Origin of the sequence: Dickeya sp. Secpp 1600 (assembly GCF_003049805.1) — a bacterium.
GTDB lineage: Bacteria > Pseudomonadota > Gammaproteobacteria > Enterobacterales > Enterobacteriaceae > Dickeya > Dickeya fangzhongdai.
This window is the reverse complement of sequence record NZ_CP023484.1, coordinates 3,285,021-3,515,706: the sequence shown is the minus strand read 5'-3', so window position 1 is coordinate 3,515,706 and position 230,686 is coordinate 3,285,021. Positions and strand designations below refer to the sequence as shown.

Annotated in this window: 191 protein-coding genes, 6 tRNA genes and 3 pseudogenes; 130 read left to right on the top strand and 70 right to left on the bottom strand. The window is 55.5% G+C overall.

Annotated features, from left to right (window positions below; translation table 11 throughout):
• Nucleotides 1-96: 96 nt before the first annotated feature.
• Entirely contained in the window at nucleotides 97-8,640 is an 8,544-nt protein-coding gene (locus tag CPA59_RS15530) for a non-ribosomal peptide synthetase (protein ID WP_107760866.1), read from the top strand.
• Between the two features lie 380 nt (nucleotides 8,641-9,020).
• Here CPA59_RS15530 and CPA59_RS15525 read toward each other — a convergent pair whose 3' ends face one another.
• From CPA59_RS15525 to fepD, 3 genes are read right to left on the bottom strand one after another with little or no spacing between them, the layout of a single operon-like run.
• Nucleotides 9,021-9,818, bottom strand: a complete 798-nt coding sequence (locus CPA59_RS15525) for an ABC transporter ATP-binding protein (RefSeq protein WP_107759964.1) — start codon at nucleotides 9,816-9,818, stop codon at nucleotides 9,021-9,023.
• 36 nt (nucleotides 9,819-9,854) lie between these two features.
• Nucleotides 9,855-10,889 (bottom strand): iron-enterobactin ABC transporter permease, encoded by a 1,035-nt coding sequence (fepG, locus tag CPA59_RS15520; protein ID WP_038919696.1) that lies wholly within the window; start codon nucleotides 10,887-10,889, stop codon nucleotides 9,855-9,857.
• A 12-nt stretch (nucleotides 10,890-10,901) separates the two neighbouring features.
• Nucleotides 10,902-11,978 (bottom strand): Fe(3+)-siderophore ABC transporter permease, encoded by a 1,077-nt coding sequence (gene fepD / locus CPA59_RS15515; RefSeq protein WP_107759962.1) that lies wholly within the window; start codon nucleotides 11,976-11,978, stop codon nucleotides 10,902-10,904.
• Nucleotides 11,979-12,154: 176 nt separating this feature from the next.
• On the opposite strand from fepD, the gene entS reads away from it, so the two are divergent.
• The gene (entS, locus tag CPA59_RS15510; protein WP_038919693.1) at nucleotides 12,155-13,435 is read left to right on the top strand and encodes an enterobactin transporter EntS; all 1,281 of its coding nucleotides are present in this window, start codon (nucleotides 12,155-12,157) and stop codon (nucleotides 13,433-13,435) included.
• A gap of 34 nt (nucleotides 13,436-13,469) precedes the next feature.
• Here entS and fepB read toward each other — a convergent pair whose 3' ends face one another.
• Nucleotides 13,470-14,534 carry a Fe2+-enterobactin ABC transporter substrate-binding protein gene (gene fepB, locus CPA59_RS15505; RefSeq protein ID WP_049854800.1) on the bottom strand — a complete coding sequence of 355 codons (1,065 nt, stop codon included), beginning with the start codon at nucleotides 14,532-14,534 and terminating at the stop codon, nucleotides 13,470-13,472.
• A gap of 419 nt (nucleotides 14,535-14,953) precedes the next feature.
• On the opposite strand from fepB, the gene CPA59_RS15500 reads away from it, so the two are divergent.
• Entirely contained in the window at nucleotides 14,954-16,813 is a 1,860-nt protein-coding gene (locus tag CPA59_RS15500; protein ID WP_107759960.1) for an Svx/AvrXca family virulence/avirulence protein, read from the top strand.
• 143 nt (nucleotides 16,814-16,956) lie between these two features.
• Complete coding sequence (locus tag CPA59_RS15495; RefSeq protein WP_107760864.1) at nucleotides 16,957-18,846, top strand: Svx/AvrXca family virulence/avirulence protein; 1,890 nt, start codon at nucleotides 16,957-16,959, stop codon at nucleotides 18,844-18,846.
• Nucleotides 18,847-18,987: 141 nt separating this feature from the next.
• Here the strand turns inward: CPA59_RS15495 and CPA59_RS15490 are convergent, their stop codons facing one another.
• Entirely contained in the window at nucleotides 18,988-19,797 is an 810-nt protein-coding gene (locus tag CPA59_RS15490) for a 5'-nucleotidase, lipoprotein e(P4) family (protein ID WP_038919689.1), read from the bottom strand.
• Nucleotides 19,798-20,828: 1,031 nt separating this feature from the next.
• Between CPA59_RS15490 and CPA59_RS15485 the strand changes: the two genes are divergently transcribed.
• The 12 genes and pseudogenes from CPA59_RS15485 (at nucleotide 20,829) to CPA59_RS15425 (ending at nucleotide 31,927) form a co-directional block, all read left to right on the top strand.
• On the top strand, nucleotides 20,829-21,620 hold the full coding sequence (locus CPA59_RS15485; protein ID WP_038919688.1) for an NPP1 family protein: 792 nt from the start codon (nucleotides 20,829-20,831) through the stop codon (nucleotides 21,618-21,620).
• A gap of 704 nt (nucleotides 21,621-22,324) precedes the next feature.
• Nucleotides 22,325-22,543 carry an AlpA family transcriptional regulator gene (locus CPA59_RS15480; RefSeq protein ID WP_019844053.1) on the top strand — a complete coding sequence of 73 codons (219 nt, stop codon included), beginning with the start codon at nucleotides 22,325-22,327 and terminating at the stop codon, nucleotides 22,541-22,543.
• Nucleotides 22,540-23,397 carry a hypothetical protein gene (locus CPA59_RS15475; protein ID WP_255412234.1) on the top strand — a complete coding sequence of 286 codons (858 nt, stop codon included), beginning with the start codon at nucleotides 22,540-22,542 and terminating at the stop codon, nucleotides 23,395-23,397. Before CPA59_RS15480 ends, CPA59_RS15475 begins: the two co-directional genes overlap by 4 nt.
• 35 nt (nucleotides 23,398-23,432) lie before the next feature.
• On the top strand, nucleotides 23,433-24,431 hold the full coding sequence (locus CPA59_RS15470) for a P2 family phage major capsid protein (protein ID WP_107759956.1): 999 nt from the start codon (nucleotides 23,433-23,435) through the stop codon (nucleotides 24,429-24,431).
• A gap of 7 nt (nucleotides 24,432-24,438) precedes the next feature.
• Complete coding sequence (locus CPA59_RS15465; RefSeq protein ID WP_107759954.1) at nucleotides 24,439-24,948, top strand: GPO family capsid scaffolding protein; 510 nt, start codon at nucleotides 24,439-24,441, stop codon at nucleotides 24,946-24,948.
• A gap of 70 nt (nucleotides 24,949-25,018) precedes the next feature.
• Nucleotides 25,019-25,279, top strand: a pseudogene (locus CPA59_RS23325) (ash family protein); the annotation flags it as partial.
• Between the two features lie 113 nt (nucleotides 25,280-25,392).
• Nucleotides 25,393-25,590 carry a host cell division inhibitor Icd-like protein gene (locus CPA59_RS23320; protein ID WP_107760861.1) on the top strand — a complete coding sequence of 66 codons (198 nt, stop codon included), beginning with the start codon at nucleotides 25,393-25,395 and terminating at the stop codon, nucleotides 25,588-25,590.
• 176 nt (nucleotides 25,591-25,766) lie between these two features.
• Nucleotides 25,767-26,018: a hypothetical protein gene (locus tag CPA59_RS15445; RefSeq protein WP_050569887.1), complete on the top strand. Its 252-nt coding sequence runs from the start codon at nucleotides 25,767-25,769 to the stop codon at nucleotides 26,016-26,018.
• Entirely contained in the window at nucleotides 26,008-28,695 is a 2,688-nt protein-coding gene (locus CPA59_RS15440) for a DUF927 domain-containing protein (protein WP_255412233.1), read from the top strand. Before CPA59_RS15445 ends, CPA59_RS15440 begins: the two co-directional genes overlap by 11 nt.
• A 304-nt stretch (nucleotides 28,696-28,999) precedes the next feature.
• Nucleotides 29,000-29,326, top strand: coding sequence for an ogr/Delta-like zinc finger family protein (locus CPA59_RS15435; RefSeq protein ID WP_107759950.1), 327 nt, complete (start codon nucleotides 29,000-29,002; stop codon nucleotides 29,324-29,326).
• 679 nt (nucleotides 29,327-30,005) lie between these two features.
• Nucleotides 30,006-30,998 carry a retron St85 family effector protein gene (locus CPA59_RS15430; RefSeq protein WP_255412232.1) on the top strand — a complete coding sequence of 331 codons (993 nt, stop codon included), beginning with the start codon at nucleotides 30,006-30,008 and terminating at the stop codon, nucleotides 30,996-30,998.
• The gene (locus CPA59_RS15425) at nucleotides 30,995-31,927 is read left to right on the top strand and encodes a retron St85 family RNA-directed DNA polymerase (protein ID WP_107759946.1); all 933 of its coding nucleotides are present in this window, start codon (nucleotides 30,995-30,997) and stop codon (nucleotides 31,925-31,927) included. The genes CPA59_RS15430 and CPA59_RS15425 overlap by 4 nt, the downstream gene beginning before the upstream one ends.
• A gap of 3 nt (nucleotides 31,928-31,930) precedes the next feature.
• On the opposite strand, the gene CPA59_RS15420 is transcribed toward CPA59_RS15425, so the two are convergent.
• Nucleotides 31,931-33,097, bottom strand: a complete 1,167-nt coding sequence (locus CPA59_RS15420; protein ID WP_107759944.1) for a tyrosine-type recombinase/integrase — start codon at nucleotides 33,095-33,097, stop codon at nucleotides 31,931-31,933.
• Nucleotides 33,098-33,259: 162 nt separating this feature from the next.
• Nucleotides 33,260-33,334 (bottom strand) — tRNA-Arg (locus CPA59_RS15415).
• Nucleotides 33,335-33,833: 499 nt separating this feature from the next.
• Here CPA59_RS15415 and mlaA point away from each other — a divergent pair.
• Together mlaA and mqo are read left to right on the top strand one after the other, a co-directional pair.
• Nucleotides 33,834-34,595: a phospholipid-binding lipoprotein MlaA gene (gene mlaA / locus CPA59_RS15410; RefSeq protein WP_038919687.1), complete on the top strand. Its 762-nt coding sequence runs from the start codon at nucleotides 33,834-33,836 to the stop codon at nucleotides 34,593-34,595.
• Nucleotides 34,596-35,011: 416 nt separating this feature from the next.
• Nucleotides 35,012-36,583, top strand: coding sequence for a malate dehydrogenase (quinone) (gene mqo / locus CPA59_RS15405; RefSeq protein ID WP_038919686.1), 1,572 nt, complete (start codon nucleotides 35,012-35,014; stop codon nucleotides 36,581-36,583).
• Nucleotides 36,584-36,664: 81 nt separating this feature from the next.
• Here the strand turns inward: mqo and fadL are convergent, their stop codons facing one another.
• Nucleotides 36,665-37,930, bottom strand: coding sequence for a long-chain fatty acid transporter FadL (fadL, locus tag CPA59_RS15400; protein WP_100849833.1), 1,266 nt, complete (start codon nucleotides 37,928-37,930; stop codon nucleotides 36,665-36,667).
• 381 nt (nucleotides 37,931-38,311) lie between these two features.
• On the opposite strand from fadL, the gene CPA59_RS15390 reads away from it, so the two are divergent.
• The 4 genes from CPA59_RS15390 to sixA all read left to right on the top strand — a co-directional run bounded on the left by CPA59_RS15390 (nucleotide 38,312) and on the right by sixA (nucleotide 43,768).
• Nucleotides 38,312-38,608: a YfcZ/YiiS family protein gene (locus CPA59_RS15390; protein WP_072093503.1), complete on the top strand. Its 297-nt coding sequence runs from the start codon at nucleotides 38,312-38,314 to the stop codon at nucleotides 38,606-38,608.
• 286 nt (nucleotides 38,609-38,894) lie between these two features.
• On the top strand, nucleotides 38,895-40,214 hold the full coding sequence (gene fadI / locus CPA59_RS15385; RefSeq protein WP_369831405.1) for an acetyl-CoA C-acyltransferase FadI: 1,320 nt from the start codon (nucleotides 38,895-38,897) through the stop codon (nucleotides 40,212-40,214).
• On the top strand, nucleotides 40,211-42,403 hold the full coding sequence (fadJ, locus tag CPA59_RS15380; protein ID WP_107759938.1) for a fatty acid oxidation complex subunit alpha FadJ: 2,193 nt from the start codon (nucleotides 40,211-40,213) through the stop codon (nucleotides 42,401-42,403). The genes fadI and fadJ overlap by 4 nt, the downstream gene beginning before the upstream one ends.
• Nucleotides 42,404-43,282: 879 nt before the next feature.
• A complete protein-coding gene (sixA, locus tag CPA59_RS15375; protein ID WP_038919681.1) occupies nucleotides 43,283-43,768 on the top strand; it encodes a phosphohistidine phosphatase SixA in 486 nt (161 codons plus the stop codon).
• 102 nt (nucleotides 43,769-43,870) lie between these two features.
• Here sixA and smrB read toward each other — a convergent pair whose 3' ends face one another.
• Nucleotides 43,871-44,413 (bottom strand): endonuclease SmrB, encoded by a 543-nt coding sequence (smrB, locus tag CPA59_RS15370; RefSeq protein WP_038667348.1) that lies wholly within the window; start codon nucleotides 44,411-44,413, stop codon nucleotides 43,871-43,873.
• A 274-nt stretch (nucleotides 44,414-44,687) separates the two neighbouring features.
• Here smrB and prmB point away from each other — a divergent pair, with 274 nt between their 5' ends.
• From prmB to CPA59_RS15340, 6 genes are all read left to right on the top strand, one after another.
• On the top strand, nucleotides 44,688-45,620 hold the full coding sequence (prmB, locus tag CPA59_RS15365; RefSeq protein ID WP_038919678.1) for a 50S ribosomal protein L3 N(5)-glutamine methyltransferase: 933 nt from the start codon (nucleotides 44,688-44,690) through the stop codon (nucleotides 45,618-45,620).
• 72 nt (nucleotides 45,621-45,692) lie between these two features.
• A complete protein-coding gene (aroC, locus tag CPA59_RS15360) occupies nucleotides 45,693-46,778 on the top strand; it encodes a chorismate synthase (RefSeq protein ID WP_049853717.1) in 1,086 nt (361 codons plus the stop codon).
• 46 nt (nucleotides 46,779-46,824) lie between these two features.
• On the top strand, nucleotides 46,825-47,655 hold the full coding sequence (gene mepA, locus CPA59_RS15355) for a penicillin-insensitive murein endopeptidase (protein ID WP_100849830.1): 831 nt from the start codon (nucleotides 46,825-46,827) through the stop codon (nucleotides 47,653-47,655).
• A 3-nt stretch (nucleotides 47,656-47,658) separates the two neighbouring features.
• Nucleotides 47,659-48,459, top strand: coding sequence for a sulfite exporter TauE/SafE family protein (locus CPA59_RS15350; protein ID WP_038667361.1), 801 nt, complete (start codon nucleotides 47,659-47,661; stop codon nucleotides 48,457-48,459).
• Nucleotides 48,459-49,022: an elongation factor P hydroxylase gene (locus tag CPA59_RS15345; RefSeq protein ID WP_107759936.1), complete on the top strand. Its 564-nt coding sequence runs from the start codon at nucleotides 48,459-48,461 to the stop codon at nucleotides 49,020-49,022. Before CPA59_RS15350 ends, CPA59_RS15345 begins: the two co-directional genes overlap by 1 nt.
• A gap of 35 nt (nucleotides 49,023-49,057) precedes the next feature.
• Nucleotides 49,058-49,336 carry a YfcL family protein gene (locus CPA59_RS15340; RefSeq protein WP_038919675.1) on the top strand — a complete coding sequence of 93 codons (279 nt, stop codon included), beginning with the start codon at nucleotides 49,058-49,060 and terminating at the stop codon, nucleotides 49,334-49,336.
• 164 nt (nucleotides 49,337-49,500) lie between these two features.
• Here the strand turns inward: CPA59_RS15340 and CPA59_RS15335 are convergent, their stop codons facing one another.
• Nucleotides 49,501-50,397: a LysR family transcriptional regulator gene (locus CPA59_RS15335; RefSeq protein ID WP_107759934.1), complete on the bottom strand. Its 897-nt coding sequence runs from the start codon at nucleotides 50,395-50,397 to the stop codon at nucleotides 49,501-49,503.
• A 307-nt stretch (nucleotides 50,398-50,704) separates the two neighbouring features.
• On the opposite strand from CPA59_RS15335, the gene CPA59_RS15330 reads away from it, so the two are divergent.
• From CPA59_RS15330 to CPA59_RS15315, 4 genes are read left to right on the top strand one after another with little or no spacing between them, the layout of a single operon-like run.
• Nucleotides 50,705-52,123: a coniferyl aldehyde dehydrogenase gene (locus CPA59_RS15330; protein WP_107759932.1), complete on the top strand. Its 1,419-nt coding sequence runs from the start codon at nucleotides 50,705-50,707 to the stop codon at nucleotides 52,121-52,123.
• A 41-nt stretch (nucleotides 52,124-52,164) separates the two neighbouring features.
• A complete protein-coding gene (locus tag CPA59_RS15325) occupies nucleotides 52,165-52,842 on the top strand; it encodes a type 1 glutamine amidotransferase domain-containing protein (RefSeq protein ID WP_038919672.1) in 678 nt (225 codons plus the stop codon).
• A gap of 25 nt (nucleotides 52,843-52,867) precedes the next feature.
• Nucleotides 52,868-53,497 (top strand): glutathione S-transferase family protein, encoded by a 630-nt coding sequence (locus tag CPA59_RS15320; RefSeq protein WP_038919671.1) that lies wholly within the window; start codon nucleotides 52,868-52,870, stop codon nucleotides 53,495-53,497.
• A 53-nt stretch (nucleotides 53,498-53,550) separates the two neighbouring features.
• Nucleotides 53,551-53,976, top strand: coding sequence for an organic hydroperoxide resistance protein (locus tag CPA59_RS15315; protein ID WP_038667380.1), 426 nt, complete (start codon nucleotides 53,551-53,553; stop codon nucleotides 53,974-53,976).
• An 88-nt stretch (nucleotides 53,977-54,064) separates the two neighbouring features.
• Here the strand turns inward: CPA59_RS15315 and CPA59_RS15310 are convergent, their stop codons facing one another.
• From CPA59_RS15310 to mnmC, 4 genes are all read right to left on the bottom strand, one after another.
• Complete coding sequence (locus CPA59_RS15310; RefSeq protein ID WP_049853714.1) at nucleotides 54,065-54,379, bottom strand: AzlD domain-containing protein; 315 nt, start codon at nucleotides 54,377-54,379, stop codon at nucleotides 54,065-54,067.
• Entirely contained in the window at nucleotides 54,376-55,020 is a 645-nt protein-coding gene (locus CPA59_RS15305) for an AzlC family ABC transporter permease (protein ID WP_049853713.1), read from the bottom strand. Before CPA59_RS15305 ends, CPA59_RS15310 begins: the two co-directional genes overlap by 4 nt.
• A gap of 170 nt (nucleotides 55,021-55,190) precedes the next feature.
• Nucleotides 55,191-56,024 (bottom strand): AraC family transcriptional regulator, encoded by an 834-nt coding sequence (locus CPA59_RS15300; protein ID WP_049853712.1) that lies wholly within the window; start codon nucleotides 56,022-56,024, stop codon nucleotides 55,191-55,193.
• A gap of 65 nt (nucleotides 56,025-56,089) precedes the next feature.
• On the bottom strand, nucleotides 56,090-58,108 hold the full coding sequence (mnmC, locus tag CPA59_RS15295) for a bifunctional tRNA (5-methylaminomethyl-2-thiouridine)(34)-methyltransferase MnmD/FAD-dependent 5-carboxymethylaminomethyl-2-thiouridine(34) oxidoreductase MnmC (RefSeq protein WP_100849827.1): 2,019 nt from the start codon (nucleotides 58,106-58,108) through the stop codon (nucleotides 56,090-56,092).
• Between the two features lie 158 nt (nucleotides 58,109-58,266).
• Here mnmC and fabB point away from each other — a divergent pair, with 158 nt between their 5' ends.
• Nucleotides 58,267-59,487 (top strand): beta-ketoacyl-ACP synthase I, encoded by a 1,221-nt coding sequence (gene fabB, locus CPA59_RS15290; protein WP_038667395.1) that lies wholly within the window; start codon nucleotides 58,267-58,269, stop codon nucleotides 59,485-59,487.
• Nucleotides 59,488-59,612: 125 nt separating this feature from the next.
• On the opposite strand, the gene flk is transcribed toward fabB, so the two are convergent.
• Nucleotides 59,613-60,827, bottom strand: a complete 1,215-nt coding sequence (gene flk, locus CPA59_RS15285; RefSeq protein ID WP_107759930.1) for a flagella biosynthesis regulator Flk — start codon at nucleotides 60,825-60,827, stop codon at nucleotides 59,613-59,615.
• 512 nt (nucleotides 60,828-61,339) lie between these two features.
• Here flk and pdxB point away from each other — a divergent pair.
• The 14 genes from pdxB (at nucleotide 61,340) to hisP (ending at nucleotide 75,136) form a co-directional block, all read left to right on the top strand.
• Nucleotides 61,340-62,473, top strand: coding sequence for a 4-phosphoerythronate dehydrogenase PdxB (gene pdxB / locus CPA59_RS15280; RefSeq protein ID WP_107759929.1), 1,134 nt, complete (start codon nucleotides 61,340-61,342; stop codon nucleotides 62,471-62,473).
• Between the two features lie 85 nt (nucleotides 62,474-62,558).
• Nucleotides 62,559-63,569: an aspartate-semialdehyde dehydrogenase gene (locus CPA59_RS15275; RefSeq protein WP_049853708.1), complete on the top strand. Its 1,011-nt coding sequence runs from the start codon at nucleotides 62,559-62,561 to the stop codon at nucleotides 63,567-63,569.
• Nucleotides 63,569-64,399: a tRNA pseudouridine(38-40) synthase TruA gene (truA, locus tag CPA59_RS15270; protein ID WP_038919662.1), complete on the top strand. Its 831-nt coding sequence runs from the start codon at nucleotides 63,569-63,571 to the stop codon at nucleotides 64,397-64,399. The genes CPA59_RS15275 and truA overlap by 1 nt, the downstream gene beginning before the upstream one ends.
• A gap of 63 nt (nucleotides 64,400-64,462) precedes the next feature.
• Nucleotides 64,463-65,128 carry a DedA family protein gene (locus tag CPA59_RS15265; protein ID WP_369831404.1) on the top strand — a complete coding sequence of 222 codons (666 nt, stop codon included), beginning with the start codon at nucleotides 64,463-64,465 and terminating at the stop codon, nucleotides 65,126-65,128.
• Nucleotides 65,129-65,358: 230 nt separating this feature from the next.
• Nucleotides 65,359-66,270, top strand: coding sequence for an acetyl-CoA carboxylase, carboxyltransferase subunit beta (gene accD, locus CPA59_RS15255; protein ID WP_038919661.1), 912 nt, complete (start codon nucleotides 65,359-65,361; stop codon nucleotides 66,268-66,270).
• A 79-nt stretch (nucleotides 66,271-66,349) separates the two neighbouring features.
• Nucleotides 66,350-67,618, top strand: a complete 1,269-nt coding sequence (gene folC, locus CPA59_RS15250) for a bifunctional tetrahydrofolate synthase/dihydrofolate synthase (protein ID WP_107759927.1) — start codon at nucleotides 66,350-66,352, stop codon at nucleotides 67,616-67,618.
• A complete protein-coding gene (gene dedD, locus CPA59_RS15245) occupies nucleotides 67,608-68,459 on the top strand; it encodes a cell division protein DedD (RefSeq protein ID WP_107759924.1) in 852 nt (283 codons plus the stop codon). The genes folC and dedD overlap by 11 nt, the downstream gene beginning before the upstream one ends.
• Before the next feature lie 481 nt (nucleotides 68,460-68,940).
• A complete protein-coding gene (gene cvpA, locus CPA59_RS15240; protein ID WP_024106620.1) occupies nucleotides 68,941-69,432 on the top strand; it encodes a colicin V production protein in 492 nt (163 codons plus the stop codon).
• A 30-nt stretch (nucleotides 69,433-69,462) separates the two neighbouring features.
• Nucleotides 69,463-70,980 (top strand): amidophosphoribosyltransferase, encoded by a 1,518-nt coding sequence (purF, locus tag CPA59_RS15235; RefSeq protein WP_038919657.1) that lies wholly within the window; start codon nucleotides 69,463-69,465, stop codon nucleotides 70,978-70,980.
• 140 nt (nucleotides 70,981-71,120) lie between these two features.
• A complete protein-coding gene (locus CPA59_RS15230; protein WP_038919656.1) occupies nucleotides 71,121-71,690 on the top strand; it encodes a UbiX family flavin prenyltransferase in 570 nt (189 codons plus the stop codon).
• Nucleotides 71,691-72,077: 387 nt separating this feature from the next.
• On the top strand, nucleotides 72,078-72,857 hold the full coding sequence (locus CPA59_RS15225; protein ID WP_038919654.1) for a lysine/arginine/ornithine ABC transporter substrate-binding protein: 780 nt from the start codon (nucleotides 72,078-72,080) through the stop codon (nucleotides 72,855-72,857).
• A 68-nt stretch (nucleotides 72,858-72,925) separates the two neighbouring features.
• Complete coding sequence (locus CPA59_RS15220; protein ID WP_038919653.1) at nucleotides 72,926-73,615, top strand: histidine ABC transporter permease HisQ; 690 nt, start codon at nucleotides 72,926-72,928, stop codon at nucleotides 73,613-73,615.
• Complete coding sequence (locus tag CPA59_RS15215) at nucleotides 73,608-74,324, top strand: ABC transporter permease (RefSeq protein ID WP_038667446.1); 717 nt, start codon at nucleotides 73,608-73,610, stop codon at nucleotides 74,322-74,324. The genes CPA59_RS15220 and CPA59_RS15215 overlap by 8 nt, the downstream gene beginning before the upstream one ends.
• A gap of 38 nt (nucleotides 74,325-74,362) precedes the next feature.
• Nucleotides 74,363-75,136, top strand: a complete 774-nt coding sequence (hisP, locus tag CPA59_RS15210; protein ID WP_038919652.1) for a histidine ABC transporter ATP-binding protein HisP — start codon at nucleotides 74,363-74,365, stop codon at nucleotides 75,134-75,136.
• A 41-nt stretch (nucleotides 75,137-75,177) separates the two neighbouring features.
• On the opposite strand, the gene CPA59_RS15205 is transcribed toward hisP, so the two are convergent.
• On the bottom strand, nucleotides 75,178-76,086 hold the full coding sequence (locus tag CPA59_RS15205; RefSeq protein ID WP_100849824.1) for a TIGR01777 family oxidoreductase: 909 nt from the start codon (nucleotides 76,084-76,086) through the stop codon (nucleotides 75,178-75,180).
• A gap of 272 nt (nucleotides 76,087-76,358) precedes the next feature.
• Nucleotides 76,359-76,988, bottom strand: coding sequence for a GSH-dependent disulfide bond oxidoreductase (yfcG, locus tag CPA59_RS15200; RefSeq protein ID WP_107759922.1), 630 nt, complete (start codon nucleotides 76,986-76,988; stop codon nucleotides 76,359-76,361).
• Nucleotides 76,989-77,237: 249 nt separating this feature from the next.
• On the opposite strand from yfcG, the gene yfcE reads away from it, so the two are divergent.
• Both yfcE and yfcD read left to right on the top strand, forming a co-directional pair.
• On the top strand, nucleotides 77,238-77,789 hold the full coding sequence (yfcE, locus tag CPA59_RS15195) for a phosphodiesterase (protein ID WP_038667458.1): 552 nt from the start codon (nucleotides 77,238-77,240) through the stop codon (nucleotides 77,787-77,789).
• 90 nt (nucleotides 77,790-77,879) lie between these two features.
• Nucleotides 77,880-78,491, top strand: a complete 612-nt coding sequence (gene yfcD / locus CPA59_RS15190; RefSeq protein ID WP_049853705.1) for an NUDIX hydrolase YfcD — start codon at nucleotides 77,880-77,882, stop codon at nucleotides 78,489-78,491.
• A gap of 104 nt (nucleotides 78,492-78,595) precedes the next feature.
• Here yfcD and pta read toward each other — a convergent pair whose 3' ends face one another.
• Together pta and ackA are read right to left on the bottom strand one after the other, a co-directional pair.
• The gene (gene pta, locus CPA59_RS15185; RefSeq protein ID WP_038919648.1) at nucleotides 78,596-80,737 is read right to left on the bottom strand and encodes a phosphate acetyltransferase; all 2,142 of its coding nucleotides are present in this window, start codon (nucleotides 80,735-80,737) and stop codon (nucleotides 78,596-78,598) included.
• 91 nt (nucleotides 80,738-80,828) lie between these two features.
• Entirely contained in the window at nucleotides 80,829-82,031 is a 1,203-nt protein-coding gene (gene ackA, locus CPA59_RS15180; RefSeq protein WP_038919647.1) for an acetate kinase, read from the bottom strand.
• A 464-nt stretch (nucleotides 82,032-82,495) separates the two neighbouring features.
• On the opposite strand from ackA, the gene yfbV reads away from it, so the two are divergent.
• The 4 genes from yfbV to CPA59_RS15155 all read left to right on the top strand — a co-directional run bounded on the left by yfbV (nucleotide 82,496) and on the right by CPA59_RS15155 (nucleotide 86,257).
• Nucleotides 82,496-82,951 (top strand): terminus macrodomain insulation protein YfbV, encoded by a 456-nt coding sequence (gene yfbV, locus CPA59_RS15170; protein ID WP_038919645.1) that lies wholly within the window; start codon nucleotides 82,496-82,498, stop codon nucleotides 82,949-82,951.
• Nucleotides 82,952-83,087: 136 nt separating this feature from the next.
• Nucleotides 83,088-83,582 carry a YfbU family protein gene (locus tag CPA59_RS15165; protein WP_038667469.1) on the top strand — a complete coding sequence of 165 codons (495 nt, stop codon included), beginning with the start codon at nucleotides 83,088-83,090 and terminating at the stop codon, nucleotides 83,580-83,582.
• 36 nt (nucleotides 83,583-83,618) lie between these two features.
• Complete coding sequence (locus tag CPA59_RS15160) at nucleotides 83,619-84,275, top strand: sugar phosphatase (RefSeq protein ID WP_038919643.1); 657 nt, start codon at nucleotides 83,619-83,621, stop codon at nucleotides 84,273-84,275.
• Nucleotides 84,276-84,421: 146 nt separating this feature from the next.
• A complete protein-coding gene (locus CPA59_RS15155; RefSeq protein ID WP_174213748.1) occupies nucleotides 84,422-86,257 on the top strand; it encodes an SLC13 family permease in 1,836 nt (611 codons plus the stop codon).
• Between the two features lie 68 nt (nucleotides 86,258-86,325).
• On the opposite strand, the gene yfbR is transcribed toward CPA59_RS15155, so the two are convergent.
• Together yfbR and CPA59_RS15145 are read right to left on the bottom strand one after the other, a co-directional pair.
• Nucleotides 86,326-86,925, bottom strand: coding sequence for a 5'-deoxynucleotidase (gene yfbR / locus CPA59_RS15150; protein WP_038667475.1), 600 nt, complete (start codon nucleotides 86,923-86,925; stop codon nucleotides 86,326-86,328).
• A gap of 146 nt (nucleotides 86,926-87,071) precedes the next feature.
• Nucleotides 87,072-88,286, bottom strand: coding sequence for a pyridoxal phosphate-dependent aminotransferase (locus CPA59_RS15145; RefSeq protein ID WP_038667479.1), 1,215 nt, complete (start codon nucleotides 88,284-88,286; stop codon nucleotides 87,072-87,074).
• Between the two features lie 1,332 nt (nucleotides 88,287-89,618).
• Here CPA59_RS15145 and lrhA point away from each other — a divergent pair.
• From lrhA to CPA59_RS15070, 15 genes are all read left to right on the top strand, one after another.
• Nucleotides 89,619-90,569 (top strand): transcriptional regulator LrhA, encoded by a 951-nt coding sequence (gene lrhA / locus CPA59_RS15140; protein WP_038919642.1) that lies wholly within the window; start codon nucleotides 89,619-89,621, stop codon nucleotides 90,567-90,569.
• Nucleotides 90,570-91,206: 637 nt separating this feature from the next.
• Entirely contained in the window at nucleotides 91,207-91,650 is a 444-nt protein-coding gene (locus CPA59_RS15135) for an NADH-quinone oxidoreductase subunit A (RefSeq protein ID WP_038667485.1), read from the top strand.
• A gap of 18 nt (nucleotides 91,651-91,668) precedes the next feature.
• Nucleotides 91,669-92,343, top strand: coding sequence for an NADH-quinone oxidoreductase subunit B family protein (locus tag CPA59_RS15130; RefSeq protein WP_012885398.1), 675 nt, complete (start codon nucleotides 91,669-91,671; stop codon nucleotides 92,341-92,343).
• 116 nt (nucleotides 92,344-92,459) lie between these two features.
• The gene (gene nuoC / locus CPA59_RS15125) at nucleotides 92,460-94,259 is read left to right on the top strand and encodes an NADH-quinone oxidoreductase subunit C/D (protein WP_038667488.1); all 1,800 of its coding nucleotides are present in this window, start codon (nucleotides 92,460-92,462) and stop codon (nucleotides 94,257-94,259) included.
• A 2-nt stretch (nucleotides 94,260-94,261) separates the two neighbouring features.
• Nucleotides 94,262-94,792, top strand: a complete 531-nt coding sequence (nuoE, locus tag CPA59_RS15120; RefSeq protein WP_038667491.1) for an NADH-quinone oxidoreductase subunit NuoE — start codon at nucleotides 94,262-94,264, stop codon at nucleotides 94,790-94,792.
• Nucleotides 94,789-96,138, top strand: coding sequence for an NADH-quinone oxidoreductase subunit NuoF (gene nuoF / locus CPA59_RS15115; RefSeq protein ID WP_013318705.1), 1,350 nt, complete (start codon nucleotides 94,789-94,791; stop codon nucleotides 96,136-96,138). Before nuoE ends, nuoF begins: the two co-directional genes overlap by 4 nt.
• 113 nt (nucleotides 96,139-96,251) lie before the next feature.
• Nucleotides 96,252-98,978: an NADH-quinone oxidoreductase subunit NuoG gene (gene nuoG, locus CPA59_RS15110; RefSeq protein ID WP_107760859.1), complete on the top strand. Its 2,727-nt coding sequence runs from the start codon at nucleotides 96,252-96,254 to the stop codon at nucleotides 98,976-98,978.
• A complete protein-coding gene (gene nuoH / locus CPA59_RS15105) occupies nucleotides 98,975-99,949 on the top strand; it encodes an NADH-quinone oxidoreductase subunit NuoH (RefSeq protein WP_038667494.1) in 975 nt (324 codons plus the stop codon). Before nuoG ends, nuoH begins: the two co-directional genes overlap by 4 nt.
• Before the next feature lie 16 nt (nucleotides 99,950-99,965).
• Nucleotides 99,966-100,508, top strand: coding sequence for an NADH-quinone oxidoreductase subunit NuoI (gene nuoI / locus CPA59_RS15100; protein WP_013318702.1), 543 nt, complete (start codon nucleotides 99,966-99,968; stop codon nucleotides 100,506-100,508).
• A gap of 10 nt (nucleotides 100,509-100,518) precedes the next feature.
• Nucleotides 100,519-101,070, top strand: a complete 552-nt coding sequence (gene nuoJ / locus CPA59_RS15095; protein WP_038667497.1) for an NADH-quinone oxidoreductase subunit J — start codon at nucleotides 100,519-100,521, stop codon at nucleotides 101,068-101,070.
• Entirely contained in the window at nucleotides 101,067-101,369 is a 303-nt protein-coding gene (nuoK, locus tag CPA59_RS15090; protein WP_012769142.1) for an NADH-quinone oxidoreductase subunit NuoK, read from the top strand. Before nuoJ ends, nuoK begins: the two co-directional genes overlap by 4 nt.
• Complete coding sequence (nuoL, locus tag CPA59_RS15085; protein ID WP_107759918.1) at nucleotides 101,366-103,216, top strand: NADH-quinone oxidoreductase subunit L; 1,851 nt, start codon at nucleotides 101,366-101,368, stop codon at nucleotides 103,214-103,216. Before nuoK ends, nuoL begins: the two co-directional genes overlap by 4 nt.
• 96 nt (nucleotides 103,217-103,312) lie before the next feature.
• The gene (nuoM, locus tag CPA59_RS15080; protein WP_038919639.1) at nucleotides 103,313-104,848 is read left to right on the top strand and encodes an NADH-quinone oxidoreductase subunit M; all 1,536 of its coding nucleotides are present in this window, start codon (nucleotides 103,313-103,315) and stop codon (nucleotides 104,846-104,848) included.
• 6 nt (nucleotides 104,849-104,854) lie between these two features.
• Nucleotides 104,855-106,312: an NADH-quinone oxidoreductase subunit NuoN gene (nuoN, locus tag CPA59_RS15075; protein ID WP_038919638.1), complete on the top strand. Its 1,458-nt coding sequence runs from the start codon at nucleotides 104,855-104,857 to the stop codon at nucleotides 106,310-106,312.
• Nucleotides 106,313-106,718: 406 nt separating this feature from the next.
• The gene (locus CPA59_RS15070; protein WP_107759916.1) at nucleotides 106,719-108,899 is read left to right on the top strand and encodes a multicopper oxidase family protein; all 2,181 of its coding nucleotides are present in this window, start codon (nucleotides 106,719-106,721) and stop codon (nucleotides 108,897-108,899) included.
• A gap of 393 nt (nucleotides 108,900-109,292) precedes the next feature.
• Here CPA59_RS15070 and CPA59_RS15065 read toward each other — a convergent pair whose 3' ends face one another.
• Nucleotides 109,293-110,174 (bottom strand): PhzF family phenazine biosynthesis protein, encoded by an 882-nt coding sequence (locus tag CPA59_RS15065; RefSeq protein ID WP_107759914.1) that lies wholly within the window; start codon nucleotides 110,172-110,174, stop codon nucleotides 109,293-109,295.
• A gap of 212 nt (nucleotides 110,175-110,386) precedes the next feature.
• Between CPA59_RS15065 and CPA59_RS15060 the strand changes: the two genes are divergently transcribed.
• The 19 genes from CPA59_RS15060 (at nucleotide 110,387) to fdoI (ending at nucleotide 133,486) form a co-directional block, all read left to right on the top strand.
• Nucleotides 110,387-111,979, top strand: coding sequence for an ABC-F family ATPase (locus CPA59_RS15060; RefSeq protein WP_038919636.1), 1,593 nt, complete (start codon nucleotides 110,387-110,389; stop codon nucleotides 111,977-111,979).
• A 592-nt stretch (nucleotides 111,980-112,571) separates the two neighbouring features.
• A complete protein-coding gene (gene hybO, locus CPA59_RS15055; RefSeq protein ID WP_071603970.1) occupies nucleotides 112,572-113,699 on the top strand; it encodes a hydrogenase 2 small subunit in 1,128 nt (375 codons plus the stop codon).
• A gap of 3 nt (nucleotides 113,700-113,702) precedes the next feature.
• Nucleotides 113,703-114,719 (top strand): hydrogenase 2 operon protein HybA, encoded by a 1,017-nt coding sequence (gene hybA / locus CPA59_RS15050; RefSeq protein ID WP_100849820.1) that lies wholly within the window; start codon nucleotides 113,703-113,705, stop codon nucleotides 114,717-114,719.
• Nucleotides 114,706-115,905, top strand: a complete 1,200-nt coding sequence (gene hybB, locus CPA59_RS15045) for a Ni/Fe-hydrogenase cytochrome b subunit (protein WP_038919635.1) — start codon at nucleotides 114,706-114,708, stop codon at nucleotides 115,903-115,905. Before hybA ends, hybB begins: the two co-directional genes overlap by 14 nt.
• The gene (hybC, locus tag CPA59_RS15040; RefSeq protein ID WP_038667520.1) at nucleotides 115,883-117,589 is read left to right on the top strand and encodes a hydrogenase 2 large subunit; all 1,707 of its coding nucleotides are present in this window, start codon (nucleotides 115,883-115,885) and stop codon (nucleotides 117,587-117,589) included. The genes hybB and hybC overlap by 23 nt, the downstream gene beginning before the upstream one ends.
• Nucleotides 117,589-118,089 (top strand): HyaD/HybD family hydrogenase maturation endopeptidase, encoded by a 501-nt coding sequence (locus CPA59_RS15035; RefSeq protein ID WP_038919633.1) that lies wholly within the window; start codon nucleotides 117,589-117,591, stop codon nucleotides 118,087-118,089. Before hybC ends, CPA59_RS15035 begins: the two co-directional genes overlap by 1 nt.
• Nucleotides 118,090-118,135: 46 nt before the next feature.
• A complete protein-coding gene (hybE, locus tag CPA59_RS15030; protein WP_174213775.1) occupies nucleotides 118,136-118,633 on the top strand; it encodes a hydrogenase-2 assembly chaperone in 498 nt (165 codons plus the stop codon).
• Nucleotides 118,634-118,637: 4 nt separating this feature from the next.
• A complete protein-coding gene (gene hypA / locus CPA59_RS15025) occupies nucleotides 118,638-118,979 on the top strand; it encodes a hydrogenase maturation nickel metallochaperone HypA (protein WP_038667526.1) in 342 nt (113 codons plus the stop codon).
• A gap of 66 nt (nucleotides 118,980-119,045) precedes the next feature.
• Nucleotides 119,046-120,194 (top strand): hydrogenase nickel incorporation protein HypB, encoded by a 1,149-nt coding sequence (gene hypB, locus CPA59_RS15020; protein WP_107759910.1) that lies wholly within the window; start codon nucleotides 119,046-119,048, stop codon nucleotides 120,192-120,194.
• 2 nt (nucleotides 120,195-120,196) lie between these two features.
• A complete protein-coding gene (gene hybG / locus CPA59_RS15015) occupies nucleotides 120,197-120,484 on the top strand; it encodes a hydrogenase maturation factor HybG (RefSeq protein WP_038667529.1) in 288 nt (95 codons plus the stop codon).
• Nucleotides 120,471-121,586 carry a hydrogenase formation protein HypD gene (hypD, locus tag CPA59_RS15010; protein ID WP_038919630.1) on the top strand — a complete coding sequence of 372 codons (1,116 nt, stop codon included), beginning with the start codon at nucleotides 120,471-120,473 and terminating at the stop codon, nucleotides 121,584-121,586. Before hybG ends, hypD begins: the two co-directional genes overlap by 14 nt.
• Entirely contained in the window at nucleotides 121,586-122,614 is a 1,029-nt protein-coding gene (gene hypE, locus CPA59_RS15005; protein ID WP_038919629.1) for a hydrogenase expression/formation protein HypE, read from the top strand. The genes hypD and hypE overlap by 1 nt, the downstream gene beginning before the upstream one ends.
• Nucleotides 122,615-122,982: 368 nt before the next feature.
• On the top strand, nucleotides 122,983-125,277 hold the full coding sequence (gene hypF / locus CPA59_RS14995; RefSeq protein ID WP_107759908.1) for a carbamoyltransferase HypF: 2,295 nt from the start codon (nucleotides 122,983-122,985) through the stop codon (nucleotides 125,275-125,277).
• A 100-nt stretch (nucleotides 125,278-125,377) separates the two neighbouring features.
• Entirely contained in the window at nucleotides 125,378-125,863 is a 486-nt protein-coding gene (locus tag CPA59_RS14990; RefSeq protein ID WP_038919625.1) for a YlaC family protein, read from the top strand.
• A gap of 126 nt (nucleotides 125,864-125,989) precedes the next feature.
• On the top strand, nucleotides 125,990-126,733 hold the full coding sequence (locus CPA59_RS14985) for a glutamine amidotransferase (protein ID WP_107759906.1): 744 nt from the start codon (nucleotides 125,990-125,992) through the stop codon (nucleotides 126,731-126,733).
• 11 nt (nucleotides 126,734-126,744) lie between these two features.
• A complete protein-coding gene (locus tag CPA59_RS14980; protein ID WP_107760857.1) occupies nucleotides 126,745-128,166 on the top strand; it encodes a PLP-dependent aminotransferase family protein in 1,422 nt (473 codons plus the stop codon).
• Between the two features lie 732 nt (nucleotides 128,167-128,898).
• Entirely contained in the window at nucleotides 128,899-131,949 is a 3,051-nt protein-coding gene (fdnG, locus tag CPA59_RS14970; protein ID WP_107759905.1) for a formate dehydrogenase-N subunit alpha, read from the top strand.
• 15 nt (nucleotides 131,950-131,964) lie between these two features.
• A complete protein-coding gene (gene fdxH, locus CPA59_RS14965) occupies nucleotides 131,965-132,867 on the top strand; it encodes a formate dehydrogenase subunit beta (protein ID WP_049842387.1) in 903 nt (300 codons plus the stop codon).
• Complete coding sequence (gene fdoI, locus CPA59_RS14960) at nucleotides 132,854-133,486, top strand: formate dehydrogenase cytochrome b556 subunit (protein ID WP_107759903.1); 633 nt, start codon at nucleotides 132,854-132,856, stop codon at nucleotides 133,484-133,486. Before fdxH ends, fdoI begins: the two co-directional genes overlap by 14 nt.
• Nucleotides 133,487-133,843: 357 nt before the next feature.
• Here fdoI and CPA59_RS14950 read toward each other — a convergent pair whose 3' ends face one another.
• A complete protein-coding gene (locus CPA59_RS14950) occupies nucleotides 133,844-135,148 on the bottom strand; it encodes an MFS transporter (protein WP_100850479.1) in 1,305 nt (434 codons plus the stop codon).
• A 382-nt stretch (nucleotides 135,149-135,530) separates the two neighbouring features.
• Between CPA59_RS14950 and fdhE the strand changes: the two genes are divergently transcribed.
• Both fdhE and CPA59_RS14940 read left to right on the top strand, forming a co-directional pair.
• The gene (fdhE, locus tag CPA59_RS14945; protein WP_107759901.1) at nucleotides 135,531-136,484 is read left to right on the top strand and encodes a formate dehydrogenase accessory protein FdhE; all 954 of its coding nucleotides are present in this window, start codon (nucleotides 135,531-135,533) and stop codon (nucleotides 136,482-136,484) included.
• 399 nt (nucleotides 136,485-136,883) lie between these two features.
• Nucleotides 136,884-137,867: an alpha/beta hydrolase gene (locus CPA59_RS14940; protein WP_107759899.1), complete on the top strand. Its 984-nt coding sequence runs from the start codon at nucleotides 136,884-136,886 to the stop codon at nucleotides 137,865-137,867.
• Nucleotides 137,868-137,969: 102 nt separating this feature from the next.
• Here CPA59_RS14940 and CPA59_RS14935 read toward each other — a convergent pair whose 3' ends face one another.
• Together CPA59_RS14935 and CPA59_RS14930 are read right to left on the bottom strand one after the other, a co-directional pair.
• Nucleotides 137,970-139,187, bottom strand: coding sequence for a multidrug effflux MFS transporter (locus tag CPA59_RS14935; RefSeq protein ID WP_107759896.1), 1,218 nt, complete (start codon nucleotides 139,185-139,187; stop codon nucleotides 137,970-137,972).
• Entirely contained in the window at nucleotides 139,184-139,780 is a 597-nt protein-coding gene (locus CPA59_RS14930; protein ID WP_038919618.1) for a TetR/AcrR family transcriptional regulator, read from the bottom strand. The genes CPA59_RS14935 and CPA59_RS14930 overlap by 4 nt, the downstream gene beginning before the upstream one ends.
• Nucleotides 139,781-139,902: 122 nt before the next feature.
• Here CPA59_RS14930 and CPA59_RS14925 point away from each other — a divergent pair, with 122 nt between their 5' ends.
• From CPA59_RS14925 to cobA, 11 genes are all read left to right on the top strand, one after another.
• Nucleotides 139,903-141,048 carry an efflux RND transporter periplasmic adaptor subunit gene (locus CPA59_RS14925; RefSeq protein ID WP_038919617.1) on the top strand — a complete coding sequence of 382 codons (1,146 nt, stop codon included), beginning with the start codon at nucleotides 139,903-139,905 and terminating at the stop codon, nucleotides 141,046-141,048.
• A 2-nt stretch (nucleotides 141,049-141,050) separates the two neighbouring features.
• Complete coding sequence (locus CPA59_RS14920) at nucleotides 141,051-144,218, top strand: efflux RND transporter permease subunit (protein WP_038919616.1); 3,168 nt, start codon at nucleotides 141,051-141,053, stop codon at nucleotides 144,216-144,218.
• A complete protein-coding gene (locus CPA59_RS14915) occupies nucleotides 144,218-145,615 on the top strand; it encodes an efflux transporter outer membrane subunit (protein ID WP_107759894.1) in 1,398 nt (465 codons plus the stop codon). Before CPA59_RS14920 ends, CPA59_RS14915 begins: the two co-directional genes overlap by 1 nt.
• Nucleotides 145,616-145,732: 117 nt before the next feature.
• Nucleotides 145,733-146,023: a hypothetical protein gene (locus CPA59_RS14910; protein ID WP_107759892.1), complete on the top strand. Its 291-nt coding sequence runs from the start codon at nucleotides 145,733-145,735 to the stop codon at nucleotides 146,021-146,023.
• Nucleotides 146,024-146,164: 141 nt separating this feature from the next.
• Nucleotides 146,165-147,451, top strand: a complete 1,287-nt coding sequence (locus tag CPA59_RS14905; RefSeq protein WP_039692266.1) for a nitrate regulatory protein — start codon at nucleotides 146,165-146,167, stop codon at nucleotides 147,449-147,451.
• A gap of 469 nt (nucleotides 147,452-147,920) precedes the next feature.
• Nucleotides 147,921-149,198: a CmpA/NrtA family ABC transporter substrate-binding protein gene (locus tag CPA59_RS14900; RefSeq protein WP_107760855.1), complete on the top strand. Its 1,278-nt coding sequence runs from the start codon at nucleotides 147,921-147,923 to the stop codon at nucleotides 149,196-149,198.
• A gap of 12 nt (nucleotides 149,199-149,210) precedes the next feature.
• Nucleotides 149,211-150,146 (top strand): nitrate ABC transporter permease, encoded by a 936-nt coding sequence (gene ntrB / locus CPA59_RS14895; RefSeq protein ID WP_107759891.1) that lies wholly within the window; start codon nucleotides 149,211-149,213, stop codon nucleotides 150,144-150,146.
• Between the two features lie 10 nt (nucleotides 150,147-150,156).
• Nucleotides 150,157-150,951 carry an ABC transporter ATP-binding protein gene (locus tag CPA59_RS14890; protein ID WP_038919612.1) on the top strand — a complete coding sequence of 265 codons (795 nt, stop codon included), beginning with the start codon at nucleotides 150,157-150,159 and terminating at the stop codon, nucleotides 150,949-150,951.
• Between the two features lie 15 nt (nucleotides 150,952-150,966).
• A complete protein-coding gene (gene nirB / locus CPA59_RS14885) occupies nucleotides 150,967-155,139 on the top strand; it encodes a nitrite reductase large subunit NirB (RefSeq protein ID WP_107759888.1) in 4,173 nt (1,390 codons plus the stop codon).
• The gene (locus CPA59_RS14880; RefSeq protein ID WP_100849802.1) at nucleotides 155,136-157,784 is read left to right on the top strand and encodes a nitrate reductase; all 2,649 of its coding nucleotides are present in this window, start codon (nucleotides 155,136-155,138) and stop codon (nucleotides 157,782-157,784) included. The genes nirB and CPA59_RS14880 overlap by 4 nt, the downstream gene beginning before the upstream one ends.
• A gap of 27 nt (nucleotides 157,785-157,811) precedes the next feature.
• Nucleotides 157,812-158,642, top strand: a complete 831-nt coding sequence (gene cobA / locus CPA59_RS14875) for a uroporphyrinogen-III C-methyltransferase (protein WP_049855356.1) — start codon at nucleotides 157,812-157,814, stop codon at nucleotides 158,640-158,642.
• Between the two features lie 42 nt (nucleotides 158,643-158,684).
• Here the strand turns inward: cobA and CPA59_RS14870 are convergent, their stop codons facing one another.
• Nucleotides 158,685-159,230, bottom strand: a complete 546-nt coding sequence (locus CPA59_RS14870) for an NADPH-dependent FMN reductase (RefSeq protein WP_038921042.1) — start codon at nucleotides 159,228-159,230, stop codon at nucleotides 158,685-158,687.
• 268 nt (nucleotides 159,231-159,498) lie between these two features.
• Between CPA59_RS14870 and CPA59_RS23175 the strand changes: the two genes are divergently transcribed.
• The 3 genes from CPA59_RS23175 (at nucleotide 159,499) to CPA59_RS14860 (ending at nucleotide 161,851) form a co-directional block, all read left to right on the top strand.
• The gene (locus CPA59_RS23175) at nucleotides 159,499-159,660 is read left to right on the top strand and encodes a hypothetical protein (protein ID WP_255412231.1); all 162 of its coding nucleotides are present in this window, start codon (nucleotides 159,499-159,501) and stop codon (nucleotides 159,658-159,660) included.
• Entirely contained in the window at nucleotides 159,644-160,609 is a 966-nt protein-coding gene (locus CPA59_RS14865) for a hypothetical protein (RefSeq protein ID WP_255412230.1), read from the top strand. The genes CPA59_RS23175 and CPA59_RS14865 overlap by 17 nt, the downstream gene beginning before the upstream one ends.
• 72 nt (nucleotides 160,610-160,681) lie before the next feature.
• On the top strand, nucleotides 160,682-161,851 hold the full coding sequence (locus CPA59_RS14860; RefSeq protein ID WP_107759886.1) for a hypothetical protein: 1,170 nt from the start codon (nucleotides 160,682-160,684) through the stop codon (nucleotides 161,849-161,851).
• A gap of 115 nt (nucleotides 161,852-161,966) precedes the next feature.
• On the opposite strand, the gene CPA59_RS14855 is transcribed toward CPA59_RS14860, so the two are convergent.
• Nucleotides 161,967-162,743, bottom strand: a complete 777-nt coding sequence (locus tag CPA59_RS14855) for an ABC transporter substrate-binding protein (RefSeq protein ID WP_038919607.1) — start codon at nucleotides 162,741-162,743, stop codon at nucleotides 161,967-161,969.
• Between the two features lie 97 nt (nucleotides 162,744-162,840).
• Entirely contained in the window at nucleotides 162,841-164,013 is a 1,173-nt protein-coding gene (locus CPA59_RS14850; protein WP_107759883.1) for a pyridoxal phosphate-dependent aminotransferase, read from the bottom strand.
• Between the two features lie 352 nt (nucleotides 164,014-164,365).
• Here CPA59_RS14850 and CPA59_RS14845 point away from each other — a divergent pair, with 352 nt between their 5' ends.
• On the top strand, nucleotides 164,366-165,268 hold the full coding sequence (locus CPA59_RS14845; protein ID WP_038919605.1) for a LysR substrate-binding domain-containing protein: 903 nt from the start codon (nucleotides 164,366-164,368) through the stop codon (nucleotides 165,266-165,268).
• Here CPA59_RS14845 and CPA59_RS14840 read toward each other — a convergent pair.
• On the bottom strand, nucleotides 165,259-166,275 hold the full coding sequence (locus CPA59_RS14840; RefSeq protein WP_107759881.1) for a S66 peptidase family protein: 1,017 nt from the start codon (nucleotides 166,273-166,275) through the stop codon (nucleotides 165,259-165,261). The genes CPA59_RS14845 and CPA59_RS14840 overlap by 10 nt on opposite strands.
• 358 nt (nucleotides 166,276-166,633) lie before the next feature.
• Here CPA59_RS14840 and CPA59_RS14835 point away from each other — a divergent pair, with 358 nt between their 5' ends.
• The gene (locus CPA59_RS14835) at nucleotides 166,634-168,235 is read left to right on the top strand and encodes a methyl-accepting chemotaxis protein (RefSeq protein WP_107759879.1); all 1,602 of its coding nucleotides are present in this window, start codon (nucleotides 166,634-166,636) and stop codon (nucleotides 168,233-168,235) included.
• A gap of 132 nt (nucleotides 168,236-168,367) precedes the next feature.
• Here the strand turns inward: CPA59_RS14835 and ggt are convergent, their stop codons facing one another.
• The gene (gene ggt / locus CPA59_RS14830; protein ID WP_107759876.1) at nucleotides 168,368-170,131 is read right to left on the bottom strand and encodes a gamma-glutamyltransferase; all 1,764 of its coding nucleotides are present in this window, start codon (nucleotides 170,129-170,131) and stop codon (nucleotides 168,368-168,370) included.
• 336 nt (nucleotides 170,132-170,467) lie between these two features.
• Here ggt and cysI point away from each other — a divergent pair, with 336 nt between their 5' ends.
• Complete coding sequence (cysI, locus tag CPA59_RS14825) at nucleotides 170,468-172,186, top strand: assimilatory sulfite reductase (NADPH) hemoprotein subunit (protein WP_255412306.1); 1,719 nt, start codon at nucleotides 170,468-170,470, stop codon at nucleotides 172,184-172,186.
• Nucleotides 172,187-172,320: 134 nt separating this feature from the next.
• Here cysI and CPA59_RS14820 read toward each other — a convergent pair whose 3' ends face one another.
• Nucleotides 172,321-173,568 carry a glycosyltransferase gene (locus CPA59_RS14820; protein WP_107759874.1) on the bottom strand — a complete coding sequence of 416 codons (1,248 nt, stop codon included), beginning with the start codon at nucleotides 173,566-173,568 and terminating at the stop codon, nucleotides 172,321-172,323.
• A gap of 525 nt (nucleotides 173,569-174,093) precedes the next feature.
• Complete coding sequence (locus CPA59_RS23170) at nucleotides 174,094-174,285, bottom strand: hypothetical protein (protein WP_107759872.1); 192 nt, start codon at nucleotides 174,283-174,285, stop codon at nucleotides 174,094-174,096.
• A gap of 773 nt (nucleotides 174,286-175,058) precedes the next feature.
• Here CPA59_RS23170 and CPA59_RS22915 point away from each other — a divergent pair.
• Genes CPA59_RS22915 through CPA59_RS14805 form a run of 3 tightly spaced genes read left to right on the top strand, consistent with a single transcriptional unit; the run spans nucleotide 175,059 to nucleotide 177,194 of the window.
• Nucleotides 175,059-175,364 carry a hypothetical protein gene (locus CPA59_RS22915; RefSeq protein ID WP_159077951.1) on the top strand — a complete coding sequence of 102 codons (306 nt, stop codon included), beginning with the start codon at nucleotides 175,059-175,061 and terminating at the stop codon, nucleotides 175,362-175,364.
• A gap of 7 nt (nucleotides 175,365-175,371) precedes the next feature.
• Nucleotides 175,372-176,601 (top strand): PfkB family carbohydrate kinase, encoded by a 1,230-nt coding sequence (locus CPA59_RS14810; protein WP_159077950.1) that lies wholly within the window; start codon nucleotides 175,372-175,374, stop codon nucleotides 176,599-176,601.
• On the top strand, nucleotides 176,598-177,194 hold the full coding sequence (locus CPA59_RS14805; RefSeq protein ID WP_107759868.1) for a 7-cyano-7-deazaguanine synthase: 597 nt from the start codon (nucleotides 176,598-176,600) through the stop codon (nucleotides 177,192-177,194). The genes CPA59_RS14810 and CPA59_RS14805 overlap by 4 nt, the downstream gene beginning before the upstream one ends.
• Before the next feature lie 201 nt (nucleotides 177,195-177,395).
• Here CPA59_RS14805 and CPA59_RS23165 read toward each other — a convergent pair.
• Nucleotides 177,396-177,521 (bottom strand): annotated as a pseudogene (locus tag CPA59_RS23165) (IS30 family transposase); the annotation flags it as partial.
• A 148-nt stretch (nucleotides 177,522-177,669) separates the two neighbouring features.
• Between CPA59_RS23165 and CPA59_RS14800 the strand changes: the two are divergent.
• Together CPA59_RS14800 and CPA59_RS14795 are read left to right on the top strand one after the other, a co-directional pair.
• Complete coding sequence (locus CPA59_RS14800; protein WP_107759866.1) at nucleotides 177,670-178,908, top strand: deoxyguanosinetriphosphate triphosphohydrolase family protein; 1,239 nt, start codon at nucleotides 177,670-177,672, stop codon at nucleotides 178,906-178,908.
• A gap of 699 nt (nucleotides 178,909-179,607) precedes the next feature.
• Nucleotides 179,608-180,552 (top strand): ArdC family protein, encoded by a 945-nt coding sequence (locus CPA59_RS14795; RefSeq protein WP_107759864.1) that lies wholly within the window; start codon nucleotides 179,608-179,610, stop codon nucleotides 180,550-180,552.
• Nucleotides 180,553-180,966: 414 nt separating this feature from the next.
• Here CPA59_RS14795 and CPA59_RS14790 read toward each other — a convergent pair whose 3' ends face one another.
• From CPA59_RS14790 to CPA59_RS14775, 4 genes are read right to left on the bottom strand one after another with little or no spacing between them, the layout of a single operon-like run.
• Nucleotides 180,967-182,034 (bottom strand): SAVED domain-containing protein, encoded by a 1,068-nt coding sequence (locus CPA59_RS14790; RefSeq protein WP_107759862.1) that lies wholly within the window; start codon nucleotides 182,032-182,034, stop codon nucleotides 180,967-180,969.
• A gap of 9 nt (nucleotides 182,035-182,043) precedes the next feature.
• Complete coding sequence (locus tag CPA59_RS14785) at nucleotides 182,044-182,514, bottom strand: Mov34/MPN/PAD-1 family protein (RefSeq protein ID WP_107759861.1); 471 nt, start codon at nucleotides 182,512-182,514, stop codon at nucleotides 182,044-182,046.
• Nucleotides 182,507-184,240 (bottom strand): ThiF family adenylyltransferase, encoded by a 1,734-nt coding sequence (locus CPA59_RS14780; protein WP_107759859.1) that lies wholly within the window; start codon nucleotides 184,238-184,240, stop codon nucleotides 182,507-182,509. The genes CPA59_RS14785 and CPA59_RS14780 overlap by 8 nt, the downstream gene beginning before the upstream one ends.
• Nucleotides 184,237-185,280 (bottom strand): nucleotidyltransferase, encoded by a 1,044-nt coding sequence (locus CPA59_RS14775; protein WP_107759856.1) that lies wholly within the window; start codon nucleotides 185,278-185,280, stop codon nucleotides 184,237-184,239. The genes CPA59_RS14780 and CPA59_RS14775 overlap by 4 nt, the downstream gene beginning before the upstream one ends.
• A gap of 365 nt (nucleotides 185,281-185,645) precedes the next feature.
• On the opposite strand from CPA59_RS14775, the gene CPA59_RS14770 reads away from it, so the two are divergent.
• Together CPA59_RS14770 and CPA59_RS14765 are read left to right on the top strand one after the other, a co-directional pair.
• Entirely contained in the window at nucleotides 185,646-186,185 is a 540-nt protein-coding gene (locus CPA59_RS14770) for a hypothetical protein (protein ID WP_107759854.1), read from the top strand.
• Between the two features lie 344 nt (nucleotides 186,186-186,529).
• Nucleotides 186,530-187,531 carry a hypothetical protein gene (locus CPA59_RS14765; protein ID WP_107759852.1) on the top strand — a complete coding sequence of 334 codons (1,002 nt, stop codon included), beginning with the start codon at nucleotides 186,530-186,532 and terminating at the stop codon, nucleotides 187,529-187,531.
• 199 nt (nucleotides 187,532-187,730) lie between these two features.
• Here CPA59_RS14765 and CPA59_RS14760 read toward each other — a convergent pair whose 3' ends face one another.
• The 15 genes from CPA59_RS14760 to CPA59_RS14685 all read right to left on the bottom strand — a co-directional run bounded on the left by CPA59_RS14760 (nucleotide 187,731) and on the right by CPA59_RS14685 (nucleotide 202,516).
• Nucleotides 187,731-188,780, bottom strand: coding sequence for a site-specific DNA-methyltransferase (locus tag CPA59_RS14760; protein ID WP_107760853.1), 1,050 nt, complete (start codon nucleotides 188,778-188,780; stop codon nucleotides 187,731-187,733).
• Nucleotides 188,773-189,576, bottom strand: a complete 804-nt coding sequence (mobC, locus tag CPA59_RS14755; RefSeq protein WP_107759850.1) for a MobC family replication-relaxation protein — start codon at nucleotides 189,574-189,576, stop codon at nucleotides 188,773-188,775. Before mobC ends, CPA59_RS14760 begins: the two co-directional genes overlap by 8 nt.
• An 8-nt stretch (nucleotides 189,577-189,584) precedes the next feature.
• Entirely contained in the window at nucleotides 189,585-191,321 is a 1,737-nt protein-coding gene (locus CPA59_RS14750; RefSeq protein ID WP_107759848.1) for a type IV secretory system conjugative DNA transfer family protein, read from the bottom strand.
• Between the two features lie 791 nt (nucleotides 191,322-192,112).
• Entirely contained in the window at nucleotides 192,113-192,415 is a 303-nt protein-coding gene (locus CPA59_RS14740; protein WP_107759844.1) for a conjugal transfer protein, read from the bottom strand.
• Between the two features lie 43 nt (nucleotides 192,416-192,458).
• A complete protein-coding gene (gene virB11 / locus CPA59_RS14735; RefSeq protein ID WP_107759842.1) occupies nucleotides 192,459-193,475 on the bottom strand; it encodes a P-type DNA transfer ATPase VirB11 in 1,017 nt (338 codons plus the stop codon).
• Nucleotides 193,465-194,697 (bottom strand): VirB10/TraB/TrbI family type IV secretion system protein, encoded by a 1,233-nt coding sequence (gene virB10, locus CPA59_RS14730; RefSeq protein WP_107759840.1) that lies wholly within the window; start codon nucleotides 194,695-194,697, stop codon nucleotides 193,465-193,467. The genes virB11 and virB10 overlap by 11 nt, the downstream gene beginning before the upstream one ends.
• Nucleotides 194,694-195,587, bottom strand: a complete 894-nt coding sequence (virB9, locus tag CPA59_RS14725) for a P-type conjugative transfer protein VirB9 (RefSeq protein WP_107759839.1) — start codon at nucleotides 195,585-195,587, stop codon at nucleotides 194,694-194,696. Before virB9 ends, virB10 begins: the two co-directional genes overlap by 4 nt.
• Nucleotides 195,584-196,267, bottom strand: a complete 684-nt coding sequence (locus CPA59_RS14720; protein ID WP_107759837.1) for a virB8 family protein — start codon at nucleotides 196,265-196,267, stop codon at nucleotides 195,584-195,586. The genes virB9 and CPA59_RS14720 overlap by 4 nt, the downstream gene beginning before the upstream one ends.
• A gap of 220 nt (nucleotides 196,268-196,487) precedes the next feature.
• Nucleotides 196,488-197,528, bottom strand: a complete 1,041-nt coding sequence (locus tag CPA59_RS14715; RefSeq protein WP_107759834.1) for a type IV secretion system protein — start codon at nucleotides 197,526-197,528, stop codon at nucleotides 196,488-196,490.
• A gap of 11 nt (nucleotides 197,529-197,539) precedes the next feature.
• Entirely contained in the window at nucleotides 197,540-197,764 is a 225-nt protein-coding gene (locus tag CPA59_RS14710) for an EexN family lipoprotein (protein WP_107759832.1), read from the bottom strand.
• A gap of 10 nt (nucleotides 197,765-197,774) precedes the next feature.
• Nucleotides 197,775-198,491, bottom strand: a complete 717-nt coding sequence (locus tag CPA59_RS14705; RefSeq protein ID WP_107759830.1) for a type IV secretion system protein — start codon at nucleotides 198,489-198,491, stop codon at nucleotides 197,775-197,777.
• Nucleotides 198,492-198,514: 23 nt separating this feature from the next.
• A complete protein-coding gene (locus CPA59_RS14700) occupies nucleotides 198,515-201,262 on the bottom strand; it encodes a VirB3 family type IV secretion system protein (protein WP_107759828.1) in 2,748 nt (915 codons plus the stop codon).
• Between the two features lie 9 nt (nucleotides 201,263-201,271).
• On the bottom strand, nucleotides 201,272-201,553 hold the full coding sequence (locus CPA59_RS14695) for a TrbC/VirB2 family protein (protein WP_107759826.1): 282 nt from the start codon (nucleotides 201,551-201,553) through the stop codon (nucleotides 201,272-201,274).
• Complete coding sequence (locus tag CPA59_RS14690) at nucleotides 201,550-202,215, bottom strand: lytic transglycosylase domain-containing protein (protein ID WP_107759824.1); 666 nt, start codon at nucleotides 202,213-202,215, stop codon at nucleotides 201,550-201,552. The genes CPA59_RS14695 and CPA59_RS14690 overlap by 4 nt, the downstream gene beginning before the upstream one ends.
• 79 nt (nucleotides 202,216-202,294) lie before the next feature.
• Nucleotides 202,295-202,516 (bottom strand): hypothetical protein, encoded by a 222-nt coding sequence (locus CPA59_RS14685; RefSeq protein WP_107759823.1) that lies wholly within the window; start codon nucleotides 202,514-202,516, stop codon nucleotides 202,295-202,297.
• Between the two features lie 777 nt (nucleotides 202,517-203,293).
• Here CPA59_RS14685 and CPA59_RS14680 point away from each other — a divergent pair.
• Both CPA59_RS14680 and CPA59_RS14675 read left to right on the top strand, forming a co-directional pair.
• Entirely contained in the window at nucleotides 203,294-203,791 is a 498-nt protein-coding gene (locus tag CPA59_RS14680) for a hypothetical protein (protein ID WP_159077949.1), read from the top strand.
• A gap of 264 nt (nucleotides 203,792-204,055) precedes the next feature.
• Nucleotides 204,056-204,661, top strand: a complete 606-nt coding sequence (locus CPA59_RS14675) for a hypothetical protein (protein ID WP_255412229.1) — start codon at nucleotides 204,056-204,058, stop codon at nucleotides 204,659-204,661.
• 290 nt (nucleotides 204,662-204,951) lie between these two features.
• On the opposite strand, the gene CPA59_RS14670 is transcribed toward CPA59_RS14675, so the two are convergent.
• The 5 genes from CPA59_RS14670 to CPA59_RS14650 all read right to left on the bottom strand — a co-directional run bounded on the left by CPA59_RS14670 (nucleotide 204,952) and on the right by CPA59_RS14650 (nucleotide 207,702).
• On the bottom strand, nucleotides 204,952-205,161 hold the full coding sequence (locus CPA59_RS14670) for a TraR/DksA family transcriptional regulator (RefSeq protein ID WP_107759817.1): 210 nt from the start codon (nucleotides 205,159-205,161) through the stop codon (nucleotides 204,952-204,954).
• Nucleotides 205,151-205,735, bottom strand: a complete 585-nt coding sequence (locus CPA59_RS14665) for a DUF2857 domain-containing protein (protein ID WP_107759815.1) — start codon at nucleotides 205,733-205,735, stop codon at nucleotides 205,151-205,153. The genes CPA59_RS14670 and CPA59_RS14665 overlap by 11 nt, the downstream gene beginning before the upstream one ends.
• A 16-nt stretch (nucleotides 205,736-205,751) precedes the next feature.
• Complete coding sequence (locus tag CPA59_RS14660; protein WP_039508997.1) at nucleotides 205,752-205,946, bottom strand: AlpA family transcriptional regulator; 195 nt, start codon at nucleotides 205,944-205,946, stop codon at nucleotides 205,752-205,754.
• A 153-nt stretch (nucleotides 205,947-206,099) separates the two neighbouring features.
• Entirely contained in the window at nucleotides 206,100-207,014 is a 915-nt protein-coding gene (locus CPA59_RS14655; protein WP_107759813.1) for a hypothetical protein, read from the bottom strand.
• Nucleotides 207,015-207,429: 415 nt separating this feature from the next.
• Nucleotides 207,430-207,702, bottom strand: a complete 273-nt coding sequence (locus tag CPA59_RS14650; protein WP_014699383.1) for a helix-turn-helix transcriptional regulator — start codon at nucleotides 207,700-207,702, stop codon at nucleotides 207,430-207,432.
• Nucleotides 207,703-207,848: 146 nt separating this feature from the next.
• Here CPA59_RS14650 and CPA59_RS14645 point away from each other — a divergent pair, with 146 nt between their 5' ends.
• Nucleotides 207,849-208,163 carry a helix-turn-helix domain-containing protein gene (locus CPA59_RS14645; protein ID WP_107759811.1) on the top strand — a complete coding sequence of 105 codons (315 nt, stop codon included), beginning with the start codon at nucleotides 207,849-207,851 and terminating at the stop codon, nucleotides 208,161-208,163.
• A gap of 184 nt (nucleotides 208,164-208,347) precedes the next feature.
• A complete protein-coding gene (locus CPA59_RS14640; protein ID WP_043135037.1) occupies nucleotides 208,348-208,662 on the top strand; it encodes a helix-turn-helix domain-containing protein in 315 nt (104 codons plus the stop codon).
• A gap of 133 nt (nucleotides 208,663-208,795) precedes the next feature.
• On the opposite strand, the gene CPA59_RS14635 is transcribed toward CPA59_RS14640, so the two are convergent.
• Nucleotides 208,796-210,067 (bottom strand): integrase arm-type DNA-binding domain-containing protein, encoded by a 1,272-nt coding sequence (locus CPA59_RS14635; RefSeq protein ID WP_107759809.1) that lies wholly within the window; start codon nucleotides 210,065-210,067, stop codon nucleotides 208,796-208,798.
• 161 nt (nucleotides 210,068-210,228) lie between these two features.
• Nucleotides 210,229-210,304 (bottom strand) — tRNA-Asn (locus CPA59_RS14630).
• A gap of 384 nt (nucleotides 210,305-210,688) precedes the next feature.
• Here CPA59_RS14630 and CPA59_RS14625 point away from each other — a divergent pair.
• A pseudogene (locus CPA59_RS14625) lies at nucleotides 210,689-210,955 on the top strand (LysR family transcriptional regulator); the annotation flags it as partial.
• A gap of 74 nt (nucleotides 210,956-211,029) precedes the next feature.
• On the opposite strand, the gene cycA reads toward CPA59_RS14625, so the two are convergent.
• Nucleotides 211,030-212,433, bottom strand: a complete 1,404-nt coding sequence (gene cycA, locus CPA59_RS14620) for a D-serine/D-alanine/glycine transporter (RefSeq protein WP_049855036.1) — start codon at nucleotides 212,431-212,433, stop codon at nucleotides 211,030-211,032.
• A gap of 327 nt (nucleotides 212,434-212,760) precedes the next feature.
• Here cycA and CPA59_RS14615 point away from each other — a divergent pair.
• Nucleotides 212,761-212,836, top strand: a tRNA-Lys gene (locus CPA59_RS14615).
• 302 nt (nucleotides 212,837-213,138) lie between these two features.
• Here CPA59_RS14615 and CPA59_RS14610 read toward each other — a convergent pair.
• Complete coding sequence (locus tag CPA59_RS14610) at nucleotides 213,139-213,363, bottom strand: DUF2594 family protein (RefSeq protein ID WP_022634132.1); 225 nt, start codon at nucleotides 213,361-213,363, stop codon at nucleotides 213,139-213,141.
• Between the two features lie 646 nt (nucleotides 213,364-214,009).
• Here CPA59_RS14610 and uvrY point away from each other — a divergent pair.
• From uvrY to CPA59_RS14575, 7 genes are all read left to right on the top strand, one after another.
• On the top strand, nucleotides 214,010-214,666 hold the full coding sequence (gene uvrY / locus CPA59_RS14605; RefSeq protein ID WP_022634131.1) for a UvrY/SirA/GacA family response regulator transcription factor: 657 nt from the start codon (nucleotides 214,010-214,012) through the stop codon (nucleotides 214,664-214,666).
• Nucleotides 214,659-216,491, top strand: coding sequence for an excinuclease ABC subunit UvrC (uvrC, locus tag CPA59_RS14600; RefSeq protein ID WP_038919596.1), 1,833 nt, complete (start codon nucleotides 214,659-214,661; stop codon nucleotides 216,489-216,491). Before uvrY ends, uvrC begins: the two co-directional genes overlap by 8 nt.
• Before the next feature lie 57 nt (nucleotides 216,492-216,548).
• Nucleotides 216,549-217,097, top strand: a complete 549-nt coding sequence (pgsA, locus tag CPA59_RS14595) for a CDP-diacylglycerol--glycerol-3-phosphate 3-phosphatidyltransferase (protein WP_022634129.1) — start codon at nucleotides 216,549-216,551, stop codon at nucleotides 217,095-217,097.
• A 141-nt stretch (nucleotides 217,098-217,238) separates the two neighbouring features.
• Nucleotides 217,239-217,314 (top strand) — tRNA-Gly (locus tag CPA59_RS14590).
• A 28-nt stretch (nucleotides 217,315-217,342) separates the two neighbouring features.
• Nucleotides 217,343-217,416, top strand: a tRNA-Cys gene (locus CPA59_RS14585).
• 8 nt (nucleotides 217,417-217,424) lie between these two features.
• Nucleotides 217,425-217,511, top strand: a tRNA-Leu gene (locus tag CPA59_RS14580).
• A gap of 462 nt (nucleotides 217,512-217,973) precedes the next feature.
• A complete protein-coding gene (locus CPA59_RS14575; RefSeq protein ID WP_038919595.1) occupies nucleotides 217,974-218,171 on the top strand; it encodes a hypothetical protein in 198 nt (65 codons plus the stop codon).
• A 265-nt stretch (nucleotides 218,172-218,436) separates the two neighbouring features.
• Here the strand turns inward: CPA59_RS14575 and lysC are convergent, their stop codons facing one another.
• The 4 genes from lysC to CPA59_RS14560 are packed head-to-tail and all read right to left on the bottom strand — an operon-like array spanning nucleotide 218,437 to nucleotide 219,826.
• Nucleotides 218,437-218,715, bottom strand: coding sequence for an Rz1-like lysis system protein LysC (lysC, locus tag CPA59_RS23160; RefSeq protein ID WP_239789191.1), 279 nt, complete (start codon nucleotides 218,713-218,715; stop codon nucleotides 218,437-218,439).
• Nucleotides 218,600-219,040, bottom strand: coding sequence for an Rz-like lysis system protein LysB (lysB, locus tag CPA59_RS14570; RefSeq protein ID WP_107759806.1), 441 nt, complete (start codon nucleotides 219,038-219,040; stop codon nucleotides 218,600-218,602). The genes lysC and lysB overlap by 116 nt, the downstream gene beginning before the upstream one ends.
• On the bottom strand, nucleotides 219,037-219,525 hold the full coding sequence (locus CPA59_RS14565) for a glycoside hydrolase family protein (RefSeq protein ID WP_038919593.1): 489 nt from the start codon (nucleotides 219,523-219,525) through the stop codon (nucleotides 219,037-219,039). The genes lysB and CPA59_RS14565 overlap by 4 nt, the downstream gene beginning before the upstream one ends.
• Nucleotides 219,515-219,826: a phage holin family protein gene (locus CPA59_RS14560; protein ID WP_038667845.1), complete on the bottom strand. Its 312-nt coding sequence runs from the start codon at nucleotides 219,824-219,826 to the stop codon at nucleotides 219,515-219,517. Before CPA59_RS14560 ends, CPA59_RS14565 begins: the two co-directional genes overlap by 11 nt.
• A 698-nt stretch (nucleotides 219,827-220,524) precedes the next feature.
• On the opposite strand from CPA59_RS14560, the gene pelL reads away from it, so the two are divergent.
• Nucleotides 220,525-221,802, top strand: a complete 1,278-nt coding sequence (gene pelL / locus CPA59_RS14555) for a pectate lyase PelL (protein ID WP_038919592.1) — start codon at nucleotides 220,525-220,527, stop codon at nucleotides 221,800-221,802.
• A 68-nt stretch (nucleotides 221,803-221,870) separates the two neighbouring features.
• Here pelL and CPA59_RS14550 read toward each other — a convergent pair whose 3' ends face one another.
• The 3 genes from CPA59_RS14550 to CPA59_RS14540 form a co-directional block, all read right to left on the bottom strand.
• The gene (locus tag CPA59_RS14550; RefSeq protein ID WP_049855039.1) at nucleotides 221,871-223,151 is read right to left on the bottom strand and encodes a cellulase family glycosylhydrolase; all 1,281 of its coding nucleotides are present in this window, start codon (nucleotides 223,149-223,151) and stop codon (nucleotides 221,871-221,873) included.
• A 404-nt stretch (nucleotides 223,152-223,555) separates the two neighbouring features.
• Nucleotides 223,556-223,933 carry a cytochrome b562 gene (locus CPA59_RS14545; RefSeq protein WP_038919590.1) on the bottom strand — a complete coding sequence of 126 codons (378 nt, stop codon included), beginning with the start codon at nucleotides 223,931-223,933 and terminating at the stop codon, nucleotides 223,556-223,558.
• Nucleotides 223,934-224,172: 239 nt separating this feature from the next.
• Entirely contained in the window at nucleotides 224,173-225,609 is a 1,437-nt protein-coding gene (locus CPA59_RS14540) for an EmmdR/YeeO family multidrug/toxin efflux MATE transporter (protein ID WP_038919589.1), read from the bottom strand.
• Between the two features lie 419 nt (nucleotides 225,610-226,028).
• On the opposite strand from CPA59_RS14540, the gene CPA59_RS14535 reads away from it, so the two are divergent.
• The 3 genes from CPA59_RS14535 to dsrB are packed head-to-tail and all read left to right on the top strand — an operon-like array spanning nucleotide 226,029 to nucleotide 227,231.
• Nucleotides 226,029-226,508: an anti-virulence regulator CigR family protein gene (locus CPA59_RS14535; RefSeq protein WP_100850478.1), complete on the top strand. Its 480-nt coding sequence runs from the start codon at nucleotides 226,029-226,031 to the stop codon at nucleotides 226,506-226,508.
• A gap of 47 nt (nucleotides 226,509-226,555) precedes the next feature.
• Complete coding sequence (locus CPA59_RS14530) at nucleotides 226,556-226,975, top strand: VOC family protein (RefSeq protein ID WP_107759804.1); 420 nt, start codon at nucleotides 226,556-226,558, stop codon at nucleotides 226,973-226,975.
• Between the two features lie 55 nt (nucleotides 226,976-227,030).
• Nucleotides 227,031-227,231 (top strand): protein DsrB, encoded by a 201-nt coding sequence (dsrB, locus tag CPA59_RS14525; protein WP_107759802.1) that lies wholly within the window; start codon nucleotides 227,031-227,033, stop codon nucleotides 227,229-227,231.
• Nucleotides 227,232-227,268: 37 nt separating this feature from the next.
• Here the strand turns inward: dsrB and CPA59_RS14520 are convergent, their stop codons facing one another.
• Together CPA59_RS14520 and CPA59_RS14515 are read right to left on the bottom strand one after the other, a co-directional pair.
• A complete protein-coding gene (locus CPA59_RS14520; protein ID WP_038919584.1) occupies nucleotides 227,269-228,996 on the bottom strand; it encodes a methyl-accepting chemotaxis protein in 1,728 nt (575 codons plus the stop codon).
• A gap of 338 nt (nucleotides 228,997-229,334) precedes the next feature.
• Nucleotides 229,335-230,486: an iron-containing alcohol dehydrogenase gene (locus CPA59_RS14515; RefSeq protein WP_107759800.1), complete on the bottom strand. Its 1,152-nt coding sequence runs from the start codon at nucleotides 230,484-230,486 to the stop codon at nucleotides 229,335-229,337.
• Between the last annotated feature and the right edge of the window lie 200 nt (nucleotides 230,487-230,686).

Here is a 230,686-nt window from a genome sequence, read left to right as displayed (position 1 = left end):
TTCACCAGTCAGGAATGTTTCCGTTGACGGAGTAAGGAAAACAACGTGTCAGAGCTATTCAACGAAGCTGAATCATCCAGCGAATCAGAGCTATCCATCGCATCAGAACGACCCAACGAGTTAACGCCGGCGCATCAGGCGGATTCTCTGGAACTGCCGCTGGTAGCGGCCCAACCCGGTATCTGGATGGCCGATCAAATCGCCAGCCAGCCGAATGCCTTTGCCGTGGCGCATGCGCTGGAGCTGTGCGGCCCGGTCGATCCGGTTCGCCTGTCGGCGGCCATCCGTCAGGGATTGGCGGAGGCGGATACGGTACAGGCTCGTTTTGGCCTGAACGATCTCGGCGAGCCGGTGCAGTGGCTGCCGTCCGCACCGGATGCCGCAGGCATCCGCGAACCGGAATCGCTGGATTTCAGCGATCCGGCGCAAGGCGAACAGGCGGCCTGGGCGCTGATGCGTGCGGATCTGGCAGCGCCGCTGCCGGCCGATGGCGGGCAACCGCTGTATCGTCAGGCGATAATGCGGGTGTCGGCGCAGCCGGAGCGGTGGTTCTGGTATCAGCGTTTTCATCACCTGATGCTGGACGGTTTCAGTTTTGACGCCCTGACCCGACGGATTGTGGAGATTTATAACGCCCTCAGCGCCGGTGAAACGCCGGCGAATTCGCCGTTTACGTCGTTTGCCGACGTGGTGACGGAATATCAGGCGTGGGAGCGTTCGCCCGCCTGCCGGCAGGCGGCGGCATTCTGGCGCGAGCATGCCAGCGATTTGCCGGCGCCGGTGTCGCTGGCGGCGGACGTTTGCGCCCCGGCGCCGGCGGAAACCCGTACCCTGCATCAGCGGGTGACGTTGCCGGCGGCGCCCTTTGTCGCGCTGGCGGAGCAACAGTTCGGCGCTAAGGTGCAACCGGCCGAGATCGCTATGGCGGCGCTGGCGGTCTACCTCTACCGCATGAGCGGCGAGTCGCGCCTGTCCGTCGGTTTTCCGTTTATGCGGCGGATGGGGTCGGCGGCGCTGTGCGCCTGCGGGCCGGTGGTCAATGTGTTGCCGTTGCAACTGACGCTACAGCCGGATATGACGTTGATCGACGCCACTCAGACGCTGCTGGCGGAAATCAGGGCGGTGCGGCGTCATCAGCGTTACGAAGCGGAGCAGTTACGACGGGATCTCGGTCTGGTCGGCGGCAGCGAAGGGCTGTACGGGCCGGTGATGAACTTCAAGGTCTACAACGCCGGGTTGACGCTGGGAAACACGCCGGTAACGACGCACGTACTGGCGATGGGTCCGGTAGACGATTTGGAATTTACCCTCGGCGTGCAGGATGGCGAGCTGCAACTGGAACTGGTCGCCAACCCGGCGCGTTACGACGGCCCGTCGCTGCAGGGGCACGCGCAGCGTTTACAGCACCTGTTGGCGCAACTGGTGCAGCAGCCGGATCGGGCTATCGGCGCGCTGTCCCTGCTCAGCGACAGCGAATGGCGGCATATCGACGGATGGGGCAGCGGCCCGCATCTGACCATACCGGCGACGCTGCGTTCGGTGCTGGATTGTCTGCAACAGCAGGTGCAACAGCAGCCTGATGCGCTGGCCGTTGCCTGCGGCCGCGACCATCTCAGCTACCGCGAGCTGTCGGCGCGGGTGATGCAACTGGCGCGCAAGCTGAGGGCGCAAGGGATCGGCGCGGGGGATGTGGTGGCGATCGGCGTGCCGCGCTCGGTGTCGTCGGTCGTGGCGATTTTCGGGGTGCTGACCAGCGGCGCCGCCTACATGCCGCTGGATCTGGATTATCCGCGTGAACGTCTGGCGCTGATGTGCGACGACGCGCGTCCGGCTTTGTTGCTGACCCACAGCGCCGTGCGCGCGCAGATGCCGGAACTGCCGCAGGTGCTGTGTCTGGACGACGCCGCCTTGCGGGCCGAGTGCGCCCGGTTGCCCGCACACCTGGTGACGGACGCGGAGCGGTGCGAGCCGCTGTGCGGCGAACATCTGGCCTACATGATTTATACCTCCGGCTCCACCGGAAAGCCGAAAGGGGTGATGAGCACCCACGCCGGCTTGCTCAACCTGATGATGTCCCATTCGAGCTTCCTGTTCGGCCCGGCGATAGCGCGTTTCTCACAGCAGCACGGCCGCCGCCTGCGCGCCGGACACACCGCGTCATTCTCCTTTGACTCCTCGTGGGAACCGCTGTTTTGCATGATGATGGGCAGCGAACTGCACATTTTCGACGAGGAACTGCGTAAAGACGCCTGGGCGCTGGTGCAGCATCTTAATCAGACGCCTATCGACCTGATGGACATCACGCCGTCGTTCTTCACCCAGATGATCGACAGCGGCCTGCTGGAGGCGGATAACCACCAGCCCGCATTCATCATGATCGGCGGCGAAGCGGCCACGCCGCGGCTGTGGCAACTGATGCGTCAGCATCCGCAGATGGAAATTCATAACTACTACGGGCCGTCGGAATACACCATCGATACCCTGGGCGCGCGGGTCACGGTGGCGGATCAGCCGGTTATCGGTCAGCCGGTCGCCAACACCCGGGTGTGGCTGCTGGACAACCAACTGCGCCCGGTGCCGGTAGGCGTGCCCGGTGAACTGTACATCGCCGGGCCGGGGCTGGCGCGCGGCTATCTGCGCCGTCCGGATCTCACCGCCACGCGCTTTGTCGCCTGTCCGTTTATACCGGGCGCGGTGATGTACCGCTCTGGCGATCTGATGCGCTGGCGTCATGACGGTCAGCTGGCGTTTATCGGCCGTGTTGACCACCAGATCAAGGTACGCGGCTTCCGCGTGGAGCTGGGTGAAGTGGAAAACGCGCTGGTGGCGCTGGCCGACGTCAGCACCGCGGTGGTGATCGCCGAACCGCTTGGCGCGACGTACCGGTTGATTGGCTATTGCTCGGTGCCGGACGACGCCATCCGCGAACAACCGGATGTTGCCGCTCGCCTGTTGGCGCAGTTGGCGGAGCAACTGCCGGATTACATGATCCCGGCGGTACTGATGGTGATGGCGGAGTTGCCGCTGACCGTCAACGGCAAGATTGACCGTCAGGCGTTGCCGAAGCCGCAGCAGGCCGCCGCGGTGGCCGGGCGCGAACCGGCCACCGAACAGGAACGGCTGATTTGCCAGTCCATCGCCAGCCTGCTGAAGCTGGACAGCGTTAGCGCGGAGGCGGATTTCTTCGCGTTGGGCGGCGACAGCATTTCCGCTATGGGATTGGGCACGCTGTTGCGTCGCGCCGGCTGGCAACTGCGGCCGAAGGTGATTTTTGCCGAACGCACGCCGGCGCGTATGGCGCAGGCGATGCAGCCGCTGGCGGCCGTTTCTGCGCCGGCGCGCACGGTACGGCATGGGGTGGTGGACGGCCTGCCGATCGTGCACAGCTTCGCCCGACTGGCGGGTATCGAGCGTCAGTTTGCTCACGGCGTGTTCCTGTCGGTGCCCGACGCGCTGCAACCGGCGCACCTGACACAGGCGCTGATTGCGCTGGCGCAAGCGCATCCGGCGCTGAGCGCGCTGACCCGCGACGGGCAACTGGTGATTGACGCGTCTTCGCCGGCGGCCGTGTCGGTACGCAGCGAAACGCTGACGGCGCAGGAGCCGGTTGACGCGGCGGCCGAACGGGCGTTTGAAACGGCGGTGGCGCGTCTCGACCCGGCGGCGGGCCGGATGATGCAGGCGGTACTGCTGCAACGCGGCGACCGCGCCTGCGGGCTGGTGCTGGTTGTCCACCACTTGGTGGTGGACGGCGTATCGTGGCGCGTACTGCTGCCGGAATTGCGTCAGGCGGCCGAGGCGGCGATGGGTGGTCAACCGGCCGTGCTGCCTGCCGAAGAGTGCTCGTTGGTCGACTGGTCCGCCAGCCTGAAAGCGCAGGCGACGGCGCGGCGCGCCGAATTGCCGTTCTGGCAATCCGCGCTGACGGCGTCGCTGCCGCGGTTGGGGCAGCGACGTCTCGATCCGTCGCGCGATCAGGAACAGAGCCGACAGCTGGCGCGCCGGGTACTGGACGCCGGGTTGACCCATGCGGTGCTGACGACCCTGCCGGAACGCTATCAGGCGCGGGTGGACGAGATCCTGCTGGGCGCGCTGATGCTGGCCTGCCATCGTCATTTCGGCGTGCAGCCGCTGCGGCTGGCGCTGGAATCCCACGGACGTATCGATACCACGGATGGTCTGGATCTCGGACGTACGGTTGGCTGGCTGACCGCCGAGTACCCGGTGTGTATTGACGCGCCGGCGGAGCAGGCCGCCACGCCCTGGGCTATCCTGCGGTCGGTGAAGGGCGCGCTGCGGGCGGTGCCGGATCGCGGCGTCGGTTATGGCGTGCTGCGTTATCTGGATGAGCAAAGCGCCGGGGAACTGGCGACGCTGGAAGACAACGCGCCGGAGATCCTGTTCAACTATCTGGGACGGTTTGAGGCGGGCGAAGGACCCTGGTCGCCGCGCCGCAGCGACCGCTATTTCCGCGATGCCTTTGCCGTGGCGCAGGCGCCGGAGATGCCGCTCAGCCATCCGCTGGACATCAATATTTTCGTCGATGAAGGTGAACAGCCGCAATTGGCCATCCACTGGGGATGGGCGCAAGGGGTGTTCGAGGCGGATGATATCGAGGCGCTGCATCAGGGCATGACGCAGGCGATCGATGAGTGGCGGGAACTGGCGGGCTATCCGCCGTTGTCGGATACGCTGGTGTCCGCCGAAGTGGCGCAGGCCAGCGTAAACGACGCGGCGCTGGAACGTTTGCGTCAGCACTACGGGCCGCTGGCGGCGGTGCTGCCGGTGCTGCCGTTGCAGCAAGGGCTGCTGTTTCACGCTCAACTGGCGGACGCCGCCGGCAGTTATAACTCGCTGACCCGATTGTCGCTGCGCGGCCCGCTGTCGGTCGCGCAATTGAGTCAGGCGCTGGAGGCGGTGGTGCGTCATCATCCGCAGCTGGCGGCGCGCTTCGATACCGAACAGGCGTCAGCGCCGTTGCAGGTGTTGCCGATACTGCGTGACGACCATTGTTACTGGCCGCTGGATCACCAGACTTTGCCCGCGATGCCGGCAGACGAGGAAGCCGATGCATTGCTGGCGCTGGAAAAAGCTGAACTGGCGCGCGATTTGTTCCACCAGCCTTCGTCAATGCTGCACGCCTTGCTGGTCAGCCACGCGGACGGGGAACGGCACACGCTGTTTCTTAACGCCCATCACCTGGTGGTGGATGGCTGGTCGACCCCGGTGTGTCTGCGCGATCTGTTCACCGCGCTGTATCAGGGCAGTAGCGCGTTGACGCCGCACGCGGTGCCGTATGCGGACATTATCCGCCAGTTGGCGGCCCGCGACGCACAGGCATCGCGTCAACGCTGGCGCTCCGTGCTGGCAGGGGCGCGCCCGACGCTGCTGTTTGGCGACGGTCCGCATCACGGCGACGTCCGCGAGCTGGAACTGCTGCCGGAGCCGCAACTGGAACAGGGGCTGCTGTCGCTGTGCAAACAGCATGGTCTGACGCTCAACAGCGTGATGCAGGGCATCTGGGGGATGCTGCTCAGCACCGGCAGCGGCGCGGACGATGTGCTGTTCGGCTCGCCGGTGTCCGGTCGGTTCGGTCAGATTGACGGCATCAACCAGCAGGTCGGGCTGTTCAGCAATACGCTGCCGGTACGGGTGCGGCTGGATGCGTCGCGGGCGCTGTTGCCGCAGCTGGCCGAACTACAGGCGCAGCAAATCCAGCTGATTGAGCACGACGATGTGGGGCTGGGGGAAATCCAGCAACTGGCCGGCACCGGTACGCTATTCGACACCCTGCTGGTGGTGGAGAACTACCCGGATGGCGATGAGCTGAGTCAGGCGGGGCAAGCGTTGCGCTGCGAGTCGGTCAACAATCGGGGTTACACCCACTATCCGCTGACGCTGCTGGTGCTGCCCGGCAAACGGCTGCGGTTGCTGATGGAATACCGCGACAGCGTGGCGCAGCCGCAGCGGCTGGCGCAGCGCCTGTTGCTGCTGCTGGAACAGCTGGTGGCCGTGCCGGAGCGCCCATTGTCGGCCTGGAACCTGCAACTGCCCGAGGAACAGGCGCTGCTGGCGGCGGTCAACCGCACCGAACAGCCGGTGCCGCCGGGCACATTACATCAGGCGCTGGCGGCGCAGGCGCAACGCACGCCGGATTGCATCGCGCTGGTGGATTGCCAGCATCAGTTGACTTACCGTCAGGTACAACGGCAGACCCGCTTGCTGGCCGACAGGCTGATCGACGCCGGCGTGCGGCCCGGCGACATCGTGGCGGTGGCGCTGCCGCGCTCGGTGCGCCTCAGCCTGGCGCTGTACGCCATTCTGGAAACCGGCGCCGCCTGGTTGCCGCTGGATACCGGCTACCCGGATGAACGACTGGCGCTGATGGTGGAGGACGCGCAACCCCGGTTGATGATCACCGAAAGCAGCCTGCAGCCGCGCTTCGCCGAGCTGGCCGAGTTATTGCTGCTGGATACGCTGGCGGATGAACGCCAGTCGCCGCGTCACCCGTCGCCGCAGGTTGCGGAACAGCAGGCGGCTTACGTGATTTACACCTCCGGCTCCACCGGTCGCCCGAAAGGGGTGGTGGTCGGCCATCAGGCCATCGTCAATCGCTTGTGGTGGATGCAGCATCAGTACCCGTTACAGGCGGATGACGTGGTGCTGCAGAAAACGCCGTGCAGTTTCGATGTCTCGGTGTGGGAGTTCTTCTGGCCGTTGATGGTCGGTGCCCGGCTGGTGATGGCGCCGCCGGATGCGCACCGCGACCCGGATGCGCTGGTGCAGTTGATCAACGACTATGCGGTGACCACCATGCACTTCGTACCTTCCATGCTGGCAGCCTGGGTGAGCGCGCTGGAGACGCGCCCGCGTGCGGAGATCGGCTGCGGCAGCCTGCGGCGGGTATTCTGCAGCGGCGAGGCGTTGTCGCGCGAATTGGCGCTGAATTATCAGTCGCTCATCGCGGCATCGCTGCATAACCTGTACGGCCCGACCGAAGCGGCGGTGGACGTCACCTGGCAACCGGCGTCCGGCGAGGCGCTGGACCGCTGTCAGTTGCCGGGTATTCCTATCGGTCTGCCGGTGTGGAACACCCAACTGCGCATTCTGGACGGCGCGCTGCGACCGGTGCCGGTTGGCGTACCGGGCGATCTGTATCTGTGCGGCATTCAACTGGCGCAGGGATATCTGCGTCGGCCGGATCTGACCGCCAGCCGCTTTGTGGCGGACCCGTTCGCCACCGGCGAGCGGATGTACCGCACCGGCGACATCGCGCGCTGGCTGGAAGACGGCACGGTGGACTATCTCGGCCGCAGCGACGATCAGTTGAAAATCCGCGGGCAGCGCATCGAGCTGGGCGAAATCGAGCAGGTGCTGCTGGCGCAGCCCGGCGTGGCGCAGGCGGTGGTCGGCGCGCGCGAGCTGGGCGGAAAACAGACCCGCCTGCACGGCGCCGATGCCCGGCAACTGGTGGCCTGGCTGGTGCCGCAGGCGGGGACAACGCTGGATATCGCCTCATTACAACAGGCGCTATCGCAGCAACTGCCCGCGCACATGGTGCCGGTGAGTTACGTGCTGATGACGTCATTCCCGCTCAGCGCCAACGGCAAGCTGGATCGCAAGGCGCTGCCGGCGCCTGCCGGGCAGCAGGCCGCCGGGCGCGCGCCGCAGACGGACGTCGAACGGGCGATCGCCGCGTTGTTTATCGAATTGCTGGCGTGCGAGACGGTATCGGCACAGGACGATTTCTTCGCGCTGGGCGGTCATTCGTTGCTGGCGATGCGGCTGGCGGCCGAGATTCGCCGTCAGTTGCAGCGTTCGCTGACGGTCGGGCAGATCATGGCGGCGCGCAGCGTAGCCAGCATCGCCGCGCTGGTGGAGGGCGACACCGACAGCAGTCAGGACGGCAACGGCGAAACCCTGCCGCTGCGTTCCGGTCGCGGACCGGCGTTGTTCTGTCTGCATCCGGCGTCGGGCTTTGCCTGGCAGTACGCGGGACTGCTGCGTTATCTGGACGGGGATTACCCGATCGTCGGGCTGCAATCGCCGCGGCCTGACGGGGTGATCGCCCGTTGCGAATCGGTCGACGAGATGTGCGATCGCCATCTGGCGGCCATCCGGCGCCTTCAGCCGCAGGGGCCGTATTTCCTGCTGGGCTATTCGCTGGGCGGTACGCTGGCGCATGGTATCGCGGCGCGATTGCAACAGGCGGGCGAAACGGTGTCGTTCCTCGGTCTGCTGGATACCTATCCGCCGGAAGGGCAGGACTGGGCCGCGCCGGACGAGGCCGATGCCCGCGAGGAAGTGGCGCGCGAACAGGCCGGTTTTATGGCCGACACGCAGTCTGAGGACGATCCGCAACTGCGGGCGGAGCGGGCGGCGATGTTCGGCAACATTGTCGCCAACTATCAGGATGCGGTGCGGCTGTTGTCATCGGCCAGGTCATCCCGTTACGCAGGCGACGCTACGTTGTTTGTGGCGACCCGCACGCTGCCGGCTGACATGGATGTTGATGCCACCTGGGCGCCGTATGTGAGCACGCTGACGCAGTATCCTCAGCTTTGCGAGCACGCGGACATCCTGTCGCCGGCGTCGCTGGAAAACCTGGGGCCGTTGCTGAATAGGCTGCTGCGCAGGTAATCGGGATATTGGCCGACAATAGTCGGCTATGGAGGCTGTAGACAACCATCTTAATCGTCAGCAATGGGTTTTTCTGGCGTAAAAAACTGTGCCGAGGTGTTCGTCTTCGCCGGGTGAGCCGCATGGACGCGGCGAAAGCCCGTGCCGCGTCTGGAACGCGTCACGGGCGGCCCGAACAGCGAAGGCGAACGCCGAGGGGACCGCGCCAGCGGTACAGTTTAGCCATCAGCCAGAGGTCAAGGAGAGGCGGCGTTGAGCCTCTCCTTGTCGTGCGTGCGATGATGTTGCAAAGGGATAACGGATGTCATCAAGCACGAAACCTCTCGCAACTCCAACATAAATCACCAATAACAAAACAACAGCGCTGTTTGTCAACAGCGTCAAGGCGCCGGGTGATGGCGGCCGCAGGGGACGATCAGCGGGGTGTGGGAGACTGGATCGTCGATGATGACGCAGGCCATACCGAACACCGCCTGCACCAGTTCGGCGGTGATGATATCGGCGGGCGTGCCCTGGGCCATCACGGCGCCGGCGCGCATCACGATCAGGTGGTCGGCGTAGCGGCAGGCCTGATTGAGGTCGTGCAGCACCGCCACCAGCGTGCGGTCATGCCGCTGATTCAGTTCACGGAACAGGTCCAGCAGGTCGATTTGATGGGCGATATCCAGCCAGGTAGTGGGCTCGTCCAGCAACAACAACGGCGTTTGCTGCGCCAGCACCATGGCGATCCAGACCCGCTGGCGCTGCCCGCCGGAGAGCTCGTCTACGCTGCGCTCCGCCAGTTCGCTAACGTTGGTGGCCGCCATCGCCTGTTCCACCGCCGTCTGGTCCGCGTCGCTCCACTGGCGCAGCAGCGTCTGGTGCGGGTAGCGTCCGCGCGCCACCAGATCCATCACCGTGATGTTGTCCGGCACGATGGCGTGCTGCGGCAATAGCCCCAGTTGCCGGGCCAGCGTTTTGGTGGGAATGCGGTGGATACTGGTGCCGTCCAGCAATACATCGCCCGCCATCGGTTTCAGCAGGCGGCACAGCGCGCGCAGCAGGGTGGATTTGCCGCAGGCGTTGGGGCCGATGATCACGCTGAATTTACCGGCCGGGATCGCCACGCTCAGATCCCGGGCGATGATTTTGTTGTCGTAGCCCAGCGTCAACTGCTCGGCGCGCAAAAGGTGTGTCATCAGAATCACTCTTTACAGACAAATTAACGTTGCTGATTACCGGCGTGATTCGCGGATCAGCAGCCAGATCAGATACAACCCGCCGATGCTGACCGTCACCGAACCCACCGGCAACTGTCGGCCGGTAAACAGATGCTGGGCGACGATATCGGCCGTCAGCAACAGCAGGCCGCCCACCAGCGCGGCGGCGCATAACGGCACCGTGCTGGCGCGGGTCAGACGGCGCGCAATCTGCGGCGCCGCCAGCGCGATAAAGGAAATCGGTCCGGCGCTGGCGGTCACCACCGCAATCAGCACGATGCCGCACAGCATCAGCCACAACCGGCTGGCTTCCGCGTTGACGCCCAACGCCCGGGCGCTGTCGTCGCCCATTTCCAACAGTTGCAGACGCCGGGCCAGCAGCAGCGTCGCCAGCAGCGTCAGCGGAATCAGCAGCAGCGCGGGCGCGGCTTTACTCCAGGTCATGCCGTTCAGTGAACCGGCGCCCCACAGCGCGGCGGTCATCACCGTTTCCAGCGCGCCGGTGATCATCAGCCAGGTGTTGAACGCCGACAGTATCGCGCTGACCGCGATGCCGACGATGATCAGCCGAAATCCGCTGATTCCCCGTCGCCATGCCAGCAAATAGACCGCCAGCGCCGTCGCCAGGCCGCCCAATACCGCGCCGCCGGCAATCTGGTAGTAGCTGCCGTGCAACAGGATGATGGTGACCAGCGCCCCGGTATGGGCGCCGGTGTTGAAACCGACGACGTCCGGGCTGCCCAGCGGGTTACGGGTCAGCGACTGAAAAATGGCGCCGCTGACGCCCAGCCCGGCGCCGAGCAGCAGCGCCATCACCGCGCGCGGGGCGCGCCACTGAGTCACGACGGTGACGGTGCTGGCCTCGCCGTGGCCGGCCAGCGCCTGCCATACGGTGGGCGCCGACAGCGGCAGGGTGCCGAGGCTGACGGCCAGCGTCAGCAGCGCCGCGCCGCCCAGCAGCAGCGACAGATTGATCCACAGCGCGCGCAGCGGCAGCCGGCCGCTAATCAAGCCGGCAGGCGCGCGCAGAAACAGGGTTCGGGTAGACATGGCGTGGCCTTCCTAGGACTTGCGCTGACGCACCAGCCAGATCAGGACCGGCGCGCCGATAAAGGCGGTGACGATGGACACCCGCAATTCGCCCGGCACCAGCAGACGGCCGACAATGTCGGCGCCCAGCAGCAGTATCGGCGCGAACAGCAGCGAATAGATCAGAATCCAGCGTTGATCCGGCCCGGCCCAGCCGCGTGCGATATGGGGGATCATCAGGCCGACGAACCCGATGGGGCCGGCCAGCGCGGTGGCGGAACCGCACAGCAGCATCACCGATAACATCGCGATCACGCGGATTAACGCTACGCGGGTGCCGAGCGCGGTGGCGAGATCTTCACCCATGCTGAGCGTATTCAGCGAGCGGGCAGCGAAAAAAGCCAGCGCGCAGCCCAACAGTATGGTGGGCGTCACCCAGGCGATATTGCCCAGCGATCGGATGTCCAGCGTTCCGGCTTCCCATAAGCGCAGCTGATCAAACGCCAGCGGATTGAGCAGCGACAGCGACGAGGTGAAACCGGACAGCACGGCGCTCAGCGCCACGCCCGCCAGCGTCAGACGTATCGGGTTGACCCGTCCGCCGCTCAGGGTGCCGATGATCCACACCATCAGGCTGGCCGCCAGTACGCCAAGCCAGGCGAAGCCGAGCCACGAGGCCATACCGGTGATGCCAAAGAAGCTGATGCCCAGCACGATGGCGAAGCTGGCGCCGGCGTTGACGCCGAGGATGCCGGGGTCGGCCAGCGGGTTGCGGGTCAGCGCCTGCATCACCGCGCCGGCCGCGCCCAGCGCCATTCCCACCAGAATGCCGGCCAGGGTGCGCGGCAGCCGCGCCTGCAAAATGATGGTGCTGTCCGGGCCTTGCAGGTTGCCGGTCAGACTGTGCCAGACCACTTCCGGCGCGATGGCGCGAGCGCCCAGCATCAGGCTGGCGAGACAGATCAATGCCAGCAGCAGCAGACAGGGAATCACACCGGCAATCCGCCGGCCAGTTAACGATGATAGCGCGCGCGGCAAGGTAGCTGGCGCGGCGGTCTGGGCGGAAAGGGGTGACCTCACTGATAAGAATCGCTTTATTAAAAAATGCATATGATTATTATTATCATTAATGTTGTGGCGTAGCTAGGATAGCATACGGGCTTCGGCAAAGACATTGACCTGAAGCCGGATTGGCGCCATTTACCGCACTGCCCGGGCCGCGAATGATAGCGGCGCGATTCTGATAGAAAGCATTTTGATTAAGAACAGGAATTCAACAAACGCTCATGGCTAAATCTTCTTTTTTTCTCGACTTCAGTTTGCTGAAGCAGAATGCGCATTTTCGCGCCATTTTTGTGGCTCGCATGTTGTCGGTGTTTGCGCTCGGCATGCTGACGGTGGGGGTGCCGGTACAGATTCAGGCGATGACCGGCTCTACGTTGCAGGTCGGGATGGCGGTGGCGCTGGACGGCATCGGCATGTTTATCGGGCTGATGCTGGGCGGGGTGCTGGCGGACCGCTTCGATCGCCGCAAACTGATCCTGTTTGCCCGCGGCACCTGCGGGCTGGGATTCGTGGCGCTGAGTCTGAATGCGTTTTCCGGCTCGCCGTCATTACTGGCGCTCTATGTGCTGGCCGCCTGGGACGGTTTCTTCGGCGCGCTGGGTATGACGGCGCTGATGGCGGTGATTCCGTTGCTGGTCGGGCGGGAAAATCTGCCGGCCGCCGGCGCGCTGACCATGCTGACGGTGCGGTTAGGCGCGATTCTGTCGCCGGCGCTGGGCGGGGTGATCATTGTCGCGGGCGGCGTGGGCTGGAACTTCGCCGTCGCCGCAGCCGGAACGCTGGCGACGCTGATCCCATTGGTGCGGCTGCCGTCGATGAAACCGGCGCCGGGCAAACCGGAGCATCCGCTGCAGGCGCTGGCCGGTGGGGTGCGCTTCGTTTGCTCCCATCCGGTGGTGGGCTGCGTGGTGCTGCTGGGCATGCTGGTGAGCGTGGTCGGGGCGATGCGGGTGCTGTTTCCGGCGCTGGCGGGCGATGCTTACCACGCCGGGCCGTCGGCGGTGGGATTGATGTATTCCGCGGTGCCGCTGGGCGCCATGATAGGCGCGTTCACCAGTGGCTGGGTATCGGGGACGCAACGACCGGGAAAGATTCTGCTGGGTTGCGCGACGGGCGCCTTTCTGGCGGTGGCGTCGCTGGGGCTGTTCAGCCATTTGCTGCCTGCGCTGCTGGCGCTGGTGTGCTACGGCTACTTTAACGCGATCACCTCATTGCTGCAGTTCACCCTAATCCAGAGCCATACGCCGGATCACCTGCTGGGGCGGGTCAATAGCCTGGGGACGGCGCAGGATGTCACCGGCGATTCGGTGGGCGCGCTGATTCTGGGGTTGATGGGCAAACTGCTGGCGCCGGCGACCAGTATTCTGGCTTTTGGCGCCGCCGCCGCATTGCTGGGCGGCGTGATCGCGCTGTTGGTGCGTCCGCTGCGCCAGTGCCGCTTCGGCGAACCGGCGGCGTCGCCGGATGAAGAAGAAACCGGCGACGCGGTACACGAGGGCTAGGCGGCGTATTACAGCGCCGGCATACCCCAGTCCGTCAGCGGGATGCCGGCTGGCGGAAGTACTGTTCGATCTTGCTTAGCATATTGCTGGCGCTGTAGTAATCGAGCCGGAAGGTGTCCGGTCCCATCGCCCAGATGCGGTGCTGTACGACCGGCTCCAGGTGGCTGAGGAACGGGTTGGCGATGACCCGATTAACGGTATCGTCGTCGTTGGCGAACAGCAGCAGCGATTGGCCGTTGAGGCTGCCCGCCATGTTCTCGCCGGAGATTTGCAGAATATCCTGTCGTTTACCCATCCGGGTTTCGGTAGGCAGGTTGTCCGGCAGCGACGCCAGCTGGAACCCCAGTTCCGACAGCAATTGTCCCTGCGCGGACGCGTGCGTCCACAAGTTGACCCCGCGGCCGTCTTCATAATACACCAGCGCCGACACCGGCTGAGGCGGCAGTTGAATCGTCTGCTTCACGGTCTGCACCCGTTGCTCGAAACGTTCAATCACCTGTCGGGCATCGGTTTCGTGACCGATGGCTTCGCCCAGATACCCGGCCAGTTGCTGCCAGCTTTTATCGCCGTAATCCACCACCAGCGTCGGCGCGATGGCGGAAAGCTGCTCATACAATTTCAGGGCGGAGTCGCCGCCGGTCGCCGCAATAATGATCATGTCCGGCGCGGCGGCGGCGATGGCTTCCGCATTGGGTTCGGTGATGTAGAGCGGTTTGACGCCGCGGGCTTTCGCCTCGGCGCTCCACTGGCGAAAGAACCCCTGATCGTCGGCCACGATGGTATTGGGGCTGGTGGCGCCGGAGCCGATCAGCGGCGCATTGATCGCCAGCAGCGTGCCGCTGATGGTTACGCTGGTAGACACGATGCGCTGAGGCGCGTGGTCGAGCGTCACGGGGCCTTTCAGCGTTGGTACCGTGCGGGGCCAGCCCGTTGACGTTGCCGCCGAGGCGCTGTGATCGGGCGAGGCGGCGTTATCGCAACCGGCGAGCAGCAGCATCGCCATCAATCCCCATATCCACATAATGCCGCGGTTGTTTCTATTTCCGGATACACCTGTTCCGGATAGCACGCCTGCCGCGCGCCGGTCTGATCCCACCATACGATTACCTGTTACCTGTCGAGCATGAAAAAGAGTGCTGCAAGGTTATCGATAATGCGTCTCATAAACAACGTTATCAGCCGAATCATGAATTTATATTAATAATTCTTTGAGTCGAAAATTATCAGTCATACATGCTGGTTTTTTTATATTGGGTAATTTCATCGGTTTTTTAAGGTAAAAAGCGCGATCTGATATGTGAAGTTTTGTCAGTGATTACTCAAATCTCTGTATCACGATATTAAAAAGTGTAATAACATTAATGTGTCTATCCATTAGGAGAGACAGCAATATTCGTACAAAACAGGTCACGAAGACCTTAAGGCTGCCTTTGACGTCCGGTGTCAGGAGGCTTGCTTTCCTTTTCATTGGATCGTGAGAAGGCGTACCCATCATTATCATGCTCGGAAAACGGACTTATGTCGCAGATAAGAAAGCATATTTCTCTGGGGCGCTGCCTGCTTGCCGCGGGCAGTTTATTGGCGGCGAATGCCGCTTATGCGGATGAAACCTGTGTGGCGGGGAACTGGCAGGTCAGTAACGTCAGTGACATGCCGGCAGCACAGTATCAAACCGAACATTTTGCCTTTCGTTGGAATAATAGCAGTCAGGTTAACCGCAATGACGTGGTTGCCGCGGGCAAACAGCTGGAGCTGATTTGGGATAAATTCATCAACCAGATCAAATTCCCGCAGCCGTATTGCAACGCGACCGTCAAGTACAAAGCGAATATTCATATCGACCCGTCCTTCGGCCTGAACGGCGGGATTGCCGATGGCGGCACCATGGGAATGTGGATCGGTCCCGGCGCGCTGCTTGACCACTGGGGTTTAGCCCATGAGTTTACCCACGCGTTGCAGGGGCAGACCGGCAGCTTCCAGTCTTACGGCAATCAAAACTTCGTTGGCTGGATTTGGGAATCTCACGCCAACTGGATGGCGCATCAACTGGACGAATACCGCGGCACTTCCGCGCATTGTTCCGACATGCTGGTGAACTATCCGCATCTCTATCTGGGTTCGACCCGCGATCGTTACTGTAACTGGCAGTTCATGGAGCATCTGAAGAACCGCTACGGTTACAGCGCCGTCAATGACATGTGGGCCAAAGCGCCAAAAATCGGCAGCGCCGAGCAGAACACCACCGATCCGATCAGCGTGCTGAAGAGCAACATGGGCTGGAGCCAGTCCGAGTTGAACGACTTCTTCGGCGACTGGGCGATGCGCAACGTCAACTGGGATTACACCGACCCTGATGGTTACGATCGCGGTAGCTTCTACCGTCGTACTTACGGCGGTTACGGTGCGGTGACGCCGTCGCAGGGCAACGCCGATAAACTGCTGCGCACCACGGCGCTGGACCCGGTCAGCGCCTCTGGCGTGAGACGCTTCGCCGTGCCGTTCGATCAGGCGCCGCAACGTTGGGGCTACAACATTGTGCGCCTGATTCCGGATAGCGGCGCCACCAAGGTGACCGTGTCGTTCCAGGGCATAGTGCAGAGCGCGCCGGCGGTTAATAGCCTGCCGGGCCTGAAGAACGATCCGGTTTCCCTTACCCAGCCGGATTCCGACTGGCGCTGGGGGTTGGTGGCGATCGACTCCGCCGGCAAGAGCCGTTACAGCGCGCTGCAACGCGGCGCATCGGCCAAAATCAGCAACTTCGCCGTGAAATCGACCGACAAAGGGTTGTATCTGGTGGTGATGGGCTCGCCGTCGCAAATGCACCAGATTACCTGGGATCAGGCCTACTACTCGCTGTACCGCTACCCGTGGACGGTGGATCTGACCAACGCCTGGGCGGAAGGTTCGCAGCCGAACGCGCCGACGCCGACCGTCAATGGTCGCCGTCACAGCAACGGCGGCGGCTGGGTGGCTAATGGCGCGGAAGTGGCGTCGACCGCTTATGTCGGGCCGTACGCTCGCGTTATCGGCGGCAAGGTGCTGGATTATGCCCGCATCGAAGATCACGCCACCGTACTGAGCGGCACCGTATCCGGCAACGCCCGGGTCAGCGGCCTGACGGTGGTGCAGGGCGACACGGTGATCAAGGACAACGCGCAGGTTAACACGGTGTTCAAAGGACCGGGCGCTTTCGAGCGCGGCGTGGTGGTATCCGGCACGGCGCAACTGCGCGGCGATGCTGAGATTCGCGGCGTTTCCACCTCCAGAGGCGTGTTCTACGGCTTCATTGACGAGAATGAAGTGAAGGACAGCCGGGCCGGCGCCAACCTGACCGACGCGGTACCGGAAGTTACCGAACGTCCGGCCTACGCCAGATGATAACCGGCTGAATAAGCCATCAGCATGAAAAGGGAACGGGGCGACCCGGTTCCCTTTCTATCAGGGACATCATGCGCGGCGGCGTGAAACGGAACCATGCGCCGTCAGCCATGATACGCAAAGGAAAAGTAAAGGATGAAGCTATGACACACATAAGGACCGTGGCCCGGATGGTCAAAGGCGCGCTGATTATCGGCGGCCTGTTTACGTTCGCCCCGGCGTTTGCCGACGAAACCTGCGTGGCGGGCAACTGGCAGGCGGACGCTTCCACCGACATGCCGGCGGTGAAGTACCAGAGCGCGCATTTTGTCTTTCGCTGGAAAGACAGCGATGCCGGCAAACTGAACATAAAGGATGTTGAAGTCGCGGCGAAGCGCCTGGAGCTGGCCTGGGACAAGTACATCAACCAGATCAAATTCCCCGAACCCTACTGCAACAGCAAAGTGAAACTCAAGGCGAATGTCCACCTTGATCCTTCGTTTGCGCTGACCGGCGGCCTGGCGCCTAACGGCAGCATGGGAATGTGGATTGGCACGGAAGAGCTGAAAAACGACTGGTCGATCAATTGGGCGATGCCGCATGAACTGGCGCATGCGCTGCAGGGGCAAACCGGTGGTTTCCAGGCGACCGCGCCGGACAGCATCAACTATATGGGCTGGTTCTGGGAAGCGCATGCCGACTGGATGACCCATCAAATGGACAACATCCACCACAACCTGACCGGCAGCGCGGAAGAGGCGATCAATAACCCGCATCTGTATCTGGGCACCACGCGCACCCGCTATGGCGGCTGGCTGTTCCTGGAGAATCTGAAAAACCGCTATGGCTATAAGGCGGTGAACGATCTGTGGGCCAACGCGCCGAAAGCGGGCGAGCCGGGACAAGGGACCGCGGATCCGTTCTCCGTGCTGAAAAGCAACATGGGCTGGAGCCAGTCCGAGCTGAATGATTTCTTCGGCGACTGGGCGCTGCGCAATGTCGGCTGGGATTACACCGATCCGGATGGCTACAACCAGGGAGCGGTCTATCGTCGCATTCTGGGCGGTTACGAGGCGCAGGCTCTCGACAGCAGCCTGTCATACCGTCTGCTGCGTACCGCAACCCTGGATCCTGTCAGCAACACCGCCGGCGCACGGCGTTTTGGCGTACTGTTCGAACAGGCGCCGCAACGCTGGGGCTACAACGTGGTGCGGTTGATCCCGGATAACGGCGCCAGCCGTATCAGCGTGAAATTCAACGGCGCGGTGCAGAACGTGGCGGCGGTGAATCGTTTCCCCGGACTGAAAAACGACCCGGCCACGCTGCAATCGCCGGATTCCGACTGGCGTTGGGGCGTGGTGGCGGTGAATGCGTCCGGCAAAGCGCGCTACAGTGCGTTGCAGCGCGGCGCCAGCGCTTCCGTCAATAACTTCTCCGTCAAAAAAGGTGAAAACCTGTATCTGGTGGTGATGGGTACCCCGACGGAAATGCATAAAATTAAGTGGGATCAGGCCTACTACTCGCTGTACCGCTACCCGTGGACGGTGGATCTGACTAACGCCTGGGCCGATGGCAGCCAGCCGAATGCGCCGACGCCGACCGCCAACGGTCATCGCCATCGTAACGGCGGCGGCTGGGTAGCCGACGGCGCGCAGGTGGATGAAAGCGCTTATGTCGGGCCGTACGCCAGAGTGCTGGGCGGCACGGTGTCGGGCAACGCGCGCATTGAAGATCATGCGATCGTGCTGAACGGTACGGTGTCGGATAACGCCCGCGTCAGCGGTCTGACGATCATTCAGAATAATACGGTGATTAAGGACAACGCGCAGGTTAATACGGCGTTCTGGGCGCTGGGCCTGACCGTTCCGGGGCTGGCGGTATCAGGCGATGCCCAATTGCGTGGGGATATCGATGCGCAAGAGGCGAATATGTCGGTATCGCGCGGCGTCTTCTATGGTTATCTGACCGGCGCGGAGATTCGCGACGGACAATCCGGCGCTAACCTGACCGGGGCAGTGCCGGAAATTACCGAGCGCCCGGCTTACGCTAAGTAAGTGCTGGATAGATAACGGCATTCACGCTGATGTCAGAATGAAATAACGGGGCGAAAGCCCCGTTTTTCAATCCTTTCGAGCCACCCGCGCGGCGGCGATCTTCACACGTCTCGCGTGATAAACGGCGGGTAACGCAGCGGGTTACTGACCGTTCCAGGCACGGATTTGCCGATCGCGCACCTGCAGTTTCTGTTCCGGCGTCAGCTTGTTGTAGTCGCTGCTGAGGCCGCTTTCCCAATCGCCGTACAACGGGTTGGGCAGTACGATGAATTGCGTACCGAATTTCGCCTGATTATTGCTGACGAATGCCCGACGTGCGGCATTGTCCTTGTGGTAGGTCGCCTCACCGAAGTCGTTCAGGTTATCCCCCACGTACAGCACAATGTCATTGCCCTGAGCGGCGATATCATCAAAGCGCGCCTGCTTGTTGCTGTTGCCCTTGCTTAGCCACAGCGTCTGGTCGTTCACGTTCGGAAAACCGAGTTTGACCAGGTTGTCACGCGTATCGCTGGCTTCGATAATCAGCCGGTTGGACACATAAAAAACCTGGCCGCCATGACTGTTGACATAACGGGCGAACTCCACCGCGCCCGGCACGGCCAGCGCCTGACGGGCCTGGGACCAGCGGTTCCAACTGAGCGGGCTGAATGATTTATGTTCTTTGGCCTGCCAGCCGCTGTAGGCGCTGTTGTCCAGCATGGTTTCGTCGATATCGACCACTACCGTCTTTTTCTTGCCCGGCTTGGCCGGCGCCGCGTCGAACGCCATCCGCGCGGTATTGAACGCCTGATAGCATAACGCCTGATATTCACCCGATTGCTGGAACCAGTTCAGGGCCAGCACCGACTGGTTGGCGAGCGTTGTCTGCGCATCCTGAGTTGCGGGCGTGGTGCAGCCGGTTAACGCCAGCACTGCCATCAGGGCGCTGGCGCTGAAAGTCAGCTTTTTCATGGTTTTTCCTTTGTTTTTGGCGAGCAAGGCGAGAACGCCGAGCTGGAATAGGAATAGTGTGGTAGTGGTATCGAAGCAGGAATATATCGGGGAGTAAATATGCTGGTTTTATTTGTACGCACTTTTTTAAGAACTGTCACGAATCGGCTCACAGGGGAAATCGGTGGGAATCGTAATGAAAACGATCCCACGACAACGAACTTAGCCTGTTGAAATGGTAAATACTATGCCGGAGAGTCAATAAAAAAAAGGAAACTCATAATGAGGGCAGATAATTGTAATGCGAATGATATGAACGTCATGGAATAAATTATCTTTTTATTAAACGGAAAATACTTCGTTTTTTTAATGCGTTTTATTTATTGTCGATATATCTTGCTGCGCGTTCTGTCGAGTCTTATTTATAACGGCGATTTATGGCGGTTTTATATCATCGGGATGACAAAAATATTTTTTCTTCATCAGCGCTTTTAATAGAAAATGGCTGGGAGATTTTCAGGCTGGTGATAGAAAACGCGATAAAACTGTTGGGGAAACGCTGCAGCAATACCCGACGCAGACAACAAAGCCGGGAATCATGATTTTTGGGAGTTATTTGGAAATTTTAAAGGCGTAGTGATGGCGTTGGGTGCGAATCCTCCTTTGCTGGAAAGGCTGTTGGTTTCCTGAAAAAAGCCTTTTATAGTATGAAAAAAAGTGGGGATAAAAATGGATGACAAAGCATATTGCTTCTGACAGGTGATAATTTTATATCGCTATCATTCATTGGTTTTGTTTTTTGAAACGAATAACGACTATGATATTTATATTTAGGATAATAAGAATCCGCTCTGGCTAAAGATTGAATCCTGACTAAAAAAGCAGTTATGATGGCTTCCGACCAGCCAGATGTTCGAGCTGGTATTTATTCACAGTTGTAACATGGGTGTTGTCATTGTGGTAATTAATATGAGCCACCCATCTTTCTTTTGCTTTTTAAAAGCACTTACAGGCATGACGCCTAATTAAGTAAAACAGAAACAGGAGATGATATGTTTTTTAAGAAGACAGCTGTTCTGGCAACACTCCCCCTTTGGATTGCGTTTGCGGCTCACGCCGATGATTTTGACAAGCTGGATCAGGCGCTGCCTTCCGGCGTTAACGCCGCGTCGATTGCGCCGGTATTCGATTTCGATACGGACGGTTGTCTGCCCAGCGCCGGGATCAGCCGCAGCGGCAAACAGAATGGCGGCCTTAACCCGACCGGCAGCCTGACAGGCGGTTGCCGCTGGTCCACGTTTCTGGACAAATCCAACACGTTGCATCGTTACGCCTGCGTCAATAACGGCGGCAACCGCTACTGCGGCCACTTTTACGCGCTCTACTTCCTGAAAGATCAGATTGTGGCCGGCATCAAGAGCGGTCATCGCCACGACTGGGAATATGCGGCGGTCTGGACCAAAAACGGCGCCGTGACGCACGGCAGCTACAGCGCGCACGGTAAGCTGACGACGGCGGCCGCATCCAGCCTCGATAAGCAAAATGGTCACCTGAAGTTTGTGTACCATAAAGACGGCGGGCTGACCCACGCTTTCCGTTTTGCCAAATCAGGCGAGCAGGCGGAAAACCCCTACAACACTTTCGTTACGCCGGATATTGTCAGCTGGTACTCGGTGCATGGCGATGGCGTCAGCAATCAGGACATGCGCAACAAGATGAATACCTTCAACTACGAATCGGCTGATATCCCGATGAAGGACGGCAACTTCCTGTCTAATCTGAACAACGGCAAACCGGGTGATTACCCGAACTTCACGCAGGCCAGCGTGGACAGCTCCCGCTAATGCCTCCGGCCGGGCTGGATGGCCCGGCTATCTGTAATTCCCTCCATCTTTTGTAATCATCCTTGCGGCATGCATTACATGCTATTTCTTCGCGTTTTCCCTATTTACGGTTTACGGCGCACACCGTTGCTGGCGTAAACCGTGTGCGACGAATGCCGGTATCAGGGGGACGGATTGATTTATGGTTGCAGACACGATGCCAGGCCGTAGACGGTGGAATGTGCTGAGTGACGGGGCGATATAAAGATGAATGATAGGCTTATATAGGGGGTTTTGAATTGACTGGCGTCCCCAGCAGGAATCGAATTTAATAAATAAAATATTGAATTTTAAGTATTTTATTTGTTTTGGTTTTTTGTTTTATACGTGTAGTTATACGCATTTATGATAAATTTTATTCTGCCTTACTGAATTAGGACATGGCTGCACTCTGTCTATTTCTCTTGTTATTTTCATTTCTTTACAAAAGATTATTTCGTGAGCTTCAAATTGTTGAATATAGGTGAATAATGGTGAATACAGGTGAGGAGTGGTAAGAACAAAAATAATAAGATCTGTTATTCTATTTTACACGCCTTTGTTACAAATCCTGCATATTTACATGGTGGCGTTAAGATGTAACTCTATATCCATCCAACCGGTTCTTACCTAATCTGAGATTTTCTCACATGGTCTAATTGTATTTATTTTGAGGAAGGGAATGTATGAGTTTATCTATTAATGAAAATAATGACGTGCGCCTAATCCGTCTGAAGGATGTGATATCAAAAACAGGGTTGCCGCGTTCAACACTTTACCGCCGAATGAAAGAAGGATTGTTTCCACTGAATGTGTCTATTGGAGAAAACTCTGTGGCATGGGTGGAGCATGAGGTTAATGATTGGATTAATGATAGTTTGAAGAATAGAAAGAGCATGAAATGAAAAAAATTCCTTTTTGTAAGCATAGCCCATCAATGAATATTATTGCGGCGTATGTTTCGATCCCTTTTGAAACTGATCACGGTGATGGTGGTTTTGCTATTCGGGTGATTGAGATTTATCGTTTATTTAAAATGGAACGATTGTTAGCTGAGTTTGAAATGCTGACCGGCTATGGTGCGCCCTGGTATCGGTGCGACGCTGAAGAAATTAACGCATTGGTTGAGCGCGGTACGGCTATCTGCGACGCGGCACGCCAAGCCAGCCAGGAAGCCGAACGTGAAAAAGTACAGTGTGAGAGCCTGCTCACCAATCTTAGTCAGGGGGCTTTTGATGCAGCTAAATGGCATATGTCACTTAAAGAAGCATTAAGGCAAACACAGGATAAGGCATTACGGGCGAAAGATAACGCTGAACGAGCCAGGTTAGTATTAAATGCACGACTGGGATTATTAGGGCTGTTGCGTCCGGTGGTTGAGGATATGTTGAGTAAGCGTATCAAGGGGCTGAGAAATAAGGTAATGGAACAGCTACCGATTATCGAGTTGCCCGCTTATACCTATCAGGTTTCATTACACCCCAGTGGGTTGGAAGAAAAATCACATATTAGTGCCTGGAAAACAATGGATGCATTACAGTCGGCTATTCAGAAAGTAGTAAACCATTGCCGTACTCCTACGGATAAATATGAGTTAAATCACCACGGTGTTGAAAAAGCAGAATTATGCCGGTGTTATTACAGTGCTGACGGTGAGCTATTTCGTCAATTAATGCCGGTTGCCGATTATGTAGATTCCATGTTGCCTGGGAAAGTTGCTTTTTCTAAAAAGCAAAGGTTAATGAAAAGCGATATCTAACCAAGTTTATCACTCCATTTAAAAAGGAAATAACCATGATTCACGTTAATGCTCCGGCATTGGCGGGGGAGTTTCATCGAAATTTTACCCGTGGTGTGCAATTTATTAATAAAGAAAAAGGCAGCTTTACTATTTCGACTGGTGCTGAGAAACAGTTGCGTATCGCGCTGATGGAATCGGGCTGGATGATGCAGGGCATTACCTTGCTTGATGTGGATGACGGGGCCGGGCAGGCGATTACGCTCGGTGATAATAGCCTGCATACCGGGCGCAGTCTTAACGGGCGTTTTAACAAACCGCTGGCAGTGAATGGCACCCCTTATGTTTTGGTTGAAACAGATACGTGCGCGTCGCTCAGTTATCACCAGATGTCTGCCATTGCCAATTTGGGAGGCATTGAACACTTTACCCGTGTGGTATCTGATTTCTTCGATCGTGTGATGGCATTGGATATCCTGCGCATCGGCTTTAATGGTGCCTTCATTTCACCGGAAACCCGCCCCGAAAAATATCCCAGAGGTCAGGATGTCAACCTGGGCTGGCACGCGCTGGCCAAGCAGTTCAACGGCGGCTCTCAGGTTCTGACGGATGCCTTTACGTTGGGGCCGGGAGGGCATTTCCCCCATCTGGATGCACTGGCAAACCATTTAATCACTGAAAAAATTCCAGAAGGTTTTCGGGATGATCCGCGCCTGGTGGTGTTGGTCGGGGCAGAACTGGCGGCAATGGAACGGTTACGACTGTTCATGATGGCAGACAAACCTGCTGATACGGCTGCTGCACAGATGGCGACCAGCTCTGTAGCCGGGCGCTTTGCCTTTGTACCGCCGTTTATGCCGGGAAAACGCCTGGCTGTCACCACACTGGACAACTTGCACGTCTACACGCAGATGAATACCCGTTATTTCCGAGCGGCCTTTATCGATGACCGCAAGGTTTATGAGCATAGCTATTTGCGTAATGAAGGTTATGCGCTGGGGGATGGGTACTTATATGCCGCTGCTGATGAAAACGCCGTGACGTTAGTGCAGTGAGGACGGGATGAACGATTCACAGTTAAGTACGGGGTGGTTTTGTGTTGCCACGCAAGGGGCAACGATTGACGGGCGTTACATTGAGCCGGAATGGCTTATCGATATGGCACAAACCTACGATCCCAAGCTCTATACCGCGTTGATTTGGGAAGAGCACCGGCGTGATGCGGATAACCTGGGGGAAGTGCTGGCGGCCCGGCATGAAATCCATCAGGGGGAGATGCGTTTATATGTGCGTATCCGGCCAACGGCCAGATTGGTGCGCTACAACGAGAACGGGCAAAAACTGTTTTGCTCGATTGAAGTCGCTGAGGATTTTCCGTCAGAAGGGCGTTTTTATCTCAGTGGGTTGGCTGTTACTGACAGCCCAGCTAGTGGAGGAACATCCCGGCTGAGTTTTAGTCGTAATCGAGCGTATTTCTCGCGTCGGGGGAAACCGATCCACTGTAGTCGGCCTGTTCCTTGTCATTTTTCGTTGTCGCCATCTGGCTGGTTTGCCGCCATTTCCGGGGGCTGAGGCGGGGCCAAAAAATACCCGGTGCGGTGGTTGCACCGGGTATCTCTGACGTATCAGGAGTGTCTCATCCATGAGAACAGGAAGGACTATGTACGCGATAACGTTTCCCGTCAATCATGGGAATTCGGATAAAAACCGCTTGCTGTCGCCAGAAAACGCGGGGTATAGTTTTCGCGTTGCCGCAAAATCGGCAACCGGGCGTAGGAACCCGAAACGTTTACAGGCGACACCAGACGCGCCATGCGTCTTTTTTATTGTCGATGCTTTTGCACACCTAGCAGAAATGGCTTTTTGCCATGCAGAATCAATGGTGGGCTGGGCGGGGCAGCCTTCGGGCTGGCCGGTTTCCTGTAACGCCGGTATTCCTACCCCCGCTCAGTCCACCACCCGCAGTGTAGGAACTCAGGTGGTGGGTATTTTACCCAGTTACAGGAGGCTACCTTTATGGTTGCGACCCCTACCCAAACTCACCCTGAATTTGTCTTTCTATTCCTGGCTGTACGCCGTTCAGATATTAATGCCGTACCACACCGTGAAAGCGTGGTGGCTCCCAATGAACAGTGTGCCCGCCGTTTACTGGCGCGTGATTATGTTCTTGCCTTTGCAGGGCGTTTGCCGGTTATCGGAGGCCGCCATGTTTAACGATACCCCGCTGGAACTGGATGAAGCGCTTGATCAATGTCGTGCGCTGGCCTATGCCCTGATTGAACTGGATCAGCCGGAAGTGCGAGAGATCCTGATATTTATTCTGGCTGAACGCCTGAACCTGCTATATCGCCTTAATGAATCCCCGGAGCCTGATAACCCGGAGGATGCCTATGAATAACGCTCATTTCCCATGTGCCTACACCCAGCGTGGTGATGAAAAAATTCAACGGGCGATGCTGGTTGCCGGATTAATGGCGGATCTACTGCGTGATCGTGACGGTATGGTGGCGCAACCCCTCAATGTAGAAAGCGTGGCAGCGGTCTTTGAATGTGTGCATGAACAGCTCAATGATGCTGTTAGCAATAATGCGTTTATGTCAGAAGCGCTATCGCCGGATGAAGGGGGCGCGTGTGACGCATAAACATCAATTGTCATCGACAGTAAAGGCGGCCAATGGCCGCTGGGTGCAGATTTTACCGGCATTAGGGATAAGCGTACCGGGAAATGGCAGGCATGGAGCCTGCCCAACATGCGGCGGGTCTGATCGTTTTCGGTTTGATGATAAACAGGGGCGTGGCACCTGGTTCTGTAATCAGTGCGGGCATGGTGACGGCTTAGATCTGGTGCAACGGGTCAATGGTTATGACGCGAAAACCGCGGCTGATGCTGTGGCCGCTGTGCTGTCGTTACCGGCGGTGCAACAGCCTGCCGATACGCCCGCCAGAAAGGATGCTGATGATGCCGAAAAGCGCCGTCTGTTCCAGGCGACTTATCGGCAGTTGCGGGCGCAGAGTACACCCGGCGACAGTGTATATCTCACCAGTAAAGGGTTAACGGGGCAGTCTTTGCCCCTGATTAGCAACGAGCAACGTAGCGGCGGTGTGGCCTTTCCTACCGGTTCGCTGCTGTTGCCGGTGAGCGATATCCACGGGCAGATTATCGGCGCTCAACTGATTAGCCCTTCGGGGGATAAGCGTCTGTTGCCAAATTCGGTACTGAGCGGGGGATTTATTGCTGTTCAGTCGGTGCCGGAAGCCATGCCGGAGCAGGTGACAATCACCGAAGGCTACGCCACGGCGTTAACCGTGGCCGCAATGACGGAGGGGATCACCGTGGCGGCGGTGGCCGCCAGTAATCTGCTGAATGTGGCGCAGGCGTTCCGGTTGCGCTGGCCGGAGGTTCGGCTGGTGATTGCCGGTGACAATGACCTGATTGATGGTAAAGAAAACACCGGCAGGCAGTGGGCGGAGAAGGCTGCGAAAGCGGTCGATGGCTGGGTGACACTTCCCCCTACGCGCCATAAAGCTGATTGGGATGACTTTCGACAGGAGCATGGCCCGGAACGGGCCAAAGAAGCCTTTCGGGAGGAAATGGTGCTTTATGGCAAAGGTAAAACCCGTCTGCCGCAGGGGTTCCGGCTTACCCAGGAATATCTGTGGTTTGACAAGCAGGTGAACAAGTCCGATGGCGATGTGGAAATTCGTAATATCAAGATATGCAGCCCGCTGCGGGTAACGGCCATTACCTGTGACATTGACGGCAGCAACTACGGCCGCTTGTTGGAGTGGGAAGATACCAACGGCATCCAGAGAAAATGGGCGATGCCGATGGAAATGCTGGGCGGCAGCGGGGAAGAGTTACGCCGGGTGCTGCTGGTTAATGGGCTGTCGTACATCAACACTAACGGCCAGGCGCGGGCGCACCTGATGGAATATATCTCGTTGTGCAAGCCTGACCGCAAAGTGACCTGTGTAGACAAAACTGGCTGGCATGGTGCGGTATACGTGTTGCAGGACGAAGTGATCGGCGATGAGGCGGATACGGTGATCCTACAAACGGCCTGTGTTCAGGGGCGTGATTTTCGTACTGCCGGATCACTGGCGGACTGGCGTGAACAGGTCGCACGGTATTGCGTGGGTAATGCCCGTGTTGCATTTGCAGTTAGCCTGGCTTTTGCTGCACCACTGCTGAAACTGGCCGGTGTCGGCGGCGGTGGTTATCACCTGAAAGGGGAATCAACGGACGGCAAAACCACCACCATGAAGGTAGCAGCGTCAGTCTGTGGCGGCGCGGATTACTGGCATACCTGGCGAGCGACGGGCAACGCGCTGGAAGGCACCGCCAGCCGCCGTAATGATGCCGCCCTGATGCTGGATGAAATCCGCGAAGTGGACGGGCGCGAAGCCGGAAATATCGCCTATATGCTGGCGAACGGCCAGGGCAAAGCGCGGGCCAGAACGGACGGCAGTGTCAGGGAAACCAGCCGTTGGTGTCTGCTGTTTTTGTCTACCGGAGAATTATCGCTGGTGGAACATGCCGCCAATGCCGGGGAGCGAACCTATGCCGGGGTTGAAGTGCGGATGGTACAAATCCCCAGTGATTCCGGTAAATACGGCGTATTTGAAACATTGCACGGTTTTGCCGGAGGCAAGGCGCTGGCCGAGCATTTAGAGCAGGCGGTCACGCAATACCACGGCACGGCGTTTCGTGCCTGGCTGCATCACCTGACGGCGGATTTGCCCGGTATGACGGCCAAAGCCAAAAGCCTGTTAAAGACCTACACCCGCGAGATGACGCCGCAGGATGCCGGTAATCAGGTGGGCAGGGCGGTCACGCGCTTTGCGCTGGTGGCAATGGCCGGAGAGCTGGCAACCCAAGCCGGTATAACCGGTTGGCCTGCCGGGGAAGCATTGCAGGCGGCCAAAAGCTGCCTGGCGGCGTGGATGGCTGATCGTGGTCATGCAGCCAATCAGGAAGAAGCGGCCGCACTGGAGCAGGTGAAAACCTTTATGACGCGCAACCAGTTTAGCCGTTTTGCTGACTGGCATAACGAGCAAAGTCGCCCGTCCAATATGGTGGGGTTTCGTCAGGTGGTGAAAGGTGTCCACAGCGAAGAAGCCGTCACGCTTTTCTATGTGCTGCCATCTGGCTGGAAAGAAATCTGTCAGGGGTTTGATGCCAAAAAGGTGGCGCAGTTGTGTGCCAGGGCGGGGTATCTGGACTTACCGGATGATGCCAGCCGGACACAGAAAAACATCCGCCTGCCAGAAATAGGCGTCAAGCGGGTGTACCAGTTTAACAGCAGCGTTTTAGGGTAATTCTCGCGCGTATCTTATTTTTCTGAGGTAACAGAGGTAACACTGGTAACAGACAGGCAGGACAAGGGGGAAACCTGTTACCAGTAAGGCATAGTCACTGGTAACAGTGGTAACACTTACAAGTTTGTTACCAGCGTTACCAGCAGGAATAAGACAGAGGTAACAGATAAAAGCCATATATATCAAGGCTGTTACCAGTGTTACCGCTGTTACCACGCGCAGAGAAGAGACAGACAATTAGGAATGACCGTTCGCAAAGGCTTTTTCCCTGGCGGGCGGTGGGTGAAGAAAAGGTGAGGAACTGATGAGAGTAATGCGCGTGTATTGTCCTGAATGTAGTTCGCTGGCGGTGGTGCGAAAGACCAATCGCAAACATCCACAGATTGCCGATATCTACTGCGCCTGTAGCAATATGGAATGCGGTCACACATTTGTGATGAACATGACCTTTTCACATACCTTAAGCCCCAGTGCGTTGACACATGGCCGACTGATGAAAAACATGATTGATGCCATCGCACCAGACAAACGCCAGGAAATGATCGACCTGTTAAGCCAGGCACAGGATGACGACCAAAAGGTGAGTAAAACGCAAGGGCAGGTGAGCGCCTCGGCGCAAAGTCGGCGCTGATAGGCTCCTTGTCGCTGTGTTCTCACCGTTCACGTTTTTCAGTGAGCTGAATATTGCCATTCGCGTATAAGCCGCATCCGGCAAGGGATTGCCGGAGCATTGGCTGGTTGTATCGTGCTCCCTTCGTTGTCGAAAAATACACGTAAAATAAAAAATATCCTTTTCAGTCATACAGATAATCTCAATTTGTATGGTATTTCCCTTCCCCCAAAAAGCCTGAAAACTGAAAAGTGCTGAAATGTGTTTCAATCATTTCAGTTGGGCTGTGTACGCTGATAGCCCAGGCACCGCGCGGGCTGGCGCTATGGTTTGTAGAAAAGGAAAACTGAAAAATTTCATGACTACGAAAACCGCAGGCGGGTGCGGTGTAGTGCCGATTTTGTCATGCCGATGGTTATTATGAATTTAGCGTGGAACATTGACTGCTATGTATTCTTTGGTATTCTCTAATAGCCTTTACGCGTGGGATAATCTTTTTATCCTAGTCGGGCGTTTCGCCAGACTCTAACTTATTGTGGATATTTAGGGTTGCGCTTCAGCACTTTCAGCAAGATCCTTCATTCCACTGCGTTTCATTCAGGAGCTTACTGAAAGTCTGAAGCGCATCCTTTAGGTAAAGGGTTCAAAAGGTGGCCTTGAGCCACCTTTTCTTTTAAAGGTAACAGGGAGCAATTCAAAGTTGAGTGATTCAGCTTATATGAACGCCTTGCATGAACAGTTCGGGGATTTGAAACCATCCAATTTCACCGTCCAGTTTATGCCTCCTGTTATTTTCGTATGCGGCGGACCGATGAACGTAACTCCACCGAGTGTCAGAGATCATATTTTTACTTACGTTGCTGGACACCATCCAGAACTCTCTGACTCATTGGTATTAGCTGAGAATTTTACTGATTATTTTAAAGATGGTGCATATGCGGACTTGATGACGTTTGAAGAAGATATAGCTAATATATCAACTCTAGTCGTCATTTGTTTAGAGAGTGCAGGTTCTTTAGTGGAACTAGGTCTTTTTGTTAATAGGAAGACACTGGCTCAGAAATTACATATTATAGCACCTTTAGAAGAAATCGAAGGGAATGTAGAAAGGAATATACCGCCTAAATCTTCATTCATATATTTAGGGCCTTTGGAGTATCTCAAAAAATTTGATCAAAGCTACGTTTCGGTTTACCCATGGCCTAATAAAGAACGTATGCGGTATGACGAGGTTGAATTAATATTTCATGATATACATACCCGACTTCGTAATGTCAAAAAAACAGAGAAATATAGTTTTGATAATACTGGGCATCTAGCAATTCTAATCTACGAATTAATTTTATTATCTGAGCCGATAAAAAAGACCGAAATTGAGTGGGCGTTGTATTGCATGGGAATAGATGTCTCGCAGAAGACTATATCACGCTTGCTTTATCTTTTAAGTAAAATGAAACTCATATCTTCAATTACCTATAGCGGTCCAGATTATTTCTTTGCAGTGGGGCGCAGGGAGAGTAAATTAAAATTTGGTTTGAGTGTTAATGGTAAAATAAAAGACTCCATGAGTATTAAAATAGCCATAAGACAGTCATATCTTGATGTTGATGATAAAGCCATGGATGAAACTGCGAAGAAAAGAAAATATGCTTTAGTGCAGATTAATAAAGTTAGGGAGGCACGGAATCCATGAGTTTATTAAAATACATCGCCGATGGTTTATTTTTAACCGAGGAGGAAACTAAGAGGTTCATAATTACAGTTCCTCGTCGATATAAAAGATTTACTATCGCTAAGCGTAAAGGTTTGGAAAGGCGGTTAATTGCTCAGCCAGCGCGGCAGGTCAAATCTATCCAGCGTGCGGTGTTAAAGTATATTCGTGACGAAATAAAGGTGCATGAATGCGCTTTTGCTTATGAAATAGATCGAGATATAAAGAAGAATGCTTTTCTTCATAAAGACAATAGTTATTTATTAAAGATGGATTTTAAGAATTTCTTTTTAAGTATAAAGCCGATTAATTTATTAAATGTTATTAAAAGGCATGGTATTGAGCTAGAGGGTAACGATATCTTTGTTTTGGAGAATTTGTTTTTCTGGAAGTTAAGACGAAACAGTCCGTTGCGTTTAAGCATTGGAGCGCCATCTTCGCCTTTTATTTCAAATGCAGTGATGTTCTTTTTTGATAAGATGCTATCGGAAAAATGTGAACAGATGGGAGTTGTTTATACCCGTTATGCTGATGATTTGACCTTTAGTACTAATCGTAAAAATATTTTGTTTGGAATGCCACGGTTAGTAAGGGAAGTGCTCAACGAAACAAATCTCCGAAATATTAAGATTAATCATGAAAAAACTGTATTTTCCTCCAAAAGATTTAATCGCCATGTTACAGGATTGACTTTGGCAAATAATGGTGTTTTATCGCTGGGGCGGGAGAGAAAAAGATTGCTCAGGAGTAAGGTTGATCATTATAAAAAAGGTTTGCTATCTCCTAAAGAAATTTTGATTCTTAAAGGTGAACTTGGTTATGCCAAATTTATTGAGCCTGTATTTATTGAAAGAGTTAAACAAAAATATGGAAGAGATGTTGTGCATCAAATTCAGAAATATAACATTTGATGTTTATCTATTAATATGTTTAGAATAATACTGGAGCATATTTCTCCTTTGTTCGAGATATTGCGCATGGTTATAAGTTCCACGGATGGAATTCTTATCAACATGCGCAAGCTGCATTTCAATCCATGTACTATCAAATCCGTGTTCATGCAAAATCGTACTCATGGTGTGGCGAAAACCATGACCGGTTAAACGCCCATGATAACCCAGGTTTTTTATCACTTTGTTGATAGCGGCATCGCTTATCGGTTTTCTGGTGTCGTTTCTTCCTGGGAAAACGAATTCATAGTAACCGGTTAGTGTCTTTAGCTCTTTCAGGATGGCGATTGCCTGTGTAGACAGCGGCACCAAATGAGGACGTCGTTTTTTCATGCGCTCTTTCGGGATTTCCCACAACGCCCCCTCCAAATCGAACTCAGCCCATTTAGCTGCGCGTAATTCAATGGTTCTTACGCCGGTCAGCATTAAAAGCTGTGTGGCGTATTTAGTTATCTTACTGCCAGTGTAATTGTTTAGCGCAGCGACAAACTCCGGTAACTCACTTTCCGTCAGGAACGGGAAATGCTGGCTCTGAGGCTTATTCATGGCGCTGGCCAGATCAGGGGCCGGGTTATACCTGGCACGTCCGGTCACCACCGCATAGCGGAAGACTTCACCACACCGGCGGCGGATCTTGCTGGCTTGCTCTAATGCCCCGCGTTTTTCGATCTTTTGCAGAACGGCCAAGAGTTCAAGTGGCGTGATTTGGTCTATCGGGCGTTTACCCAGGAACGGAAAAATTTCCTTTTCCAAATAGCGTATCACTTCTTTGGCATACCCTTCTGACCAGGTTGATAGTTTTGAGGCGTGCCATTCTCTTGCTACGGCCTCGAAGGTGTTTTCTGTAGAGAACTGAAGCGACAATTTTTCCGCCCTGCGGGCATCGCTGGGGTTGATGCCGTTGGCTAACATTGCTTTAGCTTCATCTCGCTTCTTCCGCGCTTCAGCAAGGGATACGTTGTCATAGGTGCCAAATGAAATGAGCTTTGGCTTTCCGGCAAACCGGTAGCGGAAACGCCAGCCTTTCGTACCGGTGCTGTCGATCAGCAAAGACAGCCCATTGCCGTCATTGAGGGTATAGGGTTTATCCTGGGCTTTGGCCTTTTTGATTTTGATGTCAGTCAGCAGCATAGGTGTATAGAAAAAAGATCGAACCTGTCATATACACAATTTTATACACATAATTGCCGGGCTTCTATAGGCTTTCGTTGGATGGGGTAAGACTGGTCTTTCTTCTTTTTGTTTGTTTTTAAAAGATTTTTAGACTTACTGAGAAGGTGTGAGAAGTGTGACTGGCGTCCCCAGCAGGGATCGAACCTGCAACTAGCCCTTAGGAGGGGCTTGTTATATCCATTTAACTATGGGGACTGCGTTGGCACCGCATTATAACCGATTTGGCTGTCGCCATAAGCACTTGCCGGTGCGTTTGCTCAATCCGCCACCAGTTTTGGCCTGAATAGCGGCCTTAATCGTGGTATCTTTCGCTACGCTGGCCGTCAGACAAATGGGTGACGGACTACGCAAATCACTGAATTAGGGTGCGATCGCACAATTGGTGCTGGAATTATACCGGTGCCTGAAGCAGGATCCGCATCCTCCAATGTTGACCGTCGCGTCAGTCGATGCGACGGCGGTTGTTTCCCGAGCAAGGGTGTCCGGCATGAACCGGACAATTCTGAAGCGCTGACGGGAGGGGCGTCACTTCTGGCGCCGTTATTAAACGATCGCCATTTTTCCAACAGACCGCCGCTGGCGGCACGGGCAAACCAAAGCCCGGTGTATTAAGATGATAACATGTGGCCTTGTGCGCTGGCGGCCCGATGGCAGGTCGTGCGGACTGCATGAAAGTTCAGCAGGGAGATACGTTATGAATTTTCGTCTGGGTGGTGTGGTACTGGCGAGCGCATTGCTTGCCGGCTGTGCCAGCTCTAAAACCTCAGCGCCTGAGCAGCGTTCGGATCCGCTGGAAGGATTCAACCGCACCATGTTCGGCTTCAACTACAACGTGCTGGATCCGTATGTGGTGCGCCCGGCAGCGGTGGTCTGGCGCGATTATATGCCGCAACCGGCGCGCAATGGTCTGACCAATTTCTTCGTCAACCTGTCTGAACCCGCCACCATGGTGAACTATTTCGCCGAGGGTAAACCCTATCAGGCGATGATTCACTTTAACCGCTTCTTCCTTAACACCTTGCTGGGGATGGGCGGCCTGATCGACGTCGCGGCAATGGCGAATCCGAAACTGGCGAAAGAAGAGCCGCACCGTTTCGGCAGTACGCTGGGGCATTACGATGTAGGCTACGGGCCTTATCTGGTGCTGCCGGGTTATGGCAGCGCCACGCTGCGTGAAGACGGCGGCGGGGTAGTGGATACGCTTTATCCGCCGTTGAGTTATCTCACTTTCTGGATGTCCGCCGGCAAGTGGGCGGTGGAAGGGCTGGAAACCCGCGCCCGCCTGCTGGATTCCGACGGGCTGCTGCGTAATTCGTCCGACCCTTATCTGATGGTGCGCGACGCCTATTTCCAGCGGCACGATTTCCTGGCTAACGACGGTAAATCCGCCCCGGTGGCAAACCCGAACGCTAAAGCGATTGAAGGCAGTCTGGACGAAATCGATTCAGATAAATAAGCATTTTTTTAGTATTGATAGGCGCCTGCGGGCGCCTTTTGTCACAACTCCTCTTACCTGCCCGCCTGAAACCCGCCAAACTGATTGTTTGTGAAACGTTATATTGTTGTTGAGCGTTTATTTAATTACATAAATTTATTTCCACCGTCTATGTAACAATAATAACAGCCGGTTAGAGAGGGTAACGATTCAGCAGCCCTGAGCAGCAATCCGCGTATGGCGTAACGCGCTCTTATCTCCGCCTGCCGTCAGCCATTTTTGCTCTATGCTGAAATAGACGAAGGCGTTGTCGCGCACCTGCTACGGGTTGCCGCCGTGTTTCTCATGGCTCATCGCTCCTGCATCGTTATCTCGCTAATCTGGAATCACCCTTGTTCACCTGCAGGGATGACACATTGACATAACGGGACATAAACATGAAAAAACTATTGGTTACCACCTTGTGTCTGGGCGCCATAGGGCTGGCACAGCCTGTCATGGCGGAAGAAAGTAAGGCAGTGGATGTGGTGCTGATCGGCGGCGGCGTCATGAGCGCCACGCTGGGCACCTATCTGCAGGCGCTGGAGCCGAACTGGACCATCAGCATGGTCGAGCGTCTGGATAATGTGGCGGAGGAAAGCTCCAACGGCTGGAATAACGCCGGTACCGGCCACTCCGCTTTTATGGAACTGAACTACACGCCGGAAAAAGCCGACGGCTCGATTGACATCAGCAAGGCGGTCGAAATCAGCGAAGCGTTCGAAGTTTCCCGTCAGTTCTGGTCTTATCAAATTTCTCACAATGTGATGAAAGACCCGTCGTCGTTTATCAATAGCGTGCCGCACATGAGCTTCGTGTGGGGCGACGACAACGTTAATTACCTGCACAAACGTTATCAGGCGCTGCAGCACAGCACCCTGTTCCGCGGCATGGAGTTCTCCGACAACGCGGATCAGATCAAGCAGTGGATCCCGCTGGTGATGGAAGGGCGCGATCCGCAACAGAAGATTGCCGCCACCCGAATGCCGATCGGCACCGACGTCAACTACGGCGAAGTCACCCGCCAACTGGTGGATGGGTTGAAACAGCATACGACTTTCAACCTGAAACTGAGCAACGAAGTGCGCGACATCAAGCGCAACCCGGATAAAACCTGGGACGTAGTGGTTGCCGACCTGAAAAACGGCGGTAAAGAAAGCGCGATCAAGGCCAGGTTCGTGTTCATCGGCGCCGGCGGCGCGGCGCTGCAACTGCTGCAGAAATCCGGCATTCCTGAAGCGGGCAACTATGGTGGTTTCCCGGTCGGCGGCGAGTTTCTGGTCACCGATAATCAGGACATCGTAAAACGCCATCTCGCCAAGGTATACGGTAAAGCCTCGGTTGGCGCGCCGCCGATGTCCGTACCGCATCTGGATACCCGTATCTTCAACGGCAAGCAGGTGTTGCTGTTCGGGCCGTTCGCTACCTTCTCCAGCAAATTCCTGAAAAACGGTTCGCTGTGGGATTTGTTCTCGTCCATGAACACCTCCAACTTTATGCCGATGGTAAATGTGGGGATCGATAACTTCGATCTGGTGAAATACCTGATCGGTCAGTTAATGATGAGCGACGATGACCGTTTTGCCGCGCTGAAAGAGTACTTCCCGCAGGCCAAACAGTCTGACTGGCGTCTGGCGGTAGCGGGTCAACGCGTACAGGTCATCAAGAAAGACAAAGATCTGGGCGGCGTACTGAAGCTGGGCACCGAGATTGTCAGCGACAAAGACGGCTCCATCGCCGCGCTGCTGGGCGCGTCGCCGGGTGCGTCCACTGCTGCGCCGATCATGCTGAGCCTGATGCAGACCGTATTCAAGGATAAGGTTGCGACGCCGGAATGGCAGGCCAAACTGAAGGAAATCATTCCGTCTTACGGCCAGAAACTGGAAGGCAATATCGACCTGACCAACAAGATCCGCGGTTACACCAGCAGCACGCTGAAACTGAACTATATGGAAGTGAAGCCGGAATAATACCGCCGGCATAGCCGACTTCCCATACAACAAAAGGCCGCGATAGCGGCCTTTTTTACGAATACGGATTAGGTACCCGGGTTAGAAACTGTAGTTGAAGTTCACGCCGTACAACCACGCCCGGCCTTTAGAGGTAAAGGTGTAAGAGGGCAGGTTGGCCGCGACGCCGGCTTCGTGAATCGTCACTTTCTGACCGTGCATGTAAGACACGCCCACATCCACTGAAGCATCTTTGTTGAAGGCGTAGGTGGTGCCGGCGCTCAGCCAGAGACGATCCTGATCCGGGATGGAGATGGTGCGTTTGTCGGCCGGTACCGGGCTGTCGTCAAACGCGATACCGGTGCGGAAAGTCCAGTTGTCGTCGTAGTAGTACGTGGTGCCCAGCGCGATGCGGTAGGCATCGTGGAAGCGTTCGTCTTTCTGGAACAGTTGCTGGCCGTTGCTGCCGGTGGCGCGCAATTCCTGGAAGGAACTCCAACTGGTGTAGGCCAGACTGTAGTGAACCGCCCATTGCGGGGCGACGCGGTGGTAAGCGGAAAGCTCCCACATTTCCGGCAGGTTGAGCGTCAGCTTGCCGGGGATGGTGGCGCCGCTGGTGCCGCGCGGCGCCGCCAGGTCGCTTCGGAAGGAACCATCAAAGTCGATGTCGACTTTGGAGCGGTAACTCAGGCCGAAGCGGTTGTTTTTATCCAGTTCATACAGGATGCCGGCGTTCCAGCCATAGCCCCATTCTTTACCATCCAGATGAGTGATCTCGGACGTTGAGCGTACGCCCAGCGCCGGACCGACTTCGCCGGCGTTACGCACAATCTTGGCATCGGCGTACACGGCGTTGACGCCCAGACCAAAGCTGAAATGCTGGTTGAGGCGATAGGCCGCGCTCAGATTCAGGTTGGAGGTTTTCAGGTCGGTTTTGCCCGCGATGGAACCGGCGCTGAAATTGTCGCTGAATTCAGTCGCCAGACCGAAGTTGGTGGTGGCGGATGCGCCTACCGCCCACTGCTCGTTCAGCGGCATGATGAAATGCAGGTTGGGCACCCAGGCGTGCGGCGCAATATTGTCTGCGCTGGCGTCACGGCCGGTGCTGCTGGAGCCGCGCAGGTCGATGTCCGGGTTAATGTAGGTCACGCCGCCGGAAAAGGCCGGACGATCAAACATCGTCATGGTCGCCGGGTTGCGGCTGCCGGAGGTCGCATTGTCTGCAATGGCGCTTTCACCCGAAAAGGCGCGCCCCAGGCCGGATGAGGAGAACTCATTCAACTGGAAACCTGCAGCGGTTGCATTGGATGCCATTAGCGCCAGCGCCACAGCAAGTGATGTTTTCTTTAACAGGACTTTCTGGCTCATGACCGAAACCTCACTGAACGTTTGTAATTTTTGTTAAGCGTGTAACAAGGGACGCGCATTGTAGGGGGGGTTAATGGGCTGACAAATCAGACCAGTTGCGAAAAGTATAAAAGTAAAACGATGAAATGTTTTCTTTCAGTTCCACAAATGTTGCAAAAATGATTCAGAAATTAGATCCAGTTAACAAATGTCGTGATTATGTTTAGATGATTTAGCCTATTTCATTGAAAAATAACGTTAAGATGTGATTCACATCACGTAATACCCCTTTAATCGGTAAGTGCTAGTGATAGACGGCTGTGGTGAGTAAAATGGGGGCAGAATAGATGGATAGCGTGCTTCCGATTGTGGAGGCGCCTGTCGCCGCAGAGGAGTTTTGCCATGACAAACGCGATTAACAAATGTAGCGCAGAAGAAACCGCCGCCTGTTGCTGTGTGGATGTGGGAACCGTAATGGATAACACCGATTGCACCGCATCTTACAGCCGTGTATTTCCCCACCGCAGCGACGCGGAACAGACGCAGAAGCAACTGACGGAAAAAGCCCGTTCGGTTGAATCCGAACCTTGCGTGATTGACGCCCGTCTGTCCGAGGCGGAAGGCGGATTCAAACTGGATATGGATTTCACGTTTAGCTGCCAGGCTGAAACCCTGATCTTCCAGTTGGGCCTGCGCTAACCGGCCATCCTGAGCTAGCCCGCGATCACGTTAACCGCGATCAATAGCGGCGTGCTTGCCTTCGCTTTGCGGCTGACTCGCTGAGATCAGCCGCATTCCCCGAGTCTTCCCGCCTCATTATTCTTTCTGTTTCATTATCTTTGCCGCCTTATTCCCGTTGCGTATGACCGCCCGGAAGCGTGGCGCGGCTCGCTGTTTGGTATCTGCTTGTTTGCATAATGTAATCTTCAGGTTAACAATGAGTTCAGACCCCATCGGTCTCTGAAAAGGGATGAACGGAATGGTTATGCGCGAACGCGAAGTAGTGCCGCTGGTCACCCGGCGTGGCGACCGCATTGCGATTGTCAGTGGGCTGAGAACCCCATTTGCCCGGCAGGCGACGGTTTATCATGGTATTCCGGCGCTGGAGCTGGGCAAGCTGGTGGTCAATGAGCTGTTGCTTCGCAGCGGCGTCGAACCGGAGCTGGTGCAGCAACTGGTGTTCGGGCAGGTGATTCAGATGCCGGAGGCGCCCAATATCGCCCGCGAAATCGTGCTGGGCAGCGGCATGAGCGTGCATACCGATGCTTATAGCGTCTCCCGCGCCTGCGCCACCAGCTTTCAGGCGGTCGCCAACGTGGCGGAAAGCATTCTGGCCGGCGCTATCGACATCGGCATCGCCGGCGGCGCTGATTCGGCTTCCGTGTTGCCTATCGGCGTCAGCAAGGCGCTGGCGCGCACGCTGGTCGATCTTTCGCGCGCCAGAACCTTCCGCCAGCGGCTGGCGTTATTCGCTCGCCTGCGGCCACGGGATTTACTGCCGGTGGCGCCCGCCGTGGCGGAGTACTCTACCGGGCTGCGCATGGGCGATACCGCCGAGCAGATGGCGAAAGACTACCGTATCAGCCGCGATGCGCAGGACACGTTCGCTCATCTCTCCCATCAACGCGCCGCGCAGGCCTGGGCCGACGGCGTACTGCGTGACGAGGTGATGACCGCCTGGGTGCCGCCGTATAAGCAGGCGATTAATGAAGACAACACGATTCGTCGCGACAGCGCGCCGGAACAGTATTCCCGCCTGAAACCAGCCTTTGACCGTCGCTACGGCAGCGTGACCGCCGGCAACAGTTCGCCGTTAACCGACGGCGCCGCCGCCGTGTTGCTGATGAGCGAATCCCGCGCCAGCGAACTGAAACTGACGCCGCTTGGCTACCTGCGCAGCTATGCGTTCAGCGCTATTCCGGTACAGCAGGACATGCTGGCGGGGCCGGCGTACGCCACCCCGCTGGCGCTCGATCGGGCGGGTATCCGGCTCGATGATCTGGCGCTGATCGACATGCATGAAGCCTTCGCCGCTCAAACACTGGCTAATCTGCACCTGTTCACCAGCGCTGAATTCGCCCGCGATAAACTCGGGCGCAGCGCGCCGGTGGGGGAGGTGGACCGGGAGCGCTTTAATGTGCGGGGCGGCTCGATCGCCTATGGGCATCCGTTTGCCGCGACCGGCGCGCGCATGATCACCCAGACGTTGCATGAACTGCGCCGGCGAGGCGGCGGATTGGGGCTGGTTACCGCCTGCGCGGCAGGCGGCTTGGGGGCAGCCATGGTGTTGGAGGTAACGCAATGACCGAGCTGAATTCGATGCATCAGGCGCACGAACATGAGGCGCACGCCGCTTTCCAACTGACGCTACGCCCCGATCATATCGGGGTGATTACCGTGGATGTCCCCGGCGAGAAAGTGAATAACCTGAAAGCGGAATTCGCGGAACAGATGCGCGCGGTGCTGACGCAGGCCCGACAGCACAGTGGCCTGCAAGGGCTGGTTATCCTCTCCGGCAAGCCGGAATCGTTTATCGCCGGGGCGGATATCGGCATGCTGGATGCCTGTGCCGACGCGGCGGCGGCGCAGGCGCTGGCTGAAACCGGGCAGGAAACGCTGGAGGCGATCGCCCATCTGCCGTTCCCGGTGGTGGCGGCCATTCACGGCGCCTGTCTGGGCGGCGGGCTGGAACTGGCGCTGGCTTGCGATTATCGCCTCTGTACGCCGGACGACAGTACCCGTCTCGGGTTGCCGGAAGTGCAATTGGGGCTATTGCCGGGCGCAGGCGGCACCCAGCGGCTGCCGCGTCTGATTGGCGTGGACCGCGCGCTGGAGTTGATCCTGACCGGGCGGCAGTTGCGGGCGGCTCAGGCGCGGCGGCTCGGGTTGGTGGATGAGGTGGTGCCGCACGCGGTCTTGCTGGAGGCGGCGCTGGGCTTTATCCGCCGGGGTAAACGCCAACCGTCTTCGCCCGGCTGGCGGCATCGGTTACTGATGCTGCCTTACGTACGCCGCTGGCTGTTTGAGCGGGTGCGGCGGCAGACGCAGGCGAAAACCCAGGGCAATTACCCGGCGACGGCGCGTATCCTGGCGGTGGTGCGGCGTGGTCTGGAGCAGGGCCGTCAGGCTGGCTATCAGGCGGAGGCTCGCGCTTTCGGCCGACTGGTGGCGTCGCCGGAGTCCGTGGCGTTGCGGCGACTGTTTTTTACCGCCACGGCCTTGAAAAAAGATCGGGGCGCGCCGGTCGAACCCGGCCCACTGCGCCGGGTCGGGGTGCTGGGCGGTGGTTTGATGGGCGGCGGCATCGCCGGCGTCACCGCGCTGAACGGCCGATTGCCGGTAAGGATTAAAGATATTCATGAGCAAGGCATCACCCTCGCGCTGCGCAACAGCTGGCAACGGTTGAGCAAACAGGTCGAGCGCCGCCGCATCACGCCCGCAGAGCAGCGGCGGCAAATGAGCCTGATTTCCGGCGGGACCGATTACCGGGGATTTGAGCGCGTCGATGTGGTAGTGGAAGCGGTATTCGAAGATTTGGCGCTCAAACAGCAGATGGTGCGGGAAACCGAAGCGGTGACGCCGCCGCATGCGGTGTTTGCCACCAATACGTCGTCGCTGCCGATTCATCAGATCGCCGCCGGCGCCAGCCGGCCCGAGCAGGTGATTGGCCTGCACTATTTCAGCCCGGTGGACAAGATGCCGCTGGTTGAGGTTATTCCGCATGCCGGAACCAGCGAGCAGACGTTGTCCACCACGGTGGCGCTGGCGAAGAAGCAGGGCAAGACCGCGATCGTGGTAGCGGATAAAGCCGGGTTTTATGTTAACCGTATTCTGGCGCCTTACCTGAATGAGGCAGCTCGCTGCCTGCTGGAAGGCGAACCGGTCGAATCGGTTGATCAGGCATTGGTGCGTTTCGGTTTTCCTGTCGGCCCCTTTACCTTGCTGGATGAGGTGGGGATTGATGTGGCGATGAAGATTGTACCGGTGCTGGTGGCGGAGCTGGGCGAGCGGTTTTGCGCGCCGCCGGCGCTGGAAGCCATTGCCCGCGACAATCGTAAAGGCCGCAAGAACGGCCGCGGCTTTTATCGCTACGATCAGTCGCGTTATGAACGGTTATGCGGTTTGTGGCGGCGTCGGGGCAAAGTGTCCGACGGCAGCCTCTATCCATTGCTGGATGTGACGCCCAAAGCGCATCTGGATCCGGCGCTGATTGCGCAGCGCTGCGTCATGATGATGCTGAATGAGGCGGTGCGCTGTCTGGATGAAGGAGTGATCCGTCGTCCGGGCGACGGCGACATCGGCGCGGTGATGGGAATCGGATTTCCGCCGTTTCTGGGCGGCCCGTTCCACTACATGAATCAATTAGGGATAGAAACGGTGGTGGGAACCCTGCTGTCGTTGCAGGCGCAGTACGGCGATCGGTTTGCGCCGGCGGAAGGGCTGCTCCGGCGACAGTCGCAGCTGGTTGGCTTTGCTGATGAAACGGAGCGCTGAGCGGGTGAAGGAGAAACCTAAACCCGTTATCCACCCTCGTTTTTTATTCTTGTCGGATGAGTAAATAATAAATTAAAAAGCCGAAAGGCAGATTTTTTGAATGAAATAACCCAATCTTGTTTAAAAAATTATTTTATTGGCTGACGAAAAACTTTATTTATCGGATTCACTTTTAGGTGAAAAAATTAATTGATAAAAATGCTGAATGCAATGATGCATTAGCGGAGTGATAATTGTATTTTATTGAAAATGCTTGTTTTTTATTTAAACGGTCCATCGTTTTTACCACCCAGTGCAACAATTCCCTGAATGCTGGGCATAATACCGCGCTGAATTATTTAAACGTACTGTATTCGGCACCGGTGTTTTCTCTGTTCACTATAGTGAGGCGGGGTATTTTTTCCAGTGTTTCCCGCGGTTATAAGATGAAAAAGTGTAAAAGTGTCAGAAAAATAAAACCGGTGCCGGTTTATTCTGTATTGTGGGGATTGATAATTTTTTTATCTGAATGAAAATTATTTTTTAGTCTAAACTGCTGTTAAATGAAATCTAAAAGCGAGCCGACAGCATATTATGATGACGTGATGTCGGCTTTACCCTGAAAAAATTAAGGTTAATTGCCTGAAAAAACGGGAGGTTGCCGACTACGGCGTGATGGCGGGGCCGTGGCGCAGCGTGGCGCATGATGCGGTTGGTTGCGATTCGCCGGCAATTGGGGTAAAAAAATGCGCTTTGCGCTGGTCAAAACGCCATCAGTATGATGTGGCGATGCCCGATACCAGGCTGTGACCTGCCGCAAAACGGCTCCGTGCCGATTCAGCTAATCTGAAGCTATCCCCAGGGTTTTATTGCCCTTTTTCATCAATATAGCGGTGTAATATGCAAGTTTTGATCATGCGTCATGGTGATGCCGTACCTGACGCCGCCAGTGATGCGCTCCGGCCTTTAAGCAGCCGGGGAGATGAAGAATCTCGTCAGATGGCAGCCTGGCTCAACGATCAGTCGATTGATATTGATCGGGTACTGGTGAGCCCTTACGTGCGGGCTCAGCAGACGTTGCAGGTCGTGGCGGAGGTGTTGCCGCTGCCGGAAAGTGAATGTCTGCCGGAGCTGACGCCGGGAGGCAACGCCGAACTGGTGTGCGACTATCTGCTGGCGCTGGCGAAAGAAGGCACCAGCGCGGTGTTGGTGATTTCCCACCTGCCGCTGGTGGGATATCTGGTCGCCGGGCTGTGCCCGTCTGAGACCGCGCCCATGTTCGCCACGTCGGCCATTGCCAGCGTCGAGCTGGATGATGTCTCCGGTGCGGGCGTATACCACTGGCAGGTCACGCCGTCCCAACTGACGGCCAAAGTTAAACCTTGATCGTCCGACAACAGGCGCCGTTAGCGGCTCCTGTTCGGTTTTCATACGGTTTCCCGCCGCAGGCGATTTTCCAGAACGGCGAAGAAGGTGAGGCGGGGAAGGTTATTCCTCGTCGGCGCTTTCCTGCGCCACCAGCACCAGTAAGGCCGCATTGCCGCCGAATTCCTTCGGCGCCTGATGAAACGCCAGCACGTCCGGGTGTTGGGCCAGCCACAACGGCGTTTGCTGTTTAAGAATGTGTTTGCCGTGGCCGTGCATCACGCAGGCGCAGTAGACATGTTCGCGCCGACAGGCGGCCAGCAGCGCCCCCAGTTCCTGCTTGGCTTCCAACTGCGTCAGTCCGTGCAAATCCAAAAACAGTTCCGGCGAATAGTCGCCGCGACGCAGTTTCTTCAGCTCGTAATGACTGGCGCCCGGCCGGACATAGCGCGTCGGCCCGTCATTCTCCAGTTGCGGCTGGAATTCGTCCGAGAAATAGAAACTGGCGTCCACCTGTTCCTGAATCATCCGTCGTGGCGGCAATGCGCCGGGTTTGGTACGGGCCGGACGGTGAACATAGGTGTCCTGACGTAACCGGGTGGCGCCCGCCACCGACGTGCGGAAAAGCGCCTGCTCCTCGTCATCAAGCATGAATTTTTTTTTCATTTTGCGTCACTCTGTCATCGTCGCGGTTCTGTTGCAGAACCTCAATACGGTATCCGCATAGTTTCGGTGTCCGCATAGTTTTGATATTCGCATAGTTTTGATATTCGCATAGTTTACCTGTTCCGTGCCGGTCGCTAAACAAAACCTTATCGTTGCATCCCCCGCTCCGCGCCGTCCGGCGGTGATATCTGCTGATTTGTCGCCGTCTTCATGGCAAACTATTGCCATCACAGAAACATGCGATTACAGAGACAGTAGTCTGTGGAGGACAAACTTGGACAAAATTTTCGTCGATGAGGCGGTCAACGATCTGCATACCATTCAGGATATGCTGCGCTGGACAGTGAGCCGGTTTAACGCCGCCAACGTCTACTATGGACACGGCACCGATAATCCGTGGGATGAGGCGCTGCAACTGGTGCTGCCCAGTCTGTTTTTGCCGATCGATATTCCGGAAGACATGTACCTCGCCCGGCTGACGTCCAGCGAGCGTCATCGCATCGTCGAGCGGGTGATTCGCCGCGTCAACGAGCGTATTCCGGTGGCTTATCTGACGAACAAGGCCTGGTTTTGCGGACTGGAGTTTTATGTCGATGAGCGGGTGCTGGTGCCCCGTTCGCCGATTGGCGAGTTGATCAACAATCGCTTTGCGTCGCTGTTGCCCAACGCGCCGCATCATATTCTTGATTTGTGCACCGGCAGCGGTTGCATCGCCATCGCCTGCGCTCAGGCGTTCCCCGAAGCGGAAGTGGATGCAGTAGATATTTCCGACGAGGCGCTGGCGGTGACCGAACAGAATATCCAGCAGCACGGCATGGAATACAACGTGACGCCGATCCGTTCCGACCTGTTCCGTGACCTGCCGGCGATTCAGTATGACCTGATCGTCACCAATCCGCCGTACGTGGATGAGGAAGACATGGCCGACCTGCCGCAGGAATACCGCTTCGAACCGGAGCTGGGACTGGCGGCGGGCAGCGACGGCCTGAAACTGGTGCGCCGGATTCTGGCATGCGCGCCGGACTTTCTTACCGAAGAGGGCGTGCTGATTTGTGAAGTCGGCAACAGCATGGTGCACCTGATGGAGCAGTATCCGGATATTCCGTTTACCTGGCTGGAGTTCGACAACGGCGGCGACGGCGTCTTCATGTTGACCCGTTCCCAACTGCTGGACTGTCAGGCGCATTTCAGCCTTTACCGGGATTAATCCCTCCGCAGGGCGGCGGGCGGTAAATATCCGTCTGGCGCCCTGATGTTTTTTCAATGCTAAGGAGCCGTGATGGCAGGAAACAGTATTGGTCAGTTTTTCCGTGTCACCACCTTTGGTGAATCTCATGGCATCGCTCTGGGATGCGTGGTGGATGGCGTACCGCCGGGTATTCCGCTGACCGAGGCCGATTTGCAGCACGACCTGGACCGTCGTCGTCCGGGGACTTCTCGTTACACCACCCAGCGCCGCGAGCCGGATCAGGTGCGTATTCTGTCCGGGGTGTTTGAAGGCGTGACTACCGGCACCAGTATCGGTCTGTTAATTGAAAATACCGATCAGCGCTCGCAGGACTACAGCGCTATCAAGGATCTGTTCCGCCCCGGTCACGCCGATTACACCTATGAGCAGAAATACGGCATCCGCGATTACCGCGGCGGCGGTCGCTCTTCCGCCCGTGAAACCGCTATGCGCGTGGCCGCCGGCGCCATTGCCAAAAAATACCTGCAACAGCTGCACGGTGTGGTGATCCGCGGCTATCTGGCGCAGATGGGCGATGTGGTGTGCGAACTGAAAGAGTGGGCGCAGGTGGAGCAAAACCCGTTTTTCTGCCCGGACGCGGACAAGCTCGACGCGCTGGATGAACTGATGCGCGCCCTGAAAAAAGAGGGCGATTCCATCGGCGCGAAAATCACGGTGGTGGCTGAGTCGGTGCCGCCGGGGTTAGGCGAGCCGGTGTTTGATCGTCTTGACGCCGATCTGGCCCACGCGCTGATGAGCATCAACGCCGTCAAAGGCGTGGAAATCGGCGACGGCTTCGCGGTAGTGAACCGTCGCGGCAGCGAAAACCGTGATGAAATCACCCCGGAAGGCTTTCAGAGCAACCATGCGGGCGGCATTCTGGGCGGCATCAGCAGCGGTCAGGCGATCACCGCCCATCTGGCGCTGAAACCGACTTCCAGCATCACCGTGCCGGGGCGCACCATCACCCGCGACGGCGACGCAACGGAAATGATCACCCGCGGTCGCCATGACCCGTGCGTGGGAATCCGCGCGGTGCCGATTGCCGAAGCGATGATGGCGATTGTCCTGATGGATCATCTGCTGCGCCAGCGCGCACAGTGCGCGGACGTGACGAGCCAGGTTCCCCGTTGGTAACACTATAAAAACACGGTAATACACCGAACACGAATACCATAAAACAATGAAAACAAACTGGATTGGGATGGTGGCGCTGCTGTTTTGCAGCGCCGCGCTGGCGAAGACACCGTGGCAGGAGATAACCCACCCGGTGGCAGGCCAGCCTCAGGCCATCGGCGCGTTTGCCAATGGTTGTATCATCGGCGCACAGCCGCTGTCGCTGCAGTCGTCTGATTATCAGGTGATGCGCGTCGACCAGCGGCGTTACTTCGGTCATCCGGACCTGCTGGCGTTCATCCATCGTCTCAGCGCCGGCGTGCATCGCGCCACCGGCGGCACCGTGCTGATCGGCGACATGGGCATGCCGGCCGGCGGACGGTTCAACAGCGGTCACGCCAGCCATCAGTCGGGGCTGGATGTGGATATCTGGCTGCAACTGCCGCGTCAGCGCTGGAGTCAGCAGCAGTTGCTGCAGCCGCAACCGCTGGATCTGGTGCTGGCGGACGGTAAAAACGTCAATCCGCGCGCATGGTCGCCGGATGTGCTGAAGCTGGTGAAGACGGCAGCGCAGGATAATGACGTAACGCGCATTTTCGTCAATCCGGCCATCAAAAAGCAACTGTGCCTGGAAGCCGGCGGCGATCGCAACTGGCTGCACAAGGTCCGGCCGTGGTTCGCCCATCGCGCGCACATGCATGTGCGGCTGCGTTGTCCGGCGGATAGTCTGGAATGTCAGGATCAGGATGCGCCGCCAGCGGGCGACGGATGCGGCGCTGAACTGAACAGCTGGTTCCAGCCGCGCAAACCGGGCGCCGAACCGCCGGCCAAAACGACGCCTCCCCCGTTGCCGCCTTCCTGTCAGGCGTTGCTTGATCGCCATCTGATTGCGGAATAATTCATGGAATGGTTCGTTGTTGGGCCGGATATTCTGGCCCTGTTGTTTCTGGCTAGCGTGATCGCCGGATTTGTGGATTCGATCGCCGGCGGCGGCGGGTTGCTGTCCATTCCGGTGTTGCTGGCGGCGGGGCTGTCGCCCGCTCAGGTGCTGGCGACCAACAAATTGCAGGCGGTGGGCGGTTCGTTTTCCGCCAGCCTGTATTTCATCCGCCGCAAAGCGGTGGACATGCGAATACTGAAGCTGGCGGTGCCGCTGACCTTGCTGGGCGCGATGTTCGGCGCCTGGCTGATTCAGCAGATTCACGCCGATTTCCTGCGTAAGTTGCTGCCGGTGCTGGTGATCGGTATCGGCCTCTATTTTCTGCTGATGCCGAAAGTGGGGGATGAGGATCGGCATGCGCGCCTGTCGCTGTTGCCGTTTTCCCTGCTGGGCGGCGCCTGCGTCGGGTTTTACGACGGCTTCTTCGGGCCGGGTGCCGGGTCGTTTTATGCGCTGGCCTACGTCACCCTGCTGGGTTTCAATCTGGCGAAAGCCACCGCGCACGCCAAAGTGCTCAATTTCACCTCCAATTTCGGCGGCCTGGTGTTTTTCATGCTGGGCGGTCAGGTGGTATGGGGCGTGGGTTTGGTCATGCTGGTCGGGCAGATTATCGGCGCCCGGCTGGGGGCCAGAATGGTGCTGACCAAGGGGCAGAAACTGATTCGCCCGATGCTGGTGATCATGTCCGCCCTGATGAGCATCAAATTGATTCATGACAACCACGGCAGCGAGATTGCCCGCTGGCTGGGACAGCTATTCTGATGACGATGTTGACTGAAACTGCACACACTCACCATTACGACCAGTTGATCGCCGTATTCAACCGGTGTTTTAGCGAGGAATACAATACCCGGCTGGTGAAGGGCGACGATGAGCCCATTTATCTGCCGGCCGACGATCAGGCGCCGTATCACCGCATTGTGTTCGCACATGGGTTTTATGCCAGCGGCATGCACGAGATTTCCCACTGGTGCATCGCCGGTGAAGAGCGGCGCAAATTGGTGGATTTCGGCTATTGGTACTGTCCGGACGGACGCGACGCCGCGACCCAGAGCCAGTTTGAATCGGTGGAAATCAAACCGCAGGCGCTGGAGTGGATGTTCTGCGTGGCCGCCGGCTTCCCGTTTAATGTCAGCTGCGACAATCTGGATGGCGATGTCGATCCGGATCGCATCGCTTTCCAGCGCCGGGTGCACGCGCAGGTCATGATTTATCTGCAACAGGGCGTGCCCGGCCGACCTGCGCGCTTTATTCAGGCGCTGCAGGACTTTTACCACACTGCGCCGCAAACCGCGGCGGACTTTCCTTATCCGGCCGATTTGTGATGATCGGCGGGCAACACGATAACTGAGGACCATTAATGATCGCAGAATTCGAGGCGCGCATCCTGACGCTGATTGACAATATGGTGGAGCACGCCAGCGATGATGAACTGTTTGCCAGCGGTTACCTGCGCGGCCACCTGACGCTGGCGGTGGCGGAAGCCGAAGCGCATGGCGAACAGACGGCGCAGGCGCTGCATGCCCGGGTACAGGACAGCCTGAACAAGGCGATTAATAACGGCGAGCTGTCGCCGCCGGATCAGGCGCTGGTCGCCCAGGTTTGGGAATCGTTGTATCAGCAGGCGCAATTGCAGTAACACGCGCGAGGGTCGGAATGGGCGCCCGCCTGTGTCGACCCGTGATGGGGTCTTAACCCTTCGCTGAACCTGATTTCGTGACCGGCAGGCGTGCGGTCACGGAATCTGAACGGGCGTATCTTCTGGCCCGGACATCATCCGGCTGCCTCAACGGCGTGACAAATCTACAGCCCGTGTTTTTGTCTTAACCGAAACAGTAACGCCTGTCTGGCATGGGCGACGCGCGGCTGGCGCAGCGCGCTGGGTTGCCAGAGTAAATAGTAACTTCGGCTGGCACGCGCTACGGGGGCGGGAATTTCACTCAGCTCTCCTCGTTCGATATAGGGCGTGCATAAATACGCAGGCAGGGCGCTCCAGCCAAATCCCTGGCACAACAGGCTGCATAAGGCGCGTAAGTCTTGCCCGACCATGGCGGGAAGGATGGCCGGTGCCTGCACACGGTTCGCCGTAAACCAGTTATCGATAAGCGGGAGCGTCAGGCTATAGGCCAGCACCGGTTCGGTTTGCATCGCCGCCAGGGTATCCGGCGTGTTCATCAGCCGGGCGACGACCTGGGGCGACGCGACCGCCATCACTTCGTCGGTCAGCATCAGCTCGCTTTTCAACCGGGTGTCATGCGAGGGCGCCGCCGAGATCCCCAGATCACAGTAGCCCTCAATCAGGCTTTGGGTAATCGCGTCATAATCCCCGGTTTGCATCCGGACGCGCACCCCCACCTCCAGCAGCGGCAACAATTGTTTGGCTACGACTTCGGCCAGAAAATCCGCATGACCAATGATTTGTAATGCGCCAGCCAATTCCAGTGAACGCGCTTTCACCGAGGCCAGTGCGTTTTCCGCCTCATCCAGCCGATCGCCAATATCCGCCGCCAGTTCATCGGCCACCGACGTGGGGACGACGCCCCGCGTTTGCCGCTCAAACAGTGGTCGCCCAATCGACATTTCCAAACCGGCGACATGCTGTGATACCGCAGGCTGCGTCAGGTTAAGCGTGCGTGCGGCGCCGCTGATAGAGCGTTGTCGATACACCTCAATAAAGGTTCTCAGCCGAACAAGAGACATGTATCACCCATAAAATTTTTTATATCCATACCTAAATATGCTAGTTGGTCACAACTGATTAACGTCGCTAAAGTGCGCTCTATCAAAACATAACTGCCTTTTATTCGGAAGGCGGTTTGCAGGAAGTAAAGGAAAATTTATATCAAAGCCGGACGGCAAGCGAAGGGATCGCACTCCAGCGTTACGGTTTGAGCGGATTCGTCCGCCTGCTGCGATCCAAATAACGGTGAGCCGAATGGATACGCGCTTTTTGTTTTCCCGCCTGTCGGGAAGAAAGAAACCACACGATTGTTAAGGATTCACCATCATGCCTTTAGCGCAAACGACCAACGATTTAAAAGCGATATTGCAGACCATGAAGAATGCCCACATCGCCACTGGCCCGGCCGACGCCGCGCTGCGCCGCGACAGGCTGTTACGCAGCGCCCGGCTTATCCGGGAAAATTATTCGTTGCTCAGTAAAGCGATGGATGCGGATTTTGGTCATCGCAGCGTGTATCAGTCGCTGGTGGCGGATATGGCGACGACGGTGAAAACGCTTGAGCATTCCGCGGAGTACGTAGCGCAATGGATGAAACCGGAATTCGTCGACAACCCCGTGTCGGGCATGCAGGCCTGGATACAGCATCAACCGCTGGGCGTGGTCGGGGTGATCAGTCCGTGGAATTTCCCCATCAATCTGGCATTTGGGCCGCTGGCCGGCGTATTTGCCGCAGGCAATACCGCGATGCTGAAGCCTTCGGAGCTGACGCCCGCCACCTCGGAACTGCTGGCGGAGCTGATCGCGCGTTACTTTGACCCGCTGGAGCTGGAAGTGGTGTTGGGCGACGCGGCGATTGGCGCTGCGTTCAGCAGCCTGCCTTTTGATCATTTGGTCTTTACCGGCAGTTCTGCCGTTGGTCGCCATGTGATGCGTGCCGCAGCCGATAATCTGGTGCCCGTTACACTGGAACTGGGGGGGAAATCGCCGGTGGTCATCGACCGTGATGCGGATGTCGGCCTGGCGGCGCAGCGTACCCTGACCGTGAAGACCTTTAATGCCGGTCAGATCTGCCTCTCCCCTGACTACGTCATGTTGCCGGGCGATCAGGTTGATGCCTTTGTTCAGGCCGGCAAGGCGTTTATGGCTCAGGCATTCCCGACGCTTCAGAACAACCCTGACTATACGTCGATCATTACGCCGCGACACTATGAGCGTCTGGTTGGTCTGTTAAAGGATGCTGAAAAACAGGGCGCGACGCTGGTGAGCCTGGCACCTCAGAGCGAGCCGGATTTTGATGCGGTTTCCCGCAAGATCGCGCCGCATCTGGTGCTGAATGTCACCGATGAGATGCAGATTATGCAGGAGGAGATCTTCGGGCCATTGTTGCCGGTACGCACCTGTCATTCGCAGGAAGAGGCGATTGCGTATATCAACGCGCATCCGCGCCCGCTGGCTGCGTATTACTTTGGTCAGCAATCGGCGCGGCAAACCGCGTTCGCTGAACGGACCACGTCAGGGGCGCTGGTCATCAATGATGTGATGACGCATGCCAGTAACGACGCACTGCCTTTTGGCGGGGTGGGGGCTTCCGGCATGGGCGCTTACCACGGCATTCATGGTTTCCGCCGTTTTAGCCACGCCAAAGCGGTTGTGGTTCAGGATGAAGAGGGCGCATCCAACCTGCGTTTGCGGGCGCCCTATAGCGACAAAGTGTCTCAGCTTGAAGCGTTTTTGAAAGGCTGATGCGAACGACCTACTGAATTAGTGAGTTAAGGAGAATGACGATGAAGGTACTGATGGTATTGACGTCCCACGACGCGCTGGGAAACACAGGCAAGAAAACCGGGTTCTGGCTTGAGGAATTCGCCGCCCCTTATTACACCTTCAAAGATGCCGGCGCTGATGTGGTGCTGGCGTCGCCGGCAGGCGGACAGCCGCCGCTGGACCCGAAAAGCGATTTGCCGGAATTCCAGACCGAACTGACCCATCGCTTCAAGGCCGACCCGGCAGCACAGCAAGCGCTGGCTTCCACGGTGAAACTGGACAGCGTGCGTATGGAAGATTTCGACACGGTGTTTTATCCGGGCGGTCATGGTCCGCTGTGGGATTTGGCGGAATCACCGGTTTCCATTGCGCTGATCGAAGCATTTGAACGGGCCGGAAAACCCATCGGTTTCGTGTGCCATGCTCCCGGCGTCTTGCGCCATGTCAAGGCCGCCAATGGCGAGCCGCTGATCAAAGGTCGCCGGGTCACCGGGTTTACCAACACGGAAGAAGCGGCAGTGGAATTGACGGATGTGGTGCCGTTTTTGATTGAAGACGAGTTTCAGAAACTGGGCGGGTTGTATTCCAAAGGCCCTGACTGGCACCCTTACCTCGTCGAGGACGGTAAGCTTGTCACCGGCCAGAATCCGGCCAGTTCGGAAGCGGTCGCCAAGGCGTTGTTAAAACAACTGGCTTAATCGGCTGACAAAGGAAACAGGCAGAATGACCATAAGATTGCATCATCTGAATGCTTCGCGTTCCATGCGTATTCTCTGGTTGCTTGAAGAGGCGCAGCTTCCCTATGAGCTGATCCGCTACCAGCGCAATCCGCAGACGCAACTGGCGCCGGAAGCGCTCAAGGCTATCCATCCGCTGGGTAAATCGCCGGTGGTGGAGATTGACGGCAAGGTGATTGCCGAGTCCGGTGCCATCGTTGAGTACATTATCAGTAAATACGCGCCGCAGCTGGCGCCCGATGAGCAGGATGCGGGTTATGCCGACTATCTGCAATGGATTCATTTTGCGGAAAGCTCGGCCATGCTGCCGGTATTACTGAAAGTCTTTAATCAGTTTGAGAAAAATACCGGTCAGACGCTGAAGTTTCTGGATGATTATGCCGAGGTGGAGTTCAAAAAAGTGTTTTCCTATTTGAACGACTACCTGGCTTCACGCGAGTTTATTGTTGGGCAGCGCCTGACCGGGGCGGACTTTATGTTGGGGTTCGTGGTGAAGCTGGTCACGGAGCGCTTTAATCTGGGACAGCAGTACCCCCATATTCTCCGTTATTCGCAACGCATTGCGGATATCCCGAGCTGGCAGCAGGCGCAGCGTCTGGAATCAACTCAGGCCTGACGGCTTTTACTGATTTTAGAACGGTTATCTTGTCTTAAAAGGGAGTTACAACTATGGCTGTTGAGAAAGTACTTTATCGCGCCCAGGCTTCGGTGACCGGCGGACGGGATGGACATGCGGTTTCCGATGATAATCACCTCGATCTGAAACTGACCACACCGCGCGAGCTGGGCGGCCTTGGCGGTTCCGGCACCAACCCCGAGCAACTGTTTGCCGCCGGTTACGCGGCCTGTTTTACCGGCGCGCTGAAACTGGTGGCCTCCAAAGAGAAGGTGTTGGTTCCCTCCGCCACGGTGATTGAAGGTCTTGTCGGCATTGGTCCATCCGGCGGCGGTTTTGGTATCGAAGTTGAACTGCGCATTACCATTCCCGGCATGGACAAGGCGCAGGCTCAGGCGTTGGTGGAAAAAGCGCATCAGGTTTGCCCCTATTCCAACGCTACGCGCGGCAATATCGATGTGACATTGACCGTGTTGTAATTGTTTTTCGGATAAGTGTTGTAACTGTTTGTCGGATAAAGGGATGGCGCTCACACGGTCATCCCTGTCTCCTATTTTTCAACGTGGGCTATTGCAGCCAGAAACAGAGCGCATAAAACACGCCCAGACTCGCCATCACCGCCAGCATGGTGTGGCGAACCAGCAAGGCGATCGCCACGCTGCCCACCGCGCCCCATAAGTAGGGGTTGTCCGGAAAGGGACGCAGCGCTTCCTGATGCAGCAGGATCACCGGCCCGCAAATGGCCGTCAGCAAACAAGGTGCGGAGTAGTTGAGCGCTTGCCGGAACAGCGCGGGTAGCCTGACGGGAACGCCGGGTTCCAGAAACATGTAGCGGTAAGCAAATACGACCAGCGCCAGTAACAGTAATAATCCCCAACTCATGATGTTTCTCCGTTAAGCCGCGCCATCAGAACCGAAACGGCCATGCCGCCGAGACCTGCTATCATGATCGCCCCTTCGATGCGCCAGTAAGCCAGCAGCATCGACATCAACAGTGAAAACAGCGTCCCCGCCAGTACCGGCAGGCGTGTGACCATCGGTACCACCAGCGTGATAAAGGTGGCGACGATGGAAAAATCCAGATGGTAGCGATCGAGATGGGGAATCGCATTCGCCATCATCACGCCCGCCAGACTGCATACCACCCAGCACAGATAAAACGTCAGCCCGGCGCCGAGTAGATAGGCGGTGGTCAGCCGTGTCTTTGCGGCTATCGCCAGCGCGAATAACTCGTCGGTCAACAGAAAACCGAGCAACAGGCGATAACGGGCTTTCAGCGGCGCGATGGTAGGGCGCAGCGTTAGACCATAAATCAGGTGCTGGGCGGTAATCACCATGACGGTCAGCAAGATAGTCATGACGCTGCTCCCCGACATCAACAGGCTCAGCGTCACCAACTGCGCCGCGCCGGCGAAGATAACCGCCGACATCCCCACCGCTTGCCAGAATGTCAGCCCGGCCTGTACCGCCATTGAACCCGCCAGAATGCCCCAGGGAATAACCGCCACGCACAGTGGCAACATAGCGACTGCGCCGCTAAGGAATTGGTTGGATGCCGAGTCCGACGGATATCGTCGTGATAAGGCGGTGAAAGGTGAAAATGACATAACCACGATTCTCTTCTTCAACGAATAAGCCGGAAGAATAGACAGGAGAGCGGCGGCGGTATTGAAAGAAATTGCCTGATGTCTGCTTACTTCAGAGTACGGACAAACTCACCCGGCGTGATGCCCATTGCGCGTTTGAAATGGCGATTGAAGTGGCTCTGATCGGAGAAGCCGCACTGGGATGCGGTGTCAGACAGGCTGACGCCCTTTATCAGCAGCGAGCGCGCCTGACGCAGGCGAGCCTGAACCAGATAAGCATGGGGCGTCATGCCCAGCAGCGCCTTGAATTGTCTGAGAAAATGCCACGGGCTAAGGCCGGCTGCCTCCGCCAGTTGCAGCAGGCTGATATCCTGCTCCGGGCATTCGTCAAGCCACGCTTTCGCCCGCAGAATGGACAGGCTCGCCGATGGCAAGGTCCGTCCGTCGGAGCGGGTTTTGCTGTAGCGCATCATCAGCCAGCTCAATGACGAAAACAGCAGGGTTTCTTTCAACAGGCTATTGCCTTCCTGCGGCAGCAGGGTGAAGGCCAGCCGCAATTGCGCCGACAAGCCGGGGTCATGCAAGACGGCATCGGGAAACCACGGCGTGGCGCCTTGCGGCACGCGCAGGTCGCGCGACAGGTGACATAACAAGTCCGGCGAAGGATAGATGGCGCGGTAGGACCAGCCGCTGGCGACTTCGGCGTGGCCGGTATGAATTTCATCGGCATTGACCAGAATGATATCGCCGGTGGGGGCGACGTGTTCACCGCCGGTACGATAGAAACGCTGCGCGCCTTCCTCAATCACGCCGATACAGAAATTCTCGTGCGAATGGCGGGAAAAACGCTGGTGATGGTAGCGAGCCTGCAGCATTTCCAGCCCGCCCAGATCTTTCAGGTGGTGAAACTGCACTTCTTCCCGCGATGAAGGTTTTCCCATGAACCGCTCCCGAATCCTGTTTGGTATAAAATTGCTGCCGTATTGAATGCGCTATCCGAATTCAACTATACCGCTTTGCCTTTTAGCAGTTTTCTCACCCAAAACCGATTGGGGTGCAACGCCGCCAGCGTATCGCTGTCCAGCGGCAGCGGTTCGCCGAACAACTGCGATGCCAGTATTTCGGCGGCCAGCGGCGCAGAGCATAAACCGCGTGACCCCAACGCGCCAATCAGATAGAGATTCGGCCAGGACGGGGCGGCGGCTACTTCGTCGCCGTCAGCCAGCCGTTCTGGCAGATCCTGATAACACGCCAGTGTCTGTGGGTAATCCGGCACCTGACCCAGCAACGGCAGATGATCGCGGATCGCGCAGCGCACGCCGCAACGCGCCTGTTGCCCGGAAATGTCCACCTCGGTGGGCCAGTCACTGTCGGGCAGGCAATCAATCAACCGCTGACGGTTCTGCTGTTGATCGGTTTCACGGTAATCCGTATCCGTATCGCCGCGATGATAGCTGGCGCCGATACAATGCGTGTGGTGATGCGGGCTGACCGGCGTCAGGTAGCCATCGTAGCACAGCACCTGACGCAGCGTGGACAGCGACGGCGTGTCGGGGACGTGGCTGACCTGACCGCGCACCGCGTAGACGGGCAGGCGGCGGGTCTGCTCCCAGTCGCTTACCTGATGACCGTTGGCCAGCACCACCGTGGCGTGTTGACGCTGACGGCCGTCCGCCAGCGTCAGCTGCCAGCCGCTGTCGGTGTGGGCGAGTGCGGCGACGGCGGTAGATAAATGCGCCTGCAGGCCCTGCCGGCAGGCCAGCGCAAAGGCCGATGCGGTCAGCTCGGCCGGGCATAGCCAGCCGCCTTGCGGGTAGGTAAGGCCGTGGGTGTGCAGCGGTACGCCGGCCTGTTCGGTCAGGGTGCGCGCGTCCGCCGGGCGTACCAGCGTCTCCGGCCAGTTGCCGGCCAGTATCCGGGTGATTTTGCGCGTGCTTTTTTCATCGTAAGCCAGCTGGCTGACGCCGCACCAGTCGTGTTCAAACGTCACCCCTTGCGCGGCGAGAGTGTCATAGCAGCGGCGGGCGAAGCCGAACGCGGTGGCGAAAAATCCCGATAACGCATCCTGCTTGTCGTTCAGCAGCGGATAGAGCGCGCCCTGACGATTGCCGGAGGCGCGTTGTCCCACCTGTTCGTCGGCGCAGTACAGCGTCACCCGCGCGCCGCGTCGCAGCAGCGCGAGCGCCGTCAGTACCGCCGCGACGCCGCCGCCGACAATCGCCACCTCCTGCGGGTGTGTGGCCGCAGGACGCGCGTACCAGGGAGTGGGGTGCGGCTGTTCACTGCTGTGCGACACCGTGCCGCACAGCATTTCCCGTTTCTGACCGAATCCCTTGATTTTGCTGACGTCAAATCCCGCCTGTTGCAATCCCCGGCGCACAAAACCGGCCGCGGTAAAGGTCGCGAACGTCCCTCCGTTGCGACACAAGCGCGCCATGGCGTGAAATAACGCATCGGTCCACATGTCCGGATTTTTGGCCGGGGCGAATCCGTCGAGAAACCAGGCGTCGATACGCCGGGTCAGGCTGTTGTCCAGTTTGGGCAGCAGGGCGTTGACGTCGCCGAACCACAGGTCCAGCGTGATGCGCCCCTGCGCCAGAATCAGCCGGTGACAACCGGGCAGCGCCAGCGGCCAGTGCCGGCGCAGTTCGTCGGCGAAAGGCGCCAGCTCCGGCCAACTGGCGTGCGCGGCGGCCAAATCCGACTGGCGCAGCGGAAATTTCTCAAAACTGATGAAGTGCAGCCGCTGCAGCGCGGCGTCCGGTTGTTGCTGGCGAAACTGTTCGAACGCCTGCCACAGCGTCAGGAAATTCAGTCCGGTGCCGAAGCCGGTTTCCGCCACGGTGCAGACCGGGCCGGGATGGTCGGAGAAACGCTGCGGAAAACCGTTGCCCTGCAGAAAGACGTAGCGGGTTTCCGCCAGGCCATCCTGGTTGGAGAAATAAACGTCATCAAACTGTTGCGATACAGGTGTACCCTGAGCGTTCCAGTTCAGGTCTGCATGCTGGATGGAAGGGCTTGTCACGGCAACTAACTCATTATTTAAGCGGTGGCGAGATTTTAGCGAGCGGTTTATTAAGTCGCAAATTTGAGAAAAGTTAGTCTGATCGGACTTGTTCAGCTTACATCTGTACGCTAAAGTGCGGAGCTAAATCCAAACTCTACAAGCGGAAGAGGTATTGAATGAAACGTGCGGTGATTACTGGTCTGGGTATTCTGTCCAGCATCGGTAATAACAAAGAGGAAGTGCTGGCATCCCTGCGTGAAGGCCGTTCTGGCATCACTTTCTCCGAAGAGCTGAAAGATTCCGGCATGCGTAGCCACGTCTGGGGTAACGTCAAGCTGGATACGGCGGGCCTGATTGAACGTAAAATTGTACGTTTCATGAGCGATGCCTCTATTTACGCTTACCTGTGCATGGAAGAAGCCGTCAAGGATTCCGGGCTGTCCGAAGAAGCCTACCAGAACAATCCGCGCGTAGGGTTGATCGTTGGTTCCGGCGGCGGTTCCCCGCGTTTCCAGGTGTTTGGCGCTGACGCTATGCGTAGCCCACGCGGCCTGAAAGCGGTCGGCCCTTATGTCGTGACCAAGGCGATGGCTTCCGGCGTGTCCGCCTGTCTGGCGACGCCGTTTAAAATCCACGGCGTCAACTACTCCATCAGTTCCGCTTGCGCTACGTCCGCGCACTGCATCGGCAACGCGGTCGAGCAGATTCAGATGGGCAAACAGGACATCGTGTTCGCCGGCGGCGGCGAAGAGCTGTGCTGGGAACTGGCGTGCGAATTCGACGCTATGGGCGCGCTGTCTACCAAATACAACGAGACGCCGGAACGCGCTTCCCGTACTTATGACGCGGATCGCGACGGTTTCGTTATCGCCGGCGGCGGCGGTATGGTGGTCGTGGAAGAGCTGGAGCACGCGCTGGCGCGCGGCGCGCATATCTACGCTGAAGTGGTTGGCTATGGCGCGACGTCCGATGGCGCCGACATGGTAGCCCCGTCAGGCGAAGGCGCGGTGCGCTGCATGAAGCTGGCGCTGCAGGATGTCGATACCCCGGTGGATTACATCAATACTCACGGCACCTCAACGCCGGTGGGCGATGTGAAAGAACTGTGGGCGATCCGTCAGGTGTTCGGCGACAACGTTCCGCCGATCTCTTCCACCAAAGCCATGACCGGTCACTCGCTGGGCGCCGCGGGCGTGCAGGAAGCCATCTATACGCTGCTGATGTTGGAGCACGGTTTCATTGCGCCGAGCATCAACGTTGAAACGCTGGACGAGCAGGCGCAAGGCATGAACGTCGTCACCGAGCCGACCGAACGTCAGCTGACTACCGTGATGTCCAACGGTTTCGGTTTCGGCGGCACCAACGCCGTGCTGGTGATGCGCAAATACGCGCAGTAACCGCGAAAATATAAAAAATACCGGGCTTGCCCGGTATTTTTTTGTCTGACGATCGTTGCCGCCAATCCGCTTTTCTCTGCCGCTTTCTCTGATTTCCCGCGCGTTACAGCACTACTCACATCAGCTTACAGCACGACCCACATCAGCAAGGCCACCACCAGGATCGCTACCAGCGCCAGCCCGATAGGTTTATTGACCAGCGACCGCCATTCCTGCGGCAAGGCGACGATGAGCGGGTTGATAAACGGCTGCAACGGCGCGGCGGAAGCCTCCTGGATCTGCTGGAGTCGCCGGCGGTAGAGGAACGTCACCACGTCGCTGATTTGCGAAGGGGTGAGCGGCGTTTGTGGCGTAATGTTCAGGGTGCTGCGGGTGAAATCCTGCAACAGTTGTTGTTCCTGCTGATCGAGCGGCTGTTTCAGCGCCGCCTGCAGCGTATGCAGGGTGGGCAGGGTATGCTGCTGCAACAGAATGCTTTGGGTGTTGAGGAACTGGCTTAACACCTGAAAGTTCTTCGCCGGAATCGGATCGCCGGTTTTCAATCCCTGCATGTCCATCATCGTTTGCCAGACTTTACCCTGCGATTCGCCGGTCAGCGCCACCAGCTTTGACACCAACTGGTTGAGCTGGTTGTGTTCCGCGGGCAGCAGCGCGCGGTCCAGCAGCGCGGTCGCCGCCGGCGATGAATTGGCGGTGAACCCGTCCGGAATGACGCCGGCTTGCAGCATGGCCGCCAGTTGCTGAGACGTTTGCGGCAGCGGCGGCGGTATGGTGGCGGCGGTAGGCGTCTGGGGAAACTGAATCGGCTGCCTTGTCGCGGTATTGCCAAACGGCAGGGTATTGCCCCCCGTGGACAACAGCGTGGCGGCCTGCGGCAACTGGCCGTTTTGCAGCAGCGTCACCACCAGCTTTAGCTGCGAGGGCGTCAGCGAACTCAGCACCGTGTGGCCGAACTGCTGGCGGATGAAATCGCTGACGGCCTGACGGTTATTCCCCTGCGACAGCAGGCTGGTCAGCTGTTGCAGCAACTGGCGGGTATCCTGCGACCCCTGTACGGTCGTCAGTCGGTTCTGCAAACTCTGCTCGGCAGCCGGAAACTGGCTGGCAAGCAACTCCGCGTTATTTTTCGTGCCGAGCTCTGCGCGCACGGTTGCCCAGACTTCCGCCGGCTTGGCGCCGCTCAGGGTGGAAATCTGCACCACCAGCTTTTCCAGCGTGGTGCGCTGCGCCAGCGTGAGCGGTGAGTCGTCCGTCTGGGATGTCGCGGTTTTCGACAACGCGGTTTCCAGCGTTTTTTCTCCCTGCAGGGAAACATTGCCGGGGTTACTGATCGGTTGCATGGTGTGATCCTTACCGTAAACGCTCGACGGGATTTCGCATCAACCCGATGAAATTATCGCCATCATACCCACTGTCATCATAACAACGGCGCGGTATTACCGATAGTTCGTCGGGTGTGAACAGGCGAAAATTCCGCTGAACCGAACGAAAAGGCGAGAAAACGCATGACCGGCGTGACGCGCGCCGATTCCGACGGGCAAAGCGGCGCGCGGAGATAGAGTAATCCGCGGCGCTCGCGTTATGCGGCCGGTGCTGGGGCTACGGTGGGCGGGCTGCGGGTACGGATTGCCGCCGGCCTGATCGGGCATATCCATGATGATGTGACAACACGGCTCCACAGTAGCCAGCCTGCCGCTTTGACAACGGTTTCTGGCGGCCCGATATGTGCCAGAACGCCGGCGGGTGCCGTTCCCGTCGTCAGTGTTACCCTGTGCCGGTTTGTGGCAGAATAATGCCCTTCGTTTCATCGCTGCGGCGCGGGTGTCGTCAGCGGTCTATCAGGAAAGCCAACGTGAAAATCCTAGTTGATGAAAATATGCCTTACGCGCAGACGCTGTTCAGCCGTCTGGGCGAGGTGACGGCGGTGCCGGGGCGGCCGATTCCGACGGATGCCCTGAACGGGGCGGATGCGCTGATGGTGCGTTCGGTCACCAAAGTGAACGCCGACCTGCTGACCGGCAAAGCGGTGAAATTTGTCGGTACGGCGACGGCGGGAACCGATCATGTCGATGAAGCGTTTCTGCGCCAACAGGGCATCGCCTTTTCCGCTGCGCCCGGTTGCAATGCGATTGCGGTGGTGGAGTATGTGTTTTCCTCGCTGCTGATGCTGGCGGAACGCGATGGCTTCAATCTGACGGATCGTACCGTCGGCATTATCGGGGTAGGCAACGTGGGCTCCCGTCTCAATGACCGGCTGACGGCGCTGGGCGTCCGCACGCTGCTGTGCGACCCGCCGCGGGCGGATCGCGGCGATAGCGGGCCGTTCCTGTCGCTGGACGAGGTGGTGGCGCAGGCCGATGTGCTGACTTTTCACACCCCGCTGCTGAAAGACGGCCCTTACGCCACCTGGCACAGCGTGGATGCCTCGCTGCTGGCGCGTCTGAAAGACGGCGTCATTCTGATCAACGCCTGCCGCGGTCCGGTGGTGGATAACGCCGCCTTGCTGACGGCGTTGCAAGGCGGCAAAAACCTCAGCGTGGTGCTGGATGTGTGGGAGCCGGAGCCGGAGTTGTCCATCGAACTGCTTGATCGGGTCGACATCGGCACCGCGCATATCGCCGGTTATACGCTGGAAGGCAAAGCGCGCGGCACCACCCAGGTTTTCGAAGCCTGGAGCCATTTCATCGGTCAGCCGCAACAGGTCGCCTTGTCGTCGCTGCTGCCGACGCCGGAACTGTCCGAGGTCACCCTGACCGTGCCGTTGGATGAGCGTCAGCTCAAACGGTTGGTGCATCTGGTGTATGATGTGCGCCGTGATGACGCCCTGCTGCGTCAGGTGGCGCACGTGCCCGGCGAATTTGACCGGTTGCGCAAGTTCTATCAGGAGCGGCGCGAGTGGTCATCGCTGCATGTCGTCTGCGCCGATCGGGAGAGTGCAGACCGGCTGAACCGGCTGGGTTTCACCGCGTCGGTCAACGATCACTAATTTCCTGTATCAAAATCAGATTAATCCGGGCGGTGCGATCATCGTCCGGTGTGTTTTATTCATTATTGTTGGGGAGAACGATCACATGTCCAATGGCTGGAATATCGCGCTGCTGGGCGCGACCGGCGCCGTCGGCACCGCTTTGCTGGAGCTGTTGCAGGAACGTGAGTTTCCCGTGGGTGAGCTCTATGCGCTGGCGAGTGAAAACAGCGTCGGCGAGAGCCTGCGTTTTAGCGGCCGTTCGCTGCGGGTGGAAAACGCCGCGGATTTCGACTGGTCGCAGGTACAACTGGCTTTTTTCGTCGCCGGTATGGAAGCCAGCGCCCGCTATGCCGACGCGGCGGGCAACGCCGGTTGCCTGGTGATTGACAGCAGCGGCCTGTTCGCGCTGGAGCCGGACGTGCCGCTGGTGGTGCCGGGCGTCAACCCGCACGTGCTGGCGGATTACCGCAACCGCAATATCGTGGCGGTGGCGGACAGCCTGACCAGCCAGTTGCTCACCGCGATCAAACCGCTGACGGAGCAGGCCGGGCTGTCGCGTCTGCATGTGACCAACCTGCTGTCGGTGTCGGCTCACGGCAAGGCGGCGGTGGATGACTTGGCTGGTCAGAGTGCTCGTCTGCTCAACGGTATTCCGGCCGAGCCGGGTTTGTTCCCGAAACAGCTGGCGTTCAACCTGTTGCCGCTGCTGGCGGATAGCGAAGGCAGCGTGCGTGAAGAGCGTCGGCTGGTGGAGCAGGTGCGTAAGGTATTGCAGGACGACGGCCTGCCGATTTCGGTCAGTTGCGTACAGTCGCCGGTGTTTTATGGTCATGCGCAGGTGGTGCATCTGGAAGCGCTGCGCCCGCTGTCTGCCGATGAAGCGCGCGACGTACTGGCGCAGGCGGGCGATGTGGCGCTGAGCGAGGAAGACGACTACCCGACGCAGGTGGAAGACGCGTCCGGCAATGTACAACTGAATATTGGCTGCCTGCGCAACGATTACGGCATTCCCGAACTGTTGCAGTTCTGGTCGGTGGCCGACAATATCCGTTTCGGCGGCGCGCTGATGGCGGTGGAAACCGCCGAGCGGCTGATTGAGGAGTACCTGGGGTAATGACGGCGTTGCAGCACGCGGATGACGAGGCGCCGCTGAAAATCGCCCTGGGGATCGAGTATGACGGCAGTCGTTATTACGGCTGGCAGCGTCAGGCTGAGGTAGACAGCGTTCAGGGTTGCCTGGAGGCGGCGTTGTCTCAGGTGGCGAACGAGCGAATCGACGTATTTTGCGCCGGTCGCACCGACGCCGGGGTGCATGCGACCGGGCAGGTGGTGCATTTCACCACCCGGTCGGTGCGTAAGGATGCCGCCTGGACTATGGGCGTCAACGCCAACCTGCCGCCGGATATCGCGGTGCGTTGGGTGAAAACGGTGGATGACGCGTTTCATGCCCGTTTCAGCGCCACCGCTCGTCGTTACCGCTACGTGATTTATAACCGGCGCTTCCGGCCGGCGATCCTGTCGCGGGGCGTGACGCACTACTACCTGCCGCTGGATGCCGAGCGCATGCACCGCGCCGGTCAGTGCCTGCTGGGCGAGAACGATTTTACCTCGTTCCGGGCGGTGCAGTGTCAGTCGCGCACGCCCTGGCGTAACCTGATGCACCTGCGGGTGGTGCGTCAGGGGGACTATGTCGTGGTGGATATCAAGGCCAACGCGTTTGTGCATCATATGGTGCGTAACATTGTGGGCAGCCTGATGGAAATCGGGTGCGGCAACCAGCCGGAAAACTGGATGGCCGAACTGCTGGCGGCAAAGGATCGAACGCTGGCCGCCGCGACGGCGAAAGCCGATGGACTGTATTTGGTTTCGGTGGATTATCCGCAGGATTTCGGTATTCCATGCGCGTCGATGGGACCGCTGTTTCTGCCGGATGAGGCGATTTAAGGGTAACTGGCGCGTCGTCAACGAACGGCGAAGTCGGCATTTGAACTGAATAAGGACGCGATTATGCTGGATTTTGTACGGTTTATCATTGATTTCATCCTGCACATTGATGTGCATCTGGCCGGGTTGGTGGCGCAGTATGGCGTGTGGATCTACGCGATTCTGTTCCTGATTCTGTTTTGTGAAACCGGCCTGGTGGTCACGCCGTTCCTGCCCGGCGATTCGCTGCTGTTTGTGGCGGGCGCGCTGGCCGCGTTGCCGACCAATGATCTGAACGTTCACCTGATGGTGACGCTGATGTTGGTGGCCGCCGTGTTGGGCGATGCGGTGAATTACACTATCGGCCGACTGTTCGGCGAGAAATTGTTCCGCAATCCCAACTCGCGCATTTTCCGGCGCAGCTATCTGGATCGCACCCATGCGTTTTATGAACGTCACGGCGGCAAGACAATAATTCTGGCGCGCTTTGTGCCGATTGTGAGAACATTTGCGCCCTTTGTCGCCGGGATGGGGCACATGCGTTACCGCGAGTTCGCCCTGTACAACGTGACCGGGGCGCTGCTGTGGGTGCTGTTGTTCACCTATGCCGGCTACCTGTTCGGCGATCTGCCGGTGGTGCAGGAGAACCTGAAGTTATTGATCGTGGCGATCATCTTCATCTCCATTCTGCCGGGGTTGATCGAGTTCTGGCGGCATAAGCGCGCCCTGACGCGGCAAAATATGAAATAAGTGGAAAATTATTTTAACATCCGGTTTGACCAGTTTTTTATCCACACGTCCGGATCGTTATGGTTTAATGAGCAGCATTTATGGCTGTGTTTGTATAAACAAGCCTGAATGCCAATGTCTTGTCCCGGTGAATCCGGGATGCGATATCGCTTTATCGGCGGCGTTGCCAGGGATGGGGTAACGTGTAGCAGCGTACTGGCTGGTGCCAGGTTCAAGCAGAAAGGTTATCAATGAGCTGGATTGAACGAATTCTTAATAAAAGTAATGTCACGCCAACCCGCAAGGCGAATATTCCTGAAGGGGTGTGGACTAAATGTGACAGTTGCGGTCAGGTGCTTTACCGCGCCGAGCTGGAACGCAACCTGGAAGTGTGTCCGAAATGTGATCACCACATGCGGTTGTCCGCCCGGGCTCGTCTCCATGCGTTTCTGGACAAAGAAGGCATGGTGGAACTGGGCAGCGAGCTGGAGCCTAAAGATGTCCTGAAATTCAGAGACTCCAAAAAATACAAGGACCGTATCGTCTCGGCGCAGAAGCAGTCTGACGAAAAAGACGCTCTGGTGGTGATGAAGGGCACGCTGTACGACATGCCGGTGGTCGCGGCTTCGTTCGAATTCTCCTTCATGGGCGGTTCTATGGCTTCAGTCGTCGGCGCGCGGTTTGTCCGTGCCGTCGAGCAGGCGCTGGAAGACAACTGCCCGCTGGTTTGCTTCTCCGCCAGCGGCGGCGCCCGTATGCAGGAAGCGCTGATGTCGCTGATGCAGATGGCGAAAACCAGCGCGGCGCTGGCGAAAATGCGCGAACGCGGCTTGCCGTACATTTCGGTGCTGACCGATCCGACGATGGGCGGCGTGTCCGCCAGTCTGGCGATGCTGGGCGATCTGAACATCGCCGAGCCGAAAGCGCTGATCGGTTTTGCCGGCCCGCGCGTTATTGAGCAAACGGTGCGTGAAAAGCTGCCGCCGGGCTTCCAGCGCAGTGAATTCCTGCTGGAAAAAGGCGCCATCGATATGATCGTCCGTCGTGCGGATATGCGCTACAAACTGGCGAGCATCCTGTCCCGGTTGACGAATCGCCCGGAGCCGCAGGAATCCGCCGTGGCGCGGCCGCCCGTCTCGCCTGAATCACAGAGTGAAGCCTAATCAATGATGTACCGGGAGCAGGGCGGCGTTGTTGCCGTGTTCCCGGCAGCAATCAACCGTAAGTCAGTGAACGGGACTCATGGATAATCTTCAGACACCTCAAGCCACGTCGCCTCTGGCCACGTGGCTTCACTATCTTGAACATCTACACTTCCAGACCATCGACCTCGGTCTGGAGCGCATCCAACTGGCGGCGGAACGCCTGCATCTGCTGCAACCGGCTCCCCGCGTGTTTACCGTAGCCGGCACCAACGGCAAAGGCACCACGTGCTGCACGCTGGAATCCATCTTGAGCGCCGCCGGGCTACGGGTTGGCGTGTACAGTTCACCACACCTGCTGCGTTATACCGAACGAGTGCGCATTCAGGGCCGCGAATTGCCGGAGTCCCAGCACGCCGAGGCATTTGCCGCGATCGAGGCCGGTCGCAACGGCACTTCGCTGACCTATTTTGAATTCGGCACGCTGGCGGCGCTGTGGTTGTTCAAGCAGGCGCAACTGGATGTGGTGATTCTGGAAGTCGGGCTGGGCGGCCGTCTGGACGCCACCAATATCGTGGATGCCGATGTCGCGGTCGTTACCAGCATCGCGCTGGATCACACCGACTGGCTGGGTAACGACCGGGAAAGCATCGGCCGTGAAAAGGCGGGCATTTTCCGCGGGAACCGACCGGCCGTGGTGGGCGAACCGGATATGCCGGCATCGATTGCCGCCGTAGCGCAGGAAAAAGGCGCGCAACTGTTCCGACGCGGGTCTGACTGGCAGTTTTCACCGCAGGACGGCGGCTGGCGCTGGCAGAGCGGCGATGTTCATTATGATGGATTACCCATTCCTACCGTGCCGCTGGCGAATGCGGCGACCGCCCTGGCGGCGCTGCAAGCCTCCGACATTGTTCTGACTGTCGATGCCATCCGTCAGGGGCTGCGTCAGGCGCAATTGCCGGGACGTTTCCAGATTGTGAGCGAAAAGCCGTTGTTGATTCTGGATGTCGCGCATAATCCTCATGCAGCGGCCTACCTGGCCGCGCGACTGGCTGATTTACCGCGCGCCGGCCGGGTTCGGGCGGTGATTGGCATGCTGGCGGATAAAGACATCCCCGGCACGCTGGCGCATCTTAAGCCGCAGGTGGATGTGTGGTATTGCGCTCCGCTGGAGGGGCCGCGCGGCGCCGATGCCGGGCTGCTGGCCACGCATCTGGATCACTGTACGTCATTCCCGGATGTGGCGACGGCCTGGCGGCAGGCGATGCAGGACGCCGGCGAAGATGATGTAGTGATTGTTTGTGGTTCTTTCCATACTGTCGCGCATGTGATGGAAGCGCTGGACGGGAGCGGAACGCATGGCGAGTAAATTTCAGAATCGCCTGGTAGGAACTGTTGTGCTGGTGGCGCTGGGGGTGATCGTGCTCCCCGGCCTGCTGGATGGTAAGAAAAAGCATTATGAAGATGACTTCGCCGCTATCCCGTTGGTTCCCAAACCGGGCGATACGCTGGAAGCGGAGTCGATGCCGCCGATAAATCAGTCGCTGCCAGCCCAGCCGCCTGAAGGGGCCGAGGCGGCGATGCAGAGTAAGAATGCGTCCGCTGCGGAAACGGCTGAAGAGCCGGATTCCGCGCAATCCTCCGCCCGTCATGGCGCGTCCCAGCCGTCGTCTTCCCGCCCGGCCGCAACGCCGGCGCCGGTGGTGACAGAACCACGTGCGCCGGTTCAGCAAGTGGCGCCGCCAGCGATGAAGGCGCAGCCGGCGAAGCCTGAAGCCAAAAAACCGGAAACCAAACCGGAAAGCCGGCCGAAGCCCGAGGCGAAAGCGACGGAGAGCAAGGCGGCTGAAAGTAAGCAGGCCGAAAGTAAGCCGGCTGAAAAACCGGCCGACACCCGCGCGGCGGAAGCCAAAACGGAAAACAAAGCGCCGGAAAGCAAGCCGACGCCTCAGGAGCAGACGCCGGCCGGTCAGGCCTTTGTGGTGCAATTGGGCGCGTTGAAGAATGCCGATAAGGTCAATGAGATTGTCGCCAAGCTGCGTCTGTCCGGTTATCGGGCCTATACCGTGCCGTCGGCGCCAGTGGCGGGGCAGATAACCCGTATCTACGTCGGGCCGGATGCCTCGAAGCAGAAATTGCAGTCGGCGCTGGGCGAGTTGCAGCAGCTTAGCGGGCTGAGCGGGCAAGTCCGGTCGTACAGCGCGCGCTAAGGCGGCTAATCAGCCTATACCCAAAATAATTCGAGTTGCAGGACAACACGTTCACGTGTTGAACAACGCAACGCGTTGGACCTTTAGGGCAAGGCTCATAAGAGCCTTGTAACGCGGCAACCGAGTGAATCCCCAGGAGCTTACATCAGTAAGTGACTGGGGTGAGCGAGAGCAGCCAACGCATCTGCAACTTGAAGTATGACGGGTATATACAAGCAGGGGTAGGGGAGCGAGGCGACCTTGCCCCTTTATTTTGTGCGCGGAGCACTGAAGTTTTGTGGCGGAGCACTGAACCGCTATCGGCGGCGCGCGACGGACAGGGGCGCTATCCGTATGGCGGCGAGAGGTTTTTTTTATTTCTTCGCCTATCGAAAAAATCGGCGGGAAATACGCTACGCAAACGTTTTCTTTTTCTGTTAGAATGCGCCGCGAACAGGATGACCGGCGCTGCGATTGTCATCGTTCATTATTAGGATAGTTCATGGTTTGGGTTGATTACGTCATTATCGGTATTATCGGATTCTCGGCTCTGGTCAGTCTCATCCGGGGGTTTGTACGTGAAGCGCTGTCACTGGTGACCTGGGGGGCGGCGTTCTTTATCGCCAGCCACTACTATGCCTATCTCGCGGTCTATTTCACGCGGTTTAATGATGAGCTGGTGCGCAACGGTATCGCCATTGCCATTCTGTTTATTGCGACGTTGATTGTGGGCGCTATCGTTAATTATGTGATCGGTTCGCTGGTTGAACGCACCGGACTGTCAGGCACTGACCGGGTACTGGGCATTTGCTTCGGTGCATTGCGCGGTGTGTTGATCGTTTCCGCGCTGCTGTTCTTTCTGGATACCTTCACCGGTTTTTCACAGAGTGCCGACTGGAAGCAGTCCCATTTAATCCCGCAATTCAGTTATATCATCAGGTGGTTTTTTGACTACCTGCAAAGCACGTCGAGTTTCTTGCCGCGGCACATCTAGCCGCGGTAGCGCTGATGAGGAAAAGACCACATGTGCGGTATTGTCGGTATCGCCGGTTTTACACCGGTCAACCAGTCGATTTATGACGCGTTAACGGTGTTACAGCACCGTGGGCAGGATGCCGCGGGCATCGTCACCATTAATGATGCCAACTACTTTCGCCTGCGCAAAGCCAATGGCCTGGTGAAAGATGTGTTTGAAGCCCGGCACATGCAACGGTTGCAGGGCAACATGGGGATCGGCCACGTGCGCTATCCCACCGCAGGCAGCTCCAGTGCCTCAGAGGCCCAGCCGTTTTACGTCAATTCCCCGTTCGGGATTACGCTGGCCCACAACGGTAACCTGACCAACGCCCATGAACTGCGTAAAAAGCTGTTTGAAGAAGGGCGCCGTCACGTCAATACCACCTCGGATTCTGAAATCCTGCTGAACGTGTTTGCCAAAGAGCTGGATCGTTTCCAGCATTATCCGCTGGAAGCGGACAACATTTTTGCCGCCGTGGCGGCGGTGCATCAGCAGATTCGCGGCGCTTATGCCTGCATCGGCATGATCATCGGTCACGGTATGGTGGCTTTCCGCGATCCGAACGGCATTCGTCCGTTGGTTATCGGCAAGCGCGAGCTGCAGGATGGCCGCAACGAGTACATGGTGGCGTCGGAAAGCGTGGCGCTGGATACGCTGGGCTTTGAGTTTCTGCGCGATGTGGCGCCGGGCGAAGCGGTATACATTACCGAGAACGGCCAGCTGTTCACCCGTCAATGCGCGGAAAACCCGAAAAGCCACCCGTGCCTGTTCGAATATGTCTATTTTGCCCGTCCCGATTCCTTCATCGACAAGATTTCGGTCTACAGCGCCCGCGTGCGTATGGGCCAGAAGCTGGGCGAAAAGATTGCCCGTCAGTGGGAAGAGCTGGATATCGACGTGGTGATTCCGATTCCGGAAACGTCCTGCGATATCGCGCTGGAAATCGCCCGCATCATCAACAAGCCGTACCGTCAGGGCTTTGTGAAGAACCGCTACGTCGGCCGTACCTTTATCATGCCGGGCCAGCAAACCCGCATCAAATCGGTACGTCGCAAGCTGAATGCCAACCGGGCGGAATTCCGCGGCAAGAACGTGTTGCTGGTGGATGACTCCATCGTGCGCGGCACCACTTCTCAGCAGATCGTGGAGATGGCACGTGAAGCCGGCGCGCGTCGGGTTTATCTGGCCTCCGCTGCGCCGGAGATCCGTTTCCCGAACGTGTACGGCATTGATATGCCGAGCGTCAACGAACTGATCGCTCACGGCCGTGAAGTGGAAGAGATTCGTAAGATCATCGGCGCCGATGCGCTGATTTTCCAGGATCTGAATGACCTGATCGAAGCGGTGCGTGAAGACAACCCGGAAATCGTTCAGTTTGAATGCTCGGTGTTCAACGGCGTCTATGTCACCAAAGACGTGGATCAGGACTATCTGGACTATCTGGAAGCACTGCGTAACGACGACGCCAAGGCGATGCGCAGTCAGAATGAAGTCGAAGATTTGGAACTGCACAACGAAGGGTGATGATCGATCGCTAATCGTGGTTAAAAAGGGAGCGCAGGCTCCCTTTTTTGTCGCTGTTATTCTTGCCAATCCTCTGGTGATGCGGCAAAGTCAGCGCACATGTTTTGCCGTCTCTGTTGCGGTGGGTCTGAGAGGTGAGAATGAAGCGACTGATTGTCGGTATTTCCGGCGCCAGCGGCGTGATATATGGGGTGCGGTTGTTGCAGGTACTGCAGCCGATCGCCGGGATTGAAACTCACCTGGTGATGAGCCCGGCGGCCCGGCAAACGCTGTCGCTGGAAACCGATCTGACCGTGCGCGATGTGCAGTCGCTGGCCGATGTGGTGCACGATTCCCGCGATATCGCCGCCAGCATCTCGTCAGGCTCGTTCAAAACGGCAGGTATGGCGATTCTTCCCTGTTCCATCAAGACGTTATCCGGCATTACCCATAGCTATACCGACAGCCTGCTGACCCGCGCGGCGGACGTGGTGCTGAAAGAGCGTCGCCCGCTGGTGCTGTGCGTGCGGGAAACGCCGCTCCACCTCGGTCATTTGCGCCTGATGAATGCCGCCGCCGAAATGGGCGCGGTGATCATGCCGCCGGTGCCCGCGTTTTATCACCGCCCACAAACTGTGCAGGATATCGTCGATCAGACCGTCAACCGGGTGATTGATCAGTTTGACATTGCGCTGCCCCAGGATCTGTTTACGCGCTGGCAGGGTGCGTAACCGCCTCATTTGCAATAATAAGCCATGTCATCGCGTCACCGGGCCGGCCGGTGTCGGCGTGAAAGTTTGCACTTTTTTGTGGCGTGATGTTTTTTATGGTGCATCGATATGCACCAATATCGTGCATTTAATGCGAATCACCCGCGTCCTGGTCGTTATCCCGATAGCATGAGTTGACATAATTCATTGATTATATTGATGCGGCTATCATGATCACCACGCCTGATTTTATGCAGAATTGCATATTCTTTATGGCATAAAATTTGCTATGTTTTGACAAACAACGTGCGGATTAACGCACACGGCAAACGCATTCATCACAACAATTTCGCGGTCAGATTTCACGAATCACTTAGGCATACACAATCATAAAATAAGGGTAACGCAATGAAAAAAATGTTGAAACTTTTGCCCCTTGCGCTGGTATTCGCAGCAGGCAGTGCCCTCGCCGAGGTTCCGAAAAATATCAAGATTGGCACCGACCCCACTTATGCGCCGTTTGAATCCAAGGACGCCAGTGGTCAACTGGTCGGGTTTGATATCGATCTGGCAAAAGAATTGTGCAAACGTATTCAGGCAAACTGTACTTTCGTCGAGAGTGATTTCGACGCGCTGATCCCGTCGCTGAAAGCGAAAAAGATCGACGCCATCATTTCCTCCCTGTCCATCACCGAGAAACGCCAGCAGGAAATCGCCTTTACGGACAAACTGTACGCAGCCAATGCCCGTCTGATCGCCAAAAAAGGCTCGCCGATTCTGCCGACGCTGGAAGCGCTGAAAGGTAAGCGTGTCGGCGTGCTGCAGGCATCCACGCAGGAATCTTACGCCAACCAGTACTGGCAGCCGAAAGGCGTTGATGTTGTCGCCTACCAGAATCAGGATCTGATCTATGCTGATCTGACCGCCGGCCGTATTGATGCCGCATTCCAGGATGAAGTGGCGGGCAGCGAAGGCTTCCTGAAACAGGCCGCAGGCAAAGAGTATGTGTTTGCCGGCCCGGCGGTGAAAGACGACAAACTGTTCGGCGTCGGCACCGGTATGGGGCTGCGCAAGAACGAAACCGAACTGAAAGCCGCGTTGGATAAAGCCTTTGCGGCCATGCGCAAAGACGGTACCTACGACACGCTGGCCAAGAAGTACTTTGACTTCGACGTTTACGGCGAATAAGCCTTCCTGATTAACCTCTGCCTGCTCCGTGCAGGCAGATGTGTGCCTTTTCTGAGCGGATTGATGTAATGCTTTATGGCTATTCCGAATTAATCATGGATGGTGCGCGCATGACGTTGCAACTGGCGTTGTGCTCGCTGGTGCTGGCGCTGCTGATCGGTCTGGTGGGGGCGGCGGCCAAGCTGTCGTCCAGTCGATTGTTGTCCGGCTGTTTTTCCGGTTACACCACCCTGATTCGCGGCGTACCGGATCTGGTCCTGATGCTGCTGATTTTTTACGGTCTGCAGATGGCGCTCAACAGCCTCACCGAAGCGCTTGGCCTGGATCAGATCGATATCGACCCGCTGGCGGCGGGGATTATTACGCTGGGATTTATTTACGGCGCCTATTTCACCGAAACCTTCCGCGGCGCTTATCTGGCGGTGCCTCGCGGTCAGATTGAGGCGGCGGTGGCATTTGGTTTTACGCCGATGAAAGTGTTTCGCCGCATCATGTTCCCATCAATGATGCGCTTTGCGCTGCCGGGAATCGGCAACAACTGGCAGGTGATTCTCAAATCGACCGCGCTGGTGTCGCTGCTGGGGTTGAGCGACGTGATAAAAGCGACCCAACTGGCCGGAAAGGGAACCCATCATCCGTTCTTTTTCGCCATTGTGGCCGGCGTGCTGTATCTGATTTTTACCACCCTTTCCAATGGGGTGCTGTGGTGGCTGGAAAAACGCTACTCGCAGGGAGTCCGGAAAGTAAATTATGAGTGAGATTCTGCAACAATACTGGCAGGCCCTGCTGTGGAGTGACGGCTATCGCCTCACCGGGCTGGCGATGACGCTGTGGCTGCTGATTGTGTCGGTGACCATCGGCGGGTTGATGGCGGTTCCGCTGGCGGTAGCCCGCGTTTCGCCCCGTCGCCGCTACCGGTTGCCGGTATGGGCCTTTACCTATGTGTTTCGCGGCACGCCGCTGTATGTGCAACTGCTGGTGTTCTACTCCGGCGTGTACAGCCTGGAAATCGTGCGCGGCACCGATCTGCTGAACGCGTTTTTCCGCAGCGGCCTGAATTGCGCCATTCTGGCGCTGGCGCTTAATACCTGCGCCTATACCACCGAAATCTTCGCCGGCGCTATTCGTTCGGTGCCGCATGGTGAAATCGAGGCCGCCCGCGCCTATGGCTTTTCGCGTTTCAAACAGTACCGCTGCATCATTCTGCCGGGCGCGCTGCGCATCGCGTTGCCTGCCTACAGCAACGAAGTCATCCTGATGCTGCATTCCACCGCGCTGGCTTTTACCGTGACCGTGCCGGATTTGCTGAAAGTGGCGCGCGACATCAACGCCGCTACCTACAAGCCGTTTTACGCGTTCGGCATCGCAGGCGTGATGTATCTGGCGGTATCGTTCGTGCTGATCTCGTTGTTCAGAAAGGCTGAGCGCCGCTGGTTACGGCATCTTCATACCCGTTCATCCCATTAACCGTTCATTCCATTAAATAGTGCAGGAACAGACAAAGCATGCAGAATAATAAGCTGATGGTGACGGAATTACGTAAGCGTTATGGTCAGCATGAGGTGCTGAAAGGCATTTCATTACAGGCTAAAGCCGGGGACGTTATTTCCATTATCGGTTCATCGGGGTCGGGTAAAAGCACCTTGTTGCGCTGTATTAACTTTTTGGAAAAACCCTGTGAAGGGTCGATTCATGTGAATGGTCAGGAAATTCACATGGTGCGGGACAAAGACGGGCAGCTCAAGGTATTTGACAAGAAACAGCTACAGCTGCTGCGCACCCGGTTGACTATGGTATTCCAGCATTTCAACCTGTGGAGCTTCATGACCGCGCTGGAAAACGTGATGGAAGCGCCGGTGCAGGTGCTGGGGCTGAGCAAGGCGGAAGCCCGCAAACGGGCCGAGTTCTACCTGAACAAGGTGGGGATCACCGGCGCATCACAGGAGAAATACCCGTCCGATTTGTCCGGCGGCCAGCAGCAGCGAGTGTCCATCGCCCGCGCGCTGGCGATGGAGCCGGATGTGCTGTTGTTTGACGAGCCTACGTCAGCGCTGGATCCGGAGCTGGTGGGCGAAGTGTTGCGCATCATGCAGCAACTGGCGGAAGAGGGCAAAACCATGGTGGTGGTGACCCACGAAATGGAGTTCGCCCGGCATGTCTCCAGCCATGTGATTTTCCTGCATCAGGGGCTGGTGGAGGAAGAAGGGCCGCCGGAGGCGGTGTTCGGCAACCCGCAAAGCCCGCGTTTGCAGCAGTTCCTGTCCGGTGCGCTGAAGTAACGTTCCGTACCGTCACGTCGTCCCCGCACCGGTTGGCCCGCTCAGCCTGCGCGGGGACGCAGCAAATCGTTCAGCGCCTCTTCCAGTTCAAAGAAGCGAAAACCGAAACCGGCTTTCTCCAGCCGCTGCGGAATAGCCCGTTGCCCGCCCAGCAGCAACGTCGCCGCTTCACCCATCAGTATCCTGAGCGCCCAGCCGGGCGTGCGCACAAAGCCGGGGCGATCCAGCGCGCTCGCCAGCATGGCGGAAAATTTCTCGTTACGCACCGGATAGGGCGACACCATGTTGAACGGGCCGCTCAGAATCGGGTTATCCAGCAGGTACAAAATAGCGTTGGTCATATCGTCGATATGGATCCACGGCAGGTATTGCTTGCCGGAGCCGATCGGGCCGCCTAATCCCAGCCGGAAAAGCGGCAGCATTTTTGTCAGCGCGCCGCCTTCGGCAGACAGCACCACGCCGGTGCGCAACAGGCTGACGCGGGTTTGGTCGCTTTCCGCTTCCAGCGCCAGCGCCTCCCAGCGCGCGCAGAGTTCATGGGTGAAGTCGTCGTGAGGCGGTTCATCTTCGGTCACCAGCGCTTGCCCCTGATCGCCGTAATAGCCGACGGCCGAGCCGGACAGAAACACAGAAGGCGGCGTTTGGCTATGGCGAATCAACTGCGTCAGCTGACGGGTGATATCCCAGCGGCTTTGGCACAACCGCGCTTTTTGGGCTTTGGTCCAGCGTTTGTCGGCGATCGGCTCGCCCGCCAGATTGATGACGCCGTCAAAACCGTCCAGCGAGGTTTGCTCCTCCAGCCCGCGCCAGTAATCAACCTGAGCGCCCCACAGCCGTCGCGCGCGTTCCGGAGAGCGGGTCACTACGGTTACCTGATGTGACAGGGACAGCAAACGCGTAATCAGATGACGTCCAATAAGGCCGGTTCCCCCGGTGATCAATAGCTTCATAGCTGGCCTCGCTTCGTATGTCAGGTTATTCCCTTCCGCCGGGCAGTCGTGCTACGCCCGCTGGAACACCGTCTCTCCATCTCGGTTTCAGCATAGATGATTCGCTTTCGCCTGCCGGTGATATTAACCACATCTCAGGGAACTTTTATCAGCGGAACAAGCACTTTTCAAACCAACAGCGTAGCGTGGCAGGATGACGGAAAATAGTTTGATGGCGGCACATCATCGAGGGAAAATCACGCCCGGTAAACCGGGCGTGGCGGCTAGCCCGATCAGGCTTTCGCCGTGAGTTGGTAGGCGCGCTGCGTGGCCGGGCGTTCACGGATGCGCTCAAACCAGCTTTTCACCGCCGGGAAGGCATCAATGTCGATGCGCTGGCGTTCGTGAGACACCACCCAGGGGTACGTGGCGATGTCGGCAATACTGTACTCATCGCCCGCCAGCCAGGTGTGGTGGCGCAACTGCGTGTTCAGCACGCCGTACAGCCGCTCTGTTTCTTTCTGATAGCGGTCGATGGCGTAAGGCACCGGCTGAGGCGCGTAGTGGTTGAAATGGTGGTTTTGCCCCAGCATCGGCCCGAAACCGGCCACCTGCCAGAACAGCCATTGCAGCGTGGCGGCGCGCTCCCGTACGTCGGTGCTCAAGAACTGGCCGGTTTTCTCGGCCAGATAGAGCAGAATGGCTCCGGATTCGAACAGGCTGATCGGCTCGCCCCGATCGGCAGGTTGCCGATCCACGATGGCGGGAATTTTGTTGTTGGGGGAAATTGCCAGAAATTCGGGTTTGAACTGATCGCCAGCGCCGATATCCACGTGGTGCAGTTGATAAGGTAACTGTGCTTCTTCCAGGAACAGGGTGATTTTGTGACCGTTAGGGGTAGGGGCGTAGTACACGTCAATCATGACTCATCTCTCCATAGGGGAGTCATCAGCCAGAAACTGAGGACTCTGAAAAACAGTTGGCAGGCAAAGCCTAGCACTTTCCCGCCTGAAACATAAATAACCGTTATGGCTATCCTTTCCCTTTCGCTCCGGGCGCCGGGCGGCGCGTATCTGTGCGGAAAAGCAATAAGCCGATAATTTTGACCGGTGATGACATGGGTTTTTGGTACTATAGCGGGACCCAATCTTCTCACGCATCGGGATAGAATTATGAAACTGATGTTTGCGTCTGACCTGCATGGCTCGCTGTCTGCCACCGAAACCCTGTTGACCCGTTTTGAACAGAGCGGCGCCGACTGGCTGATCCTGCTGGGCGATTTTCTCAACCACGGCCCCCGCAATCCGTTACCGGATCGTTACCAGCCGGCGGATGTGGCGAACCTGCTGAACCGCTACGCTTCACAGATTATGGCGGTACGGGGTAACTGCGACAGCGAAGTTGACCAGATGCTGTTGCAGTTTCCGATCACCGCGCCCTGGCAACAGGTGCTGCTGCCTGACAATCGCTTATTTGTGACTCACGGGCACCTTTATCACCCGGAAAAACGGCCGCCGCTGCACGCCGGCGATGTACTGGTGTTCGGTCATACCCATATCCCGGTGGCCGAGCGACGTGACGATATTTACTGTTTCAATCCCGGCTCTGTCAGCCTGCCAAAAGGCGGCTATCCCGCCAGTTACGGCCTGCTGGATAACGGCGTGTTGCAGGTTGTGCCATTGCAGGGTGGGGAGGCTATTGCACAGGTTGCGATTAGCCACTAACTTAGACGCTACTCTCACATCACATCAATAATTCCAATATTTTTAAAAACTGATGCGCGTGACCGCGCCACGACGAAAGGGTTTCAGAGGATGGTGGAACAAACACAGACGGCAGGCACGGAGTGGGTCGACATCGTTGATGAAAACAACGAGGTTATCGCCCAGTCGAGTCGCCAGCAGATGCGCGCTCAGCACCTGCGGCACCGTGCTACCTACATTGTTGTACATGATGGCATGGGCAAAATTCTGGTCCAGCGCCGCACCGAAACCAAAGATTTTTACCCCGGCTGGCTGGATGCAACCGCAGGTGGCGTGGTGCAAAGCGGTGAAAATCTGCTGGAATCGGCGCGCCGTGAAGCGGAAGAGGAGCTGGGAATCGCCGGCGTGCCGTTTGCCGAGCACGGTCTGTTTTACTATGAAAGCGATGACTGCCGGGTATGGGGCGCGCTGTTCAGTTGCGTAATGCACGGCCCGTTCGCCCTGCAGGCGGAAGAGATTGACGAAGTCAGCTGGCTGACGCCGGAGGAGATCACGGCGCGCTGCGATGAGTTCACCCCGGATTCACTCAAGGCGTTGTCGTTATGGCTAAGCCGCAACAGCGGCAGCAATGACTACGTTAAACCGCAACGTGTGTCGTCACGCGCCCAGAACGATGATTCGGCTGGAACGGAAGATCGCGACGCGGTGGAAGAAGAGCATTGAGTTAGGTTGTTCCGAAGGGTTATCCATAAAAAACGCCAGCGTTTGCTGGCGTTTTTGCTTCTGTCTTACCGGCGTATCGAAAGATGCGCCGGTCATGCCGTCGATCAGGCGATCTGGGTGGCCTGAATGGCGGTCAGCGCTACGGTGTAGACAATGTCGTCCACCAGCGCGCCGCGGGACAGGTCGTTAACCGGCTTACGCATGCCTTGCAGCATCGGCCCGATGGAAATCAGGTCGGCGGAACGCTGTACCGCTTTATAAGTGGTGTTGCCGGTGTTGAGGTCCGGGAACACGAACACGGTGGCTTTACCGGCAACCGGTGAGTTCGGCGCTTTGGACTGTGCTACGTCGGCCATGATGGCGGCGTCGTACTGCAACGGACCGTCGATCACCAGATCCGGGCGTTTTTCCTGCGCCAGGCGGGTCGCTTCGCGGACTTTATCCACATCGCTGCCGGCGCCGGAGTTACCGGTCGAGTAGGAGATCATCGCTACGCGCGGCTCAATGCCGAAAGCGGCGGCGGAGTCGGCGGACTGAATAGCGATTTCAGCCAGCTGTTCAGCGGTCGGATCCGGGTTGATGGCGCAGTCGCCATAGACCAGAACCTGCTCCGGCAGCAGCATGAAGAACACGGAGGATACCAGCGAGCTGCCCGGTGCGGTTTTGATCAACTGCAACGGCGGACGGATGGTGTTGGCGGTGGTGTGAACGGCGCCGGATACCAGACCGTCTACTTCGCCTTGTTCCAGCATCAGGGTGCCCAGCACCACGTTGTCTTCCAACTGCTCGCGGGCGACCACTTCGGTCATGCCTTTGCTCTTACGCAGTTCGACCAGACGCGGTACATAACGCTCACGAGCTTCGACCGGATCGACGATCTCGATGCCTTTGCCCAGTTCAACGCCCTGCGCAGCGGCTACGCGCTGGATTTCATCCGGGTTGCCCAGCAGCACGCACTGCGCGATGCCGCGTTCGGCACAGATGGCGGCAGCCTTGACGGTACGCGGCTCGTCGCCTTCCGGCAGCACGATGCGTTTGCTTGCCTGACGTGCCAGTTCGGTCAGCTGATAGCGGAAAGCCGGCGGAGACAGGCGGCGTGAGCGTTCAGACGCTGCGGTCAGCGAATCGATCCACTGGGTATCGATATGGCGCGCCACGTATTCCTGTACTTTTTCCACGCGTTCATGGTCGTCGGCCGGCAGTTCCAGGTTGAAGCTCTGCAGGTTCAGCGAGGTCTGCCAGGTGTTGGTATTAACCATGAATACCGGCAGGCCGGTCTGGAAGGCGCGTTCGCACAGCTTGCTGATGGCCGGGTCGATTTCGTAGCCACCGGTCAGCAGCAGGGCGCCGATTTCAACGCCGTTCATGGCGGCCAGACAGGCGGCAACCAGTACGTCCGGACGGTCGGCGGAGGTGACCAGCAGCGAACCCGGACGGAAATGTTCCAGCATATGCGGAATGCTGCGGGCGCAGAAGGTCACCGATTTCACGCGGCGGGTCTGGATGTCGCCGGCGTTGATCACGCGTGCGTTCAGGTGGTTGGCCATGTCGATGGCGCGGGTAGCGATCAGATCGAAGCTCCACGGCACGCAACCCAGAACCGGCAGCGGGCTGTTGGCAAACAGCAGCTTCGGATCGATATTGGCGACGCTGGCTTTGGTGGAATCATCGAAAATTTCGGACAAATCGGGACGGGTGCGACCCTGTTCATCCACCGGTGCGTTCAGCTTGTTGATGATAACGCCGGTGATGTTTTTATTCTTGCTGCCGCCGAAGCTGGAACGGGCAATGTCGATACGTTCTTTCAACTGTGCCGGGGAATCGTTGCCCAGCGCCAGTACGAAGACGATTTCCGCGTTCAGCGTTTTAGCGATTTCATAGTTCAGCGCGTTGGCGAACTGGTGTTTGCGGGTCGGCACCAGACCTTCTACCAGCACGACTTCCGCGTCTTTGGTGTTTTCGTGATAGCGGGCGATGATCTCTTCCAGCAGCACGTCCTGCTGGTTGCTGCTCAGCATCGACTCCACATAGCTCATCGTCAGCGGCTCGGCGGCCGGAATGGCGGAGGTGGCGCGGACGATGGTGGTGGTCTGATCCAGTGCGTTTTCACCGGAACGCGGCTGCGCGATAGGCTTGAATACGCTCAGGCGCACGCCTTTCTGTTCCATGGAACGAATGACACCCAGGCTGACGCTGGTCAGGCCCACGCTGGTGCCAGTAGGAATCAACATGATTGTACGGGACACGGCTTAACCTCTGTTTGCGGTTGCTCGTTGTTCAAAAACGATGCTTCTAAAACAACTCCGTCAGCCGAAGCTGACGGAGTGGGGAGACTTATCAGGCGGTCAGGCGCAGCGCGTCCTGAGCGATGACCAACTCTTCGTTGGTCGGGATAACCAGAGCCGGACGGGCGCCGTCTTTGGCGATGTTGCCGCCTTTGCCGAAACGGGCGGCCAGGTTACGTTCGTGGTCGACTTCGAAGCCTAGCAGACCCAGCTGTTTCAGCGTCAGTTCACGCACCATAGCCGCGTTTTCGCCGATGCCGCCGGTGAAGATTACCGCGTCCAGACGACCTTCCATCAGCGCAGAGTAAGAACCGATGTACTTCGCCAGACGGTGGCAGTACACGTTCATGGCGCGTTTGGCGTCTTCTTTGGTTTCGTAGTTGTCTTCTACATAACGGCAGTCGCTGGTGACTTCAGTCAGACCCAGCAGACCGGATTCTTTGGTCAGCAGCTTGTTGATGCTTTCCACGCTCATGCCCAGGGAATCATGCAGGTGGAAAACCACCGCCGGGTCGATGTCACCGCTACGGGTGCCCATCACCAGACCTTCCAGCGGGGTCAGACCCATGGAGGTATCCACGCACTTGCCGTTGCGGATAGCGGAAACGGAACCGCCGTTGCCCAGGTGGCAGGTGATCACGTTCAGTTCTTCTACCGGCTTGTTCAGGACTTTCGCCGCTTCACGAGAAACGAAGTAGTGGCTGGTACCGTGAGCGCCATAACGGCGGATGTGATGTTCTTTGTATAATTTGTACGGCAGGGCATACAGGTAGGCTTCTTCCGGCATAGTCTGATGGAACGCGGTGTCGAAGACAGCGACGTTCTTGTCTTTCAGGTGCGGGAATTCCTTCAGTGCTTCTTCGATGCCGATCAGATGAGCCGGGTTGTGCAGCGGCGCGAACGGCACGGCATCCTTGATGCCCTGCAACACGTCGGCATTGATCACTGCTGATTGCGTGAATTTTTCGCCGCCGTGGACGATACGATGACCGATTGCTACCAGTTGAGCAGACAGTTCCGGCTTCTGGCTGAGGATGGTGTTAACGATGAAGCTCAGTGCTTCGCTGTGGGCGGCACCGGCACCCAGTTCAGCTTCCTGCTTGCCACCGTCAATTTTCCATTTGATGCGCGCTTCAGGCAGATTGAAACACTCGGCCAGGCCAGACAGGTATTCGTCTCCGTTGACGGCATCAATGATGGCGAACTTCAGGGAAGAACTGCCACAGTTAAGGACCAGTACTAACTTACTCGACATGGAAGTACCTACTTGTTATACATGGTTAAAAAAATGTCACACAACAGCCAGCGTAGCGCAGAAGGCGGTTGACATTTATGATTAACATCATGGCCGGGTGATTTTTCCAGACATGACGGCGGAAAACGCCGATGTAACAACCGCCCGGCAGCGTATGAAACGTCCCGGCCAGGTCACATCGGCGCGGCAAAAACGGCGACAGCAGACACACATGACGTTCGCTACGCGCTGAATCAACAGTGACCGGATTCGCCAGCCGACGCAACGAAACGCTGCCTGAAACAGCGGATGGCTAAACAGCGAGTGCAGAACAACGGTGTCATACGGCTTTTTATCGCAGCCCAAAAGGCTATTTTAGGATACCGATAGCAATCATTAAACACAAAATATATTTTAAGCTTGTCAATTACAGTTGGTGATTTATACAAATTTTTTATTTTTTATATGTGAAGTTGAGGTTGAGCATGACGACGAAACCCTCCGGTAAGACAGGATGGCTACAACTATTCCGTCTGGGCCAGCACTATATGAAAACCTGGCCGACGGACAAGCGTTTGGCGCCGGTGTTTCCTGAAAATCGCGTGGCGCGCGCCACCCGGTTTGCCATTCGTATCATGCCGCCGCTGGCCGTCTTTACCCTGACCTGGCAAATCGCGCTGGGCGGGCAACTGGGGCCGAGCGTGGCTACCGCGCTATTCGCCCTTGGCTTGCCGATGCAGGGATTATGGTGGCTGGGGCGACGTTCGGTCACCCCGTTGCCGCCTTCCTTATTACAGTGGTTTCATGAAATTCGTAATAAGCTGCTGGCGTCGGGAATGGCGCTGGCGCCGGTGGAAGGGCAACCCACTTATCAGATGCTGGCGGACGTGCTGAATCGTGCCTTCAGGCAGCTCGACAAGACGTTCCTGGACGATCTTTGATGTAAACCCGGTTTTTAGCCAAAGACGCTGACATTTTTTCCATTGGATTCTGTTTTAAATCAAGAAACGAACGCCAGCCAGTATGCGATTCTGCTGTCAATATCCCTTTAGCCGGAATCAGATTCAGGAGTGCACCATGGAAATGACTAATGCTCAGAGACTTATCCTGTCCAATCAGTACAAAATGATGTCAATGCTGGATCCCGATAATGCGGAACGTTACCGCCGCCTGCAAACTATCATCGAACGGGGTTATGGGTTGCAAATGCGTGAACTGGATCGTGATTTTGGCGATTTAAACGAAGATGTGTGCCGTACCCTTATTAATATTATGGAAATGCATCATGCGCTGCAGGTTTCCTGGGCCAACCTGAAAGAGAAACCGGACATGGATGAGCGCCGTGTGGCGTTTCTTGGCTTTGATGCCGCTACCGAGGCGCGCTACCTGGGTTACGTGCGCTTTATGGTGCACGTGGAAGGGCGCTATCCCCACTTTGATTCCGGCACGCATGGCTTTAACTCACAGACCAAAATGTGGGATAAATACATCCGCATGCTGGCGATTTGGCAATCCTGCCCGCGTCAGTATCACCTGAGTGCGGTGGAGATCGCGCAAATCATTAATGCCTGATAAGTTCGGGGCCGGTAAATAAAGAAGGGGCTTTCTGTGGAGTGTAAAGGTTTTCTGTTTGATCTTGACGGCACGCTGGTGGATTCACTGCCCGCGGTGGAACGGGCCTGGAGCAACTGGGCAAAAGATCATGATATCGACCCGCAGACGGTTCTGGATTTTATTCATGGCAAGCAGGCCATCACCTCGTTGCGTCATTTTCTGGCTGGCGCCAGTGAAGAGACGATTCAGCGCGAGTTTGTCGCGCTGGAGCAGGTGGAAGCGACCGATACCACCGGTATTGCGGCTATGCCGGGCGCTCAGGCGCTGTTGGTCAGGCTGGACGAGTTGAATATTCCGTGGGCGATCGTGACGTCGGGAACGGTGCCGATTGCGCATGCTCGCCATCGCGCCGCGGGGTTGTCTGCTCCGCGCGAGTTCATCACTGCGGAGCAGGTGGCGCATGGCAAACCGAATCCGGACGCGTATCTGCTGGGCGCGCAGCGGTTGGGGCTGGCTCCTGCCGAGTGCGTGGTGGTCGAGGATGCGCCGGCCGGCGTGCTGTCTGGTCTGGCTGCGGGGTGTAAGGTTGTCGCGGTGAATGCGCCGGCCGACACGCCGCGTCTGGACGAGGTGGATGCCGTATTACATTCCCTTGAGCAATTGCAGATTTCGCGTACAGCGGGTGGCTGGGTCAATATCACCCTGAAATGATGCCCCAAACCGGAGTAAACATGATCAAAACCCTGCTTTGTCAGGGTTTTTTTATGGCATGCTGATTTTCAGCGGTTTCTCCGGGGAATGCGTTTCCAGCTGGAATACCGCCTGATGAATAAGGACTGTTAACGTCAGGAGGAGGCATGTTGAGCAGTTCGCTGGTCTGGGTTGTCATGCTGTTATTGATTGCCATTGCGCTGTTTGCTACCGGCAAACTGCGCATGGATGTGATTGCTTTGCTGGTGATTGTGGCGTTCGTGCTAAGCGGCACGCTGACGCTACAGGAGGCGCTGATCGGTTTCAGCGATCCGAACGTATTCCTGATCGCTGCGCTGTTTGTGATCGGCGAAGGTCTGGTGCGAACCGGGGTGGCCTATCAGGTCGGCGACTGGTTGATGCGCGTGGCCGGGCAGAGTGAAACCCGCATGCTGATTCTGCTGATGTGCACCGTGGCGCTGCTGGGCGCCTTCATGAGTTCGACCGGCGTGGTGGCTATTTTTATTCCGGTAGTACTGAACGTCGCCGCGCGGATGAAAACCACCCCGGCCCGCCTGATGATGCCGCTGGCTTTCGCCGGGTTGATCAGCGGCATGATGACGCTGGTGGCGACCCCACCCAATATGGTGGTCAGCAGTGAGCTGATGCGTACCGGTATGGCCGGGTTCAGCTTTTTTAGCGTCACGCCTATTGGTGTGGTGGTGTTGTTGATCGGTATCGCGTATATGTTGGTGGCCCGTTTTTGGCTGACCACGACGGACAGCGATAACTTCAAGGAAGGGTGGAAACGTAAAACGTTTCGTGACCTGATCCGGGAATATCGACTGACCGGGCGGGCGCGCCGGCTGGCGATCCGCACCGGCTCACCGCTGATTGGTCAGCGCCTGGATGATTTGCAATTACGCCAGCGCTACGGCGCCAACGTGGTGGGGATTGAGCGCTGGCAAAAATTCCGGCGCATTATGGTCAGCGTCAGCGGCAATAGCGAATTGCGCTTGAATGATGTGCTGCTGATCGATATGTCGGCATCAGACGTGGATCTGCGTGAGTTCTGCGCCACCCAGCGCCTGGAACCGATGGTGCTGCGCGGCGAGTATTTCTCCGAACAGGCGCGGGATGTGGGCATGGCTGAAGTGTCGCTGATCCCGGATTCCGGACTGCTGGGCAAAACGTTGCAGGAGGCGTCGTTTCGCAGCCGCTATGGGTTGACGGTGGTGGGCATTCGTCGGGACGGCGAGGCGCTGGAAGGCACGCTGGCTGACGAAGCATTAAAGCTGGGGGATATTTTACTGGTGATTGGCGACTGGAAAAACATCCGCCTGCTGCACCAGCACAAGCACCACTTTATTGTGCTCAACCTGCCGGCGGAAGTGGATGAAGTGGCGCCAGCCAGTAATCAGGCGCCGCATGCGCTGTTTTGTCTGGCGCTGATGGTGGCGATGATGCTTACCGATGAAATCCCCAACGCTATCGCCGCGTTGATCGCCTGCCTGCTAATGGGGCAGTTTCGCTGCATCGACATGGAAAGCGCCTATCGCGCCGTGCACTGGCCGAGCCTGATCCTGATTGTGGGAATGATGCCGTTTGCTCTGGCGTTGCAGCAAACCGGCGGCGTGGCCTTGGCCGTCAAAGGGTTGATGGAAATTGGCGGCGATGCCGGTCCGCATATGATGTTGGTGTGCTTGTTCCTGCTGTGTGCGCTGACGGGCTTGTTTATTTCCAATACGGCGACGGCGGTGCTGATGGCGCCGATCGCCGTGGCGGCGGCGGAGCAGATGCAGGTTTCGCCGTATCCTTTCGCGATGATTATCGCTATTGCCGCTTCCGCTGCGTTTATGACGCCGGTTTCTTCGCCGGTGAATACGCTGGTGCTGGCGCCCGGCGGGTATCGTTTCAGTGATTTTGTTCGGGTTGGGGTGCCGTTCACGCTGTTGGTGATGGCGGTCAGCGTGGTGATGGTGCCGTGGCTGTACCCATTTTGAATGCAAATGTGTGTAAACAGCCTGACTGACCTGCTGTCAGGCTGTGCGCCGCGCTCATTGGTGGCTGACTAAAGCGGCGACTCCTGGCTGATTTCATCCAGCGACAGGCTGAAGCTTGGAATAAACACCGTCATGAAATAATCCATTTCCGGGCTCTGGCGCTGCTGGAGCGTCTTTTCCAGTCGGGCTTTGGCCAGCAAAAATTCGTTATTGCCGGCCGACAGTTCTTCCAGACACTTCAGGTACGCGCAAAGCGCATCCGCCTGTTTCACGATGGCGTGCTCTTCTTCGCTGATATGGGATTCATCAAGCAGCGGGCTGAAATCCTGCTGCAGTTCGGCAGGCAGCATCGCAATCAGGTTCTGGCGGGCAATCTTTTCAATCTTCTTGTATTCGTGGGCAATCTGAGCGTTGTAATACTTGATGGGGGTGGGCATGTCGCCGGTCAGCACTTCACTGGCGTCATGGTACATCGCCAGCAGGGCAATGCGACCAACATTGAGATTGCCATTGAATTTACGGTTTTTGATCACCGCGAGGGCATGAGCGACAAACGCTACCTGCAGGCTGTGCTCGGAGACATTTTCGGTCCGGACATTGCGCATCAGCGGCCAACGGCTAATCAGTTTCAGGCGGGACAAGTGGGCGAAGAAATGACTTTGAACCATAAGTGTCTCTCGGTGTACAGCATTAGGGGTTCATTGTGGCGGCTCCGGCATCAAGAAGCAAATCAGGCCGGGGGGAGCGGGAAAAGGCTCAGGCTGCAGGGGCGCAAACATGCCCGGCGCCAGTGCGGTGCCGGGCGTCATCCTGATTACTGGTGATAACCTTCCAGGAAACGGCCAAATTTGTTGATCGCCATTTCCAGTTCGTCAACACGCGGCAGGGTTACGATACGCAGGTGGTCTGGTTCCGGCCAGTTGAAGGCGGTGCCTTGTACCAGCAGCACCTTTTCCTGCAGCAGCAGGTCCAGTACCAGCTTCTGGTCGTCATGAATGTTGAAGCGTTTGGCGTCAATGCGGGGGAACATATACAGCGCTCCGCTCGGTTTGACACAGGATACGCCGGGAATCTGGTTGATCAGTTCCCAGGCGCGATTACGCTGCTCGTATAGACGTCCGCCAGGATGAATGAATTCGCTGATGCTTTGGTAACCGCCCAGCGCGGTCTGAATAGCATGCTGCATCGGCACGTTGGCGCACAGACGCATCGACGCCAGCATTTCCAGCCCTTCAATATAACCGCGAGCGTGCTTTTTCGGTCCGTTCAGCACCATCCAGCCCTGACGGAACCCGGCCACACGATAGGTTTTGGACAGACCGTTGAAGGTGACGGTTAACAGGTCAGGCGCCAGCGCGGCAATCGAATGGTGCTGAGCGTCATCGTAGAGGATCTTGTCGTAAATCTCGTCGGCGAAAATGATCAAGTTATGCTGGCGGGCAATCTCGACCACTTCCAGCAGCAGTTCTTTGCTGTACACCGCCCCGGTCGGGTTATTGGGGTTGATGATCACGATCCCGCGGGTACGAGGGGTGATTTTACTGCGAATGTCATCCAGATCCGGGAACCAGCCCGACTCTTCGTCACAGCGGTAATGCACCGCATGGCCGCTGGAAAGCGACACGGCCGCGGTCCACAGCGGGTAATCCGGCGCCGGCACCAGCATTTCGTCACCGGTATTCAGCAATGCCTGCATCGACTGGACGATCAGTTCGGAAACGCCGTTGCCGATATAGACGTCTTCCAGCGTCACGTCGCGCATATCGCGAGCCTGATAGTGCTGTACGATGGCCTTGCGGGCGGAATAGAGCCCTTTGGAATCGCAGTAGCCTTGCGCAGTCGGCAGATTGCGGATGACATCCACCAGAATTTCATCCGGCGCATCGAACCCGAAAGGCGCCGGGTTGCCGATGTTCAGTTTGAGTACCTTGTTGCCTTCTTCTTCCAGCCGTTTTGCTTCTTTTAATACCGGACCACGAATATCGTAACAAACGTTTTCCAGTTTTTTCGATTTTTCTATCGGTGACATTTAACAAACCTTTTACAGGATCCTATTCCTGATGAGTAATCGCCTAACCCGCCTAATGTACTCTTCCCGCCGTGTGTTTTGAAGAATCATTACCATGGCTGTGAAGCCGGTTCCAGATAACGCTCAGAGCCAGAGCGACAAATGACACCATTGTTAATGAAGTGTAATTGATCTGTGATGGCGCTTTGGGTTTTTGACCCGAGATTGAGAGCGGGATCTATAAAACAGCCTCTGGTGCCGGTAAATTATCCAGCCGGATCGCATGACGAAGCATTAATCATGTCCAGATGGTGGCCGCAAGGAATAATCTCGGCAGCAATTGAGGTATTTTTTATACCTGATTCAAACGCTGAAACCGGTATCATAAAATGATGGCTGCCGTGAGGGTTATAAAAAAACCATTTTTTAAATACGGTAATGGCAGAAGAGCAAGGAAATGTTTCTCTATGTGGAAATGAAGGGGGCGTATCTTATCCGAAAAAAATAAAACGCAGCCAACTCGCTGATAATAAAAAAATGGAGTTATTTAAACGAATAGTGAAGAAATCAGGGTAAGAATAAAAAAGACAGGGTATATCTCATTGCTCATAAGATAATTCTTTGACTGGAGAAAACCTCCTCGCGTAACTTCATGAAAATTTATGTTACATGTGACATTCTTGCGTGTTATTTAACAAATTTACAAAAATTTATTAATCTTTACATAAAAACTGAGTCAGATGGTGATAGTAACTCACTGTATTAATGGTATTTGCGTGCGAACGGCGCCAGGTTTGGTCTGAGAGCTACTTTTGGGGAAGTGAAAGGATAGTGAAGTGAATTCATCAGGTGGCTTGATGGTTTTTATGATTGAATTAAAACGGGATTTCAAATTGAATAGCGCGATTTAAGAGTTTGCTGATGTTTTAAACGTAATGTCTTTTTCAAGCAAACAGAGAATCAATGATGCACAAAGCATGCGTTAAAAGTGAAAAATAAGAGATGTCGTTTATTTGGGTGAGCGTGTGTCATAACGTAAGCGCAATCAAAATCTTATATCCCTTCATTGTAAATTGCCGGTGAAGTGAGACAGCTGGTTTTTTTTTGATTTTTATTTTATTATCTAAAATAAATAAAAGGGTTCTTTTTGAAAGTCTGATTACGTCATAAGATGCTTAAATAAGGAGGCTGAGGGAAGAGGCGATTCGGACAAAGGAATATACATGGCCTTTTGCCGTAACCGTTCGTCTGCGATACTGTCCGTCTTATATTGTGCGTCCGGCCCTTGCCGGGGCATCAACATCAACACCAGGTATGTTTGTTAAAAATTAAAATAGATAAGTGAAGAACCGTATGACAAATACAAGTCGCCCTGTCCTCAACCTTGATCTCGATCTGTTGAGAACGTTCGTCGCTGTTGCAGATTTGAACACGTTTGCAGCCGCCGCTGTGGCTGTGTGCAGAACACAGTCGGCAGTGAGCCAACAGATGCAGCGTCTGGAGCAGTTGATTGGTAAGGAGCTGTTTGCCCGCCACGGGCGAAACAAGCTGCTGACCGAGCATGGCATCCAGTTCCTTGGATATGCCAGAAAAATCCTGCAATTTAACGATGAGGCCTGCGCCTCTCTGATGTATAGCGATATTCAGGGCACCCTGACTATCGGCGCGTCTGATGACACGGCGGATACCATCCTGCCTTTCATCCTGCAGCGCGTGACTACCGTGTTCCCGAAACTGTCGATCGCCGTCAGTATCAAACGCAGCGCAGAAATGGCGGATATGCTGCAACAGGGGAAAATTGATCTGGTCATTACTACGAGCAACAGCGACGATTTGCCGCATGTGTTGCTACGCACGTCACCGACGTTATGGTATTGCTCGGCCGATTATCAGTACCAGCCGGGAGAGACTGTTTCGCTGGTGGTGCTGGATGAACCGAGCCCGTTCCGCGCGCTGGCGCTGGAGCAACTGACCGCCGCAGGTATTCCGTGGAAGATCTCTTACGTCGCCTCTACGTTGTCTGCGGTGCGTGCGGCGGTAAAAGCCGGTCTTGGGATTACCGTGCGTTCGGTAGAAATGATGAGTCCGGAACTGCGCGTGCTGGGTGAAGAGGAAGGCTTGCCGAAACTGCCTGATACTCGCTATTACCTGTGCAGGAATCCGGATCATGACAACGAGCTGACCAATGCCATTTTCAGCGCTATCGAGTCCGGTACCCGTTCGCATTTGCTGCCGGTCAGCACAGGAACGGAAAACGATACGCGGGAACCGCCGGCAGATGAATCATTAAAAGATATTACCTGAGTACAAACATAGCGGGGTGAAAGGCCCCGCTATGGCTTAGGCTTCCATCCTTCAGTCAGTCTTTGCCATGCTGGTTTTCTCACCACGGTTTGTCCGTTCACTTCTGTGCGTCCGTTTTGTCCCTCTTTGTCTAATGCGCTGTTTGTGTTCTTTTTTTATTAAAACTGCATTTCTATTTTTTTAAAGCCATGTTGACCGAATGAAAAGGTTAATGGTTGAGCAATTGACGCAATTTTTTTACTAACATAAATGAAAAAAGTGTGCCCTGGATCAAAAAATACCCCTATTAACACTATGGGGGAACAGGAATTCTTGCCGAAAATGTTATAGTCACCCTGCCAATAAGGGCTTTGTGTGGGTGGAATCGTTAACGTGAAGCGGTTGACTGACTCGATTTAGTCAACGTGTTACACACAAAATGTTAACGAAACTGCGTGCATGTAAAGTAATGTGCTGTTATTTTTAGTGGCGTTGAAAATAAGGTTACATAACAGGGAATCAGGCCTCATTAAACAGCCGCTTAACCTTATAAGTTGTGGTGTTTTTGTGGCGAAAAATCCTTCCTTTTAATCGATGTGGCGACGAACTGCCGACAAAAGAGCAGGTGTCTGATCACTTTTGATGAGTAAGCAAGAGTATGTCAACAACTACTGAAGTCCTCGCCCATCACTGGGCTTTTGCGCTATTCGTTATCGTTGCTGTAGGTCTCTGCGGCTTTATGCTGCTCGGCGGCTTCCTGTTGGGAGGCAGAGCCCGGGCCAGACACAAAAACATTCCTTATGAATCAGGTATCGATTCCGTTGGCTCCGCGCGGTTGCGCCTCTCCGCCAAGTTTTATCTGGTCGCCATGTTTTTCGTTATTTTCGACGTTGAAGCCCTCTATCTCTACGCCTGGTCCGTATCTATCCGGGAAAGCGGCTGGATAGGCTTCGTCGAGGCCACAATTTTCATTTTGGTGTTGTTGGCTGGTTTGATCTATCTGGTGCGTATCGGCGCGTTGGACTGGACGCCGTCGCGTTCCAAAAGACAAGTCGTGAAATCCAATGTCGTGACTCAGACCACCAACACTCATCAGCAGTAATAGCGAGGCATTTAGAAGATGGATTATACGCTCACCCGCATTGACCCGGACGGTGAGAACGACCGTTACCCCCTCCAGAAGCAAGAGATTGTCAGCGATCCGCTTGAACAGCATGTCAATCGCAGCGTTTTCATGGGCAACCTCGAACAGTCGCTGCACAGCATGGTCAACTGGGGGCGCAGCAATTCCCTGTGGCCTTACAACTTCGGTCTTTCCTGCTGCTACGTGGAAATGGCGACGTCGTTTACTTCGGTGCATGACGTTGCGCGTTTTGGTTCTGAAGTTATCCGCGCCTCACCACGTCAGGCGGATTTCATGGTTGTGGCCGGTACGCCGTTTTTGAAAATGGCGCCGGTCATTCAGCGTTTGTACGACCAGATGCTGGCGCCAAAATGGGTAATTTCCATGGGGGCCTGTGCGAATTCCGGCGGTATGTACGATATTTATTCCGTGGTGCAAGGCGTGGACAAGTTCCTGCCGGTTGATGTGTACATCCCGGGATGCCCGCCGCGTCCGGAAGCCTACATGCAGGCGCTGTTGCTGCTGAAAGAGTCCATCGGTAAGGAGCGCCGCCCTCTGTCATGGGTGGTAGGCGATCAGGGGGTTTACCGCGCCAATATGCAATCCGAGCGCGAACGTAAACGGGGAGAGCGCATTGCGGTAACCAATCTGCGTTCTCCTGATGAGATTTGACCCTGTGAGTGAAGGCTGTAGTGGCTACGTAAGATCACGATAAATTCATATCACGATAAATCGTGTGTAGCCATTATCAGTCACAGAAATAGCACGTTTACTGTGGTGACATATTTATGACAGATTTAACGACGCACGATGTCGCTCTGCCTGCGTGGCAAACCCGTGATCATCTGGATGATCCGGTCGTCAGCGAGCTGTGTAACCGTTTTGGACCGGAAGCATTTACCGTTCAGGCAACCCGCACTGGCCTGCCGGTGGTTTGGGTGAAACGTGAGCAGTTGCTGGACGTAGTGGCTTTTCTGAAAAAACAGCCCAAACCTTATGTGATGCTGCTTGACCTGCATGGCGTGGATGAGCGTCTGCGTACCCATCGCCAGGGCCTGCCGGACGCCGACTTCACCGTTTTCTATCACCTGATTTCGATTGAGCGCAACCGCGATATCATGCTGAAGGTGGCACTGTCGGAAAACGATCTGAACATGCCGACCCTGATCAAACTGTTCCCCAACGCTAACTGGTACGAACGCGAAGTGTGGGACATGTTTGGCATTACCTTCAAAGGGCACCCACACCTGACGCGCATCATGATGCCGCAGACCTGGCAGGGGCATCCGTTGCGTAAGGATTTCCCGGCGCGCGCCACCGAGTTCGATCCCTTCGTGCTGACCAAACAGCGTGAAGACATGGAGATGGAATCCCTGACTTTCAAACCGGAAGAGTGGGGGATGAAGCGCGGTACCGACAACGAAGACTTCATGTTCCTGAACCTGGGGCCGAACCACCCGTCCGCGCATGGTGCTTTCCGTATCATTCTGCAGCTTAACGGCGAAGAGATCGTCGACTGTATTCCGGATATCGGCTATCACCACCGCGGCGCGGAAAAAATGGGTGAACGCCAGTCCTGGCATAGCTATATCCCTTACACCGACCGTATCGAATACCTCGGCGGCTGCGTGAACGAAATGCCGTATGTACTGGCGGTGGAAAAGCTGGCCGGTATCGAGGTGCCTGAGCGCGTGAACGTTATCCGCGTCATGCTGTCCGAACTGTTCCGCATCAATAGCCACCTGCTGTACATCAGTACCTTTATTCAGGACGTCGGCGCGATGACGCCGGTGTTCTTTGCGTTTACCGATCGTCAGAAAATTTACGATCTGGTGGAAGCGATTACCGGCTACCGCATGCATCCGGCCTGGTTCCGTATCGGCGGCGTGGCGCACGATCTGCCGCGCGGCTGGGAACGTTTGCTGCGTGAATTCCTCGACTGGATGCCGGCGCGTCTGGATACCTACATCAAGGCGGCGTTGCAAAACAGCATCCTGAAAGGGCGTTCACAAGGCGTAGCCGCCTATAACGCCAAAGAAGCGCTGGAGTGGGGCGTAACCGGCGCCGGTCTGCGCGCTACCGGCATCGCATTCGACGTGCGTAAATCACGGCCTTATTCCGGTTATGAAAACTTCGACTTTGAAGTACCGGTAGGCGACGGCATCAGCGACTGCTACAGCCGCGTGATGCTGAAAGTGGAAGAGCTGCGTCAGAGTCTGCGTATTCTGGAACAATGCCTGAAAAATATGCCGGAAGGTCCGTTCAAGGCCGACCATCCGCTGACCACGCCGCCGCCGAAAGAGCGTACGCTGCAACACATTGAAACGCTGATTAACCACTTCCTGCAGGTTTCCTGGGGGCCGGTGATGCCTGCTAACGAGTCATTCCAGATGATCGAGGCCACCAAAGGGGTTAACAGTTACTACCTGACCAGTGACGGCAGCACCATGAGCTACCGCACCCGTATCCGCACGCCGAGTTTCCCGCATTTGCAACAGATTCCGTCGGTGATTCGCGGTTGTCTGGTATCCGACCTGATCGTATACCTCGGTAGTATTGATTTTGTCATGTCAGATGTGGACCGCTAATTATGCACGAACATAACAACACTCAGGATTCGATCGATGCTCCGGCGCAGGCCGCCAGCGATGTTTTTGTGTTAAGTGACACAGAGCGCGACGCTATCGAGCATGAAAAACACCACTACGAAGATGCGCGCGCCGCGTCTATTGAAGCGCTGAAGATTGTGCAGAAACACCGTGGCTGGGTGCCGGATGGCGCGATTGACGCCATTGCCGAGGTTCTCGGTATTCCTGCCAGCGACGTGGAAGGCGTGGCGACGTTCTACAGCCAGATTTTCCGTCAGCCGGTCGGGCGCCATGTAATCCGTTACTGCGACAGTGTGGTGTGTCATATCACCGGTTATCAGGGGATCCAGGCGGCGCTGGAAAGAAAGCTGAATATCAAGCCCGGCCAGACTACATTTGACGGCCGCTTTACGCTGCTGCCGACCTGCTGTCTGGGAAACTGCGACAAGGGTCCGACCATGATGATCGACGAGGACACCCACAGTCAGCTGAAGCCTGAAGATATCGATTCGTTACTGGAGCAGTATCAATGAGTAAAAACATTGTTCTGACGGCTGAACAGCATCCCCTGACCTGGCGTCTGCGCGCAGACAAACAGCCGGTGTGGCTGGACGAATACCGCAGCAAGAACGGTTATGCAGGAGCCCAAAAGGCGCTGACCGGCATGGCGCAGGATGAGGTGGTGACTCTGGTCAAGGATGCCGGCCTGCGTGGTCGCGGCGGCGCGGGTTTCTCCACGGGTCTCAAGTGGAGCCTGATGCCGAAAGATGAAAGCATGAATATCCGCTATCTGCTGTGTAACGCGGATGAGATGGAGCCGGGCACTTACAAAGACCGCCTGCTGATGGAGCAGATGCCGCATCTACTGGTGGAAGGTATGCTGATCGGCGCTTATGCGCTGAAAGCCTATCGCGGCTATATCTTCCTGCGCGGCGAATACGTTGAAGCGGCGGCTAATTTGCGTCGTGCTATCGCTGAAGCGACAGAAGCAGGGCTGCTTGGCAAAAACATTATGGGCACCGGCTTTAATTTCGAGCTGTTTGTGCACACCGGCGCCGGTCGCTACATCTGTGGTGAAGAAACGGCGCTGATCAACTCGCTGGAAGGCCGTCGCGCCAACCCGCGCTCTAAACCGCCGTTCCCGGCTTCCGCCGGCGCATGGGGCAAACCCACTTGCGTAAACAACGTGGAAACGCTGTGCAACGTGCCGGCCATCATCGAGCATGGTGTGGAATGGTATCAGGGGCTGTCTGCCGGTAAGAGTAAAGACGCCGGCACCAAGCTGATGGGCTTCTCCGGTCGGGTGAAAAACCCGGGCCTGTGGGAGTTGCCGTTTGGTACCACCGCCCGCGAGATTCTGGAAGATTACGCCGGCGGTATGCGTGATGGTTTGACGCTGAAAGCCTGGCAGCCCGGCGGCGCCGGTACCGACTTCCTGACCGATGCGCATCTGGATCTGCCGATGGATTTCGAAAATATCGGCAAGGCCGGCAGCCGTCTGGGTACGGCGCTGGCGATGGCGGTCGACAATGAAATCAACATGGTATCGCTGACGCGCAATCTGGAAGAGTTCTTCGCCCGTGAGTCTTGCGGCTGGTGTACGCCGTGCCGCGACGGCCTGCCGTGGAGCGTCAAGATTCTGCGCGCACTGGAGCGTGGGGAAGGGCAGCCGGGCGACATTGAAACGCTGGAGCAGCTGTGCCGCTTCCTGGGGCCGGGCAACACCTTCTGCGCTCACGCGCCGGGGGCGGTCGAACCGCTGCAGAGCGCCATTAAATATTTCCGGGACGAATTCGAGGCAGGCATCGCCAGACAGGTTGTCAGTAACGCCAAACCGATTGGCGGCATTCAGCCCAACCTGCTGAAACAGCGCTGGTAATCGCGCAATCCGGCGTGTTGAGCATCACGCCGGGATTAAACGCCGATTCATCCCGCAGACAGAATTTTTGATTAGTGCCCGCCGAGGCGGGCTGTTATGGAAGCATGCTGACTATGGCAACGATTCATGTAGACGGCAAAGAATATGAAGTGGACGGAGCGGATAACCTGCTGCAGGCTTGTCTGTCTCTGGGACTTGATATCCCCTACTTTTGCTGGCACCCGGCGCTGGGGAGCGTCGGTGCTTGTCGCCTGTGTGCGGTCAAGCAGTACCAGAACGCGGAAGATACCCGTGGTCGTCTGGTGATGTCCTGTATGACGCCGGCGTCGAATGGCACCTTTATCGCCATTGACGATGATGAGGCGAAGCAGTTCCGCAAGACGATTGTGGAATTTCTGATGACCAACCATCCGCACGACTGTCCGGTTTGTGAGGAAGGGGGCAACTGTCATCTGCAGGACATGACCGTAATGACGGGCCACAATTTCCGTCGTTACCGTTTCACCAAACGTACACACCATAATCAGGATCTCGGCCCGTTCATCTCCCACGAAATGAACCGCTGTATCGCCTGTTACCGTTGCGTGCGTTATTACAAGGATTACGCCGACGGCAAAGACCTGGGCGTTTACGGCGCGCATGACAACGTCTATTTCGGTCGTCCGGAAGACGGTGTGCTGGAAAGCGAATTTTCCGGCAACCTGGTGGAAGTCTGTCCGACCGGGGTCTTCACCGACAAAACCCATTCCGAGCGTTATAACCGCAAATGGGACATGCAGTTCGCGCCCAGCATTTGCCAGCAGTGCAGCGTGGGTTGCAACACCAGCCCGGGCGAGCGTTATGGCGAATTGCGCCGTATCGAAAACCGCTATAACGGCAGCGTGAACCACTATTTCCTGTGCGACCGCGGCCGTTTTGGTTACGGCTACGTCAACCTGAAAGATCGTCCGCGTCAGCCGCTGCAACGCCGCGGTGATGACTGGATCGCGCTGAACGCCGAGCAGGCGCTGCAGGGCGCCGCCGATGTGCTGCGTCAGGCGAAGAAGGTGATCGGTATTGGTTCGCCGCGCGCCAGCGTGGAAAGCAACTTCGCGTTGCGCGAACTGGTCGGCGCCGGCAACTTCTACACTGGCGTCTCTCAGGCGGAACAACATCGCCTGCAGCTGATGCTGAAAGTGCTGAAAGAGAGCGGGGTGCATACGCCGTCTCTGCGTGAAATCGAAGGCTACGACGCCGTGCTGGTGTTGGGCGAAGATCTGACCCAGACCGGCGCGCGCATTGCGCTGGCGGTGCGTCAGGCGGTGAAAGGTAAAGCCCGTGAAATGGCGGCGGCTCAGAAAGTGGCCGACTGGCAGATTGCGGCGATCCTGAACATCGGTCAGCACGCCAAACACCCGCTGTTCGTCACCAACGTCGACAGCACCCGTCTGGACGATATCGCCGCCTGGAGTTATCGCGCGCCGGTGGCTGAGCAGGCCCGACTCGGTTTTGCGATTGCCCACGCGCTCGACAATGCCGCGCCGGCGGTCAGCGATCTGCCGGCCGATCTCAGCCAGAAAGTGGACGTGATTGTTCAGGCGCTGGCTGGCGCGCGTAAGCCGCTGATTATCTCCGGCACCAACGCAGGCAGCGACGATGTGATCGCCGCCGCCGCCAACGTCGCCAAGGCGCTGAAAGGCCGTGGCTCCGATGTCGGCATTACCTTTGTGGCTGCCTCCGCCAACAGCATGGGCGTAACCATGATGGGCGGCGGTTCGCTGGATGAAGCGCTGTCGCAGCTGGAAACCGGCGAAGCCGACAGCGTGGTGGTGCTGGAAAACGACCTGTATCGTCATGCGCCGGCCGCCCGTGTGGATGCCGCGCTGGCGAAAGCCGCCAACCTGATTGTGCTGGATCATCAACGCACCGCGATCATGGACAAGGCTGGGCTGGTGCTGTCCTCCGCCAGCTTTGCGGAAAGCGACGGTACGCTCGTCAACCAGGAAGGCCGCGCCCAGCGTTTCTTCCAGGTCTATGACCCGACCTACTACGACAGCAAGGTGGTGATGCTGGAAAGCTGGCGCTGGCTGCATTCCCTGTACATCACCTACAACAGCCGTCAGGTGGACTGGACGCAGTTGGACCACGTGATTGACGCTTGCGTTAATGCGTTGCCGCAGTTGGCCGCGATCAAAGGCGCCGCGCCGGATGCCTCCTTCCGCGTCAAGGGCCAGAAACTGGCGCGTGAACCGCATCGTTACAGCGGTCGTACCGCCATGCGCGCCAACATCAGCGTGCATGAGCCGCGTCAGCCGCAGGATAAGGACACCATGTTCACCTTCTCAATGGAAGGGAACAACAGTCCGCTGGCCGAGCGTCAGCAGGTGCCGTTTGCCTGGGCGCCGGGCTGGAACTCGCCGCAGGCGTGGAACAAATTCCAGGATGAAGTGGGCGGACATCTGCGCCACGGCGATCCGGGCGTGCGCCTGATCGAAGCCGGCGACGCTTCGCTGGCGTATTTCAGCCAGATTCCTGCGCCGTTTGCCCCGCAACAAGGGCAGTGGCAGGTTGCGCCTTACTACAACCTGTTCGGCAGTGACGAGCTGTCGCAGCGCTCCGGCGTTATCCAGCAGCGTATGCCGCAGGCTTGCGCGGTAGTGAATCAGGCCGATGCCGCATTGCTGGGCGTCAATGCCGGCGCGTTGCTGGACATCACCTGTGGTGGTCAGACGCTGCGTCTGCCGGTGCGTCTGAGCACTGAGCTGCGTCAGGGCCAGGTTGGTTTGCCGCTGGGCTTCCCGGGGATTGCTCCGGTGCTGGCGGGCGCGACCGTTGAAATGCTGCGGGAGGCTGCGCAATGAGTTGGTTGACTCCGGAAGTACTGGACATTCTGGCCACCGTCGGCAAAGCGATCGTGATTCTGCTGGTCGTGGTGAGCTGCGGCGCGCTCATGAGTATGGGGGAGCGCCGTCTGCTGGCGCTGTTCCAGGGGCGTTACGGGCCTAACCGCGTGGGCTGGGGCGGTTCGCTGCAACTGGTGGCGGACATGCTCAAGATGTTCTTCAAGGAAGACTGGACGCCGCCGTTTGCCGACAAGGTGATTTTCACCCTGGCGCCGGTGATTGCCTTTACTTCGCTGTTGCTGTCGTTCGCCATCGTACCGGTCAGCCCGACCTGGCAGGTGGCCGATCTGAACATTGGGGTGCTGTTCTTCCTGATGATGGCGGGGTTGGCGGTTTATGCCGTGCTGTTCGCCGGCTGGTCCAGTAACAACAAATACTCGCTGCTGGGCGCGGTGCGCGCCTCTGCGCAAACGCTGAGTTATGAAGTGTTCCTTGGGTTGTCCCTGATGGGCGTGGTGGCGCAGGCCGGCTCGTTCAACATGGCCGATATCGTCAATGCGCAGTCCACGGTGTGGAACGTGGTCCCGCAGTTCTTTGGCTTTATTACCTTTGCGATCGCTGGCGTAGCGGTATGTCACCGTCATCCGTTCGACCAGCCGGAAGCCGAGCAGGAACTGGCGGATGGCTACCATATCGAATATGCCGGGATGAAGTTCGGTCTGTTCTTCGTTGGCGAATACATCGGTATCGTAACGGTTTCCGCGTTGATCGTGACCCTGTTCTTCGGTGGCTGGCACGGACCTTTCCTGCCGCCGTTCGTCTGGTTTGCGTTGAAGACGGCGTTTTTCATGATGATGTTCATCCTGATTCGCGCTTCGTTGCCACGTCCGCGTTATGACCAGGTAATGGCATTCGGCTGGCGGGTGTGTCTGCCGCTGACGCTGCTGAACCTGCTGGCGACCGCCGCAGTCATTCTGTACAACGCTTGATAGGGGTGAATAAACCATGACACTGAAAGAACTTTTGATTGGTTTCGGCACCCAGGTACGCAGTATCTGCATGGTGGGTTCCAACGCGTTTAAAAAGCGTGAAACCAAAATGTATCCGGAAGAGCCGGTGAATCCGCCGCCGCGTTTTCGCGGCCGCATTGTGCTGACCCGCGATCCGGACGGACAGGAGCGTTGTGTAGCCTGCAACCTGTGCGCCGTGGCTTGCCCGGTAGGGTGTATCTCCCTGCAGAAGGCGGAAATGAAGGATGGCCGCTGGTATCCGGAGTTTTTCCGCATCAACTTCTCCCGCTGCATTTTCTGCGGCATGTGCGAGGAGGCCTGCCCGACCACGGCTATTCAGCTGACTCCCGATTTCGAAATGGGTGAGTTCAAGCGTCAGGATCTGGTGTACGAAAAAGACGATCTGCTGATCTCGGGGCCGGGTAAATATCCGGAATACAACTTCTACCGGATGGCCGGTATGGCTGTTGATGGGAAAGAGAAGGGCGAAGCCGAAAACGAAGCCAAACCCATTGACGTTAAAGGCCTGCTGCCCTAAGGAGCCAAGCATGGAATTCGCTTTTTATGCGACTGCGATTATTGCGGTACTGGCAACATTGCGTGTCATTACCCATACCAATCCAGTACATGCATTACTTTATCTGATTGTTTCGTTACTGGCGGTGGCCGGTGTGTTCTTCTCGCTGGGGGCGTATTTCGCCGGGGCGCTGGAGATAATCGTTTACGCCGGCGCCATCATGGTGTTGTTCGTCTTCGTGGTGATGATGCTGAACCTCGGCAACTCGGTGGATGAGCAGGAAAAACTGTGGCTGAAACCCAGCGTATGGATAGGGCCGGGCGTGCTGTCCCTGATTCTGCTGGCGGTTATCGTCAAAGGGATTCTTAGCGTCACCGGTCAGAACATCGCGGGCAATATCGTGGATGCCAAAGCGGTCGGCATCAGCCTGTTCGGGCCGTATGTGCTGGCGGTGGAGCTGGCGTCGATGCTGCTGCTGGCGGGTCTGGTGGTGGCTTTCCACATCGGCCGTGAAGACAAGCGCGGAGAGCTGATTGCCAAAGATCAGGATGCCGACAAGAAAATAACGGAGGAACGCGCATGATTCCGCTACAACATGGCTTGCTGCTGGCGGCCATCCTCTTCGTGCTGGGGCTGACCGGGCTGGTGATTCGCCGCAATCTTCTGTTCATGCTGATCTGCCTGGAAATCATGATTAACGCTGCGGCGTTGGCTTTCGTGGTCGCCGGCAGCTATTGGGGGCAACCGGATGGTCAGGTGATGTATATCCTGGCTATTACGCTGGCCGCGGCGGAAGCCAGTATTGGCCTGGCGCTGCTGCTGCAGCTGTATCGTCGCCGTCAGACCCTGAATATTGATACTGTCAGTGAGATGCGCGGATGAACTTACTCTACTTAACAATTCTGTTTCCGCTGATCGGATTCCTGTTGCTGGCCTTCTCTCGCGGGCGCTGGTCGGAAAATGTTTCCGCCACCGTCGGGGTGGGGTCTATTGGGTTGGCTGCGCTGGTGACTGGCGGAGCCGTGGTGGATTTCCTCAGCCAGCAACAGCCTGGTGGGGTGACCTTCTTCAGCCAGCATCTGTGGAGCTGGATGACGGTCGGCAAGTTCGACATCGGCGTCACGCTGGCGCTGGACGGGCTGTCGCTGACCATGTTGTCGGTCGTGACCGGCGTGGGCTTCCTCATCCACCTGTTCGCCTCCTGGTACATGCGCGGTGAAGAGGGTTATTCCCGCTTCTTCGCCTACACCAACCTGTTTATCGCCAGCATGGTGGTGTTGGTGTTGGCGGACAACCTGCTGCTGATGTACCTCGGTTGGGAAGGGGTGGGGCTGTGCAGTTACCTGCTGATCGGTTTCTACTACACCAACCCGAACAACGGCGCCGCGGCGATGAAAGCGTTCATCGTGACCCGCGTGGGCGACGTGTTCCTGGCGTTCGCGCTGTTTATCCTGTACCGCGAGTTGGGGACGCTGAACTTCCGCGATCTGATGGTACTGGCGCCGCAGCATCTGGCCGAAGGTTCTCCGGCGATCACCTGGGCGACGCTGATGCTGTTGGGTGGCGCGGTCGGTAAATCGGCGCAGCTGCCGTTGCAGACCTGGCTGGCGGATGCGATGGCCGGTCCGACGCCGGTTTCCGCGTTGATCCACGCCGCGACCATGGTGACCGCGGGCGTGTATCTGATCGCCCGTACCCACGGCTTGTTCCTGCTGGCGCCGGACGTGCTGAATCTGGTCGCCAATGTGGGCGCCGTCACGCTGTTGCTGGCCGGTTTCGCCGCGCTGGTGCAAACCGATATCAAACGCGTGCTGGCCTACTCGACGATGAGTCAGATTGGTTACATGTTCCTGGCGCTTGGCGTACAGGCGTGGGACGCCGCTATTTTCCACCTGATGACCCATGCGTTCTTCAAGGCGCTGCTGTTCCTGTCGTCCGGTTCGGTGATCCTGGCCTGCCATCACGAGCAGAACATCTTCAAGATGGGCGGTCTGCGTAAAACCATTCCGCTGGTGTATGCCTGCTTCCTGGTGGGCGGCGCGGCGCTGGCGGCGTTGCCGATGGTCACCGCCGGCTTCTTCAGTAAGGATGAAATTCTGGCAGGCGCCTGGGCTAACGGTCACATTAATCTGGTGATTGCCGGTCTGGTGGGGGCGTTCATGACGTCGCTGTACACCTTCCGGATGATTTTTATCGTGTTCCACGGTGAAGCAAAAACCAAGGCCCACGCAGGCAAGGGGATTTCCCATCACCTGCCGTTGCTGGTACTGCTGGTGCTGTCCACCTTTGTCGGCGCTCAGATTGCACTGCCGCTGCACGGCGTACTGCCGGCCACGACCGAGCTTGAGCACGGTCAGGTCATGACGCTGGAAATCGCCTCCGGCGTGGTGGCGATTGCCGGTATTCTGCTGGCGGCCGCGCTGTGGCTGGGCAAACGTCAGTTGGTGACGAGCATCGCCAACAGCGCGCCGGGCCGTTTCTTCTCGACATGGTGGTTCCATGCCTGGGGATTCGACTGGCTGTATGACAAGGTCTTCGTCAAACCGTATCTGGCTATTGCGACGTTGCTGCAGCGTGACCCGCTCAATGCGCTGATGAACATTCCGGCCATCCTGACCCGCTGGGGCAACCGTGCGCTGATCGTCAGCGAAAACGGGCAGGTGCGCTGGTATGTCGCCTCAATGGGGGTCGGCGCCGTGGTGGTGCTGGCGCTGCTGTTGCTGGTCTAAGCGATGCGGTAATGCAGAGGGGCGGGGCGCTCGCTGATGAGTGGCCCCGCAGGCAGCAAGTTTTTCGTTTTCTTTAATTTAGGGACACAAAACGCCATGCTACTACCTTGGCTGATTCTTATCCCCTTTATCGGCGGCCTGCTGTGCTGGCAGCTCGAGCGTTTTGGCACTCGCGTGCCGCGCTGGATCGCGCTGATCTCCATGGGGCTGACACTGGCGCTGTCACTGCAGTTGTGGCTGCAGGGCGGCTTTTCGCTGGCGACACCGACGGGCCTGCCGCAATGGCAGTCGGAGTTCGTGCTGAACTGGATACCGCGCTTTGGTATCTCGATTCACCTGGCGCTTGACGGACTGTCATTGCTGATGGTCGTGCTGACCGGCCTGCTGGGCGTGCTGGCGATCCTCTGTTCCTGGCGTGAGATTCAACGCTATCAGGGCTTCTTCCATCTCAACCTGCTGTGGATTCTCGGCGGTGTGATTGGCGTCTTCCTGTCCATCGACATGTTCCTGTTCTTCTTCTTCTGGGAAATGATGCTGGTGCCGATGTACTTCCTGATCGCTCTGTGGGGACACAAAGGCTCTGATGGCAAGACCCGTATCGCGGCGGCGACCAAGTTCTTTATCTATACGCAGGCCAGCGGTCTGGTGATGCTGATCGCCATTCTGGCGCTGGTGTTTGTACACCATAATGCCACCGGCGAATGGACCTTCGATTATTCCCGTCTGTTGAAAACGCCGATGTCCTACGGTCTGGAATATGCGTTGATGCTGGGCTTCTTTATCGCCTTCGCGGTGAAAATGCCGCTGGTGCCGCTGCATGGCTGGTTGCCGGATGCGCACAGTCAGGCGCCGACCGCCGGTTCGGTCGACCTGGCGGGGATTCTGCTGAAAACCGCCGCCTACGGTCTGTTGCGTTTCAGCCTGCCGCTGTTCCCGAACGCTTCTCACGATTTTGCGCCGATCGCCATGTGGCTGGGTGTCATCGGCATCTTCTACGGCGCCTGGATGGCGTTCAAACAGACCGACATCAAACGTCTTATCGCTTACACCTCGGTGTCGCACATGGGCTTTGTGATGATTGCCATCTATTCCGGCAGTCAACTGGCCTATCAGGGCGCGGTGGTGCAGATGATTGCCCACGGCCTGTCGGCCGCCGGTATGTTCATCATTTGCGGTCAGCTGTATGAACGCCTTCACACTCGCGATTTGCGTCAGATGGGCGGTTTGTGGGGGCGTATTCGCTACTTGCCTGCGCTGTCGCTGTTTTTCGCGGTAGCCACGCTCGGGATGCCGGGTACCGGTAACTTTGTCGGCGAATTCATGATTCTGTTCGGCAGCTACCCGGTGGTGCCGGTGATTACGGTGATTTCCACTTTCGGTCTGGTGTTTGCTTCCGTTTATTCGCTGGTGATGATGCAGCGCGCTTTCTACGGCGCCGCTAAATCGGACACGCCTTTGCAGGCAATGAGCGCGCGCGAACTGTCGCTTATTCTGCTGCTGGTGGTGTTGCTGGTGCTGCTGGGCGTTTATCCGCAGCCGATCCTGGATACGTCCAGCGCGGCGATGGCCAATATCCAGCAATGGTTTACGTCATCGGTTCAGGGTTCAACAATTTCAACGACAGGGCTGTAATTCGCCATGACAATAACTCCTCAACAACTAATCGCGATATCGCCACTGTTAATCGTTGGATTGACAGTCGTGGTTGTGATGCTGTGCATTGCGTGGCGACGCAACCATTTTGTCAACGCTACGCTGACGGTCATCGGCCTGAACATCGCGTTGTTATCGCTGTATCTGGTCGGCCAGGTTGGGCCGACCGATGTCACCCCGTTGATCCGGGTGGACGGATTTTCGATGTTCTATACCGGCCTGGTGCTGGCGGCGAGTCTGGCGACCAGCACGTTCGCCTACCCGTGGCTGGAAGGCTACCCGGACAACAAAGATGAGTTCTATCTGCTGGTGTTGATTGCCGCACTGGGCGGTATTCTGCTGGCGAGCGCCAACCATCTGGCGGCGTTCTTCATCGGCATCGAACTGATCTCCCTGCCGCTGTTCGGTATGGTGGGCTATGCCTTCCGGCAGAAGCGTTCGCTGGAAGCAGCCATCAAATACATGCTGCTGTCCGCCGCTGCGTCCTCGTTCCTGCTGTTCGGTATGGCGCTGGTGTATGCCGATTCCGGCAGCCTGAGCTTCGCCAGCCTTGGCAAGAGCCTGAACGACCACCAGTTGCATGCGCCGCTGTTGTTGGCCGGCCTGGGTATGATGCTGGTCGGGCTGGGCTTCAAGCTGTCGCTGGTGCCGTTCCACCTGTGGACGCCGGATGTGTATCAGGGGGCGCCGGCGCCGGTGTCTACCTTCCTGGCGACCGCCAGTAAGATCGCCATCTTCGGCGCGGTGATGCGTTTGTTCCTGTATGCGCCGCTGGTGGACGCCGAATCGGTGCGCACCACGCTGGGCGTGATCGCTTTCGCGTCGATCCTGTTCGGTAACCTGATGGCGGTGGCGCAGAGCAACATCAAGCGTCTGCTGGGGTACTCGTCCATCGCGCATCTGGGTTACCTGCTGGTGGCGCTGATCGCGGTGCAGACTCAGCAACTGGCGCTGGAAACCATCGGCGTGTATCTGGCCGGTTACCTGTTCAGCAGCCTGGGCGCGTTTGGCGTGGTCAGCCTGATGTCCAGCCCGTATCGGGGTCCGGATGCGGATTCGCTGTTCTCTTACCGCGGTCTGTTCTGGCATAAGCCGATTCTGTCGGCGGTGATGACGGTGATGATGCTGTCGCTGGCGGGTATTCCGATGACGCTGGGCTTCTTCGGCAAATTCTACGTGCTGGCGGTAGGCGTGAATGCCCACCTGTGGTGGCTGAGCGCGGCAGTGGTGGTAGGTAGCGCCATCGGCCTGTATTACTACCTGCGCGTATTGATAAGTCTGTATCTGAGTGCGCCGCAAACCCTGAACCGCGATACGCCGAATAACTGGGCGTTGACCGCGGGTGGCGTTGTGGTACTGATTTCGTCGGTGTTGGTTCTGCTGCTGGGTCTCTACCCGCAGCCGCTGATTTCGCTGGTGCAACTGGCGCAGCCGCTGATGTAATCCCTCGGTATCCCGTACTGAAAGCCGCGAATATCGCGGCTTTTTTATTATTGCGGGTTTATCGCCTTCACCTTCGTGGTTCTGTATCCAAATCCTGCCTCTATTTCTAATTTCCCTTCTTTTGAATCAGTTATCGGGTTTCATTCTGTACGGAAAAATATCGATACAGTGTCTTTTCCGGGTTTAGGAAAATATCTGATTGCCCGAAATGAGCATGCTATTTACTTTCCCCAGACGTTTTCGGTCTGGAAATAATGACAAGATCTTTTTTTATTTACAGTCCTTGTGCAACACGTCGGACTAATAAAGAAGGTTGGTTATTTTATCCATTAAATTCAATAAATAATGAGTTTTATCAGGTCAAGGGGATGATGAGATGGCAACATGTGACAAGGTTGGATACAGAATGACATTCCGGGATGTTTTTATTTTCCTGATGACATTAGTGGTATTTGATAGCCATGCCGATGGTCCGCCGGCAGTAAATGAAAGTACGCAGGATGAAAATAAAGAGGCTGATTTTCTATTTGAAAACCCGCCGCATTTGCAGCGACTGGTCAGGTCGCTATTGCAGAACCATTTTAGCGGGGTACAGGAGGGAAACAGAGAAAAATATTATGAACTGGATGTCGGGTATGTAGACGGAAAAATTTATGATCCGTCGCAAAACCGTTTCCAAAAGGTGCATTTACGGGGCTACACCGGCAGTACGGACAGACAGCCGGTTATTGTGGCGCCGTTTGTGGCGCCGCAGATTGATGTCATGCCTGGCGATACGGTGCGTATTCTGCTCAAGAATAATTTGCCGGTAGATAGCAGCTGCCAGCCGCATCAGATGAATGGTGGCGCGATAGCCCATTCTCATGCCAGCATGGCGCAAACGGCGTCGAAGGATTCACAGCCGTCGTCGAAACTGTTCGATCCGCCTCACTGCTTTAATGGCACCAACCTGCATGCCCACGGCGCCTGGATCAGCCCGGCAGGCAATAGCGACAATGTGCTGTTGTCGGTGAATCCGGGCAACAGTTTCGAATATCAGTACAACTTCTCGCAGGATATTCCGGCCGGCACTCTCTGGTATCACTCACACCGACATGGTTCCACCGCGTTGCAGGTTTCCAGCGGCATGGCGGGAGCACTTATCGTACATGGCAACCGCAAACCTACCGAAGCCTCGAACGGCGATCTGGATACGCTCCTGATCGATCCCGACAGTCAGCAGCCATTTCCCGAGCACACGGTATTGTTTCAACAGATTCAGTACGCCTGTCTGGGGCAGGACGGCAAGCTGAAGCGGGATAAGCAGGGCAATATCAACTGGAATTGCCGCCCGAATGAGACCGGCGTAATTGAAGATTACGATCAGTTCGGCCCCGGTACCTGGCAGGCGTCCGGCCGCTGGACCAGCATCAACGGCGTGGTGTTGCCGACCTTTAAAGCCACGGCCGGGCAGGTAGAGCGCTGGCGGCTGATTCACGCTGGCGTGCGGGAAACCATCAATCTGGAATTCCGCAAGATAAAGCCGGGCCAGAGTCTTAACGAATTGCATCGCAAGGCTTATTTGGGCAATTTACGCCGCCAGGACGTGGGGGCGCTGATTAATGAACTCTGCTCCGGCGAAAAAGTGCCGTTCCAGGTGGTCGCCGCCGATGGCCTAACCATGTCCCACTCGCTGACGGCGGATAAGGTAACGTTGCAACCGGGGTACCGTTACGACCTGCTGGCGATGTTTCCGCAGGCGGGTGGGTATTGCATGATTCAGCCGCAGCAGTCCATGACGGGCAGCATTACCGGTAAGGCTCAGGGCAACAGTTTGCTGGGGTTTGTTTCCGTATCCGGCACGGACAGCATTGCCGTGCAGGACGTTGTGCCTACCTTACGGCAGAAACTGACCTATTCGGCGCAGAAGCTGATGCCGGAAGAGGTGCGTCAGGCGGTTATTCGCGACCTGAATCGTGACGATAACCAGATCTATCTCACCCGGTTCGCGCCGCATACAAGGGATGTGAGTGATGAAGAGATTGCCGGTCAGCCAAAACAGAAAATCGTCTTCTTTGCCGGCGGCACGCAGCCGAATACAAACAATGTCTTCGCTATTGGTCACGATTTTGGCGTTGAGAAAGTTAACGGTGTGTGGTTGCCGAAACACATACAGGCTTATGACCCGAAGCGAATTGACCTGACTTTGCCGCTATGGGCGTCGCAGGAGTGGGAGCTACGTTCGTACAGCGTCAGCCATCCGTTTCATATCCACGTGAATCCGTTCCAGATTATCGCGATTTATGACCCGCAGGGGCGTGACGTCAGTTTGCCCGGTGTCACGGAAGCCGATGGCGACAGCCAGTTCGCCGGCTTGAAAGGGCAGTGGAAAGACACGATTTTCGTCAAAACCAACCTGTTGCCCGGCCAGTTGACGGGTACGCCGCAAAACTATTATCGCGTACTGCTGAGAACTCGCTATCAGCGCTATATCGGCGAATTCGTACTGCATTGCCACATTCTGGACCATGAGGATCAGGGGATGATGGAAAATGTCGAGATTGTGCTGCCGCAAACGCAAAAGGGCCAAACGTCATCAACGAAGTGACCAGGAAGAAATCAGATACAGGAATGAAGAAGACTGCGGGATATTTGCCGGAAGGGAGTGAAAAAACTAAAGCCGCCTCGTCTGGATGATTGGGGCGGCTTTTAGTTTACGGCGCTCATGTTAAAACGGGCTGATGATGGAACCGATACGTTCGCAGTAACTTACGTAGATGTCGCCCAGTTTTTTGAAGAAGCTGATGAATGCGTTCATGTGGTGTCTCCATTATCGTCGTTGAGGTTTTGTGTGATGTTCATCACGGTTTTGATAATAATAGATAAGGAACGCTATTTCAACTTTTTCGTGATGAAAGTCACATTATTTTGAAGGCGATGGCATTGTCGGAGGAATAACAGGCCGCCGTTCTGGCGGCCTGTCAGCGGGCGGAGCCGCGTGCTAGAGAGTAATATGCCCGTTAATCAAGGTGTTGCTGAGGCCGCCAATCCACGGCTGGCCGTCAATGTAGGAAACATTGACCCGGCCGTCCCGGTACAGCATGGTGCCCTGACGTACCCGATAACCGAGCGTGTGGTCCGCCTGCTCCGGCAACGGGCTGTGCTGAATCACTCTGGCAATACAGGCGTTGGCGCTGCCGGTTACCGGATCTTCCACCAGCGCATCATTCATGACAAAGAAGGCCCGTACTTCGTAATCGGCGGGACCGGCGTGGTCATGCGGGCCGTAAATCGCTACGCCGTCGGTCTGTCCGAGTTGCTGCAATCGTTGTAGATGCGCGGCGTCCGGGCGCGCCTCCAGACAGGCGCGCGCGCTTTCCATCCGCACCGTCAGCCAGCGGATACCCATCTGCACGTTGACGGGACGATGATTCGGATGACGCAGATGGCTTCCGATGGCGCTGTCGAGCAACGCGTCATACTGAGGATCGAGCTCAGTCATCGTGACGTCCGGCGCGCGAAAGGCGAGCTGGCCGTTATCGCCGATAGCCACCGGCACCAGCCCGACGCCGCATTGCTGGATCACCTGATGCGGCACATGCGGCGTCAGGCCGGATTCTAGTAACGCGTGCGCGGTTCCCAGCGTCGGATGCCCGGCGAACGGCAATTCTGCCGACGGGGTGAAAATACGCACCCGATAATCAGCCAGCGGATCGTCCGGCGGCAGCACAAAGGTGGTTTCCGACAAATTAGTCCAGCGGGCGATGGCCTGCATCTGTTCATCGCTGAGGCCGTCGGCGTCGAGAATGACGGCCAGCGGATTGCCTTTGGCGGGATGATGGCTGAACACATCGACCTGTTTAAAACGGCGTGATGACGGCATCTGATCTTTCCTTCTGCGATCGGGAGCAGAGCTCATTATGTACGGTTAACAAGATGTTGTCGTGTCTGTCGTCAGGCGTGATCGCACGCTGATGTCGCTGCGGCGGGCATCAAATCCGCGCCTGATTAAAAAACGTTCAATAATCGCCGGGATTCTGTGTTTCGCTTGTGGCATAATGCGCGCCAAATCACATTCCGAATCGAGTAAGTGCTGTGCTGGTAACCAATAATATTACGATGCAATTCGGCAGTAAGCCGTTGTTTGAAAACATTTCTGTCAAATTTGGCGGCGGTAACCGCTATGGATTGATCGGCGCTAACGGCTGCGGCAAATCCACATTCATGAAGATCCTCGGCGGCGATCTGGCGCCGAGCGCAGGCAATGTCGCCATCGACCCGAATGAGCGTATCGGCAAACTGCGTCAGGATCAGTTCGCGTTTGAGCAATACAGCGTGCTGGATACGGTGATCATGGGGCACGCCGAACTGTGGGAAGTCAAAGAAGAACGCGACCGTATTTATGCGCTGAGTGAAATGAGCGAGGAAGATGGCTATCGGGTCGCGGATCTGGAAGTCAAATACGGCGAAATGGATGGTTACAGCGCTGAATCGCGCGCCGGCGAACTGCTGCTGGGCGTGGGGATCCCGCTGGAGCAACATTACGGGCCGATGAGCGAAGTGGCGCCAGGCTGGAAGCTGCGTGTCTTGTTGGCGCAGGCGCTGTTTTCCAATCCGGATATTCTGCTGCTGGATGAACCGACCAACAACCTGGACATCGATACCATCCGCTGGCTGGAGCAGGTGCTGAACGAGCGCAACAGCACCATGATCATCATTTCCCATGACCGTCACTTCCTGAACATGGTCTGCACTCATATGGCGGACCTGGATTACGGCGAATTGCGTATCTATCCCGGCAACTACGACGAGTACATGACGGCGGCGACGCAAGCGCGCGAGCGTCTGCTGGCGGACAACGCCAAGAAGAAGGCGCAGATTGCCGAACTGCAGTCGTTTGTCAGCCGCTTTAGCGCCAACGCGTCCAAATCGCGTCAGGCGACTTCCCGCGCCCGTCAGATAGATAAAATCCAGCTGGAGGAAGTGAAAGCGTCCAGCCGTCAGAACCCGTTCATCCGTTTCGAACAGGACAAGAAACTGTTCCGTAACGCGCTGGAAATCGACGGGCTGACCAAAGGCTTTGATAACGGTCCGCTGTTCAGCCAGTTGAAAATGCTGGTGGAAGTGGGGGAGAAGGTGGCGATTCTCGGTACTAACGGGATCGGCAAATCCACCCTGCTGAAAACGCTGGTTGGTGAACTGACGCCGGAATCCGGCATGGCCAAATGGTCGGAAAACGTCCGTATCGGTTACTACGCGCAGGATCACGAGTACGAGTTTGATGGCGATCTCACCGTGTTTGACTGGATGAGCCAGTGGAAGCAGGAGAATGACGACGAGCAGGCGGTGCGTAGCGTGCTGGGGCGTCTGCTGTTTTCTCAGGACGACATCCGTAAAAAGGTCAAGGTGCTGTCCGGGGGCGAAAAAGGGCGGATGCTGTTCGGTAAGCTGATGATGGAAAAACCGAACGTTCTGGTGATGGACGAACCGACCAACCACCTGGATATGGAATCCATCGAGTCGCTGAACATGTCGCTGGAGATGTATCAGGGCACGCTGCTGTTTGTGTCTCACGACCGTGAATTCGTCAGCTCGCTGGCGACCCGCATTGTGGAAATCACCCCGGGTAAAGTGATCGATTTCAGCGGCAACTACGAAGATTATCTGCGCAGCCGCGGAATCCAATAACGTTTTGCCTTTCGGAAAAAAGCAGCCGCTCGTCGGCTGCTTTTTTTATTGCCCGAAATGTTAAAAAGACGGCGAACTGAAATCGGGCGCGGCGAGGGAGAAATAATGCTGGGTAAAAAACAACCGCAGCCTGCGCTTTTATCTTTCGTTTAGGCAGAGACATTATCCTGCAATCATACTTTTAAAAGTAAAGTATCTAAAATAATTGAATTGACTGATGAGCAGATGATGAATGTAAACGGATGGCGGGAAAATAAAATCATCTTTAAGTTAATTTGAGGTAAAATCATTTAAAATCAATATGATAATAATTTTATTATAACTGATATAAGTCGCTGTTAAATCGATTAAGCTATTGTGGATCACAAAAAAATTATCCGTTTGTTACGCATTGAGATATTTTCTCATTTAATCTGACATGCCGTGCTTTTAAAAAAGAAATGTCGCGGAGAGCCTCACAGAAGACGTACAAATAAAATGGTTATTCCCCGGCCGATTGATAGAGATCAAATCGGTGACGTTATTCTCCTCATTATTCTATGCCGACACGTAAATGTGTTACTTCGACCTGGCTACAGGAGAATAATAAAGAATGAATGGGGAAAATATGATGCTTTCCCATCACGGCATCAATCGCCGTGATTTTATGAAGCTATGTGCAGCACTTGCCGCCACCATGGGGTTGAAAGAGGCCGCCGCCGCAGATATGGCCCAGTCACTGACGTCTCCCCAGCGTCCGCCGGTGATCTGGATTGGCGCGCAGGAATGTACCGGGTGTACGGAATCCCTGCTGCGCGCCACCCACCCGACCATTGAAAACCTGCTGCTGAATACCATCTCGCTGGAATACCACGAAGTCCTCTCCGCCGCATTCGGCGAGCAGGCGGAAGAAAACAAACACCGCGCCATCGAGCAGTACAAAGGCAAATACGTACTGGTGGTGGATGGCTCCATCCCGCTGAAGGATGGCGGCATCTACTGCATGGTGGCCGGCAAGCCGATCGTCGAGCATATCCGCGCCGCCGCCGAGCATGCCGCAGCGATCGTCGCCATCGGTTCCTGTTCCGCCTGGGGCGGGGTGCCGGCCAGCGGTTCCAACCCGACCGGCGCCGCCAGCTTGCAGGACGTGCTGCCGGGCAAAACCGTTATCAATATTCCCGGTTGTCCGCCTAACCCGCACAACTTCCTGGCGACCGTGGCGCACATCATCACTTATCAGCGCGCGCCGGCGCTCGACAGCCAGAACCGTCCCACCTTCGCCTATGCCCGACTGATCCACGAAAACTGCGAGCGTCGCCCGCATTTCGACGCCGGCCGCTTCGCCAAAGAGTTTGGCGATGAAGGACATCGGCAGGGGTGGTGCCTCTACCATCTGGGTTGCAAGGGGCCGGAAACCTACGGCAACTGCCCGACGCTGGAGTTTTGCGACGTGGGCGGCGGCATCTGGCCGGTGGGGATTGGTCACCCGTGTTATGGCTGCAACGAGCAAGGCATCGGGTTCACCAAGGGCATTTTCCAGTTGGCCAACGTGGAAAACCCGACGCCGCGCGTTGAGAAACCGGCGGTCACCAGCCCGGAAGGCGGCAACAGTTCCGCTACGGCCACGGGGCTTATCGGCGGCGTGCTGGGGGCGGTGGCGGGCGTCAGCCTGATGGCGGTGCGTGAACTGGGCCGTCAGCAAAAACAGCAGGACGCCGGCAACGCATCCCGGGAGGGTTAAGCCGTGAACAGACGCAATTTTTTCAAGCTGGCTTCCGCCGGGGCGTTGCTGGCGGGCACGCCGCTGGCGACTGAAGCGGCGGCCACCAACCGGCCGCCAATTCCCGGTTCGCTCGGCATGCTGTACGACTCCACGCTGTGTGTGGGCTGTCAGGCGTGCGTGAGCAAATGCCAGCAGGTCAATAAGCTGGACTATAAGCCGGATAGCTCGGTCTACAGCGGCGGCGCGGCGACCTGGTCCAACAACGACAAGCTCAGTCCCTATACCAACAACATCATTCAGGTATGGCGCAGCGGCGACGGCAAAAACAAGGATCAGGTACAAGACGGCTACGCCTACATCAAGAAGCAGTGCATGCACTGCGTCGACCCCAACTGCGTGTCGGTGTGCCCGGTTTCGGCGCTGAAGAAAGACCCGAAAACCGGCGTGGTGCATTACGACGCCAGCGTCTGTACCGGCTGCCGTTACTGCATGGTGGCCTGCCCGTTCAATGTGCCGAAGTACGACTATGAAAACCCGCTCGGCAAGCTGCATAAATGCGAGCTGTGCAACCAGCCGGAACTGGCGCGGCTTGATAAGGGCGGCATGCCGGGGTGCGTAGAGGTTTGTCCGACCGGCGCGGTGATTTACGGCACCCGCGAGCAGTTGCTGGATGAGGCGAAACGTCGGCTGGCGCTCAAGCCGGGCGACGAGTACGCCTATCCGCGCCAGACGCTGAGTAGTAAAGACGCCTACCTGCACACCGTGCCGACTTACGAGCGTTATGTGTATGGCGAGAACGAAGCGGGCGGCACGCAGGTGCTGGTGCTGGCCGGGGTGCCGTACCAGAACCTGGAGATGCCGACGCTGGATTCGCTGTCTACCGGCGCGCGTTCGGAGCACATCCAGCATACCTTGTACAAGGGGATGGTGCTGCCGCTGGCGGTGCTGGCCGGGTTGTCGGTGCTGGTGCATCGCAATACCCGCGCCGAGCGGGAAGAGACGCACGACTCACAGGAGAAACCTCATGACGGCGCATAAAGCAAGTCCGTTGGGCGGGCGGCTGGTGAGCTGGCCCGTAATGCTGCTGGCTCCGCTGGTGGCGATTTGCGCGATCCTGATCGTGAAACGTCTGTTTCTGGGGATCGGCTCGGTGGCGGATCTGAACGGCGGCTACCCGTGGGGGATCTGGATCGCCTTCGACCTGCTGGTCGGCACCGGTTTAGCCTGCGGCGGCTGGGCGCTGGCCTGGGCGGTGTACGTGTTCAATCGCGGCGAATACCACCCGCTGGTGCGCCCGGCGCTGCTCGCCAGCCTGTTCGGCTATTCGCTGGGCGGGTTGTCGATCACCATCGACGTTGGGCGTTACTGGAACCTGCCGTACTTCTACATTCCCGGCTACTTCAATACCAACTCGGTGCTGTTCGAAACCGCGGTGTGCATGACCATCTACATCGGGGTGATGGCGCTGGAGTTCGCGCCGGTGGTGCTGGAACGCTTCGGCTGGAAAGTGTCGTTGAAACGGCTCAACAAGGTGATGTTTTTCATCATTGCGCTGGGAGCGCTGCTGCCTACCATGCACCAGTCGTCGATGGGGTCGTTGATGATCGCCGCCGGCTATAAGGTGCATCCACTGTGGCAGAGCTATGAACTGCTGCCGCTGTTGTCGCTGCTGACTGCGTTCATCATGGGCTTCTCGATTGTGATTTTCGAAGGCTCGCTGGTGCAGGCCGGGCTGAAAGGACGCGGGCCGGACGAACAGGCGTTGTTTCGCAAGCTGACTGGGCTGGCCCACGTGCTGGTGCTGCTGTTTGTGGTGCTGCGCTTCGGCGAGATCGTCTGGCACCAGAAAACCGCGCTGCTGTTCGCCGGCGACCGGTTTTCGGTCATGTTCTGGTGCGAAGCCGGTCTGATGCTGCTGCCGCTGGTTCTTCTGCGGCTGAAACGTTGCCGTCAGGACGCCCGCTGGCTGTTCGTCAGCGCGCTCAGCATGCTGTTCGGCGCCGCCCTGTGGCGACTGAGTTACTCGCTGCTGGCGTTCAATCCGGGCAACGGCTACCACTACTTCCCCAAAGCGCAGGAGATCCTGATTTCCATTGGCTTCGTCGCCATTGAGGTCTGCGCCTACATCTTGTTAATCCGCCTGCTGCCGGTACTGCCCGCGCTGAAAGGCGAACATACGCATCATCAGGCTGAGGTAAAGCATGAGCCAACGCATCACCATTGATCCCATTACCCGTATCGAAGGGCATCTGCGCATTGATTGCGAAATTGAAAACGGCAAGGTCACCAAAGCCTGGTCATCCGGCACCATGTGGCGCGGTATGGAAGAGATCGTCAAAGGGCGCGACCCGCGCGATGCCTGGATGATCGTGCAGCGTATCTGCGGCGTGTGCACCACGGTGCACGCTATCGCCTCGGTGCGCGCGGTGGAGAACGCGCTCGGTCTGAACGTGCCGGTCAACGCCCAGTATATCCGCAACCTGATTCTGGCGGCGCACAGCATCCACGACCATATCGTGCATTTCTATCAACTGTCGGCGCTCGACTGGGTGGATGTGACCTCGGCGCTGAAAGCCGATCCGCAGAAAGCGGCGGCGCTGCTCAAAGGGCTGTCCGACTGGCCGCTGAATACCGCCGCCGAGTTCACCAAAGTGCAGCAGAAACTCAAAGATCTGGTAGCCAGCGGTCAACTGGGAATTTTCGCCAACGGCTACTGGGGCCACCCGGCGATGTCGCTGCCGCCGGAGGTGAACCTGATCGCCGTCGCCCACTATCTGCAGGCGCTGGAATGTCAGCGCGACGCCAACCGTATCGTGGCGATTCTGGGCGGCAAATCGCCGCACATCCAGAATCTGGCGGTCGGCGGCGTGGCGAACCCGATCAATCTGGACGCGCCGAGCGTGCTCAACCTGGAACGGTTGATGTACGTGAAAAGCTTTATCGATCGGCTGGGCGATTTTATCGAGCAGGTCTACAAGGTGGACTGCGCGGTGATTGCCGCTCACTACCCGCAGTGGCTGACGCTGGGACGCGGCGCCGATCACTACCTGAGCGTGCCGGAACTGCCGACCGACAACAAAAACGGCAGTTTCCTGCTGGCGGGCGGGTATATCGAAAACAGCGACCTGTCGCGCTACCGACCGATCACCAGCCACAGTGACAAGTTCCTGATCGACGGCATCCGCGAGAGCGGCAAGCACGCCTGGTATCAGGACGATCAGCCGCTGGCGCCGTGGGAAGGGTTGACCCGTCCTAACTACACCGGCTGGCATGAAGACGGCAAGTACTCGTGGGTGAAATCGCCGACTTTCTACGGCAAAACCGTAGAAGTAGGGCCGCTGGCCTGGCTGCTGTGCGGTCTGGCCGCGAAGCATAAAGACACGCTGGTGCATTTCGATCAGGTAAAAGCCGCTTATAAAGCGCTCAGCGGCCATCAACTGGAAGAGAAACACCTGCACTCCACGCTGGGCCGGGTGATTGGCCGTACCGTGCACTGCTGCGTGCTGAAAGATACGTTGGCGCAGCAGTGGCAGGCGCTGGTCGACAACATCGGCAAAGGCGATCACCAGACCTTCATCAAACCGGATCTGTCGCCGGACACCGAATTTCACGGCGTGGGCTTCGGGGAGATGCCGCGCGGCATGCTGTCGCATTGGATCGTGTTCAAAAACGGCAAGATCACCAATTATCAGGCGGTAGTGCCGTCCACCTGGACCTCCTGCCCGCGCAACGGCGACGACAAGCCCGGCCCGTACGAGCAGTCGCTGGTGGGCACGCCGGTGGCCGACCCGCACAAGCCGCTGGAAGTGGTGCGTACCATCCACTCCTTCGACCCGTGCATGTCCTGCGCGGTGCATGTAGTGGATACCGTCAACGGCAATGAAGTAACCCGGGTGAAGGTGCTGTGATGAACATACTGGTGCTGGGGATCGGCAATATCCTGCTGAGTGACGAAGGGGTTGGGGTGCGGCTGGTGGAACGGCTGGAGCAGCGGTTCGACTGCACGCCCGCCATTGAGGTGGTGGACGGCGGCACCTGTGGTATGGAGCTGATGGAATGCATGGCCGGGCGCGATCACCTGATCGTGGCCGACGCCGTGCTCACCGGTCAGGCGCCGGGCAGCGTGACGGTGCTGCGCGACCGCGAGGTGCCGGCGCTGTTTACCCGCAAGATCTCCCCGCACCAGTTGGGGCTGGCCGATGTGCTGATGGCGCTGCAACTGACCGGCGAATTTCCCCGCCAGCTAACGCTGGTGGGGGTGGAGCCGGAAGCGCTCGATTCCGGCATCGGCCTGTCCGATACCGTTACCCGCGCGCTGGAACCGGCGTTGCGGCATATCATCGCCGCGCTGCGCCAGAGCGGCGTTGCGGTAACCGAGAAGAGCGCGCAGGAGGTGTGTGGTGACTGACATTTTTTCCGCGTCGCCACTCGGCGGCAGTAATAATCCGCCCGCAATACCCGGTGAGCGCAAAGAATTGGACTGGATTGCGGGGCATGATCAGAGTCCAGTGGCCTGGCTGGAGGCCGAGTTCGGCCGTATCGCGCAAGAGCGGATGCGGCTGTTGCCGTTTTATCGCGATGGCATTCCGGTGCGGGCCTGTGGGTTTACCCTGTTTGAACAGCAGTGGTTCGGTTGCCTGTTGACGCCGTGGATGATCAGCCTGCTGGTGTTGCCGGGACCGGGGCAGCAGTGGCCCCGGCGTGAGGTTTCCACCCGGCTGGCGCTGGAGCTGCCCTGCGGCAGCGTGAAATTTGTCGTGAGCGAGAGTGACGACGGACAGCAGTACCTGTCCTGCTCGCTGATGTCGCCGCTGGACTCGGCGCTTGGCGCCGGGCAGGCGCTGCAACTGGCGCAGCAAAGCGCGTGTATGGCGCTGTCGTTGCCGGTGCGTGACGCCGACGCTCCCGCAAACCTCAGCCGTCGTGCGCTGTTCAGTCGTTACCGGAGTTAGCGGCATGCATGAAATTTCCATGTGCTACAACGCGCTGGAGTTGATTGAGCAGCAGGCGCGTCAGCATGGCGCCCGGCGGGTGACCGGCGTCTGGCTGGAGATCGGCGCGCTGTCCTGCATCGAAGAGAGCGCGTTGCGGTTCTGTTTTGAATCGGTTTGTCGTCAAACGCTGGCGGAAGGCTGCCAGTTGCATCTGGCAGTGCGCCCGGCGCAGGCCTGGTGCTGGCAGTGTAGCCAGGCGGTAGAGGTAGCCGACCACGACAGCGGCTGCCCGCATTGCGGCAGTCATAGCCTGCGGGTCGAGAGCGGCGACAGCCTGCAACTGAAGCAACTGGCGATTGAATAACACGCCGTCGCCATGCCGGCGTGCAATCAGTAAAAAACGGTCTGGTTGACCGGAGGAGTCGTATCAATGTGTACCACATGCGGTTGTGGCGAGGGAGAGCGTCGAATCGAAGGCGATGAGCCGACCCATTCACACGACCATCCCCATACGCACGATCACCACCACGAACATAGCCACAGTCATGACCATGTCCACTCGCATCCCCATGAACACCATCACGATGGGCATCACCATGAACATGACCATCACCATGACGATGCGTCGGTCGCGCCTGGCGTGATCATTCATCATCACCACTACTACTATCACCACGGCGATGTGCATCACCATTATCACGGCGCGTCACGCCCGCTGGCGTTGCGTCGTGCGCATGATCACTCACACTCTCATGATGAGCACTCGCATGCTCATCATGAACACGCCCAGCCGGAAGCGCGCTTTCAACCGGTGGAACAAGAGCAGCATCTGCACTATGGGCAAGGGGCGGCCGGCACCCATGCGCCGGGCATTGGTCAGCAGCGCCTGTTGCAGATCGAGATGGATGTGCTGAGCAAAAACAATCAACTGGCGGCGCACAACCGCGAGCATTTCGACGCCGATCGGATTCTGGCGTTGAATCTGGTGTCCAGCCCCGGCTCCGGTAAAACCACCTTGTTGACCAGCACGCTGCATTTGCTGCGTGAACAGGTGCCGTGCGCGGTGATTGAAGGCGACCAGCAGACCACCAACGACGCCGAGCGTATCCGTGCTACCGGCGTCCCGGCGATTCAGGTCAACACCGGCAAAGGATGCCATCTGGATGCGCAAATGGTGCATGACGCCATGCATCGGCTGCAACTGCCGGCGCACAGCCTGCTGTTTATCGAGAACGTCGGCAATCTGGTGTGTCCGGCCGGTTTCGATCTGGGCGAACGTCACAAGATAGCGGTGCTGTCGGTGACCGAAGGGGAAGACAAGCCGCTCAAATACCCGCATATGTTTGCCGCCGCTTCGTTGATGGTCATCAACAAGATCGACCTGCTGCCGTATCTGGATTTTGATCTGGAAGCCTGTGTCGCCAATGCGCGCCGCGTCAATCCGCATATCGAGGTGATTGCGCTGTCCGCCCGCACCGGCGAGGGGATGGAGGCATGGCTGGCCTGGCTGGAAGCACAGTTGCTGGGAACCGAGTTGGCGAAAACGCCCTCACAACCGTCGCTGTTATCAGGAGCCTAATCATGTGCCTGGGCGTTCCCGGAAAAGTGGTCGCGGTTGGGCCGGATCTGCATTACCCGGCGCGGGTGGATGTCTGCGGCGTACAGCGCGAGGTGAACATCGCGCTGGTATGCGAGGGTGACCCGGCGGCGCTGGTGGGGCAGTGGGTGCTGGTGCACGTCGGCTTCGCCATGAGCCTGCTGGACGAGCAGGAGGCGCAGGAGACGCTGGCGGCGTTGCAATCCATGCAGGCGGTCGGGCTGGAACTGGATGAAGTACGGCAAACCGGAGCCATTTATGCAGTACGTTGATGAATTTCGCGATCCTGAGCTGGCGAAAGCGTTGTTGCAGCGCATTCAGGCGCTGGTCGACGCGATGCCGCAACTGAAAACGCGCCCGTTGCAGTTGATGGAAGTGTGCGGCGGACATACCCACGCTATTTTCAAGTTTGGCATCGACCGATTATTGCCGCCGGAAATCGAGTTTGTACACGGGCCGGGCTGCCCGGTGTGCGTGTTGCCGATGGGGCGGATTGACGCTTGTCTGGAGATCGCCGCCCGTCCGGAGGTGATTTTCTGCACCTTCGGCGACGCCATGCGGGTGCCGGGCCGCAACGGGTCGTTGCAGGATGCTCGCCGCCACGGCGCTGATGTGCGGGTAGTCTACTCGCCGCTGGACGCGCTGGCGCTGGCGGAACAGTTTCCTGATCGGCAGGTGGTGTTTTTCGGGCTGGGGTTCGAAACCACCATGCCGAGCACCGCGCTGACGCTGCAACAGGCCAAACGCCGCGGTATCCGTAATTTTTCGCTGTTCTGCCAGCACATCACCATTATCCCGACGTTGAAAAGCCTGCTGGAACAACCGGATCTACGTATCGACGGCTTTCTGGCGCCGGGGCACGTCAGCATGGTGATTGGCGCTTATCCCTATCAGCCGTTGTGCGAGCAGTTTCACAAGCCGTTTGTGGTCACCGGTTTCGAGCCGCTGGATATTCTGCAGGCGCTGCTGATGCTGGTGCAGCAACTGCACGACGAGCGCTGCGAGGTGGAAAACCAGTACCGCCGCATCGTGCCGGACAGCGGCAACACGCTGGCGCAGCAGGCGATGGCGGAGGTGTTCGAAACCAAAGCCAGCAGCGAGTGGCGCGGGTTGGGGGAAATCGCCGATTCCGGCATGCAACTGCGGGCGGAATACGCCGAATTCGACGCCGAGCGCCGCTTCAATCCGCAGCAACAGCAGGTGGCGGACGAGCCGCTGTCGCGCTGCGGCGAGGTGCTCACCGGGCGTTGCAAACCGGGCGACTGCCCGCTGTTCGGCCAGCGCTGCACGCCGCAAAACGCCATCGGCGCGCTAATGGTGTCCTCGGAAGGCGCTTGCGCCGCTTATTATCAGTATCGCCGGGAGTGCGCCTGATGAAGAACACGTTATTACCCAAAGAGATTACCCTGGCGCACGGCAGCGGCGGGCAGGCGATGCAGCAACTGATCGAAGGATTGTTTCTGCAGGCGTTTGATAATCCGTTGCTGGCGGAGCGCGAGGATCAGGCGCGTTTGCCGCTGGCCGCATTAAGCGAGCAGGGCGACCGGCTGGCGTTCACCACCGACAGCTACGTCATCGATCCGATCGAGTTTCCCGGCGGCGACATCGGCAAACTGGCGGTGTGCGGCACGGTTAACGATCTGGCGGTGAGCGGCGCGCTGCCGCGTTATCTCTCCTGCGGCTTTATTCTGGAAGAAGGGCTGGCGGGTGAGACGTTGCTGCGTCTTGTCACCTCAATGGCGCAGACCGCCCGCGACGCCGGGATCCAGATCGTTACCGGCGATACTAAAGTGGTGCCGCGCGGCGCGGCGGACAAAATTTTCATCAATACCGCCGGTATCGGCGTGATTCCTCACCACCTGCGTTGGGGTACTGGCGAAATCCGTCCCGGCGACCGTCTTATCGTCAGCGGCACGCTGGGGGATCATGGCGCCACTATCCTGAATCTGCGTGAGAAGCTGGGGCTGGAAGCGGAGCTGACCAGCGATTGCGCAGTACTGACGCCGCTGATTGCGCCGCTGCGTCAGATTGACGGCGTTCGCGCCCTGCGTGACGCCACCCGCGGCGGGGTGACGGCGATCCTGCATGAATTCGCGCAGGCCAGCGGCTGTGGTATGGAAGTGCAGGAGAGCGCCTTGCCGGTCAAACCGGCGGTGCGCGGCATCTGCGAACTGCTGGGGCTGGAGGCGCTGAATTTCGCCAACGAAGGCAAACTGGTGCTGGCGGTGTCGCCGGAGGCGGAAAACCGGGTGCTGGACGCCTTGCGGTCGCATCCGCTGGGGCGAGATGCCGCGGTCATCGGCAGCGTCACCGATAAAAAACAGGTGCGCCTGTGCGGCGTGTTCGGCGCCTCTCGGCTGCTGGATTTACCCCACAGCGAGCCCATGCCGAGAATTTGCTGACACGCAGCTGTTGGTAAACAGCCGTACTATTTTCATTGGCAGGAGAGCGAGAGGTTTCGTGCGGGATAAGCCACATTGTTTCTCTGTTATTTCATCACTCGCACGACAAGGAGAGGCTCAGCGCCGCCTCTCCTTGACCTCTGGCTGGTGGCTAAACTGTGCCGCTGCGCGGTTCCTTCGGCGTTCGCCTTCGCTGTTCGGGCCGCCCGTGACGCGCTCCCGGCGCGGCACGGGCTTTCGCCGCATCCATGCGGCTCACCCGGCGAAGCCGTCCACCTCAGCACAGTTTTTGACGCCAAAAAAAACGAACATCGGCATCTTTGCTACAGAAAATTCATCCTACAGATCCCAAATATAGGTTCTTACCTATGTCAGCTATTTATGTACAGACGACATCAGGCGTTGATATTCGCGTTAAAGGCAAGGTGCAGGGGGTGGGGTTTCGCCCCTATGTCTGGCAAATCGCCCATCGTCTTGGCGCCAAAGGTAGCGTGCTCAACGACGGCGCGGGCGTGCTGATCCGGCTGTGGCCGGCGAGCGTCGAGGCCGATTTCGTGGCGGCATTGTACGCCGAATGCCCGCCGCTGGCGCAGATCGACCAGGTAGCATGTCAGCCCTACCGCTGGGAGACGCTGCCGGACGATTTCGTGATTGAGCACAGCGGCGCCGGGCAGATGGATACCCACATCGTGCCGGATGCCGCCACCTGCGAGGCGTGCCGTCAGGAGTTGTTTGACCCGCATGACCGCCGCTACCGTTATCCGTTTATCAACTGCACCCACTGCGGCCCGCGTTTTACCATCATTCGCCAGATGCCCTACGACCGCCCGAATACCGCGATGGCGGCGTTCCCGTTTTGCCCGACGTGTCGGCAGGAGTACCAGCACCCGGCGGACCGGCGCTTTCATGCCCAGCCCAACGCCTGCCACACCTGCGGCCCGCAGGTGTGGCTGAGCGACGCTCACCGCATCGTGGCCCACGGCGATGACGCCATCATGCAGACGGCGGCAGCCTTGTGCGCCGGGCGAATCGTGGCAATAAAAGGGTTGGGCGGGTTTCATCTGGCCTGCGACGCCACCGATGCGCAGGCGGTAGCGCAGTTGCGATCGCGCAAACATCGCCCGGCCAAGCCGCTGGCGGTGATGTTGCCGGACGCTGGCTGGCTGACGCAGTGCAGCTCGGTTGCGGAACCCGCGTCGGCGCTACGCATGATGCAAAGCCCGGCGGCGCCGATTGTGTTGCTGCCGCTACGACAGGATGGCGCGCTGGCGGCAGGAGTTGCCCCCGGTCTGGATGAAGTGGGATTGATGCTGCCCGCCAATCCGTTGCAGCATCTGCTGCTGGCGGCGGTGGCGCGGCCGCTGGTGATGACCTCCGGCAATGCCGGCGGTAAGCCGCCGGCGCTGGATAATACCCAGGCGCTGGCCGATTTGGCGGGTATCACCGACCTGTGGCTGCTGCACGATCGCGATATCGTGCAGCGGGCCGACGACTCGGTGGTGCGGATGCAGGGGGAGCGGGCGGAGATGCTGCGGCGCGCGCGCGGCTATGTGCCGGATGCCTTGCCGCTACCGCCGGGGTTCAGCGAGCAGCCGGCGTTGCTGGCGATGGGCGCGGATCTCAAAAACACCTTCTGCCTGCTGCGCGATGGGTCCGCGATCGTCAGCCAGCATCTGGGCGATCTGGCCGATGACGAGGTGGAACGGCAATACCGGCAGGCGCAGACGCTGTTCGCCGATATCTACCGGTTTACACCGCAAGCCATCGCGGTGGATGCGCACCCCGGTTACGCCAGCCGCCGTCTGGGGCAGCAGCAGGCGGCGCAGTTGGAGATACCCTGCATGGAGGTGCTGCACCATCACGCGCATATCGTCGCCTGCATGGCCGAGCACCAGTGGCCGCGCGACGCCGGGCCGGTGATCGGTCTGGCGCTGGATGGCATCGGCTACGGCGGCGATAACCGCTGGTGGGGCGGCGAATGCCTGCGGGTGGATTACGCGCAGTGCCGGCATCTGGGCGGTTTGCCCGCGGTGGCGCTGCCGGGCGGCGATCTGGCGGCGCGTCAGCCGTGGCGCAATCTGCTGGCGCAATTTCTGGCGTTTGTGCCGAACTGGGAAACCTTACCGCAAGCCGGCGCGATCCCCGCCAACGCGACGCCGCTGTTGAAGCGCGCTATTGCGCGCGGGCTCAACGCGCCGCCGGCGTCGTCCGCCGGGCGGTTGTTTGACGCAGTGGCCGCCGCCTGCGGGTTTGCCGGCGAACAAAGCTGGGAAGGCGAGGCGGCCTGTTGGCTGGAAGCGCTGGCCCGGCAGCATCAGGATGAAACGCCGCCGGTGACCATGCCGCTCTCCGGCAAGCAACTGGATCTGGCGACGTTCTGGCGGCAGTGGCTGGCGTATCACGCTGCGCCGGCCGACCGCGCCTTTGCCTTTCATCTGGCGCTGGCCGACGGGCTGGCGGCGCTGGTGCGTCAGGCGGCGCGGGAACAGGGGCTGAATACGGTGGCGTGTTCCGGCGGGGTGATGCATAACCGGTTGCTGGTCAATCTGTTACGTGAGCGGCTGGCGGATTTTACCCTGTTGATGCCGTCGCGTTTGCCGGCCGGCGATGGCGGACTGGCGTTGGGTCAGGCGTTGATTGCCGCCAGCCGCCTGTCAGCGTAGCACTAACTGTTATGGTTTTTTTACGTCAGACTGTATCTGTTCTGGTTTGCGCGCCTATGCTACCTTCTCGCATGAATAACGCTGTGCCGGGAGGATTAGCGTGGACGAAGTCAAACGTATTCTGAGCGAAGAAATCGAGCGTCTGAACCGTGAAGAGCGGCGTGACAATCGCATCCGCTTCAGCCGTAAATTCATGGTGAGCCACCCTTATCTGTTCGGCGGTATGCTGGTGAGCTATGTGCCGGTGGCGCTGATTCTATGGTACGCGCCTTATTTCGGCGCGCCTTATGTGGCCGGGTTTACGCTGTTTCTGCTGCTGATGTCGCTGGCGATGTCGATGGATATCAATCCGCGCTACCGCTTCGAGGATATCGACGCGCTGGATTTGCGGGTGTGTTACAACGGCGAGTGGTATAACAGCCGCCATGTGTCGCCCCAGACGCTGGAGTTGTTGCTGCAGAGCCCGCAGGTGGCCGGGTCGGTTAAAGACGGCGTCGCCAGGCTGTTACAGACCAAGGGTTACCTCTATTTTTACGACGTCTTTTCTCTGGCATACCGTTCATCCACCCGGTCAATCCCCGGCTGATCGGTATGGGCGCCGCCTGTTGCCGATATGAGTAAAGTTCAACGGCATGAGGCGGTGACAGGGCGCGTCCCGCGTGGTACGTTCAAAACTCATCTTGTTTAAAGTCCCCGAGGCAAGCGACGCGCCATGACGACGTTAACCGCGAATTTCCCCGTTTCATCCCGACCACCCTCGCTGCTCATTGTGCAGATGGGCGAACCGCCCGAACCGATCGCTCATGCCGTCGGCCAGCAGGCCGACTGGTTCGGCAGCGCGCTGGCCGATGAAGGCGTGCGCCTGCATGTGGTGCGGCCGGACGCCGGCGACGCTTTGCCGAACCCCGGCGAGCATGACGCCGCCATCATCAGCGGTTCCTGGTCGATGGTGACCGACCGGCTGGACTGGAGCGAACGCACCGCCGACTGGTTGCGCCAGAGTGTGGATGCCGGGCTGCCGGTGCTGGGGGTGTGCTACGGCCATCAGCTGTTGGCGCATGCACTGGGCGGTACGGTGGCGGATAACCCGAATGGTCGGGAAATGGGCTTGAAGACCGTGACTCTGCATGACGACGCCGCGGAAGACGCACTGTTGACGGCGATACCGACGCAGTTCAGCGCCTACCTCAGCCATCTTCAGTCGGTGGTGGCGCCGCCGCCCGGCGCACAGGTGCTGGCGGCATCGGAACAGGATGGTTGCCAGATTATCCGTTATACGCCGCATACCTTGTCGTTTCAGTTCCACCCGGAGATGGATGCGGCGGTGATGAATGCCTGCCTGCGTCATTGCGCGTTGCCGGAAATGGCCGACAGCGCCGAGCCGGTGTGGGCACGGCGGTTGCTGCTGGATTTTGTCCGGCTGGCGTTATCTCGCTCACTGGCGTTATCCCGCTAAGGAGTTCTCCGCTGGCGAAATTCGAACAACTGGCCGATCAGATGCAGGCGCAGTTACAGGCCGGCATCTGGCAACCGGGAGAAAAATTGCCGTCGCTGCGCGAAAAGGCGGTGCATTCCGGTCTGAGCCTGATGACGGTGCTGCATGCCTACCAACTGCTGGAAAGTCAGGGCTGGATCATTTCACGCCCGCAGTCCGGCTACTACGCCGCGCCGCGTATCGAACGGCCGATCGCGCCGCCCGCCAGCGGCGACGCGGTGCACCTGACGGAGCACGTTGACGTCAACCGCTTTATTTTCGATGTGCTGCACGCCAGCCGCTCGCCCGGCGTAGTGCCGTTCGGTTCCGCCTTTCCCGATCCACGGCTGTTTCCCCAGCGCCAGTTGACCCGCTCGCTGGCGACGGTGGCGCGCCGTATGCAACCTGAAAACGCGGTGGATAACCTGCCGCCCGGCAACGAGCGACTACGCAAGCAGATAGCCCAGCGCTACGCGCTGCAGGGTATCGCCGTGTCGCCGGACGAGATCGTCATTACCAGCGGCGCGATGGAGTCGCTCAATCTGAGCCTGCAGATGCTGACCCGGCCCGGTGATTATGTGGTGGTGGAGTCGCCGTCGTTTTACGGCGCGTTGCAGGCGATCGAACGTTTACAACTGAAAGCCATCGCTATCGCCACCCACCCGCACACCGGCGTCGATCTGGCGGCGCTGCGCCAGGCGTTGCACGATTATCCGATTCGTGCCTGCTGGCTGATGACCAACTTTCACAATCCGCTCGGTTGCACGCTGGCGTGGGAGAAAAAGCAGCAACTGGCCGCGCTGTTGCGCGAGCATCAGGTGCCGCTGATTGAAGATGATGTCTACAGCGAACTGTACGCCGGCACCTATCGCCCGCTGCCGGTCAAGGCGCTTGATAGTGACGGGCAGGTGCTGCACTGTTCGTCTTTCTCAAAGAATCTGGTTGCCGGATTCCGGGTCGGCTGGGTGGCGGCGGGGCGCTGGGCGCAAGGTATTCAGCGGCTGCAACTGATGAGTACGCTCTCCGCCAGCGCGCCGATGCAACTGGCGGTGGCGGATTATCTGGCCACCAGCAGCTACGACAGCCATTTGCGGCGTTTACGGCGTACGCTGGAGCAGCGTAAACACCGGTTGTATCAGGCGATGAAGGTGCATTTCCCTGCCGGGGTGGACATTTATTACGCTGAAGGCGGCTATTTCCTATGGCTGGGGCTGCCGGAAGCGTTCAATAGCATTGAACTGTATCAGCAGGCGTTGGCGCAGGGCATCAGCATTGCGCCGGGCAGAATGTTCACCACCGGCGATAAATTTGACCGCTATTTTCGTATCAATACCTCTTTCGAATGGCAGGAAAAAACGGAAAACGCCATCATCGCGCTGGCCGCTCTGCTGAAAAAAGGGCTGTCCTCTTCCTGACGCCGATACTCTGGTTGATTGCCAGACGCCGTCGGCTCATTACTTATCTCCCGGCTATGGCCGTATAGATACCGCTTGTTCATTAATACCGGGACGTTCATTTTTATTTTTTTCTTCGGCAGGTGATTGCCGCCGGTTTTCGTCGTAAGCGCTGTCGGGAATATGATTATTTAATTTTCCGATTTATTTCTTTTCAATCTGACTGGTTTATTTATTTTCAGCCGGAAGATTATCGTCGTTATTTTTTTATTAGTGACGATTGTCATCGTTATTTTCTTGTTATTAACGAAGGCGTAAAAATAGATTATAGATAGCGGATTTTTTATAAAGAAATTCTTAATTATTTCAAATTGAAATAACACCGTCACGGTCGTTTCTCGTTACCGTTATGTAAAAAAATATACAGCGACACAGTGTGTTAGCGCGATTTGATAATGAGAATTATTCTATTTAAGCTGGTGATAACGTTAAAAAACGGCCTGTATGTGGTGAATTGTGATGGATTTGTTGTTGTTGAGATAATTAATTGGCGCTTTTTATTCATCAGTTCATAATACATATGTTTGATGGGGGTTTATGCGTTATTCCTGCCATCATTCATTCATATCAATAAAGCATTAATACATAAATACGATGTATACCCCAAATAGCTTGAGTTGCCGGAAAGCCAACACATCGTCAACTTGACGTATAAAGGGTATAGCTCTGAGTGATGTCGTGCGAGGAATCTCCATGCAGGTCAGCAGAAGGCAGTTCTTTAAAATATGCGCAGGCGGTATGGCTGGAACCACGGTCACCGCGCTGGGCTTTTCTCCCAGTGCCGCGTTAGCCGAAACGCGGCAATATAAATTATTACGCGCCAGAGAAACCCGGAATAATTGCACCTACTGTTCAGTCGGGTGCGGGATTCTGATGTACAGTCTCGGCGACGGCGCCAAAAACGCCAAAGCGTCCATTTACCACATCGAAGGGGATCCGGACCATCCGGTCAGTCGCGGCTCATTGTGCCCGAAAGGCGCCGGACTGGTGGACTTCATCCATAGCGACCAGCGCCTGAAATACCCGGAATACCGTGCGCCCGGTTCCGACAAGTGGCAGCGCATCAGCTGGGAAGAGGCGTTTGATCGCATCGCCCGATTGATGAAAAAAGACCGCGACGCCAACTTCGTCGAGAAAAACAGCGCCGGGGTGACGGTTAACCGCTGGCTGACCACCGGGATGCTGTGTTCGTCGGCGGCCAGCAATGAAACCGGCATTCTGGATCAGAAATTTGCCCGCGCGCTGGGGATGGTCGGCATCGATACCCAGGCGCGCCTGTGTCACGCCCCGACCGTGGCGGCGCTGGCGCCGACGTTCGGTCGCGGCGCCATGACCAACAACTGGGTGGACATCAAGAACGCCAACGTCATTCTGGTGATGGGCGGCAACCCGGCGGAAGCGCACCCGGTCGGCTTTAAGTGGGCGGTGGAAGCCAAGGTGAAAAACGGCGCCAAGCTGATCGTGGTCGACCCGCGTTTTAACCGCTCCGCCGCGGTAGCAGACCTCTATTCGCCGATTCGCGCCGGCTCCGATATCACCTTTCTGCTCGGCGTGGTGAACTACCTGTTGAGCCACGACAAGGTGCAGATGCCGTATGTGCAGGCATACACCAACGCCAGCCTGATCGTGCGCGACGACTTCAGTTTCGACGAGGGGATTTTCAGCGGTTACAGCGAGAAAGAGCGCAAGTACGACCGCACCTCCTGGCAGTACGAACTGGATGAGAACGGTTTTGCTAAACGCGATATGACGCTAAGCCATCCACGCTGTGTGTGGAACCTGCTTAAGACGCACGTCAGCCGCTATACGCCGGATCTGGTGACCAACGTCTGCGGCACGCCAAAGCAGGACTTTCTCACCATTTGCGACCTGCTGGCCTCCACCAGCGTGCCGGATCGCACCGCCACCATCATGTACGCGCTGGGCTGGACGCAGCACACCTCCGGCGCCCAGATGATCCGCACCGCGGCGATGATCCAGCTGTTGCTGGGCAACGTCGGTATGGCGGGCGGCGGCGTGAATGCGCTGCGCGGCCACTCCAACATTCAGGGTTATACCGACCTGGGGTTGTTGTCGCTGAACCTGCCGGGTTACATGCCGCTGCCGTCGGAAAAACAGACCACGCTGAAAGATTATCTGGATCAGATCACCCCGAAAGCGCTGCTGGCGGATCAGGTCAACTACTGGAAGAACACGCCCAAGTTTTTTATCAGCATGATGAAAAGCTTCTGGGGCGATAAGGCGCAGAAAGAAAACGATTGGGGCTACGACTGGCTGCCGAAATGGGACAAGAGCTACGATGCGCTGGCTTACTCCCGCATGATGCTGGACGGCAAGGTCAACGGCTACGTCGTGCAGGGGTTCAACCCGATAGCCGCATTTGCCGACTCCAACAAGGCGCGCGACGCGCTGGCGAAGTTGAAATACCTGGTGATCATCGACCCGCTGGCGACGGAAACCTCCAACTTCTGGCAAAACCACGGCGAACTGAATGACGTCGATCCGGGCAAGATTCAGACCGAAGTGTTCCGCCTGCCGTCGAGCTGTTTCGCCGAGGAAAACGGCTCCATCGTCAACTCCGGCCGCTGGCTGCAGTGGCACTATCAGGGCGCTGAGCCGCCGGGTGAGGCACGCCACGACGGCGTGATTATCGCCGGTCTGTTCCTGCGTCTGCGCGAGCTGTACGCCAAAGAAGGCGGCGCCAACCCGGCGCCGGTGCTGAACATGAGCTGGGATTATCTGGAGCCGGACGATCCGTCCGCCGAGGAGATCACCAAAGAGGCCAACGGTCGCGCGCTGGCGGATTTGTTCGATGACAAAGGCAACCTGCTGCTGAAGAAAGGGCAACTGCTGCCTGACTTCTCCCTGCTGCGCGATGACGGCTCCACCGCCAGTTTTTGCTGGATTTACGCCGGTTCCTGGACCGAAGCGGGCAACCAGATGGCGCGACGCGACAACGCCGATCCGTCTGGTCTTGGCTGTACGCCGGGCTGGGCCTGGTGCTGGCCGCAGAACCGCCGCATTCTCTACAACCGCGCCTCGGCGGATGAACAAGGCCGCCCGTGGGATCCGAAACGCGTGCTGCTGAGCTGGAACGGTCAGAAGTGGAGCGGTATCGACGTGCCGGACTTCGCCGCCACCGTCCCGCCGGGCAGCGCCGCCGGTCCGTTCATTATGCAGGCCGAAGGGCTGGGCCGTCTGTTTGCTATCGACAAGATGGCGGAAGGGCCGTTCCCGGCGCATTACGAACCGACCGAATCGCCGCTGAAAACCAATCCGGTGTACAGCAAGGCGCTGATTAACCCAGTGGCGCGCATTCTGGAAGCGGACCGCTCGCGTATGGGAACGGCAGACGAGTTCCCGTTTGTCGCCACCACTTATTCGATCACCGAGTTGTTCCGCCACTGGACCAAGCACGCGCGCCTTAACGCCATCGTGCAGCCGGAGCAGTTCGTCGAAATCGGCGAAGGACTGGCGAAGCAGAAGGGGATTCAGGCCGGCGATGTGGTGAAGGTCAGCAGCAAGCGGGGATACATCAAGGCGAAAGCCGTCGTCACCAAGCGTATCCGCACCCTGACGATTCAGGGCAAACCGGTGGAGACCATCGGCGTGCCCTGTCACTGGGGCTTTGAAGGCACCACCCAGAAAGGCTTTATGGCGAATATCCTGACGCCGCATGTCGGCGACGCCAACAGTCAGACGCCTGAGTACAAGGCGTTTCTGGTCAATGTGGAAAAGGCGTAGTCGCGGAGAAACACTATGGCAATGCAATCACAAGATATCATCCGTCGCTCCGCGACCAACTCACTGACGCCGCCGCCGCAGGCTCGCAACCACAAAGAACAGGTCGCCAAACTGATCGACGTGACCACCTGTATCGGCTGTAAAGCCTGTCAGGTGGCCTGTTCCGAGTGGAACGACATCCGCGATGACGTCGGACACAATGTCGGGGTGTACGACAACCCCACCGATCTCAGCGCCAAATCCTGGACGGTGATGCGTTTCGCCGAATTCGAGGAGAACGGCAAGCTGGAATGGCTGATCCGCAAGGATGGCTGTATGCACTGCGCCGATCCGGGCTGCCTTAAGGCCTGCCCGTCGGAAGGGGCGATCATCCAGTACGCCAACGGCATCGTCGACTTCCAGTCGGAGCACTGCATCGGGTGCGGCTACTGTATCGCCGGTTGTCCGTTCAACGTGCCGCGCATGAACAAGGACGACAACAAGGTGTACAAGTGCACCCTGTGCGTCGACCGTGTGGAGGTTGGTCAGGAACCGTCCTGCGTGAAGACCTGCCCGACCGGGGCGATTCATTTCGGCACCAAGGAAGAGATGAAAGTGCTGGCGGCCGAACGGGTAATAGACCTGAACAGCCGTGGTTACAGCAATGCCGGTCTGTACGACCCGGCCGGCGTCGGCGGTACGCACGTGATGTACGTGCTGCATCACGCCGACAGGCCGCAGTTGTACAACGGCCTGCCGGCCAACCCGAGCATCAGCCCGGCGGTGACCTTCTGGAAAGGTATCTGGAAACCGCTGGCCGCTATCGGTTTTGCCGCCACCTTCGCCGCCAGCGTATTCCACTACGTGGGTATCGGTCCGAACCGGGTAGAAGACGATGACGAAGCGCACCACGAGGGCAAGCAGCATGAAAAAGAGTAATCGGATTCAGCGTTACAGCGCACCCGAGCGCATTAATCACTGGATTGTGGCGTTCTGCTTTGTGTTCGCCGCACTGAGCGGGCTGGGTTTTTTCTTCCCGTCGCTCAACTGGCTGATGAATGTGCTGGGTACGCCGCAGCTGGCGCGCATCCTGCACCCGTTTGTCGGGGTAGTGATGTTTGTCGCTTTCCTGCTGATGTTCTTACGCTACTGGAAACACAACCTGATTGAACGCAGCGACCTGGAGTGGGCGAAAAATATCCACAAAATCGCCCGCAACGAAGAAGTCGGCGATACCGGTCGTTATAACTTCGGTCAGAAATGCGTGTTCTGGCTGGCGATTACCAGTCTGCTGCTGTTGCTGGCGAGCGGGATCGTGATCTGGCGGCCGTACTTCGCGCCGTCGTTCTCCATCCCGGTGATCCGGGCGGCGCTGGTGGTGCATTCGGTGTCCGCGGTCGGTTTGATCCTGACCATCATGGTGCATGTGTACGCCGCCTTGTGGGTGAAAGGCACCATCACCGCGATGGTGGAGGGCTGGGTTTCCAGTTCCTGGGCGAAGAAACACCATCCGCGCTGGTATCGCGAGCTGCAATCCAAAGGGCAGGATAAGCACTGATCCTAATTCGCAAACTGGTGAAGTCTGTGGTTGATGGTGAGGTTTTTCAGCGTCAAAAACTGTGCTGAGGTGGGCGACTTCGCCGGATGAGCGGCATGGACGCCGCGAAAGCCTGTGCCGTGCTGGGAGCACGTCACAGGCGGTCCGAACAGCGAAGGCGAACGCCGAAGGGACCGCGCCAGCGGCACAGTTTAGCCGTCAGCCAGAGGTCAAGGAGAGGCGGCGTTGCGCCTCTCCTTGTCGTGCGTGCGATGAGATAACAAAGAAACGACACCGTTTATCTCGCACGAAACTATTCCCTGATCAGACAAACTTAACCGTTCACAAAGCAACACGGCTGTTTGCCTACAGCCCAGCTCAGCGATTTACCAGTTTTGCCGGCAGCGCCACCACCAGCAGCGAGCTGAGCAGCAGACAGAAGGCGAAGAACCACAGTGCGCCGCTGCCGCTGCCGGTTAGCTCCATAGCGAACCCCATGATTGAATTGCTGACCAGGCCGGCGATATTCGCCAGCGAGCAGGCCAGCGCAAAGCCGGTAGCGGCGGCGGTGCCGGTGAGGAAGGTGGCGGGCAGGCTGAAGAACACCGGCACGGTGCCAATAATGGTGGCCTGCGCCACCGAGAACAGCAGCACCGTCATTACGATATTCTGGGTGAAGAAAGTGCTCGCCACCATCGCCGCCGCGCCCAGCCAGAACGGCACGATGATGTGCCAGCGCCGTTCGCGCAGCCGGTCGGAGCTGGCGCCGAGCAATACCATGCCTGCCAGCGCCGCGATGCTGGGGACTGCCGTCAGCAGGCCAATCTGCCCGATATCGGCCACGCCGGCTTTTTTAATGAAGGTCGGCAACCAGAACCCCATGGCATAGGCGCACAGCAGAATCGAGAAATCGATGCCGCCCAGCATCCAGACTTTCAGGTTGAAGAAGCCGTCGCGAAAGCGGTGTTTCATATACGGCGCTTCGCGGGCGTCGATTGCCAGATCGGCGCGCACCTGCGCTTTGTCCGTCTCGCTCAGCCAGCGCGCCTGATCAACGCCGTCCGGCAGCAGCCAGAGGGTCAGCACGCCAAGCAGTACGCTCGGCAGCCCCTCCAACAAAAACATCCACTGCCAGCCGCGCAGCCCGTGGGCCAAATCAAAATGCGACATAATCCAGCCTGACAGCGGGCCGCCCACCACACTGGAAAGCGGCAGGCCGATCATGAACAGCGAAATGATGCGACTGCGCCGCCAGGAGGGGAACCAGCGCGTCAGGTAGTACAACACGCCGGGCAGAAAACCGGCTTCCGCCGCGCCAAGCAGAAAACGCAGCACGTAGAATTGAACCGGCGTGGTGACAAACATCGTCGCGGCGGACAGCAATCCCCAGCTGATCATGATGCGCGCGATCCAGATTCGGGCGCCGACGCGTTGCAGAATCAGGTTGCTCGGCACCTCGAACAGAATATAGCCGACGAAGAACAGCCCGGCGCCGAGGCCGAAGGCGACGTCGCTGAGCGCCAGCTGATTCGCCATCTGCAGTTTCGCCAGCCCGATATTGATGCGGTCAAGGTAAGCGGCGAGATAACACAGGCACAGGAACGGGATCAGCCGCCAGGTAATTTTGCGGTAAACCGACGCGATAGCGCCCGGCGTGGGTGTCTGAGAATAAACTGCGGTCATGTATGTCGTTTCCAGCATTAGACGGAGTTATCGTTATACCTATCAGGCGGTGTCCCTTGACCGTGCGCATCCGTGGCTGACGCCCTTTCACCGAGTGTCCGAACCTGTGCGCCGGATCGCCGCCGCGTGCCTGCCGGCGCGCCAGCGGCGCCAATAGTAACGGCACAGCCTGAGTTCTGTCGGCGAAAGACAGCCACCCAATTTTGCGGTCGATAGCCGGTCGTGTCTATCCAGTTTGGCTGATGTTTTCCATTCCCAGGCACGGCTCGGAAAATCACTCCTTATTGTGAGGAATAACCTGCTAACATGAGGGCATCAGAACGGGGGCCGGCGTGGTATTCGCACGGCCCCTGCCACGTGGATAAACAGGAAACATAACCTGATGAGTATTCGTATTGTGCCGCAGGAGCAACTGGCCGACAGTGAGAAAACCTCAACCATCGGCACGATTCCTCCCTTGCTGTTCGCTAACCTAAAAAGCCTGTACAGCGGTCGTGCCGAGCGCCTGCGCCAGCTGGCGCAGGATCACCCGCTGGCGGATTACCTGCTGTTTGCCGCCGACGTGGTGGACGCGCAGGAAAAAGTGCGGCATGACCATCCGCTGGAGAAGGACCTCGCCGGCCTGTTGCACGATAGCGCGCACAACAGCAGCGTGCAAAACAGCGCCGTACGCCCGCCGCTGGATGCCGCCACGTTTGCGCGCGATCCGCACTGGCATACTCTGCTGCAGGCGTTGATTGAAGAACTGAAAGCCACCGCCAGCGGCCAGGTACTGACCACGCTGGAAAACCTGGAAAAGATGCCGGCGCAGCAGTGGGACGCGCTGGCGGATGCGCTGATCGCGCAACAATTCACGCCGGAAAACAACGATAAGGCGCCGTTCGTCTGGGCGGCGTTGTCGCTGTACTGGGCGCAAATGGCGACCCAGTTGCCGGGGCGGGCGCACGCCGAGCAGGGCGAGCATCGCCAGTTTTGTCCAGTGTGCGGCAGCATGCCGGTCTCCGGCGTGATACAGATTGGCGCCACCAGCGGCCTGCGCTACCTGCACTGTAACCTGTGCGAAACCGAATGGCATATGGTGCGCATCAAATGCAGTAACTGTGAGCAGGCGGGTAAACTGCACTACTGGTCGCTGGATGATGAGAACTCTGCCATCAAGGCGGAAAGCTGCGACGACTGCGGCACCTACCTGAAACTGTTGTATCAGGAAAAGGATCATCGGGTGGAAGCGGTGGCGGACGATCTGGCCTCACTGGTGCTGGACGTGAAAATGGAAGAAGAAGGGTTCTCCCGCAGCAGCATCAATCCGTTTCTGTTCCCGGACAGTAGTCAGTAAGCGGAATAAGTTGCCTGCTGGAACGGTGTTGACTCACGGGAGCCAACGCCGTTGTTGTTGATTTGGTCTTTCTCTCTTCTGCTTTTATTCCAGTCGATGCTGCATTATGTTTTACGGCAGTAATTTATTCTTTTATAAAAAAACTAATAGAATAATTGGCGTGAAGCTATTTTTAATCTCTTTTATTGCCCCGAATTTATTCTTAAATAGTTTTTCCCTCACCCGACTGACCGGCTCGTTTTTTCCCCAGCCAACAGACAAGCACGATTTTTTTATACCCTGAAGAACCATTATAGTGGCACAGCCTCACGGGAATTATCCAGTTAGTTCATCAGGAATAATCGTCTGACAAACGATTATAAAATGTTTTTTTAAATCATTTTAAGGACTGTATTTATTATGAATACTGCTACTAACGTTAATCGCCTGCCGGGATACACTCAGGGCGCACAGGTCATTCGTGTTAAAAAAGTACGTCAACAAATTGATGCTATTAATGGCATCGTTTATTCCCAGATTAAAAGCCTACAACAAGTACGTCAGTTGGAAATGTCCCTGCTCGTCCCCCGTACTACCGCCCTGAAACCGGCGATTGTCTATTTTCCCGGTGGTGGGTTCCGTTCGGCTTTCTATGAGAAATTCATTGAAATGCGCATGGCGCTGGCGGAATCCGGATTTGTTGTCGCGGCGGCGGAATACCGTGTTATTGCCGACCAATACCCGGCGTTGATCGAGGATGCCAAATCAGCGGTGCGTTACCTGCGTGAGCACGCGGCGGAATACGGCATTGACCCGACCAGAATCGGCGTACTGGGCGATTCCGCCGGTGGCTATGTCGCGCAAATGGCGGGAGCGACGAATGGGCAGCGAAACTTTGACAAAGGGCAGTTTCTGGATAAATCGTCCGATGTGCAGGCGATCGCCACCCTGTATGGGATTTCCAGTTTGCTGAATATTGGCGAGGGTTTTCCGGAAAATATGCGCAAAGTCCACGAATCGCCCGCGGTGCCGGAAGCCCTGCTGGTGAATGGCACTGCGTTTATGGATTTCTCCGGCGCCAGCATTACCAGCGATCCGGTCAAAGCGCTTAGCGCCAGCCCGATGGGCCAGCTCAGCGGAAGAAAACCGCCGTTTCTGATCATGCACGGCAGCACCGACAATATCGTTTCGCCGCTGCAAAGCAAACAGCTCTACGAGGCATTGGTCGCGGGCGGCAACCGGGCGGAATATGTGCTGCTGGAAGGGGCTGGGCATGGCGATATTTACTGGTTCCAGCCGGTGATCATCAGCAAAGTCGTCAGTTGGTTTAAACAAACGCTGGGTGAACCAACCCCGGCCCCTGCCTTGTCTGGCGGCGATGATCCCACTGAAGGCCGTTTGTAATCGGGATAAGCCCGTGCCGTGAATCTTGCCGGCACGGGCTGTGCGCGCAGGGGAACTCCGTGATTCAGCGCGATGACTGACTGCTCATCGCCGCGTACCGGTTCATCCCTTTTCCGGTTGATCTCCCCGAGCGGTGCATTTCAGGGATAACAGCAGATAGGCGATGACCGCCAGCAGGTAACATCCCAGAATCACCAGCGCCATCGACAGCGCGCTGGTGCTGCCGGTCAGCCCGGTAAACGGCACGCTCAGCGCGCCGAGCGCGAACATGCTCAGACCAATCAGCGCCGAAGCGCTGCCGGCCTTGCTGCCCTGGCTCTGCATCGCCAGCGATGACGCGCAGGGGCCGACAATCCCGATCATGGCGATGGCGAAAAACAGCGGGATCAGAATGCCGATAAGCGGCGCGTGCAGCAACCCGGCCACCGTCAGCACCAGCGCCGAGATGACCGAGACAGCCAGTCCGGCGTGCAGCACGCGCTGCTCGCCAAAGCGCAGGCTAAAGTGGGAGGCAAGCTGTCCGGCGGCGATCAGCCCGATGCCGTTGACCGCAAAACACAGGCTGAACGCCTGCGGGCTGAGCCCGTACACTTCCTGCAGCACGAACGGCGAGGCGCCGATGTAGGCGAACATGCCGGCGCCGCACAGCCCCTGCGCCAGACACAATCCCATGAATGTTCGCTCCCGCAGCAGGCTTCCCAGCGACGACAGCATCGAACCGACCCCGCCGGCGATGCGCCGCTCGGCGGGCAGCGTCTCGTTTAGCCGCAGCAGACACATCGCCAGCAACAGAAAAGCAATCACCGCCAGCAGCACAAAAATACCGCGCCAGTCGGTCACGCCCAGCAGCAGACCGCCCAGTACCGGCGAGAGGATCGGCGCCAGGCCGTTGATCAGCATCAGCAACGAGAAAAAGCGGGTCAGGGCATGACCCACATACAGATCCCGCGCGACGGCCCGGGACAACACCGCGCCGCCTGCGCCGGCGATGCCCTGCAACAACCGGGCGACGATCAACTGGCCGATATCCTGCGCCAGCGCGCACCAGACCGAAGTCAACAGCAGCATCGCCAGCGACAGCAACAACGGCAGGCGTCGGCCCAGCTTGTCGCTCAGCGGGCCGAAGATCAACTGACCGGCGCCCAGCCCGAGCAGGCCGGCGGTCAGGCTAAGTTGGGTGGCGGCCGTCGAGGTGGCGAGCGCGCCGGTCATCTGCGGCAGCGCCGGGAGGTAGAGATCGGTGCATAGCGGGCCGAGCGCGGCCAGCGTACCCAGAATCAGGGCGTATTCAAGTCGTGAACGGGATGATTTTTCAGTCATGGCGTCTTATCAGGAAACAGTGAGTCAAACAGGGATTGGTACAGCGGTTCCAACACCGCGACCGGGGCGCGCTGCGGAATCACACTGCGGAATGTCGTGCCTTCGCACAATACCGCCATCAGTTCGGTACGCGCGGCGATTTCCTCATCCGAAAAATGCGGAAAGCGGTGTTTCATCAGCGTACTGGCACGGGTAAACATTTGCTGGTCGGCCTCCTGCATGATGCTCGCCACCCGCGGGTTACGGGTGGCTTCCGATGCCACTTCCAGCATCAGCAGGTTGTCATCGTCGTCGCTGTCTCCGGCGATCGGTAACTGACGGCGGGCCAGCAGCGGCGCAAAACGCCGGGGGTCTTCATTTTCCGGCGTCATGCGCTGTAGCCGGATATCGACGATACGCCGTACGATCTCCTCAATGATGTCGTCTTTGTTGACGAAATAGCGGTAAATCTGCCCGACGCTAAGCTGCGCCTGCGCGGCGATTTCCGCCATGCTGGCGCCGTGAAAGCCGGACTGGCGAAAGCAGCGGCGGGCGGCGGCGATGATCTGATCACGCCGGGCCTGCGCCTTGTCTTCATGATGGGGTGATGGCATAGCATTGCTCCAATGCCTGGATAACGTTGCTAACGCTATCCTTGCAAATTTTATAAGAAGTCTGACGTCAAATTTTTTATATTGAGAACGAACGTTCATTCTCAATTCTAGGACAGGACTTGATGCGAAGTAACAACTTTATTGTAACAGTGGCTACGTGCGCTGCGCTGTTGACGGGATGCGATCGCAGCGCTGTTTCACCGGCGTCATCACAGCCGGTGGCGGTGACCGTGCAGACGCTGCATGGCGCACCCGTCACGCTGCACAGCGAACTGACCGGCCGCGTGACGGCGGCGATGGTATCCGAGGTTCGCCCGCAGGTGGATGGCATTATCCAGCAACGGTTATTTACCGAAGGCAGCGAAGTGAAAGCCGGGCAGATGCTGTATCAGATTGACCCGGCCAGTTATCAGGCGGCGGCGGATCAGGCCGCCGCGGCGCTGAAAAACGCCCAGTCCACCGTGCGCTCGGCCAAACTGAAAGCCGAACGTTACGCCCGGCTGCTGAAAGAAGAGGGGGTGTCGCAGCAGGACGCGGACGACGCGCAGGCCACCTATGAGCAGGATGTCGCCAGCGTTGCGGAAAAGACCGCCGCCCTGAAAACCGCGCAAATCAACCTGGCGTATACCCGCATTACCGCGCCGATTTCCGGCCGCATCGGTATTTCGTCGGTCACGCCGGGCGCGCTGGTGACCGCCAGCCAGAGCACCGCGCTGGCCACCATTCGCCAACTGGACCCGATCTATGTCGACCTTACCCAGTCCAGCAGTCAGCGGCTGGCGCTGCTGGCGCACCAGAAACAGCAACAGGCGGCGGTAACGTTGACGCTGGAAAACGGCCAGCCTTACAGCCAGCCGGGCGTGCTGAAACTGGCGGAAGTGGCGGTGGATGAAGCCACCGGTTCAGTGACGCTGCGCGCCGAGTTCCCTAACGCCGGGCATATGTTGTTACCGGGCATGTTTGTGCGCGCCACCGTGGAAACCGCCAGCGTGCCTGACGCCATTCTGGCGCCGCAGCAAGGCATCCTGCGCGACACCAAAGGCAATGCCTATGCGCTGGTGGTCAACAACCAGCAGGTGGTGGAGCGGCGCGAGGTGGAAACCGGCGAGGCGATGGGCAGCCGCTGGCTGATCACTCAGGGGCTGAACGCGGGTGACCGGCTGATTACCGAAGGCACCGACAAGGTGCGCACGGGCGATAAAGTCACCGCCGTTGAGGAGAGCGCCCGGTCGGATACGGCGACGCCGCGCACGACGGAGGCCCGCTGATCATGTTCTCCCGTTTCTTTATTCATCGCCCGGTGTTTGCCTGGGTGATCGCCATTGTCATCATGCTGGCGGGCGCGCTGTCGATTGAATCGCTGCCGGTGGCGCAGTACCCGAATGTGGCGCCGCCCTCCATCGCCATCAAAGCCAGTTACCCCGGCGCTTCCGCCGACACGCTGGAAAACAGCGTGACCCAGGTGATTGAGCAGCAGCTCACCGGGTTGGACGGGCTACTCTATTTTTCTTCCTCCAGCGATTCGAGCGGCGATGTGCGCATCACCGCCACGTTTACGCAGGGCACCAACCCGGATACCGCGCAGGTGCAGGTGCAGAACAAGGTGCAACAGGCCACCAGCCGCCTGCCCACTGAAGTGCAACAGCAAGGCATCACGGTGACCAAGTCCCAGCAGGATTTCCTGCTGATCATGGCGTTATACGACACCACGGATAAAAGCACCGCCGCCGACATCGCCGACTACATGGTCAGCAACCTGCAGGACCCGCTCTCCAGGGTAGACGGCGTCGGCAGCGTACAGGTGTTCGGTTCCCAGTACGCGATGCGCATCTGGCTGGACCCGACCAAACTGGCGGCGTACAGCCTGATGCCGTCGGATATTTCCTCCGCGATCGAAGCGCAGAACACCCAGGTGTCGGCCGGGAAAATCGGCGCGCAGCCGGCCGGCAGCGATCAGCAATTGACCGCGACCGTCACCGCGCAATCACGGCTGAAAACCCCGACGCAGTTCCGCGACATCATCGTTAAAAGCGAATCCAGCGGTGCGTTGGTGCGCCTTGGCGACGTGGCGCGGGTCGAGCTGGGCAACGAGGACTACACCACCACCACCCGGCTGAACGGTCACCCCGCCGCCGGGATCGCGGTGATGCTGTCGTCCGGCGCCAATGCGCTGGCGACGGCGGAGCGGGTGAAAGCCAAAGTGGCGGAGTTCACCCCGCAGATGCAGCAAGGCTACGAAGTGTCCTACCCGAAAGACAGCACCGACTTTATCAAGGTGTCGGTGGAAGAGGTGGTGCAGACCCTGTTTGAGGCCATCGCCCTGGTGGTGCTGGTGATGTTTCTGTTCCTGCAGAACCTGCGCGCCACGCTGATCCCGGCGGTGGCGGTGCCGGTGGTATTGCTGGGGACGTTCGGCGTGCTGGCGGTGTTCGGGTACTCCATCAATACCCTGACGCTGTTCGGCATGGTGCTGGCGATCGGCCTGCTGGTGGATGACGCCATCGTGGTGGTGGAAAACGTCGAGCGGCTGATGCGCGATCAGGGACTGTCGCCGGTGGCGGCCACGGAACAGTCGATGCGCGAGATTTCCAGCGCGCTGATCGGGGTGGCGCTGGTGCTGAGCGCGGTGTTTCTGCCGATGGCGTTCTTCGGCGGATCGACCGGGGTGATCTATCGGCAGTTCTCCATCACCATCGTGTCCTCCATGCTGCTGTCGGTGGTGGTGGCGTTGACGCTGACGCCGGCGCTGTGCGCGGCGTTGCTGAAACCGGCGGCGCATTCGTCGCCGGACGGCAACGGTTTCTTCGCCCGTTTCAACCGTGGGTATGACCGTTTGCAGCAGCGCTATACCGGGCGGGTGGCGCATGTCATTACCGGACCGTGGCGCTATCTGGCGCTGTACGGTTTGCTGATCGTGGCGTTGGGCTTACTGTTCCTGCGGTTGCCGGGCGGCTTCCTGCCTAACGAGGATCAGGGTGATGTCATGGTGCAGTTTACGTTGCCGGCTGGCGCCACCGAAGCCCGTACCAGTAAGGTGGGGGAGCGCATCGAGCACTATTTTCTCACCGAGGAAAAAAACAATGTTGAAGCCATTTTCGTGATTTCCGGCTTCAACTTCAGCGGCAGCGGACAGAATGCCGGGATGGCGTTTGTAGCGCTGAAGAACTGGAGCCAACGCCCCGGCAGCGCGAACAGTTCCGACGCCATCGCCCATCGCGCCATGCAGGCGCTGTCCGCGATTCGCGACGCGCAGGTGTTCACCATGTCGCCGCCGGCGGTGCAGGGGCTGGGCCAGTCTGACGGCTTTACCTTTGAATTGCAGGCTACCGGCAATACCGACCGCAGTCGTTTACTGGCGTTGCGCGATCAACTGCTGGCGGAAGCGGCGAAGAATCCGCGGCTGTCCGCAGTACGCCCCAACGATCTGGTGCAGATGCCGCAGCTACAGGTGGACCTCGACTACGCCAAAATCCGCGCGCTGGGGCTGTCGATCAGCGATGTCACCAGCACGTTGAGCAGCGCCTGGGGCGGCACCTACGTCAACGACTTCATCGATCGCGGCCGGGTGAAGAAAGTCTACATTCAGGGCGACGCCGGCTCGCGCGGCCAGCCGTCGGATCTCGACAAGTGGTTCGTGCGCGGCACCGACAGCAGCGGCAACAGCGTAATGACGCCGTTCTCCGCCTTTGCAGCCACCCGCTGGAGCTACGGCCCGGAAAGCCTGTCGCGTTATAACGGGCTGGCGTCCTACGAAATTCAGGGCACCGGCGCGCCCGGCGTCAGCTCCGGCAAGGCGATGGACGAGATGGAAGCGCTGGCGCGCGCGCTGCCTGCCGGCACCACCTTTGCCTGGAGCGAGCTCTCTTATCAGGAACGGCTGGCCAGCGGGCAGGCGATATCGCTCTACGCCATGTCGATTCTGGTGGTGTTCCTGTGCCTGGCGGCGCTGTATGAAAGCTGGAGTATTCCGTTCTCGGTGATGATGGTCATCCCGCTCGGGGTGGTGGGCGCGGTGCTGGCCGCGACATTGCGCGGGCTGGAAAACGACGTCTATTTTCAGGTGGCGTTGCTTACCACCATCGGGCTGTCGGCCAAGAACGCCATTCTGATCGTGGAGTTCGCCGAAGCCGCTTACCGGCGCGGCGCCACGCTGTATGAAGCGGCGCTGGAAGGGGCGCGTACGCGTCTGCGGCCGGTGTTGATGACGTCGATGGCGTTTATCGCCGGGGTATTCCCGCTGGCGGTGGCGACCGGAGCAGGCGCCAACAGCCGTATCTCCATCGGCAGCGGTATTGTCGGCGGTACGCTGACCGCCACCGTGCTGGCGATTTTTCTGGTGCCGATGTTCTTTGTGTTGGTCAGACGGGTATTCCCCGGTCGCCACACGCAAACATCGCCATCCACCTCGATGCCGACGCCTACGCAGGGAGAAAACTGATGCGCGTTATTATGACGTTACTGACCGGCGCTATGCTGTTATCCGGCTGTTCGCTGGATCCGCACTATCAGCGGCCGTCCGCGCCGGTGCCTGACGCCTGGCCGCAAGGGGCGGCCTATCATGCGGCGGCGGCGGCCCGCCAGCCGGCGGATGATATCCCGTGGCGCGAGGTGCTAGTGGACGATCGCCTGCGTCAGGTTGTCGACATGGCGTTGTCGGACAACCGTGATCTGCGCAAAGCGATTGCCGATGTGGAAGCGGCGCGCGCGCAGCTTGGCGAAAAGCGCGCGACGCTGCTGCCGACCATCAACGCCGGGATAGATGGCGATCGCAGCCGTTCGCTCAGCAGCAGCGGCAATGGGACGGTATTGAGCAGCAGCTACGGCGCCAGCCTGTCCACCAGCGCCTTTACGCTGGATTTGTTTGGTAAAAACCGCAGCCTGACCGGCGCGGCGCGGGAGGCGTATCTGTCCAGCGCGGCCACCGCCACCAGCACCCGGCTGACGCTGATCGCCGATACGTCCACCGCCTGGGTGGCGCTGGCGACCGCCCGCAGCAATCTGGCGCTGGCGCGTCAGACGATGGAGAGCGCCGGGCAGTCGCTGGCGGTGACCCGCAGCCGGTTGCGTAACGGTGTGGCGTCGGCGGTGGATGTAGCGCAGGCGGAAACCGTCTACCAGCAGGCGCGGGCGGACGTCGCCAGCGCGCTGACCACCGAAGCGCAGGATAAGAATGCGTTGGACCTGCTGGCCGGGCGCCCGGTGCCGGAGGCGCTGTTGCCTGCGGATGTGGCGTCGCTGGCGCAGGCGGTGAAACCGGTCGCCGCCGGCATTTCGTCCGCCGCGTTGTTGCGCCGTCCGGATGTGCAGGCGGCGGAACATACCCTGAAATCGGCCAACGCCAATATCGGCGCGGCGCGAGCGGCATTTTTCCCCAGCATTACGCTGACCGCCAGCAACGGCCTGAGCAGCGAGGCGCTGTCGTCGCTGTTTAGCGGCGGCGCGCACGTCTGGTCGCTGGCGCCGTCCGTCAGCCTGCCTGTCTTTGACGGCGGCGCCAACCTGTCGGCGTTGCGCTACGCCGAGGCGGAAAAACAGGGCTATGTCGCCAGTTACGAGAAAACGTTGCAGACCGCGTTTCGCGAAGTGGCCGACGCGCTGGCGCGCAAAGGCACGATTGATGAGCAGCAGGCGGCGCAACGCGATTACGTGGCGGCGGCCGAGCGCAGTTATCAACTGGCCAGCAACCGCTACCGCGCCGGGGTCGATACCTACCTCAACGTACTGGATGCCCAGCGTACGCTGTACAGCGCCCGTCAGTCGTTGCTCAGCCTGGAACAGTCGCGGCTGGATAATCTGATTACGCTGTATAACGTATTGGGAGGTGGGGTGAAATAATATTTTTCGGCAGAGCGGGGATTATTTCCCGGCTCTGCCTTTTTAAATCTGGTTATATTTTTACTGCTGTTTTTTCTTTTGATAAATCGATTTTTTAGACTTAATACAGCAAGGATAATGGAGCGTATTCTGTCGGTCGCCAACGATTGCGATGGAAAACCGACTTACAACATCACCTATGACGCGGCCGGTAAAACGCCGCTGCTGATTGGCAAGCGGATTAATAATTCCGCCGGCCACTCTCCGGAAATTGGCAAGCAAAGTAGCGCCACAAACGGCGATATTGTGCATCTGGTGAATAACCTGTTCGACTCGAATTCAAAAATAAGATGTTCGCCACGCTGGATGCCGATATCGGCGCACAGCAGTTTGGACTGCCCCACATCGGTAGACGATCCTGCCCTATAGTTTGGAATACCACGCGCCGGTTTGGTGCTGGTCAGCCCGTTGGTTGCACAACCGCCTGAGCAGGCGCACTATTTGTATCAGGCGCACTATTTGCATGTGTATTGCATAATGTGGCAATCGGCGGTGTAGAGAGAAGAGAGAATGGTAGCGGACCCTTCAACGACAATTCGTTTTCTGATGGCTTCGCGCCAGTGTGAACTGAATAGCCTGCGCGGGCTGCTGCAAAGCGGCGAGCTGGTGGGGCGCATCAGCCAGCTGGTGCACATGCTGCAACGCGAACGCGGCACCTCCAACCTGTTCCTGTGTTCGGACGGGCGGCTGTGTGTGGATGAACTGCCGCAGCGCGAGCAGGATGTGCAACAGGCCGAGTCGCAATTTATGGAACAACTGGATGACCTGGCGCAGCGCGCCGGGTCGTTGCCGCAGGCCAGCCGGCTGTTCAGCCGCGCCGCCAGCGTGGTTTACACGCTGGGGTTGCTGCCGTCGCTGCGCCAGCAGGTGCGTCAGCGCGCGTTGCCGCAGTCGGACGCGATGACGGTGTTCAACGACATCATCCGCCATCTATTGACGCTGGTGTTCGAAGTGTCGGATACCGCGGCGGAGCCGGTGATTGCCCGTGCGCTGGTGGCGATGTTCAGTTTCATGCAGGGCAAGGAATTGGCCGGTCAGGAGCGGGCGGTCGGCGCCGCCGCGTTTGCCGCCGGTGAATTTCCGGTCAGTACTCAGCAGACATTGCTGGACCTGATCGAACGTCAGGAGCGTTGCTTCGATACCTTCGCCAATTTCGCCGATGACGTCAGCCGTGAGCGCTGGTTATCGCTGGCGACCGATCGGGAATTTGAACGACTGCGGCGCGTGGCTTGCACCCGCGCGCCGGACAACCTGCCGCTGGAAGGCAGCCTGCAATGGTTCGCGCTGGCGACGGCGCGTATCGACGCCATGAAGCACATCGAGGATCGGCTGGAGCAGACGCTGATGCAACTGTGCCGCGATCGTATCGCCGCCGCCGAGCAGGCTTGTCTTGACCAGCAGGCGGATGTCGCCGGCCTGATGGCGGCGCAGCAGGGGGAAGACCACAGCTATTCGGTGTTTATCGCCCGCTCGGAGATGGAGCAGGGCGCGGCGGCGCACAGCTGGCTCGACAGCGACGGCGTGCGGCCGCAGCTGGGGCGTTCGCTGCTGTCGCTGGTGCAACAGCAGGCGCGGCGTCTGCAGGCGCTGGATCATGAACTGGCGGCGATGCGCGCGACGCTGGATGAGCGGCGCCAAATCGACCGGGCCAAGGGCGTGCTGATGCAGCACCGGGGCTTAAGCGAAGAAGAGGCGTATAAAACCCTGCGCCGTATGGCGATGAACCAGAATAAGAAACTGATCGAGATTGCCAACGCCATGCTGGCGGTGGCGGATGTGTTTCAGGATAACCCCTGATGGAACGCGGCGAGTTGGCATGGCGTTAACTGGAATCCGCTCGCCGTGAATGCACATAAAGCGTGCGTGATTTGCCAGATAACGGTGCAGCCGAAGCCGTTATCTTCCCACCGCTCTGACGCGTATAGCGGCGGTTGTTCGTTTTCGCCATCGGCCTGATATCCCGGCTGAATTGATCCAGCTCAATATTAGCCGCGCTTTCGGCGAGCAGAATAGCCCCATCGGGACGCGTCGGTTATCCGGCGCGGCATGGACGGTCCACTCAATGTGCTGTCAGGTCACAGGGATATCTGACAGGTTGGCACACACCTTGCTTCATCTCCGGTAACAATTCACTGCGACTTTTTCGTGCTAATGGCGGTACGGAAAAGCGCTGGGCAAAGGCGTCCATAAGCGTGCGATTTTCGCATGGCTTATGGACGCCTTTTTGTTTTTGCCGCCGAAACGGCGGGTTGCCGAGGTGTCGTTGATGAGTGATTCCAAAACCGATAACAAAACCAATAACCAAACACAGGCGTTTTCCCGCCGCCAGTTTCTGGTGGGGAGCGCTGCGCTGGGCGGCGCCATGCTGCTGCCGGGAATAATGAACCGCGCCTGGGCGGCCGGTTCCGATGCCCCGGAGAAGAAAGAGGTGCGCATCGGTTTTATTCCGTTGACCGACTGCGCATCGGTGGTGATGGCGTCGGTAAAAGGTTTTGACAAGAAATACGGCATCACCATTGTGCCGAGCAAGGAAGCGAGCTGGGCCGCCGTGCGCGACAAGCTGGTGTCCGGCGAACTGGACGCGGCGCACGTGCTCTACGGGCTGTTGTACGGCCTGCAGGCCGGCGCGTCGGGGCCGCAGCACAATATGGCGGTGCTGATGACGCTGAACAACAACGGTCAGGCGATCACTCTGTCCAATAAGCTGCGCGAAGCCGGCGTGAGCGATGCCGCCAGCCTGAAGCGTTTTATTGCGGCCAGCCCGGCGGGGACTTACACCTTCGCCCAGACGTTTCCCACCGGCACCCACGCCATGTGGCTCTATTACTGGCTGGGGGCGGCCGGCATCAACCCGTTTGACGACGTGCGCACCGTGGTAGTGCCGCCGCCGCAGATGGTGGTGAACATGAAGATCGGCAACATGAGCGGTTTCTGCGTCGGCGAACCCTGGAACCAGCGCGCGATTACCGACGGCCTCGGGTTTACCGCCGCCACGTCGCAGGATATCTGGCCGGATCACCCGGAGAAGGTGCTCGGCACCAGCGCCGAATGGGTTAACGCCAACCCCAATACCGCCCGCGCGCTGACGGCGGCGGTGCTGGAAGCCTCGCGCTGGATCGACAGCTCGGACGACAACCGGCGCGAAACCGCCCGCGTCATCGCCGGGCGCGCGTACGTCAACACCCAGGAGGAGACGATTGTCGGCCGTATGCTGGGGCAATACGACAACGGCGCGGGCAAAAGCTGGCAGGACGCGCACGCCATGCGCTTCTACCACGACGGCGAAGTGAACTTCCCGTATCTGTCGGACGGGATGTGGTTCCTCACCCAGCACAAACGCTGGGGCCTGCTGGCGCAGGAGCCGGATTATCAGGCGGTGGCCCGTCAGGTCAATCGCATCGATATCTACAAACAGGCGGCCAGTGCGGTCGGCAATGTGCCGCTGCCATCCGGCGAGATGCGCAGCAGCGTATTGATTGACGGCAAGCGTTGGGACGGCAGCGATCCGGCCGGTTATGCCAACAGCTTCAGCGTGAAAAAGTAACGGAGAGCGACCATGAAAACGCAAGCCCAGATTCTTTCGATCGTGCCGGAGCCGACTGACACGCCGCACCACAATGCTGTCGCGACCGACGCCACCGTTATCGCCTTACCCGAAACCGTTGGCGTAGCTGCACCGGCGCCGACCGTCGCCTCGCCGCGCGCCGTCTGGCGGCCGCGCCTGAGCCGATGGCTGTCCCGGCTGTTGCCGGGCGGCGTCGGCATGATCCTGCTGCTGGCGGTCTGGCAACTCGCGGCGCTGAGCAGCAAAGGTTTCCCGACGCCGTGGCAGACCTGGCTGGCGGCGCAGAGCATTTTTGCCGACCCCTTTTACGTGGCCGGCCCCAACGATCAGGGCATCGGCTGGAACGTGCTGGCGTCGCTGGAGCGCGTCGGCATCGGTTTCGGGCTGGCGGCGCTGGTGGGCATTCCCGCCGGTTTCCTGATTGGCCGCTTCCGGTTTATGGCGGCGATGTTCAACCCGATTATTTCGCTGTTGCGTCCGGTCAGCCCGCTGGCATGGCTGCCCATCGGCCTGCTGCTGTTCCAGCGCGCCGAGCCGGCTTCCAACTGGACCATTTTTATCTGCTCCATCTGGCCGATGATCCTCAACACCGCCGAGGGGGTGCGCCAGATTCCGCAGGATTATCTCAACGTGGCGCGGGTGCTGAAGCTGTCCGAATTCACCATCATGCGCAAGATCCTGCTGCCGGCGGTGCTGCCGAGCGTGCTGACCGGGGTGCGGCTGTCGATCGGCATCGCCTGGCTGGTGATCGTGGCGGCGGAAATGCTGACCGGCGGCATCGGTATCGGCTTCTGGATTTGGAACGAGTGGAACAACCTCAACGTGCCCAACATCATCATCGCCATTCTGGTGATTGGCGTGGTCGGGCTGTTACTTGAGCAAGGGCTGATGTTGCTGGCCAAACGCTTCAGCTATGAAACCCGTTAAGGAGAAACGTATGCGCGATCAACCGATTATCCGTATTCAGCAGGTCAGTCAGCGTTTTTCCACCGCCAGCGGTTCGTTCCTGGCGCTCGATAACGTGAGTTTCGATATCCATACCGGGGAAACCCTGAGTTTGATCGGGCACTCCGGCTGCGGCAAATCAACGCTGCTCAACCTGATTGCCGGGCTGACGCTGCCGACCAGCGGCGGCCTGCTGTGCGACAACCGCGAAATCGACGGCCCGGGGCCGGAGCGGGCGGTGGTATTCCAGAACCATTCGCTGCTGCCGTGGCTCACCACCTACGACAACGTCGCGCTGGCGGTGAAGCAGGTATTCCGCGGCCAGATGAGCAAGGCGGAGATGCACGAGTGGATCGTCCATAACCTGGAGCTGGTGCACATGGGGCACGCGCTGAACAAGCATCCGCATGAGATTTCCGGCGGCATGAAGCAGCGGGTGGGCATCGCCCGCGCGCTGGCGATGAAACCCAAGGTGCTGCTGATGGACGAACCGTTCGGTGCGCTGGACGCGCTGACCCGCGCCCATTTGCAGGACGCGGTGATGGAAATCCAGCAGCGGCTGAACACCACCATCGTGCTGATAACCCATGACGTGGATGAGGCGGTGTTGCTCTCCGACCGGGTGCTGATGATGACCAACGGCCCGGCGGCCACGGTGGGCGAGATCATGACGGTGGCGCTGGAACGCCCGCGCTCTCGCGTCGCGCTGGCGGATGACCCGCGTTATCACCAGTACCGTCAGCAGGTGCTGCATTTCCTGTATGAGAAGCAGCCGCACGCGGCCTGACGGGAGGAAGCAGCGATGAGCGCGCATCTGGTGATTATCGGCAACGGTCTGTCCAGCGCGCGGCTGGTAAAGCGACTGGGGCAACTGGCACCGCAACGCTACCGCGTCACCGTCATCGATCGCGAGCCGCGCGACAGCTATAACCGCGTGCTGCTTTCCTCGGTGCTGGGGGGCGAAAAAACCTTTGAGGACACGCAGTTAGAGCCGGCGCCGGCAACAATGGACGTGACCATACTGACCGGCGAGTCGGCGCTACGTATTGATCGGGCTACGCGGGAAGTGATCACCGATCGCCGTCGCCTGACCTATGACCAACTGGTGTTCGCCACCGGTTCCCGCCCGTTTATGCCGCCGTTGCCGGGCATCGACCTGCCGGGCGTGATGGGCTTTCGCACGCTGGATGACGTCGAGCGGATGTGGGCGGCGGTGCGACAGGGAAAGCCGGCGGTGGTGATCGGCGGCGGATTACTGGGGATTGAAGCCGCCGCCGCGCTGCGACTGCAGGGCGCCGCGGTGACGCTGCTGCACCGCCACGCCCGGCTGATGGAGCGTCAGCTCGACGCCACCGCCAGCGACCTGTTGTGCGCCCGGCTGCATGAGCGCGGCATCCGTTGCCTGACCGGCGTGCAGATTCAGGCATTATCCGGTAACGAATTGTCCGGTAATAAATCGTCCGGCGGCGAGCAGGTGGAGGCGGTCGAACTGGCGGACGGTACGTGCTTGCCTGCCGGTCTGGTGGTGGTGGCGACCGGCGTGCAACCGGTGTGTGAGCTGGCTCGCGACAGCGGCCTGGCGTGCGGGCGCGGCATTCTGGCCGACGGCCAGTTGCGCACCGCCGATGAATACGTCAGCGCATTCGGCGAGTGCGCTGAAGTGAAGGGTGAAACGGTCGGGCTGGTGGCGCCCTGTCTGGCGCAGGCCGATGTGCTGGCCGCCCGGCTGGCGGGGCAACCGGTGGCGGATTACGCGCCGGCGGCGCTGGCCACCCGACTGAAAGTTACCGGGATTGACGTGGTGAGCGCGGGGGAGTTGCACCCGCAGGAGGGCGATCGACTCCACTCGCTGTCAGACCCGCTCGGCGGCCATTATCGCCGCCTGATATTCCGCGACGACCGGTTATGCGGCGCGCTGCTGTTCGGTCATGTCAGCGACAGTCCGCAACTGCTGGCGGCCATGGAGACCAGGCTGCCATCGGCACCGTCGTCGCTTTTGTTTGGTCTGTCTTTTCCTGAAGTAGACATACGGCCTGCGGCCGTAAGGATTTCTGTCATGAGTAAACCCGTATTGGTGGTAGTGGGGCACGGCATGGTCGGGCACCACTTTCTGGAGCAACTGGTGGAACGCAGCCTGCACCAACAGTATCACGTGGTGGTGTTTGGCGAGGAACGCCATCCGGCCTATGACCGGGTACATTTGTCCGAGTATTTTGCCGGTCGCAGCGCCGAATCCCTGTCAATGGTCAGCGAGGGCTTTTTCGAACAGCACGACATTGAATTGCGCACCGGTTGCCAGGTGACGGAGATTGACCGTCAACGCCGCTGCGTGCGCGACGCGAACGGCCAGGAAACCCCGTACGACCGGCTGGTGCTGGCGACCGGTTCCTACCCGTTCGTGCCGCCGATGACGGGCAACGATCGCCCCGGTTGTCTGGTGTATCGCACGCTGGAGGATCTGGACGCCATTGCCGCCGAAGCGCGCGAATCGCGCAGCGGCGTAGTGGTGGGCGGCGGTCTGCTGGGGCTGGAAGCCGCCAACGCGCTGCGCCAACTGGGGCTGGAAACCCATGTGGTGGAATTCGCCCCCAGACTGATGGCGGTGCAACTGGACGACGGCGGCGCGCAACTGCTCAAGCGCAAGATTGAGGCGCTGGGCCTGCAGGTGCACACCGGCAAGGAAACCCGCGCGATTACGGCGGGCGAGCAGGCGCGCCACCGGATGAATTTCGCCGACGGCACGGCGCTGGAAACCGATCTGGTGCTGTTTTCCGCCGGTATCCGCCCGCGCGATCAGCTGGCGCGTGACGCCGCGCTGGAGATCGGCGCCCGCGGCGGCATCGTAATCGACGACTATTGCCAGACCTCGGATGACGCTATTTTCGCCATTGGCGAGTGCGCGCTATGGCAGGGACAGATGTTCGGGCTGGTGGCGCCGGGTTATCAGATGGCGCGCACCGTCGCCGCCCGGCTGGCGCAACAGGAGCAGTCGTTCACCGGCGCCGACATGAGCACCAAGCTTAAGCTGCTGGGGGTGGACGTGGCGTCGATCGGCGATGCTCACGGTAAAACCGAGGGCAACCTGAGCTATCAGTGGAACGACGAACCGAATCAGGTCTATAAAAAAATCATTGTTTCGGCGGACGGCAAACGGCTGCTGGGGGCGGTGCTGGTGGGCGACAGCAGCGATTACAGCACGCTGTTGCAGATGAAACTCAACGACATGACCTTACCTGCGCACCCGGAAAGCCTGATTCTGCCGGCGCTGGACGGCGCGGCGCCGAAAGGGCTGGGGGTGGCGGCGTTGCCGGACAGCGCCCAGATCTGCTCCTGCCATAACGTCAGCAAAGCGGACATCTGTGCGGCGGTGGACAACGGCTGCACCGATCTGGCGTCGCTCAAGGCCTGCACCAAGGCGGGCACCGGCTGCGGCGGCTGCGTACCGCTGCTCAAGCAGGTGATGGAGTACCAGTTGCAGCAGTCGGGCATCGAGGTAAAAAAAGACATTTGCGAGCATTTCGCCTATTCGCGTCAGGAGCTGTACCACCTGATCCGCGTCAACCGTATCCGTAGTTTTGGCGAGCTGATCGCCCGCCACGGTCACGGGCTGGGCTGTGAAATCTGTAAACCGCTGGCCGGATCGATGCTGGCGTCCTGCTGGAACGATTACGTGCTGAAACCCGAACACGTACCGTTGCAGGATACCAACGACCGTTTCCTGGCCAATATCCAGAAAGACGGCACCTACTCGGTAGTGCCGCGCATTCCCGGCGGCGAGATTACCCCGCAGGGATTGATCGCCATCGGTCAGGTGGCCGAACGTTATCACCTGTATACCAAGATTACCGGCGGCCAGCGGGTCGATCTGTTCGGCGCGCGGCTGGAGCAACTGCCTGCTATCTGGCAGGAGCTGATCGACGCCGGGTTTGAAACCGGTCATGCCTACGGCAAGTCGCTGCGTACCGTCAAATCGTGCGTCGGCTCCACCTGGTGCCGCTACGGCGTGCAGGATTCCACCTCGCTGGCGATTGCGCTGGAGCACCGTTACAAAGGGCTGCGCTCGCCGCATAAGCTCAAGATGGCGGTTTCCGGTTGCACCCGCGAATGCGCCGAAGCGCAGGGCAAAGACATCGGCGTGATAGCCACCGACAAGGGTTGGAACCTGTATGTGTGCGGCAATGGCGGCATGAAACCGCGTCATGCCGACCTGTTCGCCAGCGATCTGGACACCGATACCCTGTTCCGGCTGATCGACCGCCTGCTGATGTTCTACATCCGTACCGGCGACCGCCTGCAGCGCACCAGCGTTTGGCTGGATAACCTGGAAGGCGGCATCGACTACCTGCGGCAGGTGGTAATCGACGACAGTCTGGGAATTGCCGACGAGCTGGAAAACGAGATGCGTCAGGTTATCGACAGCTATCAGTGCGAATGGCAGACCACGCTGGCGCATGACGAACACCGGGCGTTGTTCCGCGCCTTCCTTAACAGCGACACGCCGGATGAAGCGGTAGTGATGGTGCCGGAGCGCGGTCAGCCTCGCCCCGCCCGTCTGGAGGAGAAGACGACGGCGGCATCAGAGGCGGCTGGCGTGGAAGGCTGGCAGTGCGTCGGCTTCCTCTGCGATATTCCGGCGAATGCCGGCATGGCGGCGCGGGTCGGACATCAGCAGGTGGCACTGTTTCATCTGCCTGCCGCCCAGCCGGGGCAGGCGGGACACGTGTTCGCGCTCGATAATCAGGAGCCGGGCAGCGGCGCCAACGTGCTGTCGCGCGGCCTTGTCGGCGACGTGGCGGGCGAGCCGGTGGTGATTTCGCCGTTGTACAAAAAGCGTCTGCGTCTGCGTGACGGCGTTAGCCCGGATGACAGCCAACTGCGGGTGCGCGCCTGGCCGGTGCGTGTGGTACAGGATCGTATCTGGGTGGCGAACGAACCGATGGCGGTGGCGGCGGCCGACATGGCGGAGGCGTTATGAGCGGCTGCCGCACCACCTGTCCTTACTGCGGCGTGGGCTGCGGGGTGATCGCCACCCCGCAGCCGGACGGGAGGGTGACCATTGAAGGCGATCGCCAGCACCCGGCCAATCTGGGGCGGTTGTGCGTCAAAGGCTCGGCATTGGGCGACACGTTGGATCTGCAAGGGCGGCTGCTGTGGCCGCTGGTTGACGGTCATCGCGTCAGCTGGGATCAGGCTCTGGATCGGGTAGCGCAGTCGCTCGGCGACATTATTGCGCAGCATGGCCCGCAGGCGGTGGCGTTTTACGGTTCGGGGCAACTGCTGACCGAAGACTATTACGTCGCCAACAAGCTGATGAAAGGATTCATCGGCAGCGCCAACATGGATACCAATTCCCGGCTGTGTATGGCATCGGCGGTGGTCGGGTACAAGCGGGCGCTGGGCGCCGATGCGGTGCCTTGTAACTACGAGGACATCGAACAGGCCGATTTGGTGGTGCTGGTCGGGTCCAACACCGCCTGGGCGCACCCGGTGGTGTATCAGCGGCTGATGCAGGCCAAACAGCAGCGCCCGCACATGCGGGTGGTGGTGATCGATCCGCGTCAGACCGCCACCTGCGATGCGGCGGAGTTGCACTTGCCGCTGGCGCCCGGCAGCGATGCCGGGTTGTTCAACGGGCTGCTGCGCTGGCTGGCGCAGCGGAACGCTCCGGTTCCCGACGGGCTGAGCGGCGTGGAGGCGGCGCTGGCGGCCGCCGATGACTGGACGGTGGAGCGGGTGGCGGAATTCTGCCAACTGGACCGCGAGGACGTCGCCTGTTTTTACCAGTGGTTTAGCGACACCGATAACGTGGTGACGCTTTATTCGCAGGGCATCAACCAGTCCTCTTCCGGGAGCGACAAATGCAACGCCATCATTAACGTACATCTGTTCAGCGGCCGCATCGGCCGGACCGGGTGCGGCCCCTTTTCGATTACCGGTCAACCGAATGCGATGGGCGGGCGCGAAGTGGGCGGGCTGGCGAATCAGCTGGCGGCGCACATGGGCTTCAGCCCGCAGGAAGTGGACCGGGTCGGCCGTTTCTGGGGCAGCGACCGGGTGGCGCCGGCGCCGGGATTGATGGCGGTGGATCTGTTCCGCGCGATTGAAGCCGGGCAGGTCAAGGCGGTGTGGATCATGGGCACCAACCCGGTGGTTTCCATGCCGGAGGCAGATCGGGTGCGGCAGGCGCTGTTGCGCTGCCCGCTGGTGATCGTCTCCGACGTGATGCGCCACACCGATACCGCCGACTGCGCGCATGTCCTGCTGCCGGCGCTGGCGTGGGGGGAAAAGGACGGCACGGTTACCAACTCCGAGCGCCGCGTTTCCCGTCAGCGCGCCTTTCTGCCCGCGCCGGGCGAAGCGAAAGCCGACTGGTGGATACTGTCGCAGGTGGCGCAACGCATGGGATTTGGCGCGGCGTTCGATTATCGCCATCCGGCGCAGATCTTCCGTGAGCACGCCGCCTTGTCCGGATTTGAGAATCAGGGACAGCGTGCGTTCAACATCAGCGCGCTGGCAACGCTCAGCAATGAACAATGGCAGCAGCTGACGCCGGTGCAGTGGCCGGTCACCAGTGCCGTCAGCGACGGTACCGCGCGATTGTATACCGACGGGCGCTGCTGGCACCCGGACGGTAAAGCGCGCTTGCTGGCGATCACGCCGCAACTGCCCGCCAATCCGCCGTCGCCCGCGTATCCGCTGGTGCTCAACACCGGTCGGGTACGCGACCAGTGGCACACCATGACCCGCACCGGCAAGGCGCCGCGTCTGATGCGCCATCTGCCGGAACCTTATTGCGATCTTCACCCGCAGGATGCGCTCAATGCCGGCGTTCACGACGGCGAACTGGTGCGCATCAGCGCCGAGTCGGGCTGGATGCTGGCGCGGGCGCAGGTCCAGCGCGGGCAGCAGCGCGGCAGCATCTTTGTCCCCATGCACTGGAACCGGCAGTTTAGCGCGCAGGCGCGGGCGGATAGCCTGGTGGCGGCGGTGACCGACCCCTATTCCGGTCAGCCGGAAAGCAAGCAGGCGCGGGTGCGTATCCAACGCTGGCCCGCTGTGTGGTTCGGCGAACTGTTTGTGCGCGGCGACGTGACGGCGCCGGACTGCGGCTACTGGAGCCGTATTGCCGCCGACGGCGTGTCCCATTACACGATCGCCGGCGAACAGACGCCGGAGCACTGGCTTGACTGGCTGGCCCGCCAGTATGGGCTGGACGGCGTCGACTATCAACAGGCGCAGGGGGACGGCGGTCTGTTTCATGCGGTTGGCTGGCTATCGGGGCAGGTGGCGGTGGCGCTGTATGTCGACGCTCGCCGGCCAGTGCTGGAGCGCGAGACCATCCTGACGGCGTTTGCCGCGCCGCCGCAACAGACGCCGGACCGGCTGGCGTTGCTGGCCGGGTGCGCGCCGCAGGGCGAAGCGCCGCAAGGAGCGACCATTTGCAGCTGCTTCGCGGTGGGAGAACAGCGCATTATCGACGCCATCCGCCAGGGGTGCCACAGCGTGGCGCAACTGGGCGAACAACTACAATGCGGGACCAATTGCGGGTCCTGCGTGCCGGAACTGAAGGCGTTGCTGCAACACTATGCCACGCCGGACACATTACGCCGGGCGGGCTGAGCCGCGCCCGGATAAGGAGCCATCAACATGAACCCTACTCTGAACACACTGATGGCGCAGGGCCATCAACGCCAGCCTCTGCTGGCCGGCGATGTCTGGCTGGTGGGCGCCGGCCCGGGCGACGCCGAACTGCTGACTGTCAAGGCGCTGCGGGCGATTCAGCAGGCGGATGTGGTGGTGCATGACCGGCTGGTTTCCGCCGATATCATGGCGTTGGTGCAGCCGGAAACGTTGCGCATCGACGTCGGCAAGCAGCAGGGACACCACGCGCTGCCGCAACCGCAAATCAACCAGTTGCTGATGGAGCTGGCGCAGGCCGGGCAACGGGTGGTGCGGCTTAAAGGCGGCGATCCGTTCATTTTCGGCCGCGGCGGCGAGGAAATGGATTATCTACAGCAACAGGGCGTGACCTGCCATGTGGTGCCCGGCATCACCGCCGCCACCGGTTGCGCCGCGGCGGTGGGGCTGCCATTAACCCATCGGGACTGCGCCCAGTCGGTGCGTTTTATCACCGGCCATGCCCGCGACGGCGAACCGCAACTGGATTGGGAAACGCTCGGCGCCGGCCAGCAGACGCTGGTGTTTTACATGGGGTTGAGCCATGCCAGCCGCCTGTGCCAGAAATTAATTGCCAATGGTCTGCCCGCCAGTACGCCGCTGGCGATTATCGAGCGCGGCACCCAGCCGGAACAACGTTTGTTGACCGCCACGCTGGCGACGTTGCCAACGCTGATGGCGCGTTATCAGCCGCAGTCACCCAGCCTGCTGGTGGTGGGGGAGGTGGTGCGTTTCAGTCGTCACCCGGCGCTGACGGTCGCCGGCGAGGCGATGATGAAGGTGGGAACGGTGGCGGCGTAAACGACTGCCGCCCAATCACGGGCGGCAGCTTGCAGGCGAGGTTTATTTTCTGCGTGCAATCGCATCGGCGAGCGCGTTCATCTGATCGGCGATCAGCGCGGTGATTTTTTCGTCTTTCAGGTTGCCCTGATCGTCAAAACCGCCGGCAAAGGCGTTGGCGAACACTTCCGGTTTATTCAGCGGATGGATGTTCAGGTAGATACAGCTCTGCCGCAAGTGGTATTGGGCGCGGGAGGTGCCCATACCGCCGCCGGCGCCCATCAGCGCGGCCGGTTTATCGTTCAGGATGGTGGTGTCCGGCAGGCGGGAGATCCAGTCAAGAATGTTTTTCAGCGCCGGCGCCATCGAATAGTTGTATTCCGTACAGGCGAATACGAAGCCGTCCGCTTCGCTGGCCTGACGCGCGATACGCTGCACCGAGGCGGGAACCTCGGTCAGGTCGGCGTTATAGAACGGTACATCCAGCAGGTCGGCGATCTCAAGCGTGACGCCCGCCGGCAGCACGGACTGCGCGGCGCGCAGCAATCCCCGGTTGGCAGAGGCTTTACGCAGGCTGCCAGCAATACCTAACAGTTTGATATCACTCATGGTGTTGTCCTTTTTGTATGAAAAGAAAATCACCGGGATCACGTCGGCGCGCACCGCGTCTCCGTTTGTCCCTGACTCGTCATAGCATAGAGCGTGGGTGGGAAAATGCCATTAGCCCGATGGGTTGATTTGTCGCTGTGAGCCTTGATCCACGAGAGATTCAATACCGGTGGGTTAGTGAAAATACATCAGTTCAACTATAGTATCCGCTCCTTTTCTTATCTGTTTACTTAACATGAATTTATTAACATTGACCTCAAGGATGTTGGTGCTGGGTTTCGTTTGTATGGTGGGTATGGCGCAGGCAACGCCGGTGGTATATGGCGGCACGCTGGGGACGACGCCGGTGGTGATGGAGCTGGATGTTCAGTTGGATGGGCGCGTGGAGAGCCGCTTTTGTTGCATCGGAACGTGTGACTCACCATATTAACGGCCAGCGCAGCAAGCAGGGGCAGGTGACGCTGAATATTGATGTGGATGCGTCGGACAGTGACGACGAGGCAGACGCAAAGCCGGCGAGCAGCCCAGTCATCACGTTACGTCCTGCCGATAATAATGGCTGGCAGGGCGAGTGGCGTCAGGGGCAGGGTACGCCGCTCACCGTTAAACTGTCACAGATGATGCCGATAGCGACAGCCGGATTGTCGCCCTTTATGCAGTCGCTCTACCAGCTCTCGCCTTATGACTATCTGCTGCGTGCAACGGCTGAACCGGCGATGGTTAAACAAGGCGTCGTTAACGGTTATAACGTGGAATGGTGGCAGGATCCGAGCGCTAAACTGTCAATGTTTCAGTTGACCTCGGGCTACCCGGCGGAACGGCTCGCTGCCCTGAACGCCGCGCTGCGAGACAGCTTCTGGCACACGGTTCTGGCCGTTGCGCAGTGTGAACATTCGGATGACAAGGTAAAAATCAGCCTGCTGTCGGCGAATGTGATCAGCTATGTGGTATCTGGCGATAGAAGCTGCGGCGGCGCACACGGTTATATGGAGGTGTCGCCTCGGGTGCTGCGTGTCTCCAATGCGAGCGAGTTGAGGCTTTCTGATTTGATGTGGGTCGACGAATCGCCGGTGCCGGATGCCTTCGCTATCCCTGATGACTATTTGCGGGAAACCTTGCCGACATGGCTAGCTGCACAGTTTGCCCGGCTCTACCCGGAACAGACAAAGGTGATGGATGACGAGAGCGAGGATGCCTGTGATTACACTTCTCCAGAAGTGTGGGCGAATGCCCCCTGGAGCCTGACATCCAAAGGTATCTATTTCCAGACCATGACCCCTAATCTGACTTCGCAGTGCAAAGGCTCCGGCTGGGAAATCCTACCCTGGGACCTGGTCAAACAGCACCCCGGGCGGCTGAAGGATTTGCCGTTGCCCTGATAATTCCGGCGCCTCAGTTCCGCTAATTTGAGCGGAGCTGAGGGATCTACTCTTAATTTTTTGCTAATTCATATGACATTATTAATAAAAATTGCCCGGGTGGCGGTTGTTTCTCTGGGACTTACTCTCGTAACCATAGCGGCCCACGCTGAGTCGCAACTGTTCAGCGGCACGTTGGGTGATGACAGTATCGTGCTGGAACTGAACATCAATGCTGAAAAAAATGTCGCAGGGCGCTATTTCTCTACCCGCTCTCTGCGTGATCGGGAATTGTTAGGGGAGCGTCGCGCTGACGGGCAGTTGGCGCTGGGCGAGGTGATCAGTAGCAATTACCGTGACGACGATGTAGATCTTCCGGAACTGACGCTGCGTCCTGCGGCTGATCAAGGCTGGCAGGGGGAATGGCGTAACGGTACGGGGAAAACGGCGATGATCACGCTGCATCCGTTGACGGTAACGGCGCCAACGGCACAGGCATCGGCTTTTATGCAAAGCCTTTACACTCGTTCTCACTATGACTATGTCCGTAACCAGGGAGCTGAACCTCGACAGGTGAAAAAAGAGGTGATTAACGGGTATGAAGTCGAATGGTGGCAAGACCCGCTAAGTGGTATGCAGACCGTTCAACTGGTCTCTGGTTACACCCCCGAGCAACGCGTCCGCCTGAATGCGAAATTGATCGACAGTCTGTGGGATCAAGCAACGCTTTTCCAACGCTGTGAGATGTTCAGCAATGGTAAAGGAAATCTTACACAGGAACTGTCATTACGTCTGCTGTCGCCGTCGGTTGTCAGTTATACCATTGATGTAGATAGCATGTGTGCTGATGCCGGGCGAGAAGTGTACACAAAGGCGATGACGCTGCGTAGTCTTGATGCTACGCCACTGGTGCTGGACGATATCCTGTGGGTCGCTGAATCACCGATTCCTGATAAAGTGACGGAAAACACCGACGATGAGTATCCTGACGAGAATTTTGCCGACTGGCTGGTTGAACAGTTCAGTGAGCGTTATTCCACCCAAATGAGCGATGACTTTCAGGTGGATGGTGAGACTTGCAGTTATGGCGACCCAGAGTCATGGGGATCGTCGAAGTGGTATTTAACCCCCCAAGGCATTCATTTCATTCCTGCTTTTATCGTGGGAGCCGCACCTGAGTGCCACAACGCCGATTGGGCGGTATTACCCTGGGACCTGGTCAAACAACATCCCGGCCGTCTGAAGGATTTGCCGTTGCCGTAACAGGCGCTTCTCCGGTTAATCGCATGTGCCAAAAAACAAGGCCCGTCGCCATCTGGCGCGGGCCTTGTCGTTTCTTTGCCGCCGTTCAGGATGCGGCGCGGCGGGAGGGCGTCGGTTACTGCACCCGCACGTCAAAACCGGGGAAGTATTTTTTCGCCAGTTGCTCGACGGTGCCGTCGTCCTTCACCTGTTTGATGGCTTTATCCAGCTCGGCTTTCAGCGCGGCGTCGCTTTTACGCAGACCAAAACCGATACCGCTGCCGAGAATGGCGGCGTCGTCCACTGCCTTGCCGATAAAGGCGAAACCTTTGCCTTCCGGTTTATCCAGGAAACCGGACTGACCGGCCGCCGCCATCACCAGCGTACCGTCCAGACGGCCTGCCGCCAGATCGTCATACGCCAGATTCTGGTCTTTGTAAGAGGTCACGGTAACGCCTTTCGGCTCCCAATGCGCCTTGGCGTACACTTCCTGAATCGACCCCTGCAACACGCCGATGTTCTTGCCTTTCAGCGCTTCCGGCGTCGGCGCCAGACCAGTGTCCGGCTTGCCGACCAGTTGGGTCGGAATGCGATAGATAGGCGCGGTAAAGTCGATCGCTTCCTTACGTTTTTCGGTGATATTCATCGCGGAGTTGATGGCGTCGAACTTTTTGGCCTGCAGTGCCGGAATCAGGGCATCAAACGAGGTTTCAACCCAGGAGCATTTGAAATTGCCTGCTTTACAAATGGCGTTACCCAGATCGATATCGAATCCTTCCAACTGGCCCTTGGCGTTTTTGCTTTCAAACGGCGGGTATTCCGCTTCCAGCCCAAAACGCAGTTCAGTCTGCGCCAGTGCGACGGAGGAGGACAGTAAACCCAGCGACAACATCAACATGCTTAATTTTTTCATATCGGGAACGATCTCCGGTAAATCAATGAGTAGTCTTTAAACGGCAATCAACATCACACAGTAACAGCCATCACACACAAATCGAGCGCAACCGCATTTATCGGCGCTCCGCGGCCTGACACAGGGCTTTCGCGCCGGCCAGCAGCGTCTCGTCATCTTTGGAGAACGACAGACGAATCAGTTTATTGTCGGTGCCGTCGGTGTAAAACGCCGACAGCGGAATGGTCGCCACGCCGTGGTCGACAATCAGTCGTTTGACCATGTCGCTGTCGCTTTCGTCGCTGAAGTGCGCAAAGCTCGCCAGCATGAAGAACGAACCGGCGGAGGGCAACAGTTCAAACGGTCCGTGCTGTAAGGCGTTCGCCAGCAGGTCGCGTTTATGCTGATAGAACTGGCCGAGCGACAGGTAGGTCGCCGGGTCCGTCATGTAGTCGGCAAAGGCGTACTGCATCGGCGTGTCGGCGGAGAACATCATAAACTGGTGGATTTTGAGGATCTCGTCCATCAGCGCCGCCGGAGCCAGACAGTAACCGACGCGCCAGCCGGTGACGTGAAAGGTTTTGCCGAACGATGAGACAATCACGCTGCGTGCCGCCAGTTCGCTGTGGGTCGCCATGCTGTGATGGCGCTGGCCGTCAAACACTACGTGCTCGTAGACTTCGTCAGACAGGATCACGATGCCGGTGTTGCGAGTCAGGCGCGCCAGCTGCGCCAGATCGTCGGCGCTCAGCACCTGGCCGCTGGGGTTATGCGGCGAGTTGATGATGATCATGCGGGTGCGCGGGCTGATGGCCGCCTGCACTTCGTCCCAGTTGATGGCAAAGCTCGGCACGGCGAGTTTCAGCGCCACCGGCGTTGCGCCCTGTAGCCGGACGATGGGCGCGTAGCTGTCGAACGACGGCTCAAAATAGATAACTTCGTCGCCCGGATGCACCAGCGCGGAAATGGCGGAATACAGCCCTTCGCTGGCGCTGGCGGTGATGGTGACTTCCTGTCCGGCGTCGTAGTGCTGGCCGTACAGGCGTTTGACTTTCTCCGCCACCACCTCTTTGAGCGACACCAGCCCGGACATCGACGCGTACTGGTTATGACCCTCGGTCATGGCGCGCGTCACCCCGGCGATCAGCTCGGGAGAGCAGGGAAAGCTGGGCGCGCCCTGAGACAGGTTGATGGCGTTGTGCTGGCTGGATAACTGACCGATAACGGTAAAAATAGTCGTGCCCACATCCGGTAATTTGGAACTGAACTGCACCGGGGTTTGAATCGGCATGGGGGTCTCCGTTGAGTGCCATAGCAGACCCGCACGTGAGCGAACGGTACGATAGAGAAGCCCTGTCTGCTAAAATTTATTGGTTGTACGTGAATAACTATTCATGCATTAGACGTTGCCGCCGGTAGTACTACAATCGAATTGTTGTCATAATAGCCATGAGAAAAATGCATGGCTCGCGGCAACTATTTATCGCAATAGAGCAATAAGATGTGGTGATGGTAGCCGCCGCTTGCCGCGAAACCGGGGCTGACGATGCCGCTCGCATCAGGAAACGATACTCAGGCTCGCACCGCTTTTTCTGCATAGTTATGTAATCAGTTTTCTTATGACCGCCTGACGGAGAGCGCGTATGACCCTAAATAACCGCATTCCGCCGCTGAATGCGTTGCACGCTTTTGTGGTGACCGCCCGTCATCTCAATTTTACCCGGGCGGCGGCGGAGCTGTTTGTCACGCAAGGCGCGGTAAGCCGGCAGATCGCATCGCTGGAAGCCTGGCTGGGCTTCGCGTTGTTTCAGCGCCATGCCCGTGGTTTACGGTTGACGCCGCAGGGCAGTCAGCTGTTGCCGGAGGTTCGCGAGGTGTTTGACCAACTGTTTCGGGTGACGAACCGGGTGCGTGAAGGGCGTTCAATCCGCATGAAGGCGCCGACCTGCGCCATGCGCTGGCTGGTGGCGCACCTGATGACGCTGGAGCAGCGGCGGCCGGATATCCATGTCTCGCTAACGACGACCACCGAGCACGGCGTCGATTTCCGTCACGAAGATTTCGATGTGGCGGTGGTGTTCGCGCCGGATGCCGCGCCGCGCCAACATGATGGCAAGCTGTTCGACGAGGTGCTGTCGCCGGTGCTGGCGCCGCATCTGCTGCCTGCCGGGCAAGCGGCGTTGTCGCCGGAGCAACTGGCGCGTTTGACGCTGTTGCATCCGACCCATGACCAGCGTGACTGGAAGTTGTGGCTGAAAACCCACGGCATCGGTGAGCAGGTGATGCGCCGTAATCAGCAGTTCGACACCATGGATCTCGCCATCAGCGCCGCCATTCAGGGCTTTGGCGTCGCGATGGCGGATGTGACGCTGGTGGCGGAAGATATCCGGCGACAACGGCTGGTGATGCCGTTTGCCGAAACGGTGAAAACCGGCGCGGCTTATTATCTGGCGCACCGGCCTGGGTTGGATGGACATGCGCAGGCAGAATGGCTGACGGATTTTCTCGCCAGCTTTACTGATTGCCTGCCGCCCGGTCAGGACTGACGCAGCCAGGGGGTGTTCAATACGACGCGTCCGGCGTAAAAATCGACCGTAATACGCACACCGAGCGGCAGGGTCAGCATCGGGTGCGTATGGCAGCAATCAAAATCCGCCAGCACCGGCAGCGGTTGTCCGTTAAGCACTTCGCGCAGTACGGTCAGCGAATCACGGCCGGTGCCCTTATCATCGAACTGTTCATGCTTGCCCAGCATCACCACCGCGACCCGGTCAAACACGCCGCATAGCTTCAGGTGGGCAAACGCGCGCTCCACGGTGGCGATGTCCTTCAGCGAGTCTTCCAGCAGCAGAATATCGCCGTCTGCAATCGCCGGCATAAACGGACTGCCCCAGATCCCCGCCATGGTATTGAGGTTGCCGCCGATAAGCCGCCCCTGATAAACGCCGCTGCCGTCGAAGCGCCACTGGTTGGGATGGGTGATTTTGGCGCGCGATTGTTGATTCCAGTCCAGCCGCTCGTCGGTCCATCCCGATGGCATGCGATAGGCGTGTTCAGACCGCGCTGCGCCGGTCAGCGTGGCGAAGCCGGCAAAGGTGTCGTCCACCAGCGGCGGGAATTCGCCAAACGACGCCACCAGCGCCGGGCCGTAAAAGGTTACGAGTCCGGTTTGGGCATACATGCCAAGCAAGAGCGCGGTGACGTCGGAATAGCCGATGATGATTTTCGGATCGCGGCGCAGGGCGTCGTAATCAATATAGGGCAGCAGCGAGTTGCTGTTGCTGCCGCCAATGGTCGACATGACGCAGCGTACGGCAGGGTCGCGGATCAGCGTGTTCAGTTCGTCAACGCGCGCGGCGATGCTGCCGGAGCGGTAGTGGTCGGTTTTACCGGTCAGCGCGCCGGCGCGCAGCCGGTAGCCGTGCTGCTCAAGAAAGACTTTCGCCCGTTCAAAGCGTGCCGGGGCAAAGTGCGTCGCGGGCGAGGACGGCGAGAAGAAACCGATGGTGTCGCCCGGGCGCAACGGCGGGGGCAGTAACAGTGCATGGGACATGACTTCCTTTCTCCAAACGAAAGCGGCAGGGGATAACGCTCCAATCATAAGCATTTCTTTTTTATCGGCGATCACTATAAAAAATAATTTCCGACACTTTTTTATAAATGGCTGCCGGTGATGGCAGAAATAACGTTTCCCGTGCGGAAAGTCGATTTTCGCCATGCAATCCTGCTTGCGAAACGCCATTTCATTCTATTTTATGCGCCGGGCGGAAAAATCGCTAACCTTCTGTCATAACAAGGTTTTCTATATAGTTCATCGCGGGATTTTATACGGATATCAATCGACGCCTGCTGGCAATATTTTCACTTGTGACATCACTACAGACGACACACACCGCACAGGGTTTAAGGCAATGAAGATTTCGACACGATTATGGAGTTTCACCGGGATGCTGTCGCTGGGCATTCTGATCATGGGGGCGATCGGCATGTTTACCGCCGAGAAAGCAAATCAGTCGCTGAAGACCGTGTATGAAGACCGCACGGTGGTGCTGGCGCAACTAGAGCAACTGGAATGGCTGGTGCAGCGTAACCGGGTGCTGATCATGGATATGCTGTTGTTGCCGGAGGCGGCGAATAAGCAACAGCGGGTTGACGAACTACGCCAGAATCTCAACCGGATCGATCGGGTGTGGACCGACTACCGCGCAACCTACCTGACGCCGGAAGAGACACAACTGGCGGACCAGTTTGCCGACAGCCTGCAGCGCTATAACCGCGAAGGCGTACAGCCGACCGATGCGGCGATCCGGGCCGGGCAGATGGAACAGGCAATACGTCTTTATGATGAGAAGGTCAGCACGCTGGAAAAACAGGGCCATGCGCTGCTCAGCCAACTGGTGACGCTGCAGGTCAACGTGGCTAAAGACGAATACACCGGTTCGGTGCAACGTTACCAATGGCTGAAAGCGCTGGCGATTATGGCGGTGCTGGCGGGGATTACCGGCGCGGCGCTATTTGGCTGGATGATGGTGCGCAGCATTGTCCGCAGCCTGGCGCAGGCGCAGGCGGCGGCCGAAGCGGTGGCGGACGGCGATCTGACTTATCCGATCAACGCCAGCGGGCGTGATGAGATCGCCACCGTGCTCAATGCGCTGTCGCATATGCAGTCGAGCCTGATTCGTATCGTGACGCAGGTGCGGCATGGCGCCGAGTCGGTAGGGGTGGCCAGCGGCGAAATTGCCCACGGTAACCATGATCTGTCCGCGCGTACTGAGTCCCAGGCCAGCGCGCTGGAACAGACCGCCGCGTCGATGGAGCAACTTTCCGCAACGGTGAAACAGAACGCCGACAACGCCCGGCAGGCCAACCACCTGGCCCAGACCGCCAGCCAGGTGGCGGAGCAGGGCGGCGCAGTGGTGACGCAGGTGGTGGACACCATGCGGGAAATCAACGACAGCGCCCAGCGCATTGCCGATATCATCGGCGTGATCGACGGCATCGCCTTCCAGACCAATATTCTGGCGTTGAATGCCGCCGTGGAAGCCGCGCGCGCCGGCGAACAAGGGCGTGGTTTTTCCGTGGTGGCGGGCGAAGTGCGTGCGCTGGCGCAACGCAGCGCGGAATCGGCCCGTGAGATCAAAGCTCTGATTTCCGCCAGCGTGGGGCGAATCGAAAGCGGCAGCACGCTGGCGGATACTGCCGGGCACACCATGCAAGAAGTGGTCGATAGCATTCGCCGGGTGACCGACATCATGGGCGAGATCAGTGTCGCCAGCGGTGAGCAGAGCAGCGGGGTGTCGCAGGTGGGCGAGGCGGTGTCGAGCATGGAGCGCACCACCCAGCAAAATGCGGCGCTGGTGGAAGAAATGGCCGCCGCCGCGGGCAGCCTTAATAGTCAGGCAGAAGAACTGGTGCAGGCGGTCGGCGTGTTTCGGCTATCGGGCAAAGCGCCCGGCGTGCGGCCGGACACCGGTGTCGCCGGGCACGAACTGTTACTGGGGTATAGCCGGTAAATTCATGCCGGCGGCAGAAAAGACAACCCGGCCATTGGATTAACATGATGACCGGGTTGCTGCGCCGGATACCGATGTGAGTCGCGAGTGCAACCGCGCTCAGTCGGCATACTCGCACTCTGCGGGGCGATATCAGTAACCGATGGCGGCGCCTGCCGGGCGACGCGAGTCGTTGGCGCCGTACAGATACCCTTCACGCACCTTACCGGATACCGCCGAGTCGTTGCCGGAGTTGGCGGGGATCACCCCTTCCACGCCGGGCAATCCGACCATAATCAGCTCGGTTGCGCCCCACGGCGTTTGTTCCACCATCTTATAGCCGCGCTCTTTTAACAACGCGAGGGTATCGGCGGACAGGCCGCGCTGTTCGTAATACACCTCATCCGGCAACCATTGATGATGGATACGCGGCGCATCTACCGCTTCCTGCGGCAGCATGCCGAAGTCGAGGATATTCAGCGCGCTTTGCAGCGTGATACTGATGATGCGCGAGCCGCCCGGCGAACCAAGCACCAGGAAGATCTTGCCGTCTTTGGTCACCAGCGACGGGCTCATCGACGACAGCGGGCGTTTGCCCGGCGCGATGGCGTTGCGCTCGCCCTGTACCAGCCCGTAGAGGTTTTTCTCACCCACTTTGACGGTAAAGTCATCCATCTCGTCGTTCAGGAAGAAGCCGGTGCCGGGGGCTATCACCACCGCGCCGAAACGGCCGTTCACCGTGTACGTGGTGGAGACGGCGTTGCCCAGGCTGTCGACAATCGAATAATGGGTGGTTTCCGGTTTTTCATGCGGCTCCATGCCGGGTTTTACCTGTTCGGACGGCGTGGCTCGGGTGTCGTCGATTTTCTTGCGGATTTCGGCGGCATAGTCTTTGCTCAGCAGCCGGTCGACCGGGTTTTTGACAAACTCCGGGTCGCCCAGATAGGTGTTGCGGTCCATGTAGGCGTGGCGCATGGCCTCCGTCATGACATGGATTGCCTGCGCCGAGTTGAATCCCATGCTCTTCAGGTCGTAACCTTCGAGAATATTCAACGTTTCACACATCGTGACCCCGCCGGAGCTGGGCGGCGGTGACGAGATGAACCGATAGCCGCGATAGCTACAGGTGATCGGCTGGGTTTCGGTTACGCGATAGTTGGCGAAGTCCGCCGCCGTCAGGATGCCGCCGCCTTTTTTGGCGGCGTCCTCGATGATTTGCGGGAGTTTGCCGTGGTAGAACGCGTCCGGTCCTTTATCCGCGATCGCCTGTAGCGTATTAGCCAGATCGGTCTGCACCAGACGGTCGCCCGGTTGCAGCGCCGAGCCGTCCGGACGCAGGAAAATACGTGCTGACTCCGGGTCCTGCTTAAAGCGTTTGACGGTGGTGTCAAGAATGTCGGTGTCGCCGCGGGTCAGAACAAAACCTTCCCGCGCCAGCTTGATAGCCGGCGTCATGACCTGTTCACGGGTCAGCTTGCCGTATTTCTCGCGTGCGGTTTCCAGCCCCAGTACCGTACCGGGAACGCCCGCCGCCAGGTAGCCATACAGGCTGGCGTCTTTTTTAACTTTACCTTCCGCATCCAGATACATAGTGGCGGACGCGGCGGCCGGTGCTGTTTCACGGAAGTTGATAAAGGTATCTTTGCCATCCGCCAGATGGATGGTCATGAACCCGCCGCCCCCAATGTTACCGCAGCAAGGGTTGACCACCGCCTGTGCGTAACCGACCGCTACCGCGGCATCAATGGCGTTGCCCCCCATTTTCAGGATATCGACGCCGACCTGCGACGCCAGATATTGCGAGCTGACCACCATACCGTTCTTCGCTTCCACTGCCGGTATGGAAACCGCGTGGACTGCACCGCTGACCAGCAATGCAGTCAGACTTAACGGCAGCAGCCATTTTCCCGATGCCATAAAACCCCCTTGTTGTGTTATTGGCGTTGTTGTTATTGATGTTTTGTCTGTTGTGTTTTTGACATGCATACCGCATGCCATTGTTCATGTTGGGTAACATGGCGTTATCAGTGTAAACGTTGCTACATGGCATGCCCGGAAAATCATCAGGAGTGTGATCGAACAAGGGCTTATGCTGTTTTGGCATAGTCTGCGCCTAATGGTTCTATCGCTGCCGGACCGGCGCGGGCGGCCGCCGCCCTGACCAAAAGACTGTTATAGCGCAAAGGTAACCCACTGTATCTGTAAGCCTTCCTGCATCCCTGCTTAACTCACCGGCATCTTTTTCAGCGCACCATTCAGGAGAACGCGAGGATGAGCGAGAAAAAACTGTCGGATAATGAGCGCCTGAAGGCGCAGAGTCATTTCCTGCGCGGTACGATTCAGGCGGATCTGGCTGACCCGCTGACCGGCGGCTTTGTCGGTGATAATTTCCAGTTGATTCGGTTTCACGGCATGTATCAGCAAGACGATCGTGATATCCGCCAGGAGCGTATCGCCCGGAAACTGGAGCCATTGCACACGGTGATGCTGCGCGTCCGTCTGCCCGGCGGCATCATCACGCCGCGTCAGTGGCTGGGGATTGACGAATTCGCCCGGGAGCATACCCAGTACGGCAGTATCCGCATTACCAACCGGCAGACGGTGCAGTTGCACGGTGTTTTGAAAAACGATATCAAGCCGGTGCACCGTCTGTTGCACCATTTGGGGTTGGATTCCCGCGCCACGGCGGGCGACGTCAACCGTAACGTACTCTGTACCGCCAACCCGGTGGAGTCGGTGTTGCACCGGCAGGCCTGGGAGTGGGCGAAAAAAATCTCTGAACATCTGCTGCCGCGTACCAACGCATACGCCGAGGTCTGGCTGGATAAGGAAAAAATCCTCCGGCAGGAGGAAGAACCGATACTGGGGAACAGCTATCTGCCGCGTAAATTTAAAACCGCGGTGGTTATCCCGCCGCAAAATGATGTGGATCTCCATGCCAATGATTTGAGTTTTGTCGCTATCGGCGAGCACGGTCGTCTGGTCGGTTTTAACGTGCTGGTCGGCGGCGGCTTGGCGATGACTCAGGGCGACGCCAGCACCTATCCCCGTCTGGCGAGTGAGTTTGGTTTTATTCCGTTGGCGCAGACGCTGGCAGTGGCTGAAGCCGTAGTGTCTACGCAGCGGGACTGGGGCAACCGTGAAAACCGGCGCAATGCCAAAACCAAGTACACGCTGGAGCGGGTCGGCGTCGAGGTCTTCAGGGCGGAGGTAGAGCGCCGCAGCGGCGCGGTCTTTGCTCCCATCAGACCCTATACGTTTTCCGGACGGGGCGATCGTATCGGCTGGGTGGAAGGGATTGACGGTCACCACCACCTGACGCTGTTTATTCCCAGCGGGCGTTTGCTGGATAAGTCCGATGCGCGCTGGAAAAGCGGGGTGGCGGCGATAGCCCAGGTACATCAAGGCGATTTTCGCCTGACCGCGAATCAAAACATCATTATTGCCGGCGTAGCGGCGGATGCACGGGAGCGGATTGATGCGCTGGCCCGGCACTATAATCTGATCACGCCGTCACTGAGCGAGCAGCGTAAAAACTCGATGGCTTGCGTATCGTTTCCCACCTGTCCGCTGGCGATGGCGGAAGCCGAGCGCGTATTGCCGGACTTTGTGACCGCGCTTGAAGAAAGCCTGCGGCGTTATGGGGTGGAGGATGACGCCGTCATTTTTCGGATTACGGGCTGCCCCAATGGCTGTGGCCGGGCGATGCTGGCGGAAATGGGTTTGGTCGGTCGGGCTGTCGGGCGTTATAGCCTCTACCTTGGCGGCAATCGCGAAGGGGCGCGTATCCCGCGGCTGTACCGCGACAACATCGATACGCCGACCATTCTGGAAGAGATTGACCGACTGATCGGCTGTTGGGCCAGTGCGCGGCAAGCTGGCGAAGGCTTTGGCGACTTCGTGATCCGCACCGGCATTGTGACGCCGGTCGTTCATGCGCCGGTGGATTTTCATGCGGCGCCGGGTGCGTGATACCTCATACCGCGATTCTGCGCCGTACAGCATCACGGTATGAAAAGAGATAATGCGGGCGAGGTGGTGTCTGGCTTGCACCAGACACGCCACCCTGTAACTCGGGATAGATGACTGTAGCTTTGCCGCAGGCATCAGCCTTGAGCCATGTGTCTGGCGTAGGCCTCACGCACGGTAGCGACGATTTGTTCACAGACCGCCTGTTCGGAAGGACACTGTTGGCGGATTCGCCGGCAGTGTTCCGCAATATCCGGATCGTCCAGCAGGCGTTGCAGTTTATCTCCCAGCTTGTCCATGTCGCTTTCCTGCAGCCATTCGCCGCATTTCATGGCGGTTACCCGGCGGGCGTTGTCGAATTGATCAAAGGCGCTGGGAATAACCAATTGGGGGATACCGGCCGCGAAAGCTTGCGCCATCGTGCCAATGCCGCCGTGATGGATAATGGCGGCGCATCGATGCAGGTATTGGCCCAGATTAATATGGCTCTCGGCACGAACCCCCGCATCGTCCGCCAGTTCATGGTACGGCTGGCCGACGATCAGGCACTGGTAGCCGCGTTGCCGGATTTTTTTCACCAGCGCGATTGCCAGCGGGCGTTTGGTGCTGAGCGCCCAACTGGGCATGAAAACCACCGTGCGTTCACGCGCGATAAACTGAGCCAGGTCATCATCCTGTTGATTATCCAGCAGGTTGAACAACGGAAAACCAACCTGACGAACATGAGCCGGCCAGTCTGGCAATGGCGAGGCAAACCATTGCGGAAACAGGCACAGCAACGCCGCATCGGTGCGATGCGTCCATGATGTCAGGACGCGTTCGATACGCGGCAACCCCAACTGGATTCTGAACGCATTAATAAAAGGCGCCAGTTGGCGATCGGCCAGATATTTCTCGGCGAGATACAAAAACAGACGGCGTAGGCGCATCGGCAATCGGCGAACCCACATCAGTTGCCGATGGTAGGGCGGATCGTAGCTGGAGATAAACGTCGACGGCGTGACGCGAACCGGAATGACGCAGCATCCACAGGTTTCGCTGAACATTTTGGCGGTGAAGGACCACAGCGAGGTGAGAATGACGGAGGAGTGGTCTACCCAGGGCACTAGGGCGTCATAGGCTGGTTGCTGCTGCGCATTCATGAAATTGACCATTTCATTGAAGGCGGATTGGTGATGCCACAAGCGTTGCGAATTGACGGCTCGTAAATAATCTTCGCTAGTGCCGACTGAAATAAAATTAAGCCCTCTTTCTTTTGCGGTTTGCTCAAAATAAGGATTGGTACAAAGATAAACATCCAGTCCGGCATTCTTCAATGCTTCACCTATTTTGATGAAGGGATAAACATCCCCGGCCGAGCCAAGCGTGGACAGAAATACCCTCATGATTCCCTCCCTGAATCCAGAAATAACGGGTGTGCTCTTATCCCTGAGCTGTGTTTATTGCGGTAATGAATGGTGGTGCGGATTGATGTTTTTTAACCTGTCTCCATCGTTGCGTTTCTTGCCCGATGGGCGGCGGCGCTGAAGGCAATCGCCACGTCCAGAGTGACGTCGCGTCGCACCGCGCTTATCGTCATCTGGCTGCAATAATAAACATCGGTTGGGTTGTGTGTTATCGCGAGTATAGGGGAGGCTGTGCACGACTGTACAGGTATTATTGCCCCCGTATGTTTTTAATATCAATCTGGTGTTGGTTCGTTATTTGTATATAGAAATAAAATAGTAAATTGAAAAATAACACCAATAGATTATCACCTTGGTTTTTTTATTATGAGATAAAGAGAGTAAAACTAATCGGATGACTATTATCTGATTTTCATCATGCACGATCGTGGAAAGACGTCATGACTCGCTTGCATTATGGTTAGCCTGCCAGATGCGGCAGTCCTGATACCGTGGCATTGTTGATTACTGGTCTGTCGTTGGCGCTGACCGGTGGGGGCGTTCCGCGTTCCATAAAGAAAAACGCCTCGCGATTCTTTCGAATTGCAAGGCGTTGAATTTGGCTCCTCTGACTGGGATCGCCTTTGCCAGTAACTGGCTAATATGTAAGCTAAACCTGAATTGCCGTTCTGTCAAGACCACCAGAATGACCACCAATAGTTGTGGGTTACGTAAATCTGGCCACTACATATGGTGATCATCATAATGGTGTTTCTTGTAGGAAGAGCAGTCAGAGTAAGTAATTAGGTGCTTACCTCGTAGCGCAACTATGTCCAAAGATAGCTGATAGCCTGCTTAGTCCCGAAGCGGACGTTTCAAACTAAACAATACGTTCAAAGATTAGGAGCAGATCATAATGAATGTGCCAGATTAAGTATGGGGTCAGCATGGCGTATTATTATTTTTACAACTATCCCACAGTCTGATTCAGGGCCATTCACGGCAACACCGCACTAGTCAGCTGAGAATGGTAGATTTAGGATCCTCCAAGAATAAGCATGAAGAGCCCCTAGATACTACTATTGCCGATGCCGATGCCGATGCCAGATGAGGGCATCAATGTTGTTTTGTACGACGAATTTTTTAGAATGTTATGCATAGTAGTTACGGTATATTTTTTTCGTATTTCTCAACTGGTTTGTAGTGAACTGATGACGCAGCAGCATAGCCGGAAAGGATGATTGAATACTCACGATCCTCATAAGAATCAGATAATTAAATGATAACTTGAATATGTAGTTACAATGGTTATTAGTTAGTGGTTAATTATATAAAAGCAGCTAATCACTTGTAGTGACTATGTTATTTGAAAATATATTTTATATCTTCTTTTTTTATGTGATTTTTATCTCTAAGGATAAAAAAACATTCCATATTGTATCGGATTGTGACTAAATGAATTAGTCATTATCCATTGAAAAGGAAACTTTATGAGTGGCTCAGGTTGGTCCGGCGGTTCACGCTCTTCAGAAACAACCCCTTGTGAGAATCTCAAATTCAAAACAAACATTGCATCACCTAAGCCTGCTGCTTTAAGCCTAACTATCGGTGATATATTGCAAGTCGAGCTACAGAATGAAAGTTTAGTTCTTATCTACAGTGGCACTTTAGTCGGTGGAATAGCATGCAAGGAGAGTCGAAGGCTAAGCTATTGCATTTCGATAGGCAATACCTATGAAGCTAGTGTAATAAATACTAATGGAGCATCTATTAACATTTCTGTTTATCCGGTGTGAGACAAATATGATTAATATTATTGGTGGGGTCTACAGAGAGAAATGTCTTAAACCATCATGGAACGATATATTTGGTTCAGGAGGAAGAGCAGCGATTGCTATAGCACAGATGGGGAGTGATGTTCATCTTCATGCATATGCCCCACAAAGTTTTGTTGATGAATTTCAGTATAAAATTGATTTGATTGATCAAGTGTCATTTGTATTAACATCATATCAAACTGACGAAGAGATTACTTTTAATTATGACCATGGCTTAGATCCAATGATGCCACCTTTAACTAATAAAAAAAACATAATAGAATTGGATGTGGATAATGTTCTTGTTTTTGGGATGCTAGAATGTTCGTTCAAAACTAAATCAGTTTATGCTGTGTATGATCCGCAAAATACTCTTAGCACTGAACTATTTTCCAAAACTGGCTCTATAGCAAAACATCTTGCTCTAGTTTTAAATGAGCATGAAGCTAGGGTTCTAAATAATTCTCATGAAGATGAAGATATATATGATATTATCACCTCATTACATATTAAGGAAAAAGCCGAAGTTATAGTTGTGAAAAGGGGACCAACAGGAGCAATAGTTTCTTACGGAAATAGAACCTTTAATATTCCTGCATACAAAACTGATAACGTATGGAAAATAGGTTCTGGGGATTGTTTTTCCGCTCACTTTGCAAACAACTGGATTGTTAATAAAGACAAACCTGAAGTAGCAGCACATAAAGCTTCGATTGCTACATCATACTTTTGCAACACTTCTGTTTTGCCATTTCCTTTTGTACTAAGGAATTATTCTCCCGTTCCAATAATACGAGAATCAGATAATTTAAAACATACAACCATATATATAGCGGGTCCCTTTTTCACACTTTCTCAAATTTGGTTGATTGAGCAGATTCGATATAATCTTCAAGAAATGGGGTTGCAGGTGATATCTCCTTATCATGACATTGGCATTATTGATCCTAACAATGCCTCTCGGGCGGAGCAAGCAGAAATATCTGCTCAAGACCTTAACGCTATCGTAAGATCTGATGTGGTTTTTGGCATTGCAGATGGAAATGATCCTGGCACAGTATTTGAAATTGGCTATGCAGTATCTTTGGGGAAAAAAGTCATTTTACTTGCAGAAAATTGCCCAAAAAATGACTTGACAATGTTCTGTAACGAAAACGTCGAAATCACACATGACTATGTAACCGCAATATATAAGACTCATTGGAGCACTTTATGACTGCGAAAACTGGAATAATTCTTTCTGGTGGAATGGACTCATCTTGTTTGGCGTGGTGGCTTAAACCTCAAATTGCCATAACTATAGATTATGGACAAAAAGCCGCAAAAGCTGAATTTGAATCTTCAGCTCTCATATGTGATGCATTGGGAATCGAACATCATTTTATTAAAGTTGATTGTCGAGAATTAGGTTCCGGTGATATGGCCGGAAAGATGTCAAACACATATGCTCCAGCGAGTGACTGGTGGCCTTATCGTAATCAGTTATTAATAACTATTTCTGCGATGAAAGCTATTAGTCTTGGCGTCAATAAGCTTCTTATTGGTAGTGTAAAATCGGATAGTATCCATAAAGATGGTTCAATTAATTTTGTAGAGACAATCTCGGGGTTGCTTAACCTACAAGAAGGCGAATTGGAAGTAAAAGCGCCTGGTATAGAACTTAGCACTTTAGAATTAATAGAGAAGTCAGGCATGCCTATTGAGTTACTCTTACTTACACATAGCTGCCATAAAGATATTGTCCCATGCAATAATTGTAGAGGTTGTAATAAACATAATGAAATATTAGATCATCTTGGTAAATATTAAAAAATATAGATTACCAGGTTGCTTGCATTTTTTTAGTTTCAAGATTGCTGATTGAAAAAATATCACGATAATTTTTATCCAGTTTATTAGGTTTTTTTTAAATTTTTAACAGAATATGTTCGAAGTTGAATTGTAGGCATACCCGTTTTAGCTTAACGCACTTTTTGAGGTTTCAGGGGCTTTGAACGAAAGGAAGAGATCACGTCTGCAATGCTGAAGACTGTACGAACGATGTAGATGTTTAACCATTAGGCGGTGTAGCGCTTCACGCCAAAGAAAATACAGGGTCTTAAAAATTAACTCAGTCGATATTCGAATCGTCTTCTGATACATAATTGCGATTCAGCAGACTTTATGAGCTTGTCGACGAGCGAAATTGGGGGGATGACCGAGGGCTCGCAGCATGGTCATTTATTTTTCTGGAAAGTGTAATCAGTAAATCACTTCATTCTGCACTTCTGTAAGGGAGAGAACAATGTCATACAGCGATGATACGATAGCATTTGCGAAGGAAAAAGAAGATATACTATCCGAACTGCTTAAAAGTGAAAGAGAGCATAGCGCAAAGAACGTTTTGGACAAAAGAGAGAGGAACTCATTTGAGCGCGATTATGCGCGCGTCCTATATTCTTCGTCATTCAGAAGATTACAGGGGAAAATGCAGCTTTTTGAAGTCGACCCGGAGAAGTTCAACCGTAACAGGCTTACTCATAGTCTGGAGGTCGCTCAGATCGCGCGTAGCATTGCATCAGAGCTTGACTTGAAATATCCCGTTGTAGCCGAACTGGCTGCGCTGGCACATGATATCGGAAACCCTCCCTTCGGACATTCCGGAGAAAATAAGCTTCACAATTTATCGGCTAATTTCGGTGGATATGAAGGTAATGCGCAAGCACTAAGGATACTCAGGACACTTGAGACCAAATATCATTACTGCAATGGCCTTGATCTCACCTATCGTAGCCTTCTTTCTGTGGTTAAGTATCCGTATGAAAATGACAGTAAAAACAAAAAATTCTTATACGATGAAGATTACCAGTTCTATATTGAACTGATGGAAAAGACCGGCTTATCGTTAAAACACGGTGAAAAAACTATTGATGCTCAGATAATGGACCTCTCTGATGAAATAGCCTACGCAGCCCATGATTTAGAAGATGCCTTGAGCCGCAGCATGGTTAATATTGAAGATATTGAGTATGAGTTTCAGATTTCCAAATACAATAGCGCGCTTGCTGATTTCAGAGATATTGTTAAACAATCTAAAGAAACTGCGTCCCAAGCAAAAAGGTTAAATTCATCAGAAGAATTCGCGATAATTTTCAGAAAAGAACTGACCGCAAACATTGTTAACTGCCTTATAAACGATATTGCTGTTGTAAAAAAAGACAATGATTATAAACAGTTAGGTTTCGGAACGAAAGGATATTTGACCTTGGGTTTAAAAAAATTGTTATTCAAAGTTATTATGCGAAAGAGAAACATAAAAACTTATGAGCACAGGGGCGATAAAATTATCGAAGATCTCTATAACTTTTACACTAAGGGCAGAAATATTGATTTTATATCGCCTCAGTTATACCGCACGTTACCTGCTGTTGGTACAAGCTGTTATGAGCATTTGAGAAATCGGGCAGTTATTGATTATATATCAGGCATGATGGACACCTTTGCCATCAGAGAATGGGAAACTCATTGCGGAAAATTTTTGTAAGTTAGCGAGATGTATAAGACCTTAATTAGTAATCATGCCTGATTGTCTCCGTATTTTCTGGACAGAATAACTTTTCTGTCCATATTCACTGACGGAACGTAGTCACCAATATTCTGTTTTGTCTGTTGGCTTGTTTTGGGTTGGTGCACGTTCAGGAAACTGATGAACTTAAATTTTATCTTGCGTTACATATCGCCTATCCAGTCACAGTGGTTCTTAAGAAATTTAGATAAATCGCAATTTACGCCTTGTCTGTGCAGATGAATAGCCACAGATTAGAAGGACATATACTAGAATTTTTGGGACTGACACTGTAAGTATCCCGCTTAACCGAACCATCTACTTTTTGAGATTTACAGTTAGAATCAACATCAGGACCGCACAGCGTTCCGTTTTTCTCAGAGAACTCTGCTTCAGAATACTGCCAGCTCAAATCTGAGCTAATAAAAAAATTCAACTTCTCAACCCCATTTCACCGCTGTTGCCTAAGGGGCGCTACGTCCGACTATGCAGGGTCAGTTTTTCTCCCGCGCGTTTTCCGTTCCCCGTATCAGCTTCCGGCTAATCGTTTCCCAACACAACCCATCCCGCAAGGGTAAATGGCACGCATTCTGCGCCCTTGCGTGCCGGAACGATGCCGGAAAAGCGAACCGTCAGGCGATACGAAGACGAAAATCACATCACTGACGGAGAAAAAACATGACCATTTCCCTGCATACCCAGACTAGCGCCCCTAACACCGCAGCGGCGACCCGCGTATCCCCGCTGGAGCAGTCAGGCTCCTCAAAAACGAAATTTTCTAAAGCCAAAACCGATATTTATCAGACTGTCACCGACAACATCATTGCAGCGCTTGAAGCAGGTGTAAAACCGTGGTCTTGCCCGTGGCAACGAGTGCCGGGCATGTCTGGGTTGCCTTCCAACTTTGCAACCGGCATCGCGTATAGCGGAATGAATATCATGCTGTTGTGGTGCAGTGCATCAGAACAGGGCTTTGGTGATTCACGCTGGATGACCTACAAACAGGCGCAGGCAGTAGGCGGGCAGGTTCGAAAAGGTGAACACGGCACGACAGCCATTTTCTATACGACCTTAGAGAAAGAAAACGAAGACGGTGAAATCGACCAGATCCCGATGCTGAAAACCTTCAATGTGTTCAATGTTGAACAAATTGACGGCTTGCTTCTGACAACTGAAACAGTCAGCCCGGAAGCAACCTTTGACCCGTTGCCGGAGGCTGAAAATCTGTTCCAGAAGAGTGGCGCAAACATCATTGAGAAAGGACAAAACGCCTTTTTCAGCCCCTCAACCGATGAAGTCTGGCTACCAGAGCGCCATCTGTTTTCAGATGCAGCTAATTTCTATGCTACCGGCCTGCATGAGCTGGTTCACTGGAGTGGTGGTAAAAAACGCCTTAACCGTGAAATGAAAGGGAAATTTGGCAGTGCAGATTATGCGGAGGAGGAGTTAGTGGCGGAGCTGGGAAGTGCTTTTCTGATGGCGGATTTGGGAATTGTTGGAGAGGTGCAGCATGAAAGCTATATTGCCTCATGGCTCCAGGCGCTGAAAAACGACAAGCGCTATGTTTTCAAAGCGGCCAGCGCCGCCTCAAAAGCGCATCGTTATCTGATGGATAAGATTTGAGTTGAAGAATAAAAAGCTGCAAAGGAATGCGGCTTTAACCTTATATCGGGGCAGAGAAGGTGACAGATGTTTAAATTTCCCAGCGAATTTTCTGGACATAATATGTCCGGAAAATTCGCTGGCTGCGGGTGCGGGCGGCAAAGAGCCCGCGCATCCCTTTAGATATATTAGCTTAAACTTGATCTGGCAGTGTTTTCTGTTAAAACTCGATTTAACCTGACAGTCGGCAACGAGCGAACAGCGGAAGTTCGCAACTTCATGACTAACATTGAGGTGTCCTAAACAACGGGGAGCAGGTCAATTATGATTTAAATGACTTAAAACAATTCTACAGCGTATATTCTAAATCTGAAAGCCCATATTTCTATGGGCCTTGGGATGCCAGAGAGAGTTTGATTGTGTTTTTCACTACACTTAGCTGACATCTCGACCTGTAATCTTTAAAGACCATTCATATTTATTAGTAACAGAGTTCCAGTGCCATATTGTTACTGCTCCGTGCAACCCCTCTTGGTATAGAGTACCGAGTCGGACAACAACTGATGCTTGCGCAGAAATAAAAAGATGCACCTCATCTGCCTGTTTTTTTAATTCAGAAATAATGTAACTAAGGCTTTTTACTATTTTTTCTTGCTCATCTTCCTCAGGAAGATTATCAAATCGAAATCCTGAATTAAGTCGAGCATGCAGAGTGTGTCCAATAAAATCAGGAGGAAGATCTTTTTCTAAAATTTCCATTGTAAATGCAATTGCAAGGCCGATAACTCGTCCATTATTTGATGGTACAAATTTACTGTCAGTAATCTGCTGCCCATTGTACCACTTTACTAAGTTTGCATTTGTCGGAGGTGCATCAAGCGGACGGAAAGCATTTTTATCTCGGTCAAAATCAAACAATTTGCGTGCTAAGTGCCCATCCGTCATAAAGCTACCGATCATATACAAGTATGGCACGCTGCCAAGTGAACAAACATAAGCAATTGCTGCGCCAGTGTGATGTATTCTTTCTCTAATCGTTTGTCGGATAAAGTTTGCTTTGGTTAAGTTATTATTTCTGTCTCTTGAATCGAATGCTTTAAAATCCACATGTAAAATCTTTGCTTTCTCTCTGAAAGAAAGATTTTTCTCAGCTGCTTGTGGATCAATATTTTCAAAACCATAGGCGCGGATTAGGGCAATATCTCTTTTATTTAAATCACGAAGTGAAAGAAAAGCACTGATACACCATAGAGCAAATCCAAAAACCAAAAAAACAACACCAAAAAAAAGAGCAAGATCAGAGCATTTTTGATAAGTAAATGTTAATCCCTCGATGATACTAATATTTTTCTTAAGGAATGCGTCTGTGAAAACAAGATTAGCCCCCCAACCTCCAACTAATCCCATCATTCCAACTTTAAGCAGACCAAAAGTCAGTCGGGATAATTGATCTTTGGGTCTAAAAATAATTTTCATTAGATACATGAATGTAGCATTGTTCATTGTAACTCCTCAGAATTCCTGTCGGCGGAGATTTTCATTATCAAAATAGTAAAGCGCGTTTTTTTCTGTCCCAATAATTATAAAAAATAGCCTCTTCCCTGGATTCCTTAATGTACATTGTTTCCAATCCCTAATATCGGTGTATGAAGCGTGGGGATATTTTTCAGGATGCGTATGCCATGTCCCAAAGTATACCAATTGGCCTCCGGAGCCTTCATACAAGCGATCGACGATACGCTGATGCTCGGGATCCCTAAGAGTAAAACTCATTCTTGAACAACGGTCTCTTTTCTGCGGAACTGTAATTTCCACTAAGCCGTAACGCTCAATCTCAAGGTCTTTATTACCAACAATAACTCCAAACGCTTCCGGATCCATCGGTTTGACCTGCCGATACATCAACCAGATATCACTTACTTTCTTTGTGATATAGAGACTGAAATGTTCAGTCTCTATTGTTAGCGCATCAAAATTATTCATTGCAGATATCACACGCATCATTGAGCAAGGGAAGCACCTCTAATGTCCTGGTGAATGCATGGTACCTCCCGCTTAGTTTGAATCCATTCGCTATAGCATCCTCAGAGTTGCCTTTCCAACTCACTCTGGATGATTCCCGAATCTTACCAAGTAGGTATTTGATAACTAGATCAGCCGTAATAAGAGCTGTTTGAGTTGAGGCTATGTATGTATAAGGCAGGAATGCATCGCCACATCCGGCATGATTTTTCGTCAAATCCTGATTCGGAGCCAAAAAATTCAGGTTAGAAGCAAGCCCTCTTGAAAAATCATGAGGGTCAACATATGCACACCGCAAACAACCTTTTGTTTCTGGAATTGCCAGAACTGCGTGTCCACCCACGCCATATCCTTCGACCCATGTATTAATAACCGGAACGTTAATTTTTTCCTTGATTAAATAGTCATGAAACAAACGTTCCTGAGTCGGTGATCCTATCGCTATGATGATAAGATCATACTCTATTAGTAAATCTCGACGCCTTAAATCTAGTAGCTTACCTGTATAACTTTTAATCTCGATCCATGGATATTTGCTGGTGAGACTGTGCCACAATGCATGCGACTTATGGAATAAGACATATTTTGGAGGCAGAACATGACGGTAGAGGTTATTGAGCGAAAGGGTATCAGGGTCATATAAATCTATGTGGCCAACACCAGAAGCTGCGAGTTTATCGGCAATATCACCTCCCACGGAACCACACCCGACAAGCATAACTTTTTTGTTAAGGAGGGATTGTTCAGCCCCACTTCTAGGCATGAGCCTTTCTTTGTTAAAAGTGAGTACCTCAATGGGTTCAAGTATCCATTCGGTAAGATGTGAATGCTTGAAGGGCAACGTTTTCCGACCTTTGCCTGAGTGCTTTTGGGAAAAATGAATACCAAACCATGTGGTTCCTGAGGGGGTTGGGGCACTAAAGACTAACCAAAACTCATGCGAACGCTTTTGAGCAAACTGTTGTGTCAATTTGGTTAGCACATCCACCGGTAGATCTGACAGCAGTTCAAGATACCAGTCAGCAATTGCATCCTTTTTCCATGGTGCAGGTTTTGTAACGCTTAACGGGATCACGAATCCTTTACCATTTGAGGACTGACGCTCTCTTAGAATCTGACTAATCGGTGAAAATGTATTTTTCGGAACCGAGCCTTCTGCATATCCTAAAAAATATTGCCCGAGTCCTACGTTACCTTTTCGCGGCTTAAGAACACATAACTCTTCTGCTGTTTCGCTTTCAGTTAAGCAAAGAAACGGGGCGATGTTCGGCTCTACTATGCTAAACCATCCAGCTTCAAATTCACGAAGCAACTCCTGAGTATTCCATTCACTATCAGTCAAAGCCTGGCTTAACAAAGAGACATGTCTTGTAAGTGATTCTTCGAAGGCCAGCTCAGGGCGCTCAAAATTTACAGATACTGCATCAGGTACATTCACACAAATACTTGCAAATTGAGTGTCAGGATAGAATGCAGTATGAGCAAGTCTGGGCAACGCTGATGGGTCTGCCAGGAGAAAGCTGGGTATTGCGGAGAGCTCGGCAACAGCGATATGCCAAAGAGTAATTGGCGTGCCGTTTATCTCCAGTTCGACGGTTAAGAATCCGACTTCCGCCGTCTTCGATTGAATTGCGGATACCTTGTATCCGCATTCGTTCAAGTGAATCAATATGGCTTGATAATTCATGCGCCTTGTGATGTCCCCACTACTCCGGCAGATGCAAAAACTGTTTTAACAGCAGTTGACGAAGCAGATGAAGTTGCCTTGCACTCAGGAAAATCTTCACCAAATACACTTCTCAGCAAATCACACTGTTTGGACTCTTGCTCTTCATCAGCAACCTTATCAAGAGTTTTCAAAAGCGCGCTAAGTTTGTTACGAAACTGGGTACCTGTCGCAACACTGCTGCTATGGAAAATGTCCCTGTAAGGGCTTACAGGAAGCGCAACGTTGACCCGGTATTTGTCCACCTCTGTCAGTGTGAAATAGCTGCGGTAGTTGAGAATGTAGTTAATTGTCTCTCTCAGCGCAGTAAGGTCATCAGGGAAGCCTTCATCGTTAATCGAGGGGGTGATGGATTCCTTAACCATTACCGCAATTCCGATGGAGTAGATTTTGCGACGCACATCATCCCCAAAAGTGATGTTTCTCCAGCGCTTGAGATATCTGACTATACGTCGGTACTGGTCATGCTTATTTGAGCCATAAGTTTCATCAGCATCATAATCATTGACCCAATCGATGAGCTCACGAGGTGAGGCTCTAGCCCACTCACGATTCTCCTCATCTGAATGCCTCTTGCCAACGGCTAATTCGTACTGTCCATTATCGTACTTGCGGTAAATTGGGATATCGATATGAAGATTATCAGCCTTGTAATCAGCAGTTACACAGGGTTTTTTTATTTTGGCATTTTTAAAACCCCGTTCTTCTAGCACTTCCAGAACTGCAAGCTTGGGCGTTATTGGGTTTTCAGGTGCTAACCCCGCTTCAATAACAATGGCACGATCAATATCGAAATCCTGTCCTTTTTCCCGGATACCAGTGAAGGTTGCCAAAGACCCTTGAATGAAATCCTCAATGACCGGGTATCCATCCTCTTTGAATCGGTCAACGATATCAGATGTAATGCTGTCATCCTTGAGGCGGGCCGTTGTGTACTCTAGGTCCTTCCTGCCTAACTTAATAGCATCATGAAAATTCTTAAATTTGTTTTGAAGGCTCATACTTACCCCGCATTTGTTGTGAACAAAATTTGAACTGGGGCCGCTTCGCTTGATTTCAAGTGCACAAATAAAAAAAATAAGTTAGTTCCTATTGACGCAAGTGATAGTGGGTAAATTTAGAGCCATTGACCTGCGACCCATTAATGAAAACATCGTAATGTTTGTAATGTCTGCTCTTGGCACACAGGGGATATCCAAGCCTCTTCGGCCACCGCCTGACGGGCTGCCAATTTCGCCCAGCGCAGGAGGAATTCACTCCCAGATTTCAGCAGGTATGAATTCAATGATGCATGTCCAGGTTGTGGCTATACAGAAAAATGTACAGTACAGAAGAGCGTATGGCTCAGCGATGATAAGGACCGTCCATGAAAGGCGTTAAGTTTCGCCCGTATGTTGGAGATAAATACTATGACAGCCATTACGGTGTGCGTGTAATGGTACTCGGGGAGTCACATTATGGTGACAGGCAGGATATGGCACCTGATTTCACGCAATACGTGGTCAAAGAGCATGCCCTGAAGCCCGGTCTTCCTTTTTTCAGTAAGCTGACCAATGTTCTGAGGGGTTGTACTGAATGCCCTTCGGAAGAAGAACGAAATGAGGCCTGGCGGCATGTTGCCTTTTACAACTACATCCAAGCGTTTGTAGGTGAAGGGGCCCGAATTGCACCCACTCCGGATATGTGGACGTCGGCACAACTGCCGTTCATTGAAGTGGTGAAACAGCTGGAGCCGGACGTCATTCTGGTGCTCGGCATCCGGCTCTGGAACACAATGCCGGACCTGCCCCTCGAGTACCCCGTAGAATGGTGCAGCATCCTGCACCCCAGCAGCGGGATGGCTTATGAGTCGGCTATTGCGGCTCTTGCAGCATCGGTTAAGAAAGCAGGCGGTTTTTTCCTGTAGTAAAAGTAACGGTGGGCGGTATATCTGGAGTTGCCCCTGGATATCTGGACAGGCCGCCCATACTGCCCATCAGCCAGATACTCTCGCCTCACATACTGAATGCCCGATACTTGACCGACAGCTACGGGTGATGAGCGCAAGTTCGCTTTCAGGCTAACCTAATCCACATGCTAGAGGATCTCTAAAAGAGAATGGTTCGTTTAAGCGGAATAATTACAGTGCATATTCTTGAAAAAGAGTACAACATGTGTTTATTGCTGCAATTACTGCACCTATGATAAACGAAACCTTAGTAAACTAGCTATTTTTCAACTAGCCCAAATAGTTTTTTAGGAAATTTAAAAATGAGTGACTTAAGCCCAACTCTTGCCTTTCGGACGAAAAGGGGTACCTTTGCTGGTCCGTTTTTAAATGAAGCTCAACTTACTGGGTTGCTACGCCTCTACAGAGACCTGGTCTCTCCTTCTGGTGCGACGTTTCCGGATTTGGCGCCGGTAATCTACAGCCTGGATAGACTCATTTCTGACGGGGTCGCTGAGCAGTCCAGACGTGCACAAGCGTTTTTTAGCCAGCAACAGGTGTTAGAGCAGGAACGTCAGCTTGCTAAAAGTTATGAGCTTCTCTTTGGACAGTGGAACTATGCAAGCTCCATTGTTGATCCAAAAAAGAAAGCAGATCAGTGGGATAAGGTGGTTGATAATGCCTGCGGCGTTCTTTATGACTTGCGTGAAGCGATGCCCCTCGAAAAATCAATAAGTCACTGGGGCAAAGATTTATCATACAAGATTCAGCAAATTGGGCGTATGTACACTGAAGCTTTATTGTTTATCATCTATGGCAGGGCATCGTATGAGCCTCTCTCGCTTGTTAATGATCCCCGGCCACGGCAATATATTTGTGAAATTAAAGAAATAATTAGCTCTTATTTTGATGGTCAAAATAAAGCAAATCTGCTGTTAAGCGCAGCTTTACATAAGACAACACACTACGAGAAGGTAGGCGTTCTGACAGGTTTTAACACTCAAACTGAAGCAGATGCTTTCTTATTCAAAAACATCAAAGCGATCAAACCTGTTCGCATATCCGACCCAAACTCAATGATGGATTTTTACATGCCGGATGTGCAGGATGCGTACAGCCGAACTATCAGATCTGAACGTTATCCAGATAGGCAGTGGATGGTAGTTTGTGCCTTGTGGGATCTTCACCGACGAGTCGGTCAGCTTGAATATCTTCTTGATGCACTGGAAGAACAAGAGGCAGAGCCGGATAGAAAAGCCTCCTGTGAAACACAGGAAATTATCACAGCGGTACTCGAGGAAAGGTTTACTTTGCTTGATCGCTAGCCATCTTAAAAGTTGATAGTCTGGAATGAGAATCTTATGCTACATACACCCTCTGACAGCCCTTCTAGAGTTAATAAACTAGCAGTAATAACTTCCGCTTCTGGCACAAAGCTGCCTGTCAGATTAGGTTATGCCCTGAGCCATAAAAATGTTAGCTCAAATCTGAGCTAACACGCATTTAAAGGCATTGAACCCGACTTCAATTATCAATATGCCTTCCTGCATCACCTGAATGAGCGTTGGACCTCCGTGCTGCCGCAATACGCCTGCGAGCAATGTTCACATAATCCGTTTCGCGCTCAATACCGATAAAACAGAATCCTTCCATCACCGCAGCTTTGCCGGTGCTTCCACTGCCCATAAAGGGATCAAGTACAGTGCCGCCCGGGGGCGTAATCAGGCGGCAAAGGTAACGCATCAGCTCGGTGGGCTTTACACATGGATGATTGTTACCCTCACCACGGTCCTTTCTGCTGGCCGTTGCACAATAAAAGAACCGACTGGCGCTACTAATTTCCTCCTGCTGAAGAGTGTCTGGGAACATAGCAAGTACTGCATCACTGCCATCATGGATAAGATTGGCAGGCCAGCGACCATCAGGGTTTCCTTGTTTGGCGATACCGCCATCACCTTTATTTTTGCCTCGCCACATGTGATTAGGATCGGAACCACCCGGTCCATTAGGGTAACTATAGGGGGATTCCCCCTCTGCCAGAGGGATCCTGCACTTGCTGATGTTCAGAGTGCCGGTACTATGCGCGCATAAGTTCGATGCTATAGACCCTTTGAATGGCTTACGGGCAAGGGTAATAGGTTCCAGTGCCGGTTTTAACGCGTGGTGGGATTTAGGAAAGCCCGAACCGTATACCCAGCCCAGCATTCCGTCACGTCCAAATGCTGCGTCCAGCAATTTGAGCTGGTCCGGAGACAAACTTTCAATGAGGGCCTGAGCAGCATTGCTGGTCTCGTAGAGAAATACAATCATGTCACGTATTTCAAAGCCCGTATCCTCTATACGCGCTGCCATTCGGTGTTGAGTGCGAGAGCCCGCAAACGACAGCAGATGACCACCGGGTTTGAGTACGCGCAGACATTCTTTCCAGATAGCCGGTGAAGGGACATCGTAGTCCCATGTCTTCCCCATGAATTTAATTCCATATGGCGGGTCGGTCACGATGCTGTCCACCGAGTTGCCTGGCATATTGCGCAGTACGTCAAGGCAGTCGCCATGAGTCAAAATGTCATGCATGGCGTTCCCTCCCTTCATCGCCACCAGCTGATGAAGAGGGGGACTCCTGCTTATCATTGACACTATTTTCCAGCTCATCAATTGTGCGGAAGAGAAACATTTCCCGGTTCCTTGCATCAAACGGGACGGGAACGTTGTTCCTCATCACCGTCCTGATGCTGTCAAGCAGCCTGACCAGCGATTCTTTGGTTTTATCATCTGGCATAACATACATCGCATAGTGCCAACGTCCGGCGTCGCTGGCGGCCAGGTGACTGTTAACGATGCTGATGTAACGGGCGCGGGTTTTCATCGACCTCTCTGTTTCGACCGCAACGATGGCTCCGCTGTTTAAGGTAATAATGCCGTCCGGTCTGTGCCGGAAGCCCGGGTATCGCGACATAAACTCTCTCCGATCGCCGTTAAGCCAGCCTGTACCGCCTTTTTCCTCAAGGGCGATCCTGACCCGCTGATTTAACAGTCGATGCTCCAGCGTCGAGTGTTTGAGTTTTCCCGGTTCAAAATAGGCGGGGAAAACCTTGTCATCAGCGTTAACCACTATCGCCAGTCCCTGCATGCTGAGCCCCCACAATGATTTTTTTCCGGTCAATACCGGATATTCGTGTTTAATCAGAAGACCCATCGCAACCGCTTTATTAAGCAGGTTATACATCGCATGGTTATGTTTTCCTTTATAGCCGACAACTTTCTTTAAGGTCCGGAAATCAGAGAACGTTTCTTCCTTGAGGAAATACAGTAATTCCCGCATTCTCCGTTTTGCGGCTTCATTTCTTTCAGTAACGTTATGAATAAGCATTGATAGCCTCACAGGTTAATGGAGGGTTTGTGAACCTGATTTTCTTTTTCGGTATGCGGAGGGTTTTTATGCTCAAATGAAAACAGGTCGATATATTGCTTCTTTGCTGGTATGTGGAATAGTTTGGTTGCCTTCGCCAGATCGTTCTGGGTAAAAACAAAACCAACAAATTTGGGGAGGTTAAGCAACATGTTGCTGTCTATATAATATCGTTCAGCCTGGCGGATCATCCTGTCAGTATCCATTTTCTCCGTCAGGGATATATCCGTTTTCACTTTCCTCATTTCATCGTCAACCAGTATAGAGCCTGTCATTCTGGCGACCCAGTCGGCGGTGTCCGGATCGCGAAGGCGATAAACCAGCATAAACTTGCAATTCTCAATCACCGAACCAGCAACGGCATCACCCTCCAGATCTGCCGGACAATCATATAAATCTTTGACCGACTGGTGGGCCATTATTATATGCACACCTTTGTCCCTCGCAGCGCCAAGCCCCTCAAGCGCAGGGCGGGACAGGTGATATTTAAGTTCATCAAGAAAAATAGCGACAGGACGAGGTTTGCCTTTTATTCGATCACGCGTTTCGGCTATCTGAATCAAGCGAGTTAAAATCATGCGCTGAGCCGATATGATTTTCTGGTTACGCATCGAGCCGATGATGTAGCAGCATCCGCCTTCATCAAAAATGGTCTTTAAGGAAAATCCCTTATTGGCATTAATGGAGTTCACTAAAGCGATTTCCTCAAGCTCGCCATAAAAAGCAGGCACATCTTCACTGAGGGATTTCACAAAGTCAGTGTTAAATAAGTCGCGTAACGTCATTTCCTTTTCATAAATAGCTGCCGTATTTCTGGCTGCACGACGGTCGGCAATACGATAAAAGTCAGCACCTTCACCTTTTTTACCCAGGCTGAAACCTGCATTAAACAACTCCTCCAGCTGTTCATGAGAAATATCAGCCAGTAAATCAAGCTGAAAATTAAGGTCATTCAGGTTAATAAGAACAAATTTTTTTCCCGCTTTCTGACAAGCTTTCCGTAGTACATGCGGTGCCCACTCATCATTTTTAGGATCTTCGACAAATACGCCTTCACCTGAAAGTATTGCCTGATAAAGCAGTACACAGGCACTGACGCCTTTACCGGAACCTGTGGTGCCGATAAGGTCGGCGTGCTGAGTTTGAAATTCGTCGGGGGTGATATATTGCGGCTGATTATCTTTATCCAGCCCGATAAAAATACCTTTACTCAGATCAATATAATCCAACGGGTTATACGCAATACTGTCAGGTAACATGTCTCTGACTTCACGAACATCCGTTCTGACATTTCTTTCCAGTTTACTTTTTTTAATCATCCGATGTTTTAAACTGTCGATTTCACCCGTCAGCAGCCTTCGGGCAGTAATATGAAAAGCCAGACCAGAAAGCGTAAATCCGACAGTCAGTATCCAGCGTGATAATCTGAGCAGGATGTTATTATCGAGCACTTTAAAGAAAAAACTTAGCCCCTGAATGGTCAGCGGTGACAGGGTACCAAATATGAAAAAGAAGGTGGATACACCCGCCACCAATTTTAACCAAAAGGGGGCATTTTTTCTTTCTTCACGTGGCAGATTAAATATAAATGGCAGCGTCAGTCCGGCAAATATGGATAATATTACCGGGTTGTGTTGCAGCCAGAGTAGAAAAAAAGAAAAGGCATCCGTAAAGGCATTCAGCCTTTGCATCAGATGAGTTCCCATTACAGTGACCTCCGGTCTGATTTCGGTGTGACGGGCGCATCGCATGGGCGTCACCGATGGACGTTAAACCCCACGCCCATCCGAGACGCCTATTGATGACGCCCATAAATGAATGAAAAGCACTGAACGTCTCCGACGCTCATGCCCGTTATCCGCGCTTTCAGAAAACAGCCGACGCATGGTCGTCAATTCCCTGAAACGCCCGAATGACGGGCAACGGCGTGTGACATTACGCTCGTGCTGGACGCTCTCACTGCATGTCATATGGGGGTAATGTCGCGGCTGGACGCTGCGCCAAAACCCCCAAGGTCAAAGGCGGCACACCGTCGCCCGCTACGCGCGACCAACCCCTTTGAGACGTCGTTTTTCGCCTATTTTTTCTTTTGTCCGTTCCGGCCAAGTGAAAAAATGGGAAAACGCCTTCAAAGCGGTTGGTCGCGCCACGCTACCGGCTTTTGGCCGGAGACTTAGCTGCGACGGTGTGCGGGGCAAGCCCCCCAAATAAACCGCTATCGTGGGCGATAGCTTTTCGCTCGCTGGGGCGGCGAAATTTATTCGGCTCCCCCCGGTCTGCAAAATCCGCGTGGGCGCGGCTGTTTGCAGATGGGTTCGGCGACGCAAATTAGCTATTTCTGCGAAATAGAATTTACTCGCCTTACACCACTTTTAAATTTTTGCTATGCGCATAAATTTAAAAGCCTAAAACCATCGACCGGTGCCGAGTTTGCCATCTCGATTTGACAGGGGAACGGTAATAATCCAGATATTGTTATTACCGTTTATCTTTGAATTCAATGACGCAAGCGGCCAAATTTATTAATTATCTGGTCGATAATTTTCGGCTCGGCTGATTTGCATTCGAGTAATAAGGCTTTTCGGGCGTCGGCGGTACGGTTGGGGTGAAATCCGTGTCTGTTCTTTTTTACAACATTAAAGAAAGAACGTTCAGCAAACTGACATTCATTTCCTCCGCCGTTACCGGTTGTTTTACCGTACAGACATAAAACAATCTCACAGGCATCAGCGGCCATTACGGAAGAGGGCAGTAAAAAATTCATGCAGAAAAGGCAGGCGGTGAATATGATTGTTTTCATATCAAATACCTTTATTGAGAATGAGTGGGCTTTAACTGTTCGTCTATCTGAATGATTTCTTCATTTGATGAAGGTGTATCGGTTTGAAATAAATATCCCCCATCCGGCGAATATCGCCGTGGATATCTACGCTGACGATGATATCTACGCATTTAAGCACCTTGCGTAACAACACATCGAACGGGATGTTTTTACAGTCAGGATTTTCATAACAGCGGTCAATGATCCCTTCAATACACTCTTCCGGGCTGCCTGCGTGCAGGGAGGTGATAAGACCTTCATGTCCAGAGCCGATAATTTTCAGTGCATCCCACGCTTCCCGCCCACGAATTTCTGCCAGCAGAATTCGATCCGGATTCATTCGATAATTCGCCCGAATCAATCGGCCGGGCGTGATAATCGCCTCGTCTCCGGCATCTGCCGGGTAAAACAAATGCACATAATTGGCGTGACGGTAAAACCGGATTTCGGGATTGTCTTCAATCGTGGTTAGCCTGAGATGTGACGGAATATAGTGCAGCAATGTCTTCATATAGGTGGTTTTACCGGAGCCGGTTTTACCAACAATAAAGAGGGTTTTGCCATACTCGACGGCCTTTTCGATAAAGTGGGGAATATCACCATTGTTATAGCATCGGGTCAGTTCATCATCTTTGCTTTCGTTTCTCTCCTTACCTGCTATTCGGTTATAAAACCCGGCATCAATCCAGGACTGATGCGTTTTCTGCTCAAATGACGGGTTTCGCAGCGTAATAGATACGGTATTCCGCTCGCAGGCTGGGGGGATAATGGTCTGGACACGTTCACCTGATCCTAATGTAGCGGAAAGGATAGGGGAGGTATCATCGATATTGTCCTCATTCCATGAGGCCAGTGCTTTGGCAAACGCATGGCACTGACGCAATGTAACCGGAGAATCATGCTTCTGCCATCGACCGTTTATTTTGGTGTGGATCTCTCCGGGGCGGTTGATGGCGATTTCCGTCAGGCCTGCCAGTGGCAGAAATTCACCAAATAACTGGTTTTTCATAAAATCCAGCGACAGGTTTTCAACGTTCATACCACCTCTTTTTTAAACGCAGTTGATAAACGGAAGAGAAATCGATATCCGTACCTGTCATGATGCCGATCACATCGCCCTGATTGAGGTACATCGTGGGAGGGATATTGATGCTGTTTTCTAAGGCTGTTTTCGCCATTTCTGACGCGGCAGCGCGGGTGTTTTCGGTGTAATCGGTATTGCGGTCTTTCCCCGGTGCTGAATCGGATGCGGCGGCGGCCACATCTTGTACGGTACTCAGCATCAACGCATTGCCGAACCGTTCCCAGAAATGGGTATCAATCCAGCCGCTAATCCCAGCCTCACCCAATGGACCTGTGGCTTCGGTATCAATCAGCGGGATTTGCAGGCTACCGGGTTCCGGTGTGCGTAATTCCGTCCAGATGACAAACATTCGGCTCCGGCCATGTTGCAGCGCCCCGGTGCGGTAGATGCCTCTGGCGACGGTTCCGGCAGGGAGCAACTTCACGTAATGGTTGGCGCTGTAGACATCTTCGCCGATGAGGCACGAAATACGACCGCCCACATCAGAGACAAAACGCCGCATCATTGAGCACGGAATATAACGATCAACCGGAAGGTAAAGATTGGGATCGAGACCCAGCCGCCTGACGCTGGTCACTTTCGCCACGCTGGGATTGGCGTCGTTAGCCTCTGTGCCAGATGTAGTTGCTGGCGTGTCTTTGCTCTGATTGTGTTGTGTGCCGGAGGGGGCCGTTTGTGAAGCCTGAGCATGACCGCGTTGAGTGGACTCAGCGGCACTACTTGACCCATCGACCAGTGCCGCCGCCTTATTTAAAGCAGGTGGCTCTGACGGTGGTACCGTCTGTATTGGGTGATTATCTGTTGCGGCTTCCTGCTTGTCCTGACCGAACAGGCCGAACGGGTTGTTGTCCATGCCGAGGTTTTTACGCTCATGTTGCCCTGTACTGGCTGACGGCGGGGCTGGGGTTTCAACCGCCTTATCATCGCTTTGCTTTAATGCGACAAGGAAGCGATCTCCACCCAATGCCAGTGCAATCAGTACTATTAAACTCAGCAAGATGACTATCAGCGTTCGGCGGCTAGAGGTTTTTTTGAAGCGGGTCACTTCAGGTTGGCCGGGAGGCGTGTTCTGTTCTGGTGCCTGAATCGCCATCGCTGAACGGGCCCGTTCACGGGCTTCAACTTCCAGCTCCGCCACGGTTTTTTCCGTTGTTTCTGGGATGGATTTATCAGTCATTTAGCCTCCAGCGTGACGACAGATGAAACGGTGTCATTGCTGCCAATAGTGGCGTTGCCGAATGACGTATTCTCAATCCCAACCACCGCGCTGCCGTAGCGCAACACTAGATGTGATGACATTGCACGCACTACGACCACGGTATAGTTTCCGTGTTTGGCTATGCGGGGCGTAACGGTCTGTTCCTGCCCGTTAACGACCCGGAAGATCGACGGAAGGATTTTGACGGGAGAAAACCCCAGATAGATAAAGCGGTCATCATCATAAGTGAAATCTGGTGCTATGGAGGCTGAACCTGTCGCGACTCGCTTGGTATAGAGCCAGTTACGCGGCGTGGTAGCTTGTTCGAAGGCTGTCGTTATCCGCTGCTTTTCCTGTGTTTCACGCAGGAGTTTCAGACGCGCTGCGCTGGCTGCGTCTGCTTGCCTGCGCTCGTCATCCGGATAGCGAAAACGGATAATAAAGGCCTGAGACGGTGAGTCATTCTCCAGTACGTTCAGTTCCAGACTGTAATCGCGCTTCGATGTCACGACAAAGAGATTGGTTCTCCACTCGCTCGCCGTTGGCAGAAACACCTTATTGATGTTGTTGCCGTTATCATCGGTTACCGGCTGGGTGATAGGGTTTGGACTGACACCGACCCGGTTATCGCTTTTTGTGACTTTCCAGCCCTTTGGAAAACCCGCCTGTGCGTCGATGACTTCTTCATCGTCATCAAACAGGAGTGTGGTGAGGTAGCCGGGGCGGGTGTTGACGATGGTTGCATTTTGGCTGTTATAGGTGACATTCTGCATTCGGCTGTCATACGTGCTGCTGCGCGGTATTGCCGCGCTCCAGGCCGTGGATGACATCAGAAGGAGCCACAAAATCACTGTTTTTTTCAGCATCATTCACCTCTCAGTTCTTTATCGCGCTGATAGCTGGTCACAATGAACCCCAGCGGATTCACTTCTCGCTGGCTGTCTGTCAGTTGTTTGCGGGGGAGGTAGCGATAAGTCAGACGGATGTTCCAGACATCTGTTTTAACCGAATTATCGACAATGCGGCGGATAGTCCGTTTAATGCGTAAGGTCGCCAGATGGTCAGGATCTGTCGCGGTCGCGTGAACGTTGGAAATAATGTCGATAGACACGACATATTCCGCTTTATTGAAAATGATATCGGGTGCCTGATTGCTGTTAAACCCGTCGAGATAATCCCGGTTCACGCTGTCGCTGTTGAATAACTGCACATCGTCATAATCGCGCTGGAGAGCAAAATAGTTATAGCCTTCTCGGAGCCTGACGTAATGCGCCGCTAATGCCTGAGCCATTGCTTTCTCGGTGGAGATATTCTGCTCTTTAATCCGAGTCATATATTCATAACGTCCGGTCTGTTTATCCACCGACCATAATTCGATTTCGGTGGTTGTCAGCGGTAGCAGAATAATCAGTGCGGTGATCGCCATTGCGGCCAGAGCAAACCCTATGGCTGCTATTCGCCACGCCAGCTTTTTTTCCCGTTCATCCTTTTCCAGCAGGACAGATTCAAAGGTGCGGGATGACGCGATGATGTTTTCTGTTTCAGACATGTTTTGTCAGCTCCTGAATTATCGCGGGGGAATTAACCGGTTGAGGATCGCCAGATACTGGCGTCAAATCGTGCTGACGCTGTGCGCAGCCCGTGAGGACGCACAGCATCAGAAAGACGAGGCTGGATTTCATATTGATTCCTGTGTTTGTCGAAGACAGAAATACCATACCGATGGCGGTTGCCACGGTACGAGATGGAAAGATGGGGTTAGAAGGGGATTAGCGGTTACGCTGTTGATTGAAACGCTTCATGCTATCGATAGAAGCCGCACGTTTTTGCCATGCGGAGAGGGCTTTGCTGGTGCCTGTGGCGATAAGTGTACCTGCTGCATTAGCGGCGCTGGCGCTCCCTTTTGCCGCTAACCGGGCACCCGCCGCACCGGCTTTCATGACCGGTTTCGCTGCGTCAGAAGAGGGTTTCGCCAGCCCACGTAGACCGCCCATAGCGGCACCCTGTAGTGCAACCTGAACGGCGACGCCGCCTAATGCATTCGCGATTTTTGCTGAAAACCAAATAATGATGCCTGAAATAACACCTGCAACGCAGCACTGAACGCCCAGTGTGATGATATTAGCGCTATCTGCAAAATTAACCGCTTTATCTAATAGCCCATTAAGATAGTTGATGACAATCCTGATGGATAACGCGGAAAACATAATCGTCAGGATCACCGTGAAGATAATTTTCAGCCAGTTGTTAAACATCGGAATAAGGAATCCATACAGCAGGCAGAAAATAAATAGCGGTGCGGTGGTGGTCATTAATACAATGATAATTCCGGCTAACAGGTTAACCGCCGAACCAAATAGCAGGGTGACGATTGCGCCTCCCCAGACCAGAAGTTGGGCAATACCGCCGTTGAGTTTTACATAGGTGGAATCATCCTGTTGATAAAGCTTTTGTCCTATCGTTTGCGCTTTCGCCCAAACAGTATCCAGTAACACCCAGACATTGTCATCACCGCTGACGCCGTCGGTTAATCCGTTAATGGCGGAAATGGCTAAATCCAGCCAGCCATCGAGATTTAAAACGAATGTCATGATTAATAGCATTCGCCCTACATCCCATATGACATCTTCTACTGGTGTTTGGAGTTTTCCAGCCAGGGTTTGATAACCCCGATAAGTGACAAATAACGTGAAGGAGCTGACGGCGATAACACTTACCATATCGCCGTACACGGAGGTTTGTCCCCGCAGTACGGCATGTAAACCGTCAGTGATCGTGTTGTTCATTCCAACAAACATACCACCTGACATAGATAACCCCTTTAATTCAAATCGGGAACCTTGGCATTTTCCTGACGGAGTTCAAATCGCGCTTCTCGTGCATTTTTGCAATCCTGGGAGTCATCACCGGATGATTCACACGCTTTATATCGTTGACTCAGTTCATCCGGATGTTCTTTGTACCACTGCGTTGATTTCGGGTTGTCACACCCCGCCAGAAATAATGAGCCTAAAATAATCGGAAAAATGCAAAATAACGTTTTCATTATTACCCTCTCAATGATTAAAGTCAGGAATTGGGGAAGTGAGTTGTTGTTCATTGAATGCTTTTTGCCGCTGTTGAGTCAACATCGTGGATCGCTGTTCAGCCTGCTTGACTGACATTTCCCATTGGCTGGTTAATGCGTTCAATTGTACGCTTTTGGCTGCTACCGCGTTAGCCAGGTCCTGTGACTCTTTCGAGTCTTTGGCGTTGGCAATGCGGTCAGATAAGTCTGATATGTCGTTTAATGTGCTATTAATCTTATTTTGGACATCGCTCGTATTCTCAATCGAGACCGCCTGATTGAGAACAAGTTGTTTGCAACTTTCCAGATAACGTTGCGATGAACTGGACTGATTACAAATATCAAACGATTGATATTTGCTATATAGGCGCTGAAGGTCAGAAGAGTAATAACCGCTTGGGTTGGTCAGCAGGTCATCCAGTGAAATACCATTTTTACGCAGATGTTCGATATCGTTTTTCAGGGATTTTGCCTCGCGGAGAAATCCCTGAATATCCCTTATGCCTGTTGCGGTCGCTAATTGCTGCTTATAAGCATCAAGCTCGCTTTTATAGTGCGTGACCGTTTCCTGCCATTGCTGGAGTTTCTGTATCCATTGGTTAATCGACTCGGTATTACTGGCTGCATCAAATACCGGGATACCGGCGCTTATCGCTGGTGTAGACATCAATAGCGATAAAGCCAGAAACATCTTTCTGGTTTGCATGGTGATAACCTCCGAGGTGAATATCAGATGGCTTGGTTAAGGAACGTTTCTTTCCAGTCGGTGGGTGACATACCTTCCTGATAAATGGCGTCAAATATTTTCAGGTTGTCTTCACTGCCGCTCAGGATTTTTGTGATGTTTCCGAGACCCGATAAATCCATTCTTGCCATGGCGACAAACGGGCGAGTTTCACCAGCACGCAGTGGTGTTTTCAGGACGACCATATAGTGCTCGCTCGGATCAAGGTTACGAATAATGTCGTAAACGCTTTCCGGGGCTTTCATTTTCTCCACGTAATCCGTATGGCTGGCCTTGGGATTGGCGAGAAAAATCTGGGTACTGCACTGCTCAATAATCGCCGGAGCGATGGGATGCCTGACGATTTCATCGGGCGACTGGGTGGCGGGGATAAAAATGCCGTTCAGCTTGCGGATCACCTTGAGCATATTGAGGGAGAATTTAGAAAACTCGACATCAGCCAGCCATTTCCAGAACTCATCCATGAACATCACCAGTCGGCGACCATCCAGCAGGCTGGTGACGCGGTACAGCAGGTAAAAGGTGATCGGCCCACGTATGTCGTCATCATCCAGGAATTCTGTACCGTCGATACCAAAGTTATCAATATTGCTGATGTTGAATGTGTCCTCCTCGTTATCGAATACCCAGCCGAATTCACCGCCCTGCGCCCACTGTTTCAGTCGGATTCGCAAGCCGTTAGTTCGGGCCTCTTTGGTAGGTGGCTCCGGCAACACTTCCAGCAATCGGGTAATACCATAACGGCGATATTCTGGCGGGTAGTCCAGCATAATGGTGTCCACCGCAGTGCTGATACGCTCTTCATCGCGGGGATCGAGTGGCTTACCGTCACGACGGCACAGCATGCGGATCAGTCGCTTGATAAAGCTGATATTCCGCCGAGTTGGGGCAAGTGAAAATGGGTTGAATCCGGTAGGGATTCCGGTTCGGATACGAAAGTAGCGACCGCCCATCTGTCGGATCGACATCTCTGCGGCTCTGTCTTTATCGAAGTAAACGGTGGTCAGCCGTTTGAGGGTGGCAGAGGCGGAAAATGTCGCCGGATTGCGGTACTTCTGCATCAACTGTTTCATCATCGTCATCAGCAGGGTCTTTCCTGAACCGGTTTTACCGATGATGGCAGTATTCCCCGGCGTTTTCTCATTGAAGTCATTCCGTCCAGCCTGACTGTCATGCAGGTTCAGATAGTAACCGCCACCACCGGGGGATTTCAGTATGGCGATTGCCTCACCCCACGGATTGCCGTTACGCTTGTGAGGATGAAAGTTATGCAGACTCCCCATATCCGCATAATTCTGGCTACTGACCACCACCAGACGGGGGCGTAACGTGTACACGCCGGGAAGTTGAGCCAGATAGGCGGCAGGTAACGACAGTGTGGACAGGGATGTCATGATGCCGAGGTCGTTAAAAGGCTGAGCCAGCGCATTGGTCTCCTTTACCACCTGACTGGCGCTGGCGGAGGAGACCAGCAGCGAGAAGTGATACTTGCCGCAAGACACATGCCCAGACTGGAGCAAATCGCGTAAGACGATCAATTCCTCTCGCTGTGAAATGGCGTCATCGTCGGTTGAATTCAGCCGTTTTTCCGCCAGTCGGATATGACTTTGCGCTTCATCCCGTGCCATACAGGTAAAAGACTGCGTCAGCACATACTCGCTTTCGGCATACAGCAGCGCATCGAGCAGGCCAGTGTAGGTCTCCGGTGAGTAGTCTTTAATTTCCAGACTGCGGAAGAAGCGGGAACCGCCGACCGTCTGACATTCGGCGGTATCGGTAGTGAAGAACACATCCGGCGTGCTGAGTGTGTGATAAAAAGGTGTGCGTGTCACCGCTACGTTCTGCCATTTGCCGGTAATCAGGCGATGGTAGAAAGTCAGTTGCGAAGAATAAACCCGACCTTTCTCCTCATAGATGCCCAATGGTGTTGCCATGTAACGGGACAGGGCGGTGTTGATTGCCTCATGGTGTTCCTGCATCCTTTTCAGTGCATCATCCAACGCCGCTTTCCTTTTTCCGGCTGGCTGCGTTTTCATGATTTTTTTCTCCAGTGTGGAGAAAGGAATATAACAGACGGTAAAAAATAGTCGGTGTCGCCAGAGCGGTTTCTCTGTTAGTGGCTGGTAATAGCGTTCCGTGACCTCATCCGAAAAGGGGATGCCTGAACTGGCGTTAAAGCCATCCTGATATTGCTCCCGTATGCGATGGATATAGAAGGTGATCGGTAGCCCTTCATACGAGCGGATCAGGTTGTTGAGGTGGCTTGCCAGCAATGTCAGATGATGTTCGTCCTCACATTCAAACACAGTGCCGCCCAATTCCCAGGTAGCGACTAAATCACCGGAGCGATTTCTTATGATGTGAGGGTGAATGTGGGAGGAGTAAGGAATGTATTTATCCAGCGTGGTGCGCTCGTTTAATTTCATCTTATCGGTAAACTCCGAAACATCGACGGCGTCATAGTGGCTTGCCAGCAGGGCTCTGGCACCGAAATGGCGATTCGTGGCAAATCGCCCACGGGTTTTAAAGGCCAGCCACAGCAGTCCAAAATAATGAATATCCGTTCGAGCTTTTGCCTTCATTTCCAGCCAGGCTGGGATCAGTAACAGTGAAAGGTAATAGCTGGTGTAGACCGACAGCAGGACGATAGCCCCGCTGACGATCACGAACGGGACGAGAGGGATACCCATAATGGCGGCAGGGCGGGTCAGTGCTTTGTTCAAGGTGGTCATCGGTTCCCCCTAGGATGCCCAATAGGCACCAAAGCCCGATGCACCGACGATCAGGATGGCTCCGATAATGACGTTGCGCATGTCATGCAAACTTTTACCGTCAAACAGCACTTTGTAACCCACCCACATGGTTGCCAACGTGATCGTGACGGCGGCCAGCCCGAGCAAGCCGGTTGAGGTATTACTTAGCGTATCGTTGGCTTTATTAAACCCGCTCCCTGCTGCCAGCGTTTGGGTCGATATCACCAGGGAAGAAAACGTAGGCCAGTATTTACGTTTTTGCATCGTCATTGCTCCTCATTAATTACAGGTAGGGATACATCGCCGCGAATGATGGCGTCGGGATAGTGCAAGGAGGTCAAAATTGGTGTGGGTTTATCAGTAAGCTCACCGCGTAGGACGGTGGGCGGGTAATGAATCTCTGACGTGGATTGGCTGGTGGTACTACGCTCGAGATCTTCCTGCGTTGACGGGACTGCATAGCCAATACGCTGGATATAACTGGTTTGGTTAAAGGCAGGTTCTGGCTGCTGACCCGTATCGAAATTGCCGGAATAGTAACAACTGAGTGCTTTCTTCAGCGTGCCGCCTCGTTGGTAGCAGTCAGTGAGGATACGTTCAAAAACGGAGAGATTGGTGCAGGGGTCTAACAAGTCATGCGCTGTTACGCCGTAATGGCGAAAGTTGGTACTGGTGATTTGCATCAGCCCGACCGAATAGCGGCGGCCTTTTTCCTTTACCCGGTTGATGGTGTTGACGGCAGCTTGCTTGCTGGTGGGCTGATGAGAAATGACACCTGCACTGCCGGGCGCTCTTTCTTCCTTTGGCACAATCTCAGCGACGGCATAAGGATTAAAGCTGGATTCCACTTTAGCTACATCAAACGCGGTGGAGGGGTGAATAGTGGCGGCACACTGCATGGCCGCCGCCAGAAAGGCAGTGGGGGAAAGCATGGTTGCCTCGGTAAAAAGTCGAGCCACACACAGCCAACAGACTGTTGGTGGCAAGGGAAAAGGTGCGTGAGGGGACGCGTTAATCGTGGTAGGGAGCTTGCGGAGTGTCGCTATCGTCTCTCGGCTCAAGGAGCACCAGCTTACCGGAGACCGCAATACCTGGTGTCAGTACGATATTAAATCCCGGTTTTCCGTTATGAGCGAACGCCACGCCGACCTTTGTCCAGTAGGTGTTCTTCTCTCTGTTGGGTTCAGGCTGGCTTTCCTGCGTAACAAATACGTGATAGGTAGGTTTTCTCATACTATTTCCTTTCATAAAAAGTCATGATGAATTAACTCAATCGATCACATCCCGATTCTGCATTCCGGTTTCAACGGGTCAGCGAGAACATTCAGCGGCACCCTGAATTGTGGTTGTGTGACAGCCCGACTCATATTTTTAAAGAGCAATACTCGCCCCGGACGAATAAACGTCCATAAAGCTCGCCAGTGGAAGGTGGCGTGATAAGCGTGCGATATCAGCGCTAGGATGAAAATGAGAAAATCAAAAAGGGAATGAGAGAGAAAATATATAGCGTGATAATTATTGCGAAGGGATTAGTTGGATTGGATTGGATTGGATTAGAGGATTAGAACTGTTGCTTTGTAGCCTATGGACATACCTAATCTGACAGGCCGCTTTGTGACAGGTGCTGAAGTTGCTAACTCCCCATTTTAATAATCGTTGGGAGTAGATCATCTCAATATAAACATCTTTATCCTCAGAATTGAGTTAGCGGCGTGTGCATTGTGAATCTATATTTTATGTATTTAAAATATCAGGAATTTCAGGTTAAACATCCCGTTAAGGCTGTGTTTAAACTGACAGCCGGTTTTTCATGCTATAAATAAAATGGTTACGGCTGAGCGGCTCAGAAATGTACTTCGCAGTCTCCGAGATATAACGCATGCTCATTTTTTCCGAATGAAAAATAAAACTGCTTTACTTTATAATGGTGTGTTGGTATTTGTTTCCTGTATCTGAAATGAGTAAACAAGAATGCATAATCATGAAATATTTTATGCCAAAAGAGGGTCTATGATTCAGCTATCCGACATTGAAAGGATCGCTCCTGGTGTTGCGAACCTTTCACCTGAAGAGCATGAAGCACTGCAAAGGTTTACGCTTCTCTGGACTCTGTTCGAGGCCCAAATGTTGGGGAGCAATGCATCAGCCAGAAAGATTTCTGAAAAAGTCCAGAATATTGACCCGAAGATCATTCGTGGCGGTTGGTTCGCAGAACATCTAGAATACTTTTGTAATCGGTATGTTGATGACGGTAATACGAACCAACTCTTTGAAAATCTCCACCTACGCAGCAATGACAACCCCGATTTGGTACGTACGGTGCTAACTGGTGAGAATGTAGATCTAGCTTCTCAGCTGATCTGTTGCTTGATCATAGTTTATCGTTTCAGAAATAATTTCTTTCATGGCGTCAAATGGGCATACGACTTACGGGGCCAGTTCGACAATTTTTCGCATTCAGCATGCCTTTTAAGAGCGTTTTTAGAACGGGTGCCGAATGGAATTTAAATTCGCTTCATACGGTCGCCTGAACTATGTTTTTCGCGCTTTTGATGTAAAGTATTAGTATTTGGAGAGTCTATTTTGGACATTCGAAAGGATCTTGAGTCTGTAGCCCCGTACATATCTAGGCTTCTGTCTGTCGGAGAGGAATTCAGATCTTTTGACAGAGACTGGAGTCACTTGAAGAACCGAGAAGATTTCCGGTTTGTATCGAGAGTCCCACAACAAGAACGGCATAAAGTGGAAGCCGTATATGCATGCGGCCGAGACATGGCAATCTATATGTACGGTTCTTTGCTATCCATAAACGACGACTTCAGCAGATATCCAACACTTACAGCAATTATCGAAGCATTCAAAAACTCTTGGGTGTATGGGAATTACGACCAAGACATACCGCATGTCGCAAAAGCCATATGTGAAAAGCATCACGTTAATCTTTGGTCTGTAGATCAGATGGTGGTTCTATTCAAAAAGCAAGAGCAATTGCTAGCAGCAGTGCGCGTAACACTACAAATGCTAAAAAATAGCGATCTATACAAAATGGAAAATGGTATAGCAATCATGAGACAAGAAGCAAATATTCATGTCAGTGGAGTGTCCGGATCCAGCATAAACATAAACTCCTCTGGCGCTACAGCAAACGTAGCAAATAATTACAACGAGCCAGCTATCTTTGCCGATTTGATCTCAGCAATTAAGTCTAACTACTTTGACAGAGAAACCGAGTTAAATCTAATAGACAACGTGCACGCGCTTGCGGCTAGCCACCGGGGCGGTAGTTTTAAAGATGCATATAAAGACTTCATGCAAAATATCTCTGCACACATAACAGTATTCACACCATTTATTTCTGGTCTGTCCGCATTGTTGTAGTGCTAAAAACTTGTTCAACTCGTTCGTTTCTCTCACTTTAGCCGGGCTAAAGTTCGCTCTTTAACTAAACGTTAGGAGCGTACTATAGATCGCGTCATACAAAAAATGCGCAAGCAAGGCGCGCTACGAGAAACTTCCGTTGACCACCTTGACCGGATCCTACACAGATAAATAATAATGGCGACGGATTCCCGTTCAGTATTTCACTATTGATAATATGTACAATGTTTATTCAAATAATAAAAAACACACAGAGAAGATAATTTCTCTGTGTGTATATTTGCAGATTATCAGCGCTGGTGGCGCTCAAGTATGGTTTGGCATTCCGTACAGGTTGTCACACCCGGCAGCGTTTTCCGCCGCTTCTCAGGAATGGGTTCCCCGCACAAACGACAGTAATGTAATGAGGGTGTAGTTGCTGGCTTGAAACGGTTCTGTTCAATCATCTCTTCCAGACGTTGCTCATTAAATTCCTGATCGCGATCGATCTCATCTGGCATGCGATTTCCTCCTGTTCAGTGCTTCTTTCTCACAAAGGGTGATACGGTTCCAGACGGCGGTCAGGGAAGGCCCTTTTTCGCGGGAAGATAATGATTCAGTGACCTGCATCATGGCTTCTAGTGCGTCAGGTGTATCAAGGTTTTCAGAGCGGTTCTTTTTCCATGACAGCCAGATTTCGGCATCTACGGCTTCAGTTGGAATAGGCGTTCGGCCATAAGGGATCGTGACTCCTAGCAACCGGCGGCGAACACAGACTTCATTCGAGGTGAGGCCAAAAAAATGATTAAGGAGTGCAATAGATCCTCCCAATCTGATGGCGCGATTTATCTGCTGCTGGCGTTGCGCTTCCTGATGAGACAGTGTCAGGATTTGTTGTAGAACGTCATGACGGACAGTGATCGACATAAACTGTGCGGATGCCCGGCTGACAATAAACAGTTCGTCGAGGGAGAGTTGATTGAGGGTATTCAATTCGTCGAATGTGAATCCTAACGTTTCACAATAACGAAAATTGCCTTCCTTGAGCGCGGCAAGGGCGTTTGTTAATACCGCGTAATTCAGTGAGGGGAACATAATTTTCTATCTCCCTTCAGCGCGTTAAGCGGTTAGCTAATTTGAGGTTAATCCATTCGTCAATTTCAGATTCCAGCCAAGCTACGCTGGCAGGTCCAATCTTTATTGAAGAGGGAAAGGTGCCTTCTTTCATGTACAGGTAGATTTGCGAGCGTTTCAGACCGGTTTTTACTTCCACTTGTTTCAGACGTAATAACTGATGAGCTGTCATAAATACCTCCAGTGCAGAAATGGGATATGCCCGGAGATGACAAAAAAACACAGCAAGGGAAGGAGTGAAAGTTGAAGAGCCCGTATTACGGACACCACAATCCTTAATACGGGTTTTTAGATTGAAGCGTGTAATGTCATTTTAATTGGGTGCCTAAACGGATGTCGGTGAACCACGTTCAAGCGCCGTTTTTAACGTATCGCCGCTGAATCGATCGGTCATGCCTTCGTCTGAGGCCCACTGTTCAAAGATGGACAGAAGCTTATAAGGTTGCCTGATTAATGGGCTGATAGCTTCATTGTTTTTACAGGCAAGCCAGAACAATCTGGATAACGGCGTAGATATACGTGTTGAGGAGGGAGGAGAAGTATCATTTTTGGCAGGCAGGCTAATTAATTTCTCAAGTTCGGCATGTTTGATGACAAAACAGGCATCCTTTGGCAAATAATGAATCGGAAAATATTCTCTATGGCTATACTGCTTTGTTTTCTGGTATGGGATTTTTTCAGTAATATGTGATGCAATATTTTTAGGAAGTCTCATGGTTTGCTGTTTTATCCTTTCGCGATACCTGATTTTCTCAAACATTTGAAAGTGATCGTCGCCAATATTGACAGTAAGACCATAGTTAACGCGATTTTCTCCGATTACGGGTTGTGGAATACCCAGAGATCTTGCTAATAAACGTTGAACCAGAACGTATTCATAGCCGATGAGCGTTGTATCAATCACTTGTTGAGTGGGGTAAGTATATTTCCCCTCGGTGGTGACGATTAAGTTTCTGTTATTGATGAAACAGTTTTTTTCGAGAATGCATAGCTGGTTAATCAAATGATTGCCTATAGGCTTAAGCCTTGCCTTTGCATTTGATGTTTTTATTCTTCGTAAGATGACTGGAGATTGGAAGTAGATCGAAAGGTTGATATCGCCATATAAGGCATGGCGATAAATATCAGCTTCTGTTAACGGTGAGTTTCTTACCTGAGTAGCGATAACTATGGCTTCTGGTATCGTAATCCAGTTAAATTCATCACTCTTGGTATTGAAAATCCTATTTTTCGTTATCATGATTCATCTCCTTTATATGAAAATGATATATTGCATAGGTGGCTAACGTTTCCTTATGCAGCCATGACGTATAGATAGGATTCTAAAAATGAGGAATAGGATTAGTGAGGGGTTATTGTGATAGCGGTGATGTTATTAATTGCTTTTCGCTGGCCGTCACAAAAAATGTCTAAATTAGGAAGCCATCACCAAACAAGCTCTCTCGCTCATGTCGTTTTTTATGCCACGCGTTGCCGATTTTATTCAGATCAATACAGTCAAAGCTCTGTATCAACAAAGAAGGGGAATACCCTGAATCAGGCATATCAATTGGTTCGAGGTAATTAATGAACCAATTGATGATGCAGAATGGTTGAATCGAGTGGAGACCAGAATGTTATTCCCTGATTGTTGGCGATTAAGCCCAGCAAGTGATCTAATTGTTTTTATGACGAATTTCTCGCGGAATGCGCTGCCCTTGTGAATCGAAATAACGATTCGGCCAGATTTCACTCGCTGGAATGCCCAGTGCGTCGGCGATCAGTCGTTCACCTTTCGGCCAGGGTCGGTTTAGTGCATTTGCAAGCGTTGATGAACTAAGACCCGCTTCACGTGATACGGCGGCTAACGTCGTCTTTCGTTTGCGCAGGGCTGCAATGATATCGGCAGGATGCCAGTCCATTCGTTGTTCCTGTTGTTCAATGTTCATACGTCCCCCTCTTGGATTGAAACTTTACTTCTTCCAGTAAACTATATCTTTATTATGGATGAAAAAACAACCAAAAATAAAGATAAAATTTATTTAGGGAAGAAATGCTTTAAGAAGGGCTTGCTGAGAGAAGCGATAATCAGTCTATGTTGATCAGTACCGTGGATAACACTGTGATTGGTAAGCGATTAAGACTAGCCCGAGTGAACAAGGGGTTAAAGCAGATAGAGCTCGGTTGCCTTGCTGGTTTGGATGAGGAAACGGCAAGTTCTCGTGTGAGCCAATACGAAAGGGAAGTTAGTGCGCCAGATTTTGGGCTGGTTTCTCGATTCGCTACAGTGCTGGATGTTCCTGAAGCGTACTTCTATGCCGTCGATGACGATCTCGCCACCTTGATCTTACAGTATCACCGTTTCAAGAAAGCCAACCCAAACTCTACGCTGCTCATCACACCTCAGTAAGGTTGGTGCCCTAATGCGTTTGGTGTTCAATTTCTGTGCGTTTACCCTTCTAAATTTAATTATTCCTACTCTCAATAAATTAAATCTTCATTTTTGATTTTAAAATAACCAATAATGAATTTTAAATTTACTGGGTGAAGAACCACTTCAAGAGCGGCATAGCGGGAACGGCGATAATCGGTTTATGTTAATCCGCGAAGCAGGTAATGCCGTGATTGGTAAACGATTAAGATTGGCGCGAGTGAATGCAGGATTAAAACAGGTCGAGCTTGGTTGTCTCGCTGGACTGGATGAAGAGACATCGAGTTCCCGCGTAAGCCAATATGAAAGGGAAGTCAGTTCACCGGATTTTGGTCTGGTTTGCCGGTTTGCGGCGGTGCTGGATGTGCCGGAAGCCTATTTTTATGCTGTTGATGAGGATCTCGCGACGCTAATCTTGCAGTACCATCGTTATAAGAAAAGTAATCCTAATTCTACGTTGTTGATTACCCCGCAATAGACCTTCATTCATGTATCCGGCCTGAGTAATTTTCTGACATTTCTGGATTTTTTATGAAATGCTGAGGGGAAGATTTCTCACAGTCTGAAAAGCAGATCCTGTTATCAGGATCTGCTCTTAGGAGCGTTATCGATCAGGCCGCTCCAGCCGTCTTATGTTGTTGAGCATAAATGTATGGCGCAACATATTCTTCCCGGTTGGTATCCAGATAATCCGACCACCATTGCATCATCGCTTTACGGGCATCAAGATATTCTGCTTTATGGATGTAAGCTGCTCGAACGCTATTACGTTCTTGATGGCTCATCTGCCGTTCAACCGCATCCTGCGCCCACAGTCCAGATTCCATCAGCGCGCTACAGGCCATTGCTCGGAATCCGTGACCGCAGATTTCATCTTTTGTGTCATAACCCATCAGCCTCAGCGCTTTGTTGACGGTGTTTTCGCACATCGGCTTATACGGGTTATGGTCACCGGGGAATATCAGCTCCTGATGCCCAGATATTTCCCGTATCTGTTTCAAAATAGTGATGGACTGACGGGAGAGGGGAACGATATGCGGCGTTCGCATTTTGGCACCACGCCCGGAATAACGCACTCCGGGGATGGCTTCGCGGGTGGCTGGAATGGTCCAGATTTTGTTTCTGAAATCGATCTCAGACCAACGGGCAAAACGCAGTTCGCTGGAACGGATGAACAGGTGCAGGGTGAGTGAGACTGCCAAGCGGGTTAATTCTCGTCCCTGCTTGTAGTCCTCAATGCTAGCCAACAGCTCCGGCAGTCGTTCCAGTGGAAGGGCAGGGTAGTGGCGTTTAACGGGAGGGGCGATTATCCCGTCCAGATTTGCCGCCGGGTTGTGCTCTATCAACTCCTGATGCACGGCATGACGCATGATGTTGCACATATGCTGTCGGGTTCGTGCCGCCACTTCCAGCAAACCTTTTTTCTCAATCCCTTTCAGCAGGTCGATGAAGTGGCGAGTTTTCAATTCTGTGACCGGCAGGTGTCCAATGATCGGGAAGATATGGTTATTCATGCTGGTGAGCAGACGGGCGGCATGGTTCTCTGACCATGTTCGGTTGCTTTTATGCCAGCTCAATGCCACGGTCTTGAAACTCTTAGCAGGAGAACGAGCTGCTTTTTCAGCGGCACGTTGCTGAGTCGGGTTGATATTTTGCGCCAGCAGTTTGCGGAGTTCGTCACGTTTCTGGCGTGCTTCTGACAGACTGATTAACGGATAAGCGCCCAACGCTATGCGGGTCTCTCTGCCAAAAAAATAGTATCTGAAGTACCAGAGGCGCGAACCAGTAGGTTTAACGTGAAGATACAGGCCGTGTGAATCTGATAGTTTTATGGGGGTAACAGGTGGTTTTAAGTTGCGGATTTTAGTGTCGTTAAGAGACATATGCGGGTCACTCCATTATCGAACCGGAAAGACCCCAAATCTGACCACCAAACTCTCCCGATGCGGAGGGTAAACTGAAAATACATCGGGAAGACTTTTCACGCTAACTTATTGAATCTGAATCACATAGAGATTCGCAAAGCGGCATGAAAACAAGAATTTGGCTCCTCTGACTGGACTCGAACCAGTGACATACGGATTAACAGTCCGCCGTTCTACCGACTGAACTACAGAGGAATCGCTAAGTGGTGTGGATGATAGCGATAGCCTGACAGCTTGTCAAAGCATGTTAACGCCAGGTGCGACTGTTTGCTGAACTTATAACCAAATGATTGAAATTGCTGCGGTAGTCGGCGCTTTTCATGTCGGGTGAACCGTTGAACTCGTGAGCGAGTGCACTTTCAGATAGCAACGTTTGCACCGTTTTGGTGCGTGAAAATCCTGACGCCAGGATCCGGTGGACAGCGATAGGGGGATTAGTATTGTTACTGTCACCGCTATCACCATTGCTTTTACTTATTTTTAAGCGGGTTAAGCCACCGCCACACTTTTTTTGATGATAGAGAAATGATCTGGCGCGCTTCTTGCTACTACTTAGTCGTAACTATTCAGGAGGTACACATGAATCTGAGACGACTCAAATACTTTGTGAAAATCGTTGATATCGGCAGCCTGACCCAGGCCGCTGAAATGTTGCATATCGCGCAACCAGCGCTGAGCCAGCAAGTTGCCACGCTTGAAAGCGAAATGGAGAAGCAACTGCTGGTCCGTAGTCGTCGTGGCGTGACGCCGACTGAAGCGGGCAAAATTCTGTATTCGCATGCACAAACCATTTTGAATCAGTGTGAACAGGCTAAGCACGCAGTGAATGGTGTACGGCAAACGGTAAGCGTCTAATCGGGTACGGTCAGCTACATCATCGGGCGTAGCTGACCGTATTGGTTAGGGGTTGTTTTAATGCGTCACGCCAGGGCGTTGACTCTGCGACGGCGAATAAACTGATAGGCGATAGCCAGAACCACAAACCACACCGGCGTAACCATCAGCGCCTGCAAGGTATCCGGCTGCAATGTCAGCAGTACCATCACGAAAGCAAAGAAAGCCAGACATACCCAGCTCATTACGATTCCCCATGGCATTTTGTATGCAGAGGTTTGGTGCAACTGCGGCCGGTTCCGGCGGTACACCAGATAAGAACACAGAATGATACTCCACACGAACATGAACAGAATGGCGGACACGGTGGTGACCAGCGTGAAAACCGTCATGACGTTAGGAATTAAATAGATCAGTACGACGCCGGAAAGCAGGCACAGGCACGAGAAAAACAGTCCTGCCGAGGGTACCGCCCGTTTTGACAACCGACCGAAACGCGCCGGCGCATCGCCTTGTCTGGCCAGCCCAAACAGCATGCGGCTGGTTGAGAATACCCCGCTGTTGGCCGACGACGCGGCGGAAGTCAGCACGACAAAATTAATAACGCTGGCGGCGGCCGGCAAGCCGACTAACACAAACATCTCCACAAATGGGCTGCGGTCTGCTGCAATGTGGCTCCACGGCGTAACCGACATAATCATCATCAGCGCAAACACATAAAACATAATGATACGTATCGGTATGGCGTTGATTGCGCGCGGCAGAACCACCTTCGGGTTTTTGGTCTCCGCTGCCGTGGTGCCGACCAGCTCAATACCGACAAAGGCAAACACGGCTATCTGAAAGCCGGCGAAAAAGCCGCTGAGTCCTTTAGGAAACATACCGCCGTCCTGCCAGAGATTGGTCACGGATGCCACCGCGCCGGAAGGCGATGTAAATTGCATGATAACCAGAACCGCACCAATCACGATCAGCGCGACGATGGCGACAATCTTGATCATGGCGAACCAGAACTCCATTTCGCCAAACAGTTTGACGGTGGCCAGATTTAAGGTCAGCAGCAGCAGGACGCATAACAGGGAACTGATCCACTGCGACAGATCCGGAAACCAGAATTGTGCATAAGCGCTGATGGCGACGACATCGGCAATGCCGGTCACGACCCAGCAAAACCAGTAAGTCCAGCCGGTAAAAAAACCGGCCCACGGACCCAGCAGGTCGGCGGAGAAGTCGCTGAACGATTTGTAGTTGAGGTTGGAGAGCAGTAACTCGCCCATCGCGCGCATAACAAAGAACAGCATGAACCCGATGATCATATAAACGAAGATAATCGATGGGCCGGCAAGGCTGATGGTTTTCCCTGATCCCATGAACAGGCCGGTACCGATGGCGCCGCCGATGGCAATCAACTGAATATGGCGGTTGGTTAGATTGCGCCGCAGATCGCTATGCCCGGTGGCGTCCGGGACGTGATGCGTTTGTTCTGTCATGTAATGTGATTTCCGGATTGTGTCTGCCAGGGGGAGGGCGTTTGTCAGGTCTCGCCCATTACCCATGTGATATAAGAAGTTAGAATGGTTAATAGTAACACGGTATTCTTCTCATGATGAGTTGAGGCGTAATTCCTGTCACTTCGGTACGTGCTTCACGCGGTGGTGAATTTATATCCATGAATCAATCGGAAGACGAACGGTAGCCCGTGCGAGAGAACAAAATAGTGATAGGTTACAATGTGTTCGCTGATTCCCCTGTCTGCAAAAAAAATAAGATGAACTATTTGACAGATGGCGTTAAGAAGAGAATAATCCGTCCCCGTTGGGTCGTTAGCTCAGTTGGTAGAGCAGTTGACTCTTAATCAATTGGTCATAGGTTCGAGCCCTATACGGCCCACCAACACTTCCTTTCATTCGTGCTAATGTATTTATTCCCGCAGAAACATTTTTTCACTATTTAATTTCCAGCTTGATTACTCTGTAGGCCTGTTCTGATTAAAGAATACTATTCCCAAATAGATCAAATTATTAATTTTTTATCTTGTCATTTATCTGGTAATAACCGGATTTGTTGACGAAATATAAATCATAGTGTCAACATTCGCGCATTGTTGCGTTTATTTTTGCTTGTTTATTGTGCGGGGAAAACGGTTCATACCCATCGGACAATAGCGGATTACGCTGATGTCCGATGAGCTTTGATTAGCGGCGATAGACTGTTTTGATTTGCTTAATAGTGGTGCCGAATATTTCCGCCTGTGCAGGGTCTTCCAGTTGGGCAATGTATTTTTCCATGCTGACGATAACCTTGCCTGCATCAGCCTGACCAATGGATTTCAGCATCAACGTCATCAGCACTTTCAGGCAGCTAACTTCATGCGCCAACGTTTCGGGTGTGGAGGCTGTCGGAAAGTCGTTGTTGTTCATAGTGTCTCCTGTAACAAACGGAAGCCGGCGTGGTGGAGCCAGAGACTGGTTCTGTGCAGCACACACGCCGGCGACATAACAAAATTTGGCTTTATTATACCATAGGTGCCAATGCATCTGGTCAGGAAAATAACCACTCAGCCCCATTAAGTTGTATTCTTTTTATCTGTTTATGCCACATTCTGCCTATATTTTGTTAACGTGTTTTTGGCTTTTAAATGCGTTTGATTAGATACATTGCAACTTTTATATGGATATTTTGGGGCAGGTGTATTATTTGTAGTAAACAGTCGGTGCGGCAAAGTGACAAGAGCGTTACAATGATGGAAAAGAAAGCAATCGCGCACCTAATTGCCTGTACTTACAAAACTTGATAATCTATTGATTAAATTTAGAATTTGACATTTTTCAGACAGTGAAGCTGTCTGTTTCTCTAAAAAACCAGGTTGGAAATATGAATACTGTGATGGAAGTGAGTTCCGCGTCTGATGCACAGTCGCTATCATTCAGGAGCTTAGAGAATATACCACATGGTAGAATAAAAAATACATTTTTAATTAAAAAGTGTATTCATTTTTTCTAAACCACGTAGTACCACCTGCAACAAACTCGTCTGTAAGTGTTACTCTTTTTGGAGAATTGTTCTTTGATTAGCGTTTTTCTTGTTGATGACCATGAACTGGTGCGAGCAGGGATACGGCGCATTCTTGACGATATTAAAGGCCTCAAGGTTGTTGGTGAGGCGCAGTGCGGTGAAGATGCGGTCAGATGGTGCCGTAATAACAGTGCGGACGTTGTGCTGATGGATATGAACATGCCAGGAATCGGCGGTCTTGAGGCAACACGCAAAATTGTACGATTTTCCCCTGAAATTAAAGTTATAATGCTAACGATTTACACAGAGAACCCGTTACCTGCTAAAGTGATGCAGGCGGGGGCAGCGGGCTACCTTAGCAAGGGCGCCACGCCGGAAGAGGTGATATGCGCCATCCGCTCTGTGCATGCCGGCAAACGATATATTGCGTCGGATATCGCTCAGCAAATGGCGTTGAGCCAACTGGAGCCGCAGACAGAAACGCCGCTGGAGTGTCTGTCTGAACGCGAATTGCAGATTATGATGATGATCACCAAAGGGCAAAAAGTGACGGAGATCTCCGATCAACTCAACCTTAGCCCGAAAACGGTCAACAGCTATCGTTACCGAATGTTCAGTAAGCTGAACATTAACGGCGATGTGGAGCTGACGCATCTGGCGATTCGCCACGGTTTATTTAGTGCGGAGACATTGATTAGTAGTGACTGAACGTTTTGACGCCCAGGCTTTTCTGAAGACCGTAACCAGTCAGCCTGGGGTTTATCGTATGTACGATGCCAGCGACACGGTGATCTACGTCGGTAAAGCCAAAGATCTGAAAAAACGCCTTTCCAGTTATTTTCGTGCTCATGTCGCCAGCCGTAAAACAGAGGCTTTGGTGAAAAGTATCCGGCAGATCGATGTGACGATCACGCATACTGAAACCGAAGCCCTGTTGCTTGAGCACAACTACATCAAACGCTATCAGCCGCGTTACAATGTGCTGTTGCGTGACGATAAGTCTTACCCAATGATTTTCCTCAGCGGGGATACGCATCCCCGCCTGTCGGTTCACCGCGGCGCCAAGCACGCCAAGGGCGAATACTTCGGCCCGTTTCCCAATGGCAATGCCGTGCGCGAAACCCTGATGCTTTTGCAAAAGCTGTTCCCCATTCGTCAGTGTGAAAACAGCGTCTACCGCAACCGCTCGCGTCCTTGCCTGCAGTATCAGATCGGCCGTTGTCTGGGGCCGTGCGTGAGCGGTCTGGTCAGTGAGGAAGAGTATCAGCGCCAGGTCGAGTATGTGCGTCTCTTTCTGTCCGGCAAAGATCAGCAGGTGTTGACCCGCCTGATCGATCGCATGGAAACGGCAAGCAGGGAATTGCGATTTGAGGAAGCCGCGCGTATTCGCGATCAGATCCAGGCGGTGCGGCGGGTGACCGAAAAGCAGTTTGTCTCCGGCGACGGCGATGATCTTGACGTGATCGGCGTGGCGTTTGAAGCCGGTATGGCATGTGTGCACGTGCTCTTTATCCGTCAGGGAAAAGTGTTGGGCAGTCGCAGCTATTTCCCTAAAGTTCCAGGAGGAACAGAGCTGGCGGAAGTGGTACAGACGTTTGTCGGCCAGTTCTATTTGCAGGGTAGTGTTTCCCGCACCTTACCGTCTGACATCCTGCTGGACTTCTCGCTGCCGGAACATCAGTTGCTGGCCGAATCTCTGACCGAACAGGCCGGCCGCAAGATCCAGATTCAAACCCGGCCGCGTGGTGACCGCGCACGCTATCTTAAACTGGCGCGCACCAACGCCCATACGGCATTGACGACGAAGTTGTCGCAGCAATCGACGGTCCAACAGCGCCTGGCTGCGCTGGCGTCTGTTCTTGGGATCGAAAAAATCAACCGTATGGAATGTTTCGATATCAGTCATACCATGGGGGAACAGACCGTGGCGTCCTGTGTCGTGTTCAATGCGGATGGGCCGCTGCGTTCGGAGTATCGCCGCTACAATATCTCCGGTATCACGCCGGGCGATGACTATGCCGCCATGAATCAGGTGCTCCGGCGTCGGTATGGCAAGTCGATTGACGAAGGCAAGATTCCTGATGTTATCGTGATTGACGGCGGCAAAGGGCAACTGGCGCAGGCCAAGGACGTCTTTGCGTCATTACAGGTGCCCTGGGACAAATCACGCCCTTTACTGCTGGGGGTCGCGAAAGGCAGCGATCGCAAGGCCGGGCTGGAGACGCTGTTCTTCGAAGCGACAGGCGAGGGGGTAGCATTGCCTGCCGATTCGCCGGCGTTGCACGTAATTCAGCATATTCGTGACGATTCGCATAACCATGCCATCAGTGGTCACCGTAAACAGCGTGCTAAAGTAAAAAGTACCAGTTCGCTGGAGACTATCGAAGGGGTGGGACCGAAGCGGCGGCAGATGTTATTGAAATACATGGGCGGATTACAGCCGCTGATGAACGCCAGCGTGGAAGACATCGCCAACGTACCGGGAATTTCGCATGCGTTGGCAGAAAAAATCTTTCATGCATTGAAACACTAGAGGCAATGTAGCAACATAACCCTATTATCTTTCGGGCCAGACAGTTACCCAGACGCTATGCGATTTAATATACCAACGTGGCTTACCCTGTTTCGTGTTGTACTAATCCCATTCTTTGTGCTGGCGTTTTACCTGCCATTCAACTGGGCACCAATGGTATGTGCGGGCATCTTTGTCTTTGCGGCGGTGACAGACTGGTTTGACGGTTTTCTTGCCCGCCGGTGGAAACAAACCACGCGTTTTGGCGCCTTTCTGGACCCTGTGGCCGACAAGGTCATGGTGGCGGTTGCGCTGGTGCTGGTGGCTGAGCATTATCATTCCTGGTGGATTACGCTGCCCGCCGCCACGATGATTGCCCGTGAAATCATCATTTCTGCATTGCGCGAATGGATGGCGGAGCTGGGTAAACGCAGCAGCGTGGCGGTGTCCTGGATTGGTAAAATCAAAACCACGGCACAGATGGTCGCGCTGGTCGGTTTGCTGTGGCGGCCTGAACGCATGGTGGAGGCCGCTGGTGTGGCGGCGCTGTATGTGGCCGCGGTGCTAACGTTTTGGTCTATGTTTCAGTATTTGAGCGCTGCCTGGCGCGATTTGCTTGAACATTGATCGCCTCGCCTTAAAAAACAGCAAACGATTCAGGTGGGATGATAATTTTATTGACTCACTGCGTCAGGTAAGTAGAATGCACCGCATCGACAGCGACACAGTTTATTGAAAACGCTTGATAAACAAGATGTTCTGTAGAATGCGGGAATAGCTCAGTTGGTAGAGCACGACCTTGCCAAGGTCGGGGTCGCGAGTTCGAGTCTCGTTTCCCGCTCCAAATCGATTTAGCAGTAGCATCAAGGTAAGGCGCGTTGGCAGAGTGGCCATGCAGCGGATTGCAAATCCGTCCACCTCGGTTCGACTCCGGGACGCGCCTCCAAAATCTGAGCCCAGATGGTGGAATCGGTAGACACAAGGGATTTAAAATCCCTCGGCGTTCGCGCTGTGCGGGTTCAAGTCCCGCTCTGGGCACCATGTGCTAACGCCTTGATGAATAAGAAAATAAATAAAAGAACATGACCGCCACGAGGCGGTTTTTTTATGCCTGTAATTTGGCAAGTGGCGGTATTGATTTTTCAGGCATAAAAAAGGCGGCCTCCGGTAAGCCGCTATTGCTAACTATGGTTGGAATAATTAGCGCCTGCTCAGGTCGTTAGTGCTGCTGTGGTATCTTTCAGTGGATTGTCATGTCTTTGCACCGCTTGTTATTCAGCGCATAATCGCCGACGTTTTTGGCTATATACCTTGCTGCGTCGCCTTTAAAGCGGTGCTTATAGTCAAAACGGTTTTCCATGCGTTCGGTTCAGCGATTGAGCGGGGGAAAGGCATATAAACGCTGAGAATAACAACAGGCATTCACTGGTTACCTGTGATAATGCTTTATTCGGAATAGTCTTAGCGATATGCTGCGTTCATTGACAATAAAAAGGAGTCTTTATGCTTCAGAATTACTTTTATGATCAGCATGATGTCGCAAGAAGTGATGAAGAGAAAAGAGAAATAGTCATTTCAGCTATACTCGAAATCATCAAAGAAGGCGCCAGCGAAAGTGGAGTGCAAGCCGCTCTGGATGCGATCGGTAGTAGAATCACCGAGACTGCCGATATCATTCAGCGTGCGCTAGAGAATGATTAATTACTAAAACGATTGTGGCCGCCCCTCGGGCGGTTTTTTATTGCCGTCACGACAGGTCTATTTAATATGTAGCCACCGGGTCGAAACGTGAACAGCCCGCTACCGCCATCCCTGAAAACCCGACCTGATTTAGGCTGAAAGCTATGAGCGACTGGCTTGAATGGGAATACCTCAATTTCCTGGCTTGGTCGCCCTGACATCCCGGTCTGAAACTTCGTTTTCCAACTTTGCCTTCCTATGATTCATCTTGCCTCAAGGGCGGAGATCATTGCGTTGCCGCTACGGTATCCCTAGTGCCTGATTGATTCCCTGAGGCTACCGTAGCGCTGGGCGTTGCATCGCTTTTTGCCTGACAGGCAATAATGGCATCCACCTGGTCGGCGCAAGTCGCCAGCGCGGCTTCGGTTTCATCCAGCAGGCTGTTCAATTCACCGTTGGTTTGCGGACTGGCTGCCGGGAACCGGCAGGGCGTCAGTCTGGGACAGCCATTCACGGTAAGCACGGCCACCTGCGAAGGTGGGGCGCTGACGCAGCCGGATAATATCAGCAGGCAGATCAGTGTCAGCCCAGCGTTTAAGCGCTTCGTTCTCATGTTGTAACCTCATCACCACTTTTTGCCGTTCAGAGAGCGCCGCCTGAGTCTCGGCGGCCATGTCGCGCAGTCGTGCCTGTTCACGGTTGTTGCGTTCAGCCTGTTCGGACAACATTTTCAACTGGCCGGATTTTTCATCCAGCGCTGTCTGTTGTAACGACAGTGTCTGCGCTTGCTGGTCGGTTAACTGACGAGCGTTGTGCAGCCGCCAGGACTGCACGCCGACCCCTGCGCTAAGCGCAATCATGATGACTGCGATGATCATGGCGCTTTTCATGCCAGTTTCCCGCCCGCTTGCTGGTACACGGCGACCAGCCGCTCGGTGTTATGCTCGCGCTGACCGTAGCCTGCTCCCGGCAGTGAGGCCCAGATGTTGTTGCACCGGGTAATGGCGCTGGTAAGCCGGCCTTGCGTAATGTCGTCCAACGCACGCTGTTCCCGAATTAGTTGGATAGCCAGCGTATCCTGCGAATCGGGTCCGAAATCCGGCAACGCCAACTGGGTCTTGTAGGTTGGCCAGTAGCGGTAGAGCTGCTGATAGCGTCCGGCTGCCGTGGAGCGCTGCCCCTGCTTGTTGAAGATTTTTCCCGGACGACCATTGGCGAATGGATGATCCCGGTAGTCGGTGAAAATCTCTGGTTTGCCATCAATCCCGGTGACAATCACGTCGTAACCACGATTACAGGTGAGCGGATGCGTTGCGGTTCCTTCGGAAAAGGCCAGCATGTCCAAAAACGCAATAAGATTAGGGTTATTGAGCATCGTTATTTTTCTCCGGTGTGCTTTTTTTGCCCAGTTGGCGAACGCGGCGTTGAATAAGCAGTTCGATAGTCTGGTAGCCAGCGATGCCCAGTGCGGCGCCGATACCATTGATAGCGACGGGCGACAGGTCAGGGAACTGTACCAGTGCGATGCCTGCCATCATTGAGACAAAACCTCCCAGCATTACGCGACCAATAAACAGCCGCAGTGTGATGGGCTCACTGCCCGCAAGCACTTTGCCGACGGCAATCAGCGTGCCGATGATAAATAGAGAGACGATGCTTTTATCTGTTTCATTCATGAGTGAGTCCAGTCGTTGGTTTTTCAGGCAGAGTAATAACTGCGGAGATAACAGGATGTTTTCACGCGTTGTCTCGCGTTATATGCCCGTCATTAAACCAGTTGACGTATGGCGGTGGCAGCGATGGGTGATGGCTCAGTTATCAGCAAACACGGAGTTGCTGGATGCGGTAATGCGGGGATGAACAGTTGATGTTGTCAGTCATGGTGATAGCAAGGCATGCGTGCGGCAATATCTTTATCTGCTATTAAATATAATGGTTATTCTATTCACATATATAATGATGCTCTCATTTCTGAATTAATACACTAATAATGTGATTTTTATTTAGATAAGCGAGAAATGGCTTTTTTTGTATTTTGCTTGATGCTTTATCACGGTGTATGCGCCATGAATGGCATATGTATCTTTAACAACCGCATATCATTCAGTTACGGTCGGTATTCATATACCGTAAACGTAGTATACTCACGCTACCTCAATATGCAGGATGCAATGTACTCAGAACAGCTTCTGTTCAAGGAAAACCGAAGGAATGGTACCCTTCCAACGTAATTTTTCACAGTGACAAGCTGATTCATTGGCTATCGATTTTAGATGTAGCGGATCGCAGCCTTTTCCCCGCCTGACGACATTTGCTGGAGTATGCATCTTGAGGCCGATGGATAGATGATTTTTACAACATCATGAGGCAAAGGATGAAATATTTAAATTGTTTTATCAGTACCGGGTTAGCAGCATTTTTTCTGGTAAATAGCACATCAGTTATGGCAGCGGATTGCAGTTCGGATCTCACCAGCGGAATTAGCACCAAGCGTATTTATTATGTTGCGCCGAATGGCAACAGCAGCAATAACGGCAACAGCTTTAATTCTCCGATGAGTTTTTCTGCCGCTATGGCGGCCGTTAACCCCGGCGAGTTGATTTTGTTGAAACCGGGAACCTATACCATTCCTTATACCCAGGGTAAAGGGAATACGATTACATTCAATAAATCCGGGAAAGAGGGCGCGCCAATTTATGTGGCCGCCGCCAATTGCGGCCGGGCGGTATTTGACTTCTCATTCCCGGATAGTCAATGGGTACAGGCGTCTTACGGGTTTTATGTGACCGGCGACTACTGGTATTTCAAAGGTGTAGAGGTAACCCGAGCCGGCTATCAGGGGGCTTATGTAATTGGTAGCCATAATACCTTTGAGAATACGGCATTCCATCATAACCGTAATACCGGACTTGAAATCAATAACGGCGGTTCATACAACACGGTAATTAATTCGGATGCCTACCGTAACTATGATCCCAAGAAGAACGGCAGTATGGCCGATGGATTTGGACCGAAACAAAAACAAGGTCCGGGTAACCGTTTTGTTGGTTGTCGCGCCTGGGAAAACTCGGATGATGGATTTGACTTGTTTGACAGTCCGCAGAAAGTGGTGATTGAAAACAGTTGGGCTTTCCGTAATGGCATCAATTACTGGAATGACAGCGCGTTCGCCGGCAATGGCAATGGGTTTAAACTGGGCGGAAATCAGGCGGTTGGCAATCATCGTATTACCCGCTCTGTCGCATTTGGCAATGTGAGCAAAGGCTTTGACCAGAACAATAACGCTGGTGGCGTTACGGTGATAAATAACACGTCATATAAAAACGGCATTAATTATGGTTTCGGGAGCAAAGTTCAGTCAGGGCAGAAACATTACTTCCGTAATAACGTGTCGCTGTCTGCTTCTGTAACGGTCAGTAATGCGGATGCGAAGTCCAACTCATGGGATACGGGGCCGGTGGCTTCCGCGTCCGATTTCGTCAGCCTGGACACTTCTCTTGCTACCGTATCTCGTGATAATGACGGCACCTTGCCGGAAACTTCATTATTCCGTTTGTCGGCTAGCTCAAAGCTGATTAATGCGGGGACGAAAGAGAGCGATATCAGCTATTCAGGCAGTGCACCGGATTTAGGCGCTTTTGAACGCAATTAAGTGACGGATGTTATATATCAGGGCTGCAATCGTGCAGCCCTGTTTTTGATGTGAAGCAAATTAATCAATCAGTTACAGCTACCAACCTGCGCCCAGGAGGCGTCGCTGCCCGGAACGGATGAGGTGTACCAGTTTGCGGTGTAAAGGTTGCCTTTATAGACGATCGATTGGCCCGCTTCATTATGGCTGGGCTGCCCGCCCGCCCAGTCTTTGCTGGCCCAGTTGGGGTAAACGTTGACATTGGCGCAATCGGCGGTGGCCGATGTGTCGGTTGTGGCAGGTTCATCAACGGTGGGGCTGGTGGTGGTATCAGTTGACGGATCGGTTGTTGCGCTGGCGGCGTTACCCACTTTGTATGGCCAGCTTTGAATGATCGATTTTACTTTTTTGCCAGACTCGGTCAGGTTTTTAGAGTCCGGATAATAAGTTGATGCTCCTTCGTTTTTATCATTCAACGCCCAGTTTGCGTTGCTGATGTTGTTATCTCGCATAAACGTTACCCAGGCGTCGGTTTCCGTCTGGTTCACTCCGCCATTGCCGTCCGCATTAACTGCGCCCCACTCGGTGACGAAAAGTGCAATACCGTTATTTAACGCCTGGCGTGCTTTATTGCGTAATGATTCGCCATGGGTTCCGGCGTAGAAATGCAGCGTATAGGCGATATTCTTGCCGTTGATCGGATCGCGCGAGGCTTCATCAACGTTTTGCGACCAACTGGGCGTGCCGACAATAATCAGGTTATCCGGATCAATGGCGCGAATGGCGGAAATCACGGCTTCGGCATAAGGTTTAATGGTATTGCTCCATGATACCTGAAGCGGTTCGTTGTAGATTTCATAGATGACATTCGGCTTGTTGCCATATTTACGCGCCATTTCCTGGAAGAAGCGGATAGCTTCACTGCGATTGTTTTCTGCAGAATGCGAGTGCCAGTCAATAATGACATACATATCGTTGGCAATTGCGGCATCCACCACTTTTTCAACTTTGGCCTTGTTGCCAGCCGGGTCCTGAAGATAACCACCGCTTTCCTGAACGCCCATGGCGGCGCGAACAATACTGGATTTCCAGTCTTTTTTCAGCGAAGCAACGGTATCGGCCGTGTAGAATTTTTCGCCGCCCCAGCCATTATTACTCCAGAATAAGCTATTGCCGGCAAAACTCTTGGCTTTTTCACCTGCGTAGATTTTATTACCGTTGACGGATAGCGGCTCAACACTCGCCCAGGCATTACTGGAAAGGCAGGCAAGGCTTAATCCTAAACAGGCGCAAGACAGAAACAGCTTTTTACGTGGGGGGTGTTTTTTGCTATCGATAGCGGTATTTTTATCCAAATAAGAGAGAGGCATAAATGAATCTCCATTTCATATGACTATGAGTCAGTGGTAACTGTAAATAGAATATGTGGCTGGTTTTATTCTATTCAGTCGGCGTGTTCATCAATATTGCAATACCTGCATATGATGAAACTCTCTAGGTTATAGTGGATTTTCTACAGTAGATCCAGATGCCCGATTCATTCTCGGAATTTTCAATACGCTCTTTGCCGATTATGTGGATTATCATAGCGAATGCGTAATCGTGTTATTTTCCTGATGATGCCCTGTGGTTTCCTAAAATATTCACTGGGAGGAATAAACTGACGATATAAGGCGATGAAAAAGAGTAATTGTGCTGTTTTATTAATGCTTGATGAGGAAGAGGGAAGACCGCAGCAGGGATAATAAGCTCCGCTGCTGCGGTGACTGGTGAATTACACACCCAGTTTTTTGTGATACTCGGCGCGGGTTTTTTTCAGTTCATCCGTAGCGGCTTTGGCTTCCTGCAGTTTGCCTGCATCAACCAGCGCGATAGCCGCGTCGATTTGCTTCAGCAGTTTTTCCAGACCTTCGTTAAACACTGCGCTATTCGGGCTTTTATTGAACTCCGGATCTGCTTTGGCCTTGGTCGCATGGGCTTTCAGATTCAGCAGATCTGCTTTCAGCGTGGCGGCGTCATTAGCGCTGGAAGCGCTTTTGTAGCTTTTCGCCATGGCGCCCATTTCGTCTTTGACGGCGGCCTGGCTGGTGAACGGCAAGGCTACAGTAGACGCCGCGATTGCCAGACCGATAGCCATAATTGTTTTTTTCATTGCTCACTCCTGTTAGTTAGCCAGATGGCGGGGTTTATACCCTTATTAGTTTTCGGCAGTATTCACGACCCAATATGTATGGTCAAATGGATTTTATATTGCAGGATAATGATAATTATTAAAAATAAAGAAAATCGTGACACTTTCTTAGTCAAATGATTAGCCGCTGTGATGATTTTCTTCTTATTGAAATATTGAGCGTCGTATTCCTAAATACGTTTTTGAGGATGCTGATTTTCTTACCTGTCCTGGTTAACCGTAGGTTTGTAGCGCCATAACCATTTACCGCTGACCATGCGGTGATAAAACAGCGCGCCACGGACGATCCAGTCAAAAAACATCCCCATCCAAACGCCGATCACCCCAAATCCCAGCATAATGCCCAGAATATAACCGGCTATCACCCGGCACCCCCACATACCAGCCAGCGCGACCCACATAGTATAGCTGGCATCTTTGGCTCCCTTCAGGCCGGCGGGTAGTACCCAGGATGCGGCCCATATAGGCATGAACAACGCATTCAGCCAGATCAACTGTTTAACCACGGTAATTACATCGGGTTCGTTGGTATACATTGAGGCCATCAATCCGGCGGTAGGCACAGAGAGTAATGCCAGTGCGCACAAACCAACATTGGAAAGCCAGAAGATGTACTTCAGCTGCCGTTCCGGTTGCATGCGTTGTCCTTTACCCAGACGTGACCCGACAATGATGGTCGAGGTCGAACCCAGGGCGTTACCTGGCAGGTTGATCAGCGCGACGATTGAAAAGGCAATAAAGTTGCCTGCGATGACCTCGGTCCCCATGCCGGCGACAAAGCGTTGGGTGATCAACTTCCCCACATTAAACATGACCGATTCGATGCTGGCCGGAATACCGATGCTGAGCACCTCATAGAGAATCGTGGTGGTGAACGGCGCGAAGTAACTCTGAAACGGGATGCGCAGCGCGCCGTTGAAGCCTTTGGTCAGCGCGAGCACGACGCATAACGCGCCCAGATAGCGAGAGAGCGTGATCCCCAGTCCCGCGCCAATGAACCCCACGCCTTGCCAGGAGGCCACGCCGTAAATCAATACGCCGCTGAGCAGAATATTCAGGATATTCATCCCGATATTGATGATCATCGGCAAGCGGGTGTTGCCGGCGCCGCGTAATGCGCCGCAACCGACCAGCGTGATAGCCAGCGCCGGGTAACCCCATACGGTAAGGCGCAGGAATGTCAGCGCCAGTGATTTCACGGCCGGCTCGGCATTATAGGCAATCAGGTCGATAATGACTTGACCGGCAAATTCCACCAGCACCACCAGCAGCAGGGAGATCAGCACCAATAATGAGATCGATTGCCGTGCGGCTTGCCGGGCCTGTTTACGATTACGCTGACCAAGACTGAACGCCACCACGACGGCAGTCCCCAACGCGACTGCGGTGAAAAACGCAATAATCAACATGTTGAAGCTGTCCGCCAGCCCTACGGCGGCCATGGCTTCTTTGCCCAGCCAGCTAACCAGGAAGGTGCTGAATATCCCCATCAGCACCACACACAGCCCTTCGATAAAAATGGGAACCGCTAATGGCGTAATTTCCCGCCAGAACAGGACTCGATTGGAATGACGTTTTTTGTACCAGGCGGTGTTTCTCAATGTACTCAACAGCTGTTTGGCTGTATTCAAAATCATGTTACCTATCTTCGTATCACAGGCGGAAGGAGGACAAATGTCGCGAGCCTTTTTCATCACGAACTGAGCGTGTTCCGCGTCTAAACCAGAGTGCAGTCGCCGGCAAGCGTAAACCGAGATCAGACAGGCTTGCGTTATACCGTGAACATAGCGGTTGAATTGCATGTTCATAAAACTATTCACCGTGGTGATTATAAAAGTATGTTGGGCAAGGTGGAGTCGGTGATATCAGAAAAACAGCAATTCAGATGAAACGATGTTTTAAAAGTATGCGGCGATATATTCATCTGTCAGTGGCGCGAATGCAGTGCTGATGTGCCGTGTATGCCGATGGACAAAAACTGAGAAATTCCCTATTCGTCCGGCTATTCACGCTATATATATTCCTTATGGTTTCCATTCATTACAAAGGTCGTACCATGTCTAAATCCTCTTTTTCAGCACTGGCGATGGTGCTGGCTACCTCTGTTTTTTCGGCTTCGGTTCCGGTATTGGCAGAACCCGGAGGAAAAGGGCCGGGTAATGGCGGATTCGATTATCAATCGCAACGCGATAACCCTCGCCAACAGGGAGGACACCCAGGGGCTGCCCGTTCATCGATGCCCGACGATGGCGGGCGATCGCCGGATCATAATCGCTTCTCATATAATGATGCGCGGCGTCTTGCCGTCGATCATGGCTTTACCGGTTATCGTGGGCTTCCTCCTGGCGTTGCGAAGAATCTGTCCAGAGGGAAACCGCTGCCGCCGGGGATTGCACGCCGTGCCGTGCCCCCTGAAATGCTGCGTGGGTTGCCGTCTTACCCGGGGTATGAGTGGCGGATTGTCGGTAAGGACCTGGTATTGATTGCGATCAGCACGGCGGTAGTGACCACCATTATCAACGGTGTGTTTGACTGATGGCCGCGTCTGGAGCGTGAGCGTGAAATAGAAATAAAGGAAAAGAGATGTTCAGTCATATCATCCTCGGCGCCCGGGATATCGACCTTATGGTCCGTTTCTATGCTGCTATTTTGGAGGAACTTGGTTTTGTCCCGGTTGAGGAAGAGCCTGGCGGCCCGGCAGGGCAAGGGTGGCATATCCCGGGGCGGCGTTGGCCGCAGTTTTATGTGCAGGTCCCGTTCAATGGTTTGCCGGCGACCTGGGGAAATGGCACGCAGGTCAGCTTCGCTGTCAGCTCGCCGCAGGCTGTACGTCACGTTTGGCAAACCGCGTTATCGCTGGGAGGCGCGGATGAAGGCGCGCCAGGACTTCGCCCGCACTATGCGCCTGACTATTACGGCGCATACTGTCGTGATCCGGAAGGCAACAAGCTGTGTTTTGTCTACACCCCTGAGTTTGACAATACCGTCGGCGGATTGGCATAAATGTTTGCGTATAAGCCGTACGGCAGGGCGGGACGAAAGAAAAAGAGGTGAATGATTGAACGTAAATGATGTAGTGACAGTAAAGACCGATGGCGAAGTGCGCAGAGAAGGGGTCATTCTGGCGGTGGAACCGTTTCAGGAAGGAATCATGTACCTGATTGCACTGGAGGACTACCCCGAGGGGATCTGGTTCTTCAACGAACTTAACAGCCCAGAGGGAGTCTTTGTCGAACCGCGTCAATCTGCGGATAAATAAACAGGCCGATACGGTCACCCGCATCGGCCTGTACGCATCAGAAGGTTTCCCAGTTATCGTTGCCGGATTTAGCGCTGGAAGAAGAGCTCAGCGCTGCGGTTGACGTAGCCAATAGCGGTTTTGACGCCAGCGGGGCCGGGGCGTAACCCTTATCCTGACGATGGCCGGTAAGTTTGAAGGCGGATACCGCGCGGGTCAGCACCATCGCCTGTTCTTCGAGCGATGAGGCGGCGGCAGAAGCCTGCTGCACCAGCGCGGCGTTTTGTTGCGTGACGCTGTCCATCTCGGAAATCGCCTGCCCGACCTGAGTGATGCCGCGGCTTTGCTCATCCGAGGCAGAAGCGATTTCATTCATAATGTCGGTCACGCTGCTTACGGCCTGAACGATTTCGTGCATGGTTTGACCCGCCTTGTCTACCTGTTCTGAACCGCTATGAACCAGAGACACGGATTCGGAGATCAGGCCTTCAATTTCCTTGGCGGCTTGAGCACTGCGCTGCGCCAGGCTGCGCACTTCTCCCGCCACCACCGCGAATCCCCGGCCTTGTTCGCCCGCGCGGGCCGCTTCTACCGCGGCGTTCAACGCCAGGATGTTGGTCTGGAAGGCGATACTGTTGATCACGTTGGTGATTTCAGAAATTTTCCGTGAGCTGCCGGAAATGCTGTTCATGGTGTTAACCACGTTTTCGACGATTTCACCCCCTTGTTTCGCCTTGCCGGAGGCATTAGAGGCTAGCTGGCTGGCATGGTGCGCGTTGTCGGAGTTCTGTTTTACGGTGGCGGTCAACTGTTCCATGCTAGCGGCGGTCTCTTCAATCGCCGCCGCCTGCTGCTCGGTGCGGGAAGAGAGGTCGCTATTACCGGCCGTAATTTCGGTGGTTCCCTGATAAATGGAGTCTGCGCTGTCGCGCACGGTGGAAACCGTATGCACCAGCGATGCCTGCATCTGCTGGATGTTCTGGCTCAGGATGCCGATTTCATTTTTGCCATAGGTTTCGTTAGGCTGGGTCAGGTCACCCTGAGCAATGCGTTGAATACGCTGTACCAGACGGTTCATCGGCTTGATCAGCGTACCGCGCAGGAACATGAAGGTCAGCAGGGTCATGGCGATGGCGATGGCGAAGCTGACGGCCATCAGCGTGTAACCCATCATGGCCTGATATTGCGCATTGCTATTAAGCGCTTTGGCTCGCTCGGTACGGAAGGCAATCGCCTTCAGTAATGGCTTATTGTAGGCTTCGTCCAGTACACGGACCTCTTCCGATTCGTGCGTCAGTATTTCTTCGAAATAACCATCTTTCGCCGCCTTAAGCATCGGCATGATGCCTTTTTCAACGTAATCGTTATAGGCCTTATTCAGTTCCGGTTCCAACGCCAGATCCGTGTCGGTTTTGACGGTACGGTTCTCATAAACTTTGAAGGCGTCCTTCGACGAAGCAATGCGTTGTTCCGCCTGCTTCAGGTTGTTATTGAATACTTCCGTGTCGCCAACGCGAACGGCGGCGCCAGCCTGGATAATGAGCAGGCGGGCGGTTCTGAGATGGTTGGAACTGTTTGACAGCCCGAGGCGGACGTCAATTTCCTGAGTAACGTAATCCAGGCTCTGATTGGCGCGCACCAAAAAGTAGCTGGCGGTGCCGATAGCCAGGGCGAATAACAGCATGATCCCGCCCAGAATGATGACAAATAACGGCACCAGTCCAAGATTACCCAATATGCCGGTTTTACCCTGTTGTTCAGACTTTGACATCATTTTCATATCCATTCGCTCATTTTCAGGAAAAATATATGTGCATCAACCGTACTACGCGCAGGTGTAGTTTGGGTGTTTTTTTGTTTCTGGAAACAGCTGTGTGGCGATCCGTACTCAAATACCAACATAATCTAACATCGGCATATAATGTGAAACATTCATGAATTTCAATGCGATGTCGATCACGAATCTGGCGGCAGAGGCATATCGGATCCTGTTATTTATATATTTCAATTATTAGGCAATTAATCGGCGTGACGGATGTCTAAAAACGGGAAGGCGCGTACCCGGAAACGGCATACGCGCATGACGCATTGGACTACGGTGTCCGGCTAATCAGGAACGGCGGTTTAATAACTTTGACGCAGAATTCGGTGGGCGGCGGCACGGTCAATATCCTGGTGTTCCCCCTGCGGCAACAAATGAAACTTTTCCAGGTTCGCCAGAATATCGTCAATTGCGGATTCGGGCAGGTTGTAGTCGCGCATTCGGGTTTTCACTTCCATGGTTTCAAAGAACTCCCGTGTTTTCTCGATAGCCAGTGAAATCAGGCTTTCCTCATCCGCAGCGGTAAGATTCCATACTCGCTGGGCGTACTGCACCAGCTTGTCATGCTTTGTGCGACGCTGCACATCAAGCAGCGAAGGCAGAAGTACCGCCAGCGTTTGCGCATGGTCCAACCCGAAAAGCGATGTTAACTGGTGACCGATACGGTGCGTTGCCCAGTCCTGAGGCACGCCGGCGCCGATCAGTCCGTTCAGGGCCAACGTGGCGCTCCAGGTGAGCGTCGCGCGAACATCATAGTTTTCCGGTGCCTGTATGGCTTTGGGGCCTTCTTCTATTAATGTCAGCAATAACCCTTCGGCAAATCGATCCTGCACTTTGCCGTAGACCGGATAGGTCAGATACTGCTCCAGCACGTGTACGAATGCATCCACTACGCCATTCGCAACCTGACGCGATGGCAAAGTGTAGGATTTCCGCGGATCGAGAACAGCGAACTTGGGAAACAACAGCGGGTGACTATAGCCGGCTTTGGCGCCGGATTGCTTGTGGGATACCACAGCCGTTGCATTCATTTCCGAACCGGTCGCCGGCAATGTCATCACGCACCCGATCGGCAACGCAGACTGGATTGGTGCCCTGGCAAGCCAGGTATTCCAGATATCAGCCTGTGTGCTCGCGGCCGCGATAAATTTGGTTCCGTCGACCACCGAACCGCCACCTATCGCCAGCAAAAAATCAATCTTGTTCGCCTTTACGACGTCGACTGCGCGCATCAACGTCGCATATTGCGGGTTGGGTTCAATACCGCCGAATTCGAAGCAGGTATAATGGGTCAATAACTGTCGGATTTCATCCAGCGTGCCGTATTTTCTGGCGCTGTCTCCGCCATAAGTTATTAGTATGCGGGCATTTTCCGGAATGTATTTGACAATCTCAGCCAGTTTGCCTGGCCCAAACAGGATTCTCGTCGGGTTGAAATACTCAAAATCCAGCATGAAAATGGCTCCAGTGTTTCGTTATATGGACATAAAATACACTAATGAAATAGTAACTTTGGTGATAAAATTAGAAATATTAATGTAAATCAAAGTGGTTGTAGAATCGGGGTTTAATCTGATAAGCAGCTGTGTCAATTTTTTACTTTTAAAATCAATTAATTGATTTTGTCATACTGAACGAAACTCTATTGCGGGGA

Bases quoted from the DNA above. Each gene is read 5' to 3' on its own strand.
- CPA59_RS15525 (WP_107759964.1), bottom strand. From the start codon at position 9,818: ATGACACACCTTTTGCGCGCCGAGCAGTTGACGCTGGGCTACGACAAC.
- fepG (WP_038919696.1), bottom strand. From the start codon at position 10,889: ATGTCTACCCGAACCCTGTTTCTGCGCGCGCCTGCCGGCTTGATTAGC.
- fepD (WP_107759962.1), bottom strand. From the start codon at position 11,978: ATGCATTTTTTAATAAAGCGATTCTTATCAGTGAGGTCACCCCTTTCC.
- entS (WP_038919693.1), top strand. From the start codon at position 12,155: ATGGCTAAATCTTCTTTTTTTCTCGACTTCAGTTTGCTGAAGCAGAAT.
- fepB (WP_049854800.1), bottom strand. From the start codon at position 14,534: ATGGTGGGATCAGACCGGCGCGCGGCAGGCGTGCTATCCGGAACAGGT.
- CPA59_RS15500 (WP_107759960.1), top strand. From the start codon at position 14,954: ATGTCGCAGATAAGAAAGCATATTTCTCTGGGGCGCTGCCTGCTTGCC.
- CPA59_RS15495 (WP_107760864.1), top strand. From the start codon at position 16,957: ATGACACACATAAGGACCGTGGCCCGGATGGTCAAAGGCGCGCTGATT.
- CPA59_RS15490 (WP_038919689.1), bottom strand. From the start codon at position 19,797: ATGAAAAAGCTGACTTTCAGCGCCAGCGCCCTGATGGCAGTGCTGGCG.
- CPA59_RS15485 (WP_038919688.1), top strand. From the start codon at position 20,829: ATGTTTTTTAAGAAGACAGCTGTTCTGGCAACACTCCCCCTTTGGATT.
- CPA59_RS15480 (WP_019844053.1), top strand. From the start codon at position 22,325: ATGAGTTTATCTATTAATGAAAATAATGACGTGCGCCTAATCCGTCTG.
- CPA59_RS15475 (WP_255412234.1), top strand. From the start codon at position 22,540: ATGAAAAAAATTCCTTTTTGTAAGCATAGCCCATCAATGAATATTATT.
- CPA59_RS15470 (WP_107759956.1), top strand. From the start codon at position 23,433: ATGATTCACGTTAATGCTCCGGCATTGGCGGGGGAGTTTCATCGAAAT.
- CPA59_RS15465 (WP_107759954.1), top strand. From the start codon at position 24,439: ATGAACGATTCACAGTTAAGTACGGGGTGGTTTTGTGTTGCCACGCAA.
- CPA59_RS23320 (WP_107760861.1), top strand. From the start codon at position 25,393: ATGGTTGCGACCCCTACCCAAACTCACCCTGAATTTGTCTTTCTATTC.
- CPA59_RS15445 (WP_050569887.1), top strand. From the start codon at position 25,767: ATGAATAACGCTCATTTCCCATGTGCCTACACCCAGCGTGGTGATGAA.
- CPA59_RS15435 (WP_107759950.1), top strand. From the start codon at position 29,000: ATGAGAGTAATGCGCGTGTATTGTCCTGAATGTAGTTCGCTGGCGGTG.
- CPA59_RS15425 (WP_107759946.1), top strand. From the start codon at position 30,995: ATGAGTTTATTAAAATACATCGCCGATGGTTTATTTTTAACCGAGGAG.
- CPA59_RS15420 (WP_107759944.1), bottom strand. From the start codon at position 33,097: ATGCTGCTGACTGACATCAAAATCAAAAAGGCCAAAGCCCAGGATAAA.
- mlaA (WP_038919687.1), top strand. From the start codon at position 33,834: ATGAATTTTCGTCTGGGTGGTGTGGTACTGGCGAGCGCATTGCTTGCC.
- mqo (WP_038919686.1), top strand. From the start codon at position 35,012: ATGAAAAAACTATTGGTTACCACCTTGTGTCTGGGCGCCATAGGGCTG.
- fadL (WP_100849833.1), bottom strand. From the start codon at position 37,930: ATGAGCCAGAAAGTCCTGTTAAAGAAAACATCACTTGCTGTGGCGCTG.
- CPA59_RS15390 (WP_072093503.1), top strand. From the start codon at position 38,312: ATGACAAACGCGATTAACAAATGTAGCGCAGAAGAAACCGCCGCCTGT.
- fadI (WP_369831405.1), top strand. From the start codon at position 38,895: ATGCGCGAACGCGAAGTAGTGCCGCTGGTCACCCGGCGTGGCGACCGC.
- fadJ (WP_107759938.1), top strand. From the start codon at position 40,211: ATGACCGAGCTGAATTCGATGCATCAGGCGCACGAACATGAGGCGCAC.
- sixA (WP_038919681.1), top strand. From the start codon at position 43,283: ATGCAAGTTTTGATCATGCGTCATGGTGATGCCGTACCTGACGCCGCC.
- smrB (WP_038667348.1), bottom strand. From the start codon at position 44,413: ATGAAAAAAAAATTCATGCTTGATGACGAGGAGCAGGCGCTTTTCCGC.
- aroC (WP_049853717.1), top strand. From the start codon at position 45,693: ATGGCAGGAAACAGTATTGGTCAGTTTTTCCGTGTCACCACCTTTGGT.
- mepA (WP_100849830.1), top strand. From the start codon at position 46,825: ATGAAAACAAACTGGATTGGGATGGTGGCGCTGCTGTTTTGCAGCGCC.
- CPA59_RS15350 (WP_038667361.1), top strand. From the start codon at position 47,659: ATGGAATGGTTCGTTGTTGGGCCGGATATTCTGGCCCTGTTGTTTCTG.
- CPA59_RS15345 (WP_107759936.1), top strand. From the start codon at position 48,459: ATGACGATGTTGACTGAAACTGCACACACTCACCATTACGACCAGTTG.
- CPA59_RS15340 (WP_038919675.1), top strand. From the start codon at position 49,058: ATGATCGCAGAATTCGAGGCGCGCATCCTGACGCTGATTGACAATATG.
- CPA59_RS15335 (WP_107759934.1), bottom strand. From the start codon at position 50,397: ATGTCTCTTGTTCGGCTGAGAACCTTTATTGAGGTGTATCGACAACGC.
- CPA59_RS15330 (WP_107759932.1), top strand. From the start codon at position 50,705: ATGCCTTTAGCGCAAACGACCAACGATTTAAAAGCGATATTGCAGACC.
- CPA59_RS15325 (WP_038919672.1), top strand. From the start codon at position 52,165: ATGAAGGTACTGATGGTATTGACGTCCCACGACGCGCTGGGAAACACA.
- CPA59_RS15320 (WP_038919671.1), top strand. From the start codon at position 52,868: ATGACCATAAGATTGCATCATCTGAATGCTTCGCGTTCCATGCGTATT.
- CPA59_RS15315 (WP_038667380.1), top strand. From the start codon at position 53,551: ATGGCTGTTGAGAAAGTACTTTATCGCGCCCAGGCTTCGGTGACCGGC.
- CPA59_RS15310 (WP_049853714.1), bottom strand. From the start codon at position 54,379: ATGAGTTGGGGATTATTACTGTTACTGGCGCTGGTCGTATTTGCTTAC.
- CPA59_RS15305 (WP_049853713.1), bottom strand. From the start codon at position 55,020: ATGTTGCCACTGTGCGTGGCGGTTATTCCCTGGGGCATTCTGGCGGGT.
- CPA59_RS15300 (WP_049853712.1), bottom strand. From the start codon at position 56,024: ATGGGAAAACCTTCATCGCGGGAAGAAGTGCAGTTTCACCACCTGAAA.
- fabB (WP_038667395.1), top strand. From the start codon at position 58,267: ATGAAACGTGCGGTGATTACTGGTCTGGGTATTCTGTCCAGCATCGGT.
- flk (WP_107759930.1), bottom strand. From the start codon at position 60,827: ATGCAACCGATCAGTAACCCCGGCAATGTTTCCCTGCAGGGAGAAAAA.
- CPA59_RS15275 (WP_049853708.1), top strand. From the start codon at position 62,559: ATGTCCAATGGCTGGAATATCGCGCTGCTGGGCGCGACCGGCGCCGTC.
- truA (WP_038919662.1), top strand. From the start codon at position 63,569: ATGACGGCGTTGCAGCACGCGGATGACGAGGCGCCGCTGAAAATCGCC.
- CPA59_RS15265 (WP_369831404.1), top strand. From the start codon at position 64,463: ATGCTGGATTTTGTACGGTTTATCATTGATTTCATCCTGCACATTGAT.
- accD (WP_038919661.1), top strand. From the start codon at position 65,359: ATGAGCTGGATTGAACGAATTCTTAATAAAAGTAATGTCACGCCAACC.
- folC (WP_107759927.1), top strand. From the start codon at position 66,350: ATGGATAATCTTCAGACACCTCAAGCCACGTCGCCTCTGGCCACGTGG.
- dedD (WP_107759924.1), top strand. From the start codon at position 67,608: ATGGCGAGTAAATTTCAGAATCGCCTGGTAGGAACTGTTGTGCTGGTG.
- cvpA (WP_024106620.1), top strand. From the start codon at position 68,941: ATGGTTTGGGTTGATTACGTCATTATCGGTATTATCGGATTCTCGGCT.
- purF (WP_038919657.1), top strand. From the start codon at position 69,463: ATGTGCGGTATTGTCGGTATCGCCGGTTTTACACCGGTCAACCAGTCG.
- CPA59_RS15230 (WP_038919656.1), top strand. From the start codon at position 71,121: ATGAAGCGACTGATTGTCGGTATTTCCGGCGCCAGCGGCGTGATATAT.
- CPA59_RS15225 (WP_038919654.1), top strand. From the start codon at position 72,078: ATGAAAAAAATGTTGAAACTTTTGCCCCTTGCGCTGGTATTCGCAGCA.
- CPA59_RS15220 (WP_038919653.1), top strand. From the start codon at position 72,926: ATGCTTTATGGCTATTCCGAATTAATCATGGATGGTGCGCGCATGACG.
- CPA59_RS15215 (WP_038667446.1), top strand. From the start codon at position 73,608: ATGAGTGAGATTCTGCAACAATACTGGCAGGCCCTGCTGTGGAGTGAC.
- hisP (WP_038919652.1), top strand. From the start codon at position 74,363: ATGCAGAATAATAAGCTGATGGTGACGGAATTACGTAAGCGTTATGGT.
- CPA59_RS15205 (WP_100849824.1), bottom strand. From the start codon at position 76,086: ATGAAGCTATTGATCACCGGGGGAACCGGCCTTATTGGACGTCATCTG.
- yfcG (WP_107759922.1), bottom strand. From the start codon at position 76,988: ATGATTGACGTGTACTACGCCCCTACCCCTAACGGTCACAAAATCACC.
- yfcE (WP_038667458.1), top strand. From the start codon at position 77,238: ATGAAACTGATGTTTGCGTCTGACCTGCATGGCTCGCTGTCTGCCACC.
- yfcD (WP_049853705.1), top strand. From the start codon at position 77,880: ATGGTGGAACAAACACAGACGGCAGGCACGGAGTGGGTCGACATCGTT.
- ackA (WP_038919647.1), bottom strand. From the start codon at position 82,031: ATGTCGAGTAAGTTAGTACTGGTCCTTAACTGTGGCAGTTCTTCCCTG.
- yfbV (WP_038919645.1), top strand. From the start codon at position 82,496: ATGACGACGAAACCCTCCGGTAAGACAGGATGGCTACAACTATTCCGT.
- CPA59_RS15165 (WP_038667469.1), top strand. From the start codon at position 83,088: ATGGAAATGACTAATGCTCAGAGACTTATCCTGTCCAATCAGTACAAA.
- CPA59_RS15155 (WP_174213748.1), top strand. From the start codon at position 84,422: ATGTTGAGCAGTTCGCTGGTCTGGGTTGTCATGCTGTTATTGATTGCC.
- yfbR (WP_038667475.1), bottom strand. From the start codon at position 86,925: ATGGTTCAAAGTCATTTCTTCGCCCACTTGTCCCGCCTGAAACTGATT.
- CPA59_RS15145 (WP_038667479.1), bottom strand. From the start codon at position 88,286: ATGTCACCGATAGAAAAATCGAAAAAACTGGAAAACGTTTGTTACGAT.
- lrhA (WP_038919642.1), top strand. From the start codon at position 89,619: ATGACAAATACAAGTCGCCCTGTCCTCAACCTTGATCTCGATCTGTTG.
- CPA59_RS15135 (WP_038667485.1), top strand. From the start codon at position 91,207: ATGTCAACAACTACTGAAGTCCTCGCCCATCACTGGGCTTTTGCGCTA.
- CPA59_RS15130 (WP_012885398.1), top strand. From the start codon at position 91,669: ATGGATTATACGCTCACCCGCATTGACCCGGACGGTGAGAACGACCGT.
- nuoC (WP_038667488.1), top strand. From the start codon at position 92,460: ATGACAGATTTAACGACGCACGATGTCGCTCTGCCTGCGTGGCAAACC.
- nuoE (WP_038667491.1), top strand. From the start codon at position 94,262: ATGCACGAACATAACAACACTCAGGATTCGATCGATGCTCCGGCGCAG.
- nuoF (WP_013318705.1), top strand. From the start codon at position 94,789: ATGAGTAAAAACATTGTTCTGACGGCTGAACAGCATCCCCTGACCTGG.
- nuoG (WP_107760859.1), top strand. From the start codon at position 96,252: ATGGCAACGATTCATGTAGACGGCAAAGAATATGAAGTGGACGGAGCG.
- nuoH (WP_038667494.1), top strand. From the start codon at position 98,975: ATGAGTTGGTTGACTCCGGAAGTACTGGACATTCTGGCCACCGTCGGC.
- nuoI (WP_013318702.1), top strand. From the start codon at position 99,966: ATGACACTGAAAGAACTTTTGATTGGTTTCGGCACCCAGGTACGCAGT.
- nuoJ (WP_038667497.1), top strand. From the start codon at position 100,519: ATGGAATTCGCTTTTTATGCGACTGCGATTATTGCGGTACTGGCAACA.
- nuoK (WP_012769142.1), top strand. From the start codon at position 101,067: ATGATTCCGCTACAACATGGCTTGCTGCTGGCGGCCATCCTCTTCGTG.
- nuoL (WP_107759918.1), top strand. From the start codon at position 101,366: ATGAACTTACTCTACTTAACAATTCTGTTTCCGCTGATCGGATTCCTG.
- nuoM (WP_038919639.1), top strand. From the start codon at position 103,313: ATGCTACTACCTTGGCTGATTCTTATCCCCTTTATCGGCGGCCTGCTG.
- nuoN (WP_038919638.1), top strand. From the start codon at position 104,855: ATGACAATAACTCCTCAACAACTAATCGCGATATCGCCACTGTTAATC.
- CPA59_RS15070 (WP_107759916.1), top strand. From the start codon at position 106,719: ATGACATTCCGGGATGTTTTTATTTTCCTGATGACATTAGTGGTATTT.
- CPA59_RS15065 (WP_107759914.1), bottom strand. From the start codon at position 110,174: ATGCCGTCATCACGCCGTTTTAAACAGGTCGATGTGTTCAGCCATCAT.
- hybO (WP_071603970.1), top strand. From the start codon at position 112,572: ATGAATGGGGAAAATATGATGCTTTCCCATCACGGCATCAATCGCCGT.
- hybB (WP_038919635.1), top strand. From the start codon at position 114,706: ATGACGGCGCATAAAGCAAGTCCGTTGGGCGGGCGGCTGGTGAGCTGG.
- hybC (WP_038667520.1), top strand. From the start codon at position 115,883: ATGAGCCAACGCATCACCATTGATCCCATTACCCGTATCGAAGGGCAT.
- CPA59_RS15035 (WP_038919633.1), top strand. From the start codon at position 117,589: ATGAACATACTGGTGCTGGGGATCGGCAATATCCTGCTGAGTGACGAA.
- hypA (WP_038667526.1), top strand. From the start codon at position 118,638: ATGCATGAAATTTCCATGTGCTACAACGCGCTGGAGTTGATTGAGCAG.
- hypB (WP_107759910.1), top strand. From the start codon at position 119,046: ATGTGTACCACATGCGGTTGTGGCGAGGGAGAGCGTCGAATCGAAGGC.
- hybG (WP_038667529.1), top strand. From the start codon at position 120,197: ATGTGCCTGGGCGTTCCCGGAAAAGTGGTCGCGGTTGGGCCGGATCTG.
- hypD (WP_038919630.1), top strand. From the start codon at position 120,471: ATGCAGTACGTTGATGAATTTCGCGATCCTGAGCTGGCGAAAGCGTTG.
- hypE (WP_038919629.1), top strand. From the start codon at position 121,586: ATGAAGAACACGTTATTACCCAAAGAGATTACCCTGGCGCACGGCAGC.
- hypF (WP_107759908.1), top strand. From the start codon at position 122,983: ATGTCAGCTATTTATGTACAGACGACATCAGGCGTTGATATTCGCGTT.
- CPA59_RS14985 (WP_107759906.1), top strand. From the start codon at position 125,990: ATGACGACGTTAACCGCGAATTTCCCCGTTTCATCCCGACCACCCTCG.
- fdnG (WP_107759905.1), top strand. From the start codon at position 128,899: ATGCAGGTCAGCAGAAGGCAGTTCTTTAAAATATGCGCAGGCGGTATG.
- fdxH (WP_049842387.1), top strand. From the start codon at position 131,965: ATGGCAATGCAATCACAAGATATCATCCGTCGCTCCGCGACCAACTCA.
- fdoI (WP_107759903.1), top strand. From the start codon at position 132,854: ATGAAAAAGAGTAATCGGATTCAGCGTTACAGCGCACCCGAGCGCATT.
- CPA59_RS14950 (WP_100850479.1), bottom strand. From the start codon at position 135,148: ATGACCGCAGTTTATTCTCAGACACCCACGCCGGGCGCTATCGCGTCG.
- fdhE (WP_107759901.1), top strand. From the start codon at position 135,531: ATGAGTATTCGTATTGTGCCGCAGGAGCAACTGGCCGACAGTGAGAAA.
- CPA59_RS14940 (WP_107759899.1), top strand. From the start codon at position 136,884: ATGAATACTGCTACTAACGTTAATCGCCTGCCGGGATACACTCAGGGC.
- CPA59_RS14935 (WP_107759896.1), bottom strand. From the start codon at position 139,187: ATGACTGAAAAATCATCCCGTTCACGACTTGAATACGCCCTGATTCTG.
- CPA59_RS14930 (WP_038919618.1), bottom strand. From the start codon at position 139,780: ATGCCATCACCCCATCATGAAGACAAGGCGCAGGCCCGGCGTGATCAG.
- CPA59_RS14925 (WP_038919617.1), top strand. From the start codon at position 139,903: ATGCGAAGTAACAACTTTATTGTAACAGTGGCTACGTGCGCTGCGCTG.
- CPA59_RS14920 (WP_038919616.1), top strand. From the start codon at position 141,051: ATGTTCTCCCGTTTCTTTATTCATCGCCCGGTGTTTGCCTGGGTGATC.
- CPA59_RS14915 (WP_107759894.1), top strand. From the start codon at position 144,218: ATGCGCGTTATTATGACGTTACTGACCGGCGCTATGCTGTTATCCGGC.
- CPA59_RS14910 (WP_107759892.1), top strand. From the start codon at position 145,733: ATGGAGCGTATTCTGTCGGTCGCCAACGATTGCGATGGAAAACCGACT.
- CPA59_RS14905 (WP_039692266.1), top strand. From the start codon at position 146,165: ATGGTAGCGGACCCTTCAACGACAATTCGTTTTCTGATGGCTTCGCGC.
- CPA59_RS14900 (WP_107760855.1), top strand. From the start codon at position 147,921: ATGAGTGATTCCAAAACCGATAACAAAACCAATAACCAAACACAGGCG.
- ntrB (WP_107759891.1), top strand. From the start codon at position 149,211: ATGAAAACGCAAGCCCAGATTCTTTCGATCGTGCCGGAGCCGACTGAC.
- CPA59_RS14890 (WP_038919612.1), top strand. From the start codon at position 150,157: ATGCGCGATCAACCGATTATCCGTATTCAGCAGGTCAGTCAGCGTTTT.
- nirB (WP_107759888.1), top strand. From the start codon at position 150,967: ATGAGCGCGCATCTGGTGATTATCGGCAACGGTCTGTCCAGCGCGCGG.
- CPA59_RS14880 (WP_100849802.1), top strand. From the start codon at position 155,136: ATGAGCGGCTGCCGCACCACCTGTCCTTACTGCGGCGTGGGCTGCGGG.
- cobA (WP_049855356.1), top strand. From the start codon at position 157,812: ATGAACCCTACTCTGAACACACTGATGGCGCAGGGCCATCAACGCCAG.
- CPA59_RS14870 (WP_038921042.1), bottom strand. From the start codon at position 159,230: ATGAGTGATATCAAACTGTTAGGTATTGCTGGCAGCCTGCGTAAAGCC.
- CPA59_RS14860 (WP_107759886.1), top strand. From the start codon at position 160,682: ATGACATTATTAATAAAAATTGCCCGGGTGGCGGTTGTTTCTCTGGGA.
- CPA59_RS14855 (WP_038919607.1), bottom strand. From the start codon at position 162,743: ATGAAAAAATTAAGCATGTTGATGTTGTCGCTGGGTTTACTGTCCTCC.
- CPA59_RS14850 (WP_107759883.1), bottom strand. From the start codon at position 164,013: ATGCCGATTCAAACCCCGGTGCAGTTCAGTTCCAAATTACCGGATGTG.
- CPA59_RS14845 (WP_038919605.1), top strand. From the start codon at position 164,366: ATGACCCTAAATAACCGCATTCCGCCGCTGAATGCGTTGCACGCTTTT.
- CPA59_RS14840 (WP_107759881.1), bottom strand. From the start codon at position 166,275: ATGTCCCATGCACTGTTACTGCCCCCGCCGTTGCGCCCGGGCGACACC.
- CPA59_RS14835 (WP_107759879.1), top strand. From the start codon at position 166,634: ATGAAGATTTCGACACGATTATGGAGTTTCACCGGGATGCTGTCGCTG.
- ggt (WP_107759876.1), bottom strand. From the start codon at position 170,131: ATGGCATCGGGAAAATGGCTGCTGCCGTTAAGTCTGACTGCATTGCTG.
- CPA59_RS14820 (WP_107759874.1), bottom strand. From the start codon at position 173,568: ATGAGGGTATTTCTGTCCACGCTTGGCTCGGCCGGGGATGTTTATCCC.
- CPA59_RS22915 (WP_159077951.1), top strand. From the start codon at position 175,059: ATGAGTGGCTCAGGTTGGTCCGGCGGTTCACGCTCTTCAGAAACAACC.
- CPA59_RS14810 (WP_159077950.1), top strand. From the start codon at position 175,372: ATGATTAATATTATTGGTGGGGTCTACAGAGAGAAATGTCTTAAACCA.
- CPA59_RS14805 (WP_107759868.1), top strand. From the start codon at position 176,598: ATGACTGCGAAAACTGGAATAATTCTTTCTGGTGGAATGGACTCATCT.
- CPA59_RS14800 (WP_107759866.1), top strand. From the start codon at position 177,670: ATGTCATACAGCGATGATACGATAGCATTTGCGAAGGAAAAAGAAGAT.
- CPA59_RS14795 (WP_107759864.1), top strand. From the start codon at position 179,608: ATGACCATTTCCCTGCATACCCAGACTAGCGCCCCTAACACCGCAGCG.
- CPA59_RS14790 (WP_107759862.1), bottom strand. From the start codon at position 182,034: ATGAACAATGCTACATTCATGTATCTAATGAAAATTATTTTTAGACCC.
- CPA59_RS14785 (WP_107759861.1), bottom strand. From the start codon at position 182,514: ATGAATAATTTTGATGCGCTAACAATAGAGACTGAACATTTCAGTCTC.
- CPA59_RS14780 (WP_107759859.1), bottom strand. From the start codon at position 184,240: ATGAATTATCAAGCCATATTGATTCACTTGAACGAATGCGGATACAAG.
- CPA59_RS14775 (WP_107759856.1), bottom strand. From the start codon at position 185,280: ATGAGCCTTCAAAACAAATTTAAGAATTTTCATGATGCTATTAAGTTA.
- CPA59_RS14770 (WP_107759854.1), top strand. From the start codon at position 185,646: ATGAAAGGCGTTAAGTTTCGCCCGTATGTTGGAGATAAATACTATGAC.
- CPA59_RS14765 (WP_107759852.1), top strand. From the start codon at position 186,530: ATGAGTGACTTAAGCCCAACTCTTGCCTTTCGGACGAAAAGGGGTACC.
- CPA59_RS14760 (WP_107760853.1), bottom strand. From the start codon at position 188,780: ATGCATGACATTTTGACTCATGGCGACTGCCTTGACGTACTGCGCAAT.
- mobC (WP_107759850.1), bottom strand. From the start codon at position 189,576: ATGCTTATTCATAACGTTACTGAAAGAAATGAAGCCGCAAAACGGAGA.
- CPA59_RS14750 (WP_107759848.1), bottom strand. From the start codon at position 191,321: ATGGGAACTCATCTGATGCAAAGGCTGAATGCCTTTACGGATGCCTTT.
- CPA59_RS14740 (WP_107759844.1), bottom strand. From the start codon at position 192,415: ATGAAAACAATCATATTCACCGCCTGCCTTTTCTGCATGAATTTTTTA.
- virB11 (WP_107759842.1), bottom strand. From the start codon at position 193,475: ATGAACGTTGAAAACCTGTCGCTGGATTTTATGAAAAACCAGTTATTT.
- virB10 (WP_107759840.1), bottom strand. From the start codon at position 194,697: ATGACTGATAAATCCATCCCAGAAACAACGGAAAAAACCGTGGCGGAG.
- virB9 (WP_107759839.1), bottom strand. From the start codon at position 195,587: ATGATGCTGAAAAAAACAGTGATTTTGTGGCTCCTTCTGATGTCATCC.
- CPA59_RS14720 (WP_107759837.1), bottom strand. From the start codon at position 196,267: ATGTCTGAAACAGAAAACATCATCGCGTCATCCCGCACCTTTGAATCT.
- CPA59_RS14715 (WP_107759834.1), bottom strand. From the start codon at position 197,528: ATGTCAGGTGGTATGTTTGTTGGAATGAACAACACGATCACTGACGGT.
- CPA59_RS14710 (WP_107759832.1), bottom strand. From the start codon at position 197,764: ATGAAAACGTTATTTTGCATTTTTCCGATTATTTTAGGCTCATTATTT.
- CPA59_RS14705 (WP_107759830.1), bottom strand. From the start codon at position 198,491: ATGCAAACCAGAAAGATGTTTCTGGCTTTATCGCTATTGATGTCTACA.
- CPA59_RS14700 (WP_107759828.1), bottom strand. From the start codon at position 201,262: ATGACCACCTTGAACAAAGCACTGACCCGCCCTGCCGCCATTATGGGT.
- CPA59_RS14695 (WP_107759826.1), bottom strand. From the start codon at position 201,553: ATGACGATGCAAAAACGTAAATACTGGCCTACGTTTTCTTCCCTGGTG.
- CPA59_RS14690 (WP_107759824.1), bottom strand. From the start codon at position 202,215: ATGCTTTCCCCCACTGCCTTTCTGGCGGCGGCCATGCAGTGTGCCGCC.
- CPA59_RS14685 (WP_107759823.1), bottom strand. From the start codon at position 202,516: ATGAGAAAACCTACCTATCACGTATTTGTTACGCAGGAAAGCCAGCCT.
- CPA59_RS14680 (WP_159077949.1), top strand. From the start codon at position 203,294: ATGATTCAGCTATCCGACATTGAAAGGATCGCTCCTGGTGTTGCGAAC.
- CPA59_RS14675 (WP_255412229.1), top strand. From the start codon at position 204,056: ATGGCAATCTATATGTACGGTTCTTTGCTATCCATAAACGACGACTTC.
- CPA59_RS14670 (WP_107759817.1), bottom strand. From the start codon at position 205,161: ATGCCAGATGAGATCGATCGCGATCAGGAATTTAATGAGCAACGTCTG.
- CPA59_RS14665 (WP_107759815.1), bottom strand. From the start codon at position 205,735: ATGTTCCCCTCACTGAATTACGCGGTATTAACAAACGCCCTTGCCGCG.
- CPA59_RS14660 (WP_039508997.1), bottom strand. From the start codon at position 205,946: ATGACAGCTCATCAGTTATTACGTCTGAAACAAGTGGAAGTAAAAACC.
- CPA59_RS14655 (WP_107759813.1), bottom strand. From the start codon at position 207,014: ATGATAACGAAAAATAGGATTTTCAATACCAAGAGTGATGAATTTAAC.
- CPA59_RS14650 (WP_014699383.1), bottom strand. From the start codon at position 207,702: ATGAACATTGAACAACAGGAACAACGAATGGACTGGCATCCTGCCGAT.
- CPA59_RS14645 (WP_107759811.1), top strand. From the start codon at position 207,849: ATGTTGATCAGTACCGTGGATAACACTGTGATTGGTAAGCGATTAAGA.
- CPA59_RS14640 (WP_043135037.1), top strand. From the start codon at position 208,348: ATGTTAATCCGCGAAGCAGGTAATGCCGTGATTGGTAAACGATTAAGA.
- CPA59_RS14635 (WP_107759809.1), bottom strand. From the start codon at position 210,067: ATGTCTCTTAACGACACTAAAATCCGCAACTTAAAACCACCTGTTACC.
- cycA (WP_049855036.1), bottom strand. From the start codon at position 212,433: ATGACAGAACAAACGCATCACGTCCCGGACGCCACCGGGCATAGCGAT.
- CPA59_RS14610 (WP_022634132.1), bottom strand. From the start codon at position 213,363: ATGAACAACAACGACTTTCCGACAGCCTCCACACCCGAAACGTTGGCG.
- pgsA (WP_022634129.1), top strand. From the start codon at position 216,549: ATGCGATTTAATATACCAACGTGGCTTACCCTGTTTCGTGTTGTACTA.
- CPA59_RS14575 (WP_038919595.1), top strand. From the start codon at position 217,974: ATGCTTCAGAATTACTTTTATGATCAGCATGATGTCGCAAGAAGTGAT.
- lysB (WP_107759806.1), bottom strand. From the start codon at position 219,040: ATGAAAAGCGCCATGATCATCGCAGTCATCATGATTGCGCTTAGCGCA.
- CPA59_RS14565 (WP_038919593.1), bottom strand. From the start codon at position 219,525: ATGCTCAATAACCCTAATCTTATTGCGTTTTTGGACATGCTGGCCTTT.
- CPA59_RS14560 (WP_038667845.1), bottom strand. From the start codon at position 219,826: ATGAATGAAACAGATAAAAGCATCGTCTCTCTATTTATCATCGGCACG.
- pelL (WP_038919592.1), top strand. From the start codon at position 220,525: ATGAAATATTTAAATTGTTTTATCAGTACCGGGTTAGCAGCATTTTTT.
- CPA59_RS14550 (WP_049855039.1), bottom strand. From the start codon at position 223,151: ATGCCTCTCTCTTATTTGGATAAAAATACCGCTATCGATAGCAAAAAA.
- CPA59_RS14545 (WP_038919590.1), bottom strand. From the start codon at position 223,933: ATGAAAAAAACAATTATGGCTATCGGTCTGGCAATCGCGGCGTCTACT.
- CPA59_RS14540 (WP_038919589.1), bottom strand. From the start codon at position 225,609: ATGATTTTGAATACAGCCAAACAGCTGTTGAGTACATTGAGAAACACC.
- CPA59_RS14535 (WP_100850478.1), top strand. From the start codon at position 226,029: ATGTCTAAATCCTCTTTTTCAGCACTGGCGATGGTGCTGGCTACCTCT.
- CPA59_RS14530 (WP_107759804.1), top strand. From the start codon at position 226,556: ATGTTCAGTCATATCATCCTCGGCGCCCGGGATATCGACCTTATGGTC.
- CPA59_RS14520 (WP_038919584.1), bottom strand. From the start codon at position 228,996: ATGGATATGAAAATGATGTCAAAGTCTGAACAACAGGGTAAAACCGGC.
- CPA59_RS14515 (WP_107759800.1), bottom strand. From the start codon at position 230,486: ATGCTGGATTTTGAGTATTTCAACCCGACGAGAATCCTGTTTGGGCCA.